Here is a 220,423-nt window from a genome sequence, read left to right as displayed (position 1 = left end):
CACCGGTCCGGCATTGGCGTCATCGAGCCGCACGGCTACCCTTGCAGCCGACGTCAGCGTCTCCGGCAGGTCGCCAGGCTCGATCACGCCGTTTTGGCAAAGTGCTGCCGCAACGGCGATCACATTGTCGAGCTCGCGGATATTGCCCGGCCAGCCATGGGCGCGCAACGCGAGGAGTGCGGCCGGCGAAATCGCGAGCCCCTCGCCATCCGGCCGGTGGCGGGCAACGACGCTATCAAGCAGCCAGTCGAAGTCGCGGCGCTCGCGCAGTGGCGGAATGGACAGCGTCGCGGCGTTCAGGCGGTAGTAGAGATCCTCGCGGAAGCGCCCTTCCCGCACCAGCGAGCTGAGGTCGCGGTGCGAGGCCGAAATGACCCTCAGGTTCACCGGCTTCGGCCGCGAAGCGCCCACTGGCAGCACTTCCCGTTCGGCCAGCACCCGCAGGAAGCGGCTTTGCAGGGCCAGTGGCATGTCGCCGATCTCGTCGAGGAATAATGTGCCGCCATCGGCCTCCTCGATCAGACCCTTGCGCCCCTTTGCGGAGGCCCCGGTGAAAGCGCCTGGCAGATGGCCGAACAACTCGCTTTCGATCAGCTGCTCCGGAATGGCGGCGCAATTGATGGCGACGAATTTGCCCTTGGTGGTCGCGCCGTCATGGATCGCCTTGGCGAGATACTCCTTGCCGGTGCCGGTTTCACCCTGGAGCAGGATCGGCAGCGGCTTGCCGGCGAGCTTCGCCGCCTTGGCCTGGAGCGTCGCCATCTGCGGATCGCCGCCGCTCAGGCCGCGCAGCGAAACAGGGATCTGTTCGCGCGCCAGCACCGGCGCCTGCACCTTGTGGTGCGGCTCGATGGCATGGGCGAACAGCGCGTTGCCGTCGCGGGCAAAGACCAGGCGGTCCTGGGTCGGCCGCCGCCGGGTGAGATCCGGCAGATCATCGATCTCCATGTCGAAGAAGCGCGCGATCGGCTGGCCGATCAGCCCGTCCGGCTGGCGCCAGTCGAGCCCGACCGAACGCGCCAGTATCTTGGCACCGCCATGGGTCATGCCGATGATGCGCCCGGCGCCATCGATGGAAATCGCAGCCTCCGGATCGACGTCGAGAAACTCCGGCGAGCGGGCAAAGCGCAGCACCCATTCGTCCCGGGTCTGGGCCATCAGATTGGCCAGCTCGATCCGTCGCACCGTGGCCGCGACGAGATGCAAAGCGAGATTTTGGCTGGTCTTGCGGATCGGCGAGCTCAGCAGCGAGATGTCGAGCACGGCGGCAAGATCGCCGCGGATGTCGTAGACCGGAGCTGCGGTACAGGACAGCGGCGTATGCGTGTTGTCGAAATGGTCGGTCTGGTGGATGGTCAGGGCCTCTCCCGCCTCCAGACAGGCGCCGACGGCACAGGTTCCGGCACGCGCCTCCGACCATTCCGAACCGAGATACAGGCCGGCCTTGCGCAGATTGTTGCCGAACAGCGGGTCACCAAGAAACTCGACCGTCACACCTTTGCGATCGGACAGCAGCAGAACGTAGTTCTGGCCCACCACCTGCCGGAACAGGTTTTCGAGACCCGAGCGGGCGATGGCGATAAGCTCTTCGGACTGCTGGCGATGCTCGCGCAGTTCCCCATCGGGCAGGATATAGGCTTCACACGCCTGGGTCGGGTCGAGACGATGTTGCTCGATGCAGCGCAGCCAGGACTTGACCACCTGCTCGTCACGCCCGGTCGAAGCACCGAGGCTGACGCTTTCGATCTCGCGAATATGGTCGGAATGCGAAAACATCGGCAATGCGGCACGCCTCCCAACGCACCGCCCTCCCATTTCCTCCTGATGCCACATGACTGCATGGCATGTGGGTAATGTAAAGGACGCAACCGATGCAGCAGGCTGCACACACCTCCAGCCCCGTCAGACAGAAGCTCCGAACTGTGCCCAGAGCAACATCGTCCCCGCCCCGCCGACGAGCACGCCGACCGTGGGAAAGCGCGGCATCCAGAGCAGCAGTGCTGCCGAGGCCGCGGCTATCCCGGCTGCAAGCAGACCGCCACCGGCGAGCTGGAAAATGGAAATGACACCTGCAATGACCAGCCCCACGCCGACGGGGGCAAGGCCTTCGCGCATCGCCTTGTGCCACCGCTTTGTCTTGTGGGCATTGGACACCTTGATGACGCCGTAGCAGAGCAGCGACGACGGCAGGAACAGGGCCATGGTCGCGGCCAACGCGCCCCACCAGCCGGCGACCTTCCAGCCGATAAGGGTGGCGAGCATCGTTCCCGGACCGGGCGCGGCGCGCGAGATGGCGAACAGGTCGATGAACTCGCGGCTGGTGATCCAGCTGTGCACCGCGACGGATTCGTGCTGGATACCAGCGATGATCGCCGAGCCGCCGCCGATCGACAGCAGCGAAAACGGCACGAACACCGCAATCAGGGTGACAAGGTCGTCATCGCGCATTGGTCAGCTCCGGCGCCAGGCAAGGGCAACGCTGATTGGTGCTGCCACGACCACCACCGGGATCAGCGGCAGCTTCAGCAAGCCGACGGCGGTTGCCACGACAGCAATGACGGCGAGCCCCGGCGGGAACTTCATCGTCCGCTGTACGCCCTTGAAGCAGATCACCAGCAACAGCCCCAGCGCGGCATAGGCCACGCCGTTCGAGGCAGCCTCCAGCATGGAGACATCAGGCAGCGCGTCGAACACGGCGCTCAGCGCGATCACGGCGAAGAACGGGCCGACGAGGAAGCCGAGCACACAGGCGACGCTGCCGGCCAGGCCGCGCAACTCGTCGCCCATGCAGATGACCAGGTTGACGACATTGGCGCCGGGCAGCATCTGCGAGATCGCCAGCGAACTGGCGAAATCCTCGTCGCTGATCCAGCCATTGCGCAAGACGAACTCCTGGTAGAGCCAGCCTGACAATCCGCCACCGAAGCTCAACAGTCCGATCTTCAGACAGGTCAGGAACAGCGCGCCCAGGTCAGGCGCGGGCTTGGCCGAAAGCAAAGCCGGCGTCTGTTTTGCGGGACCCGGAACCGACGTCATCTCAGGCCGCCAGTGCGCCTGGGTGTACTTCGCTCGCCGCCAGCAGCCGCCTGGTGTAATCGTGCTGCGGGTCGCCATAGACCTGCTCGGTAGGTCCCTGCTCGACGATCTTGCCCTGGTACATAACGATGACCGACGTGGCGAAGTCGCGAACCAGCGCCAGATCGTGGGCGATGAAGATGTAGGACAGCCCCATGTCGCGCCGCAGCTCCTTGAGCAGGTCGATGATCTGCGCCTGGATGGAGACATCCAGTGCCGACACCGCCTCGTCGCAGACGATCAGCTCGGGTTGCAGCGCCAACGAACGGGCGATGGCGATGCGCTGCCGCTGCCCACCGGAGAACTGGTGCGGGTAGCGCTCGGCATGTTCCGGCAGCAGGCCGACCTTCTGCAAAAGCTCGGCGACACGTTGCCCCCATTGCTGCTTCGGCAGCACGCCCGAATGGATTGCCCACGGCTCCGAAACGATCTGCTGGACCGTCATGCGCGGATTGAGCGAGGCGGTAGGATCCTGGAACACGAACTGCATGCGCCGCCTGACCTTGAAGGTCTCGGCGGCCGACAGCCTGAGCAGGTCCTTGCCGTCGAAATCGATCGATCCCGCCGTAGGTGTGTCGAGCCCGAGCAGCATGCGCGCCAGCGTTGACTTGCCTGAGCCGGATTCGCCGACGATGCCGAGCGTTTCGCCCCGCGAGAGCTTGAAGCTGGCGTCGTCGACAGCACGCACCTGCGGTTGCGGCGCGCTTGAGAACAGCTTGGGCCGGCCGAAATAGACCTTGGAGACGTTGCGAACCTCGAGCAGGGGCGTCGGCCCGGCCTCGGCAGCCTTGTTGACGCTGAAGCCGTGGCGGCCCGGCACCGCATCGAGCAGGCGCTGGGTATAGGGGTGGCTCGGTTGCGACAGCACCTTCGCCACCTCGCCGGCCTCGACGATGCGCCCGGCCTGCATCACCACCACCTTGTCCGCCACCTTCTCGACCACGCCGAGATCGTGGGTGATGATGACCATGCCCATGCCGCTCTCTCGCTGCAGCTCCTTCATCAGGTCGAGCACCTGCGCCTGCACCGTGACGTCGAGCGCGCTGGTCGGCTCGTCGGCGATGAGCAGGTCGGGCTGCAGTGCGATCGCCGAGGCGATCATGATGCGCTGGCGCTGGCCGCCGGAAAACTGGTGCGGATAGTCCAGCGCACGACGCTCGGGATCTGATATGCCGACGCGTCCAAGCAGGTCGGTGGCGCGCCGGCGCGCCACTTCGCTGTCGATGCCATGGACAAGCATCGTCTCGGCGATCTGCCAGCCAACCGGATAGACCGGATTGAGGGCCGCAAGCGGGTCCTGGAAGATCATCGAAATGTTCTTGCCGTTGACCAGCCGGCGTTCCTCCGCGGTCGCCTTGAGCAAGTCGCGTCCGCGAAACAGGATCTGCCCGGACGAGATCACCGCCGGCGGCGTGTCGACCAGGTTCATCACCGCAGACGCACTGACGCTCTTTCCCGAACCGCTCTCGCCGAGGATAGCCAGCGTCTCGCCCTGGCCGACCGACCAGCTGACGTCGCTTACGGCATGGACGACACCTTTGCGCGTCGGGAACTGGATGCTGAGGTTCTTGACCTGCAGAAGGCTGGGTTCTGACATTGTCATTCCGCCGAGGTTTGCAGGCGCCAGCGCTCGACAGGATCTGTCGCGACGCGGAGCCAGTTCGAAAACAGGTTGAGCGACATGGTGACGAGCATGATCGCAAGGCCCGGCCAGAACGCCACCCACCAGGCCGAGCCGATGTAGTTGCGACCGTCGGACACCATCAGGCCCCAGGTGATCTCAGGCGGCTGGATGCCGATGCCGAGGAAGCTCAGGCCGGATTCGACGAGCATGACGAAAGCCATTTCCAGCGCCGCGAGGTTGATCACCGTCGGCATCACCATCGGCGCAACGTGCCGAAAGAGGATGCGAGGGGTCGAGGCCCCCATAGCCCGGGCCGACGTGACGAACAGCCGTTCCTTCAGCTCCAGCACTTCGGCGCGAACCGTGCGCAGGAAGATCGGCACGCGCGAAATGGCGAGCACCAGGATGACATTGGCGACACCCGGCTCGAACACGAACAGCACGATGACAGCCAGCAGCAGCGACGGGAAGCTCATGATGGCATCGGCCAGGCGCAGCAGGATCGCGCTGATGGCGCCACCCTTGAAGCCGGCGACGAGGCCGAGCGCGCCGCCGATGACCAGCGAGGTCAGCACCGCCGTCCCGGCGATCAGCATGGTGTTCTGGCTCGCGACGATGATGCGGGCAAGGACGGAGCGCCCGAGCGCGTCGGCGCCGAGGATGTAGAGCCAAGGCCGATCGAGCGAGAACGGTGCAGCGTTGCGCTGCATCAGGTTCATGGCACGTGCCTGGTCGGCGAGCAGCGTCGGGCCGAGCACGACGCAGACCATGACGACGACGAGGAACGCGGCGGAGACCAGCGCCACCTTGTCGCGCGCCAGGCTCGACGCGATGTCGCGGAATGCCGACGGCGCTGCCTGTGCGGGCCTGGCCATCTCAGCTGTGCCGGATGCGTGGATCGACGAGCGCATAGGTGATGTCCACAACGATGTTGATGATGAAGACGGCAAGTGCCGTGACGAGCACTGCGGCCTGGATGACGGCGAAGTCGCGCAACAGCACGGAATCGATCATCAGCTTGCCGATGCCGGGAAACCCGAACACGGTTTCGACGATGACCGCACCATTGACGATGCCGGCGGCCTGGTCGCTGGCGACCGTGATGACAGGCAGCAGCGCGTTGCGCAGCGCATGGACAAAGACGATGGCCCTGGCGCGCACGCCTTTTGCCCGCGCCGTCTTGACGTAGGCGGAGGACAGCGCGGTGATCATCGACGAGCGCACCACCTGCACCAGCACGCCAGTCGGCCTGAGGCACAGCACGGCGATCGGCAGGACCCAGTGCCAGGGCGTGCCGGTTCCTGAAGTCGGCAGCACGCGCAGCCAGACGGCAAACACGATCACGCCGACGATCGCCACCCAGAAGTTCGGGGTGCTGGCGCCGATCAGCGAGATCAGGCTGGCGATGCGGTCGAACAGCCCGCCCGGACGAAAGGCGGCGAGCGAGCCGGTGACGATGGCAACAACAATGACGATCGGCATAGTGATCGCCGCCAGCATCAGCGTGGTCGGGAAGGCCTGCAGCACGACCTCGACGGCCGGTTTCGAATACTGGATCGACTCGCCGAGATCGAACTGCAGCAGGCCGCCCAGGAAACGGAAGAACTGGACGTAGACCGGGTCGTCGAAACCGAAGCGCTGGTTGAACTGGTCGCGCATCTCCTCGGTAGCGTCGAGCGGCAAATAGAGGTCGGCGGGCGAACCCGTCAGCCTGGCCAGGAAGAAGACGAGGACGATCAGCAGCGCCAGCGAGAGCAGGCTTTGCAGCGACCTCTTGTAGATGAAATTGCCCATTCTCCGCCTCCTCCGCCGGACATGGTTGGCACGGAAGGGTGGCGCCGGCGAGCGGCCGGCGCCGTTCCGGTGTTACGAAGGCTGCTTCACCACCAGCTTGGCCAGCTGCAGCTCGACAGCATTGGCAATGGTGGGCGTGAAGTCGAGGCGCTTGCCCACCCGCATGTAGTTGACCATGTGGAACAGCGGCGCGTCAGCGACCAGATCCTCGTAGATGTAGCGGAAGGTCTCCTGGTAGAGCTTGGCGCGCTCCTCGCCCGACGCCATGCCGGCGTCAGTGATCAGCTTGTCCACCTTGGCGTCGTGGATTTCGCTCTGGCGGCCGTCGCTGTGATACTTGAAGAACGCCGTGAACTGGGCGTCGCCGCTGTTGTTGTCATGCATGGTCAGCAGCGCGTTGGCTTGGCGACCGGCGGCGAACGGCTTGTTGGCCGCCTCCAGCCACTGCGTCATTTCGAGATTGTCGAGCTTGATCTTGAAGCCGACGGCTCGGAGCATCTCGGCAGCCGCCTCGACGAACTCGTTGGAGTTGGCGAACATGCCGGGGCGGCCGATCATGCGGATCTCGGTGTCGACTGGAATGCCAGCCGCCTTGGCTTCGGCGAGCAGCGCCTTGGCCTGTTCCGGATCGTAGGGCCACGGCACCAGCTTGGAATTGTGGCCGAGCACACTCGGACCAACCTGCTGCGTGGCAAGTTCGGCCTTGTCGCTGATGATGCTGCCGAGGAACGCCTTGCGGTCGATCGCCAGGTTGAACGCCTTGCGGACGCGGACGTCATTCAACGGGGCAATGTCGGCGGAGAGCCGGAACATCGCGCTGTCGGAGTTCGGGTAGACCTTGTCCGTCTCCGGGTTGGTCGCATCCTGCGGTGCGATCGAGAAGGCGAGGTCTGCTTCGCCTGTTTCCACCATCGCGGCTGCGACCGAGGACTCGCTGCGCCAAACATAGGTGGCGTCGACAATCTTCGGCTTCTCGCCCCAATAACCGTCGAAACGCTTGATCTTGACGTTTTCGCCCTGCGTCCAGCTGACGAAGTCATAGGGGCCGGTGCCGATCGGCTCGGCCGTGTATTCGCCCTTCGGCGTCTTGGTGGACGCGATCGCCAGCTGCGCCAGCAGTGTCGGCAGGATCGGCATCGGCGTCTTCGTCGTGAACTCGACGGTGTTCTCGTCGATCGCCTTGGCGGTGATGTCGACGCCGCCGAAATATTTGGTGCGGGTGATGCAGGTCAGCTTGGGATCGAGCGTGCGCTCGAGCGAGTAGACCACCGACGCCGCATCGAACGGCGTGCCGTCATGGAACTGCACACCCTTGCGCAGGTTGAAGCGCCAGGTCGTCGGCGAGGTCTGCTCCCAGCTTTCGGCAAGGCGCGGAATTGTCGTCTGTTTGGCGTAGTCGAGCTCGACCAGCGTCTCGACGACGTTCTGCTTGATGATGCGGCCGATGACCGAGCGCGGCGTCTCGCAGGGGTCGAGCCGGTCCGGTCCGCCCGGCAGTACGATGGTCACGGCATCGCCCGACTGGGCCATCGCAGCGAGCGGCGACAAGAACAGGGCCGTCGACAGGCCGAGCAGGGATTTCCTGAATGCGTTCATTTCAAACTCCTCCCGAGTTCTAGTTGATTTTGTGAAGTCCGTCGCTGCTAGACAGCGCGCAGGCGCGTTCCCGACCTGAAGCCCTCCAGCTTCAGCCGTTCCTTGTCCTCCTGGGCACGGATGCCGGGCAGGATCTCGGCCGCCACCTTGGGCGACAGGGCTACGACGCCGTCCTCGTCGCCGACGATCAGGTCGCCCGGGTGAACGACGAGGCCGCCGATGGCGACATCGACGTTGATGGCGCCGGGACCGTTCTTGTAGGGGCCACGGTGGGTGACGCCGCGGGCGTAGCAGGGCAGCTTGCCGGCTCGAATGGCTGCTACGTCGCGGATCGCGCCGTCGATGACGAAGCCGGCGACGCCGAGGGTTTCGGCATGGGCCAGGATGATCTCGCCGATCAGCGCCTGGCTGGTGTCGCCACCACCGTCGACGACGATGACGTCGCCGGGACGCGCAATGCGCAATGCCGCATGGATGGCGAGGTTGTCGCCGCGACGCGTCCGCACCGTCAGCGCCGTTCCGACGAGCTGGCCACCGGAATGATAGGGCGCGAGGCCCACGGCGCCCGGCAGGCGGTCGAGATTGTCGCTGATGATCGAAGTCGCGACATTGGCGTACTGCTTCACAAGCTCGTCCGCGACAGGCGTCGCGGACGGCAGTTCGGTAACGGTCATTGAACTTCCTCCCTTGGCGACCGCCGCTGAGCGGCCTCCGGTCTCGACAAGGGATAGGAGTGACATTGCCTGAAGAAAAGCGATATTAATGCATCAGAAGCGATCGCTATTCTTCATATCAGGACAGATTCATGTTCACGATCAAACAGATGGAAGCGCTCTACTGGGTCGCCACATTAGGCAGTTTTGAATCGGCAGCCGACTATCTGAACATGGCGCAGTCGACGATCTCGAAGCGCATCGGCGAACTCGAGGCAAAATTCTCGATGCCGCTGTTCCACCGCACGGGGCGGAAACCGGTACCGACGACCAAGGGCGAGGAGATCCGCGCCATCGCCGAGCAGATGCTGCGGCTGAACGACCGGCTCAACTCGCTGGCCAAGAAATCGACGGTGCCGACATTCCGCTTCCGGCTCGGCGTCACCGACCTCGTCGCGCTGTCCTGGCTGCCCGAACTGCTGTCCCAGATCCTCGACCGTTATCCGATGATCACGCTCGAACCAGAGATCGACCTCACCGCGTCGCTCCTCGAACGCCTTGTCGACCGTCGCCTCGACTTCGTCATCTGCCCGCGCGTCATCCAGGAGCCGCAATTCGTCAGCACGCCGCTCGGTGCCATCGAGCTTGTCTGGATGTGCAGCCCGAAGCTGTTGGGCGGCAAGGAAAACGCAACGCTGAACGACCTCACCAAACACCCGCTGCTGATCCAGACGACCGGCTCGATCCTCAGGCCGATCCTGCACAGCGTCATCGACAACCCCAATTTGCCGTTCAAGCGGACAATTTCCTGCAACAACATGGTGGCGCTCGCCCATCTCGCCGCCCATGGCATGGGCGTTACCATCCTGCCGCACGCCTTCTTCCGCAACATGGTCGCCGACGGCCGCCTGTGCGTCGTGCGCACCGAGATGGAGCTGCCCAACCTCGAATACTTCGCCACTTTCAGGAACGACTACCACGTCCAATTCTCGGAAGAGGTCGCGGCGCTCAGCGCCGAAATCTGCGACTTCAGGCTGCAGTAGGCGCATGCAAATCGCTGCCAGTCGACCACGATCCGCCCTTGCCGCCAGCCGACCGATCTGCGATCCCGGTTCTAGGCATGGAACTGAACCCGACCGGAGTTGGCATTGCGCAGTGTGGGCTTGATCGTTTCGGCAATCGTCCTCGTCGTCGCCATCGCGCTCACCACCGCCTGGGCGGCGATGGCGCTTTGGTATCGGCTGCCTGTGCCTGAGATCTCCAGGGGACTGGCCGCCGGCCTGTTTGCCCTGCTCGGCATTGCCGCTGCCATCGCACTGTTCACCCCATGGCGCCTGCATGCGCTGGCGCTGTTCGTCTTAGGCTTCGCCGCGGTGCTCATCTGGTGGAACACCATCGTTCCGTCCAACCACGCCGAATTCGCGCCCGATGTGTCCCGCCAGGTCACCGGCGTGCGCGACGGCGACATGCTGACGCTGACCGATGTCCGTGACTTCGACTGGCGCAGCAATACCGACTTCACCGAGCGCTGGACGACGCGCAGCTATGACCTGAGCAAGCTCAAAACGCTCGACCTGTTCATGTCCTACTGGGCAGGGCCCGAAATGGCCCATGTCATCATGAGTTTCGGTTTCGAAGGCGGCGACCAGCTCGCCTGGTCGGTCGAGGTGCGCCGGCAGAACGGCGGCCAGTTCTCGCCGATCGCCGACCTGTTCAAGGCCAACCCGCTGGTCATCGTCGCCGCCGACGAGCGCGACGTCGTCGGCGTCCGCTCCAATGTCCGCGGCGAGGACGTCCAGCTCTACCGTCTCAACGTCTCGCCGACGGCCGCCCGGGCGCTGCTGCTCGGCTATGTCGCCGATGCCAACGCACTGGCCGCGACGCCGCGCTTCTACAATTCGATCACCACCAACTGCACCACCGTCATCTTCAAGATGATGCGCGCCGTCGGTGACGTCAGCCCGTTCGACTGGCGCCTGATCGTCAATGGCTACCTGCCCGAATATGCCTATGACCGCGGCGCGCTCGACACCCGCCTGTCAGTGCAGGAGCTGCGCAGCCGCGCCCACATCGCCCAGCGCGCGCTGGCGGTCGGGCTGGGCGCCGACTTCTCGCGGCTGATCCGCGAGGGCGTGCCGCAGCCGCTTCCAGCGCGATAAGCCTAGACGTTGGAAAATCATACGGACCCAGAAAACTCCGACCTTGCGCGTCGTGTTCTGCTGCCGCGCATCGGCGGCTAAAGGCCGAGCTGCCGACGGACCTCGACCAGCTTCGCAAGGCTGGCGCGCCGTCTGGTTCGGCAAGGCGCGGGACGAGGCGGCCGAACACACGGTCGTCGACACGGCGGCCGCCGCATTGCTGGCCCTGGAGCCGAAGAAGACCTTAGCCGAGGCGCGGGGCGAAGCCGCCGAGCTTTGGCGCCGGCGGCTTTCGAGCTGACGAAAAACTGAGAGCTAGCTAGACCCTGGCTTCGGCGAACGTCACCAGGCGGCGGCGATCCTCGCACCACAGCGCGAGATTGACGCAGCTAACACTCTTCCAGAAGGTCAGCTTGACCGTCTGGCTGGCATCGCGAAGCTCGGCATTGCTGTCGAAGCAGGCCTGCAGGCGGTAGAACGGCACGCGGCTGCACAGATGGTGGATGTGGTGCAGGCCGATCGAGCCGGTGATCCATTGGGCCACAGCGGGCAAGGCATACCACGAGCTGCCGCCAAACGCCGCGACATGCAGGTCCCAGGCGTCGCCCGCATCCCAGCGCGTCTCTTCGAACTGATGCTGGACATAGAACAGCCAGCCGCCGGCCCAGGCACCCATCACGACGACGGGCAGCACGGCCAGCATCACTGCCCAGCCGGCCAGGAGCACGAGCCCGCCATAAACCAGCACCAGCGCCACGTTGAGGCCGCCGGCGCTGCGCCATGCCTCGACGCGCGGAATGGCGTCGTTGTAGGGCAGCCGGTGCATGATCAGGAAATAGATCGGCACGCCGATGACGATCAGGATGATCGGGTTGCGGTAGATCCGGTACATCAGCCGCTGGCTGGTGGTCATCGCCTCATATTCGGCAACCGTGCGCGTATCGATGTCGCCGATGCCGCGCTTGTCGAGATTGCCCGAACCGCCATGATGCACGGCGTGCGCCTTCTGCCACAGCGTGTAGGGCGTAAAGGTGAAGACGCTCAGCGCCCGGCCGATCGTCTTGTTCGCCATGCGCGAGCTGGTGAACGAGCCATGGCCGCAATCGTGCTGGATGGCAAACAGCCGCACCAGGAACGAGGCGCAGACCGGCGCGAGCACAACCATCGCCAGCCAACGCCAGCCGCCGAGCACCGGTCCGGCATAGGCTGCGAGCCAGACAAGTACCGCTCCCATCACCAGGAAAGGGATCAGCGTCACCGCCAGTTCGAACGCCGCGCGGCGGTCGTCCGGGTCGCGAAAGCGATTGCAATGTGATGCAAGCCGGCGAACGAGCGCCTTTTCGGCCGCATGATCTGCACTCTGGGCAGACCCTTTGGGCAGGCCGTCCGCCTTGGACGACATCAATTTCGTCATTTAGTCCCCGAAATCTCGCTGCCAACTCGGTCAAGCGCGCCATTTGTCCATAAAGCGCGGCACGCGCCGTGGCTAGTGGTACCACCGTGGCATATTAGCTGTATTCAGCGTCTATGCACCGCTGCACGCAAATCATGGCGTTTTCCTGTTGAGTGCGCAGGCCATTACGTCTTAGTTCGTGATTGCAGGTCAGGGCAGACAATCAGCCGCAGGGGAACTCCAATCCATGGCTTCACTGGAAATTTCCGCCGGCTCGGCCAAATGGACCACGCTTCCAAGCCATCGCCTGTGGCTCTTGCAGCAGGCCGACGCGCTGTTCTCCTTCTTCGAGCGCCAGAGCCTCAATCCGCTCGGCGGCTTCCATGACCTTGACGATCTTGGCCAGCCGCTCGCGCCGGGGGCCGTGCCGGGCCGCTTCGCCGGCCGCCAGATCCACGTCACCACGCGCATGGTGCATTGTTTCTCGATCGCCCACCTGATGGGCCACCCTGGTGCCGACGTGCTCGTCGACCATGGCATGGATTTCCTCTGGAACGGCCATCGCGACACAGCCAATGGCGGCTATTTTTGGGGCGTTGGTTATGACGGCACGACCAACGACACCAAGCAGGCCTATGGCCATGCTTTCGTGCTGCTCGCCGCCTCCAGCGCCAAGGTCGCCGGCCACCCTGACGCCGACCGGCTGCTGACCGACATCTCGACCATCCTGTCCGAAAAGTTCTGGGAAGAGGCGCATGGCGCGGTCGCGGAAGAGTTCACCCGTGACTGGCAACCGCTCGACAGCTATCGCGGCCAGAACTCCAACATGCACCTGACCGAGGCGCTGATGGCCGCCTTCGAGGCGACTGGCGACAGCACCTATCTCAGCATGGCTGAGCGCATCGCCGACCTGATCATACGCCGCCATTCGGCCGCCGCCGGCTGGCGACTGCCCGAGCATTTCACCGCAGAATGGAAGCTCGACCGCGACTACTCCGGCGACCCGATGTTCCGCCCCTATGGCACCACACCTGGCCATTCGCTCGAATGGGCGCGGCTCCTGCTGCAGCTTTGGGAACTCGGCGGCCGCAAGCACGCCTGGCTGCCGGACGCGGCCAGGAACCTGTTCGGCCAGGCGACGGCGGACGGCTGGGATACCGCCAAGGGCGGCTTCTACTACACGCTCGAATGGGACGGTTCGGCCCGCATCAAGGACCGCTACTGGTGGCCGTGTTGCGAGGCGATCGGTGCCGCTTCCGTACTCAACGCCATCGGCGGCGACGATGCCTACGAGGCCTGGTATCGCCGTATCTGGAGCTTCTGCGCCACCCGCTTCATCGACCGCACCAATGGCGGCTGGCACGCCCAGCTCGACGACGACCTCAAGCCCAATGCCGGCCCGTTCTACGGCAAGCCCGACATCTACCATGCGCTCCAGGCTTGCCTGATCCCGCTGTTGCCGACCTCGGGCAGCATCACCCGCGGCTTGCTGCAGACCGGCATCCGCCTCTAGCGGGACGCGCCCGGTGGCTGGTCGGCCCAGTATGCCGCCACCTGGTTGCCGAAGATCGCGCGCTGCATCGAACCGGCCAGCGTCGCAGCATAAGGCGTGGCGATATGGTGGCGATCGCGGAACGTCAGCTTGCCGCCGATCATCGCCGGGCACGTCGTGTCGTTGCAAAACAGCTCGGTGAGGTCGACATATCTGACGCCATCGAGGCCGGCGCTCGCTGCCTGCTCAGTATTCGCCACCCGCTCGTCGATGGCCTCCTGTCGCGGCGTGTCGCAGACCGTGCTGCTCCGGCCCAGCCAGAGCGAGCGCGCCACGCAGCGGTCGAGATATGACTTGTGAACGGGAACATCCCGGAGCAGGACGACGTCGGCGCCGGTCTTGCGAAGGGCGGCAAGCGATGCCCTCAGGCCGTCGGCCCACACGTCGCGGCTGACCAGATGCTCCAGCTCGCCATTGACGTCGTTTTCGACATAGCTGTACGAAAACTGCGAAACGATCACGGCATCGGGCTTGAGGCTCGCGATCTCCTTCATCGCCGTCTGCCGCCACGCATCGCATTCGGAATAGGACCGCATCAGTCGCACGTTCCACGTCGGCACCGCCGCCACCGAGCAGGACGATTTCAGATAGGTCACCAGCCGCCAGTTGTTAGTCTCGGCGATCTTTGCCAGCGGCGTCGACCAATGATCGGCATGTGAATCGCCGAACAGCACGATCGTCTTCATCGGCTGCGACGCACCTAGGCTGCAGCTGCGCGGCGTGGTCTGCTCGAGGCTGGCAACGCAAGCGCTGTCGACCTGCCGCGCCGATGACGATCGCGCGGCGCTTTCCGCGATAAGCTTCTGGTCCGGGTCGACGCTGCGCGCAGCGATCTGCGCAGCGCCATAGGACAAGGTCACGCCCAGCGATGTAAGCAGTGCCGCAAGCCCCAGCGAGCGCAGCGAACCGGCTGAAAGCCAGCCATTCAGCCGCACCGGATTCTCGACGAACCGGTAACTGAGAAAGGACAGCCCGATCGTCGCCGCCAAGCAAGCGAGCCTGCCGCCAAGCGTCAGGTCGGGCCACAGGATCGTCGCGTAGACGATGACGGGCCAGTGCCAGAGATACAGCGAATAGGATAGCTTGCCGGTCCACTGGAACGGCGGCAGCGACAGCAGGCTGGCCGGCCCGACGGCACTCGGACGGGCGCCCGACAGCAACAGCATCGCCGTTCCTGCGACCGGCAGCAACGCGATGAAGCCGGGGAAAGGATCAGTCTCCGACACGCTGAGATAGGCGACGGCGATCAACGCGATACCGGCCCAACCCATGACAGGCGAGAATCGAAAACCCGATGCCCAGCGCTCGGCCACAACAAGCGAGACGAGGCCGCCGACGGCGAACTCCCAGGCCCGCAGCGGCGAGAAATAGAACGCCCAGGGCTGCGATATCGAGGTCATCCAGGCGCTGGCTGTGAAGGACACAACAGCCACCACGCCGAGGATGAGAGCGATGCCCCTCGCCCCCGGCCGGAACCACGCGACCAACAGCAGGAACGCCGGCCAAAGCAGGTAGAACTGCTCCTCGACCGAGAGCGACCAGAAATGCAGGAACGGGTTGCTGGCCGTGTCGGCGGCGAAATAGTCGAACGACCAGCGCAGCAGCCAGAGATTGATGACGTAGCTTGAGGCGAACAGCGCGCCCTTGGCGTACAGCTGCTGCTCGGATGGCGCCAGGATGAAGTAGCCGGCGGCAAGCGTGGTGGCGATCACCAGAAGCGATGCCGGCAGCAGCCGCCGGGCGCGGCGCCCATAGAAGCGCCACAGGTCGACGGTCCCGCTACGGCCGATCTCCTGCATCAGATGCCGGGTGATCAGATAACCCGAGATGACGAAGAAGATGTCGACGCCGATGAAACCGCCCGGCAGGTCCGACATGCCAAAGTGAAACGCGATCACGCCGCCAACGGCAATGGCGCGCAGGCCCTCGATATCAGGGCGAAATGCGGTAACAGGTGCCGTCATGTCTGTGCTGCGATGCAGGTGCTGGACATGCCGGCAGGTTGGGGGAGGCGCCCCAGCAGGGCAACTCAAACTATGTTGCAACGCAACATGAAAGCCGCCTCTCCGGACGCCTCGCCCGGGCAGAACCGGCGCATTTCCGCGCCCTCGGCCTTCGATTTCGGCATCAACGGAACTCATTCCGGCATTGGTCGTTAATGCCCGACGGAACCAGGGCGGCCATATGACGAATCGCGAGACTTTGCTCGGCGGGCTGCCGGCGGCGGTCTATACGACCGATGCCAACGGCCGGATCACCTACTTCAATGAAGCAGCCGCAGCACTCTGGGGTCACCGTCCCGAAATCGGCAAGGATGAATGGTGCGGGTCCTGGCGGCTCAGGACTGCCGAGGGCGAGCCGCTTGCCCATGGCGATTGCCCGATGGCCCTGGCGCTCAGGGAAGGCCGGGCAATCCGCAATGCCGAGGCCATCGCCGAGCGGCCGGATGGCACGCTGGTGCCGTTCCTCGCCTTTCCCGCGCCGATGCGCGACGAAACCGGCACGATCACCGGCGCCATCAACCTTCTGGTCGACATCTCGGTTCAGAAGCAGGCCGAAATCCAGACCCAGCGCCTCGCATCGATCGTCGAATCCTCCGACGACGCCATCGTCAGCAAGGATCTGTGCGGCGTCATCCAGAGCTGGAACGCGGGCGCCACCCGGCTGTTCGGCTATGATGCCGACGAAGCAATCGGCAAGCATGTCCGCATGCTGATTCCCGACGACAGGCAGGACGAGGAGGACCTGATCCTCGGAAAGGTGCGCAGCGGCCAGCGCGTCGACCACTTCGACACGTTGAGGAGACGCAAGGACGGCAGCTTCGTCGCCATCTCGCTCACCGTGTCACCGGTGCTCAACAGCGCTGGCAAGGTCATCGGCGCCTCGAAGATTGCCCGCGACATCACCGAGCGCAAGGAAAGCGAGAGCCGCATCCGCATGCTGATGCGCGAGGTCAACCATCGGGTGAAGAACCAGTTCGCCGTCATCCTGTCGATGATCCGCGAGACCGGCAAGCACGCGACGACGATCGCGGAATTCGACACCCAGATCCGCAACCGCATCATGGCCCTGTCGCAATCCCAGGACCTGCTTGTCGACGGCGACTGGCGCGGCGCCAATCTCGCCGATCTCGTCAGCAACCAGATCCGACCGTTCGCTGCCGAGCGGCGCGTCCGGATTTCGGGCGTGCCGGTCATGCTGTCGACGATGGCGGTCCAGAACTTAGGCATGGCCTTCCATGAGCTGGCCACCAATTCGGCCAAGCACGGCGCCTTGTCGTCCGACCAGGGGACCGTAGACATCGGCTGGACCGCCTCTGATCGCTTTCGCTTGACCTGGAAGGAAACCAACGGACCAACTGTCGGAAAAGCCTCGCGAAAGGGCTTCGGCCGGATCGTCCTCGAGCGTGTCGCACCCCTGGCCCTGAACGGCGTCGGCCACCTCAGTTTCCAGCCGGACGGCGTCACCTGGACGCTCGATGCACCGCTCGACCTGGTCCGCACGCCTGCATCCTAGGAATACCTCCCACCGAATCCCATTCATCACCGGCAGCGTTCAGGAAACGGAAACGCCCGCCGCGCATTGTATGGCTCAGGCACTGATGTGCCCGGCGTCGGGACGCCACCCGACATCTCTTGGCGAGGCGACAGGCTGGTCCGTTTTCTGAATTTCCGTTCGCAAAGACAGTCACCGGGGCGCGGACGCATCGAGATCGACCTGTCCGACACGATCGTCTATGCCATTGGCGACGTCCATGGCTGCTATCGTGAGTTGCGCGCGCTTGAGGACAAGGTCATCGCCGACGCAGCCACCCTGCCCGGCCGCAAGCTGATCGTCATGCTCGGCGACTACATCGACCGCGGCCCGGATTCGGCGCGTGTCATCGATCACCTCATCGCTCCGCCCCCCAACGGCTTCGAACGTATCTGCCTGACAGGCAACCACGAAGCCCAGACGCTCGACTATCTCGACGGCCGGCTGTCGCTGGAACGCTGGCTGTCCACCGGCGCCCGCAGCACCTTGTTCTCATACGGCCTCGACGCCGAGCATCTCGGCGAACTCTATGGCAGCGGCGGCAAGCTCGACGACCACATCCGCGCCACCATCCCGCACGAGCACATCGCCTTTATGCGCGGCCTGCCGATCATGGCCTATTCCGAGCGCTTCGTCTTCGTCCACGCCGGTCTCCGCCCGGGCGTGCCCTTGCTCGAACAGGAAGACGACGACCTGCTCTACATCAGGGAGGAGTTCTTCGAGGCGTCGCGCCGGCTCGATCGCTGGGTCGTGCATGGCCACACGCCGGTCGACCATCCACGCATCGACGGCCGCCGGCTGGACATCGACACCGGCGCCTTCACGACCGGCCGGCTGACGGCGGTGCGCATATCAGGCAAGGGCGGCCGGCTGCTCTTCTCCTGAAACCTCAGCTCGCGACCTTGGCCTTGGCTTTGGTTTCGCCCTTGTCGAGGTAGTAGCTGGAATAGCGCTCCAGGAACTGCTCGGAGCCACCATATGCGCCGTAGCGCGGCAGCTTCTTGAGATCGACCTTGTTGAGCACCAGGCCAAGCACCTTGCTGGCGATCTGCGGCTCGGCGGCGAGCCCGGATCGGACCAGCGGCCGCGGCGTGGCGCCCCATTCCGCCACCAGCACGAAACCGTCGGCCAGCGGCGCGAAGGCCTTGGCATCGACGACCGGGCCGAGCGGCGGCAGGTCGACGATGATGTAGTCGAACGTCGCCTTGGCATCGTCGATGAAGCGCCGCATGCCCGCCGACGACAGCAGTTCGCTGGTATGCGAGAAACGGCCGCGCACCACCGCCGGCACGATCGCCATCTTGCTCTGGCGGTCGACCTTCACCACCGACTGCCAGCCCAGGTCGTTGACCACGGCTTCGACCAGCCCCTGCTCGGCATCGATGCCGAGGCTGCGGCTGAGACCCGGATTACGCAAGTCGGCGTCGATCAAAAGCGTCTTTGCGCCATTGCTGGCGATCAGTCCGGCCAGATTGGCGGCGACCGTCGACTTACCCTCGCCCGGCAGCATCGAGATGACACCGATCACCTTGCTGCCGATGTCCTGCAGCACGACGTCGCCGGCGATCTTGGTGCTGCGCAGCGTTTCCGCGAACATCGACGCCGGCGAATCGACGGCGATACGCATCCTGGCCCGGCGTTTCACAAGCTCCGCCGCGCGCGACGGAGGCGGCGTGCCCATGTTGCCGGTCTTCGCTGGGTCCTTCCTATCTTCGTTCGAGGTGATCAGTGGCAAATAGCCGAGGAACTTGACGCCCAGCCTTTCGCGCACGTCCTCGGCGGTGCGGAAGAAGCGCTCGTTGAATTCGTTGAGTGCGCCGAAGGCAGCACCCAGGACGACGCCAAGCACCAACGCCAACCCGAACACCATCGAGGTGCGCGGGCTCGACGGGCCGCGTGGCATCGTCGCTTCTGAAATCACCCTGACCTTGGCGATGGGGAAGGAGCGCTGCTGCGACGCCTCCTCGTAGCGCGACAGGAAGGTCTGGTAGAGCGTACTCAGTGCGGTTGCCTGCTGCTGCAGCTCGCGCAGCCGCACCTGCGCCTGATTGGCGCTGGAGTTCTGTCCGGTCGCCTCGGACACGCTGTTGCGCAGCGCAGTCTCGCGCGACTGCGCCACTTCGAATTCGTTGCGATAGGTCTCTGAAAGCTGGCTCAGCTCGCGGAAAATCTGATTGGCGAGGTCGGTCTGTTCCTTGCGCAGCGCAACCGCCTGCGGGTGGTTGGGGCCGAAGCCGGCCGAAATCTCCTGCTCGCGCTTCGATACGCTCGCATAGCGCTTCTTGAGCTCCGAGATCAGCGGGTTGCCCGCCTCCGCCGCCGACAGGGTCGAGTTGCCGACGGCCGCTTCCGGCCCGCTCTCGACGATGGTGCGGTATTGCTCGTAGCGCGCCCGTGCCTTGGCCGTGTCGGCCTGTGCCAGGATCAGCTGGGCGTTAAGATCGGAAAGCTGCTGCTCGGCGATGGTTTCGCCGCGTGCCGCCGCCAGGCCATTCTCGGCGCGGAATTTCTCCACCTCGAGCGCTGCCTTCTGCGAACTCGTGCGCAGTTCCTCCAGCCGGCCCTGCAGCCAGACGGCGGCCTTTTCGGTGGCGTCGAAGCTGGCGTCGAGCTGGTCGGCAACGAAGGCTTCGGCATAGGCCCTGGTGATCGCTGTCGCCAGCTGCGGATCGTGCGAACGGTAGGCCATGGAGATGACATAGCTGCGGCCCGAGCGCTCGGCCTCGATGTTGGCTTGCAGCATCGCCACCGCCTGCTCCTTGCGCGTCGCATCGGCAATCGCCTTGCGTTGCGCCTCGGTGAGCGCAGCGCGGCCAGCGACGTCTGGGGCAGAGCGGAAGACCTGCAGGAAGCCGCGGGCATAGCCGACAAGCGTCGACAGCAGCGATTGCGGCGGCCGCATGAAATTCGGGTTCTGGTCGAGCTTCTGCTTCTCCACCACCACGGCGGCAAGCCGCGCCGACTTGATGATCTCGATCTGGGACAGGATCGCCGCGTCGGTCTGCATGTTGACCGGCGTCGCCGAAACCTCGTCGACCATCTTGTTCATGCCCTCGTCGATCAGCACGCGGGTCGATGCGGTGAATGTCGGCGGCGTTGTCTGCAGATAGACGAGCCCGAGCAGCAGGCCGATGACGGCGCCGACACCGACAACTTTGGCCTGGCGCTTGGCCATCGCCAGCAGGCGTTCGAGATCGATGAAATCGCTCCCCTCGCGCGCGTCCCCGCGAGACGCGGGAAGGCGGTTGCTGAAGGGAAAGCTGGCGTAGTTCATCTGCGTTCCAGTTCTTGCCTGAACAGCGGCTGCTGCTCGCTGGGTTCTGGGCGAAGCCGACTTCAGCTACGCAATTTGCCGTGCCCGACCGGCACGGCTTTTGTCGAACAACGTCGGGGCGGCCATTTCAGCCACCTCGACGGACAGGTCGTATCAGGCAGCGACGACATGATCCTGCTCGGCGACCATCTCGCGGATGGCATCGAGCACGGAGTCGCGGATGTCGGCCCGCTTCAGCGCGAAAGCGACGTTGGCCTGGATGAAACCTTCCTTGGAGCCACAGTCGAACATCCGGCCGTTGAACGGCCGGGCGAAGAAGGCCTGGCTCGCGGCAAGACGCACCATGGCATCTGTCAGCTGGATCTCGCCGCCGGCACCTCGCTTCTGCGTGCCCAAAAGGTTGAAGATCTCCGGCTGCAGGATGTAGCGGCCGTTGATGTAGAAATTCGACGGTGCACTGGTCGGCGCCGGCTTTTCGACCATCGCAGTCACCTCGAAGCCCGAACCGACATCGGGGCCCTTGCCGACGATGCCATACTTGTTGGTCTCACTCGGATCGCACTGCTCGACGGCGATGACGTTGCCCCCAGTTTCAGCATGCAGGTCCATTATCTCGGCCAGGCAGCCGCGCTTGCCGAACGACACCATGTCGGGCAGCAACAGCGCGAACGGCTCGTCGCCGATGATGTCGCGGGCGCACCAGACGGCGTGCCCGAGGCCATGCGGCGCCTGCTGGCGGGTGAAGCTGGTGGCGCCGGGAATTGGCAGAAGGCTCTCCAGCGACCTGATCTGCTCGACCTTGCCAGCCTGCTCGAGCGTGCCGACAAGTTCGGGATGAAGGTCGAAATAGTCCTCGATGACCGCCTTGTTGCGGCCGGTGACGAAGACGATGTGCTCGATGCCGGCCTCCAGCGCCTCGTCGACGGCATACTGCACCACCGGTCTGTCGACCACGGGCAGCATTTCCTTGGGCATGGACTTGGTCGCGGGAAGGAACCGCGTGCCGAGACCCGCCACCGGGATCACCGCTTTCCTGACTTTCTTCATCGTGCCAATCCTCTCTCTCATGTAACTCTCCTCGTCTTGTCCTTGGCCGCTCCGGGCACTCGCATCATGTGCCGGACCGGTATGCGAACTGCCGTGCGAACCGGCGCAGCCGGACCTCTATCGGCATCCGCAAATGTCGAACCGCCGCCGGGTCCCCCAGGGCGGTCCGCACCGCCTTGAGCGGCGACCGCTGCTTGATGTGCGTAACCAGTGACAGGAATGAGGCAGCCTGGGAGAGGCTGCGGGCGCGTCGCGTGAACGCTTTTTTCGCCTCGCCTTCGAGCCTGTTGGTTGCCTCGAAGGTGGCATCGGCCCGCTGCATCGCTTCGACGTGATGAAGCTCCAAAACCCTTGAAATGGAGCCGTTTCGGACGTGATAGGCATAGCCTACGGTAGGTTCGACGGCGCAGCCGCCGCCTCGCGCAAGCGCGCTGGCGAGCAGGATATAGTCCTCGCCGATGCGCAAATCCTCGTCGTAACGGAGCTCATTTGCCTCGAGATATTCACGCAAGAATATCGGCTTCATGTAACCAAAATTGAACGTCGTCTCGAAGACGACATTGCCGCCGATGAAGTCCGCCAGCGTCAGATTGCCAAGTTTTTCGAGATAGATTTCAGCAAACATGACTTCCTGCGGCCTGCCGTCCTCGTGAACAACCACGATGTTGTCGACGGCCATTGCGGCGGAGCCGGCTTCGGCCCTGCCGATCATTGCCGCGAGCCGCCCCGGCAATACGGCATCGTCCGAATCGAGCACGGCGACCCAGCGCCCCTGCGCCGCGTCGAGGCCGGCGTTTCGTGCCCCGCCTGGCCCCCGATTTGTCTCCAGCGCCACCACCCGCACGCGCGGATCTGAATAGGACCGCGCAACATCGAGCGTCGCGTCGGACGAGCAGTCGTCGACGACGATCACCTCGACGGTGACACCTTCCTGCGCCAGGGCGCTGTCGATGGCGCGGCCGAGCATTGGCTCGGCATTGTAAGCGGCGATGACGAAGCTGACGTCAGGCTGCATCCTGGCCTCCCTCGTTGCCGTAGAGGCGCAGTTCGCGTGCCCCGGCCAGTCCGCTCAGCACACCCAGATGCATCACGCCACGCAAAAGGCTGCGGTTGCGCCTGACCGGCTGCAGTGCGCTCAGCCCCGCCGCGGCAAAGCAATAGCCGGCCTTGGCCGAGGCCCGGACCAATTCACCGAGGCGGCCAACGCCGCCCCGCTTGGCGCCGAGCAGGCGGCCATGCGTCTGCCCGACACGGAAGCGCCTTTTCGTCATCCAGCCAAACGAGGCGCGCGACACCGGAACCGGTTCCTCCACCCAAGCTTCGGGCGCATAGCTTATGCGGCCGCCGGCGCCGAACACCTGGTCGAAGAACTCGGTGTCCTCGCCGCCCGATTGGCCGCGCTCCAAGCTGAAGCGGCGGCCGGAGATGCTGGGCGAACCTGTCCTAAGCAAGGCATTGCAGGTGTAGCCGGTACGGATCTCGCCCTGCACGAACACCGGATAGGTCGAGTGGAAGTCGCCGAGCTGCATCCAGCCCGGCGCCCCTGCCCCGTATCGCGCCTTGACCGGCCCGAGCACCACGTCGGCGCCGGTCGCCTGGGCGGTCTCGACGAGCCGCTTCAGCCACGCCCCCGTTGCCTTCTCGTCGTCGTCGATGAAGGCGACGAAATCGGCCGAGCTGGCATCGAGGCAAGCATTGCGGGCGAGCGAGATATTGCGCGCCGGGCAATGGACATAGCGAACGGGCAGCGAAAGCTCTTTCGCTAGAGCGGAGACCAGCTTCTCTGCGCTGGGCACCTCGTCATTGTCGGCGACGACGATGCCAATACGGTATCCCTCGGGCAGATCCATTGCCGCAAGCGAGCGCAGCGTGTCGGCCAGTTCGCGCCGCCTGAAGGTGCAGACGCAGATGTCGATGCTTGGCATTCCGGTCATGCGGCGCGCCCTTTCGCCGGCATGCCGAGAAGCTGGAGCCAGAAGCCGAGCGACCAGGCGAAATGCATCACCATCGCCGACACCCCGGCAAGCGCCAGCCCCGGCTTGCCGGCCCGCACTGCAAGGGCCGCGCCATAGCCAAGGCAGATCGCCGCCCAGGCGAGGAAGGGCACGGCAAAGATCCAGTGGACGACGGCAAGGCTTGCGAGGAGCGCCGTCGGCGCCACCATCAGCGGCACCATCTGCCGGATTTTGGGGATGACGCGGTGCTTCAGCACATTCCGCGCCCGCCCCCTGCCATAGCCGAGATACTGGCGGAACAGGCCGCCAAGCGAAGCACGCGGAAAATAGGTCATGCGGGTCCGCCCGCTCATCCAGATCCGGTAGCCGGCCTCGCGCAAACGATGGTCGAGCTCGGCGTCCTCATTGTGGCTGAAGCTCTCGTCATAACCGCCAATATCGCGGAAGGCGGCGATGCGCATCAGCGCGTGATGGCCGTGGTCGACCCATTCGCCCGTCGAACCATGTCGGTGCTTCGACCCACCTGTGCCCAGTTTCGAATTCTGCGCCGCTGCCGCCGCTTTCTGGATGGTACCGCTGCCTTCGGTCAGCATCGACACGACGATGGAATCGGCCCCTGTCTCCAGCGCTTCCTCGAGCAGCCGGTCGCAATAGTCGTCGGGATAACCGCCATGGGCATCAATGCGGAACAGGTAGTCGACGCCATCACCGAAGCGTTCGACCGCGAGATTCACCGCCGCGCTCTGGATGCGCGCCGGATTGTCGATCAACACGACATGGTCGTCTTCGGCGGCGATGGCGGCAACGGTATCTCGCGTTGCATCCCGGCTGCCGCCGTCGGCAACGATGATCCTGGCGCCAAGCCGCCGGGCAGCCGGGCGCAGCTGGGCCAGAAGGCCGCCAATATGGCGCTCCTCGTTCAGGCACGGAATGACGATGATGGCGGAGGACGTTTCGGTCATGCGTCTGCTTGTGTTGATTGCGTTGAAGGTCAGGCGGCGATGGCGCCGAGGCTTGCGCCGTCTTGGGCGGCGACCCGTTCGAGCTTCGACACCAGCGCCCGGCAATCTGCCAGGTCGCAAATCCAGGTTCCCGGGTCGCGGGCAAGCACCGCGCCGCGCAAGACGGCGTAGCGTTCGCTCGTCATGCCCGAGAGCGCTTCCACCAGGGCCTCGGCCGACGGCTCGGGCAGCACCAACCCGATATCGAGGCGTTCGAGGAAGCGCGCCGTCTCGGTGCCGGCCATGGCGATCGGCACCGTTCCGAACCGGCAGCCTTCATAGAGCCGGTTGGGCAACAGCCATGTCGAGTTCTGGCCTTCCTCGAAGAAGTCGATCGCCCAGGCAAAGTGTGCCTGCGCATAGATGTCGGCCATGTCCTCAGGGTTTCTGTAGGCACCCTTAAACGCCAAATGGGGCTCGGATTCGACGAAACCGTGGAAATCCGCAAACTCCGAAAGTGCCGGCCGTCCACGCAACACGACCTCGAACCGCCCCTCCATCTTGCGGGTGAAATCGGCCAGCAGTTCGAGCGACTTGCGGCAGCGCAACGCCCCGAACCAGCCGATCTTCCAAGGTTCGCCTGCTTGCGCCGGCAACGGCAGCGCATCGGTGCGCGGCTCCAGCTCCAGCAGCTTGTTCTCAACCAGCTCGATGGGGGCGTCGATCTGGCCGAACCGTTCGAAATAGTGCCTGACGAAGGCCGGCGAGCTGGTCAGCAGCAGGCTGACATTGCGCCCGAACAGCCGCTCGGCGCCGCGCAGGCCCTTGCCCAGAATATCCTCGCGCAGCACCAGCCGGTGGATGTCGAGGCACTCATAGACGATTGGCGTCGACGCACCGAAGGCCGAGCGGGCACGTTGCGCCAGTGCCAGCATTTCGAGATTGCGGGCAACGATCACATCGGGCGCAGCCACTGATTTCAGCGATGCACCAATACTCGTCGCCGCCATCGCCACTGCACCCAGACGCTGCGCAAAGCGCCCGTCGCGGGTGTGGCCCAGGTCGATCGGCATCACGCCCTCGACGTCTTCGAGTTCTTGCGTCCGGCGGAAACCAGCGAGCGTAACGCGCGCGCCACCGGCCTTGAGCATGATGATCCGTCGACGAACTGCCGGGTCGGAAACATCATGCACCAGGTACAGAACATGCAGCATGAATTCACGCTCGCAGTTTGGCCCACCGACGACGAAGCTAGTGCACCTATTGCTGCGCCGCAACAATTATTGACTGGTCACACCTCAATTATTGTTGCGCCGCAAAATGGCCCGGTTAGCCTGTACTTATCTTTCCGACGCGACCAATCCGAGGAGGCTAGCGCCCATGAAGACTGTCATCGTCGAAAACACCGTGTGCCTGAACACCGGCGATGCGGCGATCCTGCTGGCCATCCGGCGCATCTTGAAGTCGGCCTATCCGGGCGAGTTGCGCTTCCAGGTCTTCGACAGCCAGCCCGAGGTCGCGTCGCGGCTTTATCCCAAGCAAGCCTATCCCGACATCGAGATTCGCAAGCTGCTGGCCGAATCGATCTTCAAATACCCCTATGACGACAACCGCCTGAAGAACCTGGCCAAGCCGATCTACAACCGCCTCGCCCTGAGTGCGTTGCGCCACTACGGCAAGAGCCGGGCGCTGGACGAGACGATGTTCGGCGCCGAGGACCGCCGCAGCCTCGACATGTACCGGCAGGCCGATCTCGTCGTCACGACAGGCGGCACCTATCTGGTCGAAAACTACAATCTCGAACGTCGTCTCAACCAGTTCCGCATCGACACCGTCTTCGGCAAGGATCCCGTTTTCTTCACACAGTCGCTGGGCCCGTTCGACAAGGACTACAACCGCCGCGAACTGAAACCGGTCTTCGACCGCAGCCCGTTGATCCTGTTGCGCGACAAACGCTCGCGCGGCCATCTCGACGGGCTCGTCGACAACCCTGGCAAGTGCCATGTCGTCGCCGATTCGGTGTTTGCGCTCGCCGATGTCGAGCGCATCGAAACGCTGCTCTCGGCCAGCACTTCACCACCGCCGACCGGCCGCGTCGGCATTTCGGTGCGCCACTGGAACTACGTCAATGACGGCGCCGACGGCATGCGCCGCTACATTGCCTCGATCCGCGACATCACCACCGCCCTAGTGCGCGACCACGGCAAACGAGTGACCTTCGTCTCGACCTGCCAGGGCGTGCCGGAATACGCACATGACGATTCGAAAACCGCGCGGGCGATCATCGCCGAGCTCGATGCCGATGTCGCTGCTCATGTCGACGTCGACGCCGGCTTCCACACGCCCGAGCAGCTGATGGAGCTGGTCAAGGGCTTCGACTTCGTCGTCGCCACCCGCATGCACATGATGATCATGTCGCTCTGTGTCGGCGTGCCGGTGCTGCCCATTGCCTACGAGTTCAAGACCCGCGAGCTTGCCAAGCGCGTCGGCCTCGCCGACCTGCTGCTCGACATAGACACGGTGACATCAGACGAAGCCGGCCGGAAACTCGCGGCCTTCACGAGCGATCTTGACCAACTCCGGGCAACGACGCTTGCCGCGGTTCTGGAGGAACACGCCTCCGCCATGTCGGCCGCCGATCTGGTCAGGCCGCTTCTGGCGGACGCTTCAGCGGATGTTGCGGGCGATGGTCTTCCACGCCTCGACAAGCGCACGGCGTGACTGCGGCACGGCGACCATGAAGACGAGCGCCACCGCGTAGCTGAGAGCTGCCGCCGTGATCGCTGCCACGATGTTGGACTGCGCGATGAGCGCAGCCGGCAGGTAGCCATAGCCGAGCCAGGTCACGGCGGCTGCAACGATTAGCAGCCCCTGCACCATCAGGAAGTCAAGCGCCGAGACCGGGCCGGTACGCCCGATCATCACCGCCAGCACCGGCAGCCTGAGCGCGTAGCCTGAGATGGCATAGGCGGCGGCGACGCCGACCGCCCCCCATTTCAACCCGACGGCAAATGACAGCACCGTCGTCAGGGCGGAATAGACGCCCCAGCGGAACATCGTGCTCGTCTTGCCCTGACAGATGAAGATCCAGCCCGTCGTGCTCGACACAGGCTGCATCAGGCCGGCAATACCGAGCCAGGCGAAGATCGGCGCCACGCCGAGCCAGCGTTCGCCAAACAGGATGGAAACGACCGGCTCGGCGGCAATCGTCAGGGCCGCGATGCCCGGCACCGTGATGAAGGCAAGCAGCCAGTTGGTGCGAAGATAGAGCTCGCGAAAGCGCTGTTTGTCGTCCTGGATACGGCTGAGCAGCGGCACCATCAGCCGCGACAGCGGCTGGTTGATGTTTTGCAGCGGAAACAAGAGCAGCTTGTAGGCGCGGTCGTAATAGCCGAGCTCGACCGGACCGGAAAACTTGCCGATCAGGATGTTGTCGAGATTGCGCGAGAAGAAGTTCACGAGGTTGAAGCCGGTGAGATTGGCGCCGAAGGACAGGATCTCGCGTTCGACCTTGATGCTCGGCCTGCCCGGTTTCCAGCGTGTCGCCAGCCATGCGCAGAGCAGCGTCACCACGGCACCCGCGGCAGGTCCGATCACCAGCGACCAGTAGCCAAGCCCGGCATAGGCTGCGGCAATCGCCGCCCCCAGCCCGGCTAGGGCGGTCGCGACGTCGTTGATCGCCAGCTGGCCAAACTGCAGGTTGCGGTTCATCAGGGCCAGCGGCAGAGCAGCGAGGCTGCCGAGCAAAAGCGGCATGGCGGCGGCCAGCGTGATGCCGGTCATCCTGCCGTCGCCATAAAATGCCGACACCGCCGGCGACAGCGCGGCGATCACAATGGTGCAGATCAGGCCGGCCAGCGCGCTGATCCAGAACACCTGGTTGAGCTGCTGCTGGCTGATCTCCGGGCGCTGGATGACCGCCTGCTGCAGGCCGAGATTCTGGAACAGCCCGACAAAGGCGATGATCGGCCCGACCGAGGCGACGAGGCCGAAATCCTCCGGCGCCAGCATCCTGGCCAGGATCACCACCGAGACGAACTGGATGCCGATCTTGATCGCCTGCGCCGCTGCCGTCAGCGCCCCGCCACGCAGCGCGATGCGACCGAGCTGCTGCGCCTCCGCCGTCATGCGGCAACCCTGGTGGCGGCGAGACGGAACAGCGTGTCGGCAAAGGCATCGTTGAGCCGACCGGAATCGAAATCCTCCTCGACCTTGCGCCGCGCCGCGCGTGCCAGCTGCTCGCAGGAGCCGGGATTGTCGGCGATCCAGATCAGCTTCTGCGCCAGCGCACCAACGTCCCGTTCGGGCGCCAGAAGGCCGGTCCTGCCGTCCTGGATCAATTCAGGTATGCCGGAATGGTAGGTACTGACCACCGTCAGCCCCGCAGCCATCGCTTCCATAAGCGCAACGGGAATACCTTCGAGGTCGCCATCGCCTGCCCTGACGCTCGGCAGCACAAAGACATGCGCCTCTCCCAGCCGCTGCTTGACCTCGCTGTGTGGGCGCGGCCCGAGGAAGGCAACGCGCTCGGCAATGCCGAGCTTCTGCGCAAGCTGCTTCATGGGTTCGAGCAGATCACCGCCGCCGATGACCGCATAGGACCAGTCGATGTCGGGCCTGATGGCCTGCACCTCGCCAAGCGCGCGAAGCGCGAACTCGATGCCCTTCTTCTCGGTCAGCCGGCAGACAGAGATCAGCTCCAGTCTGCCGCCTCGGCGTTCGCCTGCGTGAAAACCGATCGCCTCTGTGTCGACGCCCATGTGGTGCACGGCAACGCTGTCGGAGCGCGCGCCGGCCTCGATCAGCGCGTCGCGGAAGAAACCGTTGACCGGCAACTGCAACGCGCCCTGGCGAAACACGACCTCGTAGCGCGACAGCGAGCCGTCATGCATCGGCGCGCCGACATCATGGCCATGGAAGATCGTCACCAGTGGAGCCGCGATCCGTCGCTGCTTCATTGCCCGCGCGACCCGCAAGCCGTTGTTGCCGAAATGCGCGACGATGACGTCGTATTTCTCGAGTTTGCCGGCGAAGGCGATGTCGAGCGCCGTCGACACCTTGTCCCAGAGCTTGCCCGACCAGCGGCGCAGCGAAGGGCGCAGCGGCCCGAGCGCACCCCACCATTGCGCAACGCCGCCGGGCAGGTTGCGCCAGCGCGGGTCGTCGATATTGCGCTCCTTGCCGAAAGTCGTCTCGTTGCAGACGACGCCGACCTCTATCCCGCGCGCAAGGCATCCCTCGATCTGGTCGAGCACGAAGGTCTCGGACAGCGAAGGAAACTTGTCGACGACGAAACAGACCCTCATCGAACGGCTCTCCAGAACCCGGATGGCACCAACTCAAGCAGCCTTGTTCAGGCCCTGCGCCACTGCTCGATCGAGCACCCCCATGAAGGTGGCGAATTGCGCGTCGGGGTCGAGTTGCGCACGCCCGGCAAAGGCACGTGCGGCGGCCGACAGCCGGTCATATTCGGCCCTGTCCTGCCACAGCCGGCGCACGGTTTCGACCCAGTCGTCGAGCGGCGCATCGTAGTCGAGCACCACGCCGCCCTCACCGACCGCCTCGGGCAGGCCGCCACGACGCGAACCTATGACGGGAATGCCGCTGCAATGCGCCTCCGAGGCGACACGCCCCCAAGCCTCCTCCCACTTGCTCGGTGCAAGCAGGATTTTGGTCCGGCCATAGACAGTCTTCATGTTGCTGGTGCGGCTTTCGAGCCGGACATTGCCGAGCGGCGCGATGATCTCTTCGATGCGCGCCCGATGATCGTCGGCCAGCTTCCAGCTTTCGACGAACAGGAACGGAATATCTGGGCAACGCCCAGCGATGCGCACCGCAAGCTCGAAGCCCTTTTCCTCGTAAGGATTGATCAGCGTGACGAAATCGCCTGACGTTTCAGTGGCGTAGTGCGCGGGGTTGATCGTCGGCGGAATGACCGCCGATTCGATGCCGAAGCGCTGGCCATAGGTGCGTGCCGTAAACTCCGAATTGGCGATGTAGCGTGCCTGCCGCAACTCGCTGAGATCACCGCCAAGCTCGTGGAACTCGACATTCCTGAGATAGACGACCAGCGGTATACCCTGGGCTTCCAGCGCCTTTCCGATCGGCACCGACTTGTGGCACTGGACCACGGCAACGTCGGGCTTCAGCTTCTGCACGGCAAAACCGACGGCTTCCCATGGAAACCAGGCCCGCACCACGGGATATCCGGGAAAACTGTCGATGACGGCGCGTTGCCCGGTCAGCTTCATCTTGGCTCTCGCCTTGAACCCGAACATGCCGTCGCCGAACAGCGCGGCCAGCACCGAGGCCTCGTGCCCATGCGCACGCAGCTGCTCGACAAGATGATGCGTCGACGACTGAACCCCGCCGCTGAATTCGGGCGTGTAGCCGTTGCCGCCGGCAAACAGAACCTTCATGTCCGTGCTCCCATGTTTCAGCTCATTGTCGATTGACGTTCGCTCATCCGGCCTTTCGGCCGATTGAGACGTATTGGATGCCGTGGCGGGCGACGACCGCCGGGTCGTAGAGATTGCGGCCGTCGAAGATGACGGGGGTCTTGAGCTGGTCCCGTATGAGCTCAAAGGACGGCGCCCGGAAGTTCTTCCATTCGGTGGCGATCAGCAGTGCATCGGCGCCGCGCAGCGCCGCCTCCTTGGTGCCGCACAGTGTGAGGTCGTCGCGCTGGCCATAGATCTGCTGCGCCTCGTTCATCGCCTCGGGATCATAGGCCTGCACCTTAGCGCCGGCTTGCCACAGCGCCTCCATCAGCACCCGGCTTGGCGCCTCGCGCATGTCGTCGGTGTTGGGCTTGAAGGCTAGCCCCCACAACGCAAAGGTTTTGCCGGCGAGGTCGCCGTTGAAATGTGCCTTCAGCTTGTCGAACAGCACAGCCTTCTGGGCGTTGTTTCGCGCCTCGACCGAATGCAGCAGCACCGGCTCGAAGCCGACATCGCCGGCGGTGCGGATCAAAGCGCGCACATCCTTGGGAAAACACGAGCCGCCATAACCAAGGCCGGGATAGATGAAGTGGTAGCCGATGCGCGGGTCCGAGCCGATGCCCTTGCGCACCTCCTCGATGTCGGCGCCGAGCAGCTCGGCTAGGTTCGCCATCTCGTTCATGAAGCTGATCTTGGTCGCCAGCATGCAGTTGGCGGCGTATTTGGTGAACTCGGCCGAGCGCACGTCCATCACGATCATCTTCTCGTGGTTGCGGTTGAACGGTGCGTAGAGCTCGCGCATCACCTCCTCGGCAGCCTCGCTGTCGGTGCCGACGATGATGCGATCGGGCTTCATGCAGTCGGCGACCGCGGAGCCCTCCTTGAGGAACTCCGGATTGGAGACGACGTCGAATGAAAGCTCCTCGCGGCCCCTGGTCTTCAGGGCAGCCGCGATCGCCTCGCGCACCTTGTCGGCGGTACCCACAGGCACCGTCGACTTGGTCACCACGATCTTCGGCCCAGCCATCTCGCGGCCGATGGCATCGGCCACCGACAGCACGTATTTGAGGTCGGCCGAGCCGTCCTCGCCCTGCGGTGTGCCGACGGCGATCATCTGGATCTCGCCATGGCGCACGGCGAGCGCTGCATCCGTCGTGAACACGATACGCCCGGCGGCATGGTTCTCACGCACCAGGGCCTCCAGACCCGGCTCGAAGATCGGGATGAAGCCCTGGTTCAGCCGCTCGACCTTGGCTGCATCGACATCAACGCAGACGACGTCATGCCCGACCTCGGCCAACACAGCCGCCTGAACAAGACCGACATAGCCAATCCCAAATACTGTGAGGTTCATCCAGTCCGTTCCTGTCTGTTGTTGATGTCGAAGCGCGGGCTTTTGCCCGTCATTTCAATGTGCACGCGACCGAGCCTTCGAACTGGCACGGCTCGCCCGGGGCGGTGAAGGCGACGCGGTCGACGGCCATGCTCACCGGCTTGCCGGGATCGGTAAACCGCCCCATCCATTCGCTGAGCGTGCCGGTGCCCCACAGGCTGAAGAAGATCTTCTGCGGGTGGCTCGGCAGTTGCGAAGGCTCGGTCACCTCATGCACCAGCTGGCCGTTGACGAACCAGCGCAGCCGCTCCTTCTCCCAGACGAAGGCATAGTCGTTGAAACCCTGGTCGGCGCCGCCGGGCACATCGACGAGCTTCTCGTCATTGGACTTGCCGCCGACATAGGCGTTGACCTGCACCTTCGAGGGATCCTTGGTCAGGACCTCGAAATCGATCTCGTCATGCGGCTTTTTGTGCACCGGCCCGATATAGGTGAAGAAGGCGGCGTTCAGGCCCGAGCCGGTGCCGGTCTTCATGCGCGCCTCGTAGGTGCCGTAGCCGAAGCGTTCCTTGGTCTGCACCTCGCCGCAGGAATAGTCGCGGTTCTTCAACGGCTTCTTCTCGAAGCTCAGAACCAGGTTGCCGTCGGCAACCTTGACCTGCTCCTTCGACCAGGTGCAGTTCTGGTGCTTGCCATTGTCCCATCCGTCCGAGATGAACCAGCGCGAGGCGCTGAGCGTGTCGAAGGTCTCGATGAAGGACTTGCCCGTGGCGGCCTCCTGCGCCACGGCACCACCCGAAGCGCCGAGCAGGCCGGCGAGAACGACCGACACCCCCAACGCAGTGGCACGGCCGAGAGATTGGCTCGGGCTGTAATCCTTGACGTTCGCGTTCATAGGTCATCCTTGTGTCTTCGCGCCTCCCGCCCGGAAACCGCATTGCCACACCGGCCGGAGATGCCCCCAGCCGGACGAAAAATCCTCCCATCCTCCCGAAAGTCAGGCCCCGTCGCGTCGGGCCTAGAACTGGCGCTGGGCCTCCCCCTGCGCCAATCGTGCCGATGATTCCTCATCGGTCTCGCGACCTTCATCGGCAAAAATGTCCAGCGAATGACGAAGGCCGGAGACAAAGTCCTTTTGCCGTCCCAGCACCTCGATCCGGCGTAGACAGGCCTTCAGCGATTCCGTCAGCTGGTCCATCTCACGTACTCGCAGCACGGAAACCGCGGAATTGTCCATGGCTTCGACAAGGAAGGCGGCATTGGCGGAGACCGCCTCGTAGCGGTTCCGGATGCCGGTTCGTTCCGCCTCGATACCGGCGGCGAGCTCGTCGAGCGCACGCGACAGCTGCCCGAAGCGGGCCTCGTCGGTCTGCCGGTCGCGGTCGGGGCTGCGGGTTCGGAAAGCAAAGATCGATGCCATGCGCCCTACCCCGCCTTCGCGGCCGAACCGGCCATCAGGTAGCGTGGACGTGCAGCGCCGCTCTCAGTCGCCGACGGATTGCCACGCCGTAGCGGCTCGAGCTTGTCGAACGCCACGCCTTTTGCCACGGCCGCCAAATTCGCCGCCGAGCCGAAGGCAAAACCCATCGCGCTGGGAAGTCCGTTGGCGGCCTTGAGATCGAGGAAATGCCGCAGCCGATACTTGTCGCGCACATGCCGCTCATGGCGGCGCAGGACACGTCGCTGTCCGGCTGTCAGTCCGGCAAGCGCCAAAAGGTCGAGGTCGGCATCGGCCAGCCGCTTCAAATCCTCGGTGCGATGCTGGCCGCTCAGCGAATTGGGCCGCACCACGGCGCAGTAGCCACAGGAACGGATCAGCTTGAAGCGCGCGCCCGAAGCCAGTGCCCGCGCATAGAGCGCATAGTCCTCGCCGAGGCGCAGCTGCTCGTCATAATGCAGGCCGTGCTCGGCGAGCATGGCGCGCCGCATCACCGGCTTGAGGAAACCCAGTTCGCCGCGCCTTGCGCCACGCTGGGAAATGTTGCCGGCGACGAAGCCGGCAAGGTCGAGCTCGGTCGGATCGGCGTTGAATTGCTCGATGCTGCCCGACAGCACGTCGCGCACCGACGCGTGTTCGACAAACACGATGTTGTCAGCGACGAGATCCCAGTCATCGCCGCCCACTAGCTTCGAAAACCGTCCCGGCAGGAAGAAATCGTCAGCATCGAGGATGCTGATCAGCGGTGCTTTGGAATGCCGTATCGCCATGTTGCGGGCGAAGGACGGGCCGCGATTGACGTCCAGCCGCAGCACCAGAAGCCTGCCGCTGCCATCGTCGGCGGCACGCGCCACGGCCTCGGTCGCATCGGTCGAAGCGTCGTCTACGACAACCACCTCGGCCACCTCGGGCTCCAGCAATGCGGAGGCGATGGCCGTTGTGATCGTTTCGGCTGCGTTGCGCGCAGCAATGATGACACAGACGTCGGATCCGCTCACGTCGGTTGCCTTTCGTCATAGCCCGCCGACGCCAGAGCTATATTGCACCTGCTAACAAGGGAACCCCAACTTTTGTTACGGCAATTCACGCTCGGGGTCTGAATGTTTTGCCGTCGACTGTGCCGGTACCTAGCTTTCCAAGGTGTACAGGCGCGTCACATCGATCACGCGGAGCGCTCCGACAAACGGCAACACCGGCGTCGCGAAATCACACGAGAAGATATCCCTAGGAGATTTTGACAGTCAGGAAGACGGCAGCGATTCTGCCCGGACATGCGGTCCGTGGCCATGGTTTCCAGGCCTAGTGCGCGCTGCCTTTGGGCGTCATGTCGTCAGCTGGAACGGTTGCGGCACCTTCAGTCGCGGTCTTCGGCTTCGCGGCTTCAGCCGGTTTCGGCCCGGCCCGCAGCACCATTGCCAGCACGACGAGAAAGTATCCGACCTGAAGAACAACCGCGCATATCACCGCGCGCAGCAAGATCGTGCCCCAGCCGGCAGCATCCATGTAGGACCACAGCGCCACGACAGCGATGACCATCGCCATGCCGAACACGAATTTGGGTAAAGTCATGTCAGCTGATCGTCAGGCCAGAGGCATCGGCACTGATTTCGTCGCCATGTTGCTTGCAACTCCCCTTGCCCTGAAAGCTTCCGCCCATGTCCGTTCCTTCGTTTTGTTTTGATGCCGGCGCGGCCCCAGCCGCTCGACCCGAAGAACGTCATTCCACTATATTGGCCCGCCCAACTGTCAGCAAGCGGAGCCTCTTGGAGGGTGAGTCTAGATGGCAAAGATGAATGCTGCATTGCACCGTCCGACGATGCCGCAAGTCGAAACCATTTTTAGTTTCGATGGCGTTATTTCAGAATTTTTGGCAACACCAGGCGGTTCAAGAAATATGTTCGTACCTTGCGACGCACATTGCGTGGCCAAACGACAGCACGCCGCAGATGTAATTCAAGCCATTTCCACTTCAACAGTGTTTCCGATTCTGCATAGCCATTAATCTTGTGGACACAAAACTGTCGCATTGAACTCTTTTTGTGCACGCCATGCACGGTTCTTGGACATCTACTGGCCCAAATATTTCACGCGTCAAAAAAACGTGTGTTGCGGCGCAGCATACCGACCATATCCTGACACGGGGCGATTCTGGGGCGATTTATCGACCAATTGGAGTTGCAGCATGAGGGATCTAGCCAAGTCGACAAGCTTGGAGCTTCCACATATGGCCGCCGACCTTCCTCCGCTCGGTGGCGTGGCCAAGCGCGGATTCGACATCGTCGGTGCCGGTCTCGGGATCGTCGCGCTGAGCCCGTTGTTCCTGCTCATCGCGCTTCTGGTGAAAGTCTCGGACGGCGGCTCGGTCTTCTACGGCCATCGCCGCATCGGCCGCGGCGGCCGTATCTTCCAGTGCCTCAAGTTCCGCACCATGGTTCCCGACGGCGATGCGGTTCTGGCCGCCCATTTCCGTGACGACCCGGAAGCCCGGGCCGAGTGGGAGGCAACACGCAAGCTCAAGGACGACCCGCGCGTGACCCGTGTCGGCACCGTGCTGCGCAAGCTCAGCCTCGACGAGCTGCCGCAGATCATCAACATCCTGCTCGGCGACATGAGCATCGTCGGCCCGCGCCCGGTGGTCCGCGACGAGCTTGAATATTACGGCAAGGCGGTCGTCTTCTACCTAAAGTCTCGGCCGGGTCTCACCGGGCTGTGGCAGGTCAGCGGCCGCAACGACGTCTCCTATGACAGCCGCGTGGCGTTCGATCGCCACTATGTCGAGAACTGGTCGCTCGTCGAAGACATCCGCATCATCCTGAAGACGGTTCCGGCCGTCTGCATGTCGCGCGGCAGCTACTGATCCTGCCGCAATCGGGCCGCGCCCTTGCCGGGGCGCGTGGCCATCCGCCACGGCGTGTCAGCCGTAGCACAGGAACGGACAAAACCCTTGAACCATAACGGCTTTCATCCGCGCACGCGGCGCCTGTTCAGCCTCGGCTGCGCGCTCTGCCTCACCCTGGCCTTTTCGGCAGCAACTGCCTCCGCCGAGGACTACAAGCTCGGCACCCAGGACAAGCTGACCATCCGCGTCGTCGAATGGCAGACCGTCGAAGGCGCCTTCCGCGACTGGTCCTCGGTCAGCGGCGACTACACCGTCGGCCCCTCCGGCAAGCTGTCGCTGCCGTTCGTCGGCGAGACCGAGGCCGCAGGCAAGACGACCGCCGAGATCGCCGAGACGATCGGCAAGACGCTGCAGGACAAGTTCGGCCTGTCCGACCGCCCGGAAGCTTCGGTCGAGGTCGCGCAGTTCCGCCCGTTCTACATCTCCGGCGACATCCAGAGCCCGGGCCAGTACGCCTACGCGCCCGACCTCACCGTGCTCAAGGCGATCAGCATTGCCGGCGGCATGCGTCGCGGCACCGATGGCGCCGGCACCGAACGCAACCTGATCACCGCTGAAGGCAGCCACGCCGTGCTGTCCGACGAGCAGCTCCGCCTGATGGTGACGCAGGCGCGCATCGATGCCGAGCTCGCCGGCAAGACCGAATTCGCCGCCCCCAAGGACATCGCCTCCTTGCCGGCGGTCGACGGCATGGTCGCCAACGAGACCGCCATCATGGCCTCGCGCCAGAAAAAGCTCACGCTCAGGCTGCAGGCGCTCGACAACCTCAAGGGCCTGCTCGAGCGCGAGATCGTGTCGCTCGGCCAGAAGTCGGAGACGCAGAACCGCCAGGTCGAGCTCGCCAAAAAGGAGCTCAGCGGCATCGACACGCTGGCCCAGAAGGGCCTGGTCGTGAACACGCGCGTGCTGTCGACCGAGCGCTCCATCGCCGAGATGGAAGGCAAGATCCTCGACCTTGAAACCGCCATACTGCGGGCCAAGCAGGACATCAGCAAGGCCGAGCAGGAGGCGATCGACCTCAAGAACGACGCCGAATCCGAACTGGCGGTCGAACGCCAGAAGACCGTCGGCGAACTCAATGCGGTGACGCTCAAGCTCGGCATGCAAAAGGGCCTGATCGCCGAAGCCGGCGGCACGGCGCCCGCCGCGGCCGGCGCCGAACAGCCGACGTCCTTTGTCCTCGTCCGCAAGGGCAGCGATGGCAAGAGCAAGGAAGTCACCGCGGCCGAAGACACCCCTATCCTGCCCGGCGACGTGATCAAGGTCGTGCGGTCCGGCATCCCGCTCGTCCGGTAGGCCGGCAGGTCAGGCGCGATGCGGATCAGGAAGTCGTCGCTGGTCGAACCCGGCCGCAACACGCTGTATGGCGCGTTTGCGGTCGCCGTTTCGTTCTTCGTCTTCGCCTATTCCTTCCGCATCGGCCAGGCCTCGATCCTGATGTATTACGCGGTCTGGCTGCCGCTGATGCTGGTCGACTACCGCTTCACGCTCCTCCGCCTCGCGCAGTCACCGCAGCTGCTGGCCTTCGCGCTGCTGGCCTGCCTGTCCTATTTCTGGTCCGACGCGCCTGACGTCACCGCGCGCGCGGCCCTCCAGTACCTCACGCATGTCGTCTGCGCCGTCATTGCCGCCCGCGTGATCGATGCGCGCACACTGTGCATCGGTGCCATATCAGGCATCGCCGTCATCCTCGGCTACTCGATGCTGCAGGGCGGCTACGTTTACGACGCGCTCGACGGCACCTACAGTTTCGTCGGCGCCTTCGGCTCCAAGAACCAGCTCGGTTTCTACGCCTCGCTCGGCGTGCTGTTCGGCTGCTACTTCGCGCTGTTTTTGACCCGCGGCCGCATCGCTCGCCTCCTTTCCCTCGGCGTCGTCGCTCTTTCGGCCGCATCGCTGGTGCTGTCGCAATCGGCGACCTCGATGCTCGCCACGCCCGCGGCCATCGCCATGGTCGTCGCCATCGCCGGGCTGGAAGCGTTCTCGCCAAGCAACCGCAGGATCTTCTTCGCCGCCGGTCTCGCGCTTGCCGGCGCAGCCGTGCTGGCCGCCCTCAATGTCGGCGCGGTCGACATGGTGCTCGGCGCCTTCGGCAAGGATTCGACGCTGACCGGCCGCACCTATCTCTGGCAGCAGGGTATTGATGCTGCGGCCAACACACCGCTGCTCGGCGTCGGTTACGCCGCCTACTGGGTGCAGGGCTTTTCCGAGGCCGAACGGCTGTGGAGCGAATTCTACATCCCCGCCCGCACCGGCTTTCATTTCCACAACACCTACATCGAAGCGCTGGTGGAAACAGGCTATGTCGGCGCCATCATGATCGTGCTGCCGCTGCTCGCCATCCTCAGGCTCTGCATCACGCGCCTGCTCTCCGACGGCGACTGGACCGAAGCCTTGCTGCAGACAGGCCTGCTCGCGCTCCTGGTCATCCGCTCGTTCTTCGAGGTCGACATCCTCCAGCCCTACGTCATCGGCTCGTTCCTGCTCTATTACTGCTGGGCCCGCGCCAAGGAACCGGCGGCACTGCGAAGCTCTGCTTCGGCATCGGACTGGCGCCCGCACAGCCCTTCCATGTCATCGAACAACGTCGTTCAAGGCATTCAGAGGTAGCGCAGCCTGCCAGCACCGCGCGGCCCTCGAACCAGAGTACCAGCCGTCTGCCAATTCCTCAGCGACGTCATGGAACTGTCGGTCGTTTCGGGAATTGATTCATCTGATATTGCTGGAGCCGACACCATGCCGACGCCACTCCAACCGCAACGCCCCGAAAAGGGTGAGCAGCGCACAGAGTTGTATTTCGTCGCGGCCACGATGCTGGCGATGGCAACAACGATGCTCCACACCAATGCGACGGCCTTCATCCTGGTAATGCATCTCCTGCAGTGACCGGCGTCGCCAGTTGACAGGCGTCCAGGCACAGAATCGGACTGTTGCCGCGCAACTGCCGCCGAGCGGCAACACGCGGGATGCACCGCTGGCAGGGCGGTTGCGGGTCATGCCTTGATCACGGGAGTCATCGATGGATTGGACAGACTGGTTCTATCTCGCGGTGGTGTTCGGGGCGTCGAGTGCGGTGCTGTGGATGATGGGCGCATGATTGGCCGCGTCTGGCCTCGGCTTGCAGATGTCGTCGCGCCACCGCGCAATGTCCGGCTCAACTCTCTGCACGCGCTGTAACAGGACTTTTTCTCGCAGCGCCATTTCGGCGGAACCGAAGCCGGCCCGGTCGGTTAGTCACCTGGGCGGGCGGCCAAAAATTCGAGAGGAAAGAGATGAAACATGCACGCGCAATCGCGATCGTGATCGCGTCAGCGACGCTGGCGGTGCCCGCCGCAGCCGAGGACGCCGCCAAGCCGGCTGCGCAGGTGGATAGCTCCATCACAGCCAGCACCGGCGCAAAGGCCGATCTCGGCACCGTCATGTCGGCCATCGAGGCCAGCCGGAGCACCGCAACGGCGATCCAGGCGATGACGACAGTCGGCAGCGTCCATGTCGTCAAGGTGTCCGATATCGTCAATGGCGGCGACAAGCAGGCGCTGGACAAGGCGGTCAGCGACAATGAGGCCGACATCACCGGCGTGCAGGCCGCGATCATGGCCAACAGCGCGCTGAAGAAGCAGATCGACGCCCAGACTGTCGGCATCTCGGCCATCGTTGCTGCCAGCATCGCTGCCGATGGCGCGGTTACGGTCTTCGTCAGGTAGCAACCTCGCCAGGACCGCGCGGCGTTGGCCCGGTGACATGAGTGCCGGGCCAACGTTGGCCAAATCCGAAAAGTCTTGATCCAGCCGATTTTGTCCGCCCGCCCGGCAACAAACTGCGCTATGCAGCGCGTGTCAGCTGGCGCGATCCGGGCCGGCGCCGCAACAGGTGCTTTCGCCCACCCCGATGACATCCCAGACCGCTACGGCACCCGAACAGCGCTTCGCCGCCTTCCGCCACGGCGCGTTCTCGCGCTACTGGGTGGCGCGCTTCCTCGGCACCTTCTCGACCCAGATCATCTCGGTCGGCGTCGGCTGGCAGGTCTATGACCTGACCCGCGATCCGTTCGACCTCGGCCTTGTCGGCGTCATCCAGTTTGCCCCCGCGCTGCTTCTCGTTCTGGTCACCGGCGTCGTGGCCGACCGTTTCGGCCGCAGGCTGATCATGGGCCTGTCCGCCCTTGTCGAGGCCGCCTGTGCCGCAGCACTGCTGGCGCTGACCTTCCACGGTCTGGCAACCCCCTTGCCGATCTTCGCCGTGCTCGCCGTCTTCGGCATCGCGCGCGCCTTCTTCGGCCCGGCATCGGCGTCGCTGGTCGCCAACCTCGTGCCGTCGGAAGATTTCGCCAATGCGGTCGCCTGGAATTCGTCGGCCTGGCAGACGGCGACGATCGTCGGCCCGGTCGCCGGCGGCCTGCTCTACGGCCTGTCGCCCGAGGTTGCCTATGGGGCTGCCGCAGCCCTGATGCTGGCGTCGACGGCGCTGATCTTCTCCATCCCCCGGCCGGTCCAGCGCAGCGAGACCGACAAGCCGTCCGTCGAGACGCTGTTCGCCGGTTTCCGCTACATCTGGGGCGAAAAGGTCGTGCTCGGCGCCATCTCGCTCGACCTCTTCGCCGTGCTGCTGTCAGGGGCAGTGGCATTGCTGCCGGTCTATGCGCGCGACATCCTCGACCTCGGACCGTGGGGCCTCGGCCTGCTCCGCGCCGCGCCCGGCGTCGGCGCCATCATCGTCGCCGTATGGCTCGCCGGCCACCCGATCCGCGACCATGCCGGCAAGGTCATGTTCGTCTTCGTGGCACTGTTCGGCGTCGCCACCGCGGTCTTCGGCATATCTACGATCCCGTGGCTGTCGATTGCAGCGCTGGCACTGCTCGGCGCCACCGACATGGTCAGCGTCTACATCAGGGAAACACTGATCCAGCTGTGGACGCCCGACCATGTCCGTGGCCGCGTCAACGCGGTCAACGGCGTCTTTGTCGGCGCTTCCAACGAGCTCGGCGAGTTCCGCGCCGGCACCATGGCCGCGCTCATCGGCACAGCACCCGCCGTCGTCTTCGGTGGCATCGGCGCCATCGCCGTCGCAGGCATCTGGGCCTGGACATTCCCTGCCCTGCGCAAGGTCAGGCACCTCGACCGGCACGTCTGAACGTTCCGATCCGGGCTGCTTTGCCGGCGTTGCAAATATCGCAACGTATTCATACATTCCTCTACATCGATTAGGCGATTGCGATGCTTGCCCCGCCAGATCGCGGCAATGAAGAACACTGTGCGAGCATCGGGATAGTGTGGAATGACCATGGCCAATGTGGATGACAACGACCTCGCCTTGATCAACAAGCTGATCTCGGAAGTCGAGCGATCGCAGAACGAGCGCTCCGCCGACGATTTCCTCGCATTGTTTCGCCCCGACGCCGTCTGGGTCACCGCTTTCGGCCGGCGCTTCACCAGCAAGGCCGAGATCGCCGACTTCACCCGAAAGGTGCTGACGCCTGACCTGGGCGACCAGTATGCGCGCTATGACGTTGCCCATGTCACCATGCTGAGCCCTGAGGTCGCGGCGGTGAATGTCCGCCAGCGCCCGGTCCACAAGGATGGCACGCCGATCGCAGGCGAACTGGAAGGTTCGCCGCTTTACATGCTGGTGAAGGAGGGTGGCCGCTGGATGATCGGCGCCGGCCAGAATACCAAGGTACAGACAGCAGCGATCGACACGCAGCAGGGCGAGATCGACGCCCGCGACGGCAAGAAATAGACCTCAGTCCTTTGCCGGCTCGCCGAAGATCCTGGCCAGGAATTCGTCGAGCCAGCGCTTGAGATGCATGTCCCAGATCAGCCGGCCGCCGAGATGGTCGCGGCCGGGCTGGGCGCCCGGCAAAACGAAGCGCTCGGCCCCGCGCACCACCCAGCGCTGCATCATCACGCGTGTCAGTTCGGCGTGGAACTGGATGCCCCAGGCGTTGTCGCTATAACGGAAGGCCTGGTTGGGATAGCTGTCCGACGATGCCAGCAGCACTGCATCCCTGGGCAGCGAAAAGCCCTCACGGTGGAACTGGTAGACCATCTCAGGCCAGTGCATCAGCTTGCGGCCTTCCTCGGTCGCCTTGATCGGATACCAGCCAATCTCGACAAGCCCCTCGCCATGGCCTTCGACCTTGCCGCCGAGATGGTTGACCAGCATCTGCGCTCCGAGGCAGATGCCGAGAAAAGGCCGATTTTCCCTGAGCGGTACCGCCAGCCAGTCGGTCTCGCGGCGCACGAACTCGTCGTGGTCGTTGGCACTCATCGGGCCGCCGAAGACCACCGCACCGGCATGTCCGTCGAGTGTGTCGGGCAGCTGGTCGCCCAGCGGCGGCCGGCGGATGTCGAGGTCGAAGCCATTCTCGATCAGCACATGGCCGACGCGGCCGGCACTCGAATGCTCCTGATGCAGCACCACCAGGACCTTGGGTCGCGCCTTGCCCGGCATTGGCTGCTACTCGTCCGCTTCAGGTCCGATCGAGCGCTGCGCCTTCTCAGCCGCCTTACGCTTGGCTTCAACGCGGTCGCGGCTTTCCACGCCGATCAGCTCGGCGATGCGCCAGATGGTGTTGTCCTCCATCTCGTGCAGCTCGCCGTCGGCATAGACGATCTCCCACATCATGCCGATGAAGTCCTTGCGCGCCTGGTCGTCGAGGCTGCGCTTGAGCACGCTGGTGAAGGCGTAGAGATCGATCGCCTCGTTGTCGGCCTGCTCGCCGGCCTTGACCAGCCGGTCGAGCTCGCTGCCCGAAATTCCGTAGCTCTGGCTCAGCAACTGCTTGACCCGCTCCCACTCGACGTCCTGCCGGTCGCCGTCGGCGTCCATGACATGATACATCAGCGCCGCCGCGGCAACGCGCGGATCGTCCTCGCGGTTCGCCTTTGACCCCGCAGCCGGCAGGTCCTTCAGAAACGAAATCATGCGTTCGAACATCACCAAATCCTGTTTGGGCCAAACCTAGATCTAGGGTCGAGCTGTAATCAAAACAAACGGAACCGCTTCTGGGCGTTTTCCCGCTCCACCTCGGGGTCGACGCCGGGGTCGTCGGGCAAGCGGATCGGTTCGGCCTTGTCGTCGTCGGTTAGCGTCGCGCCATCGGTCGCCGGCGGCACCGCGCGCGCAGGCACCGGCTGCGCTGCCACAGTCTCCGGCACCACCTCATCCTCGACGATCACATCAACGATGTCGTCGCCGGCCGGCTGAGCTGCCGGAATGCTCGGGATCGACACCCGCTCGGCCGGCTCGTCGTCCTGTTCGATCAGATGGCCGAGCCGCTCTTCCGGCGCCTTCCATTCGAAGGCGTCGAGCCTGCCGGTCACCGGCGAGAACGGCGCCCAGCGCTCCGATACCACGCCATCCGCCACCCAGGCCGGGTCGCGCGGCGCGCGCACGGCGCGCGACAGCCATTGCCGCACCTTGCCCTGGTCGCCGCTCTGCGCTTCCTCGATGTCAGCCAGCAAAAGATAGGCGCCTTCGCGCGGCTGCATCCGCGCCGCGGCCTCTGCCTCGGAGCGTGCCAGCTTGTAGTCCTGTGCTTCCAGTGCCGCCCGCGCCACGGCGAGCGAGGATTCCGGGTGGTTCTGCTTCAGCGATTGCAGCTTCTTCGCCCGCGCCAGCCGGTCGAGCACGGCATCGCCAGGGCGGCCATGGACGTAGAGCTCGGCGATGTCGGGCAGCGGCTCCGTCTTCCAGGCGGTTTCCAGCACCTTCGAGCCCTTGCGCACGTCGTTCTGGCGAAACAGCGCCCTGGCGGCAATCGCCGCCGCCGGGCCGAAACCGGGCCGCAGCCTGTTGGCTTCAAGCGCTGCGGTCCGCGCGGCATTGAAATCGCCTTCGAACAGCGACATCGCCTTGGCGGTCAACAGCACCGCACGTTTGTTGTTGGCCACGTCGCGCTCGATCTGGCGCGTCGACTTCTGCGCATCGATGAGCGCCAGCGCGCCATCCCAGTCGCCGCGCTCGCACTTTTCCTCGAGGGTCGAATCGGCGGCCCAGCCAAGCTGCGGCGCAAGGCCGGCGGCACGGCCGGCATAGTGGCGCGCCGCGGCACGATCGCCCAGCCGTTCGGCTTCGAGATAGAGCCCGCGCAGGCCGAGCAGCCGCATCTCGGGATCGTCGAGCATCGCCTCGAACTTCTGCCGCGCGGTGTCGTGGTCGCCTTCCAGCAGCGACGCCTGGGCATCGAGCAGCAGGATCAGCGGCTCCTGGTCGGAGTTGATCAGCTTGGCGGCTTCCTTGTTCTTCTTGCGCGCAAGGGCCGCGTCGCCCGCTCCGGCAGCGATCATGCCGGTCGACAGCGCCTGATAGCCGCGGTCACGCCGGCGGGCGCGAAAATGCCGGGCGATGGTGAAAGGGCTATTCCAAACCGCTTTGGTGAGCCACCAGCTCAGCATCACTGCTGCAACGATGGCGGTAATCGCCACCGCCGCCACCATCAGGCTGACCTTGTACTGATAGCCGCTGAAGGTCACGACCATGTCGCCGGGACGGTCCGCCAGCCAGGCAAAGCCCAGCCCGAGCGCAAAGACGATGGCCAGATAAAACAGGATACGGATCATCTGGCGTCCCTCATGCCTTCATCGCGCCGGCGACAAGCTTGTCGACAAGCGTTTCGACGTCGAGCCGCGCCTTGAGCTTGGATACGAAGTCGGTACCCGCAGCCTTCGCCGTCTTGGGCAGCGTGTCGTATTCGGCCAGCGCCTTGGCGAAATCGCCCTGGTTGACCGCCACCTCCATGCGCGCCACCGTCTCTGGCACGCCGTTGCCCTCGACCGCCCCGATCGGCCGCACCTGAACCAGCTGCTCGGCGCTCGACACCAGCCGTTCGAGGATGCCGGCATCCTCGTTGACCGGCTTGGCCGCCGCGATCATCGCGTTCGCGGCCGCATCGGTTTCGGCCACTATGTCAGCGCGCGTCGGCACGCCTTTTTCGGCATGCGCCCTGAGTGCCGCCAGTTCCGGCGCCTCGGGGGAAATCGCCGCGAAGGTTTCGAGCTCGGCGCCGAAACCCGCCCCCCGGTCGACCGCAGCCTTCAGCGCCGAGGCCGCGATCGCCAGCGCGATCTTGGGCTGCGATGCCTGCGCATCGACCTTCGAGGTGAGCGCGGAGATGGACTGCTCCAGCGTCGCGATCTTGCCGTCGTCAGCAGTCGCCGCCTCGCCAGCCGACTTCACTGCCGCGTCCAGCCCGGTGACACGCTCGGTGAGTGCTGCGATCTCGCTCGACGCGCCGTTGTTCTGGCTGAGCGAGGTCACTGCCGTTTCGACCTGCTTGATACGGCCGTCGAGCGCGGCAAGCGCCTCATTCGATCCGGCCTGGCCGGCCGTGGCTTTCAGCGCCTCGATATCCGACTTCACCTGCTGCACCGCTGTAGCCAGGCCGTCGACGTCGCCCTTCAGCGAGGCCCCGCCATTGGCCGCTGCACCGAGGTCGGCCAGTTGAGACTTCAGCGAGGCAATTTCAGTCTGCATCTGTTCGTTGTCGCCAGTTCCGGCGCCGGGCGCGCCAAGCACGCCGGCATATTGCAGCCCACCGGCCACCAGCAGCGCAATCACACCGCCCGCCAGGCCCGGCAGCAGCCCGGAGGCAGACTGACGCCCAGATGAGGCCGCAACCGAAGGCGCCGCACTTGTCGCGCGCGACCCAGCCGAGCTCGACGAAGATGCACTCGACGATGCCTCAGCCTTGGCCGTTTCGGCCGGCTTACCGTTGTCGAAGCTGTAGTCGTAGGAGGCATAGCCGCTGTCGCCCTTCGCCGCAGTCTCCGCCGACAGTGTCTCTGCCGAAGCCGTGGCCTCGTCGCCGACCGTCGCCGCGACCGCTTCGGCCGCTGCTTCAGGCTTGGCAGCCGCTTCGACGCGCGACACGGCGCCGGGCTCCAGCTCGATCGTCACCGGATCGCGATGCGTCTTCGAATGGCGCGTCTTCGGCGTCTTGACCATGCTGGGGGCTCCGCGATTTAGTTGGCATAAATCCCGCAGCAGATGCGGGTTCGAAGATCAAAAACCAGTAACATCCACCGTCCCGCGAAAAAAGGCCGGTTGATGGCAAGTAGCCTTCCCGTCAGTCCGGATCGCCAAGAAGCGCCAGCAGCGCGTCCTCGTTCGGATCGCGCGCGACCTCGACCCTGAGCCCGCCGACCAGCGCCGAAGCGATGCGGCCGGACAGGCAAAGGCAACGCGCGTTGCGCATCAGGAAATCCGCCTCGGCCTGCATTTCCATCAGCGACCCGAAGGCGGCGGCCGCGCGCGCCGAGTAAACGAGCACGGCGTCGATTGGTTGCCCGCCAAGCTGCTGGCGCACGAAGGACGGCGCCGGATTGAGCGCGACAGTGTCATAGGTTTCGATCGGCACCACCCGCACGCCGTTGACGCCAAGGCGACGTTCGAATTCCGGCATCCGCACCCGGCCGCACAGATAGGCAACCGTCGCCTTGCCGAGTTCGATGGAGATCATGTCGGCAAGCGCAACCGCGTCGCCAGGACCTTCGTTGACCGAGTAGAAGCCGGCCTTGCGCGCGCTTTCCGCCGTCTTTGCGCCCACGGCGTGACAGGGCAGGCCTCGCAGACGCTCGACCAGCCCGCTCGGGGCATGTCGCAATGCGTTGGCGCTTGTCACGGCGATCGCCGTCGCGCCGGACGGAACGCTTTCGCGCGCCACCGGCAGCGGCCGCGTTTCGGAAAGTGGCAAAAGCACCGGTTCGAAGCCGAGCGCTTCAAGGCGCCGCGCGGTGCGGGTGGCGCCGGGTTCCGGCCTCGTCACCAGCACCCGCTGTGCCATCTAGCTCCATCCCTCGAAGAATGTCGTGCCGGCTCGTGCCCGCACCTCGTCGCCGGCATTGCGGCCGATCTCGGCGGCATCCGCCACCCTGCCCTCGGCCTTGGCCTCGTGCCACAGCGTACCATCCGGCGTCAGGATAAGCCCAGAGAAAGAAAGCCTGTCGCCGTCAATCTCGGCGTAACCGGCGATCGGTGTCCGGCATGAGCCGTCGAGGGCCGCCAGAAACGCCCGCTCGCAGGCCAGTGCCTGGCCTGTGGGCTTGTGGTCGATCGCCTGGAGCATGTTGGTGACATCGGTGTCGCCGATCCGGCTTTCGATACAGATGGCACCTTGCCCGGGGGCCGGCGGAAAGACGTCGAGCGCCATCAGGTCGGTAATGACCTCTTCGAGCCCGAGGCGCCGCAGGCCGGCATTGGCAAGGATCGTACCCTGGGCCACGCCCTCGTCGAGCTTCCGCAACCGGGTCTGCACGTTGCCGCGGAACATCACCACGTCGAGATCGGGCCGCATGCGCCGGATCAGCGCCTGGCGCCTCAGCGACGACGAACCGACGACAGCACCTTGCGGCAGCTCCATGATGCTGGGCGCCGCGCGGCCGATGAACGCATCCCTTGGGTCCTCGCGCGGCAGGAACGCCGACAGTTCGAGTCCGTCGGGCAGCTGCGTTGGCATGTCCTTGGACGAATGCACGGCGATATCGATCTCGCCGGCATACATCGCCTCTTCCAGTTCCTTGGTGAACAGCCCCTTGCCGCCGGCCATCGACAGCGGGCGGTCCTGGATACGGTCGCCGCTGGTCGAAATCGTCACGATCTCGAACGCCTCTTCCGGCAGGCCATGTGCCGCCATCAGCCGCGCACGCGTCTCATGCGCCTGGGCGAGCGCCAGCAGGCTGCCGCGGGTTCCGATTCTCAAGGCTCTAGTTTGCATAGCGCTTGGTCCGTGATAACCCCGCGCTGGCGGGGCGGTCCCGTACCTCCTATCTAGGAAATTACCACCGGGCAATCATGCAGGGTAGCGACCAATTGATCCGTGTTCTTGGCATCGAGACGAGCTGCGACGAAACCGCGGCCAGCGTCGTTGCGCTCGAATCCGGGCAGCCACCCCGCATTCTGTCGAGCACCGTGTTCAGCCAGATCGAGGAGCATGCTGCCTTTGGCGGCGTCGTGCCGGAGATCGCCGCGCGCGCGCATGTCGAGGCGCTCGACGGCATCGTCGAGGCGGCACTCGAGGATTCTGGCGTTGCCCTTGAAGACATCGACGCCATCGCCGCCACCGCCGGTCCCGGCCTCGTCGGCGGGCTGATCGTCGGGCTGATGACAGCCAAGGCGATCGCCGCTTCAGTGGGCAAACCGCTGATCGCCATCAACCACCTCGAGGGCCACGCGCTGACCGCGCGGCTCACCGACGGCCTCGAATTTCCTTACCTCTTGCTGCTTGTTTCAGGCGGCCACACCCAGATCGTCCTGGTCCAGGGCGTCGGCGACTACCAGCGCTGGGCCACCACCATCGACGACGCGCTCGGCGAGGCCTTCGACAAGACCGCCAAGATGCTGGCTTTGCCTTATCCCGGCGGCCCCAATGTCGAAAAGGCGGCGCAGTCGGGCGACGCCACCCGCTTCGTCTTCCCGCGTCCAATGAAGGGCTCGGCCCAGCCCGATTTTTCCTTCTCCGGCCTCAAGACCTCGGTGCGCCAGGCAGCGACCTCGGTGGCGCCGCTCAGCGACCAGGATGTCGCCGACATCTGCGCCTCTTTCCAGGCCGCCGTCACCGACACGCTCAACGACCGAGTCAAGCGCGCGCTGGCCCGCTTCCGCGCCGAGTTCCCTGATACCGCAGCCCCCGCACTTGTCGTCGCTGGCGGCGTCGCCGCCAACAAGCAGATCCGCGCCATGCTGGAAAAGCTCTGCGCCAAGACCGGCTTTGCCTTCATCGCTCCGCCGATGGCGCTGTGCACCGACAATGCGGCGATGATCGCCTGGGCCGGCATCGAGCGCCTGCGCGCCGATCTCGTCGAGCCGGACGCATTCGATTTTGTGCCGCGCTCGCGCTGGCCGCTGGACAGCGTGTCGGCACCTGTGGTCGGTTCCGGCAGGCGGGGAGCCAAGGCATGAGCGCATACAAGGTCACGGTTCTCGGCGGCGGCGCCTGGGGCACGGCACTTGCGCTGGCCATGCTGCGCGCCGGCCATGCCGTCACGCTCTGGGCCCGCGACACAGACAGCGTCGCGGCGATCGCCAAGGGCACCAACCCGCGCTATCTCCCCGGCATCACCTTCGAAACCGGCATCGCCGCCACCACTGACCTTGCCCAGGCGCTTGCCGGCACCGATTGCGTGCTGGTCGTCACCCCTGCACAAGCCCTGCGCAGCGTGCTGACCGAGATCAAGCCGCATATAGCGGACGACGTTCCGCTTGTGCTCTGCGCCAAGGGCATCGAGCGCGACACCGGCAGGCTGCTGTCCGACATCTCCAGCGCGATCCTGCCCGACAATCCCGTGGCGGCGCTGTCCGGCCCAAGCTTCGCCACCGATGTCTCGCGCGGCCTGCCCACCGCCGTCGTCGTCGCCGCCGAGGACGAGGCGCTCGCCTCGGCGCTCGCGGTCCGCTTCTCCGCCGCCAACCTGCGCTGCTATTCCAGCGACGACCTGATCGGCGTCGAAATCGGCGGCTCACTGAAGAACGTCTTCGCCATCGCCGCCGGTGCGGTAACAGGTGCCGGCCTCGGCGCCTCGGCACAGGCAGCGCTCGTCACCCGTGGCTTCGTCGAACTGCGCCGCATCGGAGCTGCCTTCGGCGCCCGCCCCGAAACGCTGATGGGCCTGTCCGGCCTCGGCGACCTGATGCTCACCTGCTCGTCGGTGCAGTCGCGCAACTTCGCCTATGGCGTGGCGCTCGGCAAAGGCGAAGAACTCGCAGGCCGTCCGCTCGCCGAAGGCGTCGCCACCGCCCACATCGCCGCCCGCATCGCCCGCGAGCGTGGCCTCGACGCGCCGATCATCGAAGCGGTCGCCGCCCTGCTCGACAATGCCATCACCATCAACGAGGCCGTCGCCGGGCTGATGACCCGCCCGCTGCGCGCCGAAGCCGACTGAACACGGAGGACACGACACCGATGCTTTTCGCACTGATCTGCAAGGACAAGCCGAACCATCTCCAGGTCCGCCTCGACGCGCGGCCCGACCATGTCGCCTTCCTCAACGACCTCAATGCCAAGGGCGCGCTGAAATTCGCCGGCCCCTTCCTCGACGCCGACGGCAAGCCGGATGGATCGCTCGTCGTCATCGAAGCCACTGATCAGGCCGCTGCCCAGGCAATCGCCGGCACTGACCCCTACGCCAAGGCCGGCCTGTTCGAGAGCGTCCAGATCCGGCCGTGGAATTGGGTCTTCAACAATCCGGCCAGCGCCTGACCGCCAGCCAAGAGGGGACGACATGAGCGAGAAGAAATACTGGCTGTTCAAATCCGAGCCGTTCAAATTCTCCTTCGAGATGCTGAAGGCCAAGGGCAAGGACGGCACGCAGTGGGACGGCGTGCGCAACTACCTCGCCCGCAACAACATGCGCGCCATGCAGATCGGCGATCTCGGCTTTTTCTACCACTCCAATGAAGGGCTCGAAGTCGTCGGCATCGCCGAGGTCTGCGCGCTCGCCCACCATGACACCACGACCGAAGACCCGCGCTGGGAATGCGTCGACATCCGTTACCACAGCCCGGTTCCCAAGCCCGTCACCCTTGCCAACGTCAAGGCCAATCCGAAGCTCGAAAAGATGGCGCTGGTCACCTCGATGCGCCTGTCGGTCCAGCCGGTGACCCCTGACGAATGGCAGGAAGTCTGCCGCATGGCCGGGCTCGACAAGGCGCCGTGACCACGGCTTCCTCGACACGCCTGACGCCAGAGGGTGCGGCAAGCTTCATCCGCGCCAACACGGCGCTGATGCGGCCACCGCATGTGCCCGAGGTCGCACTCCATCTCGCTGACGAAGCGCATGACCTCTGGCACCGCACCGAGGAAGAGCTGTCCGAAATCGGCCTGCCACCGCCCTTCTGGGCTTTCGCCTGGGCCGGCGGCCAGGGTCTGGCGCGTTATGTTCTCGATCATCCCGAGACCGTTTCCGGCAAGCGCGTGCTCGACTTCGCCTCCGGCTCCGGTCTCGTGGCCATCGCTGCGATGAAGGCAGGGGCTGCACGCCTCACCGGCGCCGACATCGACCCGTTCTGCGAAACGGCAATCCGGCTCAATGCCGAGGCCAATGCGGTCGAGGTCGGCTTCATTGGCGCCGACCAGGTCGGGCGCGACGACGGCTGGGATGTCGTGCTCGCCGGCGACGTCTTCTACGAAAAGCCCTTCGCCGACCGGCTCGTGCCGTGGTTCGAAGCGCTTCGGGCCCGCGGCGCCGACGTGCTCGTCGGCGATCCCGGCCGCTCCTATTTGCCCAAGGACCGGCTCGAAAAGCTTGCCACCTACGAGGTGCCGGTCACCCGCGCGCTTGAGGACGCCGAGGTCAAGCGCACCACCGTCTGGCGCTTCGCCTGATCAGGTCTGCGTCTTCTCGGCTTCGTCGAGGATCCACGCCCTGAACGCCACGATGCGTGGGTCGTCGGCAGCGTTCTTGGGATAGACCAGGAAATAGGCGAACTCGCGTGACACCCGGATGCCGAGGTCGAATGGCCGGACCAGCCGCCCTTCCGACAGGTCGTTCGCCACCATGGCGAAATCGGCCAGCGCCACCGCGCTGCCGTCGATCGCGGCCTGCACCGCATCTGACGAGGTCGTGAACACCACCGAGCGGCTGTCGTCGAAGTCGTCGACCCCGGCGGCCGCCATCCACATGCGCCAGTTCGGCCAGGTCACGCCCTGCTGCGACCACTCGATATGCACCAGCGTATGGTGAAACAGGTCGCGCGGCACCCTGAGCGGCGGACCCGACGCCAGCAGCGCCGGGCTGCACACCGGGATGATCATGTTGTCGAACAGCCTGTCGGCGACCAGCCCGGGATACTTGCCCATGCCGAAGCGGATGGCGACATCGACGTCGTCGAGGTCGAAATCGCGCACCTCGTAGCTGATATCGAAGCGCAGCTCGATATCAGGATGCAGCTTGCGGAAGCTGTCGATGCGCCGCATCAGCCATTTCGAAGCGAACTGCGCGTCGAGCGTCACCTTCAGCAAGGCCGTACCGCGCGTCATCTTGCGGGCCCGCGACACCGCGCGGTTGAGCAGGTCGAGCGCGTCGACCGAGGCATCCACCAGCGCCGATCCCGCCTCGGTCAACCGGATGGTGCGGCTGGTGCGGGTGAACAGCACGACGCCGAGCTGGTCCTCGATTTCCTTGATCTGGTGGCTCACCGCGGCCGGCGTCAGGCCGAGCTCGTCGGCCGCCCGGGTGAAATTCAGATGCTTGCCGGCAGCCGCCAGCGTTCGCAAAGCACGTGTCCCAGGTACGAAGCGCATCGCCGGATCTTCAAATTTGGTTTGATGGTCGAGAAAGAACTACTCGTTTCTCTTTTGCCTTTCAGCACTGCATCATGAGCCCAGTTCAACCAATGTCAAACCGGATTTGATGTCCGGACGAAACGGAAATGACCATGTCTACCGATGTCCTGAAAGCCACTTTTGTTCAGCCGGCCAGGCTGCAGCCGGTTTTCGACTGGTTTCGCCAGATGAGCGCAGCGCTCAAGCTGCCGGCCGAGGATTTCGGCTGCCTGACCGAGCATTATCGCCGCGACACCGGCATCGCCAGCAAGGATATCGCCAAGGCCGTCGACGCCGAACTCGGCCGTCTCGGCCTGCTCGACATCGGCTGGCAGCAGCCTCGCCGCCAGAATCGCCGCTGATTCCCATCTCCCAAACTCACTCTGGGAGCACGCTCGGCCCGAGGATCATGTCTCCCGATCTTCGGGCCGCTTTCTTTCCAGCCCCTAGCGCACCACCTTCAGCACCGTACGTCGTGACAGCTGCGGCAGAAGCCGCGCCATCACCTGCGCCGTGACCGCGACGCAGCCTTGCGTCGGCGTGAAACCCGGCCGCGCCAGATGGAAGAAGATCGCGCTGCCGCGCCCGCGCCGCCTCGGCCTGATGTTCCAGTCGAGCACCAGGCAGGCGTCGTAGAGACTGTCGTCGCGCTTCATCCGCTCGTGGCTCGCGCCGTAAGGTATCTTCACCGGCCTGTTGTAGTTGCGGTCGTCGGGCACCTCGCACCAGCCGAGATCGGCCCCGATCGGGCTCATCGGCAGGCGGCTTTGCCCCGCCACGAACTGGTCGCGGCGAAAATAGCCCGACAACAGCCGCATCGAAGCCAGCGGGGTACCGCCGTCGCCCTCGCGCTTGTTTGCGGTGATGCCGCCGCGCCCCAGCGCGCAGGGAAACACCAGCCCGCCGACCTGCATCAGCCCCTTGGTCGGGTCGCCGGGCTTGGCCCGCACGACGATTGTCGAAATGCCATTGCGCAAAAATGCACCCGCCCCAATTACGCCTTTGATTTTTCTTGTATGATCGCCTTGCGGAACAAATCACTACCGCTGAAAGTTGTGGCGATCAGCTTCCGCATTCGATTGCCGCGGTCAACTGAATACTGATTTTGAAACAACGGATTGATCCATGACCTCACGCACCATCCTCATCGTCGACGATGACGACGATCTGCGCAGCACGCTGGTCGAACAGCTGGCGCTCTACGAGGAGTTCGAAGTCCTTGAGGAAGCGACGGCCGCCAAGGGCGTCAACGCGGCGCGTGCCGGCCTCATCGACCTGCTGATCATGGATGTCGGCCTGCCCGACATGGATGGGCGCGAGGCGGTCAAGATCCTGCGCAAGGGCGGCTACAAGGCGCCGATCATCATGCTGACCGGCCACGACACCGATTCCGACACCATCCTCGGCCTCGAAGCCGGCGCCAACGACTATGTCACCAAGCCGTTCCGCTTCGCCGTCCTGCTCGCCCGCATCCGCGCCCAGCTGCGCCAGCACGAGCAGAGCGAGGACGCCACCTTCTCGGTCGGGCCCTATACTTTCAAGCCGAGCCAGAAGCTTCTCATCGATGCCCGTGGCGGCAAGGTCAGGCTGACCGAAAAGGAAGCCTCAATCATCAAATATCTCTACCGCGCCGACCAGAAGGTGGTCACCCGCGACGTCCTTCTCGAGGAAGTCTGGGGTTACAATTCAGGCGTTACGACCCACACACTGGAAACCCATGTCTACCGGCTGCGCCAGAAGATCGAGCGCGATCCTTCCAATGCTGAAATTCTTGTGACAGAAAGCGGCGGATACAAGCTGGTCCCCTGACTGGTTTGCTGAATCGGCCCGAAAATCGGCTTTGGTTTTCGGGGGGATAAGCAGAATATGTTGTTAGTTTGGAACGGGGAACCGGGCTAACAACAGGGAAGGGAGCCAGTCTGAGAAGTCGGGGACATAATGGCGCTGGATGACGACATCCGCATCCTGTCCGGCGTGAGGCTGTTTGAGGGCTTCACACAAGAACAGCTGCGTTTGCTGGCTTTCGGTGCGGAGAATGTGAACCTCCCTGCCGATCGCAAGCTCTACCGCGAGGATGACGAGGCCGATTCGGCCTATGTCGTGATATCGGGACGTATAGCGCTTTACCGCGAGGTTGACGGCGTGCGCGCCGAAGTCGGCACCGCCGGCCCCGGCTCGATGCTGGGCGAACTCGCCCTCATCGCCGACACCCGGCGCCTCACCAGCGCCGCCGCCGCCATTGATTCGGAAATTATCCGGCTCAACCGCAAAATGTTCCACCGCATCCTCGAGGAATACCCTGAGGCCGCGGAGCGGCTGCACCAGCACATCCTCGAAGACCTCCAGGACATGCTCGCCCGCATCGAAAGCATGGCGCCGAGATTCGGGAAGTAGCGAGCCGGCCGTCGATTCAAATCAGCCAGCCTAGCGCGACCGGATTCAGGTCAGGCCGAGCCGAAAATGACGGATTTCGAGAACCGGAGCGGAGCGGACTTTCAGGTCCGTGAGCACCGGAAGCGCAGAAAGCCGCCATTTGCAGGCCGGCCTCACCTGAATCCTTAATCCAGGTCGAAACGCGCAATGACCGGCACATGATCCGACGGCCGCTCCCAGCCGCGCGCGGCACTCAGGATCTCGATGCCGGTGAGAACAGGCGCGAGGTTGGCCGAGGACCAGACATGGTCGAGCCGGCGGCCGCGGTTGGAGGTTTCCCAGTCCTTCGCCCGGTAGCTCCACCAAGTGTAGATCTTCTGGTCGTCGGGCACGTTGAGCCGCATCAGGTCGACCCACTCGCCGGCCTTGCGCATCGCCTCGAAGTTCTCGGTCTCGATTGGCGTGTGGCTGACGACGTTGAGCAATTGCTTGTGCGACCATACGTCGTGCTCCAATGGCGCGATGTTGAGGTCGCCGACAAGCACCGAGGCCGAACCCTCGTCATGGTCGGCGCGGATCGCGTTCATTTCCGAAACGAACCCGAGCTTGTGGCGGAACTTCGGGTTGATCTCGACATCCGGTTCGTCGCCGCCGGCAGGGACATAGAAATTATGGAGTGTCACCTTCTTGCCGCCGGCATCGAAACGAACCGACAGGTGCCGGCTGTCGTCGATCTCGCAGAAGCGGCGCTTCTCCACGATCTCCAGCGGACGCCGCGCCACGGTGGCAACGCCGTGGTAGCCCTTCTGGCCATAGAAGGCGATGTGCTCGTAGCCGGCCTTGCGGAACGCCGCCGACGGAAACTGGTCGTCGGGACACTTGGTCTCCTGCAGGCACAGCACGTCGGGCGCGTACTCGTTCAGCAATCGCTCGACCAGCGGCATGCGCAGGCGCACGGAGTTGATGTTCCAGGTGGCGATGGAAAAGGGCATGGCAGGTTCCGGCAACAGGTTGCGGCGGAACCTGACAGCCCCGACCTGCGATGACAAGGCACGATGCCCGAAGCGGCGCTCGTGTCGCCGATGTCCACAACTAAGCCGGGCAATTCAGCAAATGAGGCCGCGCACATACCCCTGCCGCGTCAGACGACCGGCAGGGTAGAGTTGGCGGGCAGCCTCTTAGTCGCTCTTCTTCTGGGCGTTGAGCTCGCGGTTGAGCTTGTAGTCGATCTTGAACGTATCGCCCGGGAAGGAGCCGCCCTGCTTGACGTTGAACACCATCACGGTGGTGTCCTTGCCCTGGGCGTCGGTGATGGTCCACTGGCGCAGTTCATAGGTCTTGGGGTCGAACATCATGGTGATGGTCGAGTTGCCGAAGACCTGCTTGTCCGACAGCTTGATGGTGGTCAGGTCGTCCTCTTCGGTGACGCTCTTGACCTTGTTGCCGCTGAGGTCGATGCGCTCGTCGAGCAACAGCTTCAGCGGCGTCTTCGACAGCGGATAGAGGTCGGAAGTGCGCATCTTCGAGTTCAGGATGACCACCGACTGACCGTCGGAAATGACCTTGAAGTTCGATGGCGCCTCGTAGTTGAAGCGGATCTTGCCCGGGCGCTGCAGGAAGAATTTGCCGCCGGTCTGCTCGCCGCGCGGACCAAACTGCACGAACTCGCCCGACATCGAGCGCACGCTCGAGAAATGATCGGCGATGCGCTGGGCGGCATCGGAGCCTTGCGCCTGGGCCGGGCCGTTGAAGGCGACCAGCGGCGTCGCGGTCAGCGCGATCGCGGCCGCGAAGCCGAGCAGGCGTCGGCGGGTCGGGGTGCGGATTTCGTTCATGCCGGTTACTCTCTCATTCAAGTTCGACGGTTGTATCGGCACTTAGTAGGGCTGAAGTTTGACATGGTTCACGCCCTCGCGCACTGAACGCGAAAACGTGATCGCCAGTTCCCAGATCCTACATCTTGTCGTCTTCCGTCGGCACCAGAATCTCGCGCTTGCCGGCATGATTTGCCGGACCGACGATACCCTCCTGCTCCATCCGCTCGATGATCGAGGCGGCACGGTTGTAGCCGATGCCGAGGCGGCGCTGGATGTAGCTGGTCGAGGCCTTGCCGTCGCGCAGCACCACCGACACAGCCTGGTCGTAGGGGTCGTCCGAATCCTCGAAGTTACCGCCGCCGCCATTGCCGCCACCCTTGCCCGATGGCTCGTCCTCGTCCTCGCCATCGTCCTCGGTGATGGCGTCGAGATATTCCGGCACACCCTGCAGCTTGAGATGCGCGACCACCTTCTCGACCTCGTCGTCGGCGACGAACGGGCCGTGGACACGCTGGATGCGGCCGCCGCCGGCCATGTAGAGCATGTCACCCATGCCAAGCAGTTGCTCGGCGCCCTGCTCGCCCAGAATGGTGCGGCTGTCGATCTTCGACGTCACCTGGAACGAGATACGGGTCGGGAAATTGGCCTTGATGGTGCCGGTGATGACGTCGACCGACGGACGCTGGGTCGCCATGATGACGTGGATACCAGCGGCACGCGCCATCTGCGCCAGGCGCTGGACCGCGCCTTCGATGTCCTTGCCGGCGACCATCATCAGGTCGGCCATTTCGTCGATGATGACAACGATGTAGGGCAGCGGCGCCAGATCGAGGTTCTCGGTCTCATAGATCGCCTCGCCTGTCTGGCGGTCGAAGCCGGTCTGCACCGTGCGCGAGATCTGCTCGCCCTTCTTCTCCGCCTGGCTGACGCGCGCATTGAAGCCGTCGATGTTGCGCACCCCGACCTTGGACATCTTGCGGTAGCGGTCTTCCATCTCCCGCACCGTCCATTTCAGCGCCACCACGGCCTTCTTCGGATCGGTGACGACAGGCGTCAGCAGGTGCGGGATGCCGTCATAGACCGACAGTTCCAGCATCTTCGGATCGATCATGATCAGGCGGCATTCCTGCGGCGTCATGCGGTAGAGCAGCGACAGGATCATGGTGTTGATCGCCACCGACTTGCCCGAGCCGGTGGTACCGGCGACCAGCACGTGCGGCATCTTGGCGATGTCGACGATGACCGCCTCGCCATTGATGGTCTTGCCGAGCGCCAGCGCCAGCTTCGACTTGGTCGTCTCGAAGTCGCGGCTGGCCAGGATCTCGCGGAGATAGACGGTCTCGCGCTTGGCGTTCGGCAGCTCGATGCCGATCGCGTTGCGTCCCGGAACGACGGCGACACGAGCGGCGATCGCGCTCATCGAGCGGGCGATGTCGTCGGCGAGGCCGATGACGCGGCTCGACTTGATGCCGGGTGCCGGCTCGAGCTCATACAGCGTGACGACAGGGCCCGGACGGACATGGATGATCTCGCCCTTGACGCCGAAGTCCTCGAGCACGCCTTCAAGCAGGCGCGCATTCTGCTCCAGCGCATCCTTGGACAGCGACGCGTCGCGCACGACGTTCTTGGGCTCGGCCAGGAAATGCAGCGCCGGCATCTCGAAGGTCTCGGTGCCGATCAGCGTGGTCTGTGCCTCGCGCTGGACGCGGGCTCCGGGTGCCGGCCGGGGTGCTGGTGCGGCGACACGCGCAGCGGGCGATCCGGCTTCCGGCGAGCGGAAATTCTGCACCTGGGCATTGCCGCCGCGGCGCGGCTCCGCCGGCATGTCCATGTCGTCGTCGCCGAAGACATCCTGGTCGTCAGGGTCGATCGAAACGGCGCGCTCAGACACCATCTGGGCAAAGAATTCGGGTTCGACGCGGGCGCGGCCGCCTGTCGTGACGCGCTGTTCGGCGCGCTCGGCCGATTCGACGCGCTCGGCCGCCTGCCGCCAGGCGCTCTCGCGCTTGACCGGCGGCATGTCGTAGCCTTCCAGCTCGCGGCGCTTGGCGGCGCGGCGGCGCATATAAGCCTTGGCCGACAGCCACCAATGGGTGATGGCGCCAAGCGCCAGCACGCCCTCGTTTTCGTCCTCGTCCTCGTCGTCGAAGCTGGCGAAGTCCTGCTCGCGCATGTCGGGCTTGGGTTTGGGATTGACCACCGCAAAGCCGTTCTCGCGGTTGAGCAGGCCGGCACCGAAGGCAAACAGCCAGATCGCCGGCGCAATCAGCAGCACCCCGATGACGGTGGCGATCAGCCCGGTCGGATAACCGCCGATGAACAACCCCGGCACCTTGAGCACCATGTCGCCGAACACACCGCCGAGGCCGGTCGGCAGCGGCCAGGTCGGCGGCGCGCCGACGCAGCCTGCAATCGCCGCGCCAAGAAGCGCCGATCCAAACCAGACGAGACCGCGCTTGGGCATGCGGTCGACGCCGCGCGCGGTGACGAACAGCACGCCCCAGATCACTGCCGGCATCAGGGCAGCGACCGAGGCAAGGCCGAAGAACTGCATCGCGAGATCGGCGAACACAGCACCCGGATAGCCCATGGCGTTGGTCACGGGATTGTCGGTGGCATGGCTGAAGCTCGGATCGGCAACGTTCCACGTGCCGAGCGCCGCGAGTCCGAAGGCAACGAAGGCAAACAGGCCCAGACCCGCCGCACGGCCTGCCTGCCGTCGCGCGAATGCCTGAATGCCGTGCCCCGTCTCGGTCAGCGCGAGCGGTGAGGAAACCCCAGAACGCATGCCTCGTCCCCGTCCATTGATGCCGTGGCCCGCATGCGGACGCATGGCGGGCAGATTCGTTTGTCAGACTATCGGGGCGAAGGTTAAGGCGGCATTAAGGTTAAGCCATTGTTCATGCGACGGCCTCTCACACGTTCTCGCGAGCGCCAGAAAGCACTGCGTTCGCTCCTCCTCTACCGGCATTCTTGATGCAACCATCCCGCCGCCGTGGCGTTGGTGCCAGAAGGGACCAGAAACGAGGAGAAAAAAATGAGAAAGCTCATTTTGGCCTTGGGTGCCGCAGCCCTGATGGCCGGCGCAGCCTGGGCAGCTTCGGCCGACGGCGTGGTCAAGGAGTTCAACAAGGACACCCGCGTGATCACGCTCGAGGACGGCAAGACCTACACCGTCCCGGCTGACGTGGCACTTCCCGCCGATCTGGCGGCAGGCATGAAGGTGTCGATCACCGTGGCCGATGACGACGCCACCAAGGTCACCGCCGTCATGACATCGGCGATGTAACGCCGCCTAGCTTGGCTAGCAGAAACCCCGCCCCGACAGGGCGGGGTTTTTGCATGTCCGGGGCCAAAACAGGCTTGCCGCCGGGGCTGCAGCGCCATAGTTTTCCATATTAGGAAAATCTAATGGAGGCAGCGATGAAGCACCATAGCATCGAGCAACTGCAGGCCTTCGCAGACATCCAGCCGCTCAGCCCCTATTTGCCGATGACGCGCACCGAGCGTCTCGAGCGCTGGGCGCAACTGCTTGAGGATCAGCCGGAACGGCGCCTCGGCACGCTTTCAGGCACCGAATACGCCCCGCGCGCCGAACGGCTCGCCATGCGCGTACCCGGCTCGCCCATAACAGTGGCATTCGAGGACCCCGCCTTCCGGGCAGCCGGCCTCGAAGACGACAGCTACGGCGCGGCCAAGCGCTTCTTCGACCTGTCCGATCGGCAGCTGCACAACATCGTCTGCTACTGCCATTTCGGCGATGCGGTCAGGGGCGCAAGTGCCGCCCGCCGTGTCCGCGCGGCGATCAGCATGTGGACGCGCATCCGGGCATTCTTCGCCTGAAGGCGCGTGAAGGTCGGCCAGCATCCAGGCAAGGGCCCGGCAGACCGGGCCTGGGTGAACGTTGCGGCTGTTGCCACCGGGTAGACACATTAGGATGCACACATATAGTCGACTGACTGGGCAACGACCCGGATCGCGCGGCGCACTTCCGTCGCTTTGCCCCCTCGGAATCAAGCCAGGAGCCAGATGCCGACAGGATTGAGATTCTTCGACGCCACCTACTATCCCGTACCCAAGAGCGGCAGCAGCAGCGTCAAGTACCTGCTGATGCAGGTCGCCGGCGCTGATCAGGCACTCGACAATCCCGACGACGACGTCCACCACCACCTCGGCACCCACCTGGTCGATCCCTTTCGCCCGATGCACAATGCCGACGCCAGGCCCTTCACCATCGTCAGGGATCCGGTCGAGCGGTTGTTGTCAGCCTATTTCGACCGCGTGGTCAAAGCCCGGCAACTGGTTGGCGAAGAGGCCGACGGCGAACTGGCCCGCGAGCTCGGCCTGTCGCTCGAACCGGATCTCGAGACCTTTATCCTCAAGGTCGAGGACTATTGCCGCATCTGCGCCGACATCCGCTTCCACGTCGCCTCGCCGCGCTACTTCCTCGGCAGCAACCTTTTCCTGTTCGACCGGGTGTTCAAGCTGGAGAAGATCGACCAGGTCGCCGCCTACATCAGCGAGATCGTCGGCCAGGACGTATCGATGCCGCACATCCACGTCTCCAGCGGACAGGCCAGCCCATCCGACCTGTCACCGGCGGCGCTCGCCAAGGCGCTGCGCTTCTGCCGCTACGACTATGCCTTCCTCGTCGATCTTTACGATGCCGGCCGCTGGGGCGTCATCCCGCGCGGCACGCGGCGCGATCCATCGACGCTGAGCGTCTACCGCGACCCGGCGAAGTACGAAGACACCAGCTATCCCCGCACGCCGCGCAATCTGCGCAACTTCCTGAGCAAGCGCCCGCTCGATCCGGCATTGCCCAAGGCCGACTAGCCCCAACTCCAGACAAAAAGGAGGCCCGGATTGCTCCGGGCCTCAAAGCGCAGCTGCCTTGCGGGCGGCCACGACGGGATTTGGGAGGATGTTGCGCGGCCAGGGCATCGGCCACGCGGCGTGGGAGCGCGATCCCTAGGGGGAAGACCGCGCCCCAACAGGCATCAGGAGTGGTAGGCCACTTCGCCGTGCGAGGTCAGGTCGAGGCCCTGGCGTTCGGCTTCGACGGTCGGGCGCAGGCCAACGAGCAGGTCGACCAGCTTGTAGAGCACCAGCGAGCCGACCCCGCACCAGATGACCGTCACCGAGACGGCGAGGAACTGCGTCCACACCTGGGCGCCGACCGACATGTCGCCGTAGCCGATCCCACCGAGGCTCTCGGCATTGAAGATGCCGGTGCCGAGCGCGCCGACGATGCCGCCGACACCATGGATGCCGAAGACGTCGAGCGAGTCGTCGTAGCCGAGCTTGATCTTCACCACCGCCACGAAGAAGTAGCAGATCACCGAGGCGATCGCGCCGAGCGCGATGGCGCCGACGGGACCGACGAAGCCGGCTGCCGGGGTCACAGCGACGAGACCGGCGACCATGCCGGAGGCGGCACCCAGCATCGACGCCTTGCCGCGGGCAACGACTTCGATGATCACCCAGGCGAGGATCGCACCGGCGGTCGCGGTGAAGGTGTTGATCATGGCGAGAGCAGCACCACCATTCGCTTCAAGGTTGGAACCGGCGTTGAAGCCGAACCAGCCAACCCATAGGATCGAGGCGCCGACCATTGTCAGCGTCATCGAGTGCGGAGCCATGTTATCCTTGCCGTAGCCGGTGCGCTTGCCGATCACCAGGGCGCCGACCAGGGCTGCGATGCCCGCGTTGATGTGCACGACGGTACCGCCGGCGAAATCAAGCGCGCCCCAGCCATAGATCAGGCCGTCCGAATCCCAGACCATGTGAGCGATCGGGAAGTAGACGACCGTCACCCACAGCGCCACGAACAGCAGCACCGCCGAGAACTTGATGCGTTCGGCGAAGGCGCCGACGATCAGCGCCGGCGTGATGCAGGCAAAGGTCATCTGGAAGACGATGAAGACGTATTCGGGGATGACGACACCCTTGGTGAAGGTCGCCGCCATGCTCTCGGGCGTCACGCCGGCAAGGAATGCCTTGCCGAGGCCGCCCCAATACGGGCTGGGCGCGTCGCCAAAGGCCATCGAGTAGCCCCAGAACGTCCAGATCACGATCACCAGCGCCACGATCATCGTGCACTGCATCAGCACTGACAGCATGTTCTTGGCGCGCACCAGGCCGCCATAAAACAGCGCCAGGCCAGGCAGCGCCATGAACAGAACCAGCAGCGACGAGGTCAGCATCCAGGCGACGTCGCCCTTTTCCATGACGTCGGCGGGTGCCGGCGCCGCTGCAGCCGCGGCGTCAGCGGCCGCAGGTGCAGCTTCCTGGGCGAAGGCCATGACCGTTCCCAGGGCGGTCAGTGCGAGCGTGCCGACAAGGGCCGTCCGCGCCGCCGTCTTCAATGAGGTTGGAATTTGCATTGAGGTCTCCATGAGAATTGGTTGGCCTGCTCAGAGCGCGTCGGTGTCGGTTTCGCCGGTACGGATGCGCACGGCCTGGTCGATGCCGAAGACGAAGATCTTGCCGTCGCCGATCTGGCCGGTCTTGGCGGCCCCGGTGATCGCTTCCACGGCCTTGTCGACGAGGTCAGTCGAAACGGCGACTTCGATCTTGATCTTGGGCAGGAAGCTCACCGCATATTCGGCGCCGCGGTAAATCTCGGTATGTCCCTTTTGCCGTCCGTAGCCTTTGACTTCGGTGACGGTCAGGCCCTGGATGCCGACATTGGTGAGCGCTTCGCGTACCTCGTCGAGCTTGAACGGCTTGATGATAGCCATCACGATTTTCATCAGGTTTCACCCCTTGCTGATGCGGGTCCCCCCGCGTTGCAGACGTCGCCAGCGGACCCGAAGACCACCGGTGAGTGAGCAATGCTATTCAAGCTCCGTGCCAGTTTGCCCCGGCACAAGCCAACCATCTGAAATGTAAGGAAAATGCGCTGAGCGCAGGCAACATCCTTCGCAGGTGCAGCAAAGCACCTGCTCACAGAATGTGCAAAATATCTAAAATGCCTATTTGGTAGGCTTCGTCCGAAGGCGGATCAGCCCTTCCTGTGCCACCGAAGCGATCAGCGTGCCGTCCTGGGCATAGAGCGCGCCGCGGGTGAAGCCACGCGAACCCGAGGTCGACGGGCTGTCCTGGGTGTAGAGCAGCCAGCCGTCGAGCGAATGCTCGCGATGGAACCACATCGCGTGGTCGATGCTCGCCGCCTGGATGTCGGGATCGAAGATGCCGCGGCCATGGGCAAAGGTTGCCGTATCGAGCAGCGTCATGTCGGAAAGATAGGCAAGCACCGCACAGCGCAGTGCCCGGTCGTTCGGCACCGGGCCGGTCAGGCGGATCCACACCTTTTGCAGCGGCGGCAGCTTGTCCCGGCTCGAATAGTGCTCGGCATAGACGGGCCTCAATTCAAGCGGTCGCTCCTTGGCCCAGAACAGCCTGATCTGCTCGGGCACATGCGTTGCTTCCTGCAGGAGCTCGCGCTGCGACTTCAGCTCCTCCGGCGGCGGCACGTCGAGCGGCATCGGCATCTGGTACTCCAGGCCCTGCTCCTCGACCTGGAACGACGCTTCGAGCGAAAAGATCGCATGGCCGTGCTGGATCGCCACCACGCGCCGCGTGGTGAAGCTGCCGCCATCGCGGATGCGGTCGACCTCGTAGATGATCGGCACGGTGATGTCGCCGGGGCGCATGAAGTAGCCGTGCAGCGAATGCACGTGCCGGTCCGGGCCGACGGTGCCCTGTGCCGCCACCAGCGCCTGCGCGATGGTCTGGCCGCCAAACACGCGCTGCCACTGAACCTGCGGGCTGCGACCACGGAACAGGTTGTGTTCCAGCTTCTCGAGATTGAGAATGCTGAGAAGCTCTTGTATTCCGGCCGGCATGCTTTCCCCTTTTCGGGACGAAGTATACCCGGTTTCCAGCAGGAAGCCCCCGTCGAGTCAAGGCGGGAAGCCTAGCCGTAAAGGACGCCGCCATGGTCACGCGCGAATCTGACGACAAGAAATCGACGCAGCTCGACGTGCTGGTCGCCGGCGCCGGCTATGTCGGCCTCGCCACCGCCGTCTCGATCAAGCAGGCACGGCCCAATCTGCACATTGCCATCGTCGACGCGGCACCCGCCGAGGTCTGGCGCAAGGACGGGCGCGCCTCGGCGATTGCCGCCGCTGCCTGCCGGATGCTCGACCAGCTTGGCTGCTGGGAAGAGATCGCGCCCGAGGCGCAGGCGATCACCGACATGATCATCACCGATTCGAAGAGCGCCGACCCGGTCCGCCCGGTGTTCCTCACCTTCGACGGCGAGATTGGCGCCGGCGAACCCTTCGCCCACATGATCGAAAACCGGCTGCTCAACGGCGCCTTGCGCCGCCGCGCCGCCGAGCTTGGCATCGACATTATCGAGGGCGTCGCGGTCCAGGCCTTCGAGGCCGGCATCGCGGGTGCCAAGGTCCACCTTGCCGACGGCATCAGCATCGACACGCGCCTTCTCATCGCCGCCGACGGCGTCAATTCCAAGCTGCGCGACATGGCCGGCATCAAGACGGTGCGCTGGGAATACGGCCAGTCCGGTATCGTCTGCACCGTGGTGCACGAGCGCCCGCATGGCGGCCGCGCCGAAGAGCATTTCCTGCCGGCCGGGCCCTTCGCCACCTTGCCGCTCAAGCCGACGAAGGACGGCACCAACCGCTCCTCCATCGTCTGGACCGAGCGCACCGAGGATGCCGACAAGCTCGTTGCGGGCGACCCGTTCGTCTTCGAGATCGAGCTGGAACAGCGCTTCGGCCTCAAGCTCGGCGAGATCCGCGTCGAGGGCAAGCCTCGCGCCTGGCCGCTCGGCCTGACGCTGGCCCGCGCCTTCGTCGCCCCGCGCTTCGCCCTTGCCGGCGATGCCGCCCACGGCATCCACCCGATCGCCGGCCAGGGCCTCAATCTCGGCTTCAAGGATGCGGCAGCGCTCGCCGAAACCATCGTCGAGGCTGACCGCCTGGGACAAGACATCGGCGCGCTCGACGTGCTCGAACGCTACGAGCAGTGGCGCCGTTTCGACACCGTGCGCATGGGCATCACCACCGACGTGCTCAACCGGCTGTTCTCCAACGACATCGCCCCCGTCCGCGCCATCCGCGACATCGGCCTCGGCCTCGTCGACCGCGTCCCCCGGCTCAAGGACTACTTCATCCGCCAGGCCTCGGGCCTGACAGGCGAAACCCCGCGCCTGCTCAAGGGCGAGGCGATCTGATCGCTACAGTTCGTCATCACAGCATCACGCCCCCGGGATGTCGTAGATCGGCCTGACCTCGACCTTGCCCATCGCCGCCAGCGGAATGTTCGAGGCGATCTCCAGCGCCTCTTCCTCGCCCTCCGCATCGATCATCACGAAGCCGATCAGCTGTTCCTTGGTCTCGGCAAACGGCCCGTCGGTCACCAGCCGCTTGCCGGCGCGCCGCATGACCGTTCTTGCCGCCGTCACCGACTGCAGCGCCTCGGCCGCAATCAGCTTGCCCTTGGCTTCCAGCTGCCTGTCATAGGCCAGCGAGTCGGTGTCGAGCTTCTGTTTCTGTTCAGGCGCCAGCGTGCCGAACAGACCCTCTTCGAGATAGACCAGGCAGACATATTTCACGGATGATCTCCTTGGGTTGACCGTACGCACAAGGACGCTGCTGGCCGCGACAAGCAGACATTTTGGCGTAAGACTTTTTTCGCACGGCATGGCTTTCCTGACGACGGGACGCTGGCAGGCGCGCAAGGCGGCGCTATAGTCTCACCCGGTTGCCGCACCTGGCCCCGTCAGAAATCATGGAGAACATCATGAACCACAGCGCCAACGCCGTCTGGAAAGGCAATCTGAAGGAAGGCTCGGGAACGCTCGACACCCAGAGCGGTGCGATCAAGGGCCAGCCCTATTCGTTCAAGGCCCGCTTCGAGGACGAAACCGGCAAGTCCGGCACCAACCCGGAAGAGTTGATCGCCGCCGCCCACGCCGGCTGCTTCGCCATGCAGCTGTCGCACTTCCTTGCCGAAAACGGCACCCCCGCCGACAAGCTCGACGCCAAGGCGGTGGTGACGCTGATCCCCGGCACCGGCATTACCGAGAGCGCGCTGACCCTCGTTGGCACCGTACCCGGCATCGACGACGCCAAGTTCCAGGAACTTGCCACCAAGGCCAAGGAAAACTGCCCCGTCTCCAAGGCGCTCGGCGCGATCAAGGTCTCGCTGACCGCCAGCCTCGCCTGAACGGCTTTTCGGGCGCCGGTCTGGCATCGGCGCCCTCGCCGCCTCAGGCGGCCAGCCCCTCCGCCCGCACCTCCGACGGCGTCGCGTCGAAGCGGCGGCGGAATACCCGGTTGAAATAGGACAGGTCGTTGAAACCTGCCTCATAGGCGATGTCGGTGATGCTGCGTTGCGCCCATAGTGGATCAGCCAGCATGCGGTGCGCCCGCTTCAGCTTCTGGCCGAGCGCGAACTCGGTGAATGACAGCCCCTCGCTCTCGAACAGCTTTCGGACATAGCGCGGCGACAATTTGTGTTCGGCGGCGATCGCTTCGGCCGACAGCCCACGCAGGTCGCCGCGCGCCGAAATGTCGGCCTTGATCGCCGCAAGCCTTGCGGCGCGCAGGCCGCGCCCCAGCGCCACCTGCTCGGCGTCGCGCGCCGCCCCCAGCGTCAGCGCGGTCAGGTCGAGCAGATGACTTGCCACCATGCGCGCCATGTTGCCCGGCAGCGGCTCGTCCAGTTTCTGCAGCGCCGTGGCATAGGTGATCAACAGCTGCATCGGGCCGTGGCTGATCGGGATCGGCCGCATCATCATCCTGGAGACGTCGCCGAGCAGCGGCTGCAGCGCCTTCCTGTCGAAGCGCAGGTTCACGTAGGTGAAGCCCGGTCGCGTGACGTTGGCGCCGACCCGCCCGCCGGGCACGAACATCGCGCAGCCCGGGCGGATGCTCTCGTCCTGACCGCCGACCTGCATGTGGCTGCCGCCTGACAACGCAGCCAGCAGGATCACGTCGTCATTGTCGATCATCTCCTTGCCGATGCCGACCTTGATCGGCGAGGCCGAGCCTGTGGCGATGCCCACGCCGGGCAGCAGCCGCACCCGCATGTCCATGTGGACGGGCGTGCCGTCGACCGGCTCGAGGTCGGCATTGAGGATGGTGCGGCCATAGACCTCGCGCAGCACGGCAAGCCGCTCCTGCGCCGGGAGGTCGTCTGTCAGCACGCGAAAGGAGGCATTCTGCCCGTCAGGATTCGTCATTGGTCTACTCAACGATACACAACCAAGGCGGGCAGGCGCTCTTTCTATTTCGCGCGGATGAATAGGTCAAGCCCGTACCGCCGAAACCCTGCGAATGGGCCGCGCAGTCCAAGAACGGCAATGCCCGCCCGTCTAGTTTGCGCTCGCGAATCGAAGTGGTCAGTCCAGCAAACGAGGTAACGGACATGTACCGCCTGCAATTCTGGAAGACGCTCGCAGCACTTGCCGCGGCCGGCTTCAACCCGCGCGCTTTCCTCGCCCCCATGGCGCTCGGCGGCAAGCTCCCCGAACCGGCTGAGACGCGGCAGCCGAAGGAGAACAAGGAACCGGAGGCCTGATCCGCAAGGACAGGCTCTGAAGCGCCGGCGTTCGACGCCGGCGGCTGACGGAGTCTGGCTGCAAGGAATGCCAGGGCAGTGGCATTCCGACCAGCCGGCAGGCCGGGCGCGTGGGGGGCAGACCCGCGTCCGGCCACCCCTGGCTCGCCCCCACGTTTTGCGTTTGTTGCGCGCCAAAGCGGCAGCGCGCAATGCGCGGTCGCGCCACGCCTCGTCTTCGAAACCAAAAATCGCCGGAAATGTTTAGCTTTCGAGGGGACCAGCGCACCCGGGAGGAACCCTCATGCTGAACGTCCTTGAACCGCGTCATCCGCAGCCATCGGTCGCGACCACGCTCGAAATCACCGACATCACTGCAGACGTCCGCCATCTCGACGGTTTCGACCATCACGAGCAGGTATGGCTCGGCCGCGACACGGCGCGCGGGCTGCTTGCCATCGTCTCGGTCCACACAACCGTTCTCGGGCCTGCCCTCGGCGGCACGCGCATCTGGCCGCACAAGAGCTTCGAAGCCGGCGTCATCGACGCGCTGCGGCTATCGCGCGGCATGACCTTCAAGTCGGCCATCGCCGGCCTGCCGCTCGGCGGCGGCAAGGCGGTCATCATCGCCGACGCCAAGACCGAAAAGACGCCCGCCATGCTCGAGGCCTATGCCGAGATGCTCAACACGCTCGAGGGCCAGTACATCACCGCCGAGGACGTCGGCATGACGCTGGCCGACGCCGACTTCCTCGCCGAGCGCGCGCCCAATGTCAGCGGCACCACCAAGGGCGGCAGCGGCAACCCCTCGCCCTTCACCGCCGAAGGCACCTTCGTCGGCCTCAAGGCAGCCCTTCGCCACCGCACCGGCAGCGACGACCTCGCCGGCGTCCGCGTGGCTGTCCAGGGCCTCGGCTCGGTCGGCTGGTCGCTGTGCCAGAAGCTCCACGCTGAAGGTGCCGTCCTGACCGTCTGCGATCTCGATGCTGTCAGAACCGCCCGTGCCGCCGAGACCTTTGGCGCGACCGTTGTGTCAGGCGATGCGATCATCGCAGCCGACGTCGACATCTTCGCCCCTTGCGCGCTGGGCGGCATGCTCTCCGCTGACACCATTCCGCTGCTCAAGGCCAAGATCGTCGCCGGTGCCGCCAACAACCAACTGGCCACGGCCGAGGACGGGCAGCGCCTCGTCGAACGCGGCATCCTCTACGCCCCCGACTACGTCATCAATGCCGGCGGCGTCATCAACGTCGCCGCCGAAATGGCCGACGGCGGCTACGACGTCGCAACCGTCACCCCGCGCGTCGCCCGCATCGCCGATACCCTCACCGCGATCTTCCAGCGCGCCGACCGCGAAGGCCGCACCACCGACGCCGTCGCCGAGGCGATGGCGCGCGAGATCGTCGAAGCGGCGAGGAAGTAAGCAACCAGCTCCCTTCTCCCGCCCGCGGAGAGGTGAGATGCGGTCCGCGCAGCGGACGAAAAGCCAACTGCTTGGCTTTTCGAGCATCGAACGCCGGCAGGCGGATGGGGGCAGCGCAGCCTCACCGACACCACCCAAATGCAAAACGGCCCGGCTGCTTTCGCAACCGGGCCGTCTTTCATTCCAACGACGACCAAGGCACGCGCTCTTCAGGAAGCCTCTAACGGCAGCGCCGCTGACAACCGCGCCGTCCCTCCCGCTTCTCCTCGCTCCAGCCGGCCACCCACAGCATCGCTCACCCGAACCCCGTGGAAGCGCGTTTATTCCCTCCATAGCCATATATCTTGATTATAAAGATATTAGATGATAGAGACAATTTCTTACTTCCCTTCACAGAGGTTCAGCCATGCTTTCATTTCCGCTCATATCCACCGGCCTTGCCGCAGCACTCGCTTTGATGTCCATCGGCGGCGGTCTTTATGAATTCTCGGTCGTCGATCAGGTCTGGCCCGAACGTCGCGACCTGATCCAGCCGGAGCTCGGCGGCCTGTCGCGCCGCCGCTTCTGGATCCCGGCGCATACCGCCTTCGAGATCGCCCTGATCGTCACGCTGGTTCCCGCCTGGTCGATCCCCGACGCCCGCTTCTGGCTGCTCATCGCACTCGCCGCGCACCTTGTGATGCGTGTCTGGTCGGCCTTCGACTTCATTCCCAAGGCGCTGGCCTTCGAAAGACTAACGTCGACAGCAATGGATCAGCACGCCGCACGGCGCTGGGCACAACGCAGCAGGCTGCGCCTGCCGCTCGATCTGGCGGTTGGCTTGTCGATGCTGTTGGCTTTCGCCGCCGTCATCCGCTCGCTATGAGTAGCTGATGCAAAACGACGCGTCCTCCCATCACGAACTCATCGCCGCACTCGACCGCGAGGTGCGGCGCATGGGGGCGCAGAACATCGTCACCAGCCAGACCGTGGCCGAGCGTTTCGGCTTGCACACCACCGATCTCGAATGCCTCGACCTGTTGTTCATGCGCAAGGCTGCGACACCGGGCGAGCTCGCCGCCGCCACCGGGCTGAGCTCGGGCGCCATGACCGCCCTGCTCGACCGGCTCGAACGCGCCGGTTATGTCGAACGCCAGGCCGATCCGGGCGACCGCCGCCGCGTGCTGCTACGCATCAAGACAGAAGCGATCAAGCCGATCGAGGCGGTCTATGGGCCGATGCAGGCTCGCATGCAGGAGCTGTGGTCGGGCTACAGCGCCGCCGAGCTTGCCACCATCGTCGATTTCCTCAAGCGCAGCACCGACCTCGCAGTCAGCTGCGTTGCAGACATGCAGCGGGATACGACGCCAGCGCCACCCAAGCGCGGCCGTTCCAAAGGCTAGGGCCTAGACGATACGAAAAATGCCGGGCTTGCACCCGGCATGCAGCGCAAGGGATGGCCCCACTCGCGCATCGACAAGTCGTTCTCCGCCCGGCCTATCCGCCGACAGCGTCGAGCCGCGCCTTCAGCGCTGCCACTTCCTCTTCCAGCAGGCGGACACGCTCTTCAAGCTCCGACATGGCGGGTGAGGCGGCGCTCGGTGCCCGGCTCGCGACAGTGGCGATAGCGGCGGCATCGACATCACCGGCCAAAAGATGCGCGAAGCGATCCTCGCGCTGGCCGGGGGCGCGGCCGATCTCCTTGACCAGCGCAGGCCTGCGGCCGATCAGCATGTCGAGTTCGCTGCGTACGGCGTCGGCATCGGCGAAGTTCGCCATGCGCTCGGCGCGGGCCTGCAATTCGTAGACCGTCTGCGGTCCACGCAGCAGAAGCAGGCCGATCAGCGTGCTCTGGTTGCGCGTCAGCGAGAATTTCTGCGCCATCTGGTGTTCGTAGCGCTCGACGCGCGAGGCAAATTGCTGCTTCGCCAGCCCCTTTGCCTGCAACGTGCCGAGCGCCCGGCTGATGTCGACGACCTCAAGCGCCATGACCGGCTCGCGCGACGTCTTCTGATTCGCGGCGGCAACCAGCGCATTCGACGTCATCGGATAGACGTCGGGCGTCAGTTCCTTCTTCTCGATCAGGCAGCCGAGCACACGTGCTTCGACCGGTGTGAGATGAGGAAGGTCCGTGTCCGTCATATCAGCTGTTACCTCAGACCCGCCGTTCAACCATCATCTTCTTGATCTCTGCGATCGCCTTGGCCGGGTTCAGGCCCTTCGGGCAGGTCTGGGCGCAGTTCATGATCGTGTGGCAGCGATAGAGCCGGAACGGATCCTCGAGATTGTCGAGGCGCTCGCCCTTGGCTTCATCGCGGCTGTCGATCAGCCAGCGGTAAGCCTGCAGCAGCGTTGCCGGTCCGAGATAGCGGTCGCCGTTCCACCAGTAGCTCGGGCACGAGGTCGAGCAGCAGGCGCACAGGATGCACTCGTAGAGCCCGTCGAGCTTCTGGCGGTCCTCATGGCTCTGCAGCCATTCCTTCGCTGGCTCCGGCGACACCGTCTTCAGCCACGGTTCGATCGAGCGGTGCTGGGCGTAGAAATTGGTGAGGTCGGGCACCAGGTCCTTGACGACAGGCATGTGCGGCAGCGGGTAGATCTTCACCGCGCCCGAAATGTCGTCGCAGCCCTTGGTGCAAGCCAGCGTGTTCGAGCCGTCGATGTTCATCGCGCAGGAACCGCAGATGCCTTCGCGGCAAGAGCGGCGCAGCGTCAGCGTCGGGTCGATCTTGTTCTTGATGTAGAGCAGCGCGTCCAGCACCATCGGGCCGCAATCGTCGACGTCGACGAAATAGGTGTCGATGCTCGGGTTTTCGCCGTCATCAGGCGACCAGCGGTAGATTCGGTACTCGCGCAGATTGGTAGCACCCTCCGGCTTCGGCCAGGTCTTGCCCGGCTTCACCTGCGAGTTCTTGGGGAGTGTCAGTTCGACCACGATCGGTTCCTCACAGCTTGGCGCGCAGTTCCTTGCGGATGACGAGCTTGAGCCCGCTCCACACGGCGTCCACGGCACAGACCTTTACGTCCACCAGCCCATTAGGCAGCACGACGTCGCGAATGACATCCTCGGTGATGTCGGTGGCGATCTTCGCTGCTTTCTTGGGCCAGGAGATCCAGACAGCGCCATCGGGCGCGATCATCTTCTTGAATGTCTCGACATTGCCCTCGAGATCGGCGCGCTTGCCGGTGAAGGCATGGACGATGTCATGCCGCTCGCCCGCATCACCAAGTGCTGCCCAGTCGAACTGCGCCACAGCCGAAAAGTCGCGCGCCGTAGCCAATCCCTGGAGATCATCCGGCAAGTTCACGAACACCACGCTCTGGCCGTCCTTAAGGCCGAGCTTGGCCGCAAGCGGCGTGGCGGAATATCCGGCATCTGGTAGCGTTGCGGCCATCATGCTGCCGCCCCCGCTGCCAGCCGGCGCATCTGCTGGCCGACGTCAACAGGCGACCATGGCGCCGTGTAAAGCTTGAGCAACGACAGCGGCGAACCATGCATGGCGTTGAGCCAGAGCTGGACCCTGAGGCTACCCCGCACAAAGCCCTGCTGCAGGAAATGGAACGGGTCGCGCCGCTTGACGTGGCGATGCGGCGTCCTGAGGTCGCCCATCGTCGTGTCGGCACCCGCCTGTGCGATCAGCCAGGGCGACGTGTGCATCACGTCGCAGCCATGCAGGCCGGCATTGGAAATGAAATCGTCGACCGGCACGGCCAGCTTGCCAGCCCTGGCGAGCAGCTGTTCGGCTGCCTTGCGCGTCACCAGATAACCGGCACCGCCGGAAGAAGGACGCATAGAGCGCACGAGCTTCGCAGCGCCCAGATCGGCGACCGGCACGGACAGCCTGCCGCCACCGCGCACGATGCCTTCCATCTTGATGATGTCGAAGGCAACGCCGCTGGCAAGAAGCCGGCGCATCGTCTCGGCAAAACCGTCGAGCGGCACCGCGTCGTCTTCCAGGATCACCGCATGGTCGTGGCCGGATGCCAGGAACGCCTTCAGAGCCAGCATATGGCTGGCAAAACATGCTTCCTCGACCAGTGCGAACATGCGGTTGCGCAGCGGGTTCCAGCCAATACCGTTGGGCGGCATATCAAGCTTCTGGCCGCGCACCGCAAGGACCTCGTCCGGCTTGCGCACATCGACCGCGGCGACGCGTTCAAGCGGCCATGGCATCGCGCCGAACAGCCGCTTGATTTCCACCCAGCGATGCGGCGAGCGATCGAGATTGATGGCGAAGAAAGCGAGTTCGCTCATCGCCGGCACTCCCGGCGCCAATTCTCCAAGCGCTTGTTGGCGCGCGCGCAAGCGAGGACGGCCGTTTCAGGCCCTCCAGCTTGCCTAACGCTGCGCCGCGTCTCGACCATGGCTCAGTACACCCGTGCCTTGGGTGCGATCTTGGCCAGGCTGATGCCGCCGTCTTCTTCCTTGAGCAGCGGCTCGGTGTGCACCGGCCGATAGGTCAGCGTCACCTTGCCGTCCTCGGCGACGTGGGCCAGCGTGTGCTGGCGCCAGTTCTCGTCGTCGCGGGCCGAGAAGTCCTCGCGGGCATGCGCGCCACGGCTTTCCTTGCGCGCTTCTGCGCCATAGACGGTGGCGATGGCGTTCGACATCAGGTTCTCGAGTTCCAGCGTCTCCACCAGGTCCGAGTTCCAGATCATCGAGCGGTCGAAGACCTTGATGTCCTTCATCTCGCCCCAGATCTCGGAGATGCGCTTGCAGCCCTGCTCGAGCGAATCCTGGGTGCGGAACACGGCAGCGTCTTCCTGCATCGCCTTCTGCATCTTCTCGCGCAGCACCGCCGTCGGCGTACCGCCATTGGCGTGACGCAAGCGGTCGAAGCGATCCATGATCCTTTCGACCGACGCCGCGTTCGGCGAGGGGATCGGCGCGTTGCGGTCGACGACCTGACCGGCGCGGATGGCGGCGGCGCGGCCGAACACCACGAGGTCGATCAGCGAGTTGGAGCCGAGACGGTTGGCGCCGTGCACCGAGGCGCAGCCGGCCTCGCCGACAGCCATCAAGCCGGGCGACACACGGTCCGGGTTTGCCTTGGTCGGGTTCAGCACCTCACCCCAGTAGTTGGTCGGGATGCCGCCCATGTTGTAGTGCACCGTCGGCAGCACCGGGATCGGTTCGCGGGTCACGTCGACGCCGGCGAAGATTTTTGCCGACTCGGAGATGCCAGGGAGCCTTTCGTGCAAGACCGCCGGATCGAGATGATCGAGGTGCAGGAAGATGTGGTCCTTGTTCTTGCCGACGCCGCGGCCGTCGCGGATTTCCAGCGTCATGCAGCGCGAAACCACGTCGCGCGACGCCAAGTCCTTGGCAGACGGTGCGTAGCGCTCCATGAAGCGCTCGCCTTCGGAATTGACGAGATAGCCGCCTTCGCCGCGTGCGCCTTCGGTGATCAGGCAGCCCGAGCCGTAGATGCCGGTCGGGTGGAACTGGACGAACTCCATGTCCTGCAGGGGCAGGCCGGCACGCGAGGCCATGCCGCCGCCGTCGCCGGTGCAGGTGTGGGCCGAGGTCGCCGAGAAGTAGGCGCGGCCATAGCCGCCGGTCGCCAGCACCACCATCTTCGCCGAGAAGCGGTGGATGGTGCCGTCGTCGAGGTTCCAGGCAACGACACCCGTGCAGGTGCCGTCCGGCTCCATGATCAGGTCAAGCGCGAAATACTCGATGAAGAACTGTGCGTTGTTCTTCAGCGACTGGCCGTAGAGCGTGTGCAGGATGGCATGGCCGGTACGGTCAGCGGCAGCACAGGTGCGCTGCACGGGCGGGCCGTCGCCATAGTTCATCATGTGGCCGCCGAACGGCCGCTGGTAGATCTTGCCCTCTTCGGTGCGCGAGAACGGCACACCGTAGTGCTCGAGCTCGTAGACCGCAGCCGGTGCTTCGCGCACCAGATATTCCATCGCGTCAACGTCGCCGAGCCAGTCGGAGCCCTTGACGGTGTCGTACATGTGCCACTGCCAGGAGTCAGGCCCCATGTTCTGCAGCGAGGCAGCGATGCCGCCCTGTGCTGCGACAGTGTGCGAGCGGGTCGGGAACACCTTGGTGATGCACGCCGTCTTCAGCCCCTGCTCGGCCATGCCGAGTGTGGCGCGCAGGCCGGCACCGCCGGCACCGACAACGACGACGTCGAACTTGTGATCGACATAGGTATAGGCGGAAGCTCCGCTGGTCTTGCCGTCCTTGGCCACCGTTTCAGCCTCCAAATGCAAGTTTGAGCAGGGCGAAGAGCGAAGCGACGCCGACTGCTACGGTAAAGAAAGTGTTGAGCATGATGAGCGTCACCTTGAGCAACTCGCCATGCACGTAGTCCTCGATCACCACCTGCATGCCGAGGCGCATGTGGTAGAGGCCCGAGACCAGCACCAGCGCCAGCACAAGCGACACCAGCGGATTGGCGAGCGAGGCGCGGACGGTTGCGAAATCGGCGCCGTTGAGCGCGATCAGCAGTCCAACGAAGAACAGCATCAGCGGAATGTTGGCGACCGCCGTCAGGCGCTGGCGCCAGAAATGCTCGGTGCCCTCGCGGGCCGAGCCGAGGCCGCGCACCTTGCCGAGCGCCGTACGCATGTCGTTGTTCGAGCCGCTCATCTTACGCTCCCCGCGCCATGTAGCCGACGACCCAGATCAGCGCCGTCAGCACGACCGAAGCGACGAGCGTCGCCCAGGCGAATTTCGAGGCGGTCTGCTTTTCAAGCGCAACGCCGGTGTCCCAGACCAGGTGGCGGATGCCGCCCAGCATGTGCAGCATCAAGGCCCAGGTGTAGCCGAGTAGCACCAGCTGGCCGATCCAGCTGCCGAACACCCAGCTGACGAATTCGAAATAGTGCTCGGAGGTCGCCGCCGCGATCAGCCACCAGGCGACCAGCAGCGTGCCGAAATACAGCGCGCAGCCGGTGATGCGGTGCAGGATCGAGGTCGTCATCGTCACCGGCGGACGATAGATGGTCAGGTGCGGCGACAGGGGCCGCGCACGCGAGGTGGCTTGGGTTGCTTGTGATTTGCTCATGGCTCCCCCGGTCTGCATCCGAGCGTGGCTATGTTTGAATACGGCGCCGTCGCACCGTTTTGCGACGTCGGACTGCGCGCTTTCTAAAGCTCTTTTTGCACCGCGTCAAAGTCAGAAAACCGTTCTGGCGCACCTATTTAGTCGCATCACGGCTTCAATCGATTGAACAAATGCCGCTGCTACCCGCATGGGTGAGTCGTCGCCAAACATGCCTGCGAAACAGGCAATGACGGCATCCCCCATCGGGACGATGCCCCGCTACCCGATCGTTGGCGCCGACTGGCGGCAGGCATGCCAAGGCAACGAAATATTAACCATGTTTGTTAAACTTTTCCGCCCAAACAGGCGCCAAGCCTTAACAAAGATTAAGAAACGGTTAATCTCCCGTTCGATCGAACAGGGAGATTTGCCCGATGCGCTTCATACTGGCTTTGACCGCAGCCGCGGCCCTGATGCTTGCCACAGCCATGGCGCTGACCTCTCCCGCAGCTGCTGGCGGTAGCCATGACCGCGTCTATGCCGATTCTTTCGGCAACCTGATCGTCGAAAGCACCACCGGCTACAAGCGCATCATCGTCGGCGAAGGCGCCTCCGCCCGCAAGCTCGCCGCCTACACCGGCTCGACCGGCCCGAAGGTCATCTATCTCGACGAACCGCGCGCGCAGCGCCACTGCTACCGCCCGCCCATGCTGCTCAAGGGCCGCAGCTACATGTATGGCTTCTCCGAAGGCGAAATTCCTCAGCCAGGCCTGGTTTGCCGCTGAACTGCCGCGTCGTCGCGGCTACCTGCCTGGCGGCTTGAGGCCGAACGGAACCACAGTTGATTCCGCATACACGGCGACCGCGCCCCAGACCCGGACGCAGTCGCGTCCGTCCTTTTTGGCTTCGTAGAGTGCAGAGTCGGCCCGCACCATCAGCTGGTCGATGCTTTCGCCTGCAACCAATTCGGCAACGCCAAAGCTTGCGGTAAAGCGGCAATCGGCCGGCAGGCCGTCGATCGGCATTCCGGAGAACGCCGAGCGCGCGCCTTCGGCAAACAGCCGCGCCGACGCGAGATGCGCGCCCGGCAGGATGATCGCGAATTCCTCGCCGCCGATTCGGCCGGCAACGTGATGCCCGGCCATCGATTCGCGGATGAACTGCGCAAACGCCTCGATGACACGGTCGCCCGAGGCATGGCCGTAGCTGTCGTTGATCGACTTGAAATGATCGAGGTCGGAGATGACGAGCGTGATCGGCAGGCCCTGGCGCGTGGCATCACGCATCGCACTGGCCGCTCGGCGCTGGAAGCCGCCGCGGTTGAGCAGGCCCGACAGCGCATCGGTTTCCGACTTCTGCGTCGCGTCGAGCAGGATATCTCGCACCAGGATCACCAGCAGCATCAGTGCGATCGACAGCGCGAACACCGTCCCCAGCGCCTGCGAGATCATCGCATAGGTGCTCTGCAGATAATGATGCGGGTCGGCACCCGGCCCGCCGACGGCGAGCGCCAGATAGGGCTTGGAGAAGAATTGCAGCGCGCTGGCAAAGAGCACGCCCGCCAAAACGTAGTCGAACTGGCTGAGCTGCCGGCGCGAACGCAGGATGGTCGCCGCTCCCACCGCCTGCGCGATCGCATAAGGCGTCTGGTAGGTCATCATGCGCAGCAGCGAATCGCGGGCAAAGCCCTGTGTGGCAAAGACGGCGACTGTCGTCATGACGAGGAACGCCGCCATTAGCCGCCATGCCGGCTGCGCCTCGTAGCGGCTGGCCAGCCCGACGTTCATCAACATCAGTGTGGCCAGGAAGGCGACGAAATTGGCGGTGACGATGAACCGCGTGTCCTCGAACATCGGAATCGCGAACTCGGTCCCGATGTAGACGATGCCGGTGAGATAGCAGAGCGCAAACCAGCGCGCCGAGTTGCGCCGCCCGTCATAGATGGCGATCGACATGAAAGCGCCGGCCAGGAGGCCGGCAACAAACACATTGATCGCAAGAATGAACTCGGCCCCGGTCATCGTCGACTGCAGTCTCCTTCGCGCGGATGAGACCACAGCCCGGCGAAAAAGACGTTAACGCAAGGGACGAAATGCCGGTCGTCCCCAATGGGCTGATACGAAAAAGGCGGCGGAGCATGTGCTCCGTCGCCTTGTCGATTTCTACTGCGGCCGGCTGGCCGCCGTCGTCAGTGCCAGTCGCGGATGTCGACGAAGTGGCCGGCGATCGCCGCCGCTGCCGCCATGGCCGGCGACACCAGATGGGTGCGGCCCTTGAAGCCCTGGCGTCCTTCGAAGTTGCGGTTCGAGGTCGAGGCGCAGCGCTCATGCGGCTTGAGACGGTCGTCGTTCATGGCGAGGCACATCGAGCAGCCCGGCTCGCGCCAGTCGAAGCCGGCGGCAACGAAGATCTTGTCGAGACCTTCGGCTTCCGCCTGTTCCTTGACCAAGCCCGAGCCCGGCACGATCATCGCGCTGACGGTCGAAGCGACCTTGCGGCCCTCGACGACCTTGGCGACGGCGCGCAAATCCTCGATGCGGCCGTTGGTGCACGAGCCGATGAAGACGCGATCGACCGAGATGTCGGTGATCTTGGTGCCGGCGGTCAGGCCCATATAGTCGAGCGCGCGCTTCTTGGAGTTGCGCTTGTTCTCGTCCTCGATCACTTCCGCATCCGGCACAACGCCGGTCACGGCAACGACATCCTCGGGCGACGAGCCCCAGGTGACGATAGGCGGCAGCTTGGCGGCGTCGAGCACGATGACCTTGTCGAAATGCGCGCCCTCGTCCGAATGCAGCGTCTTCCAGTATTCGAGCGCCATGTCGAAGGCCTTGCCCTTCGGTGCGCGCGGCTTGTCCTGGACGTAGGCGTAGGTCTTTTCGTCGGGCGCAATCAGGCCGGCGCGGGCGCCGCCCTCGATCGACATGTTGCAGATCGTCATGCGGCCTTCCATCGACAGCGCGCGGATCGCCTCGCCGGCATATTCGATGACGTAGCCGGTGCCGCCGGCAGTGCCGATCTCGCCAATGATGGCGAGCACGATGTCCTTGGCGGTCACGCCTTCCGGCAGTTGGCCGTCGACACGCACCAGCATGTTCTTGGCCTTCTTCTGGATCAGCGTCTGGGTCGCCAGGACGTGTTCCACTTCAGAGGTACCGATGCCGTGCGCCAGTGCGCCAAAAGCGCCGTGCGTCGAAGTGTGGCTGTCGCCGCAGACAATCGTCATGCCCGGCAGGGTGAAGCCCTGCTCGGGGCCGACGATGTGGACGATGCCCTGGCGCTTGTCGTTCTCGGAGTAGTACTCGACGCCGAAATCGGCCGAGTTCTTGGCCAGCGCCTCGACCTGGATACGGCTTTCCTCATTCTTGATGCCGTTCTTGCGGTCCGGCGAGGTCGGCACGTTGTGGTCGACGACGGCAAGCGTCTTCTCGGGATGACGCACGGTGCGGCCGGTCATGCGCAGGCCTTCGAAGGCCTGCGGGCTCGTCACTTCGTGCACAAGATGACGGTCGATATAGAGCAGGCAGGTGCCGTCGTCCTGGCGGTCGACGATATGGTCGTCAAAGATCTTGTCGTAGAGGGTACGCGGTGCGCTCATGGCTTTGGATCCGTCGATATGAAACTTGGGAAGGCGAAAGGGCGCGCCAAAGGCCCGTCGGCTCAGCGCAAGCGACTAGATAAGTCGGCTGGTCAACGCGCCTGAAATCCGGGCAAAGAATCGCGACGGCAGGCGCTTGTGGTCCTGCAGCACGAAACCCTTGTAGGCCGGATCTCCAAAGAGTGCTTCCATAAGCGGCTCAATACCAATCTTTTGACGTTCCGGCAATCGCAAGCTCCGCCTGGCCCAAGCGGCATGATGGCGAGCATCCAGCGGACCCGGCTGCTGGACGCCGCACAGGCACTAGGCGACGCGTCCCAGCGCAGTTTCACCCCCGCGCAGACCATGCCGGTCGGCCCAGGCTGAAATCGCGGCAGCGATCGCCTCCGGCTGGTCCTCGGGCGCTGCGTGGCGGGCTGGACCGCAGTTCTCGATCTCGAGGCTGGCGATGTTATCCGCGCACCACCGGGTCATCTCCTTCCCGATCATCAGCGTCTCCACCGAACCCTCGAAGGTCAAAAGCAGCTTGGGCACGCCGCCGCTCTTGGCCAGCCAGCGGTCATAGGCTTCGATGCGGGCAATCACCTCGGCCGGCTCGCCTTCGATCGGCATGGCACGCGGCCAGGCAAGCAACGGCCGCCGGCTTTCGCGCGTCGGATAGGGCTTGCGGTAGACATCGAGGTCTTCGTCGCTCAGGCCGTTGAGCACGGTGGCGCGCAAGGCGAACTCGATGAAGAAGTTCTCGTCCAGAACCTTGGTCTCGCCGGTGCCCGCACCGCGCAGCGCCTCATAGCGCGGCCTGGCGCTTTCAGGGAAATCGGCCCATGTCATCGGCCGCACGATCGTCTCCATGACAGCCAGCCCGCGCACCCGCCCGGGATGGCACGCCGCCCAGTCGAAGGCCAGCGCCCCGCCCCAATCGTGGCCAACCAGCACCACCTCCTCCAAGCCCATCGCCTCGAACCAGGCGTCGAGATAGCGGGCGTGGTCGTCGAAGCTGTAGGCGATATCGGGCTTGCCCGAACCGCCCATGCCGATCAGGTCCGGCGCCAGGCAGCGCACGCCGTCGCCGATGCCGGGCAGCACGTTGCGCCACAGATAAGACGAGGTCGGGTTGCCGTGCAGGAACACGAACGGCACGCCCTGGCCCACGTCGACATAGGAGATTGTCGAGTCGAGTACGCTGATTTCAGGCATCTGGCTTTCCTTTCCGTCGCTCAAGTAGTAAGGTACCTGTCTAATATCAATTAGTCAGGTACCTGTCTATCTTGAAAGAGACGATTCCGGAAAATCCGCCGCTCGGCCTGTTGCTGCGCCTCGTCCACCAGCATTGGACCCAGGCTGTCGACACCGCCCTCGACGCCGCCGGCTTCGGCGACATCCGCCCGCCGCATGCCAACGTCTTCACCTTCACCCCATCGGAAGGCATCCAGGTCAGCGAACTGACCAAGCTCGCCCATGTCCGCAAGCAGACGATGACTCAGGCCGTCGAGGAGCTGGAGAAGCTTGGTTATGTCGAGCGCCGGCCCGATCCCAACGACCGCCGCGGCCGCCTCGTCTTCCTCACCGAACGCGGCAAGGCGGTGCGCCCCATCGCATCCGCCACCGGGCGCAAGGTCGACGAACGCTGGGCCGAACTCACCAGCCCGCAAGAGATGGAGGCGCTGCGCCAGTCGCTCCGCCAGCTGTTCGAAAAGGTGCGCGACGATGTGCCAGCCCGGCCGGGCGCCGATTCCGAAGGCTGATTAGCCGGCCTTGCCCTTGACCGGCTTGCGCGCCCCGGGCCTCTCGTCACGCTTGTCCTCGCTGAGATCGAACTTGACCTCGAACCTGTGCAGCAGACCGAGCACGCAAAGCGCAAGCAAGGTGACGAACGCCGCGATCTGCCAGAGCCCGAGCCCGGCGGCGAGGCCGATGGCGCCCGCCAGCCACATGCCGGCGCCCGTCGTCAGCCCCTGCACCTCGCCCCTGCTGAAAAACACCACGCCGGCGGCAAGGAAGGCGACACCTGCCGTGACGGCCTCGACCACGCGGATCGGGTCGACCTTGGCGCCGTCCTTGAGAACATCGGGTCCAAACATCGGCGCATGCACGATCTCGATGGTCAGCAGCGCGAAGGTCGCCGCTGCCACGCAAATGAGGATATGTGTCCTCAGGCCTGCCGGCCGGTTGCGCCATTCGCGTTCGAAACCGATGGCCGCGCCGAAGGCGGCTGCCAGCAACATGCGCGCGACGATGACGGGAAACGAGGTGTAGGTCGGATGGCCGAATTCCTCGACGAGTTGTTCCATGGGGCCCTCATGATGGTTCGGCCCCCAACGCGCCATGGCAAGGCTGGTTCCGCCGCGCCAGCCTGAATGAGCCCCTAAACGGGGCCATCTTGCTCAGAACGGCTTGACGATCACGAGCCCGACAATGCCGAGCAACAGCAGACCGACCAGCCAATGCAGCTTCAGAACGATGGCAGCCGGCTTCGCCAGCCTGGCGCCGGCGAGTTGGCGTAACTGTCCCGACAGCACGCCATGCAGGCCCGACATCGCCACGACGAGCGTGAGCTTGGCATGCAGCCAGGCGTCGCCGAAAGAACCGAGGTCATAAGCGAGATAGAGCCCCAGAGCCCAGACGAGCATCATCGCCGGCGTCGACAGCATCGAGAAACCGGCGCGCAATTGTGCCGCCTGCCGCGAATCGACGCCACCGGCCGCCGCCATGCGCGACAGGGTCAGCGGCACGAAGATCATGCCCGACATCCAGACCACCATCGCCACGACATGCAGCGACTTGATGACGAGATAGCTCATAGGCCTGCCGTCTGGTTGGCCGCCCTGGCGGCGAGGTAGCGGTCATTGATGAAGGTGCCGAACGGCACGAGGCAGGCCAGGCCGGTGCGCAGCATCCCCCTGGGCGACCAGCCGCCGCCGGAAAAATTGTCGACCAGGCAAACGACGTAGAACACGAAGGCGAGGCCATGGACCGGCCCGGCCGCGCTGGCGATTGCGGGATAGCCGGCCAGATGTTTCATCGGCACGGCGATCAGCACCAGGAAAAGCAGGGTGCTGCCTTCGAACAGGCCTGCGAGGCGCAGGCGCGAGAGTGGATTGGCGAGGGTCTTGCGAATGGTTTCCATGCCGCGAGATTTGTTCGCGGCAGCGCTGCGGGCAATCGTCCATCCGGTCGCAGAGGCCGAATGACGCGCGACATATCAGACAACCCTGAATATATACGCCTTGACCAGCACATCCGGCTCGGCCACCGCAAAGGCCCGGAAAGCAGGGCTTTCCTCGACCGCACGCCATCTTCCCTTCGCTTCCAGCTCGGCGAACTTCGCGCGGAAACCGCCTGCCTCCAGCACCACGTCGCGCACGGTGAAGATGACGAAACCATCAGACCGCGTGATCCGGACCAGTTCGTCCAGGCTGGATGCTGGCGCGTGGCCTGCCGTGAATACCCCCGTCGAGAAGACGGCGGCGAAATGCCCATCGGCCCATGGCAGCGACCCGCCCAGTGCCGCCCTTGTCAGCGCCCTGTAGCCGCCACGCGCCCGCGCCAGGCCGAGCATTTCGTCGGAAAGGTCGAGCCCCTCGAGGTCGTCATAGCCGAGCGCCTGCAGATACGGCCCCGACAGCCCGGTGCCACAGCCGGCGTCGAGCAACGGTCCTTCGCCCTTGGGCACGTGCCGCGCCACCCATGCCGAGATCACGAAGGGCAGGCAGTAGCCGAGTGCTGCCGTCTCGGTGTCGTAGCCATTCGCCCAAGCCGCATAGGCCGTGGCCAGTTCCGTCTCCGTCTGTGCCGCATAGACCATGTCGAGCGCGGTCTTGTCGGCATCTCCGGTCATGGCGTGACGTCCCTCCGCATCCGCCGCTCCAGCGCCCTCAGGCTGAGCGACAGCCCGACGGTCAGAAGCAGGTAGACATAGGCTACGATGGAATAGGTCTCGAAGAAACGGAACGAGCCTGAGGCATAGACCTTGGCCATCTGGGTTATGTCGGCGACGCCGAGCACCGAGACCAACGAAGAGTCCTTCACCATGGCGATGAAGTCGTTGCCATAGGGCGGCAGGATGGTCCTGAAGGCCTGAGGCCAGACGATCAGCCGGAAGCGCTGGTAGCGCGACAGCCCCAGCGCCTTCGCCGCCTCGATCTGGCCGATGTCGACGGCCTGGATGCCGGCGCGGAAAATCTCGGCGATGAAGGACGAGTAGGCGACCGTCAGCGCGATGATCGCCCGCCACAGCAGCGAGAAGTCGCGCACCTGCATCGGCTCGACCAGCCCAGCCGACTGCAGCGGAATGGTCACCCAGTTCCATGCCGCCACGAATGCCGGCGCGCCGACGAAGGCGATCCAGAACAGCAGCACAAGGATCGGCAGCCCGCGGATGATCTCGACATAGAAGCGCGAGACCTGGCGCAGCACCTTGGAGTTCGACAACCCGAGCAAGGCGATGAACAGGCCCAATGCCGAGGCCATGGCGAAAGCGACGATGGTGACGAAAAGCGTCACCCAAAGCCCTTTGACCAGCGTCGACAGGATCTGGCCGTAGACGTCGCTGGCCGCGATCGTGACTGCGGAAACAACACCGATCGCCACAGCGGCCACCAGCCACCACGGGAAATCGTCCTTCTTGACCCGGTACTGGCTCATGCCGCGTCCTGCCGTGGCCCGGCAAAGGAATGCGGCAGCGTCTCGAACTGGTCGAGCAGGGCAACCACCCTACGGCCGCCCGCCGTCAGCGCATAGACCACGCCGCGCGGAAAGGCGGCGGTCTCGTCGCGCTCGATAAGCCCGCGCCGCAACAAACCGTCCAGCCGCTCCGACAGCACCTTGGCGGTGATGCCGGGCAGTCGCGCCACAAGCTCGCCATGCCGCTTCTGCCCCACCGACAACTGCCACAACACCAGCGCGTTCCAGCGGTGACCGAGAAAGGAAAGCCAGTCCTCTACCGGGCACACCTCCGGCCGCCGTGGCACCGGCACCTCGCGCTCGCTGGTCGCGGTCATCTCTGCACTCATTCGGGGTACCCGTTTGGATAGTTCTGAAACGGCATGTTCTGGTCGCCGAAACAGGAGAAAGCCAATGTCATTGAAAGTCTACCGGCCAGCCGACATGAACGAAACCTTTGCCGCCATCCGCAACAGCGGCGATGTCGGGGCTCTGCTGGCGCTCTACGAGGAAGATGCCCGCCTGCTGGTTGATACCAACGGTTCCGGCTTTGCCGGCAAGGCGGCGATTGCCGGGGAGCTTGAAAGGCTGGTGCGCATTCCGGGCACGATGACGTCGCACAACACCTTCTGCGTCGAGCATGGCGACCTGGCGCTGCTGCGCGCCGATTTCGCAATCATCAATGAGGAAGGCTTTACCCTCTACTCCGGCTTCACCGCCGAGATCGTGCGCAGGCAGGCCGACGGCACGTGGCTCTATGTCATCGATCACGCCGGCGCCAGCCGCTACGGAGCCTAGGCCCGACGCTGCAGCGTGCCGTCTCCGCCAGGAAGCGGAGACGGCAGCGCAATCACTGGCCCATCTTGTAGTCGAGGAACCACTTCTTGTTCAGCTTGTCGAAGGTGCCGTCCGCCTTCAGCGCCGCGATCGCCTGGTTGATCGGCGCGACAAGGTCAGAGCCCTTCTTGAAGATGAAGCCGAAATCCTCGCTGCCCAGCGGCTCGCCCACCACCTTGAGCTTGCCTTCCGAGGCGTCGACATACCCTTGCGCAGCGACGCTGTCGGTCAGCACCAGGTCGACGTCGCCGGCCTTGAGTGCCTGCACCGTGGCGCCGAAGGTCTCGAACAGCTTGATACGCGGGTTCTGCTCGTTGCCGTCGAGGATCTCGTAGACGGCGGTGTAGAAAGGCGAGGTGCCCGGCTGCGCCGCGATCAGGCCGTCCTTGAGCGCGCCGAAGCTCTTGGCGTCGGTGAAGCGGCTCTCGTCGGCACGCACCAGCATGAACTGCTGCGAACGCATGTAAGGATCGGAGAAATCGACCTTCTCCTTGCGCTCGTCCTTGATGGTGATGCCGGTCATGCCGACCTGGTACTGGCCGTCCGACACTGCCTGGATCATCGCGTCCCAGCTGGTGTTCTGGTACTCGATCTTGAAGTTCAGCCGCTTGGCGATCTCGTCCATGGCGTCATATTCCCAGCCGATCTGCTTGCCGGTCTTGGGATCGATGAACTGCAGCGGCGGATAGGCGTTCTCGGTCACCACCACGACCGACTTGCCGCCGAGATCAGGCAGGCTCTGGGCCATGGCAGCCAATGGCAGAAGCACGACAGCCAGCGCGCCGGCCAGCGACAGTTTGAAATGAGACATGATGCGTTCCCCGAAAACACAAGACCGGCGGCGCCGGTCGATTTGCGCCAGACTTTAGCCGTCCCAAGCGTGCTTGCAAGCATGGACGATGCGCTGGCACAGCCGAATACACTGTATCTGTTTCGCTTTTGGCGTGTTTGCGAAACAAATCCTGGCCTCAGCCGCCCGGCTGATAGATCAGCAAATGCTCATCATGGAACACCCCGTCGACCAGCAGCGCCCGCGGCTCGACGCCGTAGCTGACGAATCCAAGGCCGAGATAGAGCCGGAGCGCCGGCACATTGTCGGCGATGACATGGGCATGCAGCGCCAGACCGCGTTCGGTCGCATGATCGATGACCTGCTGCACCAGCGCCCGGGCGGCACCGGTGCCGCGCCAGGCTGGATCGACATAGACCCCAAACATCGCGCCCTTGTGCCGTGTCTTCCGCCGCTTTTCGCCGATGAAGGTCGCAACGCCGACGAACTCGCTGTCGCCAAACACGCCATAGACGGCATCGGGTTCGGCAAGGCCTATGCGCGCCTCGAAATCGGCGTCAGTCAGATGCGCCTCGTCCTCCGGGCTCGAACTGAAGGCGAGCGGCGCTTTTTCGAGCGCCGCCATGCGCAGGCGCCTCAGCGCCGCACCTTCGCCCGGCACCAGCCTGCGGACGACGAAGTCTTTTCCGATCACCATCCATCCCCCCCAAAAACGAAAAAGGGCGGCACAAGGCCGCCCTTTCGAAATCCGGTAGCGCCGGCGATTACTCGGCGGCGGCTTCAGCTGCCTTGGCGGCCTCGGCTGCTGCCTTCTTCTCGGCGGCTTCCTGAGCGGCCTTCTCGGCGGCCAGCGCCTGGGCTGCGGCAATCTTTTCGGCTTCGATACGGGCCTTCTCGGCGACCAGAGCAGCGCGCTCGGCATCGTTCAGCTTGCGGGCGCGGACGCCGGTGTTCTCGACGATACGAGCCGACTTACCGCGACGATCGCGCAGGTAGTACAGCTTGGCGCGACGCACCTTGCCGCGACGGACGATCTCGACGCCCTCGATCATCGGCGAGTAGACCGGGAACACGCGTTCCACGCCTTCGCCGTAGGAGATCTTGCGGACGGTGAAGTTTTCCTGGAAGCCCGAGCCGGCGCGGGCGATGACGACGCCTTCATAGGCCTGGACGCGGGTACGCGTGCCTTCGGTGACGCGCACCTGGACGCGGACGGTATCGCCCGGCTGGAATTCAGGCAGGGTGCGCTTGGCTTCGATCTTGGCGGCCTGTTCGGCCTCGAGCTGGCGGATGATATCCATCTCAAAAATCCACTTCTTGTTCTTCCGACAGCCAGAGCGCCCAACGCTCGCCTTGCAGTTCCAAATGACCGCTTGGGTATGCCTTCTTCCCTCGCGGGCCTTCTGGCAGGGGCGACTACACCGTCACTGTTGACGGGTCCGGTCGATTATTCGTCCGGTTCGGGCGGGCACATAGCGCTATTTCGGCCATTTGTCACGCCTTTGCCGCTTCTTTTTTGCAGCCAAGGCGTGCGGCCCGAGCATTGTGACCGCTTCAGCGACATTGGACCATGCCGCCGCCATCGGCAAGCCATGGCTTGCATCGTTCGTCCGCGCTTCCTACAGACCGGACTAACATAGCAGCAAGGCAGCCGGTCCGTGTCCCTGATCACAATAGGCATCCTCTTTCTCGCCGGCTTCCTGTCGGGCGTCGTCAACGCCATCGCCGGCGGTGGCACCTTCCTCACCTTCGGCGCCATGACCATGCTCGGCGTACCGCCGATTTCGGCCAACGCCACCTCGTCGATCGCCCAGTTCCCCGGCTACATCACCTCGACCTGGGCCTACATCGCCGACATCCGCCTGATGTGGCGCGGCGCCATCGCCTTCGCCGTCATCTCGGCCATTGGCGCGCTGGCCGGCGCGCTGATCCTGCTCTCCCTCGACAATGTCGCCTTCGGCGCCCTCGTCCCCTGGCTGCTTCTTGCCGCCACCGCGCTGTTCGCCGCCGGCCCCTGGCTGCGCCCGAAAAAGCTCGCCGAGCGCGCCCCTGATGCGCCGGCCTCGCTCGCCGGCCGCATCGTCCAGTTCTTCACCTCGATCTATGGCGGTTTCTTCGGCGCGGGCATGGGCGTGATGATGCTCGCCACCCTCGGCCTCACCGAAGGCGGCGACTACCACCGCCTCAACGCGCTGAAGAACATGCTCTCCATCGTCATCGCAGCGGTTGCCATCATCATCTTCGCCTCGGGCGGCGTCGTCGCCTGGACCCATGCCGCGATCATGGTGCCCGGCGTCGCGCTTGGCGGCTACGCCGGCGTCTGGACCGCCCGCCGTGTGCCGCAAAGCGTTGTCCGCGCCTTCGTCGTCGCGGTCGGGCTGTTCCTGGCGGGTTACTACTTCACGAAGGGGTAGACCGCGACCTCGTAGGATTGGGTTCCTCGTCCCTCTGGGGAGAGGTGCCGAGCATAGCAAGGCGGAGAGGGGGAACCGCCCCCACCTGCGCGGCAGCCGAAATCCGCCCTACTTCTTCTCCACCCGCCCGGCCCAAAGATCCGGCCGCCGCTCCTTGGTCAGCTTTTCCGCTTCCGCCCGCCGCCATTTGGCGATCTTGCCATGGTTGCCCGAGGTCAGCACCTCGGGGATGGCGCGGCCCTCGAACTCCTGCGGCCGCGTATAGTGCGGGTGCTCGAGCAGCCCGCCCTCAAAACTCTCTTCGTCGCCCGACACGTCGTTGCCCATCACGCCGGGCAGCAGCCGCACAACCGCATCGAGCAGCACCAGTGCTGCCGGCTCGCCGCCCGAGAGGATGAAGTCGCCGACGGAAATCTCTTCCAACTCGCGCGCATCGATCACGCGCTGGTCGACGCCCTCGAAGCGGCCGCACAGGATCACAGCACCAGGCCCGGCGGCCAGTTCGCGCACGCGCTCCTGCGTCAAAGGCCTGCCGCGCGGGCTCATCAGGATGCGCGGACGTTCGTCCCCCTCGGACGAAGCACTGTCGATCGCCTTGGCTATGATGTCGGCCCGCAGCACCATGCCGGCGCCGCCGCCGGCCGGAGAATCGTCCACGGTCCGGTGCCTGTCGGTGGCGAAGTCGCGGATCTGCACCGCTTCCAGTGCCCAGTCGCCGCGCTCCATCGCCCGCCCGGCCAGGGACACCCCCAGCGCGCCCGGAAACATCTCCGGGTAAAGCGTGAGCACGGTTGCTCGGAACATCAGCGATTGCCCCCGGCATCCTTCGGGCCGCGCGGGCGCTTGTCGAACTCGCCATCGGAGGGCGCGTTTTCGTCGTCCTCGTCATCAACCAGCCCGGCCGCCACCGTGTCGATGGTTACGAAGCCGCCGGCAACGTCGACAACAGGCACCGCGGCCTGGGTGAACGGGATCAGCACGCCCTTGCGGCCCTGATACTGAATCTCAAGGATGTCGCCGCCGCCATAATTCTGCACGGCAAACACCTTGCCCACCGGCGCGCCGGTTTCGTCGCGCACCTGAAGCCCGACGAGGTCGGCGTGATAAAACTCGCCCTCATCGCCATCGTCGGGCAGCGCCGAACGGTCGACGAACAGCTCCGTGCCGGTCAGCGCCTCGGCGGCGTTGCGGTCGGCCACGCCCTTGAAGCGCACGACCACCACTTCGTTGGCCGGCCGGATCGTGGCGATCTCGAAGGCGCGGCCGTCCTTGGCATAGAGCGGCCCGTAATCGGCCAAAGCCAGCGGGTCGCCGGTAAAGGTTTTGACGCGCAATTCGCCCTTGATGCCGTGGGCGGCGCCGATCACGGCCATCTGGATAGGATTTTGGGGTTTGGCCATCGCCTGCTTCACTGCTTGTCAACTTCACGCGTTCAACACTGCCATATTCCAATCGGACGCCCGCTGCCAATGCAGGAATTCCTCATCGCCGCAAAACCCGACCTGCAATCGGCCCGCGAGGGCTGGCTGAAGGCGCTTGCCGGCGAGCGCCGCCTCTCTGCCGCGACCGTCGATGCCTATGAGCGCGACACGCGCCAGTTCCTGCAATTCCTCACAGGCCACAATGGCGGCCCGCCCGGCATCTCCAACATCAAGGACCTGCGCCCGGCCGATCTGCGCGGCTTCCTCGCCTCTCGCCGTGCCGACGGCGCCGGTGCCCGCACGCTCGGGCGCGGCCTTGCCGGCGTGCGCTCACTGCTGCGCTTTCTCGAACGCCAGGGCCTGGTCAATGCCGCTGGCTCAGCCGCACTGCGGGCGCCAAAGCAGCCGAAATCGCTGCCCAAGCCACTGACGGCGATCGATGCCAAGCGTGTTGTTTCGGCGGGCGAACAGCTCGCAGAAGAACCATGGATCGCCGCCCGGAACGCCGCCGTGCTGACGTTGCTCTATGGCTCCGGCCTGCGCATTTCCGAAGCGCTCAACCTGTCCGGCGCGGAACTGGCTTCGCCAGCCGACACCGTGCTGCGCGTGGCGGGCAAGGGCGGCAAGACCCGTCTCGTGCCGGTGCTGCCGGTTGCGCTCCAGGCGGTCGCCGAATACCGCAAGCTCTGCCCCTACCATCTCGGGCCCGACGGCGCGCTGTTCCGCGGCGCGCGCGGCGGCCAGCTCGATCCGGCAATCATCCAGCGCGAGATGCGCAAGATGCGCTCGGCGCTCAACCTGCCCGACACGGCGACGCCCCATGCGCTGCGCCATTCCTTCGCCACCCACCTGCTCGGCCGTGGCGGCGACCTCAGAACTATCCAGGAGCTGCTCGGCCACGCCAGCCTGTCGACGACCCAGATCTACACCGGTGTCGACACCGCGCGTCTGCTCGAGATCTACGAGGCGGCTCACCCGCGCGCCTGACGCTTGGCCTCGAAATCGAACCCGATTTCCGAGGAGGCGCTTCACCAGGATCAGCTCCTGCAGCCCGACAATTGTCACCACGGCATTAACCGTTTTGCCGCTTTTGGCCGCTACACAAATGCCATGACACGTCTCGCTGCCATTGCCGATCGCGCCTCTTTGTTGTCGCTGAAGCTGCTTGCAGCGCTCAACGTGCTGTTTTTCATCCTGTTCTTTGCCATCGCCTTCCTGCTCGCCGGCAAGGCCCATGCTGCAGCACCTGTTTGCACCGGCTCGGACATGCTGGCCGAACTGCAGAAGAACGACCCGGCACTGCTCGCCAAGATCGAGGCCGAGGCCAAGAAAACGTTCAACGGCGAGGGCCTGCTGTGGAAGCTGGAAAAGCCAGGCCAGAAGCCGTCCTGGCTCTACGGCACAATGCATGTCACCGATCCGCGCGTCACAGTGCTTGAGCCGGCGGCGCAAAAGGCCTTCGACGGTTCGCACACACTGGTCATCGAAACCACCGATGTGCTCGACCAGCAGGCAATGGTCGCCGGCCTGATGAGGCAGCCTGAACTGATGATGTTCACCGATGCGACGACGCTGCCATCGCTGCTGTCGCCGGAGGACGCCAAGATCGTCAACGCGGCGCTCGAAGCGCGCGGCATACCGCCGGCAAGCGTCACCAAGATGAAGCCGTGGATGCTGTCGGCGATGGTCGCATTGCCGGCCTGCGAGCTGGCCCGCAAGTCGGGCGGCGCGCCGATACTCGACATCCTGCTCGCCCAGCAGGCCAAGGCGGCCGGCAAGGAGGTCAAGGGCCTCGAAAGTGCTGCCGACCAGCTCTCGGCGATGGCTTCGCTGCCGCTCGAATTCCACATCAAGGGTCTCGTCGAGACCCTCAAGCTCGGCGACCGCATGGACGACGTCATTGAAACGATGGTCGTGCTCTACCAGCGCGGCGACACCGGCATGTTCTGGCCGCTGTTCCGCAACGCGCTGCCAAGTGCTGCCGGCGACGAAACCAGCTACGCCGCCTTTGAGGAAGCGATGGTGACGACGCGCAACAAGACCATGGTCGAGCGCGCCGAGCCGCTCGTCGGCCCGGGCGACGCCTTCATGGCCGTCGGCGCGCTGCACCTGCCCGGCCCCGACGGGCTTGTCGAGCTGTTCCGCAAGGCCGGCTACACTGTGACGGTGGCCGACCGCTGACATCTGCCTCTACGGCTTGGCGACCCGTGCCAGCATGGCCGGAACGATGATCTTGTGGAACGGCAGGACAATGGCGAGATAGGTCCGGCCGAGCCAGTTGTGCGGCTTGACCAGCGTCGTGGCGCTCACCTCCTGCCGGCCCCCGCCTAGCTCCTTCAGCTCGACAAGCAGGCGGAAATCGAGATGAAGGTCGTCCAGCCCAAGCACCATCTGGGATTGCGACTGGCTGAGCACCGGGAACATCCCCTTACGCTCAAGCTCCGGGGCAAGGTCCTCGTCGCGCGTCTTCAGCCCAAACGGTCTGACCAGCAGGTTGCGCAGCGCCATCAGCGCACCGATCCAGCTCGGCCGATGGCGGAACACCCGCTCGGCCGCAGCCCCGACATCGAGGCGCTGGCCATGCACCACCACGGCAAATCTGTCAGTGAAACTCGCGCCGGGCAGAATTTGCTTGGCATTGGGCAGGACAGGCAACACGGGCATGACAGACCTCGGCTTGCTGCAACTTAACCGAGCCTACCCCTCTTTCATCGCCTTTGAAGCGTGGCGAAACGCCGCCTCTGGAACGTTCGTTTCGAAAATTTCACGCCAAAGTGAAACCGAAATGCCTTTCGCGCGTTGATTGCTATGTTCACGCAACGATTGCGGAGCGCAGCTGAGGGAGATCTCAATGGTGAACAATCCAGATCCAGGACGCCCATCCGGCCAGTCGAGCATGGGCAGCACGTGGCTGATAGCCATCATCGTCGTGCTGCTCGCAGCGGTGGCCTATTACATTTTCGGTCCCAAGACCGCCGAAGCCCCCGCACCAGCCGAACCGCCGGCAGCCACGGCCCCGGCGCCTGCTCCGGCCGAACCTGCTGCCCCGGCACCGTCGGGTACGATGGCGCCTGCGCCTGCTGAACCGGCTCCCGCGCCGGCACCTGCCGAGCCTGCGCCCGCACCGGCCGCTCCGGCTCCGGCCGAACCCGCGCCTTCGGGCGGCGGCACCACGGCTCCGGCACCGGCACCTTCCGGTGGCTAAAGGCACCAGCTGAAATGCAAACGGCCCGCTCATCAAGCGGGCCGTTTCACTTTTGATCGAAACGAACTCAGGACCGAGCCGGTCCCGCCTGATTACATGTGGATCGGCTTGAAGAAGGTGGCGAGTGCCGCCTCCTTCACCGCTTCCGACATCGTCGGATGCGCATGGCAGGTGCGGCCGAGGTCTTCCGACGAGCCGCCGAACTCCATCAGCACCGCCGCCTCGTGGATCATCTCGCCGGCGCCGAAGCCGACGATGTGCACGCCCAGCACCTTGTCCGTATCCTTGTCGGCCAGCACCTTGACGAAGCCGTCGGTGTGCAGCATGGCGCGGGCACGGCCGTTGGCCGTGAACGGGAACTTGCCGGCCTTGTAGGCGATGCCCGCCTTCTTCAGCTCTTCCTCGGTCTTGCCGACCGAAGCGACCTCGGGGCTGGTGTAGACCACGCCCGGGATGACGTCATAGTTCACGTGGCCGGCCTGGCCGGCGATGATCTCGGCGACCGCAACACCTTCGTCCTCGGCCTTGTGCGCCAGCATCGGGCCGACGACCACGTCGCCGATGGCATAGATGCCGGCGACGTTGGTGCGCAGGTGGCCGTCGGTCTTGACCCGGCCGCGCTCGTCCATCTCGACGCCGGCCTCCTTGAGGCCGAGGCCGTCGGTGTAGGGCCGGCGGCCGGTCGCAACCAGCACGACATCGGCCTCGATCGTTTCCGCAGCTCCACCCTTGACCGGCTCGAAGGTCACAGTCGCACCCTTCTTGGCCTTGGCGACGCCCGTCACCTTGGAGCCGAGCTTGAACTCGAAGCCCTGCTTGGCCAGCATGCGCTGGAACTGCTTGGCAACATCGCCGTCCATGCCGCCCAAGATGGTGTCGAGATACTCGACGACGGTCACCTTGGCGCCGAGACGCGCCCACACCGAGCCGAGCTCGAGGCCGATGACGCCGCCGCCGACAACCACCAGATGACCCGGCACCTTCTCCAACAGCAGGCCGCCGGTCGAGGAGATGATCACCTTCTCGTCGAACTCGACATTGACGCCCGGAATGCCGGCGACGTCGGAGCCGGTGGCAATGACGATGTTCTTGGTCTCGAGTTCCTGGGTCTTGCCGTCGGCGCCCACGACGCCGACCTTGCCGGCGCCCAGCACCTTGCCGGTGCCCTGGAAGCTTTCGATCTTGTTCTTCTTGAACAGGAACGACACGCCGTTGACGTTGGCGGCGACGGTCGCGTCCTTGTGCGCCATCATCTTCTTCAGGTTCATCTTCGGCGTGCCGACCTCGACGCCGAGTGCGTCGAAGGAATGCTGTGCCTCGGCCAGCATTTCCGACGCATGCAGCAGCGCCTTGGAGGGGATGCAGCCTATGTTCAGGCAGGTGCCGCCGAAGGTCGCGTTCTTCTCGACCACGGCGACCTTCAATCCGAGCTGTGCTGCCTTGATGGCGCACACATAGCCGCCTGGGCCCGAGCCGATTACGACGACGTCATATGCCATTGTTCTTTCCTTCTTGCCTGGGGCGGTCAGCGACCGCCGCTCACGTTCAAAATCGAGCCCGTCGTATATGATGCCTCATCCGACAAAAGCCAGATGACGGCACGGGCAACTTCTTCCGCCTTGCCTTCGCGTTTCATCGGCACGAGCCCGCGAATGGCGGCGATCCGATCGGGCTGACCGCCCGACGCGTGGATTTCCGTGTCGATGATGCCGGGCCGCACCGCATTGACGCGCACGCCCTCGGTCGCGACTTCCTTGGCAAGCCCGATGGTCAATGTGTCGATCGCGCCCTTGGAGGCGGCATAGTCGACATATTCTCCGGGCGAACCGATCGAAGCCGCCGCCGAGGAGATGTTGACGATCGCGCCGCCCTTCCCGCCATGCAGGCTCGACATGCGCTTCACCGCCTCGCGGGCGCACAGGATCGAGCCGACAACGTTGATGCGCATCATGCGCTCGAGCCGGGCGACGCTCATCTCGTCGACGCGCGCCTTCATGTCGACAATGCCGGCATTGTTGACGAAGGCATCGAGCCGGCCATAGGTCTGGTCGACCTGGGCGAACATGGCCAGCACATCGGCCTCGCTACCGACATCGCCTTTGATGGCGATTGCCTCGCCACCAGCGGCCTTCAGTTCCGCCACCAGCGTATTGGCCGCGGCATCGTTGGACACGTAGCTGAACGCCACGCGGTAGCCGGCCGCTACCGCCAGCCGGCAGATTGCGGCACCTATGCCGCGGCTGCCTCCGGTCACCAAGAGTACTTTTCCTTGAGCGCTCATTCCTGGCACCCCTTCAGCTCGAACACGTCCCACGGCACTTTGGAAAAGCCGTCAGGACCATAGGCTGCGGACGACCTCAGCCCATGGCCGAGATCGGAGAAGATAAGCTTCTTGGGCGCCGCCGCAGCGATGCGCTCGCGCGGCAAAAGCCCGACATTGCCCTGCTCGTCGACGCTGTAGATCACGCCCTGCCACACCGTGCAGGCCTCGATCTCCTCGCCGGTCACGTCGCCCTCGGGGCACTGGTGCATCAGCATGCCGTTCGGCCGCGCCACGTCCTGCGACCACATCACCACGCCATCGAGCACGATGGAATTGTCCATCACCATCTTGAAGCTGTTGGTCACGGTTGCCGATTCCAGCGTCGGCCGGAAATCGATCTCGGCGGCGCCGTCGCGATCGCCATAGACGGCGAGCTCGATCGGGCACGCGGCATGGGCCGTCGTCGCCGACAGCATCGCCAAAGCCGTGACCAGCGCAGCTATCCGCATCAGCCGGCCTGCACCGTCGCGAGCTTGATGCCAAGCCCGATGAAGATCATGCCGGTCACCTTGTTGAACCAGCGGCCCCAGGCGACAAAGCGCTCGCGCACCGAGGCCATGGTGAAGAACATCGACACGCCGACGAACCAGGTAATCAGGACCACCGCCATCAAAAGCCCGTAGACACCCTTCACCGCGGCCGGCGTCTCGTGGCTGACCATCGCCGTGAACAGCGGCAGGAAGAACAGCACCGCCTTGGGGTTGAGCGCGTTGGTGACGAAGCCTGTCAGGAAGCAGCGCACGGCCGAGACTTCCTTGGCCTCGCCGACACCCGGCTGCGCCTCGACCGGTGCCATGTCCATCGGCCCGGCACGCAGCGCCATGATGCCGAGATAGAGCAGATAGACGGCACCCGCCCATTTGATCAGCGAAAACAGCAGCAGCGACTTCGACACGATCAGCCCGATGCCGAGGATGGTGTAGCTGACATGGAACAGCAACGACACGCCGATGCCGAAGCTGGTGATGATGGCAGCGCGGCGGCCATGGACGATGCTCTGCCGCACCACCATGACGAAATCGGCGCCCGGCACCACCATCAGCACCGAGAACACGGCCAGCAGGCCGGCAAATTCGAACGCGTATTGCGTCATGGCTTGTCACTCCCAGCCAGCGATGCATTGCCCAAGGGCGCATTGAACGCCCAGACATGGCCGAACGGGTCCTGGATCTTGGCGTAGCGAGCGCCCCAGAACATGTCGTCGGGCTCCATCACAGCCTTCGCGCCGGCCGCCACCGCGCGCTCGACCGCCTGGTCGACCTGGCCGGGCAGCTTCAGATTGATGTTGACGGTCATGCTGGCGCCGCCACGGCTCAAAGGCGACAGCACGTCGCCGCCAAATTCGGGAAACTCGTCATGCAGCATCACCTCGCTGCCGAACATGGCGAGGTTGGCATGCAGCACGCGCACCCCGTCATCAGCCATCTGCTCGAAGGTCTCAACGGCGTCGAACGCCTTTTCGTAGAAGGCGATCGCCTCCTTGCCCTGCTTGACGCAGAGATGGACCTGGATCGGGGGAATGTCGGGTTCGAAAGCCATGCGACCGTCTCGTTTCGGTTTCTTCAGGCAGCGATGTTACGTCATCAGGCGCACGACCATCAGGACCAGCCCGGCGATGGAAACGAACCAGACGAGTGTACGCAACACCGGAACCCCGGCGACGTACAGGAAGGCATAGACAACGCGCGCGAGTATCCACATCACGGCGCCGGTGGCACCCAGTTCGCCCGTCTTGCCTGTCACCGCCAGCGCCAGCGCAAGCGCGACGAAGGCGGGATAGGTCTCCAGCATGTTGTTGAGCGACCGAAGCAGCCGCCCCGCAACGATGTTTTTTGGCGCGCGGCCGTCGTCGCGCGAACTGAGCAGGTACTTGATGCTGAAATCGCCCGACAAGTCGAGCGAAAGCGCCTGCACCAGTATGTGCGCGATCAGCAGCACGACGCTCCAGCCCAGAACCCAGATTTCCGTCGATGCTGCTGCCGTTTCGAACGCCATCGTTGTCAGTCCGCCTCATGATCAACGAGGCTGTTGTCGACTATCCAGACGGCTGCCAGGAAATAGTCTATCTCAAAGACCACATTCGTATCTCCGCTGACAGGAACCGTCTGGAGTTCGTATCTCAGTTCGAGCTCACGGCTTCCGTTCGACAACGTAATCGACACATCCCGTTCTTCGCCACCACCGATAGGGCCCGTCAGGCCCGCTTTGTGGAAAAATCTCAGTGCTCTCGGGAGGGAATGGACCTCGATCGGCTGGCTTCCGGCAAGCGTCGCCGGATGCCGACCGAGGTTCAGCGATAGCCCTCCAAGCCAGGTCATCATCAATCCTCCAAACCCGCCCATATTCATGCGCGGAATGAGTTTGATGTGCCTGAGCCGAAAGTCCGGGCTGAAAAAGAACTCGCAATTGTCACCGCAGATGCACCACGGTGAGCTGATGTCATTATGCGCAAAGTGGTTGTCGGCGCGCAAATCATCAGCGTCGATCAAATCACGAATGACCTGACGATCGTTTTTGCCGAACTCAACAGGACCGGATCGTCCGGTCCTCAGGAGTTCGACAAGATCGATCGGATCGACGTGCGCGCCCACTCCGCCTTCCTAGAGGTCCAGAACCAGGCGCTCCGGATCTTCCAGGCTGTCCTTGACGCGGACCAGGAAGGTCACGGCTTCCTTGCCGTCGACGATGCGGTGATCGTAGGACAGCGCGAGATACATCATCGGACGGATGACGATCTGGCCGCCGACAACGACCGGGCGGTCCTGGATCTTGTGCATGCCGAGGATGCCCGACTGCGGTGCGTTCAGGATCGGCGTCGACATCAGCGAGCCGTAGACGCCGCCGTTGGAGATGGTGAAGGTGCCGCCCTGCATGTCGGCGACCGACAGCTTGCCATCGCGCGCGGCGAGGCCGAGGCGGCCGATTTCCTTCTCGATCTCGGCGATCGACATCTGGTCGGCATCGCGCACGACCGGAACCACCAGGCCCTTTTCGGTGCCGACGGCAACGCCGACATGGGCGAAGTTCTTGTAGATGATGTCGGTGCCGTCGATCTCGGCGTTAACGGCCGGGATTTCCTTCAGCGCATGCGTCACTGCCTTGGTGAAGAAGCCCATGAAGCCGAGCTTCACGCCATGCTTCTTCTCGAAGATGTCCTTGTACTTGGTGCGCAGCGCCATGACGGCGCTCATGTCGACCTCGTTGAAGGTGGTCAGCATGGCAGCCGTCGACTGCGCTTCCTTGAGGCGGCGCGCGATCGTCTGGCGCAGCTTGGTCATGCGCACGCGCTCTTCACGCGGGGCGTCTTCGGTCGACGAGGGAACGCGTGCCACCACCGGTGCAGCGGCCGGAGCAGCCGCAGGCGCCGAAACGCCCTTGGCGATGGCTTCAAGCACGTCGCCCTTCAGCACCTGGCCACGCTTGCCCGAACCGGCGACCTGGTCGACCGACAGGTTGGTCTCGGCCAGAAGCTTGGCGGCAGCCGGTGCCGGCGGCATCTTGCGCTCTTCGATGGGCGGCGAGCCGGCAACCGATGCGGTCTGCGCGACAGCTTCCTTGACGGTCGATGCCGCGCTCGGCGCGGACGCCTGGGCAACGGCAGCTGGCTTGGCCGCGGCCACGGCGCCATCGCCGGCACCAATGGTGCCGAGCAGCGCGCCAACGCCGACAGTCTCGCCTTCCTTGACGGTCAGCTCGACCAGCACGCCGGCGGCAGGTGCTGGCACTTCGATGGTGACCTTGTCGGTTTCGAGCTCGACCAAGGGCTCGTCAACGGCGATCACGTCGCCGGCCTTCTTGAACCACTTGCCGATGGTTGCCTCGGAAACGGATTCGCCGAGGGTAGGGACACGGATTTCGGTAGCCATTTTTTGCCTGTCCGTTCTTTGTTTATTCGCCGAGGGCGTCGTCGAGGAATGCCTGGAGCTGCGCCAGGTGCTTGGACATCAGGCCCGTCGCCGGAGAGGCGGCGGCCGGACGGCCGGTGTAGCGCACGCGCTGGTGCTTGGCGTCGATATGGGCGAGCACCCATTCCAGATACGGGTCGATGAACGACCACGCGCCCATGTTCTTGGGCTCTTCCTGGCACCACACCATTTCCGCGTTGCGGAAGCGGCTGAGCTCGGTGATCAGCGCCTTGGCCGGGAACGGATAGAGCTGCTCGACGCGCAACAGGTAGATGTCGTCGATGCCGCGCTTCTCGCGCTCCTCGTACAGGTCGTAATAGACCTTGCCGGTGCACAGCACGACGCGGCGGATCTTCGAGTCCTTGACCAGCTTGATCGGCTCGTTGCCGAGATACTGGGCGTCGTCCCACAGCAGGCGGTGGAACGAGCTCTCGCCCGAGATCTCCGACAGCGAAGACACGGCGCGCTTGTGGCGCAGCAGCGACTTCGGCGTCATCAGGATCAGCGGCTTGCGGAAGTCACGCTTCAGCTGCCGGCGCAGGATGTGGAAGTAGTTGGCCGGCGTCGTGACGTTGGCCACCTGCATGTTGTCTTCGGCGCAGAGCTGCAGGAAGCGTTCGAGGCGAGCCGACGAATGCTCCGGACCCTGGCCCTCATAGCCATGCGGCAGAAGGCAGACGAGGCCCGACATGCGCAGCCACTTGCGTTCGCCCGACGAGATGAACTGGTCGAACACCACCTGCGCGCCGTTGGCGAAATCGCCGAACTGCGCTTCCCAGAGCGTCAGCGCCTTGGGCTCGGCGAGCGAGTAGCCATATTCGAAGCCAAGCACGGCCTCTTCCGAGAGCATCGAGTTGATGACCTCGTAACCGGCCTGTGCCGCCGACAGGTTGTTGAGTGGGATATAGCGGTTTTCATCGCGCTGATCGTAGAGCACGGTGTGGCGCTGCGAGAACGTGCCGCGCTCGGAATCCTGACCCGACAGGCGGATCGGATTGCCGTCGAGCAGGATCGAGCCGAACGCCAGCGATTCTGCCGTTGCCCAGTCGATGCCTTCGCCCGATTCGATCGCCTGGCGGCGGTTTTCGAGGAAGCGGCCAATGGTGCGGTGGACTTCGAAGTCCTTCGGCACTTCGGTCAGCTTCTTGCCGATTTCCTTCAACGTCTTGACCGGCACTGCGGTCTTGCCGCGGCGCTGTTCGTCCTGGTTGTCGGCCGTGCGCATGCCCGACCACGCGCCATCAAGCCAGTCGGCCTTGTTTGGCTTGTAGGCTTGGCCCGCCTCGAACTCGGCTTCGAGGAAGCCGCGCCAGTCGGCACGCATCTTGTCGACCTCGGCCTGGTTCATCAGGCCTTCGGCCATCAGCTTGTCGGCATAGGTCTGCACCGTGGTCTTATGGGTGCGGATGTTGCGGTACATGATCGGCTGCGTGAACGCAGGCTCGTCGCCTTCGTTGTGGCCGAAGCGGCGGTAGCAGAACATGTCCACGACGACAGGCTTGTGGAACTTCATGCGGAACTCGGTCGCGACCTTCGCCGCGAACACGACAGCTTCCGGATCGTCGCCGTTCACATGGAAGATCGGCGCCTCGATCATCTTGGCAACGTCGGACGGATAGGGCGACGAGCGCGAGAAGCGCGGGTTCGTCGTGAAGCCGATCTGGTTGTTGATGATGAAGTGCAGCGTGCCGGCAACGCGATGGCCGCGCAGGCCCGACAGGCCGAGGATTTCGGCGATCACGCCCTGGCCGGCGAATGCGGCATCACCGTGCAGCAGCAGCGGCATCACCTTGGCGCGCTCTTCCTGCGGCACGATCTCGCCGCGGGCGCGGCCGAACAGCTGGTCCTGCTTGGCGCGTGCCTTGCCCATCACGACCGGATCGACGATCTCGAGATGCGAGGGGTTGGCGGTCAAGGACAGGTGGACCTTGTTGCCGTCGAACTCGCGGTCCGACGAGGCACCGAGGTGGTACTTCACGTCGCCCGAACCCTCGACGTCGTCAGGCGCGTAGGAGCCGCCCTTGAACTCGTGGAACACCGCGCGATGCGGCTTGGCCATGACGTTGGTCAAGACGTTGAGGCGGCCGCGGTGGGCCATGCCGAGCACGACTTCCTTGAGGCCGAGCGAGCCGCCGCGCTTGACGATCTGCTCGAGTGCGGGGATCAGCGACTCGCCGCCGTCGAGGCCGAAGCGCTTGGTGCCCTTGTACTTGACGTCGATGAACTGCTCGAAGCCCTCGGCCTCGATCAGCTTCGACAGGATCGCCTTCTTGCCCTCGGGCGTGAATTCGATCGCCTTGTCCGGGCCCTCGATGCGGGCCTGGATCCAGGCCTTTTCCTCGGGGTCGGAGATGTGCATGAACTCGACGCCGAGCGTCGAGCAATAGGTGCGCTTGAGGATCTCGAGCATCTCGCGGATGGTCGCGTATTCGAGGCCCAGCACATGGTCGATGAAGATCGGCCGGTCGTAGTCGGCGGCGGTGAAGCCATAAGCTTCCGGCGACAGCTCGTTATAGTCCTCGAGCGGCTTGGCGATGCCGAGTGGGTCGAGATTGGCATGCAGGTGGCCGCGCATGCGGTAGGCGCGGATCATCATGATGGCGCGCACCGAGTCGCGCGTCGCCTGCAGCACGTCGGCCTTGGACGGCTCGGTGCCGGTCACGGCGACAGCCTTGTCCTTGACCTTCTTCTCGATCAGCTTCTCGACCATGCCCCAGTTGCCGTCGAGCGCGGAAACCAGTTCGCCATTGGCCTGCAGCGGCCAGCTCGGCGTCGACCACGAAGCGCCCTTGGCGTTCTTGCGGATGTCGCCGGCGTCGTCCTTCAACGCGCCGAAGAAGTCGCGCCATTCCTGGTCGACCGCTTCAGGGTCGTCGAGATAGGCGGCGTGCAGCGCCTCGATATAGTCAGCATTGCCGCCATAGAGGAACGAGGTGAGGGAAAATTGGTCGTTGGCCTGATCGGATCGTGCCATCTTTGTCCTGCGGAGCCTCTGGCTCCTCTCCTGTTTTGAAGGGAGTAGGGCAGTAAGGCAGTAGGGCAATGATCTGGAATTCCCTACTGCCTTACTGCCCTACTCCCCTATTCACTTGGCCTTAGCCCTTGATCGCCTCGACCAGCGTGGTGCCGAGACGTGCCGGCGACGGCGACACGCGGATGCCCGCTGCCTCCATTGCCGCGATCTTGTCTTCCGCGCCGCCCTTGCCGCCGGAGATCACAGCACCCGCATGGCCCATGGTACGGCCTTCCGGTGCGGTGCGTCCGGCGATGAAGCCGGCCATCGGCTTCTTGCGGCCGCGCTTGGCTTCGTCGATGAGGAACTGCGCTGCGTCCTCTTCGGCCGAGCCGCCGATTTCGCCGATCATGATGATCGACTTGGTCTCGTCGTCGGCCAGGAACATCTCAAGCATGTCGATGAATTCCGTGCCCTTGACCGGGTCGCCGCCGATGCCGACTGCCGTCGACTGGCCGAGACCGGCATTGGTGGTCTGGAACACCGCCTCATAGGTAAGCGTTCCCGAGCGCGAAACAACGCCGACCGAACCCTTGCGGAAGATGTTGCCCGGCATGATGCCGATCTTGCATTCGTCCGGCGTCACGATGCCAGGGCAGTTCGGGCCGATCAGGCGCGACTTGGAGCGGTCGAGGCGTGCCTTGACCTTGATCATGTCGGTGACCGGGATGCCCTCGGTGATGCAGACGATCAGCGGGATCTCGGCGTCGATCGCCTCGATGATCGCAGCAGCAGCACCTGCCGGCGGCACATAGACCACGGACGCATTGGCGCCGGTCTTTTCCTTGCCTTCGGCAACCGTCGAGAAGATCGGCAGCGGCACGGAGCCGTCCCACTTCTCGCCGCCCTTCTTGGGGTGGATGCCGCCGACCATCTTGGTGCCGTGGTAGGCCAGCGCCTGCTCGGTGTGGAACGAACCGGTGTTGCCGGTCAGGCCCTGCACCAGGATCTTGGTGTTCTTGTCGATGAGAATGGACATTGGCTCAGTTTCCCTTCACCGCAGCGACGATCTTCTTCGCCGCGTCGTCGAGATCGTCGGCCGAGATGACGTTCAGCCCGCTCTCGTTGATGATCTTCTTGCCCAGCTCGACATTGGTGCCTTCGAGACGCACCACCAGCGGAACCTTGAGGCCAACTTCCTTGACCGCGGCGATGACGCCCTCGGCGATGACGTCGCACTTCATGATGCCGCCGAAGATGTTGACCAGGATGCCTTCGACAGCCGGGTCGGCGGTGATGATCTTGAACGCCGCCGTCACCTTCTCCTTGGAAGCGCCGCCACCGACGTCGAGGAAGTTGGCGGGCTCGGCACCGTAGAGCTTGATGATGTCCATCGTGGCCATCGCCAGGCCAGCACCATTGACCATGCAGCCGATGTTGCCGTCGAGCGCGACATAAGCGAGGTCGTATTTCGACGCTTCGATCTCCTTGGCGTCTTCCTCGGTGGTGTCGCGCAGCTCCAGTACGTCGGCGTGGCGGAACAGCGCGTTGTTGTCGAACGACACCTTGGCGTCGAGCACGCGCAGGCGGCCGTTCTTCATGACGATCAGCGGGTTGACCTCGAGCAGGCTCATGTCCTTCTCGACAAACGCCTTGTAGAGGATCGGGAACAGGCTCTCGCCGTCCTTTGCTGCCTCGCCCGAAAGCTTCAGCGCCGAGTTCAGCGCCTTGAGGTCGTCAGCGGTGACGCCCTTTTCCGGGTCGATGGCAACGGTGATGATCTTCTCCGGCGTGTCGTGGGCGACAGCCTCGATGTCCATGCCGCCTTCGGTCGAAACGACGAAGGCGATGCGGCCGACCGAACGGTCGACCAGGATCGAGAGATACAGCTCGCGATCGATGTCGGCGCCGTCCTCGATGTAGAGGCGGTTGACCTGCTTGCCGGCCGGGCCGGTCTGCTTGGTCACCAGCGTGTTGCCGAGCATTTCCTTGGCAAACGCAACGACCTCGTCGACCGACTTGGCGAGGCGCACGCCGCCCTTGGCGTCGGCGGGCAGTTCCTTGAACTTGCCCTTGCCGCGGCCGCCGGCGTGGATCTGGCTCTTCACGACGTAGAGCGGGCCCGGCAGCGCCTTGGCGGCTGCTTCCGCTTCCTCGATCTTGAACACCGGCACGCCGTCAGCGACGGGAGCACCGAAACCCTTGAGCAATTGCTTGCCCTGATATTCGTGGATGTTCATGCCCGTTGTCCCTTACTTCTTGGCGAGGTTCGGCGCGATCGCGACGCAGGCCTCACACAGGCCCTTCACCGCTTCGACCGACTTCTCGAACATCTTCTGCTCGGCCTTGTTGAAGTCGAGCTCGATGATGCGCTCGACGCCACCGGCGCCGATCACCACCGGCACGCCGACATACATGTCCTTGACACCATACTGGCCCGACAGGTGCGTGGCGCAGGGCAGCACGCGCTTCTTGTCCTTGAGATAGGCCTCGGCCATCTGGATCGCCGACGAGGCCGGCGCGTAATAGGCCGAGCCGGTCTTGAGCAGGCCGACGATCTCGCCGCCGCCCTTGCGGGTGCGCTCGACGATGGCGTCGAGCTTGTCCTGGCTGGTCCAGCCCATCTTGACCAGGTCGGGCAGCGGAATGCCGGCAACGGTCGAATAGCGCACCATCGGCACCATGTCGTCGCCGTGGCCGCCCAGCGTCATCGCCGAGACGTCCTCGACCGAAACCTTGAACTCTTCCGACAGGAAGTAGCGGAAGCGCGCCGAGTCGAGCACGCCAGCCATGCCGACGACGTGGCTCTTGGGCAGGCCCGAGAACTTCTGCAGCGCCCACACCATGGCGTCGAGCGGGTTGGTGATGCAGATGACGAAGGCCTTCGGGGCATACTTCTTGATGCCGGCGCCGACCTGTTCCATGACCTTCAGGTTGATGCCGAGCAGGTCGTCGCGGCTCATGCCGGGCTTGCGCGGCACGCCAGCGGTGACGATGCAGACGTCGGCACCTTCGATGCCGGCATAGTCGTTGACGCCCGTGTAGCGCGAGTCGAAGCCGTCGACGGTCGAGGACTGCGCGATATCGAGGCCTTTACCCTGCGGGATGCCTTCGGCAATATCGAACATGACCACGTCGCCGAGGTCCTTGAGGCCAACCATATGGGCGAGCGTGCCGCCAATCATGCCGGAGCCGATGAGGGCTATCTTGTTGCGTGCCATGAAGGAATTTCCCTTTGCCTGTAACGACGCCGTGGCGGCGGGGTGGAGTAGGTTTGGGCCAGAGAGGCCGCGGAAATGCAGCCAGAAATAGCGGCTCGCAATAGCTCCGTGGCCAAAAAAATTCAACCGATTATTTTGACCTCAACTTTTTCAATCGGTTAGAAACAACGGGATTTACGTAAACGTCAAAGTTTTGTGACGACTTTACGAAGAAATGGTGAAGAGAACGATGCCTCCCATCGAGATCCGCAGACTCGGTCCCGGCGACGAACGCCTGCTCGACACCGTCGCCCCCGAGGTCTTCGACGAAGCCGTAGACCCCGCCCGCCTGAAGGCCTGCCTCGGCTCCCCTGGCCACCTGCTCTTCGTCGCCCTCGATGATGGCCAGGTTGTGGCGCAAGCGGCCGGCATGATCCACCGCCACGTCGACAAGCCGTCGGAGCTCTATGTCGACGAGGTCGGCGTCTCGCCCGCCTGGCAACGCCGCGGCATCGCCAACCTGCTGATGGACGCCGTCTTCGCCGCCGGCCGCGAAGCAGGCTGCGAAGAAGCATGGCTCGGCACCGAGCCCGACAACCTCCCCGCCCGCGCGCTTTATGACAGGCGCAAGGAGCCGGCAGGTCCGGCGGAGACGTTTGTCATGTATCTCTATGAACTCGGCGAGGGTGGTTCCACCTAAGCCGGGCGGCCGCTCGTTAGCGCTTTCCCCCAGCGTCTCATTCCCTCCCACCCCCTTCTGCCCTGCCGGGCATCTCCCCCACAGGGGGGGGATCAGGCCGTCATCGCCGCAGCGCCAATTGCCAATGTCGCAAGCATGATCCTTACGACATCGCAGGATGAAGGCCGCCGGCGGAGCGACTAATCTCCCTCCTTGTGGGGGGTGAGAAGCGGTCCGCGCAGCGGACGAAAAGCCAATTGCTTGGCTTTTCGAGCATCGAACGCCAAGCAGGCCAGAGGGGGGTGCGAAGGATCGCGAGGCTCAAAAGTGGCAAATACAACCGCTCAACGCGCGGGACGCCTACTCACTGCGTGAACAATTTCTCCACGCCCCGGCATTTTCTTTCGCGACACCTGCCAGGCACTCGGCACCCCCGATCAAGCAAAAACCCCGGCACGAAGCCGGGGTTTGATCAGGCAATCCGAAAAGCTCAGAACTTGTAGGCGACGCCAAACCGAACGTCGTGCGTCTTGAGCTCCGCCGTCGCGATCGGCGTCAAATCGAAATCGCCGAAATCCGTATAGCGGTACTCGACGCGGCCGATCAGATTGTCGGTGAAGGCGTATTCGATACCCGCGCCGAGCGTCCATCCGACCATCGTGTCGCTCATGATCGGGCTGATCGGAAGACCATCGTCGATTGCATGGACGTTGACATCGGCGAAGGCGATGCCGCCGGCGACGTAAGGCAACAGCCGGTCCATCGCATAACCGGCCTTCACGCGCGCCGCACCGGACCAGTTGAGCTCATACACGTCGCCGATCACGGGTGGCGGAAGCGGGACGCCCCAAGGGTCATACGCCTGGCCGAAACCCTCGGCATTGCTGACCGTGAGGTCGGCTTCGACACCGATCACGACCTGGTTCGCCAGCTGATGGTTGTAGCCGACATAAACGCCGCCAAGCCAACCATCGACATCCGGCTCGGAATTCCAGCCGGTTTCAGCCGTCGTCCGCCCGGTGCCCCAGAGATGACCGGCCTGCACGCCAACATAACCGCCCGTCCAGTTGAAGCCGCCAGCCGGCTGGACCGACGTCGCATCCGCAGCCAACGCCGCACCGCCTGATATGGCAAGCAGCCACGCTGCCCCAAGGGTCATCAACCTCATCAAACCTGCTCCTTCTGCAAATCGCGGACCCCGGCAAGGGCGATCCTTCAAGGCCAAGCAGGTGCCTCGCATCAGCAGTCCGGGCAATACGGCAGATGGCGTATTTCGTCGGGGGTCGAGGCAGTTAACGTCAGGATTGAGCGCGTCGATCTCGCGTCACGGTGGCCGCTTGTTAGCGCTGTCCCCCAGCGTCTCATTCCCCCCTCTGCCCTGCCAGGCATCTCCCCCACAAAGGGGAGATCAGTCTCGTGTCGCTCGCCCGGGATGACGCGCGCGTACCTGTCCTCTCACACGAGGGGAGAAGGCAGGTCGCCGCCCAAAACAAAACCGCCGGAGCTTGCACCCCGGCGGTTTGTTTCACGTGAGTCCGGTGAACTGCTTACGCAGCCAGATCGCGCAGGACGTACTGCAGGATGCCGCCGTTCTTGTAGTAGTCGAGCTCATCAAGCGTATCGATGCGGCAGAGGATCGGAACATCCTTGGTCGAACCGTCGGCGAAGGTGATCAAGGCGACCATCTTCTGGCGCGGCTTGATCGTCTCGAGGCCGTCGATCGTCACCTGCTCGTCACCCTTGAGGCCGAGCGTCTTCCACGACGTGCCCTCTTCGAAGGTGAAGGGGATCACGCCCATGCCGACCAGGTTCGAGCGGTGGATGCGCTCGAAGGACTGGGCGATGACGGCGCGCACGCCGAGCAGGTTCGTGCCCTTGGCAGCCCAGTCGCGCGACGAGCCGTTGCCGTATTCGACGCCGGCGAAAATCACCAGCGGCGTGCCTTCGCTGCGATACTGCATGGCGGCATCGTAGATCGGCAGCTCTTCCTTGGACGGATAGTGGAAGGTGTAGCCACCTTCGCGACCGTTTTCGCCCAGCATGTGGTTGCGGATGCGGATGTTGGCAAACGTGCCGCGCATCATCACCTCGTGGTTGCCACGACGCGTACCGTATTGGTTGAAATCGGCAACGCCGACGCCATTGTCGGTCAGGTACTTGCCGGCAGGCGAAGCCGCCTTGATCGAACCGGCCGGGGAGATGTGGTCGGTGGTGATCTTGTCGCCGAACAGGCCGAGCACGCGTGCACCCTCGATCTTGCCGATCTGGCCCGGCTTGGAGCCCATGCCGACGAAGTAGGGCGGGTTCTGCACATAGGTCGAGTTGTCGTCCCAGGTGTAGGTCTGGCCCTCAGGCGCCTGCACGTTCTGCCAGTTCTCGTCGCCCTTGAACACGTCGGCATATTTGCGGGCAAACAGCTCGCGGGTGACGTTTTCGGCGATGAACTGGTCGATCTCGACGTTTGTCGGCCAGATGTCCTTGAGGAACACCGGGTTGCCGTCGCGGTCTTCACCCAGCGGCTCGGTGGTCAGGTCCTTGGTGACCGAGCCGGCGAGCGCATAGGCAACCACCAGCGGCGGCGAAGCCAGGTAGTTGGCCTGCACGTCGGGCGACACGCGGCCTTCGAAGTTGCGGTTGCCCGAAAGCACGGCCGCACCGATCAGGCCCTTGTCGTTGATGGTCTTGGAGATCGGCGCCGGCAGCGGGCCAGAGTTGCCGATGCAGGTCGTGCAGCCGAAGCCGACGAGGTTGAAGCCGATCTGGTCGAGCTCCTTCTGCAGGCCCGACTTCTCGAGATACTCGGCAACCACCTGCGAACCGGGCGCCAGCGAGGTCTTGACCCACGGCTTCTGCTTGAGGCCGATGCGGTTGGCGTTGCGGGCCAGAAGGCCGGCGCCGATCAGCACGCTCGGGTTCGAGGTGTTGGTGCACGACGTGATCGCGGCGATCACGACGTCGCCATGGCCGAGGTCGAAGGTCTCGCCTTCGACGGCATAGCGCTTCGACTGGTCGACGGTCTTCTTGTACTCGGCTTCGAGAGCGGTCGCGAAGCCCGAGGCGATGCCTTCGAGCGGGATGCGGCCTTCCGGACGCTTCGGGCCGGCCATCGAGGGAACGACGGTTGCCATGTCGAGCTCGAGCAGGTCGGTGAAGACAGGATCGGCCGACGAGGCGTCGCGCCACATGCCCTGTGCCTTGGAGAACTCCTCGACGAGCGCGATGCGGTTTTCGGCGCGGCCCGACATGTTAAGGTAGCGGATCGTCTCGGAATCGACCGGGAAGAAGCCGCAGGTCGCGCCATATTCCGGCGCCATGTTGCCGATGGTGGCGCGGTCGGCCAGCGTCATGTTGGACAGGCCGGGGCCGAAGAACTCGACGAACTTGCCGACGACGCCCTTCTTGCGCAGCATCTGGGTGACGGTCAGCACCAGGTCGGTTGCGGTAACGCCTTCCCTAAGCTTGCCAGTCAGGCGGAAGCCGATGACCTCGGGCAGAAGCATCGAGACCGGCTGGCCGAGCATCGCAGCTTCAGCCTCGATGCCGCCGACGCCCCAGCCCAGCACGCCCAGGCCGTTGACCATGGTGGTGTGCGAGTCGGTGCCGACGCAGGTGTCGGGATAGGCGGTCGTCACGCCGTCCTCGGTGTTCGTCCAGACGGTCTGGGCCAGGTATTCGAGGTTGACCTGGTGGCAGATGCCGGTGCCGGGCGGCACGACGCGGAAGTTGCGGAACGCCTGCTGGCCCCACTTCAGGAACTTGTAGCGCTCTTCGTTGCGCTCATATTCGAGCTCGACGTTGCGGGCGAAGGCCAGCGGGGTGCCGAATTCGTCGACGATGACCGAGTGGTCGATGACCAGGTCGACGGGAACCAGCGGGTTGATCTTCTCGGGGTCGCCGCCGAGGGTCTTGATGCCGTCACGCATGGCGGCGAGGTCGACGACGGCGGGAACGCCGGTGAAGTCCTGCATCAGCACACGGGCCGGGCGATAGGCGATCTCGACGCCCGCGGTGCCCTTGTCGGTCAGCCAGCCGGCAACAGCCTGGATGGCATCCTTGGTGACGGTGCGGCCGTCTTCATTGCGCAGCAGGTTTTCCAGCAGCACCTTCATCGAATAGGGCAGCTGCGAGATGCCGGTCAGGCCGTTCTTCTCGGCCTCGATGAGGCTGTAATAGACATAGTCCGTGCCAGCAGCGGTGAGCGTGCGGCGGCAATTGAAACTGTCGAGTGATTTGGACACGTGCGATCCATCCTTGTCTGTTCAGCCTGAAAGGGAACGGACTCCGATGGGCATGCAATCACGCGCAAAGGTGCGGGTACGGCCATTTCCGCTGTCCGGTCCCAAGCAACCCGAGCCGTTCAAGGCGGCGCGTGCGCTGGTTCGGCGCAAATTCTGTTTCCATGCCGACCGCTGGCATGGTCGAGTGGCATATAGAGAATTTATTGGAATAGTTCTAGACGGAGATTCGCCTATTTTGCTGCGACGCAAAGCGACAGCGAAATGGACTCGGCGACGGGGGAAGAATGCGGCTTATTGCCGAAAATCTCAGCGGTGAACGCGGCGGCGAGACGGTTTTCGACGGCGTCGACTTCGCGCTGGCGGACGGCCAGGCGCTCGTCGTCACCGGCCCCAACGGCTCGGGCAAGTCGACCCTGCTGCGCGTCATCGCCGGCCTCCTGCCGCACCTGCACGGCCGAATCGCTTTCGAGGGCGGCGGCGAAGAGTTTCCCACGGTTGCCGCGGCCTGCCATTATCTCGGCCACCAGAACGCGATGAAGGCGGCACTGACCGTGCAGGAGAACCTGGAGTTCTGGCGTGCCTTTTGCGGCGGCGGAAAGCTGGGCATCGCCGACGCCCTTGATGACGTCGGTCTCGGCGGCCTCGGCCACCTGCCCTTCGGCTATCTCTCCACCGGCCAGAAACGCCGCGCCGCAATCGCCAAGCTGTTCATCAGCCACCGCCCGGTCTGGTTGCTCGACGAGCCGACAGCGGGCCTCGACAAGGCGTCGGACGAGCGCTTTGCCGGGTTGATGCAGGACCATTGTGCGGCCGGTGGGATCGTCGTCGCCGCGACGCACCTACCGCTCGGACTTGAGGGAGTGAAGACGCTGGAGATGGGGCGGGTGCATGTCTGAGAGCACAGCGCTTCCTCACACCCCCCTCTGTCCTGCCGGACATCTCCCCCGCAAGGAGGGAGATTGGCAGCTCCAGCCTCATCGTCACTTCTGCGACGTTGGCAATTGGCGAAAGTCGACGCGAAGGCTGATCTCCCCCCTTGCGGGGGAGATGTCCGGCAGGACAGAGGGGGGTGCGCAGAGGCGCCAACTTCTAAGTCCTTGCACGCGAACGAGAAGGCGGCACCCATGCTAGCCCTCTATCTCCGCGACCTGCGCATGGGCGTCCGCGCCGGCGGCGGGGCGTTGACGGGCGTGCTGTTCTTCCTCGCCGTCATCGTCACCATTCCCTTCGGCGTTGGACCAGACCTCAACCTGCTCGCCCGCATCGGTCCGGCGATTCTCTGGATCGGCGCTCTGCTCGCAAGCCTGCTCGGCCTCGACCGGCTGTTCCAGGCCGACCGCGAGGATGGCTCGCTCGATCTTCTTGTGCTCAACGCCGACCGCCACATGCTGGCGCTTACGGTGCTGGTCAAATGCCTGGCGCACTGGACGGCAAGCGTATTGCCGCTGGTCATTGCTGCCCCACTGCTCGGCTTGTTCATGAACATGGATCCCGTCGGCATCGCCGCAGCAGCACTCACCTTGCTCGTCGGCACCCCGGCCATCGTCTTCATCGGGGCAACCGGCGCTGCCGTCACCGTCGCCCTGCCGCGTGGCGGGCTGTTGATCTCGGTGCTGGTGCTGCCGCTGGTCATCCCGGTGCTGATCTTCGGCGTCACAGCAAGCTATGGCGCGGTCAACGATCCCGACCCGTTCACCCCGCCGTTCCTGATTCTGTGCGCGCTGACCATGTTCCTGGCCGTGATCGGCCCGCTGGCGGCGGCGGTTGCCTTGCGCTCGGGCACCGACTGATCACGTTTCCTTCAACCGCAGCGGTGCGGCGCGGCGTCCGATTGCGCAGCGGCACCCTCGCCGCTAAGTGAATGACATGCTCGGAAACAGCGACATGACCACGTCTTGCCAGGGTGCCAAATGAGCGCACACGCCCTCTACGTCACTACGGCTTACGCCGTCTCGGCGATCGCCATTGCCGGGCTGGTGCTGTGGATCCTCGCCGACCAGCGCGCCCGCAAGCGCGAGATGGCCGAGCTCGAGGCCGCCGGCCACCGCCGCCGTTCAGACAAGGCCAAGGCATGAGCATCGAAAGCCAGAAGCCGGCGCGGCCGCGCAAGATCTTCGTCCTGCTGCCGCTGCTGATTTTCATGGCGCTCGCCGGCCTATTCCTGGCGCAGCTGCTGTCCGGCCGCGACCTCACCGCAGTGCCCTCGGCGCTGATCGGCCAGACCGCGCCGAAGACCGAGCTTCCGCCACTTGAAGGCATGCAGGTTCCCGGCCTGAACTCGGCCGACTTCGCTGGCAAGGTAACGCTGGTCAATGTCTGGGCGTCTTGGTGCGCGCCCTGCCGCGAGGAACACCCGGTGCTGCTCGAATTGTCGAAGGACCAGCGCTTTTCGATCGCCGGTCTGAACTACAAGGACAAGCCTGAGAATGCCCGCCGTTTCCTCGGTGATCTCGGCAGCCCCTACAAGGCGATCGGCGTCGACCAGAACGGCCGCACGGCAATCGACTGGGGTGTCTATGGCGTGCCCGAGACCTTCCTCGTCGGCAAGGACGGCAAGGTCGCCTTCAAGCATGTCGGCCCGCTGTCGCCGGAGGCGGTGACCACGACGCTGATGCCCGAGATCGAGAAGGCTCTCGCGGCTCAATAGCCCCTGACAGGGCCGCTTCGCGCACAGCGTGCGAATCATCGGAATTTGCACTACGTTTTCATACAACCGCTAGGGAGAGACGCGCCGTGACGGCGTGGCAAGCGGCTGTTTGGGGGAGGCGTAGATGCAAAACAGTTCCGCGCTCATCATTTTTCTGCCGCTGGCGCTCGGCGTCATCATGCTCGGTCTCGGCCTGTCGCTGACGGTTGAGGATTTTCGAAACGTTCTGCAGAAGCCCAAGGCAGTGCTTGTCGCGCTGATCTGCCAGACCGTCATCCTGCCGCTGGCGTGTCTCGGGCTGATCTATGTCTTCGGCCTCGAGCCGGCGCTGGCGGTCGGCATGATGTTGCTTGCGGCAAGCCCTGGCGGCACATCGGCCAATCTCTACAGCCACCTGGCCGACGGCGACGTGGCGCTCAACATCACGCTGACGGCGATCAATTCGGCGCTGTCGATCCTGACGCTGCCATTGATCGTCAACTGGTCACTGGCGCATTTCATGTCTGGAGACCAGGCCATCCCGCTGCAATTCGCCAAGGTGATGCAGGTGTTCGTCATCGTGCTCGGACCAGTGCTGATCGGCATGTGGCTGCGCAGCCGCTTCCCGGCCTTCGCCGAACGCATGGCGCGGCCGGTGAAGATCTTCTCGATGCTGTTCCTGTTTGCGGTGGTTGCCGTCGCACTTGTCCAGGAGTGGGAAACGCTCAAGGCCTGGGGACCGATCGTCGGCCTCGCCGCCCTTGCCTTCAACCTTGTCAGCCTCGGCGTCGGTTATTTCGTGCCGCGTGCCGCCGGCGTTGAAAAGCGCCAGGCGACCGCGATCGGCATGGAGATCGGCATCCACAATGGCACGCTGGCAATCGCCATCGCGCTCAGCCCGCTGCTGCTGAACAACGCGACTATGGCGGTTCCGGCGGCGATATACGGGCTGATCGCCTTCATCACGGCGGCGATCTTCGGCTACTGGCTGAAGCGGTCGCATGGGCGCGTGACGGCGGCAAACACGGCGCATTAAGCCGACTGACGATGCAGGCGCCGGTAACAGAAAAGGCGCATGCGGCATCCCCATGGGGTGCCCTTCGCGCCTTGTCGCAACGGCCGGTCAGAAACCGGCCGGACATCATGTTGGTTAGGTCTTAGCCGTAGACGTGCTTGTAGGCCTGATACAGCATCTCGCTGCGGTCGGCGCGCATGTCGGCCAGGTCACGGCCGGAGAAGCCGTCGATCTCGGCGACGAGGCGCTTGTACTGCTTGCGCTTGGAAGCGCTTTCGCGGGCACGGCTCAGAAGGTTGTCGAAAAACATGGCAGGTTCCTTTCATCACACCGCAAGATGCGGCGAAAACTGACCTCCCTGATCAATCTGATGATGACATAGGAACCGCTGCGTCGCAAAATAAGATGCTGCAATGCAGCATTGCACGCGACGCATGGCGGGTTAACGAGGCTTAACGCCTTCGCATGAGATGCTCGACCGAGCCCTACCACATGCTCTTGCGATAGGATTCGTCCAGCGAGCGGTCGAGCGTTTCGGCATTGTCGGCAAGCGCCAGCTGGTCGCGCAGGATCTGGCCGAGCGTCGGCAGGCTGGTGCGGTCGGGCCACGTGCCGGGCGCCCAAAGCTCGGAGCGCATGAACGCCTTGGCGCAATGCATGTAGACCGCCTTGATGGCGACGACCATGACGGTGACCGGCGGCTTGCCCTCGGCGGCGAGCCGCTCGCGCAGGACCGGGTCAGCGGTCAGGCGCGCATCGCCATTGATGCGCAACGTCTCGTTCATGCCCGGGATCAGGAACAGCAGGCCGACAGCCGGGTTGACGAGAACGTTTTCCAGCGTGTCGAGCCGGTTATTGCCCGGCCGGTCGGGAATGGCGATGGTGGCGTCGTCGAGGATGGCGACGAAGCCCGGCTTGTCGCCCTTGGGGGTGACGTCGGCGTTGCCCTTGTCGTCGGACGAGCCGATCAGCACGAACGGGCTGCGCGCCAGGAAGCCCTTGGCGTGATGGTCGAGGTGGCGGAGTTCCTTGCGCACCGCGCCGTCGCCGGGCGCGCGGTAATGTTGGCGCAGCGCCTCGCGGTCGGTGATGAACTCCATGATCCCCTCTTATTTATGTTCTTCCAGTGAATGGCGCATGATGAGCGGCATTTGGCTGAAAGTGAAGAGCAAGGTTATCGGCATGATGCCCCAGACCTTGAAAGCCACCCAGGTGTCGGTCGAAAAAGACCGCCAAACAACCTCGTTGACCACGGCAAGAAACAGGAAGAACAGGCCCCAGCGAAAAGTCAGCTTGCGCCAGCCTTCGGCGTCGAGGCGGAAGGCCGATGCAAAGACGTAGCCGAGCAACGACTTGCCGAAGTAGAGGCCGCCCAAAAGGATCGCGCCGAACAACGTGTTGACGATTGTCGGCTTCATCTTGATGAAGACGTCGTCCTGCAGATAGAGCGTCAGCGCGCCGAAGACGAAGACGACGATGCCGGAGATCATCGGCATGATCGGCAGCGACCGGGTCAGCAGCCACGAGGCCGCCAGCGCAATCGCCGTTGCCGCCATGAACAGGCCGGTGGCGATGAAGATCGGCCCGCCGAGCTCGGCCAGCGTCGGAAAGTGCGACGCAAGCCACTCGCCGCGCGCATTGGCAAAGAAGAACACCACCAGCGGCCCGAGTTCCAGCACCAGCTTGAGCAGCGGGCTGACCTCTTCCTTCTTGGTCTTCGGGTCCGAAGGGTCGCGTTCGAGGATTGGTGCATTCATGGATCAGGCGACTCCTGCGATCGCCTTGGCGAAATCGCTTGCCGAAAAGGGTTCGAGATCGTCGACCTGTTCGCCGACGCCGATGAAATAGACCGGCAGCTTATGTTTGGCGGCGATTGCGACCAAAATACCGCCGCGCGCCGTGCCGTCGAGTTTGGTCATGACCAGGCCGTTCACACCTGCGACATTGCGGAAGATTTCGACCTGGTTGAGCGCGTTCTGGCCGGTGGTGGCGTCGACGGTCTGCAGCACCGTGTGCGGCGCCTCGGGATCGAGCTTGCCAAGCACCCGCACGATTTTTTCGAGCTCGGCCATCAGCTCGGTCTTGTTCTGCAGGCGCCCGGCAGTGTCGATGATCAAAACGTCGGAACCCGCAGCCTTGGCCTGTTCGAAGGCATCATAGGCAAGGCCGGCGGCATCCGCGCCGAGCTTGGTGGCGATGACGGGCGACTTCGTCCGCTCGCCCCAGATCTTCAGCTGCTCGATGGCGGCGGCACGGAAAGTGTCGCCAGCGGCGAGCATCACCGACAGGCCGCCTTCAGTGAGCTTGGCGGCGAGCTTGCCGATGGTTGTGGTCTTGCCGGTGCCGTTGACGCCAACGACCAGGATGACATGCGGCTTGTGCGACAGGTCGAGCTCCAGCGGCAGCGCCACCGGCTTGAGCACCTTCTCGACCTCGACCGCCATAATCGAGCGGACCTCGTGGTCCGACACATCCTTGCCGTAGCGGCTCGACGCCAGCGCATCGGTGACGCGAAGGGCCGTCTCGACGCCGAGATCGGCGCGGATCAGCACGTCTTCGAGGTCCTGCAGCGTGTCTTCGTCGAGCTTGCGCTTGGTGAAGATGCCGGCAATGTTGCCCGACAGCTCCTTCGACGAGCGCGACAGCCCCTGGCGCAGGCGCTGGAACCAGCTCTGGCGCGGCGCCGGCGCCGCTACTTCGACGATTTCGGCCTTTTGCTCGACCTTCTTCTGGACGGTGACCTTGCCGGCGGAGGGTTTTGGCTCGGACGCAGCGGTTGGCTGTACCGGCTCCACAGGAGCAGGCACGACAGGTGCAGGCTCGACAGGCTCAAGCACGGAAACGGTCTCACGCAGCGCCGCAACAGGCCGCTCGTCCTCGACTGGGGCCAGGACAGGCTGCGACTCTTCGACTGCGACCGGAGCCGGTGCCTCGACGACTGGCTCAACGGGACGCTCCTCGACCACAGGCTCAACCGCAGGCGCAGGTGCTTCGACGACAGATCCCTCGACAGCCGGCTCCGGCTCGGGAACCCGCATCGTCGGCTCGGGTGCAGAGGGCACCGGCTGAGCGGGAATTTCCTCGGGCAATTCTGGTGCCGACGGTTCGGCTGGCGGCACTGGAATTTCGGCAGGTGCGGGCTCCGGCTCGACCGGGCTCGGTGCTGGCGCAGGCTGTTCGACCGGCTTCTCGGGTTCGGTCGCGGGAATTTTCGGCTCTGGAGCTGGCTTGGGCTCTTCCTGCGGGGCAGGCTGCGGCGCGGGCTCGACCGGCGCCGGCTGCTCGGCCGGCTTGGGCTCGGGAACAACAGGCGGTGCCGGTGGCGATTCGGGAGCCGGTTCCGGCTTCGGTTCCTCGGCCGGGACGGCCGGCGTCTCCGCAACGACAAGCGCTTCCAGGGCGGCTGGCGCCTCTTCTGTCGGCTTCAACGCTTCCAGAGCGTCGAAATTCAGCGGTGGCAGAACCTCGTTCTCGGCCGGCTGCTCGACGGTCTCCTTCTTGCCGAAGGAGAAAACTTTCTTGATGAACCCGAATGCCATGCGGTCGCTTTCGTCAGGCCGCGCGCGCGGCGGCCGGTGCCGCTACAAGCCGCTCGCCGTCATGTCCGGAGATGTCGACTTCTATGATTTCGCCCGGTGCACCCCGGTCGAGCGCAACGAGCGTAAAGCATTCCGTGCGGCCAAGTCCCTCGCGCTCGACAAGCACCTGCTGGCACGAGCCCTTGAGGCTTTCGAGGTGGCGCGCATAAGTAACGTCGCCGGCGGCGCGCAGGCGCGCAGCGCGCTGCTTGACGATCTCGCGCCTGACCTGCGGCATGCGCGCGGCGGGCGTGCCTTCGCGCGGGCTGAACGGGAAAACGTGGAGATGAGTCAGCCCGCACTCCTCGACGATCCTGATCGAATTCTCGAACATTTCGTCGGTCTCGGTCGGGAAGCCGGCGATGATGTCGGCGCCGAAGACGATGTCGGGACGCAGCTTGCGCACATCGGCGCAGAACTGGATCGACTGGTCGCGCAGATGGCGACGCTTCATTCGCTTCAGGATCATGTCATCGCCCGACTGCAGCGACAGATGCAGATGCGGCATCAGCCGCGTCTCGGTGGCGACGGCTTCGAGCAGGTCTTCGTCGGCCTCGATCGAATCGATGGAGGACAGGCGCAGCCGCCTGATATCGGGCACCTGGCGCAGGATCGTCTTGATCAGCTTGCCCAGACGCGGCGCGCCCGGCAGGTCGGCGCCGTAGCTGGTCATGTCGACGCCCGACAGCACCACCTCGGCATAGCCGTTGCCGGCAAGCCGCTTTATCTGCTCAACGACGGCGCCCATCGGCACCGAACGCGAATTGCCGCGGCCATAGGGAATGATGCAGAAGGTGCAGCGGTGGTCGCAGCCGTTCTGCACCTGCACGAAGGCACGCGCCCGGCCTTCGATGGCATCGACCAGATGGCCTGCCGTTTCGCGCACGGAAAAGATGTCGTTGACGCGGGCCTTCTCGAAATCGTTGACGCCGAAATCGGGCAGCGCCCGGTAATTGTGCGCCTTGAGCTTTTCCTCGTTGCCGAGCACGAGGTCGACTTCGGCCATATCAGTGAAGGCAGCCGGATCGGTCTGGGCTGCACAGCCAGTGACGATAATGCGCGCATCCGGGTTTTCGCGCCGCGCCTTGCGGATCGACTGCTTGGCCTGGCGCACGGCTTCGCTGGTCACCGCGCAGGTGTTGAAGATGACCGCGCCACCCTTGAGCTCTTCCAGCCCCGCAGCCTTGGCCTCGCGCTTCATCACCTCTGACTCATAGGTGTTGAGGCGGCAGCCGAAGGTAACGACGTCGACCGCCATCAGGCGACATCCTGCTGGTCGCGGCGCCAGGCGCCGGTGGCCGGATTGAAGCTGCCGGAGAATTCCCACTCGGCCGGGCCGGTCATGACAACGTGGTCGTCGGCGCGCCAGTCGATCTGAAGCGTCCCGCCGCTCGGCACTGTAACCGTCACGCTACGGCCGGTACGGCCGGTGCGCGCAGCGGAGACAGCGGCCGCACAGGTTGCCGAACCACAGGCCAGCGTCAGGCCGGCGCCGCGCTCCCAGGTGCGCAGGTTGAGCGTCTCGTTTGAGGTCACCTGGGCGATCGAGATGTTGGCGCGCTCGGGGAAGATCGGATGGTTTTCGAGCAGCGGCCCGAAACGGTCGAGGTCGTAGGACCAGACGTCGTCGTCGACCCAGAAGATGGCGTGCGGATTGCCCATCGAGGCGACCGAAGGCGAGTGCAGCACTGGCGCGTCGATCGGCCCGATCTGCAGCTCGATGGCGCGCGTGTCGCGGAATTCTTCGGCCAGCGGGATGTCCTGCCAGCCGAAGCGCGGGATACCCATGTCGACCGAAATCGAGCCGTCCTCGTGCTCCTCGGCATTGAGGATGCCGGCAACCGTCTCGAAGGTGAACACCTTCTGCCCGGTCTCGGCGGCCAGCGCCTGCACGACGCAGCGCGTACCGTTGCCGCAGGCCTGGGCATGGGTGCCGTCGGAATTGATAATCTCGATGTAGTTGATCGTGCCTGGCGTGCGCGGGTCGTGAATCGCCATGATCTGGTCGAACTTGGTCGCCGGATCGGCCGCCAGCGCAATCGCCGCGGCAGGCACAACACGGTCCGCGCGACCGCGCATGTCGGCAACGATGATGTCGTTGCCGAGCCCGTTCATCTTGGCGAAAGGGGCCTCAATGGCCATGGTCGGTAAGTCTCGCGGCTGTTTGGGGCCTATATGGCGGAAACATCGCCGAATTACCAGTCTCGCGGCACGCTGGCCTATTGAGACAATTTTGCAACAATTTCATATGCAAACCCTATTTTAACCATATCAGGTTGAAATTCTGCCAACTTCGCCGCTTTAGAGGCGAACTGTCGATCGCGCGGGGGCGCCCCCAGAACTGCCCCACGGAGGGAATGCAATGGCTTTTTCGAAAACCGGCCTGCTGGCCGCATCGCTGGTGGCGCTTCTGGCGGCTGCCGGTTGTAACAGCACGCGCCTTTCCTCGATGGACACCCAGCCGGCCCCGCTGCCCGCAGCACCCGCCGGCACTGTGACCAGCGGCCAGCTGCCGCCGCCCTCGGCACCGGGTGCCGCCGCAGGCGCCTCGCAGTTCCCGGCCGCACCGGCACAGACCCAGGTCGCCGCGCTGCCTGCCGACGGCGGTGCTGCCGCCGCCAACGCACCCGACATCACCGCAACCAGCGTGGCTGGCGTGTGGAGCGCTTCGGTTTCCGGCCAGAGCTGCAAGGTGGCGACGCCGCAGACCAAGTTCGGCCAGGGCTTCCGTGCCGGCCCGCTGCGCTGCCCGGCACCGATCGACGGCGTCAAGTCGTGGAACGTCGCCGGCAAGCAGCTGACCCTGTTCGATGAAGCCGGCTCGCCGCTGGCCAGGCTCTATCAGTCGGGCGAAGGCCGCTTCGACGGCCAGACCTCCAACGGCCTGCCGATCTCGCTCAACCGCTAAAGCATGACGCCGAAGATCGGATTCGATTTTCGGGACCGGATCATGCATAGGTTTTTGCGCGTCCGTTCGGACGCGCGGCAACGCACATCAGACGTTCGTATTCGTGCCAGAGTGAGCCATGCATCTGCGTGACGGCCTACAGACCCATGTGACCGTCAGGCAGCGCTACGACCATCTGGTCGAGTTGGGCAACATCCGCCACGACCCGGCGCAGCTCAAGATCGTGGCCGCGCTCGACAGGCTGATCGACGAGATTTCCGACAAGAGGCTGGCGCGCAAGTCGAGCGCGCTTGGCTGGCTGTTTGCCAGGCGCAAGCCGCAGCACGAGCACGTCAAGGGTCTCTACGTCCATGGCGGCGTCGGCCGCGGCAAGACCATGCTGATGGACTTCTTCTTCGAGTTGGTGCCGGTCAAGCACAAGCGCCGCGTCCATTTCAACGACTTCATGGCCGATGTGCACGACCGCATCCAGAAGCAGCGCGCCGCACGCAAGAACGGCACCTCGCGCGACGACGATCCGATCCCGCCTGTGGCGGCCGCACTGGCCGAAGAGGCGTGGGTGCTGTGCTTCGACGAGTTCTCGGTCACCGACATCGCCGATGCGATGATCCTGTCCAGGCTGTTTTCAGCACTGTTTACGCATGGCGTGGTGCTCGTCGCCACCTCCAACGTCGCGCCGCGTGATCTCTATCGCGACGGCCTCAACCGGCAGCTGTTCCTGCCCTTCATCGGCATGCTCGAGCAGAACACCGCGGTGCTCAATCTCGACGCCGACACCGACTACCGGCTGGAAAAGCTCGACCGCGTGCCGGTCTATATCAGCCCACTCGGCGAGGCTGCCGACAAGGCGATGGACAAGGCCTGGGCAAAGGTGACCCATGGTGCCGCGGCCGAACCGGCCACAGTCGCGGTCAAGGGCCGCAAGGTCGCCGTTCCTGCCGCCGTCGCCGGTTGCGCGCGCTTCGGCTTCGCCGATCTGTGCGAAAAGCCACTCGCGGCGCGCGACTATCTCGCGATCACCGCGCACTATAAGACCATCTTCGTCGACCATGTGCCCGTCCTGGCGGAAGCCAACCGCAACGAGGCCAAGCGTTTCATCCTTTTGGTCGACACGCTCTACGACCAGCACATCAGGCTGGTGATCAGTGCCGCTGCCACGCCCGACAAGCTTTATGTCGGCAAGCGCGGCCATGAAGCCTTCGAGTTCGACCGCACGTCGTCGCGACTTATCGAGATGCAGGGCGCGGAATGGCTCGACGGCTGGGCCGAAAGGCACCCCGAACCGGCGGCTTCACTGGCCGGGTAAGGCACTATCCGCCATTCTGCGTGCAGGATGGCCCGCCTGCTCCGTGCGCGGCTTGCCATAGCGCGTCGTCGCGGCAAGCAGCACGCCGAGCATCAACCCGTCGAGCACATGCCACATGAAATGTGTGCCGATCGGCAACGCATCACACACCAGCGGGTCCATGACCCTAAAGGTGACGGCGCCCAGGAATATCGTCGCGGCCGCAATGTTGTACCAGCCAGCGCGGCTGCCACTGGCGATGACCACGCAGCCGAAGAAGATCAGTGCCAAAAACGGCGGCAGGTAGCCGGTAGTGCCGTTGGAGGCGACGCGCAGCCAGTCGGGCACCATGTAGGTGACGAAACCGACCGCGATGTAGAAGCCGAAGAAGATCACCAGCGCCCTGGGCCAGGCCATGCCGGCGAAGCGACGCAGGTTGAACAGCGAGTAGACCAGGGTGAAGCTGGCGATCGGAACGATGTCGCCCCATTTGGTCGCCTCGGTGGCAAAGGTGTGGAACAGCGTCGAGCCGATGCCGATCGCCACCACCCACCAGCCCAGAACCTCGGCGAACGTACCGGCATTGCGCCGCCGCGCCTCGTAGACACCCCACAGGCCGGCGGCGAAAAAGGCGAGGTTGCTTACCGCATTGAAGGGTTCGGCCCACAGACCGACGCCAGTGCGCTCGCAATAGAGATCGAGATGTTGGCTGAACTGTTCCAGCATCACCTTGCCTCGCCAGAGCCCAATTCTACCGCCACGAGCCAATTTTCATAACAGTAATTTGTCCCGGCAGCCTGACGTAGCGGAAACTCCACTTGTTGAAAATTTCACCGCAACGTGACTTCCCGTTGAATGACGCTTCTGCCACATATTTCAGCAACTACAAAAAGGCTGGTTTCGCCGGCTCAGGAACTGGATCGGTCATGGAGTTTCGCAGATATTTTCGGCTGGCAGCCGTGGCGCTGGCCTTTGCCGGGTTTACCGGCGCAACGCATGCCGACTCGACAGCCAAGGCCCCCGCGCGCCCGCTCGGCGTCATAGAACTCTTCACCAGCCAGGGCTGCAATTCCTGCCCGCCGGCGGATGAGCTGTTTGCCAAGTTCGCCGCGCAGGACGACATGGTCGCGCTCGCCTATCACGTCACCTACTGGGATTACCTCGGCTGGCAAGATGTACTCGGCAGCAAGGACAACACCGACCGGCAATATGCCTATATGCGTGCCTTCGGTGCGCGCTCGGTCTACACGCCGCAGGCGGTCATCAATGGTCGCACCCACGTCAATGGCGCCAAGAGCGAGGATGTGAACGGCGCGCTCGCCAACCTCGCCGAGACCGGCCAGGGCATGAATGTCGACCTCAAGGTGACCGACAATGGCGACACCTTCACCATCGAGGTCGGCGCCGCCAAGGGCCCGGCCAGCCCGGCCCATGTGGTGATCGTGCATTATCAGCCGCCCCAGGTCGTCGATCTGCAGAAGGGCGAAAACAAGGGCCGCAGCGTCACCTACTGGAATGCCGTGACCGACCTGCACACCGCCGGCATGTGGCACGGCCAGACGCAGCGGTTCGAACTGCCCAAGAGCGAAGTGGAAAAGAAGGGCGGCTGCGCCGTGCTGTTGCAGGCTGTCGGCAAGGACGGCGTGCCCGGGCCTATTCTCGGCGCGGCTGTCGTGCGCAGGCCATCCAAGACGGCGCTGTAGAAGCAAAAAAGCCGACGCAGGCTTTTGGCCAGACGTCGGCTTCAGATTTTGGGATCGTCGCACCTCGTCCTGAAAAGGAACCGAGGTTGGTTCGATCCGACTCTAGCCCGTGGGCGGGGGGCTTGGGGTTTACGAGCCGGTGCCGGACCGAACCGTCTCAGGCAACACGGGTAAATTCGTCGGACAATGGGGCGTCAGCGCGGATAAAAAACGGCAGGAATGTGGCGAGTCATCACCAATTCCGACAGTCTGTCTCGCAAACGTTACCGCTACGGCAAGCTACCTTACACTCTTCATACAGCTGTTGCTTCGCCGTTCCGGGTTGCAATTCGGGTGCGAATGCGCGATTCTTTAGCCGAGGTCATGTTCTGCAAGGGAACGATTGATGACTGATCGCGGTGCTGGGGCGGAGGATGGCGAGACATCCGCAGTTTTGATCCCGCTCCATGAGGCCCGTAGGGAGCGCCAAGACCTCCCTGTGGCATTCGAGAGACGGGAACTCGACCAGATTCTCAGGCTCTACGGACGCATGGTTGCCGCCAATGAGTGGCGCGACTACGCCATCGACCATCTCAGCGACCGGGCCGTCTTTTCGGTCTTTCGCCGCACCAGCGAAACCCCCCTGTTCCAGATCGTCAAGGATCCGAAGCTCGCCCGCAAGCAGGGCGCATTCTCGGTCATTGCCGCCGGCGGCCTGATCCTCAAGCGCGGCCACGAGCTGGCACGCGTGCTCGGCGTCTTCGACAAGCGCCTGAAGGTGGTGGAAGCCTAACCACAGCTACCGCAACGTTGGACATTGCGCCGGATGTCGATCCAACATCGGACCATGATACCACGATGCTTGCGCCAGAGGCTGAATCCTCCTCCCCAGCTCCTGCCCTGATGCTATCAATTCCGCGACTGAATGCGGAATGCACAGATGGACACCACAAGGCCCGAGCCAGCAGGCATCACCATCCGGCCGGCCACTGCAGACGATTCGCCGTTGCTGATGAGGGCGATCATCGGGCTTGCCGACCATGTCGGCGAGGCTGACGGCGTCGCCTGCACTGAAGACGACATCAGGCGCTTCGGGTTTGGCGAAAACCCGGCCTTCGAGGCGGTCATCGCCGAGATGGACGAGGCTTTCGCCGGCATGTGCCTGTTCTTTCCCATCTTCTCGACCTGGTATGGCCGGCCTGGCCTCTTCGTGCAGGATCTGTTCGTCGACGGGCAGTTCCGCAGCCTCGGCATCGGCGAACGGCTGTTGCGCCATGTCGCCAGGCTTTGCCAGGACAGAGGCGGCGTCTACATGCGGCTAGCGGTCGACGACGACAATGCGCGGGCGCATCCCTTCTACACCAGGCTCGGCTTTGCCGCGACGAACGACCAGAGATCCTACATTGCCAGCGGACCGACATTCCAGGCGCTGAGCGAAACGACGGGGAAGCCCAAATGAAGACCTTCTATGCCGAGGAGCAGAAGCGCCACGATCCCAAGTCGTTCCTGTCGATGGGAATGCAAAAGCCCAATCCCGAACAGCCCGAACGCGTCGAGCGCCTGCTGGCGGGAGCCCGGGCGGCCGGCTCGACGATCCACCGCCCGGCCAACTACGGCCTCGGCCCGATCGCGGCCGTCCACACGCCCGAATACATCGAGTTCCTGACCCACATCTTCGAGCGCTGGCAGCGCATGGAAGGCGCCTCAGCCGAGGTCATTCCCAACATCCATCCGTTTGCCCGCAACGGCAGCTACCCGGCGGGTGCCGCTGGACAGGCCGGCTACCACATGGCCGACACCGCCTGCCCGATCTCGGCAGAAACCTTCGACAGCGCCTGCTGGAGCGCATGGAGTGCTGTGGCCGCAACCGAGGCGGTGCTGTCGGGCGAGCCGGCAGCCTATGCGCTATGTCGCCCGCCCGGCCATCACGCTTTTGCCGACGTTGCCGGCGGCTTCTGCTTCTTCAACAATTCGGCCATCGCCGCGCAGCGGCTGCGGGCGACGGCGGCACGCGTGGCCATCCTCGATGTCGACCTGCACCACGGCAACGGCACGCAAGGCATCTTCTACCCAAGGTCCGATGTGTTGACCGTGTCACTGCATGCCGACCCGAGCCGCTTCTACCCGTTCTTCTGGGGCCATGCCGACGAGCGCGGCGAAGCCGCCGGTCTCGGCTACAATCTCAACCTGCCCTTGCCGCGCAAGTCGGGCGATGTCGAGTTCCTGGAGGCACTCGACCACGCTAACAGCCGCATCAAGGCCTTTGCGCCCGAAGCGCTGGTTGTCGCGCTCGGGCTCGATGCCTTCGAGGGCGATCCGTTCGGCGGCCTGTCGGTGACGACGCCGGGTTTTGCGCGCATCGCCGAAGCGATAGCCCGGCTCGGCCTGCCGACTGTCATCGTCCAGGAAGGCGGCTATCTCTGCGACGCGCTTGGTGACAATCTGACGGCATTCCTCGCCGGCTTTGCTGGCGCGCGCTGATCAGCGCGCCGCACGAATGCTCCAGGCGCGGTAGAACAGCACCAGCGCATAGGCGAGCATCAGGATCATCGCGATGCGCAGCAGCGTTTCCGCACTCGACAGCGGCACGAACATCAATGCCAGGCCGAAGGCGGCATAGACCGCGCCGCCGACCAGCGTCGGCCACAGCCGTGTCTGCCGCTCGCTGTCGAGGAAGCTCGACGCCATCTCGATCAGGCCGACGAGCAGGGCCAAAAGGCCGACGATCCATGTCAGCGCCGACAAGGTGAAGATGCTGGTCAGCAGGCCGCTGGCGATGACGATGGCGCCCGCCGCGATCGACAGCAGGTTGCGGACCAGCCCGAGCGTCTGGCCGTTCGTGCGTGGCGGCGTGCGGTCGAGCGTGACCAGGCCCAAGATGCCGTCGACTAGCAGCAACCCGCCGCCGACCAGCACTAGCAACTGCACCGCCTGGGACGGATAAAAGAAGGCGACCAATGCCGTCGCCGCAATCAGAACCCCCCGCAACGCGGTCAGCGTCGCGTCGAACCGCTTGGTCTTGCCCTCGGCCATGCCCCTGCTCCTTAAACTGAGACAACCATTTGTCGAAGAAATGCGTGCGGTGCGCAACCACGTTGCAGTGAGCAACCTTCCCACGACGGACAGCTCGCGGCCAGCGCGCACTCGGCGACCAAATGCGCGCGCTGCGTGAACAAAAGCCTGCTTACATTAGGAATTTCTTTCATCTTTCGGGAGGAAACTTGCCCAGGGCCCGACCAGGCAGTCTTGGCGGGTATGGGGGCGTGGCAATGTTCAAGGTCATTTCCTGTCTTGCTTACGAGCATGACTATTCGTTCGTCGTGGTCGCCGCGATCGTCTGTATTGCCGGTGCGGCCATGACCATTCGGCTGTTCGAGCGCGCCTCTCGTCTCTCAGCCAGCGCCCGCTCCTCTTGGATCATGCTTTCCGGCATCGCATGCGGCGCCGCGATCTGGACAACTCACTTCGTTGCGATGCTTGGCTTCCAGCTGCCATTCGAGGCTGCCTTCGATCCGCTGTTGACCATCGCCTCGCTGCTCATCGCCATCGCCTTCACTGCTGCCGGGCTGCATCTTTCGGCGAGCCCGCCCAATGGTCTGCCGGTCGAAACCGGCGGCGCGGTGATCGGCCTCGGCGTCGTTGCCATGCATTTCACCGGTATGCGCGGTTTCGAGATTGCCGGCCGCATCGAGTGGGACGCCAATCTCGTCGAAGCCTCGATCTTGTTTGCCGTGGCATTCGGTACGCTCGCCATGCATCTGGCGGCACGGCAGCGCATCCGCTGCGCCAGGCCGCTGTCCGTCGTTGCCCTGGTGCTCGCCATCTGCGCCATGCACTTCACCGCCATGGGTGCCGCCACCATCGTGCCCGATCCCTCGGTTCCGGTGCCAACGAAAGTGCTCTCGAGCGAATTGCTGGCGGTGCTGGTGCTCGCCACCATGGCGATCATCGCCGGGCTGACGCTTTATGTGATGGACGCCAAATCGCAGCGCGAGCTCGTCGACAGCTTCCGCCATGCCGCGCAGCACGATCCACTGACCGGCCTGCCCAACCGCGCCTTCCTGTCCGACAACCTGCCCGACATGCTCAAGCGCAGTGCTGCCGCCGGCAAGGAAGCCGCTGTCATCGTCGTTGATCTCGACCGCTTCAAGGAGATCAACGACGTCCACGGCCACAACGCCGGCGACATGCTGCTGCAGACGGTGGCCAACCGGCTGAAGATCCTGACAGGCCCCGGCGAACTGGTGGCACGCGTTGGCGGCGACGAGTTCATTGCGGTCAAGCAGGACATATCGAGCAAGGAAGAGGTCGACCGTTTCGTCATCAGGCTGATTTCAGGCGTACTCGACCCGGTGCAGAACAAATCCAAGACGCTGTCGGTCGGCGCCAGCATCGGCATCAGCCTGTTTCCACATCATGCAAGCGATGCCGACGAACTGATCGGCGCGGCCGACCTTGCCATGTACCGCGCCAAGCGCGCCGTGACCGACAAGGTCTGCTACTACGACCGCTCGATGGACGAAGGTCGGCGCGAACGCAGCGCACTGGCTATGGAATTGCGGCATGCGCTGGAGCGCGACGAATTCGAGCTCTACTACCAGCCGCAACTCGACATGCAGACCGGCGAGGTCACCGCCTATGAGGCGCTGCTGCGCTGGCACCATCGCGAACGTGGCCTCGTGGCGCCGGAAGAATTCATCCCGATCGCCGAGGAGAACGGGCTGATCATCCCGATCGGGGAATGGGTGCTGAAGACCGCCTGCGCCGAGGTTGCCGGCTGGCGCAAGCCATACAAGATCGCCGTCAACATCGCCGCCGCACAGCTGGTTCAGTCCGACCTGGTCAAGGTCGTGCACGAGACGCTGCTTTCGACAGGCCTCGCCGCCTCGCGGCTGGAGCTCGAGATCACCGAAGCCAGCATCATCGAGGACCGCGACCGCGCTCTGCACGTGGTGCGCCAGCTCAAGGCGCTCGGCGTCACCATTGCCATGGACGACTACGGCATCGGCTACTCCTCGCTGTCGACGCTGCAGATCTTCCCCTTCGACAGGGTCAAGATCGACCGCTCCTTCGTCGAGGACGTCAGCAATGACAGCGCGGCAGCGGCGATCGTCAGGGCAACGATCCTGCTCGCCAACGACCTGCGCATCCCGGTGCTGGCCGAAGGCGTGGAGAAGCGGGAGAGCTTCGAGTTCCTGCGTGCCGAAGGCTGCACCGAGATGCAGGGCTTCCTGTTTGGTCGCCCGCTGCCACTGTCGGAGATCGCAAGCCTCGTCGGCCGCAACGAAGCGCCCGGCAACATGCGCTCGGAGCTCCAGCGGTCGAGCGCGGCCTGAGTTCCAGAGGTCTCAGCGCGCTTCCGGCCGGGGCGTGTAGCCATCGGACTGGATGACCGGCAGGTGCGTCCAGGCGTCGTTGGTCATGCGCATCCAGGCACCGGCTGCGAGCGCGCCGCCATCGACAAGGATCGTCGAGCCCGAAACCCAGCCTGACAGGGTGTCCGACGCAAGGAACAGCGCCGCACCCGCCGAATCTGAACCCTCGCCGAAGCGGCCGATCGGAAACCAGCGCTTGAGGTGTTCGAGGTTCTCCTTCGGCACGCGCGGCGTTGCCACGATCTGCGCCGAATTGGTGGTCTCCGGCGCAATGGCGTTGACCCGGATGCCGTGCTGGCCGAGCTCGACGGCAAGGCTCTGGGTAAAGCCGGTGACCGCCGCCTTGAACGCCGAATAGACAACAGTCATCGGGATGCCGCGGAAGGCCTCGATGGTCGAGACGTTGATGATGCTGCCGCCCTGCCCGCTTGCCCGCATCAGCGGGATCGCCGCCTTGCTGACATGGAACATGTGCAGCAGGTTGACGTGGTAGAGCGCGTTCCACTCGTCCTCGGTCGATTGCTCGAAAGGCGTCTTGAAGCCGAGATAGTCGCCGACATTGTTGACCACCACGTCGAGCCGGCCGAAGCGGCCGCGCACCGCCTCGATCAGGCGTGCGACGTCACCCGCCTTGCGCACGTCGGCCTCGACGACGAGGTGGTCGGCCCCCAACGCCTCGCGCACCGAAGCCGCCCGAACCGGGTCGATCTCGGCGACCGCGACCTTCATGCCGGCCCGCGCGTAGAGTTCAGCCGTGGCGCGACCGATACCGGCGCCGCCGCCTGTCACCAGCGCCACTTTTCCGGCAAGGCCAAGGATGGAGATTTCGTCGGGCATGTTGTCCTCCGCAGTCTGAGTCTATGCTTGGCTCGATCCGGATTCAGGTCAGGCCGAGCCGAAAATGGTGGGCTTCGAGAACCGGAGCGGAGCGGACATTCAGTCCGTGACCACCGGAAGCGCAGAAGGCCGCCATTTGCAGGTCGGCCTCACCTGAATCAACGCTAGCTCGCCGCGTCCTGCGCTTCGTATGTGTGAGTGCCGACGACCACCAGCTCGCGGCGCGAAAGGCGCCAGCCGTCAGGGGTGCGAACAAAGCGGTCCTGGTAGCGGATGGTCATCTCGTAGCAGAGGTAGCGGCCGGCCGGATCGCGGAAATAGTGGCGCGCGATGCAGTAGGTCTCGCCTACGGCGCCGCCCTCGACCGGCCTGACCGCCTGGTTGAGAACAGCATGGAAGGTCTTGAGATAGCGGCTGGCGACCATGTCAGGAATGCCGCGCAGCTGGACGAGACCTTCAAAAGTCCCACGCGGCGCGATGACGACACCGTCAGCCGTGAACTGCGCCGCGAGCAGGTCGCCATCGCCGGTGTCGACGGCATAGGCGTAGCGCTCCGACACCCGCCGCAGCGCCACTTCCATCAGCAGATCCGCCTGATTGTCCGCCATGACTTCTTCCCAGGGCAAAGCGTTGTGCTACTTGCCAGAAACCTGCGCGAAGACCTCGCGAAGCGCCCGCTGCACGTCGTTGCGGCGGTAGCCGAGCAGCTTGGTCTCCTCAGCATCGGGCTCATAGGCAAGAATATTGCCACGGCCGGGCACGATGAACATGTCAGGCAACAGCGGATGCTCCTCGTTGCGTTCCTCGACCCGGTGCGGGTTGCTGACGGCGTCGAACAGCGACTGGAAATACTGCCGGAAGGTCAGGTTCTCGTCGCCCACCAGATAGGCCTTGCCACTCTCGGCGCGCTGGAACGCGCCCCAGATGGCCTCCGCCAGCGACTGCACCGACATGTAGTTGGTGCCGCCGGGCGGCGCGAAGATGGGCATCGCAGTCTCGCCGCGCGCATAGGCCATCAGCGTCTCGTAACGCTTGGTCGGCAGGCCCTGGACATAACCGACGATCGACGGCGGGTTGAGCGTCGAGATGTTGAAGTCGTCGGTCGCGAGCGACCGCACGCCTTCGTCGGCCAGGCTGCGGCCACGCACATAGGCGTTGGTCGCGACGAGATCGGGCATGACCTGGTGATAGTAGCTGCCGATATGGACGACGCGGCGCACGCCGGCCTTGCGCGCCAGTTCGACGAAGGTCGGAACGCCCTCGATCTGCATCTTGGTCCAGAACTCGTTCTCGTCGACGCCCTTGGGCAGGTGGCGGATGTCGTTGCCGGCGGCAAACAGGATGCCGTCGAAGGGCGCGAGGTCGGCGGCCGAGAAATCGCCCTTGGTGTAGTCGCCATAGATGGTCGGATAGCCGGCCATCGGCGTCGTTTCGGGCGCCGGTTTGCGTGCCGCGAGCACCACCTCGTTGCCTTGGGCCTTGAGGTAGGCGGCGGTGTGGCCGCCGATCATGCCCGTTCCGCCAATGATGAGGATTTTCATGCGCGCACTCCCGGGCATCTGCAAAAGATGCGCGGACGATAGGCGGCGTTACAGGGGCGGCATCGTCCGTATCGACTACCAGCCCATGGCCGGACGAATGGCGACCTCGCCGTTCAGGGTCACGGCCTGCCCCTCCAAGATGTCGACATCGATGGCGACGGTCCACGTGCCTGAAGCCGGCAGGTCGAGGCTGTCGATGCGCCAGGTGCCGTCGCCGGGCTTGTAGGCCTTCGCCTCGATTTCAGCGGATCCGGGCTGGCTTAGTCTTAGCGTCACGCCGCGCGCATCGAGCGGGCCGAAATCACCGGTCATGATCATGATCGAAGCGCGGACATTGCCAGCATGGCCGGGGGTTATCGCGAAGTCGGCCATGGCCTCAGCCGTGTGGATATGGATCGCGGCAGGCTCGGCCACCTCGATAGCCACCACGCGCGGCGGCGGTGTGAAGCGGAAGCCGGCGACGAGGCCCAGGATCGCCACCATCAGCAGTGTTTCCACCACGATGTTGCGCACCAGCCAGCGCTGCGCGCCGGCCTGCTCGGCAAGAACAGGCTTCGTCAGCCGCCAGCGGTTGACGCTGGCGAGCCCAAACAGAAGCGCCGCCAGCACGAGCTTTGCCGACAGGAGCAAGCCATAGCTGGTGTGCCAGAGCGCAGGCAACGCTTCGACCTGAACGACCGTCAGCACGAGGCCGGCAGCAACCAGCGCCGCGACGACATACGGAATGACGGCAGAAAACCGCTGCAGCGCAAGCTCGGCACTCTCGCCACCCTCGCGCCAGGCAAAGGCCAGCGGCAGCAACGCACCGGCCCAGAAGGTAATGGCAGTGCCATGGACAAACACCATCGGCCGGGTCAGCCATTGCGGCGCAGCCGCACTGGCATGGCCGCTGGCGGCCAAAGCAATACCGACGCCGACAAGACCGGCGAGCGACAGCCAACGGGCCAAGCTGGCATCGCTGGCGAATGCCAGCAGCGCCAGCGACAAAGCGATGAATGCGATCGCCGCCGTGAAGGCATAGCTGGTCGCGGCCGCGGCCTGCCAGGCCATCCCCTGGCCGAACAAAGCGAGCGGCGCGCCGAGCGCGTCGAGGCCTTGCAGACCGAATGAGACAGGTGCTGCGACGAGACCCGCAGCAAGCAGCGCACCGATGGCACCGACGCCGAAATGCTTGCCCGGCATAAGCCAGGCGAGCGCCAAAGCGCCGCCGACACCAAGGAACAGGCCGAGATAGAGCACCAGCTTGACGCCCCAGATGGCGAGGCGCAGCGCCTTGTCGTTCAACTCGGGCGTAGCGGGAGGGGTGGCGCTAGGACTGCCGAGGGAAAATGTCAGTACGCCGGCAACGGGGTGGCCGTCGGCAGAGACGACGCGCCAGGAAAGCAGGTAGGTGCCGACGGTCTCGTTACGCGGCCAGGCGATCGTCAGATCGGCGCCGACAGCCTTGGCGGCCAGGCGCGACGATGTGCCGTCAGGAGCCCGAAGATCGAGAACGAGCGACGTCACCGTCTCGCTGAAGCCGAGCACGATCTCTTCAGGTGCTGCCTGCACGACCGCATCCTCGACCGGTGTCGAACGCAGCAGCGAGGCATGGGCGCTCGCAGCAGACGTCCCACCCAGAAAGGTGCCGACAGCAAGGACGAAGCCGCACAGAAAAACGAGCAGGCGCGCGCCATCGCCGGCCATGCGGCTCCCGATCAGGGCCCCGGTCAGGGAAAGAAAGCGCGCGCCCATGGTGTCAGTGACCCGAATGATCCTGGCTCTGGCCGCCCATCTTGTCGGCCTGGAACTCGACAGTGACGGGGCCTGCCTTTTCGAAGGTCAGCGTGCCCGAGAACTTGTCGCCTTCCTTGACCGGCGCCTTCAGGCCGATGAACATGATGTGGTAGGCGCCCGGCTTGAGCGCGACCTCGCCGCCGGCCGGGATTTCGACGCCGCCGGTGACCTGGCGCATGGTCATGACGCCCTTGGCGTCGACGGCCATTTCATGGATCTCGGCCTTTTCGGAAACGTCAGACTGGATCGAGACCAGGCGATCGGCCTGGCTGCCATTGTTCTTCAAGGTCAGGTAGCCGGCAGCGACTTTGGCGCCGGCCGGCGTCGCGCGCGACCAGGGATGGCCGATCTCGATATCGCCGGCCTTGAAGCCGTGGGCGAGCAGCTGGTGGGTCGAGGCGAACAGCAGCAGCAACGCGAAGACGGCGATGCCGATGCGTTCCTCAAAGCTGCGGAAAAGCGGACGCGAAAAGGCGCGAACGGAACGGGTCATGGAAAACTCCAGGAGTAGCGGGCGCCAGCACATGCGGCGCAGGGTCTGTTGAAACGGGCAATTTCGTCCAGCCGCCGCGATGCGGCGGGCCGTGTCAGACCAGTGGCGGCGCGCGCGGATTTCCGGGGTCGTGCTCCGGCGCGATCGACGCGTCGGGCCTGAGCGCCATGAAGACGATGCTGGTCTCGAACTGGCGTCCGAGCAGCAGGCCCGTGCCATCGGGCGGCGTCACTACAACCACCGAGACCATGTTGCAGCCAAGCGTGCAGCACTCGGTCAAGGCAGGATGTTCGCTCTTGGCAGGTGCCGTGTGGCCGCTTGCCGAGGTGATGCAGAGCGGATTGCCGAAGATGTCGAGCGGCGGCGTGCCCTGGCCCAGCGCCACGGCACCGGCCACCGTCTGCAGGACAAGCATCAGCGCCGCGACAAGCGCGACCCCGAACCCAAATCCTTTGCGGCGAAATCCGACCAAATGTTGCGACCTTTTCTTCTGGTGGCCACTGATAGCATCGATGGCCCGAAAGCGAAAATAGACCACGCTGCGACAAATTCTTTGATCCGGCGCCCGTCTCGCCTGCCCGCCATCGTCGCATCGGACGATGGCTCTCGTCGCCATCGCCGCTACGACTTGACGTCGAGCATGGGGGAGGAAGCGCATGACGGCTGGCATTTCGGGTCTGCGCGACGTCTGGCGCGGCGGCGTCGCCACCTGGGAATGCGACGAGATGGGCCACATGAACACGCGCTTCTATGTGGCGCGCTGCATGGAGGCCATCGCCATGCTGTTCGGCCAGGCCGGCCTGCCCCGCCTGTTCGCGCCCACATCCGCAACGACGCTGGCCATCAGGACGATGCACATCCGCTTCCTGCGCGAGGCGCGCGCCGGGACATCGATGCACATCTCGGCCGGCTTCAGCGCCATCGGCGACGGCACGGCCGAGATCGTCGCCATGATGTTCGACAGCGCTTCGAACGACTGCGCCGCGACCTTTCGCCTAGGGCTCGGCCATGTCGCCACGGCGGATGGCGGCAAGCGGCCATGGCCTGAGGCATTCGCTCACCGTGTCGCTACGGAACTCGTGGATACGCCGAGATTGGCGCTGCCGCGCGGCGTCGGCGATCTTCCCGCGACAACGTCCGCGTCAGGCGCGCGGGCTGAACAGCTTGGGCTGCATCTGCTCGGCCAGGGCGCGGTACCGCACCAGGCCTGCGATCCCTGGGGCAAGTTTCTGCCGCATGCCTTTGTCGGTGCCATGGCCGACAGCGTCCGCAACATCATCACGCCGCTGCGCGAGCTTTGCGCCAGTCACAGCGACCGGGCCGGACCACATTTCGGCGCCGCCGCACTCGAATTCCTGATCAGGCTCGATGACCTGCCCGGAAGCGGCGACTGCTGGGAAGTGCGCTCCGGCCTCGCTTGCGGCGACGGCCGCACCATGAACATCGTCAACTGGATGCTCGACCCGTTCTCTGGAAAACCCGTCGGCTCCATGGAGGTGGTCGCCATCTGCTTCGACCTGGAGACGCGCAAGCTGATCCCGATCGCGCCCGCGGCGCAGGCGGAGTTAGCTGCCTGGATCGTTCCCAATCTCGCACTCTGAGCCCCCAAACGAAAACGCCGCCCGCTTGTGCGGACGGCGCTTGAAGTCACGTGGTGGCTGCGGCGTGGCTGATGCCGTCGCCGCAGCCGATGTAGTGCTGCTCAGTCGATGTCGAAGCTGACGCCCTGGGCGAGGGGCAGCGCCTTGGAGTAGTTCACCGTGTTGGTGGCGCGGCGCATGTAGGCGCGCCAGGCGTCGGAGCCACTTTCGCGGCCGCCGCCGGTCTCCTTCTCGCCGCCGAACGCGCCGCCGATCTCGGCGCCCGAGGTGCCGATGTTGACATTGGCGATGCCGCAGTCCGAGCCCTCGACCGACAAGAAGCGCTCGGCCTCCTGCAGGTCAAGCGTGAAGATCGACGACGACAGGCCGGCACCAACCGCATTGTGCAGCTCGAGCACCTGGTCGAAGTCGGAATACTTCATGACATAGAGGATCGGCGCGAAGGTCTCTTCCAGCACCGGGCCGACCTGGCCCGGCATCTCGACAAGTGCTGGCTTGACGTAATAAGCGCCATCAAAACCCTGGTCGACGCGGGCGCCGCCGGTGATTTCGCCGCCGCTTTCGGCCGCGTGCTTGAGTGCCTTCTGCATGCCGTCGAAGGCGGCCTTGTCGATCAGCGGACCGACAAGTGCTGCGCTCTCCAAGGGGCTGCCGACCGAGACGCTCTGATAGGCCTTCTTCAGCCGCGGCACGAGCTGGTCATAGACGCTGTCATGGACGAACAGGCGGCGCATGGTGGTGCAGCGCTGGCCGGCGGTGCCCATGGCGCCGAAGGCGATGGCGCGCAGCGCCATGTCGAGATTGGCTGACGGGCAAACGATGCCGGCATTGTTGCCGCCGAGCTCGAGGATGGCGCGGGCGAAGCGTTTGGCTAGGCGCGGACCGACATCACGGCCCATGCGGGTCGAGCCGGTGGCCGAGACCAGCGGCACCTTGGGGTGATCGACAAGCACTTCGCCGATGGCGCGGTCGCCGATCAAAAGCTGCGACAGGTTTTCGGGCGCATCCGCACCGAAGCGCTTGGCGGCACGCTCGAAGATCGCCTGGCAGGCGAGTGCCGTCAGCGGCGTCTTCTCCGACGGCTTCCAGACCACCGAGTTGCCGCAGACAAAGGCGAGTGCCGCATTCCACGACCACACCGCGACGGGGAAGTTGAAGGCCGAGATGACGCCGACGACGCCAAGCGGGTGCCAGGTTTCCATCATGCGATGGCCGGGGCGTTCGGTGGCAATCGTCAGGCCATAGAGCTGGCGCGACAGGCCGACGGCGAAGTCGCAGATGTCGATCATTTCCTGGACTTCACCGAGGCCCTCAGACGGGATCTTGCCGACCTCGATCGACACCAGACGGCCGAGGTCGGCCTTGGCGGCACGCAGCTCCTCGCCGAGCAGGCGGACAAGCTCACCGCGCTTCGGCGCCGGCACGTTGCGCCAGGCCTTGAAGGCCGCATCGGCGCGCGCGATGACGGCACCGGCTTCGTCAGTCGAGATCGACTTCAGCGCGCCGATTTGGTCACCCGTCACCGGGCTGCGCACGATCAGGTCGCCGCCGCTGAAGGCAGCCGTCGCTACGCCGAGCCGTTCCAGAAGAGCGGCGGTTTCGCTGGTCACATTCATGTTGAATTCCTTTCCTCGTTCCTCACCCGCTCCAGGCTTTTTTGCGCGCGTGTTCGCATCGCTGGCCGGGGGCGCATTGTTTCGTTTCTCCACGGTCTTGGCCGCGAGACGCTTGGCAATGGCTATAGCCTGATCGGCCACCTCAACGCCACATCGCTGATCGCGGCGGACGTGCTGTCCGGCGATTTGGCCCTGCGTGGTCCATCGGCACGCACGGCGCGCGGCGAAGCAGACATCGATGTGGGGGGAGCTGAAAAAACAACACCCGCCGGGGGAGGAGGTCCGGCGGGTGTCGTATTTGTGGCCAGCGTCTGGGAGGAGGTAGGCGCTGACCTATTCGTCGGAAACCTGGGAGGAGGTAGGCCCGACAAATTCGATGACCCATATCTAGCTCCGGTGCGTATCGATTTAAAGTGTTGATATTGCATAGGAGCTTTGCGTTTTGTGCAATGCAACAAGAAGCAACGCGCTGCAGCATCAGGCGGACGCTGCGTAAGCTGCCCTGACAAGGGAACCTTGCGCAACCGCGCCGGTTAAAGGGCGACGGCAGGAAGGCCATGACCGACTATCGGGCAGCGCGCCTCAGGATGGTGGACTACCAGATCGCCCGGCGCGGATTGACCGAGCTGGCGGTGCTGGAAGCCATGCAAGCTGTGCCGCGCGAGAAATTCGTGCCCGCTGCCCTCCGCGACCGTGCCTATGACGATACTGCCCTGCCCATCGCCCACGACCAGACGATCTCCCAGCCCTACATCGTGGCACTGATGGCCTGGGCGGCGGAACTCGAGCGTGGCCACAAGGTGCTGGAGATCGGCACGGGCTCGGGCTATGCGGCTGCCGTCATGGCCAGACTTGCCGGTCGCGTCATCACCATCGAGCGCATCGCCTCGCTGGCCGACAGCGCCAGGGCGCGGCTGAACAAGCTCGGCCATGCGAATGTCCAAATCATCTCAGGCGACGGCTCGGCAGGCTACGAGGCCGAGGCGCCATTCGACGCGATCCTGTCAGCGGCGGGGTCGCGAACCGTGCCGCCGGCCTGGAGGGAACAGCTGGCGATCGGCGGCAGGCTGATCATGCCGCTCGGCCCATTTGGCGACCAGCAGCTGGTCAAGATCGTGCGAACAGGCAAGGCCGACTACGCGCAGAAGACACTGGTGGCCGTGCGCTTCGTGCCGCTTCTTGGCGGGACGGGCTGACGGCTCAGCCCTTGCCGCCCCTGGCCACGAAACGCCGCTCGGGCATCGAGCCCGGATCCGGCGGCAGCGTCGCCCCACCGTTCAGCGCCAGCTGCATGAACACGGTGTCGAGCCAGCGGCCATGCTTGTAGCCCGAGCCCTCCATGCGGCCGGTGTGGTGGAAGCCGAGCTTTTCATGCAGCTTTACCGAGGCACTGTCGGCATGGCCGTCACCGATGACGGCGATGATCTGGCGGAAGCCGAGCACCGTCGATTCGTCGATCAGCGCCTGCATCAGCGCCTTGCCGATGCCCGACCCCTTGGCCTCGGGCGCGACATAGATCGAATCCTCGACGATGAAACGATAGGCCGGCCGCGCCCGGAACGGACCGGCATAGGCGTAACCGAGGATGACGCCGTCGCGCTCGGCGACGAGATAGGGATAGCCCGCATCCGTCAGGCTGTCGTAGCGCTGGCCCATCTCGGCACGCGACGGCGGCTCAAGCTCGTAACTCGCGGTGCCGTTGAGCACCGCGTCGGCATAGATCCCGGTGATCCGGTCGAGGTCGTCAGGCAGCGCGTGCCGTATCGTCATGCTCATTTTTTAGGCAGTCCATTTTTCTGCCTCCATTAGAGCAAAGCCCGGCACAAATGAAAAGGGCGGCCATTGGCCGCCCTTCGAAAGTCTGATGGTCCAGCCGATTATTCGCGGTTGCCGAGGAACGACAGCAGGAACGAGAACAGGTTGATGAAGTCGAGATAGAGCGTGAGCGCGCCCATGATCGCCTTGCGGCCGGAAACGAGCACGTCGTCACCGTCGAAATACATCTCCTTGATCTTCTGCGTGTCGTAGGCGGTCAGGCCAGCGAACACCAGCACGCCGATCGCCGAGATGGCGAACTGCAGGGCCGGCGACTGCAGGAAGATATTGACCACCATCGCGATCAGCAGGCCGATCACGCCCATGGTCAGGAAGGTGCCCATGGCGGTCAGGTCACGCTTGGTCGTGTAACCAACCAGCGACAGCGCGCCAAAGGCGGTCGCCGTGATGAAGAAGGTCTGGACGATGCTCGCGCTGGTGTAGACCAGGAAGATCGACGACAGCGACAGGCCCATCAGGCCGGCGAAGACCCAGAACGCGGTCTGCGCGCCGGAGACGCTCATCGACTGGATGCGGGCGCTCAGGAAAAACACCATGCCGAGCGGCGCCAGCATGACGACCCACTTCAGCGGCGAACCATAGAGCGCGACGCCGAGGCTGGTGAGCATCTTGCCGTTGCCCATCGTGGCGACGGCGGTGGCCGGATCGTTGGTGGTCGCCAGCATCATGGTGCCCAGCGCTGCAAGACCGGTGATGACCAGGCCGAGCGCCATAAGGTTGTAAACCTTGAGCATGTAGGCGCGCAGGCCTTCGTCGATCGACGCGTCGGTACGGCTGCCTGCCGTCGCCATGCGCGTCTGGTAATTTCTAAAGTCGGACATGGTTTCCTCTGTTGCTTCTGCCCCGTCGGGTGTCAGGCCGAGACCCAGGCGCCGCTGGCGGGACTCCAGCATGCCTCCGCCGAAATATGATGTTTCTTTCAGGCCTAAACAAGGCCTGTAACGCCTTGAAACCGGCTGTGAGCGCACAATCTCATACAAATGTCGTTGAAGTCCAGCCCACGCAACGGCATTTCGTCATTCGCTTCGCAGCACTGGCGCCGCCTTGTGGCCAAGCACCCGCCAGGTGCCGATGAGGCCGAAGCCGACAGTCAGCACCAGGGCGAAGACGATCGTCGCCACCGCCACCTCGGGCAGGAAGGACGACGGCAGCGTCATGATTCGTGCAACGACGAACCAGGCCGCGACCCCGCCGGCGGCGAGCGCGAAGACGGCGGTGGCGAGGCCGATCAGCATGTATTCGAGCGAAAACGCCGATATCAGCGTTCGCCGCGTCGCGCCCAGCGTCTTCAGGATGACCGCATCGTGGACCCGGGCGCGGTTGCCGGCGGCAAGCGCACCGGCCAGCACCAGCACCGAAGCGATCAGTGCCACGCCGGCAGCAGCCCGGATCGCGGTGCCGAGCTGGGCAACGAGCCGGTTGACGACGTCGAGCGCGTCCTTGACCCGCACGGTGGTAATCGCCGGATAGCTGCGCGTCACCGCGTTCAGGATCTTGGCCTCGTCGGCGGGTACTGCCTTGTCTTCGGTCAAAGTCGCCAGCCAGCTGTGCGGCGCGCCAGCGAAGGTGTTGGGCGAGAACACCATGACAAAGTTGATGCCCATCGATTCCCACTGCACTTCGCGGAAATTGGAGATTTTGGCCGTCACGTTGCGGCCCAACACGTTGACCGTCACCATGTCGCCGAGCTTGAGGCCAAGCTCGCCCGCTTCCTGCGCCGAGAACGACACCAGCGGCTCGCCCGCATAGTCGGCCGGCCACCAGGTGCCTTGCGACAGCGTCGAATTCTCCGGCAGGTTCTTGGCATAGGTCAGGCCGCGGTCGCCGCGCAGCACCCACGCACCTTCCGGCGGCACGTTGAGCTTCTGCACGTCGGTGCCGTTGAGCGCCATGACGCGGCCGCGCAGCATCGGCACCCGCACCAGCTTGCCACCAGGTGCCTCGGCCTCGACCAGCTTGGCAAAGCTGTCGACCTGGTCAGGTTGGATGTCGACGAAGAAGAAGTTCGGCGCCCGCTCCGGCAGGCTGCCGGCGATCTGGCGGCGCAAATTGCCGTCGATCAGCGCAAGCGTCACCAGAAGTGTCAGCCCGAGACCAAGCGACAGCACGACCGACGGCGTCAGGGCGCCGGGGCGGTGGATGTTGCCGACAGCGAGCCTGAGCGCCGTCGAGCGCACGCGCGGGCTCCTGCGCGCCAGCCACTGCACGGCGACGGCCACGGCGCGCAGCACCAGGAACGAAAAGATGGTCGCGCCGACGAAGATGGTGGCAATGCGGCGGTCGCCGGCAAACCAGATGGCCAGTGCCGCGAGTATGGCGGCGATACCCAATGCAGTTGCGATGTAGACCAACCGCGGCAGGCCCCGGCCCTCGAAGCCCATTTCGCGGAACAGGGCGGTGGCCGGCACGTCACGGGCGCGGCCGAGCGGCAGGATGGCGAAGGCGAGCGTCACCAGCACGCCGAACAATGCTGCCATGGCAAGAGCTGCCGGGTAGACGCCGGCTTCGGCCGGCACCGGGATGACCGACTGCAGTGCGGCACTCGCGGCAAACGGCATCAGCGCGCCAAGCACCAGGCCGATGGCGATGCCGAGCCCCGCGATGAGCAGGATCTGGATGAGATAGACCGTCAGCACGAATCCACCCGAGGCGCCCAGGCTCTTGAAGGTGGCAATCACGCCACGCTTGCCGTCGAGATAGGCGCGGACGGCATTTGCCACGCCAACGCCGCCGACCACCAGCGAGGTCAGGCCGACCAGCGTCAGGAATTGTGTGAAGCGCTCGATGTTGGCCGACAGCGCAGGCGCAGCATTGGACCTTGTCCGCACGCTCCAGCCGGCCTCGGGGAACTCGGCACTCGCGCGCTCGCGCACGGCCGCCACCTCGGCTTCGCTGGCGCCGACCGGCATGCGCACCTTGTAGGCATGCTCGACAAGGCTGCCGGGCTGGATCAGCCCGGAGGCGCTTAACCCCTCCATCGACACCAGCAGACGCGGCGCAAAACCGAAACCGTCGGAGACCGCGTCGGGTTCGGTGACGAGCTTTGCCCGGAGTTCGAAGGTCGTGCTGCCGAGCTTGATGCGGTCGCCCAGCTTGAGATTGAGGCGTTCGAACAACAGGTCCGGTGCGGCAGCGCCAAAAACACCCGAACGCTCGGCGAAGAGTTCGGCGCGCGGCAGCGCCGGCTCCGTCACCAGCTGGCCATAGAGCGGATAGGCGTCGTCGACCGCCTTGGCCTCGACCAGCGACTGGTCGGAGCCGTCCTCCAGCCGCGCCATCGAGCGCATGCCGGCATTATGCGAGACGGTGCCCACACTTTCGAGGAAGGTCTTTTCCTTGTCAGTTGCCTCACGCTGGATCAGCTGGAAGCGGATGTCGCCACCGAGCAGCGCCTGGCCTTCGCTGGCAACGCCGGCGGTAATCGCCCGTGCCACCGAATTCACGCCGCCGATTGCGGCAACGCCAAGCGCGATGCAGGTCAGGAAGATCAGGAAGCCGCGCAGGCCGCCGCGCATTTCGCGCGAGGCAAAGCGGAAGGCGAGAGGCAGGTCCTTCAGCATCTGTGCTTATGCCCTGACCTTTTCGGCAAGCGGCGCGACGGCAGCAGTCTCGATCCGCCCCGAACGCATCGCCACCTGCCGGTCGCAGCGCGCGGCGAGTGCTGGATCGTGCGTTACCAGCACCAGCGTCATGGCCCGTTCGGCCGCCTTGGCAAACAGGAGGTCGGCGATCTGCCGGCCCGTAGCCTGATCGAGATTGCCGGTCGGCTCGTCGGCGATGAGGATGCGCGGCTCCGGCGCCAGGGCGCGGGCGATCGCCACGCGCTGCTGTTCGCCGCCCGAAAGCTCGCCCGGGTAATGCGTTACACGATCGGCAAGGCCGACGGCCGCCAGCTCGCGCTCGGCGATGGCGAAGGCGTCGCGCTTGCCGGCCAGTTCGAGCGGAACGGCGACGTTTTCCAGCGCCGTCATGTTGGGGATCAGGTGGAATGACTGGAAGACGATGCCGATGTTGCGGCCGCGAAACGCCGCGATCTGGTCCTCGCTGCGGCCGTTGAGCAGTTCGCCGGCGATCTTGACCGTGCCGCCATCGACACGCTCCAGCCCGGCCAGAACCATCAGCAGCGTCGACTTGCCCGAACCCGAGGGGCCGACGATGCCGGTCGCCTCGCCGGCGGCGACATCGAGGCTCACGCCCTTCAGCACATGCACTGATGAAGCCCCCGTCCCAAGCGTCAGCGACACGTCTCTCAGTTCGATGACTGCTTCTGTCACGGCAAATCTGTCCTATATGAAAATGTAAGAGGCACGAATTTTTCCGTCATATGGGTTTTGAGACATGGCATTGAAACATCTGACGTTCGCATTCCTTGCCGCTTCTCTTGCCTTTTTCACGACCACTGCCCCGGTTTGGGCCGAACCACTCAAGATCGTCGGCTTCGGCGACAGCCTGATGGCCGGATATGGCCTCAATCCCGGCGAAAGCTTTCCCGAAAAGCTTGAAAAGGCGCTACGCAACAATGGTCACGATGTCGTGATTACCAACGCCGGCGTCTCCGGCGACACGTCAAGCGGCGGCCTTTCCCGGCTCGACTGGTCCGTGCCAGACGGAACGCAGCTGGTCATACTCGAACTCGGCGCCAACGACATGCTGCGCGGCATCGACCCAGCACTCGTCGAGCAGAACCTCGACAAGATGCTTGCCCGGCTCAAGGAGCGCAAAATTCCAGTGCTGCTGGCCGGCATGGTCGCCGCACCAAATCTCGGTCACGCCTATGGCGAACAGTTCGGCACGATCTATCCGAAGCTGGCCGAAAAATACGGTGTGACGCTCTACCCCTTCTTCCTCGACGGCGTCGCCGGCGATCCGAAGCTGCTTCTGGAGGACGGCATGCACCCAACAGCAGAGGGTATAGACCGCATGGTCGCAAAGGCACTGCCGACAGTCGAAAAGGCCATCGCCGGCAAATGAACGACGTCATGCATCGTTGCAACACATCCGATTTCGTTGCGTTGTCGAAACGGCAGGGGCTGAACAAAGCCCTTGCCCGACGCTGCGATCGATGATTCGCTGAGCCTTACGAACTGCGATTCGAGGAAGGGAGCCTGGCCATGCCGCGACTTTTCACCGCCCTCGAAATTCCGCGTGATGCCGCCTTATCCCTGTCGCTGCTCAGGGGCGGTCTGTCAGGCGCCCGCTGGATCGACGTCGAAAACTATCACCTCACCTTGCGCTTCTTCGGCGACATCGAAGGCCACGTTGCCGACGAGATCGTCGAAGCGCTCGACCGTGTCGACCGCCCGAGCTTCCAGCTAACGCTTTCGGGTGTAGGCGCCTTCGGGCAGAAGAAGCCGCATGCGGTCTGGGCCGGCGTTACGCCCTCGCCCGAGATGAATGCGCTGCAGGCCGAGATCGAGCGCATCAGCAAGCGCCTCGGTTTGCCGTCGGATCCGCGCAAGTTCACGCCGCATGTCACGCTGGCGCGGCTCAGGAACACCAGCCCGCTCGATGTCGCGCACTATCTGTCGGCGCGCGGCAACTTCGCCACCGTGCCCTTCCGCGTCGGCCGCTTTGTCCTGATGTCGTCGCGCGACTCGGTCGGCGGCGGACCCTACATCGTCGAGGAAGCCTGGCCGCTGAACGGTGCGGATGCCCGCGCCGCCAGCCGGTCGGCAAGCGCCTCGGAAGCATCGCGGATCATGCGGTAGACCGCAGCGAACCCGTCTTCACCGCCATAATAGGGATCGGGCACGTCGCGCGGCCCGCCGACGGCTTGGCCGATGAACAGCTCGACGCGCTCGGCCGAGCCCGTCGGCGCAAGCGCCCTGAGATCGTCGACATTGGAGCGGTCCATGCCGAGGATCAGGTCGAAGCGCTCGAAATCGCGCGCCACCACCTTGCGCGCCTGCTGGGCGGTGATGTCGATGCCATGCTCGGCCGCAACCGCGATCGAACGCGGATCCGGCGCCGAGCCGGCATGCCAGCCACCGGTGCCTGCCGAGTCGATGGTGTATTCGCCATCCAGCCCGCGCTCGGCGAGCACGGCCCGAAACACGCCCTCGGCGAGTGGCGAACGGCAAATGTTGCCGAGGCAAACGAAGAGAATTGATTTTACCGGCTTCTCGCTCATCGATCCCGCGCTATGCTGGTGAACACTTCGCATATCACGGGAGCATGAAATGGCCAGAGAGAAACTTGGACAACAGGAGCTGAAGGCAGCGCTCGACGCGCTCGGCGGCTGGACACTTGCCGCCGATGGGCTGTCGATGCAGCGCAGCTTCGTGTTCAAGAACTTCAGCGAGGCCTTCGCCTTCATGACCCGCGTCGCCATGGCGGCGGAACAGCTCGACCACCACCCCGACTGGTCGAACGTCTACAAGACCGTCGACGTCACGCTCAACACCCACGATGCTGGCGGGCTGACCGAGCTGGATCTCAAGCTCGCCAAGCGGATGAACAGCTATTTCGGTTCCTGAACCCAGTATCTTGCAGTGGAGGCCGAACCTTCCCACATTTCTGATCGCGCATTGTCACGAAGACCGAGCCCGGTTTCCGGCAAGCGTGAGAAGATAGAGTTCGGGCAAAGGAGATTGTCTGGATGGTGAAGTTCCCCGGCTTTGACAGCTTTCGCGGCGGCACCAACGATGCACCGGCAAGCGAAGCCGAGGTGCGCGAGAAGTTCTGGCGCACCGCCAAGCGCGCCGCCCGCCAAGTGCCCTTCATGGAAGAGGTGGTGGCGGCCTATTATTGCGCGCTGGACAAGGACACGCCGCTGCGGGCCAAGGGCATCCTCTTGGCGGCGCTCGGCTACTTCATCCTGCCAGTCGACACCATCCCCGACGTCATTCTGGGCCTCGGCTTCACCGACGACATCGCCGTGCTGACCGCGGCGATCGCGGCTGTCAGGACGCACATGACCCCGGCCCACCGGCTTGCCGCGAGGGAAGCGCTGTCGCAGGATCAGTGACGGCGCTGCCCCGCTTGTTTCATCCTGAAACGAAAAGTCAAACTCTTGCCGTTTTCGTGGTTTTCAACCACGTCCAGGGACAAAGCGCCTGTCCACGGCAGGCAGTTTGGCGGGGTTCCATGCGGTGAAAGTCCTTTCTGAAAAGCATTCACCCTTTGGTAACCCAGATTAAATCAAAATGAAGCGAATGGGCGGGCGCGCAGTCGGCCTGCCACGCTCCATTTGAACTACAGGAAAAACGATGCGCGGTTTGATAGCTACAATTTCGGGTCTGGTGCTTGCAGTGTCGGCAATGCCGGCGCTCGCCCAGTCGGCGACCAAGATCGGCCAGCACAACGCCTGGGGCACCTACAGCTACCAGGCGCAGAACGGCAAGGTCTGCTACGTGCTGACGGTGCCGACCGACAAGCAGCCGCCGACCCTCGACCATGGCGACATGTTCTTCTTCGTCAGCCAGCGCCCCGGCCAGAAGGTTTCCTTCGAACCGCAGTTCATTGCCGGCTACAATTTCCAGGAAAACTCCAAGGTCTCCGTCACCATCGGCGACAAGTCGTTCTCGATGTTCACCAAGGGCAAGTCGGCCTGGGTCGAGAATGCCGCTGAAGAGCCGGCGCTGATCGCCGCCATGAAGGGTGGCACCGACATGAAGGTCTCGGCCAAGTCCGGCCGCGGCAACCCAACCAACTACGTCTTCTCGCTCAAGGGCATTTCGGCAGCACTGACGTCGATCACCACCTGCAAGTAAGCGCGGGCGCAACACAGGTTTCGAAAAGCCGGGCGGTCTTGATCGCCCGGCTTTTTTGTGGCGGGAGCCAGGGTCAAAAGATGCACAGGATCATCGACGGCACCAAAACCCATGTCGACCGTGCTGCGATCATCTGGACGCGGGCGACTGCGGCGCGCGACAACGATCCCGATGTGGCGACGCTTGACGAGGCCCGACCGGTGATCTCGAGGGTGCTCGACAGCTCCGAACAGGCTCTGCTCGCCATCGCCGAAACCGCTGATGGGACCGCCGTCGCTTTTGGTGCCATCGCGCCGATGCCGGGCGAGGACAGTGTGGCAGAACTCCACTATCTCGGCGTCGACCCGGACCATTGGGGCAAAGGCGCGGCCGCCGAATTGTTGGCCGGCATCGCGGCACTGCTGCGCGAGCGCGGTTTCGATGCAGCCGAGCTCGCCGTCTATTCGGACAATGATCGCGCCGTCCAGCTTTACGAGCGCTTGGGCTGGCGTCGCCTCGGCGAACCGGTGCCGCACGAACGCAGCGGCCGGCCGGAACAGCGCTACCGGCTGGCGCTCCGTCCAACGGCCTGAAGCCCTGCCCGCTAGGATATGGCCGGGCGGCTCAGCGCATCAAAAAGCCCCGAAGCCCATTGCGGCGCGATCAGCCAGATCGCCAGCACGGCGATGGCAACCGCATGCAGGACGACGATTGCGTAGAGCCTGGAGCGGAACGGCTCCTTGCGGGTCTTGTGCCGGAACAGGTGCTGGGCCGACAAGGCGCCCAGGCTGCCGCCGGCAAAAGCCAGCCAGAGCAGGGTTTTCTCCGGGATGCGTCGGGCGCCGGCACGGGCGAGGTACTTGTCGCGCCAGAAGGCAGCGAACGCCGCAAGATTGACGGCGAGCACCACCAGGACGACGTTGAGGATGTTGCTCATCGGAGCAGCATCCCAGCCATTGCCTAACAGAACACAAAGCCACGGCACAAATGCATGGCCGCCAAAACGTGACGCAGCGCCAGACCTGTGATATGTCGCCCCAAAATCCTACATTTGCCGATATCTACAGCTAGCTGAGCCCGAATGACCCTTTCGCTCGACCTTACCACCGATGCTACCCGTGACGCGTTGCGCGCCCGCGCCGCTGCGCCCGTCAAGGGCGAGCTGATCGGCCTGACCCGCGAGGAGCTTGCCGAAGCGCTTGTCAGCTCCGGCGTCGTCCCCGAACGCCAGGCCAAGATGCGCGTCCAGCAGCTCTGGCACTGGCTCTATGTCCGCGGCGTCTCCGACTTCGCCGACATGTTCAACATCTCCAAGGACCTGCGCGCCGAACTGGCGAAGCACTTCACCATTGCGCGGCCCGAGATCGTCGAGGAACAGATTTCCTCCGACGGCACGCGCAAGTGGCTGTTCCGCTTTCCGCCGCGCGGCGCCGGTCGCCCGGTCGAGATCGAAACCGTCTATATTCCCGAGGAAGGCCGCGGCACGCTGTGCATCTCGTCCCAGGTCGGCTGCACGCTGACCTGCTCGTTCTGCCACACCGGCACGCAGAAGCTGGTGCGCAACTTGACGGCGGAAGAAATCCTGACGCAGCTGATGACGGCCCGCGACCGGCTCGGCGATTTCCCCGACCGCAACACGCCCGCCGGCGCCATCGTGCCGGCCGAGGGGCGGAAAATCTCCAACATCGTCATGATGGGCATGGGCGAGCCGCTCTACAATTTCGAGGCGGTGAAGAAGGCGCTGCTGATCGCCTCCGACGGCGACGGCCTGGCGCTGTCCAAGCGCCGCATCACGCTGTCGACCTCGGGTGTCGTGCCGGAAATCTTCCGTACCGGCGAGGAAATCGGCGTCATGCTGGCGATTTCTCTGCACGCCACCAACGACGATCTGCGCGACCTGCTCGTGCCGATCAACAAAAAGTACCCGCTCAAGGACCTGATCGAGGCCTGCCGCAATTATCCTGGCCTGTCGAATGCCCGCCGCATCACCTTCGAATATGTGATGCTGAAGGACGTCAACGACAGCCTCGAGGACGCCAAGGCACTGGTGAAGCTGCTCAAGGGCGTGCCGGCCAAGATCAACCTGATCCCGTTCAACCCCTGGCCCGGCACCAATTACCAGTGCTCGGACTGGGAGACGATCGAGAAGTTCGCCGACTACATCAACAATGCCGGCTACGCCTCGCCGATCCGCACCCCGCGCGGCCGCGATATCCTCGCCGCCTGCGGCCAGCTCAAGTCGGAGTCGGAGCGCATGAAGAAAACGGAGCGCCTGGCGCTCGAGGCGATGATGATTGCGGGACACGGCGAGGCGTGAGCCGCGTCCTGATCTATCTCGGCAAGTTCGCCCACATGGTGCTGGGCTATGCGGCGGCATCCCTTGCCGCCAGCGCCTTCCTCAATGTGGTCTTCCTCGGTGTCGCCGGCCTCATTTCCGCCGACATACCGCCCGAGGTGGCGAGCGGCTCGATGGTCTTCACGATCCCCTTCATCGCGCTTTTCGTCGCCTATTTCGGCTTCGTGCCGGCAATCGTCGTGATGTTGCTCGCCGAATTGCTCGGCAAGCGCGACTGGCTGTTCTACGCGCTTGCAGGCGGCTTCGTGGCGCTGGTCTTCATCGGCTTCGCCTACCAGAGCGGCGAAGGCGGTTTTGCCTATCGTGATCCGCTGTGGCCCGTGTCGATCATCGGCAGCGGCCTGATCGGCGGTATCGCCTACTGGTTTGTCACCGGCCGCTTCGCCGGTGCGCTCAGGGACAATTCTACTTCGCCTGCGCCGTAAGGATCTTCAGCGCGAAGGCCGAGAACACACCCGCAAACAGATAGTCGACGATGCGCGTCACGCGCGGGCTCTTCTTCAGGAGACCGGCGAACTTGTCGGCAGCGATCACCATCGGTGCCGTCACCGGCAGCGACAGGATGATGAACATCGCCCCCAGGAAGAACAGCTTGCCCGGCGCGTTGGTGTCGTGGGCCGAGACGAACTGCGGCAGGAAGGTCATGAAGAACAAAATGATCTTCGGGTTGAGCAGGTTGATGCCGAGCCCAGTCGCCCAGTTCTGGAACACTGAGCGCGGCGCGCGCTTGGTGGTGTCAGGCGAAAACGCCGAGCCCTTGGTGATGGCCTGGAAGGCGAGCCAGACGAGGTAGCCGGCACCGACGACCTTGAGCGCCATGAAGGCTTGCGGCGAAGCGACGATCAGCGCCGACAACCCCAGCGCCACCAGCGTCGTGTGAATCACGATGCCGGTCATGGCGCCCGCCATGCAGGCAAAGCCCGCCTTGCGACCTTCCGACAGCGCACGGCCGACGAACAGGGTCATGTCGGGTCCGGGCGTGATTGCAATGATGAAGGTTGCGATCGCGAACTGGATGATGGTCGACCAATCGGGAATGAAGGACATAATCGGGCCGCCGGATCTGCCTGGAAGGCAAGGGTTGTGGGGGATTTCAGGCAAAAGCCCTAGCGGCACCCGATCGGCGCTTCAACCGGAAAATAGCAGGCCAGCGCATCACGCGTGCCGATGGATGCACGGAGAACGCACCGAAGCATGAGCCGCGCCGCCGGACCGAAACGATCCGGCGACGTGTCCAGCTTAGGTCAGCTCGCGAAGTAGTTCTGTGTGCCGTGAGCTTCGATCGCCTCGCCAAGACGCGCGAGCGCATGAACATAAGCCGCGGTCCGGACCGAGACATCCTTGGCCTTGGCGACGTCCCAGATCGCACGGCCCTCGCGTTCCATGATGGTGCGCAGCCGGTCGTGGATCTCCTCGACCGGCCAGTAATAACCCTGCCGGTTCTGCACCCATTCGAAATAGGAGACAGTGACGCCGCCGGCATTGGCCAAAATGTCAGGCAGGACGACGATGCCATTCTTTTCCAGGACAGCGTCGGCTTCTGAGGTGACCGGGCCGTTGGCGAGTTCGAGCACGATCCGCGCCTTGACGTTGTCGGCATTGTCGATGCGGATCATGTTTTCCAGAGCCGACGGCACCAGGATGTCGCATTCAACGCCGACGAGCGCGCTGCCGTCGAGCAGCTGATGGCCAGCGTGACCGGCGGTGGTGACGACCGAGCGGCCGCTCTCCTTGGCAACGAACAGACGGTCGAGGTCGAGCCCGTCAGCGGCCTGCACTGCACCTTCCGAGTCGGACACGGCAACGATCTTGTGACCGTCCGAGGCAAGCAGGCGGGCGATATGCTGTCCGGCATTGCCGAAACCTTGCACGGCGATGCGCAGGCTACCCTTGAGCCCGAGCTCGTCGGCGAGATGGCGCACGAGATAAAAGCCGCCACGCGCGGTGGCGTCGCCGCGACCGAGCGAACCGCCCAGCGCCAGCGGCTTGCCGGTGATGACGGCCGGCGAGGCCTGCCCGACGATCTGGGCATACTCGTCAGCCATCCAGCCCATGATCATCGAATTGGTGTAGACGTCGGGTGCCGGGATATCGCGGTCAGGTCCGATGATGCGGGCGAACGCCTGCATGTAGGCGCGCGACAGGCGCTCCAACTCGGCCTTGGACAGCTTGCGCGGATCGACCTGCACGGCACCCTTGCCACCGCCATAGGGCAGGTTCATCACCGCGCATTTGAAAGTCATCCAGAAGGCCAGCATCTCGACCTCGTCGGCAGTCGATTCCGGATGGAAGCGAATGCCGCCCTTGGTCGGCCCGCGCGTGTCGTCGTAGCGGCAGCGCCAGGCGATGAAGGATTTGCGCGAGCCATCGTCCATGCGGATCATCAGGCGGGCCTTGGTGGTCTCACGGGCGAATTTCAGTTTCTCGATCACATCGGCATCGACGTTCAGATGTTTCGCCGCCTCGTCGAGGCGCACGAGTGCATGATCAAGAAGACTGACTTCCGACATAAGTAATTTCCTGTGCAGTTTCACTTGGTACCAAGCCTACGGCGGCGCCGGAGGCATTCACCCGCCTGCATAAATCTTCACCACAGTTCAATGCCAAAGAAAGTCGCAGCTCTTCCCCAAGGTCAGCTTGTGCCGCACCACTTGGCTGACATCATCAGCGATTGCGCATGTTTATGCCGTCAAATGCTGCCCTCGAAGCTGAATGGTCCAGGCCAAGATTCCTTTTGGTCCTGCCTGGCCTCGCAAAGCGGATTTGCGGCATCGGCGCAAAACGCGCCCCTGCGGACAGGTTGACTTGCCCTGTTGCGCGTCATCCAACTGCCGCCGCAGACAGGAGTAGGTGATGCAGGCAGTTTTCGACGGCCACAACGACGTTCTTTACCGGTTGTGGAACAACGCCGCCAAGGGCGCAGACCCGGTTGCGGAGTTCATCGAAGGCACCAAGCAAGGCCACATCGACATGGCGCGCGCCAAGAAGGGTGGCCTCGTCGGCGGCCTTTGCGCCATCTACATCACCTCGGCCAACATGCCCGACGAGCAGCGCGACGAGAACGGCCACTACGCCATTCCGCTGTGCAAGCCGCTCGAACGCGCCCCGTCCCTCGACATCGCCCTCGACATGGCCTCGATCGCCTTCCGGATCGAGCGTGCCGGCGGCTGGAAGATCTGCCGTACCGGCGCCGACATCGACGCCGCGCGCGTTGAAGGCAAGTTCGCTGCTGTGCTGCACATGGAAGGTTGCGAGGCGATCGACGCCGATCTCGCCGCGCTCGACGTGTTTTATGCCGCCGGCCTGCGTTCGCTCGGCCCCGTCTGGAGCCGCAACACCGTCTTTGGCCATGGCGTGCCGTTCGCCTTCCCGTCGAGCCCCGACACTGGCCCCGGCTTGACCGAAGCCGGCAAGAGGCTTGTCAAGGAATGCAATCGCATCGGCATCGCCATCGACCTCGCTCACATCACCGAACAGGGCTTCTGGGACGTGGCCAAGCTCAGCGACCAGCCGCTGATCGTCAGCCACTCCAACGTCCACGCGATCACGCCCATCAGCCGCAACCTGACCGACAAGCAGCTTGCCGCGGTGCGCGAGAGCAACGGCCTTGTCGGTCTCAACTTCGCCGTCACCATGCTGCGCGAGGACGGCGCCAAGAACACCGACACACCGCTCTCCGGCATGGTTCGCCACATCGATTATCTCGTCGAGCATGTCGGCATCGACGGCGTGGCGCTGGGTTCGGACTTCGACGGCGCCACTATGCCGGCCGAGATCGGCGACGCGACGGGGCTGCAGAACCTCGTTGCCGCCCTTGGGAATGCTGGATACGGTGACGCCGATCTGGCGAAAATCTGCCGTGACAACTGGCTGAGGGTGTTGCGCTCGGCCTGGCACGAAGCGGCGGCCTAACAACAAATAATCGTCAACTTGGGGAACTGAAAAATGATGCTTGGTAAAATGAACGGACATTTCCGTCTGATGCTTGCCGGCGCCGCCTTGTCGGCAATGGTTTTCGCGGCCCCCGCCCTTGCGGCGACGCCGGCCGACACGCTGGTCCAGGCCTGGGCCATCGACGACACAATCACGCTTGACCCGGCCGAGTCCTTCGAGCTCAGCCCGGCCGAATTCCTCGGCAACGCCTATGACATGCTGGTGCGCCTCGACATCAACGACACCACCAAGGTGCGTCCCGGCGTCGCCGAAAGCTGGACGGTCTCCGACGATGGCCTGACCTACACCTTCAAGCTCAAGTCGGGCCTGAAGTTCGCATCGGGCAACCCGATCACCGCCAAGGACGTCGCCTGGTCGTTCGAGCGCGTCGTCAAGCTCGACAAGAGCCCGGCCTTCATCCTCACCCAGTTCGGCCTGACCAAGGACAATGTCACCGAGAAGGCCAAGGCGACCGACGACAGCACCTTCGTCTTCACCGTCGACAAGTCCTATGCGCCGTCCTTCGTGCTGAACTGCCTGACCGCCACCGTCGGCGCCGTGATGGACAGCAAACTGGTGCTCGAGCATGTCGCTCCGGTCACACCGACCGACGAGTACAAGTTCGACAACGACTTCGGCAATGGCTGGCTCAAGACCGGTTACGCCGGCTCGGGTCCGTTCAAGATCCGCGACTGGCGCGCCAACGAGATCCTCGTGCTGGAGCGCAACGACAACTATTATGGCGACAAGCCGGCACTTGCCCGCGTCATCTATCGCCACGTCAAGGAAAGCGCGACCCAGCGCCTGATGCTCGAAGCCGGCGACATCGACGTTGCCCGCAACCTCGAACCGGGTGACCTCGAAGCCATTTCGAAGAATGCCGAGCTGACCACGACCAGCGCGCCGAAGGGCACCGTCTACTACATCAGCCTCAACCAGAAGAACCCCAACCTGGCCAAGCCTGAAGTTCGCCAGGCGCTCAAGTATCTGGTCGACTACGACGCTATCGGCTCGACGCTGATCAAGGGCATCGGCGAAATCCGCCAGACCTACCAGGCCAAGGGCGTGCTTGGCGCACTCGATTCCAACCCGTTCACCTTCGACGTCGCCAAGGCCAAGGAACTGCTGGAAAAGGCAGGCCTCAAGGACGGCTTCTCGGTGACCATGGACGTGCGCAACACCCAGCCGGTGACGGGCATTGCCGAAGCCTTCCAGCAGACCGTCGGCCAGGCCGGCGTGAAGGTCGAGATCATCCCCGGCGACGGCAAGCAGACCCTGACAAAGTACCGTGCCCGCAACCACGACATGTATATCGGCCAGTGGGGCATGGACTACTGGGATCCGAACTCTAACGCCGAGACCTTCACCTCCAACCCGAACAATGCCGACGACGGCACGGTGAAGACGCTGGCCTGGCGCAATGCCTGGGACGTGCCGGAGCTGACCGAAAAGACCAAGGCTGCCCTGCTGGAGCGTGACAACGACAAGCGCGCGACGATGTACAAGGAACTGCAGCAGGCCGCCCTCGACACAAGCCCGTTCGTGCTGATCTTCCAGCAGACCGAAGTCGCCGGCCTGCGCGGCAACGTCAAGAACTACAAGCTCGGGCCGAACTTCGACTCGAACTTCGTCGCCCCCGTGACCAAGGAATGATCCTCTACGGCGCCGCGCGTTCTCAGGAACGCGCAATGCGACGCTGTAGCCATACGAGTCTGCGCATGACCTCCGCCAGGGGTCGTGCGCAAAAGGATCGGACCATTGAGCACTGCTGAAACACAAACGCCCGCGAGGCGCGCCTCCGCCATTCTCAAGGCGGTCGCCAGTTTCGTGGTGATCGTGGGCACGACCTATCTCGGCCTTCTGGCCGTCACCTTCTTCATCGGCCGCGTCGTGCCGATCGACCCCGTACTCGCCATCGTCGGCGACCGGGCGCCGGCCCATGTTGTCGAGCGGACGCGCGAGCAGATGGGCTTCAACCTGCCCTACTACCAGCAGTTCTATCTCTATGTGAAAGGCGTGCTGTCGGGCGACTTCGGCACCTCGGTGCTGACCACCAACCCCGTCATGGCCGACATCCGCCGCGTCTTCCCGGCGACCATGGAACTGGCCACAGTCGGCACCATCATCGGTGCAGCGCTCGGCATCCCGCTCGGCGTGCTCGCCGCCGTCAAGCGCGGCAGCCTCGCCGACCAGATCGTCCGCATCATCGGCCTGATCGGCTATTCGGTACCGATCTTCTGGCTCGGCCTGCTGGCGCTTCTGGTGTTCTACGCCCGCCTGGGCTGGACCGCCGGCCCCGGCCGCATCGACGTGGTGTTCGAATACACCTTCACGCCGATCACCGGGTTCTACCTGCTCGACGCGGTGCTCAACCGCGACTGGGCCGCCTTCAAGGACATCTTCGCCCACATCATCCTGCCGGCCTCGCTGCTCGGCTATTTCTCGCTCGCCTACATCAGCCGCATGACGCGCTCCTTCATGCTGAACGAGCTGAGCCAGGAATACATCGTCGCTGCCCGCGCCAAGGGCCTGTCGGAAACCCGCATCATCTGGGGCCACGCGCTGCGCAACGCCGCCGTGCCGCTGGTCACCGTGATTGCCCTGTCCTACGCCGGCCTGCTCGAAGGCTCGGTGCTGACCGAAACCGTCTTCGCCTGGCCGGGGCTCGGCCTCTACATCACCAACTCGCTGCAGAACGCCGACATGAACGCGGTGCTGGGCGGCACGATCGTCATCGGTTCGGTGTTCATCGCGCTCAACCTGCTCTCGGACCTGCTCTATCGCCTGCTCGACCCAAGGACGCGCATCCGATGAGCGAGACCACGATGACCCGCCGCGAATGGCTCCTCACCGACCGGCCACAATCGCGCCTGCAGGCCCGGCTCGGCCGCGCCTATGTGACCTGGCGCCGCTTCACCGCCAACCGGCTTGCCGCAATCGGCCTCGGCATCATTCTTCTGCTGCTGTTCGTCGCGGCGTTCGCGCCGCTGCTGGCGCCGCATTCGCCCTATATCGGCGACTTGAAGAACGCCCGCCTTCTGCCGCCGAGCTCGACCTATTGGCTCGGCACCGACGACCAGGGCCGCGATATCCTCTCGCGCCTCATCTACGGTTCGCGGCTTACCTTGCAGGTCATCGTGCTGGTGGCGATCATCGCCGCCCCCATCGGCCTTCTGGTCGGCACCGCCGCAGGTTATGCCGGCGGATGGGTCGATGCCGTGCTGATGCGCATCACCGACATCTTCCTCGCCTTCCCCAAGCTGGTTCTGGCGCTGGCCTTCGTCGCAGCGCTGGGACCCGGCATCGAAAACGCCATCATCGCCATCGCGCTGACCTCGTGGCCGCCCTATGCCCGCATCGCCCGCGCCGAAACGCTGACCGTGCGCAACTCTGACTACATCGCGGCGGTGAAGCTGATGGGCGCCTCGCCGATGCGCATCGTGCTGCGCCACATCATGCCGCTGTGCATCTCCTCGCTGATCGTCCGCGTCACGCTCGACATGGCCGGCATCATCCTGACAGCCGCCGGCCTCGGCTTCCTCGGCCTCGGCGCGCAGCCGCCGCTGCCCGAATGGGGCGCGATGATCGCCTCGGGCCGACGCTTCATCCTCGACCAGTGGTGGGTGGCGGCAGCACCGGGTGCGGCGATTCTCATCGTCAGCCTCGGCTTCAACCTGCTCGGCGACGGCCTGCGCGACGCACTCGACACACGCAGCGGTGGCCAATGAACACGTTGCTGCATGTCGAAGACCTGCGCGTCTCCTTCCCCACACGCACCGGCGTGGTCGAAGCGGTGCGCGGCGTATCCTTCGCACTCGGCCAGGAACGGCTCGGCATCGTCGGTGAGTCCGGCTCCGGCAAGTCGCAGACCGGCCGTGCCATCATGGGGCTGACGCCGCAGCAGGCCGAGATCAGGGCCAGGCGACTCGAATTCAGCGGCATCGATCTGCTCAAGGCCTCCGTCCCTGAGCGTCGGGCGCTGCGCGGCAACCGCATCGCCATGATCCTGCAGGATCCGAAATATTCGCTCGATCCGGTGATGACCATCGGCCGCCAGATCGTGGAAACGCTGCGCACGCATGAGAGCGGCAAGTCGGCAGCCCGCGAGCGCGCGCTCGACATGCTCGCCGCCGTGCAGATTCGCGACCCCAAGCGCGTCTACGACCTCTACCCGCACGAGGTCTCAGGCGGCATGGGCCAGCGCGCCATGATCGCCATGATGCTGATCGCCGGCCCCGAACTTCTGATCGCCGACGAGCCGACCTCGGCGCTCGACGTCACCGTCCAGCTCGACATCTTGCGCATCCTCGATCGTCTCGTCATCGATCGCGGCATGGGGTTGATCTTCATTTCGCACGATCTGCGGCTGGTCTCGACTTTCTGCGACCGGGTGATCGTCATGTATGCCGGCAAGATCGTCGAGGAGCTCAAGGCCTCCGAGTTGTCGCAGGCGAAGCACCCCTACACGCAAGGCCTGCTCAACTGCATGCCCAAGATCGGCTCCGACCGGCACCCGCTGCCCGTGCTCGACCGCCAGCCGGAGTGGCTGCTGTGACCCCTGCTCTCTCGATCGACAAACTGCGCGTCGTCTATGACGACTTCATCGCGCTGAAGGACGTCAGCCTGACCGTGGCGCAAGGCGAATCCTTCGGCCTCGTCGGCGAATCCGGCTCGGGAAAATCGACGCTGCTGCGCGCCGTCGCCGGCCTGGCGCCCGTAACTTCCGGCGCCATCGACGTTGGCGGCAAGCGCCTGGGAAAGAGCCGTGACAAGGAATTCTACCGCCAGGTGCAGATGGTATTCCAGGACCCCTACGGTTCGCTGCACCCGCGCCAGACCGTCGACCGGCTGCTGCTCGAACCGCTCGACATTCACGGTTTCGGCGACACCGAAAAACGCATCCAGCGCGCGCTCGACGAGGTCGGTCTCGGTTCCGGCTTCCGCTTCCGCTACTCGCATCAGCTCTCGGGTGGCCAGCGTCAGCGCGTGGCGATCGCCCGCGCATTGATCCTCGAACCGTCGGTGCTCCTGCTCGACGAGCCAACCTCGGCGCTCGACGCCTCGGTGCAGGCCGAAGTGCTCAACCTGCTCGAACAGGTGCGCCGCGACCGCAAGCTGACCTTCGTCATGGTCAGCCACGACCTCGGCGTCATCACCCATATGTGCGAGCGGCTAATGGTGATGCAAAGCGGCGAGGAGGTCGAGCGGCTGAAAGCCGGAGATCTCGCAACCCGCAATGTCGCCAAGGACTATACGCGCAATCTGCTTGTCGCGAGCGAAGGCTTCGTCCGCGACGCATAGAGCAGTTTCGGGAGTACGGGAGCCGTTTTCCGCGCTTCAACGAAACGCGAAAATGCCCTGATGGGCGGCTTGCGCGCGGAAGCACTTGCCTGCAATTCTCAACTAGAAATTCTAGGCAGGGGGCGGCCGCCCCTCATCCGCAACCCGCATCTCAGGTGACAAATATGCTCCTTGGTATCGACCCGCTGCTCGGCCCTGACGTGCTCTACGTGCTCCGCGCCATGGGCCATGGCGACGACCTGATCATCGCCGACGCCAATTTTCCGGCCGATGCGATGGCGAGGCAGACCGTCTTCGGCCGGCCGCTACGTATCGACGGCGACATCGTCAGCGTCATGGAGGCGGTGCTGTCGGTGATGCCGGTCGACACCTTCGTCGACGACGCTTTCGGCCGCATGGAAGTGGTCGGCAAGCCGGACGAGATCCCCGAGGTGCAGCGTGAGGTCGGCAAGCTGATCGAGGGCACGGCCACCAGGATGGTCGGCATCGAGCGCTTCGCCTTCTATGAGCGCGCCAAGAAAGCCTATGCCGTCATCCAGACCCAGGAACGCCGCTTCTACGCCGACTTCGCCGTGCGCAAGGGCGTAGTCCCACCGGGAGCGTGAGGCTCGCCTTCATCGGCACAGGTTTCTGAGAGCCCGCAATTCCCTTGAAAGGGCGCAGCCGCCCCTCATCCGCCTGCCGGCACCTTCTCCCCGTAATGACGGGGAGAAGGGACAAGCGGATACGCCGACGCCCCCTCTCCCCGTCCTTACGGGGAGAGGGTAAGGGTGAGGGGCAGCGCCAAGCTCTCCGATACGCAGGAGCTAAAGCAAAGCCCGCCTACGACAGCGACAGCTTCGCAGCCACGTCCTTGAGCAACACCAGCGTCTGGTCGATATCGGCCTGCCTGTCGTCGATCCGCAGGATATAGGGGCAGGTCAGCACGGCGATGGCATATCCGTCGGGTGAGAGGATCGGCACAGAGATGTCGTCGATGGCGCGCATCTGCTGGCTCGGGCCGACGCGGTGGCCGGCCTCGCGATAGCCGGTCAGGACCGGCTCCAGCTTTTCACGCGCATTTGCCTGCTTGGTGCCTTCCCAGCGCGCGGCGGCTTCGGATTGCGAATGCGGGTCCTGGAAGGCGAGCAGGATGTGGCCGGAGCTGGTGGTCAGCAGATCGATGTGAGCGCCGATGCGGATGCCGAATTCCCAGTTGCCGGGCGGGCTGGCGTGCGCCACCACGATCGACGCATCGCGGTCGGGCGCCACCAGATGACATGACTGGCCGGCGGCCACCGAGAATGCATCCATCAAAGGCTGTGCTCGCGCCACCAGCCGCCTTATCGGCGGATGCCGGTGGGCGAGGATGAACAGTTTCATTGTCAGCGCGTAGCGGTCGCCCTCGGGTGAGCGGCTGACGAAGTCGCGCGCCACAAGGCGTTCGAGCATGCGGTAGACCTCGCTCGGTCCACGCCCCATCGCCTCGCCGATCTCGGCCCGGGTCAGGCCACCCGGCTGCTCCGAAAGCAGCTCGAGAATGTCCAGCCCCTTGTCTAGCGCCGGTGCGCGGTAGCGCTCGTCCTTGTCGACGCTGTTGGCGGTCTTTGCCGGCCCTTTTGGCATGACGCGAAATCCTCCCTCGACCGGCCTCACGATTCCCCGCTCACAATTCCCCATTGCAAGGTCGGTTCATTTATGAATAGTATGTTCGTATATAGACAGAAGCGCAAGCAGTTTGCTGGGAGGAGCGACGGTTATGCGACTAAGCGGGAAACGCATTTTCATTTCCGCCGCCGCCCAGGGCATCGGCCGCGCAAGCGCGCTGGCCTGCGCCAATGAGGGCGCCCATATCATCGCCACCGACATCAATGACGATGCGCTGAAAGCTCTCGCGGCCGAGCACAACAACATCGAGGCCCATCGCCTCGACGTGCGCGACGCCAGGGCGGTCGCTGGCTTCGCTGCGAGCCAGGCGCCACTCGACGGGCTCTTCAACTGCGCTGGCTTCGTGCACAACGGCACGATCATGGACTGCAGCGACGAAGACTGGGATTTCAGCTTCGACCTCAACGTCAAGAGCATGTACCACACGACCAAGGCGTTCCTGCCCGGCATGCTCGAACGCGCCGAAAAGACCGGCGCCGTGTCGATCCTCAACATGGCCTCGATGGCCTCGTCGATCAAAGGCTTCCCAAACCGGCTGCTCTACGGCGCCACCAAGGCCGCCGTCATCGGCTTCACCAAGGGCATGGCCTCCGACTACGTGCGCCGCGGCGTGCGCTGCAACGCGCTCTGCCCGGGCACCGTCGACACACCGTCGCTGCGCGGCCGCATTGCGGCTGCCGCCGACCCTGTGCAGGCGGAAAAGGACTTCATCGCCCGCCAGCCCATCGGCCGGCTCGCCACCGTCGACGACATCGCGCCGCTGGTGGTCTACCTGTTGTCCGACGAGTCGCGCTTCGTCACCGGCCAGGCAGTCCTGGTCGACGGCGGCGTCACCATCTAGGCGGAGCGGCGGCCATGATCGAAAGGATCGACGGCCACTGCCACTACTGGGCGCTCCAGCGCGGCGACTATGGTTGGCTGACGCCTGACGCCGCCCATCTCGCGCCAATCTATCGCGACTTCGGCGCAGCCGAGATGCGCCCGCTAGCGGAAGCCGCCGGCATCGCCAGGCGCATTCTCGTCCAGGCAGCGCCGACGGAGGCCGAGACGCGGTACCTGCTCGACCAGGGACGCGACGACGAGGCCGTTGCCGGCGTCGTCGGCTGGGCCGACCTGTCCTCCGCCGACAGCATCACCACGCTCGAACGTTTCGCTGCCGATCCGTTGTTCAAGGGCGTGCGGCCGATGCTGCAGGACTTGGAAGACGTCGACTGGATCGCCACCCGCCCGCATCCGGAAGCTATCGCGGCGCTCAAGCGTCTCAGCCTGCGTTTCGACGCGCTCGTCTTGCCGCAGCATCTGCAGGCGCTCAGGCGTTTCGTGGAGACGCACCCCGACCTGCCCGTCGTCATCGACCACGCCGCCAAACCCGCTTTCGCAGCCCCTGCCGACGATCCGCGCCATGGCTTATGGCGGTTCGGCATGGCCGAGCTGTCGGGGCACACGCAGGTCCATTGCAAGGTCTCGGGCCTGCTCACCGAACTGCCCGAGGAGCACCGCACGACGACCAAGGCCGCGGCTGAAGCGCTGCGTCCTACAATCTGCAGCCTGCTCGACTGGTTCGGCCCGGACCGCCTGATCTGGGGCTCGGACTGGCCGGTGCTGACGCTGGCCAGCCCCTTCGCTTTCTGGGACGAAGTCACGGCCCGCCTGCTCGACGGCCTTGGCCATCGCGAACGCGCGGCCATCCTCGCCGGCACCGCGGCCCGCTTCTACGGCATCGGGGGAGGCCGCGCATGAGCGCCCTCGTCGTCATGAAGGACATCGGCAAGTCGTTTCCGGGCGTGCGCGCCCTGCACAATGCCCAACTCGAGCTGCTGTCGGGCGAAGTGCATGCCCTGATGGGTGAAAACGGCGCCGGCAAGTCGACACTGATGAAGATCCTCGCCGGCATCTACCGTCGCGACGCGGGCGAAATCCTGCTCGACGGCAAGCCGGTCGAGATCAACTCACCGCGCCAGGCCCAGGATCTCGGCATTGGCATCATCCATCAGGAACTCAACCTGATGCCGCATCTGACGGCGGCACAGAACATCTTCATCGGCCGCGAGCCGCGCAAGGCCGGCGGCCTGCTGCTTGACGAGGCGAAGCTCAACGCCGACGCCGCCGAGATTTTTGCTTCGATGCATCTGAAGCTCGACCCGCGCACACCGGTTGGCGGGCTGACGATCGCCCGCCAGCAGATGGTCGAGATCGCCAAGGCGTTGTCCTACCGCTCGCGCGTGCTGATCATGGACGAGCCGACGGCAGCGCTCAACGACGCCGAGATCGCGGAACTTTTCGCCATCATCGCCAGGCTGAAGGCCGAAGGTGTCGGCATCGTCTACATCTCGCACAAGATGGACGAACTGAAGCGCATCGCCGACCGCGTCACGGTCATGCGCGACAGTGAATACATCGGTACCGTGCCAGCCGCCGAAACGCCCGTCGACAGGATCATCTCGATGATGGTCGGCCGCGCGCTGAGCGACGAGCGGCCGGACATTCCCGACCACAGCAAGTCCGAGATCGTGCTGGAGGTCAAAAACCTCAATCGCGGCGCGGTCATCCGCGACGTCAGCCTGTCCGTCCGCAAGGGTGAAATCCTCGGCTTCGCCGGCCTCATGGGCGCCGGCCGCACCGAGGTGGCCCGGGCCATCTTCGGCGCCGACCGCCTCGACAGCGGCGACATCTTCATGCATGGCAAGAAGGTCGACATCCGCATCCCAAGGGACGCCGTACGTGCCGGCATTGGCTACCTCTCCGAGGACCGTAAGCATTTCGGCCTCGCCACCGGCATGGACGTTCGTAACAACGTTGTCTTGGCGAGCCTTGCCCGCTTCACCGGTCCTGGCGGGCTGCTGAAAGAGGGCGCCATGCACGATGTCGCCGCCCGCTACATCGACCAGCTCGCGATCAAGACCCCGTCGGACCGGCAGGAAGTGCGCCTGCTCTCGGGCGGCAACCAGCAGAAGATCGTCATCGCCAAATGGCTGCTGCGCGACTGCGAGGTGCTGATCTTCGACGAGCCGACGCGCGGCATCGACGTTGGCGCCAAGAATGAGATCTACAAGCTCTTGAACGCGCTGGCCCAGCAGGGCCGCGCCATCATCGTCATATCCTCCGAGTTGCCGGAGGTACTCCGGCTCAGCCATCGCATCGCGGTGATGTGCGAAGGGCGACTGACCGGCATCCTGCCCGGCGGCGCCAGCCAGGAAGAGATCATGCATCTGGCGACGCTTCGTGGCGATGCCGCCAACCAGAACAAACAAAAGACGGCAAAGGGAGAGGCCAAATGAGTGCAGCAGCATCCACGGCGAGCGCCTCGGCCGTTTCGCGATTTTCAGGCGCGCAACACCGGCTGCTCGCCTTCGCCAGCCTGATCATCCTGGTCGCGGTGTTCAGCTTCGCCTCGCCCAATTTCATGCAGACGTCCAACATCATCGCCATCCTGCAGGCGACGTCGGTCAACGGCGTGCTGGCGATTGCCGCGACCTTGGTCATCATAACCGGCGGCATCGACCTGTCGGTCGGCACGCTGATGACCTTCTGCGCTGTCATCGCAGGCGTAGTGCTGACTTTCTGGGGCATGCCGCTCGGCCTCGGCGTGCTTGCAGCCATCCTCGCCGGTGCCGCCAGCGGCACGCTGTCGGGCACCTTCGTCGCCAAACTCAAGATCCCGCCCTTCATCGCCACGCTCGGCATGATGCTGATCCTCAAGGGCCTGTCGCTGGTGATCTCGGGCACCCGCCCGATCTATTTCAACGGCACACCCGGCTTCACCCAGATCTCGCAAGGGTCGCTGATCGGCTCGGTCATTCCTGGCTTGCCCATTCCCAACGGCGTGCTGATCCTGTTCTTGGTGGCAATCGCGACGAGCTTCATCCTCGAGCGCACCATCCTTGGCCGCTTCACCTTCGCGCTCGGCTCCAACGAGGAAGCGGTCAGGCTGTCGGGCGTCAACACCGACCGCTGGAAGATTGCGGTCTACGCACTCGCCGGCTCGATCTGCGGCATCGCCGGGCTGCTGATCGCCTCGCGGCTGAACTCGGCCCAGCCGGCGCTCGGCCAGGGTTACGAGCTCGACGCGATTGCAGCCGTGGTCATCGGCGGCACCTCGCTGTCGGGCGGCCGCGGCACAATCATCGGCACGCTCATCGGCGCACTCATCATTTCCGTGCTCGCCAACGGCCTGCGCATCCTTTCGGTCGCCCAGGAATGGCAGACCGTGGTCACCGGCTCGATCATCATTCTCGCCGTCTACACCGACATTCTGCGGCGCCGCAGGCTTTGAGGAAGCTTGCTTCGCGCAGCGCCGGGGCGCTGCGCCAACATCAAGAAGAGAGCGAAAACGCTCCACCAGCAGAGATCAACAACCAAGGTTCAATCGGAGGAAACATGTTCACCAGACGCACTGTGCTTGGCGCCCTCAGCGCCATGACGATCCTCGGCTACGGCTCGACCATGGCAATGGCCCAGGACAAGATGTACATCCCGCTGATCTCCAAGGGCTTCCAGCACCAGTTCTGGCAGGCCGTGAAGGCCGGCGCCGACAAGGCAGCTGCCGATCTCGGTGTCGAAGTCACCTTCGAAGGCCCTGACTCGGAGACCCAGGTCGACCGCCAGATCGACATGCTGGCCGCAGCGCTTGCCAAGAAGCCGGCGGCGATCGGCTTCGCCGCCCTCGACAGCCAGGCGGCGATCCCGCTGCTGCAGCAGGCCAAGGACGCCAAGATCCCGGTCGTCGCCTTCGACTCGGGCGTCGACAGCGACATCCCGGTGGCCACCGCCTCGACCAACAACATCGCGGCCGCAGCCCTCGCCGCCGACAAGATGGCCGAACTGATCGGTGGCGAAGGCAAGGTCGCGCTGGTCGTCCACGACCAGACCAGCCGCACCGGCGTCGACCGCCGCGACGGCTTCGTCAACCGCATGAAGGAAGCCCATCCGAAGGTCGAGATCGTCGCCATCGAATATGGCGAGGGCGATCATCTCAAGTCGACGGAAATCACCAAGGCGATCCTGCAGGCCAACCCCGACCTCAAGGGCATGTTCGGCGCCAATGAAGGCTCGGCCATCGGCGTCGTCAACGGCGCCAAGGAGCTCGGCCGCAAGCTGGTGATCATCGGCTACGACTCCGGCGCCCAACAGAAGGCGGCGATCCGCGACGGCCAGATGGCCGGCGCCATCACCCAGAACCCGGTCGGCATCGGCTACAAGACCGTCGAGGCCGCGGTGAAGGCGGCCAAGGGCGAAGCCGTCGAGAAGAACATCGACACCGGCTTCTACTACTACGACAAGTCGAACATCGATCAGCCCGAAATCGCAGCGGTGCTGTACGACTGATCCTGTGCAACTCTCCCCGGGGGCGGTCCGCCGCCTCCGGCTCTTTTCCAATCAAGGTGACACCAGATGAAACTGCTCCGCTACGGCCCCAAGGGCAACGAGAAGCCCGGCATCCTCGACACATCAGGCCGCGTCCGCGATCTCTCCGGCATCGTCGACGACATCGCCGGCGACGTGCTGACGCCCGAGGGTCTTGCCCGCCTGCGCGCCGTCGACATCGAGACACTGCCGCTGGTCTCCGGCACGCCGCAGCAGGACCTGCGCCTCGGCGCCTGCGTCGGTCGCATCGGCAAGTTCATCTGCATCGGCCTCAACTATGCCGACCATGCCGCCGAAACTGGGGCTGCCATCCCGGCCGAACCCATCGTCTTCAACAAGTGGACCTCGGCCATCGTCGGTCCCGACGACGACGTCGAAATCCCCCGCAATTCGGTTAAGACCGACTGGGAAGTTGAGCTTGGCGTGGTCATCGGCAAGCCCGGCCGCTACATCGACGAGGCCGACGCCATGAGCCACGTCGCCGGCTACTGCGTCATCAACGACGTCTCCGAACGCGAATTCCAGACCGAGCGCGGCGGCACCTGGGACAAGGGCAAGGGCTGCGACACCTTCGGCCCGACCGGTCCCTGGATGGTGACGGCAGACGAGATCGCCGACCCGCAGAACCTCAAGATGTGGCTCGACGTCGACGACAAGCGCTTCCAGAACGGCTCGACCAAAACCATGATCTTCTCGGTGCAGCAGGTCGTCTCCTACCTCAGCCGCTTCATGAGCCTGCAGTCCGGCGACGTCATCTCCACCGGCACGCCGCCCGGCGTCGGCCTCGGTCAGAAGCCTCCCATCTATCTCAAAGCAGGCCAGACGATGACCCTTGGCATCGAAGGCCTCGGCACCCAGAGGCAGCGCGTCGTCGCCGCCTGACCATTCGGGTGGGACGGCATCTTCCCGGGCGCCATCCCGCTCTCGTTTCAGCCGCATGATCCGCCCCTGAAAGGTCCCCCAGCCTTTCGGGATCATGCCCAGAGGACCCACGACCATGACCAGAATCATCGATATGCGGGTGCTCGACCTGCGTTTCCCGACGTCGCAGCATCTCGACGGTTCCGACGCGATGAACCCGGATCCCGACTACTCGGCGGCCTATGTCATCTTGAAAACCGACGCGCCTAGCATCGAAGGTCACGGCCTGACCTTCACCATCGGCCGCGGCAACGAGATCTGCTGCGCGGCGATCGAGGCGATGCGCCATCTGGTCGTCGGCCTGGAGATGGACAAGGTCACGGCGGACATGGGCGCCTTCTGGCGCCATGTCACCTCCGACAGCCAGCTGCGCTGGATCGGGCCCGACAAGGGCGCGATCCACCTAGCCACCGGCGCTGTGGTCAACGCCGTCTGGGACATCTGGGCCAAGATGGTGGGCAAGCCGGTGTGGAGGCTGGTCGCCGACATGTCGCCGGAGGAACTCGTGCGCTGCATCGACTTCCGCTACATCACCGACTGCATTGCCCCAGAAGAAGCACTCGCCATGCTGCGCGAAAAAGCGCCCGGCAAGGCCGAGCGTATGGAAACCCTCGAGCGCGAAGGCTACCCCTGCTACACCACTTCGGCCGGCTGGCTCGGTTATGGCGACGAGAAGCTGCGCCGGCTCTGCCAGGAAGCGGTCGACGCCGGCTTCAACCACGTCAAACTCAAGGTCGGCCGCGACAAGGCCGACGACATCAGGCGCCTCCGCATCGCCCGCGAAGTGCTCGGCCCCGACCGCCAGCTGATGATCGACGCCAACCAGGTCTGGGAAGTCGGCCAGGCCATCGACTGGGTGCGCGACCTCGCCTTCGCCAAGCCGTGGTTCATCGAGGAACCGACAAATCCCGACGACGTCGAGGGTCACCGCAAGATCCGCGAAGGCGTCGCCCCGGTTCAGGTCGCCACCGGCGAGATGTGCCAGAACCGCATCATGTTCAAGCAGTTCATCATGCGCGGCGCCATCGACGTCGTTCAGATCGACTCATGCCGCCTCGGCGGCGTCAATGAGATTCTCGCCGTGCTGCTGATGGCGGCGAAGTACAATCTTCTGGTCTGCCCGCACGCCGGCGGTGTCGGCCTGTGCGAATATGTCCAACACCTGTCCATGATCGACTATGTCTGCATCGCCGGAACTCGCGAGGGCCGCGTTGTCGAATACGTCGACCACCTGCACGAGCACTTCAAGGAACCCTGCGTGGTGCGCAACGCAGCCTACATGCCGCCGACCGCGCCCGGCTTCTCGATCGAGATGAAGCCGGCGACGCTCGAAGACTTCCAGTTCCGCGGCTGAGGGAAACGACAATGGACCTCGGTCTGAAGGACAAGGTTGTCATCGTCACCGGCGGCGGTGCGGGTATCGGCGGTGCGGTCACGCTTGGCCTTGCCGCGGAAGGCGCCGTCCCTGTCGTCTTCGGCCGCAGTCCGTTGGCGGAGGATTTCGCCGCGAAACTCAAGGCCGCCTCACCTCGCTCGCTGTTCGTCCAGGTCGAGCTGATGCACGACCCCGAGATCGCGGCTGCCATCGAGCAGGTGGCCAAAACCTTTGGCCGCATCGACGGACTGGTCAACAATGCCGGCATCAATGACGGCATTGGCCTCGAAGCCGGTCCGGATGCCTTCCGCGAGTCGCTGGAACGCAACCTGATCCACTATTACACGGCAGCCCATCACTGCCTGCCGTGGCTGAGGAAATCGCGCGGCGCGATCGTCAATGTCTCGTCCAAGACGGCACTCACCGGCCAGGGTAGCACCAGCGGCTACACCGCCGCCAAGGGCGCGCAGCTGTCGCTGACCCGCGAATGGGCCGCCGCCCTGCGTGGTGACGGCATCCGCGTCAACGCGGTGATCCCGGCCGAGGTGATGACGCCGCTCTACGAGAAGTGGTTGAAGACCTTCGACGATCCCGAGGCCCGGCTCGAAGAAATCACGCGCCGCATCCCGCTCGGCCAGCGCATGACGACGTCGGAAGAGATCGCTGACACGATCATCTTCCTGCTCTCCGACAAGGCGAGCCACACAACCGGCCAATGGCTGTTCGTCGACGGCGGTTACACCCACCTCGACCGCGCGCTGGATTGAAGGGCTGCCGGGCGCCTAAAGCACCGGCCCGAGCATGGCGATGGCGTTGTTCCAGATCTGGCGCGGCCTGCTCCATTTGGCGACCATGCGGTCGCTGATGGGGACCGACAACTCGATGTAGCTCTGCTGCCGTGCCCGCACCCCGCCGGTCACCTCGGCGTCGTGCAGCAGGATGTTGTTCTCGAAATTCAGCTCGAAGCTGCGGCGGTCGAGATTGGCCGAGCCGATCAGCGTCACCTCGCCATCGACCGTCAGTGTCTTGGCGTGCAGCAGGCCACCTTCATATTCGTGGATCCTGACGCCGGCATCGAGCAACTCGCGATAGTAGCTGCGGCTTGCCGCCGCGACGATCCAGGAATCGTTGCGCCGGGGAAGGACGATGGTCGTTGCGACGCCGCGATGGCCGCAGGCGCAAAGTGCTGCCTGCAGCGGCTCGTCCGGCACGTAATAGGGTGTCGAAATGACGAGCTCGCGCCGTGCGGCGTTCATCAGGGCGATGAACATTTCGGGCATCGCCGAATAGCGCACGGCAGCACCCGTACCGATGACTTGCGCCGTAAAGCCGTGCTTCGCCGGAGGCAGTGGCTGGCGCATCAGTGGGCTCAAATCCTCCTTGACCTGCGCCATCCAGTCGCTGGCAAACAGATGCTGGTTCTGAAGCACGACCGGCCCTTCGAAACGCATCATCACGTCGACCCAGGGCGCGTACCTTGCCTTGATGGCAAAGGCAGGATCGGCGCAGTTCTGGCTGCCGCAATAGGTGATATTGTTGTCGACGACGACGATCTTGCGATGGTTGCGCATGTCGACCCGCCCCTTGAGCGGTCGCAGCAAGGCGATCCCCACAGGCAGGGCGCGCGCCAGCCTGACCTTGACTGAGGCCATGTCGCGCCAGTGCGGCGAACGGATCAGCCGGCGCGAGCCGATATCATCGACCATCACCCGACAGGTCACGCCGCGCATGGCCGCACGCTTGACCGCCTCGACCATCTTCACGCCGTTAGTGTCAGGCAACCAGATGTAGAACAACAGGTGCACGTGATCGATGGCGGCATCGATGTCGGCAATGATGGCATTTATCGCCGCGTCTGAATCAGGCATGAGCTGAGCCCGGTTGGCGCCGACCGGAGCATAGTTGCTGATCGATTCGCCGACGCGAAACAGCGGCGCGTAGGGCTCGGGGACACTTGGCTGCTCCCGTCCGTCGAGATCGGTCGTGTTGATCGTGGCCAGCGAGGGCAAGCGCTGGAGCGCGTCGCGCAGCCGGGCGATGCGGCGGCTGCCGACATTGGTATCGCCGAACAGGATGTAGGCGACGACGCCGACCACCGGTGCAACGACGATCACCACGATCCAGGCCAGCCGCGAGGCCGGCTCGCGATGTGGACGCAGCAGCGCGCGCACGAGATAGACGATCTGCAGGCAGATGGTCAGGTTAACCAGGGCCCAACCGAAATAGGCGGACGCGCTCATGCTTGGAATGCCCCTCCAGACAGTAGCTTCAACCGATACCAGATAATTCGATGCAGGAGCCACCACCCCCGCCTCCCAGCGAGACGTGCGGAGACCGGACACCCCGGCGGGCAATTGGTTGCCAAGACACGCATGCCGTGCAATGTGCAATTCCAAGAGCGCCTGCCCCGCTCTTTCTGTGCTGGGGAGTCGCGAATGCACGAGAAGCTGGGCAAGCTGTCGATCGAAACGTCGGCATCGCATTTGATACTTGGTGGGGTATCGCTCAATGAGCTAGCGCCCGAGCCGGTGTCCTACCCGCTCGTCTCCTTCATGATCCGCAACTGGAACTACCGTCGCTTCGTCGCGTCGGCGATCCGCTCGGTTCGCAACCAGACCTATCCCAATTTCGAGGCCATCGTCGTCGACAATGGCTCGACCGACGGCAGTCGCGCTGAAATCGAGGCAGCGATCGGCGACGACCCGCGGTTTCGTACGATCTGGCTCGACGAGAACCTCGGTCCGCTCGGCGGAGCTTTGAAGGGCCTCGATGTCGCGCGCGGCGATTTCGTCACCTTCGTCGATTCCGACGACTATTTGCTCGCCGATTTTGCCGCCATGCATGTCCAGACGCACTTGGCGCTGCCGCAGGGCGTCGCCTTCACATCGAGCGCGGTGATCGAGATCGATGCCACCGGCGCGGCATTGGGGACCGGTCTCAGGGGATCGCAACCCGGTACGTACCACGGCAGCCTGCAAAGCCCATTCCAGGTGCTCAGATTGTCGGAAGTTTCAAGCGTACAGTTCAACCAGCTCGACCGCAGCATCGTCGTACATCCGCCCACCAAGAATGGCTGGCTCTGGTCGCCGGGCACATCGAATATGTTCCGTCGTTTCCTGCTCGAAACCATCCGGCCACGCGCCAAGTCAGACGTCATGTTCGGGCTTTCGGTCGACGGCCATTTCTGCCGGCTGGCTCATGTGTTCGCCGGATCGGCCACGATCGCCCTGCCGCTATCAGCCTATCGGCTGCATGGCGACAACTTCTTTGCCGGCAACCCGACCCTGGATGGTGTGGTCGATGTCCCCGGTCCCGCCAGGAGATTTTTCCCCGCACGACGGCGCGAGGCGATGCGTGTTCTCGTCGAAGAGGCGGCAACGCTTTCGGCAAGCATGGGGGCCTGGCGCTTCTGGTCCGCAATCGCCCAGGTTCTCGACAGCGACGGCGTCACTTCGGTGCAGGTCTTCGAGGCGCCCGAGGCTCAGGCCATCATCGTTGAGAACCTGCATGTGCTCTTCGCGACGTTCGGCAAATGGAGCACCTTGCGCAAGCTGCGGGAGCTGATGTCGCGAAGCGCGTTGCAGGCTATTCTCGGCGCCGCCGGCCAAGGCCCTGCCGCTTATGCGCCGCGCATGATCGGCATCGAGATTTCGATGCTCGAAGCCAGGCTAAGGCGCAAGCGTCGCGCCAAAGCTGCAAGGCGGAAATCAAAACCGTAAAGACGCCGTCCCGCAAATACGGGCCGGCTTGATCTCAAGCCGGCACCGGGGAAAGCGTCCCGGCACCCGTCGGCAACAGCCCAAGCACGCGCTCCATGGCGCAGGGGATCGGTGCGATGATCGGCGTGTCGAACATCGGCTGCAGCTGTTCGGCCGCCTGTCCGAGCGGCCCGCCGCCAATGATGACGGCCTCCGCTCCATCCAGTTCGATGCATGCGCGCACCGCCTCGGCCAGGGATTGCCCGAGAAGCTTCTCGTCGCCGGCAAGCGCGATGGGATCGCCCGACGTGCAGCGGATGCCCGCATAGAGATGGTCGAGGCCGAGGTCGCGGGCACGACCGGCAATCGCCTCGACGAGATCCGGCGTCGTCGTCGCGACGCCGAACCGCCGTCCGTCGCGCGAAGCCTCGATCATCGAGGCCTCGCAAATGCCGACGACCGGTACGTCGACCCGTTCCCTGAGCGCTGCCAGGCCAGGATCGCCGAAGGCGCTGACGATGATGCCCTGGCAGTCCTGGTCGTGGCCGGATCCGATCTCGATGACCTGATCGGCCGCGGCTTCGAGCTGCGGGCCGTTGACGATCATCGGCGGGTTCCGGGTGGCCGTGGCAATCGCCACGGCCGTCCGTCCTGCTGCAGTCTTGCGCGCGATGGCATGCATCATGTCGCTGGTTGCCTGCGAGCTGTTGGGATTGATCAACAGGATATGTGAAGTCATGCTCATCGTTACGCTCTTGCTTGTGCCTGCCGGGTCGACACTTCGGGTGTCTCGACTTCGGCCGGCTGGGTCAGGTCTTCCATCGACATGCCATAGGTCTCGGGGCCCATCTGGATGCAGAAGGCGAAAACCGCGTACATCGCCGCCGCCAGGCTGAACACGCCGACCATGCCGTAGTTGTCGAACAATGCGCCGGCAACGGTGGGGATGAAGGAGCCGGCTGCCGAGCCCGTAGCCAGGATGAAGGCCACGCCAAAGGCGCGGATCCGGGTCGGGAACAGCTCGGGCGCATAGATCCAGATCGAGGTGTTGAGCAGCAGCACGAAGAACTGGAAGATCGCGCCGAACAGCAGCACCAGATAGATGTTGGTGCCGAGATAGACGATCGACACGGCGGCGAGGCAGGCGAACACGGCACCGACAGTCAGCACCTTCTTGCGCGGGAAGTAGTAGCCGAACATCGAGGCCGCGATGGCGCCGAGCACGCTGCCGCTCTGGATGATCATCGAGTAGAGCAGGCTGCCCTGCAGCGTGTAGCCCATCGACACGAAGATGATCGGCATCAGCGTCAGCACCGAAAGTTGGGCGCCGTAGCTCATCAGGATGGCGATGGCGACGGGAATGGTCCGGCCGATGAAGGGGGCACGGAACAGTTCCTTCCAGCTGCTCTTATTCGGAGCTTCGTCTTGTGCCGGGTCGTGGGTCAGATGCTCGCGCACCACCAGGTTACGCGGCCTGAGCGTTCCCGATTCAAGGATCGACAGCACTTTGTTGGCCTCGGCGATCCGGTTCTGCGACGCCAGGAAGCGCGGCGTCTCGGGCACGTAGCGGCGGTAGAACACCACCAGCAGGGCCGGCAAGGCCAGCGAGGCGAACAGCCAGCGCCAGGCGTTGTCGCCGGGGAACAGGGTGAAGATCATCAGGCCGAAAGCGGGGGCCAGGAAGTTGCCGAAGCCGCCGGCGCCGACATTGACGAGCCCGGCAGCCGTGCCGCGGAACTTTGGCGAGCAGAACTCCGACAGCATGGTCACAGCGGTCGAAATCTCGCCACCGACGCCGAAGCCGACGATGGCGCGGGCAAAGCACAAGGTGGCGAAGTTCGGTGCCAGTGCGCAAGCCGCCGAGCCGATGGTGAAGAGCAGAAGATTGAAGGTCAGCATCACGCGGCGGCCGTAGCGGTCGCCGAGGATGCCCGACAGCAGGCGGCCGATGGCGGCGCTGCCGAAGGTGATGGTGTTGAGGAAGCCGATGTCGGCGCCGGTCAGGCCCCAGGTCGCCTTCAGCATCGGACCGGCAACGCCGATCGTATTTTGCTCGAAGCTGTCGAACAGACAGCCTATCAGGACCAGCGCGATGATCTGTTTATGGGCGCCTGTCACGCCTATCCGGCTCAACGCCGATTCGAGTTGTCGAATGACCGGCGATGACTTGCCGGATTGCACCATACTTTCCGCTGCCATGGTTTCTCCTCCCTTGGCTGAACCAGATGAAAACTGATTTTCACCAATCTAACATATGAAATCGTGTTTTTATAGTCCAAACTTACGTCGAGGCAGACGGACGGCTTGCGCTGGCCAACCAAGAGCTTATGTCTTTGTGATTCCTCGTGATTGCGGCAGCCACGGCGAGGCTTCAAAGGCTTCCACCCTTGCGGTGGCGACCGAACGGCGCAAATGTGCGCGACCAGAATTCAGCGGCAGGCGGCATGACAAACCCCAAGGATCGGCCATTTCTTTTCCGCGTGCGCGAGGCGCTCGACACGCTGCATCCGGCCGAACGGCGGCTCGGCGACTTCGTCTGCGACTTCCCCGGCGAGTTGGCCAGCTATTCCGCATCCGAGCTCGCCACCCTGGCCAACGTCTCCAACGCCACGGTATCGCGCTTCGTCAAACGACTGGGCTATGAGAACTACGAGGAAGCCCGGCGGCATGCGCGCGAGGAAAAGCAGACCGGCTCGCGCCTGTTCCTGACGACCTCGACCGACACTGCGGGGGTCCAGTCGCTTGGCGCCCATGTCGCCCAGGGCATCGCCAACATCGAAGGCACCTTCGCCACCATCACCGACAGCCAGATCGACGCCGCCGTCGAGGCAATGCTGGCCAGCCGCAAGATCTGGGTGCTCGGCTTCCGCAGCAGCCACCCATTCGCCGACTACTTCCAGTGGCAGATGACCCAGGTGGTGGAAAACATCGTCGCCATTCCGGGCGGCGGCCAGACGCTGGGCGAGCACCTCGTCAGCGTCGGCGAGGACGACGTGGCTGTGGTGTTCGGGCTGCGTCGCCGCATCGCGCGCATGGAGATGGTGCTGTCGGCTATCGAGAAAAGTGGGGCGAAGCTGCTTTACATCACCGACGAGGGCGTGCCCCACCGCCAGAGTGCGGCCTGGCATTTCCGTTGCCAGACGCTCGCCCCTGGCCCTCTGTTCAACCACGTCTCGGCGATGGCGATTTGCCACCTGCTCGCCACCCGCGCCATCGAGCGATCGGGTGCCGCAGGCCGGACCCGCCTCAGGGGCATCGAAACCATCGGCGACGCACTCGAGGAACTGTAGCCTTCAACCTGCCGGCATGCGTTCGCGCACATGCTGCAGAAACAGCGACAAAAGCTCGGCCTGGGTCGAGATAGCAAGCCTCTCATAAGCGTGCTTGCGGTGGGTCTTGACCGTGGCGCGCGAGATATCGAGGTGGGCTGCGATCGAGTCCGACGAATGCCCGCGCAACACCAGCACCACGACCTCGCGCTCGCGGTTGGTCAACAGATCGGCGCCGAAGCTCTCATAGGCGGCTTCCGCCCAACCGACATCTGCCTGATGCCGCTCGGCCGCATGGCGCGCCTTGATGCGCTGCCAGTGCTGGCGAAAGCTCGCCTCGATCAATGGCAACATGCCGGCGAGCCTCTCGATCGCCACATCATCGAAGCTGCGGGGCTCGGCACAGTAGATGCCGATCTCCGTCGTCTCGCCCGCGTCGAGGGTCACTGCGATATCGATCTCCTCGAGCCCGCGCGGCCAGTCCCGGGTGACGTAGCCGATCTCCTCCGTCTCCGAGATGATGATCTCGTAGGAGCGGTAGACCTCGCTCTGCAGATAGTGATCGGGCGCCAGATCGCGGACGCGGTAGACGCCCGATGCGATGCCCTTGAGGTGGCTCTGGTAGAAGGGATTGAGCAGGTAGGTCTGCGCCAGATATTGCCTCAGCCCGTTGCGCGCCTGCTCGCCCTTGAAGTCGTCATGGATGTGCAGCGGCGGATGGCTGCCGCGATAGACGACGATGGCGATCATGTCGAAGGCGACGTGGCTGCGCATCCAGCCGGCCAGGACCGACGGAAGCGCCGGCGTGCCGATGGCACCGACCAGCACCGCCACATCGCGATAATCGTCCTGTGGCATGCCCTTGCTGCGCCCCCCTGTACTGAAACCTCCTCCCCTGGGAGGATGGCTTGTCGTGCCAATCCTGACTAACGCTGTTCGCCGACACTATGGCATGCCGTGGCACGGGAGAGCGCGAAGGTGAACTACGCCAGGATGGTAATCGAAAAGGAAGCGCCGGAGGAATATGGCTACGACCGTATTCGCTACAATCTCTCGGAAAGCTCGATTGCCGACCAGAAGCTGTCCGAGATCGGTCTGTCCTTGCCCGACCTGACGCTGTTCTACGGCGAACATCGCGGCGACAAAGCCCTGCGTGACCTGATTGCCGGCCAGGATGCCGGACTTTCCCCCGACCATGTGCTGGTCACCGCAGGTGCCGCCGGTGCGCTGTTCATCATCGCTACCAGTCTGTTGTCCGATAAGGACCACCTCGTGGTGGTGCGGCCCAACTACGCCACTAACATCGAGACACCGCGTGCCATCGGCTGCGCCATCAGCTACATCGACCTCGATTTCGACAAAGGCTTCGCCGTCGATCTCGCCGAGGTTGCTGCCGCCCTGCGTCCCAACACGCGCTACATCAGCGTCACCTGCCCGCATAACCCGACCGGCACCATCATGAGCCGCGCCGACCTCGACGGGCTGATCGCCCTTGCCGAGCGCCACGGCTGTTACCTGCTCGTCGACGAGACCTATCGCGACCTGAGCTATGGCCAGCAACTGCCCACCGCCGCATCGCTCAGTGCGCGCGCCATCAGCGTCTCGTCGCTGTCCAAAGCCTTCGGCATTCCAGGCATCCGCATCGGCTGGCTGGTCACCCAGGACGCCGAACTCTACGAACGGTTTCTCGCCGCCAAAGAGCAGATCGGCATTTGCGGCAGCGTCATCGACGAGGCCATCGCACGCGCCATGCTCGAGCGCCGCGACGATTTCCTGGGCGCGCTGATGCCCGAGATGAAAGCACGGCGCGACATCGTCCAGCAATGGATCGACCGCGAGCCGCTTGTCGATTGGGTCCGGCCGGAAGGCGGCGTCGTCGGTTTCCCCCGGATCAATGTCGGCCCCGATTTCGATCTCGACCGCTTCTACAACGGCCTGCTCGAAAAGCACGGCGCCTATGTCGGCCCCGGCCACTGGTTCGAAATGCCGAGAACCTATTTCCGTGTCGGTTTCGGCTGGCCGACCGAAGCGCAACTGCGGGGCGGGCTCGAAGCCATCTCCGCCGCCCTGCGCGAGCAGAACTGAGCGATTTCTCGGCTCCTGAAAGGGGAAGCGACGGCCATGGTCGCGCCGTCGCGCTTGCATTTCGACGGCGCCGCGGCAAAGACGTCGGCACTGGCTTCGGACTTCAACCAAACCGGCTCCAGCGTGCTAATCTCGGCAACAACCTCCGAACCAAGCCGCCCAACCTGGCGCTTGATGGTGTTTCCGGAGGCGAAGCAAACAAGCATGCAAGGCGCGCCGCGAGCTGGAACCGGCAAGGCGAGCCCCAACTGGTAAGGCGGGAATGCACAACGGACGCATGGAAACTGCCCGGCTGCCCTGGCTAAACACACTGGTCGCGTTCGAAGCGGCTGCGCGCCTCGGCAGCCTGACGCTTGCCGCAGCGGAGTTGAACCTGACGCCGGGCGCCGTCAGCCGCCAGGTCAAGCAGCTCGAACAGGCGCTCGACGCAGTGTTGTTTGTGCGCAGCCACAACGCCATCGAGCTCACCGCTGCCGGACGCATCTTCCTGACCCATGCAAATGCGGCACTGGCGCAGGTCCGGTCGGGCATGCGCGCGGTCTCGGGCCAGGCCGCCAAGCTCAGCATTCGCGCGCCGCTGACCCTGACGCAGCGCTGGCTGATCCCCAGGATCGATCATTTCCGCCGCGGCCACCCCGGGGTCGACCTGCGGTTCCAGACAATCAGCGCAGCCGCCGGCGACCGCACCGACGTCGAGATCAAATACATTAGAGGCGCGCCGCAAAAGGACGACGGCAACCGCGAGGTGTTCCTCGTCGATCGCACCGCACCCGTATGCCGTCCCGAACTGCTCGTGAACGGTGCGAGCGCGATCACGCCGCAAGGCGTTCTTTCCCTGCCCGTGCTTCAGGACACCGCCGACGGCTGGTCGTGGCGGCAATGGTGCAAGGCGGCGGGCATTGCCTTCGAGCCCCATGGCGACAGTTTGGTCTTCGACACCGACGAAGCCTCGATCGACGCCTGCCTCAGCGGCCTTGGCGTCGCCCAGGCCAACACCGCCTTTGTGACGTCGGCACTCGCGGCCGGCACCATCAGGCGTCTGTGCCCGTCAGTGGACGCCACGCTCGGGGCATATTATGCCGTGGTGCATGCGCGCTCGAACGTCGCCGATGCCTTCGTTGCCTGGCTCAAGAGCGAGGGCGAAGGTGCAGAGGCTGGACACATCAGCGAGCGCGAGAACTGAAAACAGCACCGGGCCAAGGCCCGGCGAGGAGATATTGAGATGCATTGCCGGATTATTGGCGCACCCATTCAGGAAGGCACCGACCGCAGGGGCTGCGACATGGGACCAAGCTCGCTCAGGACCGCGGGCCTTGTCGAAGCACTTGTCGAACTCGGCCATTCCGTCGCCGACATGGGACAGGTGGTGCCGACACCGGGACCGGTACCGGCGCACCCGAACAAGGCGCTGAAAGCCCTGCCCACGATCGCTGCCTGGACCGCCGCCCTAGCCGAGGCGGCTTATCAGATAAGCGCCGACGCCATGCCGATCTTCCTCGGCGGCGACCACAGCATGTCGGCGGGCACGGTCAGTGGCATTGCAAGGCGCGCCGACGAACTCGGCAAGCCGCTGTTCGTGCTCTGGCTCGATGCCCATCCGGATTTCCACACGCTCGACACCACCACCAGCGGCAACCTGCATGGCGTACCGCTTGCCTATGCCAGCGGCCTGTCCGGCTTCCAGGGCTATTTCCCGAAGCTCCAGGCCAATGTCAGCCCCGAGCGCATCTGCGCGCTTGGCATCCGCAGCGTCGATCCGGCCGAGCGTGTTGCGCTCGCCGAGGCCGGCGTCACCGTCCACGACATGCGCGCCATCGACGAGCATGGTATCGCGCCGCTGCTGCGCGCCTTCCTGGAGCGGGTCGCGGCAGCAGGTGGCATGCTGCATGTCAGCTTTGACGTCGACTTCCTCGATCCCGCGATCGCCCCGGCCGTCGGCACCACCGTGCCCGGCGGCGCGACCTTCCGCGAGGCGCATCTGGTGATGGAAATGCTGCATGACAGCGGCCTCGTCACCAGCCTCGACCTCGTCGAGCTGAACCCCTTCCTCGACGAACGCGGCCGCACCGCAACGCTGATGGTAGACCTGACGGCAAGCCTGATGGGCCGCCGCATCATGGACCGTCCGACCCGGAGTTACTGACCATGACCGAAAAACTGAACGTCGTTCCGTTCGTCAGCGTCGACCACATGATGAAGCTGGTGCTGGCTGTCGGCGTCGAGCGCTTCCTGACCGAGCTGTCGGCCTATGTCGAAGAGGATTTCCTGCGCTGGGAGCAGTTCGACAAGACCCCGCGCATCGCCTCGCACAGCCATGACGGCGTCATCGAACTGATGCCGACCAGCGACGGCCATCTCTACGGCTTCAAATACGTCAACGGCCATCCCAAGAACACCCGCGACGGCCGCCAGACCGTGACCGCCTTCGGCGTGCTCGCCGATGTCGGCAACGGCTATCCAATGCTTTTGACCGAAATGACCATCCTGACGGCGCTGCGCACCGCGGCCACCTCGGCGGTGGCGGCCAAGTATCTCGCGCCCAAGGGCGCCGACACCATGGCCATCATCGGCAATGGCGCCCAGTCGGAATTCCAGGCCTTGGCGTTCAAGGCCCTGCTTGGCGTGAACAAGCTCAGGCTCTACGACATCGACGCCTCGGCCTCGCAGAAATGCAAGGCGAACCTTGCCGGCATGGGCTTCGACATCGTCATTGCAGACAATGCGCAGGAGGCGGTGGAAGGTGCGCAGATCATCACCACCGTCACCGCCGACAAGCAACTCGCGACGATCCTGACCGACAACATGGTCGGCACCGGCGTGCACATCAATGCCGTCGGCGGCGACTGCCCCGGCAAGACCGAGCTGCACAAGGACATCCTGCTGCGTTCCGACATCTTCGTCGAGTTCCCGCCGCAGACCCGCATCGAAGGCGAGATCCAGCAATTGGCGGCCGATCACCCCGTCATCGAGCTTTGGCAGGTCATGGCCGGCAAGGCCCAGGGCCGCAACTCGAGCGCGCAGGTCACGCTGTTCGACAGCGTCGGCTTTGCCATCGAGGACTTTTCCGCGCTGCGCTACGTCAGGGACAAGCTGATCGACACCGGCCTGTTCGAGGAGCTCGACCTGCTGGCCGATCCCGACGAGCCGCGCGACCTGTTCGGCATGCTGCTGCGCGCCGCCAAGGCCTCTGCCATCTAGCTGGCAGGCGTCACCTGTCAGGCAGGCAGCCGGGGCGTCCGGCTGCCACCATATTATCTTGGTCTCCATCAAAGGCTGACGCCGCGCGTCAGCGCTTCTCACGCCTGCATGACGAATTTGCATGCAGGCGTGAGAAGTTTTCGATTGCGCCGCAGGCTGCGGTGAGCGATTGGCGAGAAAACTTGATTGGTTTTCTCATCAATTGGCGCAGCCGGCACGACGAACGATGGTCCTTCACCGCAACTTCAGCGCCGTGCGATGACATCGCTCCCGAGCGCCGCCTCAGCCAGCCGCACCGACGCGAGACGCTGCACGAGCAGCCTCCGCGTCACCGGTCTGGTCGTAGCGGGGCTTGTCGTGCTCGGTACCCTGGCCATCGGCGGGCTGTTCGTCGGCGGCGTGGCGACGCCCGTGCCTGTCGTCATCGATGCGCTCCTGAGCCGAAGCGCTGGCCCGGAAGCGGCGATCTTGTGGAAGCTTCGCATCCCACGCGAGCTGCTGGCGATGCTGGCGGGTGCTGCCCTCGCCTGTTCCGGCGTCGTCATGCAGGGCGTGGCGCGCAACCCGCTGGCCTCGCCCGACCTCACCGGTGTCTTGACCGGCGCCAGCTTTGCCATCGTCGTCTTCTACGTCTTCGTGCCCTCGGTGCCGGCCATCGCGCACCCCTTCATCGGCCTCGCCGGCGGGTTGCTTGCCGGCGGCACCAGTCTGCTGATCGCCTCCGCCGGTGGCCTGTCGCCGGTCCGGCTGGCGCTGGCAGGCTCCGCCGTTGCCTTCTTCTGCGCCGCGGGCATCACCACGGCTCTCGTCCATGCCGGACCGACAGTTGCCTCGATGTTCTTCTGGCTCACCGGCGGGCTTGCCGGCCGAGGCTGGCACCATCTCACCATCCTGCTGCCCTGGGCGGTGACTGGCCTGTCCGCCTGCGCCGTGCTGGCAAGGCCGCTCGATCTGCTGGCACTCGGCGACGAAGCCGCCGAAACGCTGGGCCTCAACGTCCGCTTCTGGCGCCTAGCCGGCGCTTTGACGGCAATCGTCCTGTCGGTTGGCGTCGTCGCCGTCGCCGGCCCCATAGGTTTCCTCGGCCTGTGCATCCCCCACATCGCCCGCAGCGTCGTCGGCGTCCGCCATCAGGTCCTCTTGCCGGTAGCTGGCCTGCTTGGCGCAATCGCCCTGCTCGCCGCCGACACGCTGGCCCGCACCACGGCCGCGCCGCGCGAACTGCCGATCGGCGTTCTCACCGCAATCGTCGGCGGCCCTATCCTGATCCACATGGTCTGGAGGAGGACGGCATGACCCGGCTTCCATTCTGGCCCACCGCTGCCGCCACCTCTTGCGCGCTCGTCGCCTTCGCCGTTCTTGCCACGCTCAATGGCGCCGCCGATCTCGGGCTGCGGCAGGGGCTCGATGCCCTGTTCCTCGGCACCGGCGACAACGCCGGCATCCTTTGGGACATCCGGCTGCCGCGCGTTGCCATCGGCATCCTCGTCGGCATCCACCTCGCCATTTCAGGGCATCTGCTGCAGGCGGCAACCCGTAATCCGCTGACCGACCCCAACGTGCTCGGCATAGCCGGCGGCGCCATGCTTGCGGTGATGATCTTCCTGCTCATCACCGTCTACTGGGGCCAGACCGATGGCAGCAAGCTGACCTCCTATCCACTCGCGCCCTTGCCCTTCGTCGCGCTTTTCGGCGGGCTGGTCGCCGCGAGCCTGACCTACCTAATCGCTTGGCGCGCCGGCGTGACACCGCTCCGGCTGGTGTTGGCCGGCATCGCCATCGGCATCACTTTCCAGGCACTCGGCCTCGGCATCTTCGCCGCCTGGGGTTCAACCCGGATGGAGACGGTGCTTTTGTGGCTGTCGGGCAGCCTCTATGCCCGCGGCTGGGAGCACGCACTGCACCTGCTACCATGGACGATCGCCGGATTGCTCGCACTGCCGATCATGGTCGCCAAGCTCGACCTGCTGTCGATCGGCGACGATGCCGCCGCAACCCTCGGCGTCAATGTCGGCGCCATCCGGTTTTCGGCCATCGCGCTCGCCACTGTGCTGGCCTCGAGTGCGGTGGCGATCGTCGGACCGCTGGGTTTTGTCGGCCTCATCACCCCGCATGCCGCGCGCCGGCTTGTCGGCTCGTCGCTGGCCAAATCATTGCCGATCTCGGCCCTTCTCGGCGCCCTCTTGGTGACGCTTGGCGATCTCATAGGCCGCATCGCCATGCCGCCGGCCGAAATCCCCGTCGGTGCCGTCACCGCACTCGTCGGCGTGCCTGTTTTTCTGATGCTCTTGGGACGACGCACATGACCGGCCTGACCTGCCAGGACATTTCTCTCGGTTATGGCACGCATCAGGTGCTGCGCGACGTCAGCCTGTCGGTCCCACCGGGCAGGATCACCGCGCTGATCGGCGCCAATGGCTGCGGCAAGAGCACCTTGCTGCGCGCCATGGCCGGCCTTCTGCACCCGATGTCGGGCGAGGTCGCGCTCGACGGGCGAAAGCTCTCGGCTTGGCCGCGCAAGCAGCTGGCACGGCGGCTTTCCTTCCTGCCGCAGGAGATGGTCGATCCACCGGAGATCACTGTCGCCGAGCTCATCGCCTATGGCAGGCATCCGCATCACGGACTGCTCGGGCGGGCCTGCCCTGGCGACGCCGAAGCCATTGCGCGGGCAATTGCCGCCACCGACATGGCCAGCCTTGCCGACCGCATGGTCGCCACGCTCTCGGGCGGCGAACGCCGCCGCGCGTGGATCGCCATGGCGCTTGCCGTCAAAGCCGAAATCCTCTTGCTCGACGAACCCACCACCTTCCTCGACATCGGCCACCAGTTCGAGGTGCTCGAACTCTTGCAACACATCAACCGCAGCCACGGCATCACAGTGGTGCTGTCATTGCACGATCTCAACCAGGCCGTCCGCTTCGCCGACCATCTCGTCGCCGTCGACCGCGGCACCATCATCGACCAGGGCGCACCGGCCGATGTCCTGACCGAGCGCCTGTTGACCGACACCTTCCGTGTCAGCGCCTCGATCACCCGCGCCACCGACAGCCCACCCGTCTTCATTGCCACCGGGTCGATCAAGGACCCTTCCCGCCACGCCTCCGTCTGAAAGGAACCACCTGATGAACCGCAGAGATTTCCTGATCCGCTCCACCGCCGTCGGCATGGTGGCGATGTTCGCCACCGCGGCCAGGGCCGCCCCGCACACGATCACCGACGACCGCGGCGTCGAAATCAAGCTTGCCGACGATGCCAAGAGGGTGGCTGCGATTTCCTATTTTGGTGCCGATGTCGCCCTGGCGCTCGGCGTCACCCCTGTAGCCACCACCTATATGGTCGAGGGCCGCAACCCCGACCATCTGCTCGACAAGCTCATCGACGTGGCCAAGATCGGCCAGCGTGCCAGCCCTAACCTCGAGCTCCTGGCCCAAGCCAAGCCCGACCTGATCGTCGCCATCAAGCGCTACACGGAGGCCAATGCCGCCAAGCTCGAGGAGATCGCGCCCTATCTGGCGGTTCGCCTCGAAACCTCGGAGGATTCCGAACGCGACCTTTTGCTGGTTGCCGAAGCGCTGGGCAAGAAGGTCGAGGGCGAAAAGCTCATCGCCGATTTCCATGCCGAGTTCGGCGCGCTGAAGGCCAAGGCGCCTAGGGATCGCGGCGTGAAGTACCTCTATTTCTACGGTTCGGGCGAAGCGCCCTGGACCTTCTACGAAGACGACGTCACCGCCTCGATCCTGACCGCGCTCGGCGGGGTCAACGTCGCCGGCAAGAACCCGACACCGGAGGTTCCCGACAACACCGCCTTCGAGATGAACCTCGAAGCCATGCTGGTTGCCGATCCCGACGTCATCATCGTCTACGACTACGGTCCGGACCGCCCGTTCGAGACCAACCCGATCTGGTCGTCGCTGCGCGCGGTCCAGCAAGGCAAGGTCCATTTCGTCGGCGATCACTGGATCGAATCGCACGGCCCCATCGCCCGCCGCGTCGTCATCAACGAGGCTGCGGCGATCCTCTATCCCGACACCTTCAAGGCCGAGACTCCGCGCGCCATTTCCGGCCGCATCCTCGCCTGAGCAATGAACTTGACGCGCGACATGGCGAAATCCTCCCCCCTGGCGCGCGTCATCACTGATGCGCGCCACATACTGGAGCTGGCGGTGCCCTTGGCGCTGACCCAGCTTGCCCAGGTGGCGATCTCGACCACCTCGATCATCGTGCTCGGCCTGCTCGGTTCGGCCGAGCTCGCCGCCGGCGGACTGGCCATCGGCCTGTTCAACCTGCTGCGCACGATGGGTGTCGGCCTTGCCGTCGGCACCGCCAACCTCGTCGCCGAGGAGTCCCGAAGCACTGGCGACGCAGACAAGATCGCCCGCTACGCCGCAACGAGCCTGCAGATCTCGACGCTCGCCGGCCTTGTCGCCATGGCGATCATGACCCAGGCCGAGCCGCTGCTTCTGCAGTTTGGGCAGGACGCCGATGTTGCGCGCCGCGCCGGCATCTACCTGCTGGCAACGTGCTGGGGCATTCTGCCCTGCCTGTGGTTCAACGCGTTGCGCAGCTACACCGTTGGCCTGCGCAAGCCGGGACCGGTGCTGGCAATCACCATCGCTTCCATTGCCTTCAACGCAATCCTCGCCTACGGCCTCGCCACCGGTCGCTTCGGCTTGCCGCAACTCGGCGCGCCAGGCGTGGCGTTCACGGCCGCTCTGGTTCACCTGGCAAGCTTCGCAGCGCTTTCGATGCATATGCTGCGTGCGCCTGCCTATGGAACCTCACGCCTCCTACCCGCCCTGCTGCGAATCGACCCTCAAGCCTGGAAACGCACCCTGGCTCTCGGCCTGCCGACATCGGCAGCCTATGGCTCCGAGGCCGCCTTCACCGTCGCCATCGCACTTCTGATGGGCACCTTCGGCCAGGCTGCCCTTGCCGCCCACAACATCGTCAACCAGATTATCTACATCGCCTTCATGCTGGCGGTCGGCCTGTCGCACGGGACATCTGTCGCCATCAGCGAGGCGCAAGGGCTCGGCCAAAACCAGCTGAAGCGCCGCTATGGCGCGACCGGCGTCGCCATCGGCCTCGCCCTGATGACCATCATCGGCGCCACCTACGTCCTGGCCCCACAGCTGGTGTTGTCCATCTTCGCCGTTGGCGCAGGGCCGGGCACGGCAGAGACAATGCGAATCGCTGCACAACTGCTAGCCATCGCCGCTCCCCTGCAGCTCTTCGACTGCGCGCAGAACATCGGCGTCGGCCTGATGCGCGGCCTTGGCCGCGCCAGGCTGACGCTCGGCCTGACCCTGATCGGTTACTGGCTGGTGGGTTTTCCGGTGGCCGTGGCGCTGTCCTACCCGTTCGGCCCGGTGGGCGTGTGGTGGGGTCTCTGCGCCGGCCTCGCCACAACCGCACTATTGATTCTGTCGAGCTTCGAGCACCTGACCCGCGTCTAGCGTTTCTGGCGACGACTCCGAAATTTGCTTGAGATCAGGCCTTTCGGCCATGCTTTGGGGACAAGCCCGCACTGACGCCTAGCAGGTTCACCACCCGCCAGAAACGACGAAGGCCGCGGTAAACCGCGGCCTTTTTCGTGGGATATTTGGACCGGGTGAAGCGATTCGAACGCTCGACCCCAACCTTGGCAAACAACAAATTACGCCGGCAAGGTATTCGATCAGAATATCGCAAACTTCAATCCACTGCCCTAGAGAACGGGTCCTCCCGGCATTCGTTGGATTGGTCAACCGTGAACGGGACGGCACTCTAATGAACCAACGCGAACCTCAACGAAACAGCGAAACGGTGACCGCGCGGTGACCGCACAACTTTTTCACAGCGCAGCCTTCACCAAATTCATCTGCGCACGATAGGTCAATTCCAGTCGCACCATGGCATTGACCATCGCCTCGATCATTGTAGGCCAGCGCGCCTTATCGAAAATGTCCCCAGGCATCTCAGCCTTGATTCTGCAGGCACGACGGTTATCAAGCCGCTCCCAACCCAATTTCGAGCCGAAGTCAGCTTCGAACTGCTCCTTCTTCTCAAACAAGAGGTCGAACACTCTTTTGTTGTCCGTCTTGTTGCCACGATCCAAGTAAAGTTCGGCGCGGCATGCGTCTCCAGTTACCACGAAATTCAACCCTATGCCGCGAATGCCCGTCCCTGCGGAGATCCAATTGGTTTGGGACGTAGTGATATTCCTGAAGAGTTCGGTTTTCTGATTGATCTGCGGGAGCAGTTGGGCCCAAAACTCCCGCCGCAACGTGTGCCTTGCATTTTGAGCTTCAGCCCCGACCACCTCGTCCTGCGCTTTAGCAGCAAGCCCAACCATAAACTCTTCAGCATCTCGCGTTGGGATGATCTGCTCGACAGCAAGGAAGAGCTGATCGTTTAGAGTGTAGGGCGTTGTCTTGAAGCACTGCAGCCGGACGTTGAAGTTCATCAGCCACAAGACAGTTGAAGTGACCTCTTTCCTGAAACGCGCCGCGACCAATATGATCCGCTGCGTAACGCCTTTGTTGAGGCTGAGCTCCTGAAACTCACCGACATCGAAAAACTCGCAAAGCTTGTCTTCCGCGGATTCGACGCCTGAACTTCGTGACAAGTATTCCTGGTAGATGCTTCGAATGTTCTCGCGCGACAGACTTGCGCAGTAAGAGGCATATTTGAGCGCCTGCCAGGTTACGTCGCGCCCCGCATCGTCCAGCTTGTTCTCAATGATGACTAACGAGCCTTGCTTGTCGAGCGCAAGGAGATCGAGTCTTTCATTGGTATCCGAAAAGCCTGCAAATTCCTTCTGGATAATTAGCAGTTCCTCGCCAAGCGCCTCGGGGTACTTTGCGATCCATTCTTGCAAATTCGCGCGTTCCTTGAAACCGAGTTCGGAAAACGTGCGCACATCCAATGGGACAATCTCATTCCTGGCTCTGTCAATTTGAAACATTGTTCAATCCTCCCCTTACCCAAGCCTATGCCAGAAAATGTAAGATTGGGTATCAAACACGCCGCGTATGCCATGAATAAGATGAGGCAAAGAATGTCGGCGAGCTACCGGGTTTGATCAGCGAAATGCAGATGCAAGTCCCAAGGTTTCTCGATAAATCAACCGAGCGCCGAGGGAGGAGATGAAGTTCAAAACGGTCTGGCGGTCGTTCGCCAGGCAGTGTTCGCCATTCTACATGATCTGACAATACCCAGAAGCATGGACGAGCAACAACCTTATTAGCAGCAGGCATATGCCTTGCGTGGGTGCAGCTCTAGGTTTGAGCGCACAGAACAAATTTACGGCATTTTCCACGACGCAGCGCCGGCCCCAAGTGCCTCCATGCCGCCAAAACGATGGCATTCTACATCAAGTTCGTCTGCTAGTGGCGAAGGAAGTCTGTTGTACTGGATATACCCCGACCCGCATGCCGCCTAGATACTTAGGGCTTATTCTCTTTGACTTGAACCATCTCGCAACTGATCGTTTTTGAACCGTAGCCCGAATCTTCCACCTTATATTGGCTCTGCCCGCAGTCTTCATACCCACCCAATGACATTCTTACCTGGTGAATATCTGAACCGTTGATGATCAGCCCAGCTACTGTGTTCGCATAGAGCGTGGGCCCTATCCAAATCGAAGCTCCAGTTGGATTAGACACAAAAGTCACACCATAGATGTCTGACGGTTTCAGGCCTAGACCGCTGTTGGCAAAGGCAACCGCAACATAATCAGAAAGCTGGGCTTGCAGACGACCATTATCAGGACCAACAAGGAAAAATCCTGTACTTGGCGGAGACTTTGGATTGTATTTTGCGATCACAGGGTTTTTTGAGGCCAAAGCAATGCCAACCCATTCGAAATCTTTGAACTCCACACTAACCGAATCTGACCCGATGGCAATTTTGCCACCGCCGTCCTTATCCTCGACAATCCAAAATTGCTTCGATTGAAGATCACTTCCTGTCAACGGCTTTTCAGCGTCGTAAAATCCTACAATTTGACCAATAAGTGAACCATCAGCGGCATAGGCAGGACGCGCGTCTGAAATCGTTATTCTACAGTTGAAAAACTTAGAAAGCGCATTAACGGCAGAACCGGGTTCGAAGGGAATGGGTTCTTTCAAAACTGCATTATCAATGTGCTTGTCAGTACAGGGCTGCTCTTGCGATGCCGCCGGCATCGCCCAGATCAAACACAACAGGTAAATACAGACCTTGACCGTGGTCATTTTTGCTGTCCTTCAATTTGGGCCGTTGCCGAGAGATTTGCGGGTTCTTCAGGGGGAGTGTCAGGTGCAGCCAAGGGAGCTTGTTGCTCCGGCGGAACGGTGGCCGCCTGCGTCGGCGTGGGCGTGCGAAGGACGATAGCTCGCACAACGATAAAGAAAGCGAAGACAGCGCTTAATGCCACCCATAATGCGTGGTTTCCGAACACCTCCCGATGCCACAGGATCGTGCTTCTAAGTGCTTGCTTATCTTTGAACTCGAACGCAGCATAAGAAAATGAACTTGCCCGCGTACCAAACGCGAAGAAAAACGAGACAAATGACGAAGCGATGAACGCAATGGCGCTAACGATGTCAATCATACGATGCAAATGGCTTTGAGTCATTGATAATGACACCCCGATCAATACAAACAACCCGATACTTATTGTTGTAAGCATCGATGTAATTTGGTCGATCATTGCCAGAATGTCTGAAATATCGACGGAACTTCCTGCGGAATTTAGTTCTGCCATGATTGGTGAGGGCGGCTGCCCAATGATGCCCGACCCCCAAAACATAACGACAACCAAAAGGAGCGCGAGAACAAAGGCAAACGCACCTGGAATTATGATCTCACGGCTCATCTCAAGACCTTTGTCTAATAGCTTGCGCTCATAGCTACCAGTACCAGATGTTAGGCAATCGAAATGTGCTTTATGAGAATTTGCTGCCGCGTCACCTAGCACTCAAATTAGCGCCGGCTAAGCGGATTTCCAATACGTGGGGCCGCTACGCTGCGCAAATACGTCGCCTTTCCGCAGCGGCGTAACCACACGGGCGCGGACCAACAGGACGCCGCAAATGCATAGTTTAACCGAGAACGCGTCGAATTGGCCGGGCGTTCCAATTGAGGCTGAAGTTGGGTTGCGGCCTCAGGACCGATTTCGGAACCCAAAAGGCTACCTGCTGGCACCCGATCTGGACACGTTTTACTGCAGTTTTCGTGTTTTGGCTCCAGCCGGCCCTGGCGTCTATTGCTGGCTCGTCGACGATGAGATCGTTTACGTCGGAAGAGCAAAGAGCCTCTACCATCGGTTAACGTTACAGTATGGGCGTGTTTCGCCGCGACATCCCTACAGCGGCGGCCAACTTCAGAAATGCCGTATCAACGCGCAAATTTGCGCCGCTGTTAGGGAAGGCAGAATAGTTACCGTGCAGTGGGAGGAGACCACGGATTACATCAGACGTGAACTTGAGCTGCTGTCTGAAGTTCGTCCTATTTGGAACCGACGTCTTTAAGAATGCCACCACCGCCATTCCATGTGTACGCAGTACGCTCTTTTCGCGCCTGCACACCATGCGCCACGCTGCGCATATACGTCGCTTTTCCGCAGCGGTGCAGCCACGCGGGCGCGCGACCCCTCCCCCATGCTAGCCGGAGACAAGGCCACGAGGTAACGTCACCACCGACACAGCGCCACAGTAGCTGATAAACCGTGGCGGCGGTGACGCGTGTGACGTCGGGCAGGCTGCTGGTGCCAGACCGTAGCGATATCTGTCGGCTTCGATGGGGTGCGCGTCCTTGCACCGTCAGACCTGGATGATGATCGCGTCCTTGGCATCGTTCGCAAGAAAGGTGCTTGGCTGCTTCGCAAGCAGGCGGCGTACCGCGAGCTTGGGGGACAGCCGGTTTCAAAGGAATTTGTGAGTGGCGAGACCTTTCACTATCTCGGCCGCCAGTATCGCTTGAAGCTCATCCCCGACGAAACCGCCATTGTGACCCGGATTGCCGCGAGAGGTTCAACGCTTGTTGCGCCGGTTCTGCCAAATGGACACGCATCCGTTCAGCGCGCTGCTGTCCGCAGCGGTCTTAGGCACTGGTATCGAGCCCATGCGATCCAGCATTTTCCTGCCCGCGCACGAATGATCGCAGAGACGCTTGGCATTCCGACACCGACCGTCAACGTAGTTGACCAGTCCAAGCGCTGGGGAAGTTGCGATGCGCGGGGACGCATCCGCCTGAACTGGCGCTTGGTCATGGCCCCGATGCCATTGGTCGACTACGTTATTGCTCATGAAGCTTGCCACGTTCTTGAGCACAATCATTCTCGGCAATTTTGGCGCTCGTTGGAAACGATCATGCCGGACTACACTGAGCGTTTGCGAAGATTGAACCGGCTTGGGCACCAATTTGTGTGGTGAATCTGCCAAGGTTCAAGGCTGCTGTTACGCCCGTAACCAGCTGGTAACCCTGATCTCGGTGGTGCTCTCCCCCACCATGCTTTCCGTCCCCCAGAAACGACGAAGGCCGCGGTGAAACCGCGGCCTTTTTCGTGGAGTAATTGGAGCGGGTGAAGCGATTCGAACGCTCGACCCCAACCTTGGCAAGGTTATAGACAGACTGCTCTACGGTATCCGACGATGTCCAGAAGCTCGGTAAGATATTGATCTACATTGACACTATCTTCAATCATTCGCTAGGGTACGCAAATATTCTCCCTCCCAGTGTTGACCAGGTGTTGACCAATCGGGAGCAAACTTAGGGGAAACAGGCCGGTGGCAAAACGTGTTGGCGTGGCTCTAACCAAGCGCATGGTGGACGCCGCTGAAAAAAGGGATAAGCGCTACTTTGTGTGGGACAGCGAGTTGGCCGGCTTTGGTCTGCGCGTTGAGGCCAGCGGCGCAAAAACTTTCATCGTCCGCTATCGCGCGGACGGCGGTGGCAGATCAGCCGCGCAGCGATTCGTGACCATCGGCCGATACGGCCCACTCACTCCAGAGCAGGCCCGGAAACAAGCGAGAGTTATCCTTGGAGGCGTCGCGACAGGCGAAGATCCCGCGGACGAACGCCGTGCTAAGCGCCGTGAAATGAAAATCAGTGACCTAGTCGATCGCTATGAGGGAGAGGGTTGCGTGATCCAACGCGGGAAGCGTCAAGGCCAATCCATGAAGCCTCTGACCAAGCAACTCACACTTGCCCGACTTCGCAATCACGTCGTCTCCCTGCTCGGGCACAGACGCGTCAGCGAATTGAATGCTGGCGACATCGAACGTTTCGTTCGTGATGTGACCGCAGGTAAAACGAGCCGGGACGAGAAGGTAGCTCCGCGCAAGCGCATCATTGTCCGTGGTGGTGAGGGCGCTGCTCGGAAAGTGGTCCGAGATCTATCGGCAGTCTTCAGCTTTGCTATCCGCAGCGAAATCGTCCAAAAGAACCCCTGTGAGACGGCCGCGGTGCGCAAGACCGACAATCAAAGAGTGCGCTTTCTCACGCTGGAGGAGGTTGCGCGGCTAGGTTCGGCGTTGGATCACCTTGAGGCCGACGGCGTGAACCCGAAGGCGGTCAACATAGCTCGCCTTTGGGCACTGACGGGCTGCCGACGCGAAGAAATCGCCGCCCTCAAATGGAGCGAGGTGAATTTGGTGGAAGGCCTCCTACAGCTCGATGACACCAAGACCGGCAAGTCCGTGCGGCCGCTTGGCGCCGCCGCAGTCGCGTTACTCGAAAGCCTCCCTGGAGAGGCGGACAACGATTTCGTGTTCCCTGCCGAGCGAGGCGACAGCTATTTTCAGGGCACCAAGCGCATATGGGCCAAGGCTATTAAGAAAGCCGATCTCCCCGGCGTAACCCCACATACGCTGAGGCATACGATTGGGTCCACAGCGATCTCAACCGGTGAAGCGTTGGCGCTGACGGGCGCAATTCTGGGTCACTCCAATCCGCGCTCGACGGCAATCTACGCTCATGTGCAGAACGATCCGTCCCGCCGAGCAGCCAATCGCGTCACGAAGAAGATCGCTGCTGCGCTCACAGGCAAGCAGTCTTCAATCGGCCAACGGACTCCCAAGTCGAAGACACAGCCAACCGACTTGCACAGGCTGGTTGCCAAGATCATTGATCGTTTAACGGCTGAGGGCATCGACGAGGCGCGGGTGCAGTCGATCATCGCAGACGCGATGGCGACTAGAGCGAAAGCGTGAGGCACTTTGCTGGCCAAGCCCTTGCAAATCTCGTCGACCTTCGCCAGTCAAATTCAGAACGGTCACCGTCTCGGGCTACACTTATGTTCTGTGGAGTCCTCTTGTTCTGTGGAGTTCTCTTGATGTTCAGCGATACGGCCCCGTTGACCTCCTAGCTGAGGCCGAACCTTCACATCTATACCTCTACCGCCAAAAAACCGGTCTAGGCCTTGGCGCCAACCCGCCTTGACCTTGACCGGCTCCGCCGTAAACCCACATGCAATGAAGCCACCCGGCGAATTGTCCGGGAGGCAGGGGGAGAGGGGAGCCTTACCGTCTAAGCCAGAAGAGCGGCCTCGTCCGGCAGTGGGCGCGCCGCGGTACGCGGCCGATCCAGCCGCCGACCAGCGCTACGAGAGCGCCTACCTGTTCGGCGCCATCTGCCCCGCGCGCGGAACAGCGGCCGCACCGGCGTTGCCCTTCGCCGACACCGACGCCATGCAGCGTCACGTCGACGAGATCGCCTTGAACGTCGCCAGGGGCGCCCACGCGGTGCGGCTTCTGGACCGCGCCAGATGGCACGCATCGCGAAAGCTCATCGCAAAGCCAACGACGATCAGGTCAATCGGAATGCGCACCTGTGCGCATGAGGATCACTCGTGAGGGCCGTTGGTATTATGGAGCCGAAGGTCGCTATCCTTAAGGGCGGCTATGGCAGGCGTGACCCGCTGCGTAGAAGCGCAGATTTAGGTATGCAGTGCCTTCGGCCTAATCCCAGCTGCTGCGGCCCAGGCTCAACCACATTGCCATCCAAATTCCGGCCGTTCCGTGTTAATGACCATGGAATGGGTGCACCGGGTTTTCGCGTATTTGCTGGTAGTGGGATCAGAACTTCGGCAGTGCCGCCGCCTTTGAAACAACCTCAGATGCAAACCGCTCGAAAAACTCACCGGCAAGCTTTTTAGATGTGGAATCAATTAGCCTTGATCCCAATTGCGCTAATTTGCCGCCAATGTCGGCCTTCGCCGTATAAATTAACATAGTGCCGCCTTCGGTATCCTTGAGATAAACATCAGCGCCGCCCTTTGCAAATCCTGCAACGCCGCCTTGACCTTCCCCCACTATACAATAACCCTCCATCGGAACGATATTGCTAAACGTAACCTTGCCCGAAAACGTTGCCTTGATTGGTCCAATTTTAAGTACAGATTTCGCTAACAAGGAGTAGTCTTCCTGCTTTTCAAGAAAAGTGCAGCCTGGTATGCAATCTTTCAAAATAACAATATCGTTCAAAGCATTCCAGACAACCTCTCGGGGAGCTGGGATAAGTTGTTCTCCGGTCATTTCCATTTCATTTACCTCAAATCATATTTAAATAGTTATTTATCGCGTTTCGTTTTCCGTAGACTGAGCTATCAATTGCCAAATTGCACAGGGGGTCAGTGGTAGGCGGGTTGGTTGAATGCCAAAAGACGACAACGCGTCCGCTACGGCATTTCCGATTACGGCTGCAACCGGCGCGATTGCATCTTCACCGACGCCCTTCACGCCCATGGGATTGCGTTCGGTACGGGTCAGATCAAGAGAAACAGCTCGTATGTTCGGATAGTCTGTCGAAGTTGGCAGCAGGTAGTCTGCCAGGGATCCAGTGAGGAACTGTGCATTTTCGTCGTAAGATAATTGTTCCAGAAAGACCCCTCCGAGACCTTGCACAATGGCTCCAATTTTCTGGCCATGGACAAGAAGTGGATTGATCATCTTTCCAACATCCTCAACGGCGACGTATTCGACGACCTCGACGTGTCCCGTTCGCGCATCTACTGCCACATGTGCTGCATGTGTGCCGTACCCATATGGCTTTTGCTTTGTGCCGAAAGTACCCTCGGCCTCTGCAATCTTCGGGAGCAGCCTGGCCAAATCTATTAGGGAAATCGGATCCTTGGCTGGGGCCGTAAAAATCTCATTTCGGTATTGAACGCTGTCAGCAGGGCACCCAAAGAACGCTGCAGCTTCAGCCTTCAACAATGATTTGAGCCTTGTCGCTGCATCCGTAAGTGCATTTCCACCCATGATTATCGAGCGCGAATGGAATGATCCAAACCCTTCATCCAGTAAGGTTGTGGACCCGTGATGTATACTCACACTCTCGATTGGCACTTCCATTGCATCGGCGCAGATCTGCGAGAAACCGGTTTCTATTCCTTGGCCAAGGGCAGACGAACCTATGAAAACAGATATGCGGCCACTTGTTTCGAGTCGAATTCGACAGTTTTCCTTTGGCCCCGCGCCGCTGCTGTCGATGAAACTGCCGAACCCTATCCCGTGATATCGTCCATCGACCTGTCTGCCCCGTAAGGCCTTCTTATCTTCCCATCCTATCTCTGACACGCATCGCCGAAGTACGGCGAGATGGTCGCCATGGTCGTACGAAGCATCCTGCTCGTAGGGGACCAGCTTTCCCGTCGAGTATGGCAGTTGATTCGGTCGCAACAAATTCCGAAGCCGGAAAGAGATTGGATCGATTCCCAAATCTCGTGCTGCGATATCAAACAGCCGTTCTCGCGCGAAACAGGACTCGAAACGGCCGGGACCTCGGTAGCTACCCGACGGTGTCTTGTTGGTCACTACCGAAAGAACATCAATGCTCAACGCGGGAATGTCATAGGGGCCAGGCATAAACTGGGCAGCTCGAGATGCGAGGATCCCGCCGGTTGTCCCTACATAGGCCCCTAGATCAGCAACGACTTGCCCTCGGAGACCGAGCACCTTGCCTTGTGCGTTACAGGCGACTTCGAGCTCACATTCAAGCTCACGTGAATGGTTCGTCGCCATCAAATGTTCGCGCCTATCCTCGGACCATTTTATGGGCCTTTGTAGGTGACGTGCCGTGAAGGGTATCAAAAAGTCTTCTGGGTAGAATTCGCCGCGAACGCCGAAACCACCACCGACGTCTAGCTCGATCAGATCCACGCTCTTTTCGGGAAGTCCCAGCATTCCGGCGAGAACATGACGATTGAAGAACGGCACCTTTGCCGCGCCCCAAACCGACATGTGTCCGTTACTTTCATCCCATTCCGCGACAAGGCCGCGCATCTCCATGGGAACTGCAGTATGTCGTTGTACGTAGAACGTTTCCTTTCGTTTGTAGGCTGCATCGGCAAAAATGTCGGCGGCGTCGCCGCGGCTAATATTGTATTGGAATGTGACGTTTGTGCCCAATTCATCGTGCATCAACGCCTGGGCACGAAGACTGTCTTGTGACGATGCAATCGGCGACAACTCGTCAATCTCGATCTGGATCAGTTCTGCCGCGTCTTCAGCGACAGCCTGGCTCTCGGCAACGACCACCGCAATTGGTTCGCCCACATACCGAACTCTATCTTTGGCGATAACCGGTTGTTTAAAGGGGGTCGCCTCTTCAAACGCAGCGATGCGGAAAGGAATGCGAGGAATTTCGGATCCGATGTCCTTGGCGCTCAAGACTGCATGCACGCCATCAAGTTCTAGGGCAGCGGAGGCATCTACAGACAACAGCCGTCCGTGCGCAATATGGCTGCGTATGATCACGGCAAAGGCCATGTTCGGCCTGTGAAAATCATCGACAAAGGTGCCGTTCCCTGTCAGCAGGCGGAAGTCTTCGACACGTGGCAGCGGCTGGCCGACATACCGGCTATTCTTCAATTGCATAGCGATCTCGGCTGGCTGCAGACAAGCGGTCTCGTGCATTTGCGATGGCCGTCACGATTGGAATGTACCCGGTACAACGACAAATATGTCCAGAGAGGACCTCACGAATCCGATCGTTGCTGGCCTCGGGCTCAGTATTCAAGAGCGCCTGCGCACTCATGAGGATGCCTGGAGTGCAAAATCCGCATTGTAGGGCGTGATTGGTCCGGAATTCTTCCTGGACAACCGAAAGGCAGTTGTCCTCTGCCAAGCTCTCGACGGTTTCGACATGCCGATTTTCAGCTTGCACTGCGAGTATCAGACACGACCGAACGGCTTCGCCATCCATCATCACGGTGCATGCTCCGCAGACGCCGTGTTCGCAACCGATATGGGTGCCGGTAAACGAAAGATCATGGCGGAGGCAGTCAGCGAGACTCCTACGCGGTTCGACGGACACGCAAACGTCTCTTCCGTTGACGTTCAGGGTGACGTCAATTGACTGCGTCAACGGACTTCTCCTCGCTTGCAAAAGGCATCGTTAAGAGCACGTTCAACAAGGACTCCCAAAAGTGCGCGTCGATAATCCGATGAGGCCTGGAGGTCCGACGGGGGATCGATCGTGTCTAATTTGGAAGCCGCATCGCCAACCGCTGCAAACGTGGTGGGATCCGGCAACGCCCCATCCAACATCGTTTGCACAGGCGCGAGAGTGACCGGACGATCATCTATCCCAAATGCCACAACTCGTGGCGCGTCGATTCGGCCATCCTTGAGCTCAAAATGCAGCGCAACACCGGAAATCGCAAAATCTCCGCTGCGTCGAGCAAACTCCTTGAAGGACCAGCACCTGTTTTTGGGCCAACTCGGAAGATGGACAGCGGTAATCATCTCGTCTTCCATCAGGTCGGTCGTCAGCATTCCGTGAAAAAAATCGTCGGCAGGGATTAGTCTTGACCCTTTGATTCCTTGGACTTGGATCTGGCCCTCGTGAATGAGGATGAGGGCGGGGAATTCGGCCGCAGGATCCGCGTGTGCCAAGCTGCCCCCAATCGTTCCGCGGTTACGAATTTGATAATGGGCAATGTGCTCCACGCCGGCGACCAACAAAGGGTAGCTACGACGAAGTTTGAGATCCCTCTCGATGTCGACCCAGCGTAATCTGCTCCCCATGGTAAGGCCGCGCTCGCTGAATTTTGCGGCGGTCAAATCTGGTATGTCACAAATATCGATCAATGCAGCCGGAGCCAGAAGGCGAAAGGCCAGCATCGGCAAAAGGCTTTGCCCACCGGCGATGATCTTGGCTTCACCGCGGTAAGCCTCAAGCAGCTTTACAGCAGATTGTATCGTATCGGGCCGGTGATACTGAAACGGGGCAGGCTTCACTCTTTTGACCTTTCGAAGGTCGCGTCCGGTTAACGCCCGCGCTTACGTCGCTAAGCATCAACTTAACACGAAAGCGGTCAGCTCAGGAGCCTTTGCCAAGACCTTGGCATTGGGCCTCCTGAGCCCAGCGACGCTTCGCTACTTTTGCAGCAGTGCGTTGGTATAGAATGCGGAAAGAGGTTTCTGTGCAGCCGGGCTTCCCTCATCAAGGAGCTTCAGGGCGTCGACAATCGACTTCTCGTCGACCCAGCCGACTGGGTTTTCGCCGGAGGCGGGAATGGAAGCAGACGTTTCATCAATCTGCTTGAGAACAACCTCGTCAGCAGGACCATTCGGCCAAACCGCCTTCAACGCAGCCACGGCGGCGTGGGGATCGGTTCGCGTGTCTTTGATTGCGGTTGCGGTCGACGAAAGGAATTTCTTGAGAAGATCCGATTTCTTGGAGATCCCGTCGTCGCTTGCCACTACCGCCATGCCCGGAACTATCAGGCCATACTTAACCTGGTCCAGGACCGAGTATGACGTGCCAGTTTTTGCTTCCAGGATGGGGAGATCGTTGGTCTTATATGCTGCAATAACGTCGATCTGGTTGCTCAGGAACTGAGAGACACGCGCCTGGACGTCGATCTGCACCTTCTTGATTTTGCTACAATCAACGTTGTTAATTTCGCAAAAAACCCCGAGGTAGGTCGTTCCCGTTTCACCCACGGGGGCGGCAATTGTCTTGCCCTCAAGGTCCTTGGGGGAATTGAGCGGACGATCTGGGTGCGATACTAAAACAGTTGGAGCGGCAGGCTGGTAAAGGGCTACGATCTTGATCGGCATGCCCTTCTGAATCGCGGAAATTGCAAATATGCCCGGAAGGACAGCTAGGTCGTCCTGGCCTTGAAGAAGCGATCCGAGTGCTGCCTGGGAGCTCGCACCTTCGCCAAAGCTGGTCGAAAGACCGGCTTGAGAATATACGCCTTTTTCCTGGCCCAGATAGAAGAAGCCGTATTCGCCCTTCAGTTTGTAGCTGAAGCGGATGTTCACCTCGTCGGCCGCGAAAGATTGGCCTGAACTGAACATGGCATTGAGCCCAATGATTCCGACCGCAATGCGATTGATTAGTCGAGTGCCTTTCGACATGTCACCTACTCCCCTTTGATATTCCCAACCGTGAATTGTCTGTTGCAGTTCCTAGAACAGGGTTGCCGTTATGATTTTGATCCCTATTCTTGATCTCAGTATGTGATCACACTTTGGGCATGTCAAGAGAGAATGCTTCCCCATGGTCAGCATCACATGCCCCGCTCTATCGGGAAGCGCATCAACAACAAGATTGGGACATCCGTGGAGTGAACCCTCGGCCTGGACCACGGGGACACGGAAGAACTGATACGCTCTGTGGGCCTCAATCGGTGAAGGCTCATGAAGTCTCGAGGACCATATCGACGGCACTCAACGCCGTTCAAGCTGCAGCTTTGCCACGACATCCGAAACGGCGTCACCGGGCGACGTGATGCGCAACGCACGTACGGCGTCTCGGCGAACCTCATCCAGTTGTGGCTGACACGTAGCTGGCCGGCCTTGCGTTCCAGTGCCGCAATCTGCGCCTCGTACTCAGCGATGACGCTTGCCTCGGCCTCTTCCTCATCAAGCTCGCCGCGATCGAACTGATGGAGCTGGACCTGGTGGAGCGCACCCCGTTTTGACCGGACATTCGGCATAGCCGATAAGGCATAGGCATACGCCTATGAGTACGACTATGTCCAAAGCCTCTGATACCCCGTTCAGCCAGGTCGAAGTCATCACCTCAGTGGAGCGCCGCCGCCGCTGGTCGGTGGCCGAGAAGGTCAGGCTGGTTGAAGAAGCCATGCAGCCTGGCATGAGCGTTTCCTATGTTGCCCGGCGTGCGGGCATTTCTCCCTCCCAGCTCTTTGCCTGGAAGCGCCCATGCTCGAAGGCGGTCATGCCGCTGTGGAAGCTGATGAAGATGTGGTGGCTGCCTCCAGGGTTCGCGAATTGGAGAAGCGCGTCCGCGATCTCGAGCGGATGCTCGGCCGCAAAACCATGGAGAACGAAATCCTCAAGGAAGCCATCGAGGTCGCTCGCCCAAAAAAACACACCTTGCCCTTGGTGTCCTGGAACGATCCCGAGGACGGTTCCCGATGAGCGCCGTTGCCAGAACCTGGGCATCGCCCGTTCCAACCTGATCGAGCGCGCGGCTTCGCCCGTTGTCCCGCGTGGTCCCTATCGCAAGCCTGGGGATGCCGAGCTTCTGTCCGAGATCAGACCGATCATCGACAAGCGCCCAACCTATGGCTATCGCCGCGTCACCGCACTGATCAACCGGCAACGTCGGCTCAATAGCAAGCCGAAGGTCAACGCCAAGCGGGTGTTGCGGGTCATGCGCCAACATCACCTGACGCTGCAACGCTATACGGCCCAACGTCCGGGCCGGACCCATGACGGCGTCGTCGTGGCCTTGCGTTCCAACGTACGCTGGTACTCGGATCATCTGGAAATCCGCGCTCGCAATGGCCAGGTGGTCAGGGTGCTCTTTGTCATCGATGCCTGCGACCGTGAAATCATTGGCTGGTCGGCGGTGGCCAATGCCGGGATCTCCGCCGAAATGGTGTGCGATTTGATGATTACATCGGTCGAGCGTCGCTTCGGCAGCACCAGAACTGCGCATCGAGTGGAATGGCTTTCCGATAATGGCAGTGCCTATATCGCGCGTCAGACGGCTCAAACAGCTGCTGCCCTCGGGCTGACCCTGCTCTTTACCCCAGTCCGCAGTCCACAGAGCAACGGCATGTCCGAGGCCTTCGTCAAAACCCTCAAACGCGATTATGCATCGACCCACATTCTACCCGACACGGACACCATCCTGGCCTTGCTGCCAGATTGGTTCGAAGACTACTGTGAAGCCCACCCGCACTCAGGACTGAACTTCAAATCACCGCGCGAGTTCATCCGCCTCAGTGCTTAAACCCAACCGCCGACTGTCCGGCGAAACGGGGTCCACTCCACCTGGTTAAAAAAACACCGCGCCAGCCGATCGCCGGCGGCAACGAGTAATCCTCCATCGTCACCGGCCCGCGGCCTGCTCCGTCAGACGGGGGTGCAAAGTGATCGACCTCCCGAGGAGCACGTTCTACTACCAATCCAAGGCACCGACTTTAAAGCTCGACGACGCCGAGTTCGCTGCTCTTATCGAGGACATCCAGGAGGAGTTGCCCTGTTATGGATATCGCCGTGTAACGCATGAGCTTCACCGACGGGTCGGCGAATGCTCCAGCGACAGCCACCAAGCTCCAGTTGTTGGTGTGGAAGGTGGATAGCAGTGGCTAAGTGGAACAGCTCCTGCCAAGCAGAACACGGCCTGAGACTTGCCCGCTTTCGGTTGTACTGATTTAGGTTTTCCCTACTGGCTGCGGAACTTCGTCCAGCAATCTCCTCGACCACTCAAACCTCGTCCATTCCCATTCTTCACGCGGCTCGATTGCAACCAGGGTTTCGGGTTCGCAAACGGGGGCACAAGGCCAACCTGGGAGCGCTGCCAACCATCTGTCGTCATAGACCGTGTTGGCATGACGATGTCCTTCGTCGGGCATGATGACCGCGACGACTGAATCCGGATTGGTTCGGCCGATCCATTCGCCGACGAGAGCCGCAGCTCCGCTCGTCGGCCCCATGAAAATCCCTTGGTTGCGAAAGAGCGAATGGGCGGAATGATAGGCGGCAAAGGCACCAACCCAGTGGACTTCGTCGACCAGATGATGCCGGACATTTGCCGGAAGGACGCTATTGCCTAGCCCGCGCAGCATTCGCTTGCCCAAGGGCTGCCCGAAAAGCACGCTACGATGGGTGTCGACAGCGGCAATCTTCAGATGCGGATAAACCTGGCGCAGGAAAGTGCCGGTCCCGCACAGCGAGCCGCCGGTGCCAATGCAACCGACAAGCCAATCAACCTGGCCCATCGAACGAACGAACAGTTCGGCGAGGCGGGCATAGGATTGCCAGTTACCCGGACTGTCGTACTGGCGTGTCCAGAAAGTGTGCGGCTCATTCTCCATAACCGCCCTGAGATGCGCCAATCTTCCAGTCTGGTTCCCGTCGCCCCGCTCGTCCGCAAGTGCGACGACCTTTGCACCCAATCGTTCCAGCCTTTCCTGATAAGCTTGGTCGATCAAGGTGGCCGCGGTCACCAAAGTGAGATGGAATCCACGCGCTGCAGCTAGGAGGGCTACGGCCATACCGAACGTGCCCGAGGTTGTCTCGACAATGTGGGCGCCGGCCTTCAGCTCTCCCGACTTCTCGGCCTGATCGAGGATGAAGCGAGCTGGCATCAGCTTCATCAAGGGGAACGCCGCCGCAACGACGTTTGGGCCGAGCCGAGCAAGACGCGGTGTTTCCAGCGCCCTGAAATAGTCCACGTCAAAGGACATGAGTGCCCTCCTCCACGTTGATTGGGAAGATGCCGATGTCCTGGAATCCGCGGTTCTCCAATGCTGAGATGATCGTATGAATACTCTCGCGACTGGCTGATTGGGCATCGAGCATAAGCCCGAAAAGGGATCCGCTATGCGCCACCTGGATCCCGCAAGCATGATGGTGAGCTGCGATATCGACGACGACGTCGAAATATGGCTTGGGGAGGTGTCGCTGGCTGATACGAGCACTCATTGTCGCCGCCTGGCCAAGCAGGTGCGCATTCTGATAGCGGACGGAGCGTGCAACCATTCCTCGAAGAACGCGGAAGAGCTGGATTTCCTCGGGACTGTACCGTGCCGGAACCAGTTCGAGCGTATCGACCCCAGCAGTAGCGTCTCCCTTGAAACCCACGAGGACAAATGGCGGCAACGAACCGCCGAAGTGCTCCAGGACAACTCCTTCCCGTTGCGCGAAGAGAAGGGCTTCAGTTTCAAACGCGATTGCATCCGACGCGGTTTCGGCAGCGACCGCCAAGCGGCTACTGACGCCAGGCACCAGTCTCGTACCCACGGCCGCCGCTACCGCGCGGATGGACGCAATCACATCGGCGGTGGACGAGCCGTAGCCATGCCCCATCGGGATATCGCTTTGAATAGTGAGGCGGCCACCCAGTTCTGGATACCCCAGGTGCTCCGCCGCCAATTTCGCTGCGCGTAACGCCTTGACTCGGCCTCGTGGCTCGACGCTGAGATGCCCACCCTCCTCAAGCACAAGATTTGCCGTGGATCGGAGTCTGTCCAAAGGAAGTGTTACCAGACCACGGTGGAGGCAACCTCGATCATCCTCGAACACCCCTTGAAGAAGCTCGCCGTGATGCGCGATCGCATGCCCATCGGCCAGCGTTCCCAGCCCCAATCGGCGATCGACGGCGGCGTCTGCCATAGCCCTGTCTCCGAACAACCACACTCTGTTCGAATGATGGGACTGCTGCTCCGGTACGTCACTTCCAGGATACTGGTATTGACTTTGAAAACTGCGGCCTTACGCCGGGACTCTCAGTTGGCCTTGCTGATGCCAGGCTGACCATTCGTCGGAGGCGATCAGTCCCGGTTCCTCCTACGTGGCGCTATGCTGAACCTCCTTAGGTCGCCTTGCTAACCGATCGAAGTGGCCGCGAATTTGCTCCGACATCATCCCGGCATTGTTGTCCTATCAGACGTGCCAATGTCTTCGCTTTATGCGCTGCTTCCTTTTGCGCCGGCACTGTACAGCCGTACCGGCCGTTGGTCCTCCAATCCGCGACGCTTCGCGGACTGGGATGTCCGTCCGTTTAGGGCCTGAAGCGGTCCGTCCGCTTTCGGGAAAGAACGGCGACAAGCGGCCGATCCGTCGACGAAGGTGTACGAGCTCACCCAACAATTCACGGCCAAAAGGAAAGGCTGAGTAGTCTTGCTCCTCCGTTCCAAGATGCAGGTGTCATGCCTGAGTTCTACGCGTCGATTTTCCCGCACCCGTTCCCGAGCGGTTTGGCGATCCTGTGTCGGATGAAGGAGAGCCGCGACAGCAAGTCCCTAGTGCCCGCCGGCCTTGCTAATGGGCAAATGGTGGAGGGGCTAGCGGTCAGTCTGCAAAGCTCAACCCTAGCTGTAAACAAACGCACGCTCCATTCATCGGCTTAACTGCCTGAGTGGGTCTTCGCGGCGATTCGGCCCTAAGCATATGTTTTAGCGCAAAAAATTCGTACGCGATTGCGCGCCCAAGCGCGGTTGTACCCGCAATTCACAGTCTGGCTAACATATTGATATATATGAATAAACTGGCATATTTGGACCGAAACCAGAACAAAGCGCCTGTGAACACGCGGTATGTGTCCTTGACCACACCGACCACTGCAATGAAACTTCTGATTGATAGGTGATTTGAAAGAAGCCGCCGCGGTTTCGCCTCCAGCGACGGCCTCTCAAAATCACATCCTGCAGATCGGTTTCCAAGGTGCAGGACGAGGCTCTTGTCAAGCTCGGACAGAGTGTCCGGTGCGGCGCCGTCGGTCAAGCCTTGGGGTAGCTTTGTCTTCGAAAGGAAGACCCCAAATGACCAAAATGCAACACCCCAGCAGGTCACTCACCTTCGATGACGCCGTCGAAATCTGGCGGCTTCATATAAACGGTTGGTTTCAGCATCGAATCGCCGCCAAGTTCGACGTGAACCCTGGTCGTGTCAACGAAGTGCTGAAGCAACGAATGCATAAAGGCAGTTGCGAGCTAGCCAAGAATGGAGGGGCCCTTTGATGGCGTCCAGGACGTTCCCTTCATTCTGGATGTACAAGGATGTGAAAGGTGAGTGGCGGTGGACATACCACGCGGTAAACGGCGAAGCGATCGCTGTCTCAAGCGAGTCCTATGTCCGGCGCGCCGATTGCAGACGAGGCATTGATCTGGTCAGCTCTTCGGCTGGCCATACGGTCTGGTTCCCCAAGCATCTTATGAACGCTACCTGAGGTAAATCTCCACGCGCCAGCCTGCTAGGCTGACTAATGGACCTTGCAGCATCGCTATATCACCGGCGGCTAGATTTAGTCGCCGGTGATGTCTGACGGAGTTCCCCGAATGGAAATCGATAAGATCGACAAGGACGAGTTGGAACCGGACGGCAAGAAGAAGGCCGCCCGTGCTGCAATAAACGCGATAGCGGGAGCCATTCCTTTCGTCGGAGGGCTGATACAAGCGGGCGCTGGATACTGGTCTGAGCAGGAGCAAGAAAATGTAACAAATATTCTCAGGCAATGGATTCAGATGCTTGAGGATGAATTGAGAGAGAAAGGTAAGACGATCGCCGAGATCGTTGCGCGATTGGACATGCATGACGGAGAAGTCAAGCAGCGCATAGAATCGCCAGAATACCAATCATTGCTGAAAAAGGCGTTCCGAAACTGGTCTTCGATCGATACCGAATATAAGCGTCAAAGAATCCGAAATATTCTGGCAAATGCAGCAGCCGCGAAAACAACGTCAGATGACGTTGTCCGTCTGTTTATCGATTGGATCAACCTCTATTCGGATTTCCATTTTGAAGTGATCGGTGAGATTTATCGCAACCCAGGAGTAACCCGCGGGGAAATGTGGGACAATCTGGGTAGGCCCCAGGTGCGTGAAGACTCGGCCGAAGCGGATCTGTTCAAAATGCTGATCCGCGACCTCAGCACCGGCGGAGTCATCAGGCAACACAAAGAGACTGATGGCAGGGGCAATTTCCTACTGAAGAGGCCAGCACGTCGTGCACCTCAGGGGCAGGTGCAACGCACGGCGAAGTCTGCCTTCGACGAGGTTGAGCCATACGAACTCACAGATCTAGGACAGCAGTTCGTACATTACGCGATGAACGAGATAACGGCAAAGATAGAATTTCAAGAGTTCAGCTAACTCAATAAGCCATCACCCGACTGGAGGCGTCGGAACGCAGGTCTTATTCCAATGATCATGTAACCTCGGCGCGGTCAGCGAGCGGCTGCGCAGCATTTTGACCTCGTCGTCGATGATTGGGAATTCCTTGAGCTTGCCGCCCGGCTGCGCGGCGAGCAACTGCGCGTATCCCGACAGATCGCCGATATGCTCGTCGGTCGAGACGCCGGGCGCCTCGAACTTCAAGATGTCGCGGAGCACTCCTTGCTGATTATGGCGATGTCGAGGCCGGAAGCCGACCGTCCGCCGGCAAGGCAACTGGCGCGAAAGGCGGACATCGAGACGTTGCGAGCGGCCCCAAACATTACCTTGCCTTCAGCATCGCATCCGAGGCACGAAACCACGACACATAGCCGCTCAATCGGCTTTCAAACGGACCCTGTCTGCGTTCCACTCATCGAGCAATCTGCCTGAATTCTCATGCGGACAATAGCGAAGCAGCATTCACTCAGGCAGTACCGGCGACGGCGTTCTCGCCTAAGACCGATCTTTAATGACGACCAGTGACCCTATCGGCCCGACCTCGGATCGCACCCGTTCGATAACCCGCTGGCGACCATCGATGGGAGCCGAGATCAGCTCACTGACGTAGCTCGGAGGTTCTGACCGCAGCGCCGGAAAATCGACATGGACCCGCTCGACGCCGCCGCGGTCTGCCAAATACCGGACAACGCCCTGCGCCCGACTCGGAAGCGATGGATTTCCCGATTGCCCGCTGAGGCCTCTGCAGCACACCAAGCATCGAAGTGGGACGCACGCTGGGCCAAGCGTCGAAATTCCAACGCCACCTTGTTTGATGAGCGGCTTCACCGCCGCGGCATACGCTACCGTGCAGCCCAACTGCTCGAGCTGAGGGACGGTTGACAAGCAATTCCACGTCAGCTTTGGAAAAGTCAGCAGCGTATGATTGTAGAAGAAATACAGGGCGGGAATGCCCTTGAGATCGGCTTGATCAAGCAAGATATCGATCTGCGGTCGGCCTCGAACCTTGTGCTTGATTGATGAGTAGAGGTTGGCTTTCAGCTTGAGGATTTTCGCCTGAATGAGCAATCCAGTCCATTGCCGACCATCCGTGAGCCACCATTCCCAATCCGCGCCGGTGATAGATTCCTCGGGCTTCGTGAACTGAAACGTCGCCACCTCTGCAGGGTGAGCTGCTTGTATGTCCAGCAGGAAATTGTCCGTAACAGTCTCTTCTCCACGCTTGATTCCAAGTGAGCGCGCTGATCCAAGCTCGGTCCATATTTTCTGCGCCATCGTGACGAACGTGTTGCAGAGCGGGTCCGAGTGAAAAAGTCCATTTGCGGTTATCGTGGCTGTGCTTGTCATAGCTTGCTGAATTCCCCCCGGTCACGCTCGACCTCGGGCGTAGAGACAATGTTTGGCTAAACTACCCGCGTTTCGCGAAGGCCAAAACCCGACCGCTGAAATGGAGTTGTTCGCGGCGTGATCCGATCGCCGATGGCGATGCAATACTTGTGCGACATAGTTCCCTCTTCTGAAATGCTGATTGCCGAAGATGTGGATTGCCTTATCAAGGTACAAATGGCCGGACCACCGGTGTCCAAGCATACGCAGCCGGAACCAAGCAGCAATGCAGGCCTGATATACTGCGCAGGATTTTCTGCATGGGCGACAGAGGGAAGACTTAAGGCGCATGACCCTGATCCGTGTTCTGGAAATCGAGAACTTCCGCGCGATCAAGAAGCTCCGGTGGCTGCCGGGAGCAGGAATGAATTGCCTGATTGGACCGGGCGACAGCGGCAAGTCCACGATCCTAGACGCCATCGATCTATGCCTTGGCGCGCGGCGATCGTTGTCCTTCACGGATGCCGACTTCCATGCAATCGATTTCTATCAGCCGATCCGCATTGCTATTACACTTGGTGCCCTCGATGATCCGCTCAAAAACATCGACGCCTATGGCGACTTCCTAGTCGGATTCGACGCCGGCACCGGTCTTGTCGAGCCCGAGCCGGGAACGGGGATCGAAACGGCGCTGACACTACAACTCACCGTACGGAGCGATCTCGAGCCGGAATGGACGCTTGTATCGCCCCGTGCCCAGGCAGCGGGACGCACCCGCAATCTCGCCTGGGCCGACCGCACGCGAATTTCGCCCGCCCGTCTAGGCGTAACCAGCGGCAGCCACCTGACGTGGCGCCGTGGCTCCGTGTTGAGCAAGCTCACCGAGGGCAAGGCGGATACGTCGGGCGAGTTGACGCGACTAGCCCGCGAGATTCGGGACGCGTTCGACCAGAAAGAACTCAAGGAACTTGATGGCTCGTTGATGCTCGTCACGGCCGCCGCCACTGAGATGGGTGTTCCAGTCGGCGCGGCCGTACAGGCTCTCATCGACGCCGGCTCGGTCAGCTTCACAGGGGGCACTATCTCGCTTCACGACGAGGACGGCATACCATTGAGGTCACTCGGCCTGGGCTCGTCGCGTTTGCTGATCGCGGCCTTGCAGCGGAAAGCTGCGGACAAGGCGACGACCTTTCTGATCGACGAACTCGAATACGGCCTGGAGCCGCACCGCATCATCCGCTTGCTCGGAGCGCTCGGAGCCAAAGAGGACGTGCCGCCGTTGCAGGTCTTTGCGACGAGCCACTCTCCGACGACCGTCACAGAACTGGGCGCTCATCAACTGCAGATCGTTCGAAACAAGGGCGGAGAGCACATTGTCACGCGTGCCAGCGACGCGGGCGACGTGCAGGGTACGATCCGGGCGCACGCCCATGCCCTGCTCGCCACCTCGATCGTCGTGTGTGAAGGCGGCAGTGAGATCGGCCTTATGCGCGGCCTTGACCAGCACTTTACGAGTGGGGGCGCAAGGTCGCTGGCGGCCTGCGGAGCCACTCTCGTCAATGGCAATGGCGATGAAACCTTCAGCCGCTCCAATGCGCTGCAGGCTCTCGGCTATCGGGTGGCCATTCTGCGGGACAGCGACAAGCCCGCGCCGCCGGCTGCGGAAGCGACGTTCCTGGCGGGCGGCGGCCAGGTCTTTGCGTGGGGTGGCGGACGGGCGCTGGAGCAGGAACTCTTTGCCGCACTCCCGGACGGACCGGCAGGCAAGCTCTTGGAGCTTGCCATCGAGGTGAAGGACCGCGCGCTAGTGGAGGCGCATGTCAGGACCATCTCGAACGGAACGACGTCGCTGAACGATCTTGAGATGGAAGTGCTGCTTGACGGCCTCAACCTCGACAGCCGCACGGTTCTCGGCGACGCGGCCGCACGCTTTGGCTGGCTTAAAACCATCACGACCATGGAAACAGCGGGGCGGACCATTGTCGGGCCGGCCTACGACGACACCGATGACAGCCTGACCGGGGTCATGGACGGCGTCTTGGATTGGGTTGCAGATGGCGCCCGCTGAAATCGATCTCCGAGGGATATACCGTGGACTGGTGATCGCACCGGCCGGCTGCGGCAAGACGCAGCTTATTGTCGATGCTTTGGCGCGGCATGACGCGGCAAAGCCAGTGCTGGTACTGACCCATACCAATGCGGGCGTAGCCGCGCTGCGCGGCCGCCTGGAAAAGATGGGGGTGGGGCCGGCTGCATATCGAGCTGCGACGCTGGACGGCTTTGCAATCCGGCTCATCTCGACATTTCCGCAGCGCGCGGGACACGATCCCAGGATCGTCAGTGGCGCCCGCCCGAACTACGACGCCATCCGAAATGCCGCTGCCCGCTTGGTAGCGGCGGGGCATTTACACGACGTGTTAGCCGCGAGTTACGAACGGGTGTTCGTGGACGAGTATCAGGATTGTTCGATCCGCCAGCACGCCTTCGTGACCTGGCTCGCTCAAGCCCTGCCGACGGCTGTCGTCGGTGACCCGTTTCAATCCATATTCGGATTCGGCGGGGACCCGTTGGCGGACTGGCAGACGGCAGTTGTCGCGTTCTTCCCTGTGGTCGGGGAACTCAAGACCCCGTGGAGATGGATCAACGCCGGGGCACCCGACCTGGGGAATTGGTTGCTGTCGATACGAACCCAGCTCGCAAAAGGTGTGCCGATCGATCTGCGCGAAGCGCCTCCCGGCATCGAGTGGATTCACCTCGACGGCCGCCGAGATAACGCGCTTCGTCTGGCTGCCGCCGCAGTGGACGCTCCTGGCGATACGAAGGTCCTGATTATTGGCGACAGCACCGACCCACGCGGACAGCGCCGATTTGCGCGTCAAGTCGATGGCGCCGTGACGATCGAGGCGGTGGACCTGCGCGACGTCACCGATTTCGGGGCCGCGCTCGACCTCGGCGACCCGAACGCATTGTCCGTGGTGGCCAGTTTTGCCGAGAACCTCATGAGTAATTTTTCCGCTGACGACCTCCTTCGTTCGATCGCTTCAGCGCGCGCCGGCACACTCGGGCGCGCGCTGTCGGGTATCGAGCATGCGGCCATTGGCCTTGAGGAGAAGAAGTCGTTTCGTGCCGTGGTCGACCTGCTCGTCGCCATCAACCAGGCGGGTGGGGTGAGATGCTATCGACCTGCGGTCCTTGCAGCGGCACAGCGAGCCTTGCAGCTTGCGGGTTCGATCGGTGGACCATCCTTCCGCGACGCGACTGTCGCCATCCGCGAACAGGCGCGGCTCGTAGGTCGGCCGCTTGCCCCACGCTCGGTAGGCAGCACTCTGCTCCTCAAGGGGCTCGAAGCCGACGTCTCCGTTGTTCTCAATGCCGGCGTTCTCAACGCCCGAAATCTCTATGTCGCAATGACACGAGGTTCGCGGCGCGTGCTGGTCTGCTCGGACTCGCCGATCCTCAATCCAGCTTGGTGATCAGGCCGGTCGGGGGGGAGAACTGCCCAGTCGTCATGTAGACGATCGCGGCTATGTCCGCTTCTGAGCAGCGGCCGTTGCGACTCTAATTACCGAAATGGGGCGCATTACTGAGTGACCGCTTTGAGCACACTGGTGGCCCGAGAGTGCAGACTATCCGCCGACTCTTCCAGCCCGAAGCGGGGTTAAGGGGTCATCGCTTCAGCGCTAAGTTCTAAAACGAACACCCACGCCGCCGCCGTTTTTAGAAACGAACTCAACGCCGGCAGCTTCCAATGCCTGTCGAATGGCCCTTACGTTCGCCGCAGTGAGGGATGTCGTGCCATCTGCAACTTCCGCTCGACTCACAGTTGCAACGCCAATACCAGCAGTCTTCGCAAGCTCTTTTGCGCTCCAATGCACCAGCGCCCGGGCAGCACGGATTTGGGCTCCGGTGATTTCATTGGCATCATCTGATTTCGAATTGATCAATCTAAACTCGTGTGCTACCTAGCTGTTACTTGAGACTGCAGTTCACTCTCGCGGTATCAAAGGAACTGCGGCTGTATCCGGTGCAGGAACACCGAATACAGCCTGACCAAACCTAAGCTGGTTGGAGCTCGGATCATGGCTGATTCCGACAATACCACAGCATTGCCTTTCGTCACCCAAGGGGGACGAAGGAAGAGCTGTGCTGTGGATGACGATGGGGCAGTTAGCGATATTGTACATCCCGCGCATTTGCGAGCGCCCATCGACCCGTGTGTTGTCCTATTGCAGGAATGGGAACAAGCACACCACATGGCCGTGGTCTTGTGCCGGCTGCAGCAGCGTCTTGAGATAAGGATTAGAAACGCCCTGGCGACTTCCGAACCCGGTGGTGGACCCGAAAAGGACCAGCAGACTACGCCGCAGGCATCGGTGTTGACGGATCGACAGAAACGTTGGGACGAACTCGACCAGGAGGTCGGATACTCAAGAGCCCGTGCCGCCGAGGCGCAAGCTGTTGAGGCTGAAGAAGAGATCCTCGACGCTGTTGCCGCCACTCCCGCCCAGTCATTTGCCGGGGTGATCGCCAAATTGACGATCATCGTCGGCGGTGGCGAGCACATGGGCGACACATCGGCATTTCCCTGGCCGCAAATTCAGTCGATCCTGGCGGATCTCAAGGCGTTGAGCGACCGCAGCGCCGAATTGCCGCCGCGACGTGCGGATGAACGGCACCACGCCGGCAGTGAACGCGGCCTGGACGGGGAGGCCAATCGTCTTCCCCCCTCCATGTCAGACGGCAACACAGTCGGCGAAAGCCTTCCACGGCAAAGCTGAACGCACTGCAGGATCGCGGGAGCGAGAGCTGCGATGCCACGCGGCCTTACGTCCCTGCATCGGCGCGGTCGACGCAACCTTCTACAAAACAATGGGAGAGAGAGAATGACGTTTACATTCCCTGTATGCCTGCGGCGCGCCTTCATGTGGTGCGTTTTGCTCGCGCTGATCGTGGCCTTGCCAGGTGGTCCGGCCTTTGCTGAGACGACGAAGGAGCGCATCCTGCGCGAAGGCAAGATCGTCATCGGCATCCACAACCGGACGCCATGGGGTTTTCGCGATGAAGCCACTGGCGAGGCAAAAGGATGGCATCCCGACCTGTTGAGGGCTGCGTTCTCTGAACTTGGCGTCAAGGAGCTCGACATCAGGGTCACCGAGTTCGGCGCCCTGATCCCAGGCCTGCTCGCAGGCCGCTTCGATGCGGTGGCCTCCGGTCTGTCCATCACGCCGGAGCGCTGCCGGCAGGTCGCCTTCGGGGCACCTGATCTGAAGGTGCGTGACGCAGCCATCGTGCTCGCTGGCAATCCAAAACAGATCCACGGTTTCGAGGACATCGTCAGCCAAAAGATCATCATGGGTGCCGGCCGCGGCAGTGTGTCGGTCAGGAATGCGACTGCAGCCGGCGTGCCGGAAAGCAACATGCTGCTGTTCCCCGACATCGAAGCGAACATCTCGGCCCTGCGCTCCGGCCGCATCGATGTGACGGTGCTGTCGTCTCCTACCGCAATCGGGCTGTTTTCGAGCGGGAAGCTCAAGGGCCTGGAAAGTGCCACACCCTTCGTGACAACAGATGAACAGGCAACTTATGCCGCTGTCGCCTTCCGCAGCGAGGACCAGGATCTGCGTGCGTTGTGGGATGAACGGCTTGTTGCCCTGACGAAGGACGGGACGGTCACCAAGGTCATGGCCAGATATGGCTTTGGTGAGACCGAGATCGTGCCCGATACCGTCACCGTCCAGAAGCTCTGTGGCATGGCTGGTGCTAGCAAATGAGCATCCTCGAGATCTGGCTCGGTATCCTTCAGGGGTTTCGCGTCACCGCTCTGGTGACGCTCTACGGCCTTGTCTTTGCCATTCCCTTTGGCCTCGTCTTTGGCGTTGCCCAATACCTGACCACCGGCCCGGCACGGTTCGTGGTGACCTCGATCATCGAGTTCTGGCGCAGCTCCGCCGTCATCATCCTGCTCTTCGTGTTCTACTACGCCTTGCCCATCGCCGGACTGGCGCTGTCGGCGATGACCGTCAGTGCCATGGTGCTCGGGCTCAACATTGGCGGTTATGCCAGCCAGGCCGTCAGAGCCGGCCTGCAGGCGCTGGACCGTGGCCAGAAGGAAGCTGGCCACGCATTGGGACTGTCGCGTGCCACCATCCTGTTGCGCATCGAACTGCCGCAGGCGCTGGTGGCGATGAGCCCGACCTTCATCAACCAGCTCATCCAGCTGGTGAAGGCGACATCGCTTGTCTCGCTGGTCACGCTCACAGACATGACCTTCCGCGCCAAGGAGATCTCGCAGATCGAGTACGACCCGGTACCGATCTACAGCTCGCTGCTGCTTGCCTACTTCATCGTCTGCTATCCGGTCGCCCTGTTCGGGCGCTGGGTGGAACGACGTATCAATCCGTCAAGGGAGACGCGTCGTGCAGTTTGATTTAGCCTTTGCGCTTTCGACCCTGCCAACCATTCTTGGTGCCATCGGCATGACGTTGCTGGTTGCAGCCGTCAGCTGCGTTGGAGCCTCGGCAATCGGCTTCGGCTTTGAGCTCGTCCGCCGCTCTGGCGGTTTGGGCGGCCTGTTCGTCAGCTTCGTGATCGACTTCATCCGGGCGACGCCGGTACTGGTCTGGCTCTACTGCCTGTATTTCATCTTGCCCTTCTACGGCATTCGCCTTGGAGCGCTTGCCACAGGCATGATCGGGCTCAGCCTCTATTACAGCGGCTATCTCGCGGAGGTGTTCAAGGCAGGCATCGATGCCATCCCCAATGGTCAGGCGGAGGCCGCAAGGGCACTGGGTCTCGGCAGGATGGATATGACCATCTTTGTCATCGCCCCGCAGATGCTGCGCAACATCGCAGCACCCATGGGCAACTACTTCGTCTCGATCCTGAAGGCGACGCCTTACCTCGCCGTGCTTGCGGTGCCGGAGATGCTGGGCCGTGCCTTCGACATCGCATCCGACACCTACCGTTACGCCGAGCCGCTGACGGTTGCCGGCCTGATCTTCCTCGGCCTTGCACTCCTCATCTCGCAAGCCATCAAACGGCTCGAGATCCGGCTGCTTGGGCCGACAGCCAGGTAGCCGAGCGACGGGCAGCCTGACGGCCGATGACGTCCTCACAAAACCAGACACTGAGATCGCTGCTTTCAAGCGAACTGTAGAGAGACCCCATGACCCATTCAGACGACAAACCTGCCGTCCAGATCTCCTCGCTCAACAAGTGGTATGGCTCCTTCCATGTGTTGAAGGAGGTCAACCTCACCATCCCAAGCGGATCCCGCTTTGTGATCTGTGGACCGTCCGGCTCAGGCAAATCCACTCTGATCCGCTGCCTGAACGGGCTTGAAGCCTACCAGCAGGGAACAGTGACGCTTGAAACAACCCGGCTGGGCGATAATGCCAGGGAGACAACACTCGCCCGCCGGCAGACCGGAATGGTGTTCCAGAGCTTCAACCTGTTTCCGCATCTGACTGTTTTGTCGAACTGCACGCTGGCCCTGCGCCGTGTCCTTCGCATGCCACGCAACGAAGCCGAGAGCCTGGCGCGCCATTTCCTGGAAAAGGTCCGCATTCCCGAACAGGCCAACAAATACCCTGCGCAGCTCTCAGGCGGACAGCAGCAGCGGGTGGCGATTGCGCGCGCGCTCTGCATGAACCCGCGCCTGATGCTGTTCGACGAGCCAACCTCGGCACTTGACCCGGAAATGGTCAAGGAGGTGCTCGACGTCATGACCGGACTGGCCCACGAAGGCATGACGATGATCTGCGTCACCCATGAGATGGGCTTTGCGCGCGAGGTTGCCGACCAGGTCGTGTTCATGGATCAGGGCAGCATTGTCGAACAGGCCTCGCCCGGGGCGTTCTTTTCGACACCCAATCATCCCCGCGCCCGGTCCTTCCTCAACACGCTGTTGCATTGACATGAAGATGTCGCCGGCGGGCGAGACGCGCATCTGGACAACTCTTGACTTCGACCGGGACGGCAAGCAGCACGATTGGCTGCGACTGCCGTTCTCGACCGACCAGTCCGCCTACGGCGTCATTCCGATCCCGATCACCTGCATCAGGAACGGTGTCGGGCCGACCGCCCTTTTAATTGCCGGCAATCATGGTGATGAGTATGAGGGCCAGGTGGCTCTGGGCAAGTTGGCTCGTCGGCTCGAACCCCTCGACATGCGCGGCCGTATTCTCATTCTGCCTGCGCTTAATTATCCCGCCGTCGTTGCGGGGACGCCTCTCCCCCGTCGACGAAGGCAATCTCAATCGCCTGTTCCCGGGCGAGGCGAATGGCACTCCAACCCAGATGATCGCCCACTATGTCACCTCGGTTCTGCTTTCGATGGCTGACATCGTCATTGACCTGCATTCAGGCGGCAGATCCCTGTCATATCTTCCCTGCTGCCTGATACGCGTTGGCAAAACCGGAGCCGAAACCACAAGGCTCATGGAACTCTTGCAGGTCTTCGGCGCTCCCATCGGATCCATCAGCGACGGCAGCGGTGGCGGAGGGGCAACCACTCTTTCTGCAGTTACCCAGGCTCTTGGCGTTCCAACGCTCACAACCGAGTTGGGAGGAGGCGGCACCTTCTCAACCACCGGCGAGGCCATCGCCAGCCAGGGGATCTACCGCGTCCTGAAGCACATCGGCGTCTTGCCCAATGCCGAAACCATACCGGCGCCACCTGTCCGGCTCATGCAGGTCGCCGGGAGGGGCGCGTTCACCTATGCCCCCATTCATGGCATCTTCGAACCTGCTGTCGAACTCGGCGACACTGTCGACACCGGTCAGACCGCAGGCTTCATATTTCCTGTCGATGGCTCCCAAAAGCCGGCCGAAGAAGTCTGCTTTTCTCAGCCAGGCCTCGTGGCCTGCCGCCGCGCGCCAGCCCTTGCCGCCCCCGGAGACTGCCTGTTCAAGCTCGTGACCGATGTCGGGGCGATGCGAGTGGCCAGCACATGACAAAGCCTCAAGAGAAAACAGGGTCGTCGGGCGGCGACTTCATTCCACGGCCTGAGTAAGCGCGCAGCCCATCAACCACTTCCGGTCAATCCCGGTTTTTTGGGATTCTCTCTGCTTTTCCACTGCTTTACGCGGATGGTCCGCAAATCGCAGGAGGATGCATGAAGCCGGATTCGTCTGAGTGGCGTAGCTCGCAGGCCTACGATTTCATAAGCAACGTGCCTCCAGATGCCCTCGCCTGGGAATTCCTCCGCCGCAATCCAGCCTATCAGCGCGAATTCGCAGACATGCAGCAAATCAACCCCACGCCGAATTCCCTCTCCCCGAACGAACTGCGGTCGCAGTGGGGGCTTCGATTTTCCAGCAAATCCTGATCGCCCGGCAACCAAGCAGCCGGTTTACTGGACACCCGAGGTCGATCCGGGTGTTATCCTGCTCATCAACACGCCGCCGCTGCTGGCAGACGACGCGGACGTAGTCGCCGCTTTGCCGCCGGCGGTTTCAATGCGTGACGAGCTCGGCGAGCACCTGCGTCCCCTCTCAACAGCAAATAGCTGCCAGATCACGCTGCTTTACGGCACCGACTGCGCGCACCCCCTGGCTGCGATAGTACCCCTCGACGCCAAGGCCTCCGAACGGCTGTCATCCCTGGATAGATTTATCAGATCGTCCATGGGAAGCAGCGTGCCCGATAAACGCCTGACATCTTCGCAACGCACGCGTCTCGGCCATATGCTTCGCGCTCTCGACGGCCGAATCGAAGGGGCTTCCCATTTCGAGATAGCCCACGCCCTGTTCGGTCCCCGCTTCATCGTCGCTGAAGAATGGCAGGATTCGCCATTTCGTTACACAACGCTGCGCCTCATACGCGATGGCTACAGAATGATTGAAGGCGGCTACCGCAAGCTACTGCGGTTCCGGCGACGCGACGCCTGAATGCCGGTGCCAGGTCCGGCAGCCGTGTACCTGTAGTGCGAAATAGGCTCCATCCATTTCGCACCTGAACAACGCCGGAGCCCTTCTCCATCATAGCCCACGTCCGCCGCTCGATCTCAGCGGCTTTCACAAAAATGATGGAGATGCCCCGATGAACGGTCGAAACGCCGACTTGCCACCGCGCTTTCTGCGCACCAAGGAAGCGGCAACGTTCCTAAGCCTGTCGGCAAGGACGCTCGAAAAGCACCGCACCTACGGGACAGGCCCCGACTATCGCAAGCTCGGCGGCCGGGTCGTCTATGCCATTGACGATCTCCAGGCCTGGGCCAATCGCGGAGCCATGACCTCAACGTCCGACCCACGGGGCACCGTGCTTCCGGCCAAACGCCATTCCCTTATGGCTGCAGCACATGCCGACCGCTTGGCCCGCTGATCGCTCGGCTGTTCCCCTTGTCGGCGCGGAATTGCCTACCTTCGGAGCGCGGACAGCTTGATCTGTTCCATGCGCTCCCTGGCGACTTCGCTCCTCGCGATGCACAGGACCTCATGGCCTATCCATTCTTTTCCCTCGCAAAGTCCAGACGCACGGCACCCATCGATTTCAAGGCCGGAGGCGTAACCATCCGGGTCGAAGCCGTGCCGGATCATGGCATGGCAACGATCTGGGACGCAGACATCCTGATCTGGGCCGCCAGCCAGATCGTCAACGCCCGCGACGCCGGGCTGCGAACATCAAGGCTGATGGCTGCGACGCCCCACGAGATCCTGACCTTTACCGGGCGCGGCGTCAGCTCACGCGACTATCAGCGCCTAAAATCCGCGCTCGATCGTCTCCAGTCGACCACGGTCGCGACCTCCCTCCGTCAGCCGGCCGAGGGCCGGCGCCATCGCTTCTCCTGGCTGAACGAATGGGTAGAGCGGACCGACCGGGACGGACGGCCAGTCGGCGTCGAACTGATCCTGCCGGATTGGTTCTATCGCGCGGTCCTCGATGACGCGCTCGTGCTCACCATCGACCGGGCTTATTTCGATCTGACCGGGGGCCTTGAGCGTTGGCTTTACCGCATCGTGCGCAAGCATGGCGGACACCAGCAATTCGGCTGGAGGTTCGACTTCATCCATCTGCACCACAAGTCCGGCAGCCTCTCGCCGCTCAAGCACTTTGCATACGACCTGCGCGACATCGCCCGACGACAACCCCTGCCTGGCTACCGCCTCGGCATCGAACATCAGGTCGACGGTCCTGATGTCCTCACCTTCGTCACCACCAATCCGGCTGCTTTCACTTCGCCACGCCTGGAGCGGAAACCATCCACGCGATTCGGGGATAAGCTGTGAACACGCTCGTGCTATCGGGGACCACCCCAGTCGTGCCATCGGGGACCCGACCTTCGTGCTATCGGGGACCGGAATTGACGATTCCTCGTCGGATTCCAGTGCCTTGCGGCCACCGTAACGTCTCTAACCCAGATTCTTTCAGAATCTTTCTAACGCACCCCTGCCTTCGCCGGCATGAGGATGACTGCCCCATAATTGCGGAGAGCTCGTCATGAACGCAGCACTCCTCACCCATGTCGAACTGACCTTTGTCGAAAAGAGGATCGAGCACTGGATCCGCTTCGGTCGGGCAGCGCACGAACAACGTATCGATCGCCGCCGTCGCATCCTCTCCTTCCAGCCCGGCACGATCTTCGCCTTTGTCCGCTGGGCCTCCAATGACTTCGGCACAGTGATCTCACGGATCGACATTGTGCGTGCGGTCGCCCGCGGCGAAGCCTATCAGACGCTGCCATTCGTGCGTCCGGGCGGCGACATCCTGCTCAAGATCGATAGCTGGCCCAAAGTCGAGCGCGTGCTCCAGGTGATCGATGCAATCGAACATCTCGGCATCGATCCCCAAACCGTTTCGCCCGATCACTGGCGACACGTTCACAACCGAATGACCGCCGGCCACGAGCCAAGGGCATACACGCTCGACCAGCATCGTGCCTTCCTTCTGCGCCAGAGGGCGAAGTCATGAGCCGCCTCTCCATCGTGCTTATGACTGCATTTGCTGTAACTGGCGTCGGCTATCCGGGGCTCACGCCGATGCCGATCAGGCTGATGTGGAACGCTTCGGCCAGCGCGCCGATCGGCCTTTACTGGATTAACTTGGACAGTCCTTTCGAAGTCACTGATCTTGTCGCCGTCGACGCGCCGGAGCCGCTCGCGATCTTCTTCGCCGCGCGCAACTATCTGCCGAAAGGCGTTCCGCTCCTGAAGCGCGTTCGCGCAGTCTCCGGGCAAACCGTCTGCCGTTCAAACGTTCTCATCACAGTCGACGGCATCGAGGCTGGCACAGCACTTGAACACGATCGCGCAGGCCGTCCACTGCCGGCCTGGAGTGGATGCCTGCGCATCCCCGCCGGCGAAATCTTCCTCATGAACTGGGAAGTCCGCGACAGCCTCGACGGTCGCTACTTCGGCCCCATTTCCCTCGACCGCATCATTGGCCGCGCCATCCCTCTTTGGACCGACGAGGAGGGTGACGGCCGCTTCGAATGGCGCGCGTCAACGCGGTGAGCGCGCCAGCGGCAGCGTAGGTCTCGCCGCCGCCCCATCACCGCCGAACCAGAAAAGGACTCAGCCATGCCACAGATCGGACTGTTCACGCGCGAAGGAGACAGCTTCTCGGGCCGCATCCACACATTCACGCTCGACCTCGAACTCACCATCGTACCGGTCGAACCGGGCGACGGTGACAACACACCCGACTATCGCGTGCTGCGCGGCATCGGTGACGGACAGGAGGTCGGAGCAGGCTGGACACGCACCAGCGAGAAAGCCGGGGAGCATGTTTCGTTGCAGCTCGACGACCCGACCTTCCACGAACCGATCCGCGCACGCCTGTTCCGGAAGGGTGACGACGCGACCTCATGGTCGTTGCATTGGAGCCGTCCACGCGACCGCAGCGAGACGGCTTGAGTCATGCCCTGCCGCGACGTCGCTTCTCGGCTGCGCCCAACGCGCAGCCGATCGGTCGCCCGACAGCCACAGCCGGTTCGCCGGTTCGCGCTTCGTCTTCTTTCCGGCCTGCTTTTGACGGCCTGCTCGGTCGGCCCGTCCATTGCGCAAGCCAATGCGGTACATCAATCGGTGCCCAGTGATAATTATGCCGCCCACATCGCCGAAGCTTCTCGACGCTTCGCAATTCCGGCTGCCTGGATACGCGCCGTCATACGCAAGGAAAGTGCAGGCGACGCGCGCGCCGTGTCCAGCGACGGCGCGCTTGGCCTGATGCAGATCATGCCTGGTACCTGGGAGGAGCTCCGCAGTCGATGGCCGCTCGGACAGGACCCGTTCGATCCGCGCGACAACATCCTGGCGGGCACCGCCTATCTGCGTGAGATGCACGATCGCTTCGGATCGCCGGGTTTCCTCGCGGCGTATCATGCGGGCCCGGCACGCTACGAAGACTATCTCGCCGGTCACCCTTTGCCGGCCGAAACGCTTGCCTATGTCGCAACACTTTCCACGCTGATCGACGGCGGTTCACTCACGGAGCGGGCGTCGACGCCGGTGGCACCTGGTGGCCCGGAAGCGCTGCCATGGCGCCACTCGCCGCTTTTCGTTCGAGCCCCCGTGGGCACTGAGCCGACGGCGTCCGAGCGCGAGAATAGTGCTGTCGCGGAGCGCTTCGTCGTGGGCGATGCTTTTGCGATCACGCCGCACTCGAATGGCCTCTTCACCGCGCGCGCCGGTATGGGAGACCCGCAATGAGGGTTGTCGCAGGAAGCCGTTGTATTGCGAGCAATCGGCAGCGATGGGCAAGGTCCGGCGTTAGTGCTGGAAAAACG

228 protein-coding genes and 2 pseudogenes (1 of these 230 cut by a window edge) are annotated in these 220,423 nt (G+C 63.5%); 113 read left to right on the top strand and 117 right to left on the bottom strand.

Annotated features, from left to right (window positions below; all coding sequences use genetic code 11):
- The 8 genes from ACSQ3E_RS18415 to ACSQ3E_RS18380 all read right to left on the bottom strand — a co-directional run.
- A protein-coding gene (locus ACSQ3E_RS18415) for a sigma-54-dependent Fis family transcriptional regulator (RefSeq protein WP_436123810.1) crosses the window boundary here: on the bottom strand, positions 1-1,776 show its 5' portion. It extends 123 nt beyond the left edge of the window; only the first 1,776 of its 1,899 coding nucleotides appear in the window; its start codon is at positions 1,774-1,776; its stop codon lies beyond the left edge, outside the window.
- A gap of 126 nt (positions 1,777-1,902) precedes the next feature.
- Complete coding sequence (locus tag ACSQ3E_RS18410; protein ID WP_310326156.1) at positions 1,903-2,448, bottom strand: chromate transporter; 546 nt, start codon at positions 2,446-2,448, stop codon at positions 1,903-1,905.
- Positions 2,449-2,451: 3 nt separating this feature from the next.
- Entirely contained in the window at positions 2,452-3,036 is a 585-nt protein-coding gene (locus tag ACSQ3E_RS18405; RefSeq protein ID WP_310326159.1) for a chromate transporter, read from the bottom strand.
- A gap of 1 nt (position 3,037) precedes the next feature.
- Positions 3,038-4,672, bottom strand: a complete 1,635-nt coding sequence (locus tag ACSQ3E_RS18400; protein ID WP_310326161.1) for an ABC transporter ATP-binding protein — start codon at positions 4,670-4,672, stop codon at positions 3,038-3,040.
- 2 nt (positions 4,673-4,674) lie between these two features.
- Complete coding sequence (locus tag ACSQ3E_RS18395) at positions 4,675-5,574, bottom strand: ABC transporter permease (protein ID WP_436123809.1); 900 nt, start codon at positions 5,572-5,574, stop codon at positions 4,675-4,677.
- 1 nt (position 5,575) lies between these two features.
- Positions 5,576-6,493 carry an ABC transporter permease gene (locus ACSQ3E_RS18390; protein ID WP_310326164.1) on the bottom strand — a complete coding sequence of 306 codons (918 nt, stop codon included), beginning with the start codon at positions 6,491-6,493 and terminating at the stop codon, positions 5,576-5,578.
- A gap of 72 nt (positions 6,494-6,565) precedes the next feature.
- Positions 6,566-8,089 carry an ABC transporter substrate-binding protein gene (locus ACSQ3E_RS18385; protein WP_436123808.1) on the bottom strand — a complete coding sequence of 508 codons (1,524 nt, stop codon included), beginning with the start codon at positions 8,087-8,089 and terminating at the stop codon, positions 6,566-6,568.
- Between the two features lie 47 nt (positions 8,090-8,136).
- Positions 8,137-8,763 (bottom strand): RraA family protein, encoded by a 627-nt coding sequence (locus tag ACSQ3E_RS18380; RefSeq protein ID WP_310326169.1) that lies wholly within the window; start codon positions 8,761-8,763, stop codon positions 8,137-8,139.
- 131 nt (positions 8,764-8,894) lie between these two features.
- Between ACSQ3E_RS18380 and ACSQ3E_RS18375 the strand changes: the two genes are divergently transcribed.
- From ACSQ3E_RS18375 to ACSQ3E_RS18365, 3 genes are all read left to right on the top strand, one after another.
- Positions 8,895-9,785 carry a LysR family transcriptional regulator gene (locus ACSQ3E_RS18375; RefSeq protein ID WP_310326171.1) on the top strand — a complete coding sequence of 297 codons (891 nt, stop codon included), beginning with the start codon at positions 8,895-8,897 and terminating at the stop codon, positions 9,783-9,785.
- A 180-nt stretch (positions 9,786-9,965) separates the two neighbouring features.
- Positions 9,966-10,901 carry an Lnb N-terminal periplasmic domain-containing protein gene (locus ACSQ3E_RS18370; protein ID WP_436123893.1) on the top strand — a complete coding sequence of 312 codons (936 nt, stop codon included), beginning with the start codon at positions 9,966-9,968 and terminating at the stop codon, positions 10,899-10,901.
- 43 nt (positions 10,902-10,944) lie between these two features.
- Complete coding sequence (locus ACSQ3E_RS18365; protein ID WP_436123807.1) at positions 10,945-11,181, top strand: hypothetical protein; 237 nt, start codon at positions 10,945-10,947, stop codon at positions 11,179-11,181.
- Positions 11,182-11,199: 18 nt separating this feature from the next.
- On the opposite strand, the gene ACSQ3E_RS18360 is transcribed toward ACSQ3E_RS18365, so the two are convergent.
- Entirely contained in the window at positions 11,200-12,294 is a 1,095-nt protein-coding gene (locus tag ACSQ3E_RS18360) for a fatty acid desaturase (RefSeq protein ID WP_436123806.1), read from the bottom strand.
- Between the two features lie 226 nt (positions 12,295-12,520).
- Between ACSQ3E_RS18360 and ACSQ3E_RS18355 the strand changes: the two genes are divergently transcribed.
- Positions 12,521-13,786: an AGE family epimerase/isomerase gene (locus tag ACSQ3E_RS18355; protein WP_436123805.1), complete on the top strand. Its 1,266-nt coding sequence runs from the start codon at positions 12,521-12,523 to the stop codon at positions 13,784-13,786.
- Here ACSQ3E_RS18355 and ACSQ3E_RS18350 read toward each other — a convergent pair.
- A complete protein-coding gene (locus tag ACSQ3E_RS18350; RefSeq protein WP_436123804.1) occupies positions 13,783-15,789 on the bottom strand; it encodes an acyltransferase family protein in 2,007 nt (668 codons plus the stop codon). The genes ACSQ3E_RS18355 and ACSQ3E_RS18350 overlap by 4 nt on opposite strands.
- A 220-nt stretch (positions 15,790-16,009) precedes the next feature.
- On the opposite strand from ACSQ3E_RS18350, the gene ACSQ3E_RS18345 reads away from it, so the two are divergent.
- Positions 16,010-17,341, top strand: a complete 1,332-nt coding sequence (locus ACSQ3E_RS18345; RefSeq protein WP_436123803.1) for a sensor histidine kinase — start codon at positions 16,010-16,012, stop codon at positions 17,339-17,341.
- A gap of 87 nt (positions 17,342-17,428) precedes the next feature.
- Positions 17,429-18,244 (top strand): metallophosphoesterase family protein, encoded by an 816-nt coding sequence (locus tag ACSQ3E_RS18340; protein ID WP_436123802.1) that lies wholly within the window; start codon positions 17,429-17,431, stop codon positions 18,242-18,244.
- A 4-nt stretch (positions 18,245-18,248) separates the two neighbouring features.
- On the opposite strand, the gene ACSQ3E_RS18335 is transcribed toward ACSQ3E_RS18340, so the two are convergent.
- The 6 genes from ACSQ3E_RS18335 to ACSQ3E_RS18310 all read right to left on the bottom strand — a co-directional run bounded on the left by ACSQ3E_RS18335 (position 18,249) and on the right by ACSQ3E_RS18310 (position 25,790).
- Positions 18,249-20,633: a polysaccharide biosynthesis tyrosine autokinase gene (locus tag ACSQ3E_RS18335; protein WP_436123801.1), complete on the bottom strand. Its 2,385-nt coding sequence runs from the start codon at positions 20,631-20,633 to the stop codon at positions 18,249-18,251.
- A gap of 153 nt (positions 20,634-20,786) precedes the next feature.
- Positions 20,787-21,680 carry a UTP--glucose-1-phosphate uridylyltransferase gene (locus ACSQ3E_RS18330; protein WP_436123892.1) on the bottom strand — a complete coding sequence of 298 codons (894 nt, stop codon included), beginning with the start codon at positions 21,678-21,680 and terminating at the stop codon, positions 20,787-20,789.
- A gap of 64 nt (positions 21,681-21,744) precedes the next feature.
- Positions 21,745-22,695, bottom strand: a complete 951-nt coding sequence (locus tag ACSQ3E_RS18325; RefSeq protein WP_436123800.1) for a glycosyltransferase family 2 protein — start codon at positions 22,693-22,695, stop codon at positions 21,745-21,747.
- The gene (locus ACSQ3E_RS18320; protein WP_436123799.1) at positions 22,685-23,614 is read right to left on the bottom strand and encodes a glycosyltransferase; all 930 of its coding nucleotides are present in this window, start codon (positions 23,612-23,614) and stop codon (positions 22,685-22,687) included. Before ACSQ3E_RS18320 ends, ACSQ3E_RS18325 begins: the two co-directional genes overlap by 11 nt.
- Positions 23,611-24,597 (bottom strand): glycosyltransferase family 2 protein, encoded by a 987-nt coding sequence (locus ACSQ3E_RS18315; protein WP_436123798.1) that lies wholly within the window; start codon positions 24,595-24,597, stop codon positions 23,611-23,613. Before ACSQ3E_RS18315 ends, ACSQ3E_RS18320 begins: the two co-directional genes overlap by 4 nt.
- Positions 24,598-24,626: 29 nt before the next feature.
- Positions 24,627-25,790, bottom strand: coding sequence for a glycosyl transferase family 1 (locus ACSQ3E_RS18310; protein ID WP_436123797.1), 1,164 nt, complete (start codon positions 25,788-25,790; stop codon positions 24,627-24,629).
- A gap of 166 nt (positions 25,791-25,956) precedes the next feature.
- On the opposite strand from ACSQ3E_RS18310, the gene ACSQ3E_RS18305 reads away from it, so the two are divergent.
- Positions 25,957-27,297: a polysaccharide pyruvyl transferase family protein gene (locus tag ACSQ3E_RS18305; protein WP_436123796.1), complete on the top strand. Its 1,341-nt coding sequence runs from the start codon at positions 25,957-25,959 to the stop codon at positions 27,295-27,297.
- On the opposite strand, the gene ACSQ3E_RS18300 is transcribed toward ACSQ3E_RS18305, so the two are convergent.
- From ACSQ3E_RS18300 to ACSQ3E_RS18265, 8 genes are all read right to left on the bottom strand, one after another.
- Positions 27,244-28,704 carry a lipopolysaccharide biosynthesis protein gene (locus tag ACSQ3E_RS18300; protein WP_436123795.1) on the bottom strand — a complete coding sequence of 487 codons (1,461 nt, stop codon included), beginning with the start codon at positions 28,702-28,704 and terminating at the stop codon, positions 27,244-27,246. The two genes, ACSQ3E_RS18305 and ACSQ3E_RS18300, sit on opposite strands and share 54 nt — an antisense overlap.
- Positions 28,701-29,882, bottom strand: a complete 1,182-nt coding sequence (locus tag ACSQ3E_RS18295; RefSeq protein ID WP_436123794.1) for a glycosyltransferase — start codon at positions 29,880-29,882, stop codon at positions 28,701-28,703. The genes ACSQ3E_RS18300 and ACSQ3E_RS18295 overlap by 4 nt, the downstream gene beginning before the upstream one ends.
- Before the next feature lie 33 nt (positions 29,883-29,915).
- Positions 29,916-30,995, bottom strand: a complete 1,080-nt coding sequence (locus ACSQ3E_RS18290; protein ID WP_436123793.1) for a glycosyltransferase — start codon at positions 30,993-30,995, stop codon at positions 29,916-29,918.
- 43 nt (positions 30,996-31,038) lie between these two features.
- Entirely contained in the window at positions 31,039-32,370 is a 1,332-nt protein-coding gene (locus ACSQ3E_RS18285) for a UDP-glucose dehydrogenase family protein (protein ID WP_436123792.1), read from the bottom strand.
- A gap of 49 nt (positions 32,371-32,419) precedes the next feature.
- The gene (locus tag ACSQ3E_RS18280) at positions 32,420-33,244 is read right to left on the bottom strand and encodes a glycoside hydrolase family 16 protein (RefSeq protein ID WP_436123791.1); all 825 of its coding nucleotides are present in this window, start codon (positions 33,242-33,244) and stop codon (positions 32,420-32,422) included.
- A gap of 123 nt (positions 33,245-33,367) precedes the next feature.
- Positions 33,368-33,769, bottom strand: a complete 402-nt coding sequence (locus ACSQ3E_RS18275) for a hypothetical protein (RefSeq protein WP_310326212.1) — start codon at positions 33,767-33,769, stop codon at positions 33,368-33,370.
- A 5-nt stretch (positions 33,770-33,774) separates the two neighbouring features.
- Positions 33,775-34,785, bottom strand: a complete 1,011-nt coding sequence (locus tag ACSQ3E_RS18270) for a glycosyltransferase family 2 protein (protein WP_436123790.1) — start codon at positions 34,783-34,785, stop codon at positions 33,775-33,777.
- Positions 34,786-35,086: 301 nt separating this feature from the next.
- Complete coding sequence (locus ACSQ3E_RS18265; protein WP_436123789.1) at positions 35,087-35,329, bottom strand: exopolysaccharide production repressor exox; 243 nt, start codon at positions 35,327-35,329, stop codon at positions 35,087-35,089.
- On the opposite strand from ACSQ3E_RS18265, the gene ACSQ3E_RS18260 reads away from it, so the two are divergent.
- From ACSQ3E_RS18260 to ACSQ3E_RS18220, 9 genes are all read left to right on the top strand, one after another.
- Positions 35,316-35,468, top strand: coding sequence for a hypothetical protein (locus ACSQ3E_RS18260; protein WP_436123788.1), 153 nt, complete (start codon positions 35,316-35,318; stop codon positions 35,466-35,468). The two genes, ACSQ3E_RS18265 and ACSQ3E_RS18260, sit on opposite strands and share 14 nt — an antisense overlap.
- 99 nt (positions 35,469-35,567) lie before the next feature.
- On the top strand, positions 35,568-35,789 hold the full coding sequence (locus ACSQ3E_RS18255) for a hypothetical protein (protein WP_436123787.1): 222 nt from the start codon (positions 35,568-35,570) through the stop codon (positions 35,787-35,789).
- Positions 35,790-35,969: 180 nt separating this feature from the next.
- On the top strand, positions 35,970-36,644 hold the full coding sequence (locus tag ACSQ3E_RS18250) for a sugar transferase (protein WP_310326223.1): 675 nt from the start codon (positions 35,970-35,972) through the stop codon (positions 36,642-36,644).
- A gap of 87 nt (positions 36,645-36,731) precedes the next feature.
- A complete protein-coding gene (locus ACSQ3E_RS18245; protein WP_436123786.1) occupies positions 36,732-37,982 on the top strand; it encodes a polysaccharide biosynthesis/export family protein in 1,251 nt (416 codons plus the stop codon).
- Positions 37,983-38,000: 18 nt separating this feature from the next.
- Entirely contained in the window at positions 38,001-39,296 is a 1,296-nt protein-coding gene (locus ACSQ3E_RS18240) for an O-antigen ligase family protein (RefSeq protein WP_436123785.1), read from the top strand.
- 69 nt (positions 39,297-39,365) lie between these two features.
- Positions 39,366-39,572: a hypothetical protein gene (locus ACSQ3E_RS18235; RefSeq protein WP_436123784.1), complete on the top strand. Its 207-nt coding sequence runs from the start codon at positions 39,366-39,368 to the stop codon at positions 39,570-39,572.
- A 386-nt stretch (positions 39,573-39,958) separates the two neighbouring features.
- Positions 39,959-40,390 carry a hypothetical protein gene (locus ACSQ3E_RS18230; protein WP_436123783.1) on the top strand — a complete coding sequence of 144 codons (432 nt, stop codon included), beginning with the start codon at positions 39,959-39,961 and terminating at the stop codon, positions 40,388-40,390.
- Positions 40,391-40,574: 184 nt separating this feature from the next.
- Positions 40,575-41,816, top strand: a complete 1,242-nt coding sequence (locus ACSQ3E_RS18225) for an MFS transporter (protein WP_436123782.1) — start codon at positions 40,575-40,577, stop codon at positions 41,814-41,816.
- A 144-nt stretch (positions 41,817-41,960) separates the two neighbouring features.
- Positions 41,961-42,422: an SgcJ/EcaC family oxidoreductase gene (locus tag ACSQ3E_RS18220; protein ID WP_436123781.1), complete on the top strand. Its 462-nt coding sequence runs from the start codon at positions 41,961-41,963 to the stop codon at positions 42,420-42,422.
- Positions 42,423-42,425: 3 nt separating this feature from the next.
- On the opposite strand, the gene ACSQ3E_RS18215 is transcribed toward ACSQ3E_RS18220, so the two are convergent.
- The 6 genes from ACSQ3E_RS18215 to hemC all read right to left on the bottom strand — a co-directional run bounded on the left by ACSQ3E_RS18215 (position 42,426) and on the right by hemC (position 48,399).
- Positions 42,426-43,136 carry a glutamine amidotransferase gene (locus ACSQ3E_RS18215; RefSeq protein WP_436123780.1) on the bottom strand — a complete coding sequence of 237 codons (711 nt, stop codon included), beginning with the start codon at positions 43,134-43,136 and terminating at the stop codon, positions 42,426-42,428.
- Between the two features lie 6 nt (positions 43,137-43,142).
- Entirely contained in the window at positions 43,143-43,622 is a 480-nt protein-coding gene (locus ACSQ3E_RS18210; RefSeq protein ID WP_436123779.1) for a TerB family tellurite resistance protein, read from the bottom strand.
- 47 nt (positions 43,623-43,669) lie between these two features.
- Positions 43,670-45,247 carry a heme biosynthesis protein HemY gene (locus ACSQ3E_RS18205; RefSeq protein ID WP_436123778.1) on the bottom strand — a complete coding sequence of 526 codons (1,578 nt, stop codon included), beginning with the start codon at positions 45,245-45,247 and terminating at the stop codon, positions 43,670-43,672.
- Positions 45,248-45,257: 10 nt separating this feature from the next.
- On the bottom strand, positions 45,258-46,631 hold the full coding sequence (locus tag ACSQ3E_RS18200; RefSeq protein ID WP_436123777.1) for a COG4223 family protein: 1,374 nt from the start codon (positions 46,629-46,631) through the stop codon (positions 45,258-45,260).
- Positions 46,632-46,752: 121 nt separating this feature from the next.
- Positions 46,753-47,469 (bottom strand): uroporphyrinogen-III synthase, encoded by a 717-nt coding sequence (locus ACSQ3E_RS18195; RefSeq protein WP_436123776.1) that lies wholly within the window; start codon positions 47,467-47,469, stop codon positions 46,753-46,755.
- A complete protein-coding gene (gene hemC / locus ACSQ3E_RS18190; RefSeq protein WP_436123775.1) occupies positions 47,470-48,399 on the bottom strand; it encodes a hydroxymethylbilane synthase in 930 nt (309 codons plus the stop codon).
- A gap of 98 nt (positions 48,400-48,497) precedes the next feature.
- On the opposite strand from hemC, the gene tsaD reads away from it, so the two are divergent.
- The 5 genes from tsaD to ACSQ3E_RS18165 are packed head-to-tail and all read left to right on the top strand — an operon-like array spanning position 48,498 to position 52,005.
- Complete coding sequence (tsaD, locus tag ACSQ3E_RS18185; protein WP_436123891.1) at positions 48,498-49,583, top strand: tRNA (adenosine(37)-N6)-threonylcarbamoyltransferase complex transferase subunit TsaD; 1,086 nt, start codon at positions 48,498-48,500, stop codon at positions 49,581-49,583.
- On the top strand, positions 49,580-50,563 hold the full coding sequence (locus ACSQ3E_RS18180; protein ID WP_436123774.1) for an NAD(P)H-dependent glycerol-3-phosphate dehydrogenase: 984 nt from the start codon (positions 49,580-49,582) through the stop codon (positions 50,561-50,563). Before tsaD ends, ACSQ3E_RS18180 begins: the two co-directional genes overlap by 4 nt.
- 20 nt (positions 50,564-50,583) lie before the next feature.
- Positions 50,584-50,880 carry a YciI-like protein gene (locus ACSQ3E_RS18175; protein ID WP_310326255.1) on the top strand — a complete coding sequence of 99 codons (297 nt, stop codon included), beginning with the start codon at positions 50,584-50,586 and terminating at the stop codon, positions 50,878-50,880.
- Between the two features lie 22 nt (positions 50,881-50,902).
- On the top strand, positions 50,903-51,337 hold the full coding sequence (locus ACSQ3E_RS18170; protein ID WP_436123773.1) for an EVE domain-containing protein: 435 nt from the start codon (positions 50,903-50,905) through the stop codon (positions 51,335-51,337).
- A complete protein-coding gene (locus ACSQ3E_RS18165; protein WP_436123772.1) occupies positions 51,292-52,005 on the top strand; it encodes a class I SAM-dependent methyltransferase in 714 nt (237 codons plus the stop codon). The genes ACSQ3E_RS18170 and ACSQ3E_RS18165 overlap by 46 nt, the downstream gene beginning before the upstream one ends.
- Here ACSQ3E_RS18165 and gcvA read toward each other — a convergent pair whose 3' ends face one another.
- Positions 52,006-52,923: a transcriptional regulator GcvA gene (gene gcvA / locus ACSQ3E_RS18160; protein WP_436123771.1), complete on the bottom strand. Its 918-nt coding sequence runs from the start codon at positions 52,921-52,923 to the stop codon at positions 52,006-52,008.
- Positions 52,924-53,057: 134 nt separating this feature from the next.
- Between gcvA and ACSQ3E_RS18155 the strand changes: the two genes are divergently transcribed.
- The gene (locus tag ACSQ3E_RS18155) at positions 53,058-53,306 is read left to right on the top strand and encodes a hypothetical protein (RefSeq protein ID WP_436123770.1); all 249 of its coding nucleotides are present in this window, start codon (positions 53,058-53,060) and stop codon (positions 53,304-53,306) included.
- Between the two features lie 84 nt (positions 53,307-53,390).
- On the opposite strand, the gene ACSQ3E_RS18150 is transcribed toward ACSQ3E_RS18155, so the two are convergent.
- On the bottom strand, positions 53,391-53,858 hold the full coding sequence (locus ACSQ3E_RS18150; protein ID WP_436123890.1) for a L,D-transpeptidase family protein: 468 nt from the start codon (positions 53,856-53,858) through the stop codon (positions 53,391-53,393).
- Between the two features lie 211 nt (positions 53,859-54,069).
- Here ACSQ3E_RS18150 and ACSQ3E_RS18145 point away from each other — a divergent pair, with 211 nt between their 5' ends.
- A complete protein-coding gene (locus tag ACSQ3E_RS18145) occupies positions 54,070-54,753 on the top strand; it encodes a response regulator transcription factor (protein WP_067956144.1) in 684 nt (227 codons plus the stop codon).
- Positions 54,754-54,882: 129 nt separating this feature from the next.
- Positions 54,883-55,338: a cyclic nucleotide-binding domain-containing protein gene (locus ACSQ3E_RS18140; RefSeq protein WP_310326270.1), complete on the top strand. Its 456-nt coding sequence runs from the start codon at positions 54,883-54,885 to the stop codon at positions 55,336-55,338.
- 164 nt (positions 55,339-55,502) lie between these two features.
- Here the strand turns inward: ACSQ3E_RS18140 and ACSQ3E_RS18135 are convergent, their stop codons facing one another.
- The 3 genes from ACSQ3E_RS18135 to ACSQ3E_RS18125 all read right to left on the bottom strand — a co-directional run bounded on the left by ACSQ3E_RS18135 (position 55,503) and on the right by ACSQ3E_RS18125 (position 59,922).
- Entirely contained in the window at positions 55,503-56,309 is an 807-nt protein-coding gene (locus tag ACSQ3E_RS18135; RefSeq protein WP_436123769.1) for an exodeoxyribonuclease III, read from the bottom strand.
- A gap of 186 nt (positions 56,310-56,495) precedes the next feature.
- On the bottom strand, positions 56,496-57,152 hold the full coding sequence (locus ACSQ3E_RS18130) for an outer membrane lipoprotein carrier protein LolA (protein ID WP_436123768.1): 657 nt from the start codon (positions 57,150-57,152) through the stop codon (positions 56,496-56,498).
- A gap of 118 nt (positions 57,153-57,270) precedes the next feature.
- On the bottom strand, positions 57,271-59,922 hold the full coding sequence (locus tag ACSQ3E_RS18125) for a DNA translocase FtsK (RefSeq protein WP_436123767.1): 2,652 nt from the start codon (positions 59,920-59,922) through the stop codon (positions 57,271-57,273).
- A gap of 249 nt (positions 59,923-60,171) precedes the next feature.
- On the opposite strand from ACSQ3E_RS18125, the gene ACSQ3E_RS18120 reads away from it, so the two are divergent.
- From ACSQ3E_RS18120 to ACSQ3E_RS18110, 3 genes are all read left to right on the top strand, one after another.
- Positions 60,172-60,423 carry a DUF1344 domain-containing protein gene (locus tag ACSQ3E_RS18120; protein WP_083948380.1) on the top strand — a complete coding sequence of 84 codons (252 nt, stop codon included), beginning with the start codon at positions 60,172-60,174 and terminating at the stop codon, positions 60,421-60,423.
- Positions 60,424-60,557: 134 nt separating this feature from the next.
- Complete coding sequence (locus ACSQ3E_RS18115) at positions 60,558-60,977, top strand: hypothetical protein (RefSeq protein ID WP_310326279.1); 420 nt, start codon at positions 60,558-60,560, stop codon at positions 60,975-60,977.
- A 198-nt stretch (positions 60,978-61,175) separates the two neighbouring features.
- On the top strand, positions 61,176-61,970 hold the full coding sequence (locus ACSQ3E_RS18110) for a sulfotransferase family 2 domain-containing protein (RefSeq protein ID WP_436123766.1): 795 nt from the start codon (positions 61,176-61,178) through the stop codon (positions 61,968-61,970).
- 164 nt (positions 61,971-62,134) lie between these two features.
- Here the strand turns inward: ACSQ3E_RS18110 and ACSQ3E_RS18105 are convergent, their stop codons facing one another.
- The 3 genes from ACSQ3E_RS18105 to ACSQ3E_RS18095 all read right to left on the bottom strand — a co-directional run bounded on the left by ACSQ3E_RS18105 (position 62,135) and on the right by ACSQ3E_RS18095 (position 64,984).
- The gene (locus tag ACSQ3E_RS18105; RefSeq protein ID WP_436123765.1) at positions 62,135-63,520 is read right to left on the bottom strand and encodes an ammonium transporter; all 1,386 of its coding nucleotides are present in this window, start codon (positions 63,518-63,520) and stop codon (positions 62,135-62,137) included.
- A gap of 30 nt (positions 63,521-63,550) precedes the next feature.
- Entirely contained in the window at positions 63,551-63,889 is a 339-nt protein-coding gene (locus ACSQ3E_RS18100; RefSeq protein ID WP_055975214.1) for a P-II family nitrogen regulator, read from the bottom strand.
- A gap of 222 nt (positions 63,890-64,111) precedes the next feature.
- Entirely contained in the window at positions 64,112-64,984 is an 873-nt protein-coding gene (locus ACSQ3E_RS18095) for an acyl-CoA thioesterase (protein WP_310326286.1), read from the bottom strand.
- A gap of 92 nt (positions 64,985-65,076) precedes the next feature.
- On the opposite strand from ACSQ3E_RS18095, the gene ACSQ3E_RS18090 reads away from it, so the two are divergent.
- Positions 65,077-66,339 (top strand): ubiquinone biosynthesis hydroxylase, encoded by a 1,263-nt coding sequence (locus ACSQ3E_RS18090; RefSeq protein ID WP_436123764.1) that lies wholly within the window; start codon positions 65,077-65,079, stop codon positions 66,337-66,339.
- Positions 66,340-66,363: 24 nt separating this feature from the next.
- Here the strand turns inward: ACSQ3E_RS18090 and ACSQ3E_RS18085 are convergent, their stop codons facing one another.
- Positions 66,364-66,720: a YciI family protein gene (locus ACSQ3E_RS18085; protein ID WP_436123763.1), complete on the bottom strand. Its 357-nt coding sequence runs from the start codon at positions 66,718-66,720 to the stop codon at positions 66,364-66,366.
- Between the two features lie 188 nt (positions 66,721-66,908).
- Here ACSQ3E_RS18085 and ACSQ3E_RS18080 point away from each other — a divergent pair, with 188 nt between their 5' ends.
- Positions 66,909-67,334 (top strand): OsmC family protein, encoded by a 426-nt coding sequence (locus ACSQ3E_RS18080; RefSeq protein WP_310326294.1) that lies wholly within the window; start codon positions 66,909-66,911, stop codon positions 67,332-67,334.
- Between the two features lie 43 nt (positions 67,335-67,377).
- Here the strand turns inward: ACSQ3E_RS18080 and ACSQ3E_RS18075 are convergent, their stop codons facing one another.
- Positions 67,378-68,352, bottom strand: a complete 975-nt coding sequence (locus ACSQ3E_RS18075; RefSeq protein WP_436123762.1) for an AraC family transcriptional regulator — start codon at positions 68,350-68,352, stop codon at positions 67,378-67,380.
- Positions 68,353-68,537: 185 nt separating this feature from the next.
- Here ACSQ3E_RS18075 and ACSQ3E_RS18070 point away from each other — a divergent pair, with 185 nt between their 5' ends.
- The 4 genes from ACSQ3E_RS18070 (at position 68,538) to ACSQ3E_RS18055 (ending at position 71,474) form a co-directional block, all read left to right on the top strand.
- Positions 68,538-68,690, top strand: a complete 153-nt coding sequence (locus ACSQ3E_RS18070; RefSeq protein WP_310326300.1) for a hypothetical protein — start codon at positions 68,538-68,540, stop codon at positions 68,688-68,690.
- Positions 68,691-68,973: 283 nt separating this feature from the next.
- Complete coding sequence (locus tag ACSQ3E_RS18065; protein WP_436123761.1) at positions 68,974-70,092, top strand: Glu/Leu/Phe/Val family dehydrogenase; 1,119 nt, start codon at positions 68,974-68,976, stop codon at positions 70,090-70,092.
- Positions 70,093-70,498: 406 nt separating this feature from the next.
- Positions 70,499-70,957: a hypothetical protein gene (locus ACSQ3E_RS18060; RefSeq protein ID WP_436123760.1), complete on the top strand. Its 459-nt coding sequence runs from the start codon at positions 70,499-70,501 to the stop codon at positions 70,955-70,957.
- Positions 70,958-70,964: 7 nt separating this feature from the next.
- Positions 70,965-71,474, top strand: coding sequence for a MarR family winged helix-turn-helix transcriptional regulator (locus tag ACSQ3E_RS18055; protein ID WP_310326307.1), 510 nt, complete (start codon positions 70,965-70,967; stop codon positions 71,472-71,474).
- A 94-nt stretch (positions 71,475-71,568) separates the two neighbouring features.
- On the opposite strand, the gene ACSQ3E_RS18050 is transcribed toward ACSQ3E_RS18055, so the two are convergent.
- From ACSQ3E_RS18050 to sdhC, 7 genes are all read right to left on the bottom strand, one after another.
- Positions 71,569-72,213, bottom strand: coding sequence for a YceH family protein (locus tag ACSQ3E_RS18050; RefSeq protein WP_436123759.1), 645 nt, complete (start codon positions 72,211-72,213; stop codon positions 71,569-71,571).
- A gap of 13 nt (positions 72,214-72,226) precedes the next feature.
- The gene (locus tag ACSQ3E_RS18045; protein WP_310326313.1) at positions 72,227-73,006 is read right to left on the bottom strand and encodes a succinate dehydrogenase iron-sulfur subunit; all 780 of its coding nucleotides are present in this window, start codon (positions 73,004-73,006) and stop codon (positions 72,227-72,229) included.
- A gap of 10 nt (positions 73,007-73,016) precedes the next feature.
- On the bottom strand, positions 73,017-73,466 hold the full coding sequence (locus tag ACSQ3E_RS18040) for a DUF3052 domain-containing protein (RefSeq protein ID WP_436123889.1): 450 nt from the start codon (positions 73,464-73,466) through the stop codon (positions 73,017-73,019).
- Complete coding sequence (locus ACSQ3E_RS18035) at positions 73,466-74,326, bottom strand: glycosyltransferase family 25 protein (protein ID WP_436123758.1); 861 nt, start codon at positions 74,324-74,326, stop codon at positions 73,466-73,468. The genes ACSQ3E_RS18040 and ACSQ3E_RS18035 overlap by 1 nt, the downstream gene beginning before the upstream one ends.
- 113 nt (positions 74,327-74,439) lie before the next feature.
- Positions 74,440-76,275: a succinate dehydrogenase flavoprotein subunit gene (gene sdhA, locus ACSQ3E_RS18030; protein WP_436123757.1), complete on the bottom strand. Its 1,836-nt coding sequence runs from the start codon at positions 76,273-76,275 to the stop codon at positions 74,440-74,442.
- Between the two features lie 4 nt (positions 76,276-76,279).
- A complete protein-coding gene (gene sdhD / locus ACSQ3E_RS18025) occupies positions 76,280-76,675 on the bottom strand; it encodes a succinate dehydrogenase, hydrophobic membrane anchor protein (protein WP_214392765.1) in 396 nt (131 codons plus the stop codon).
- 1 nt (position 76,676) lies between these two features.
- Entirely contained in the window at positions 76,677-77,093 is a 417-nt protein-coding gene (gene sdhC, locus ACSQ3E_RS18020) for a succinate dehydrogenase, cytochrome b556 subunit (RefSeq protein ID WP_436123756.1), read from the bottom strand.
- Between the two features lie 413 nt (positions 77,094-77,506).
- On the opposite strand from sdhC, the gene ACSQ3E_RS18015 reads away from it, so the two are divergent.
- On the top strand, positions 77,507-77,857 hold the full coding sequence (locus ACSQ3E_RS18015) for a hypothetical protein (protein ID WP_436123755.1): 351 nt from the start codon (positions 77,507-77,509) through the stop codon (positions 77,855-77,857).
- 18 nt (positions 77,858-77,875) lie between these two features.
- Here ACSQ3E_RS18015 and ACSQ3E_RS18010 read toward each other — a convergent pair whose 3' ends face one another.
- The 3 genes from ACSQ3E_RS18010 to ACSQ3E_RS18000 all read right to left on the bottom strand — a co-directional run bounded on the left by ACSQ3E_RS18010 (position 77,876) and on the right by ACSQ3E_RS18000 (position 81,867).
- Positions 77,876-79,093 (bottom strand): GGDEF domain-containing protein, encoded by a 1,218-nt coding sequence (locus tag ACSQ3E_RS18010; RefSeq protein WP_310326326.1) that lies wholly within the window; start codon positions 79,091-79,093, stop codon positions 77,876-77,878.
- A gap of 167 nt (positions 79,094-79,260) precedes the next feature.
- Positions 79,261-80,670, bottom strand: coding sequence for a 3-isopropylmalate dehydratase large subunit (leuC, locus tag ACSQ3E_RS18005; protein WP_310326328.1), 1,410 nt, complete (start codon positions 80,668-80,670; stop codon positions 79,261-79,263).
- Between the two features lie 303 nt (positions 80,671-80,973).
- Positions 80,974-81,867 carry a haloalkane dehalogenase gene (locus tag ACSQ3E_RS18000; protein WP_436123754.1) on the bottom strand — a complete coding sequence of 298 codons (894 nt, stop codon included), beginning with the start codon at positions 81,865-81,867 and terminating at the stop codon, positions 80,974-80,976.
- A 71-nt stretch (positions 81,868-81,938) separates the two neighbouring features.
- Here ACSQ3E_RS18000 and ACSQ3E_RS17995 point away from each other — a divergent pair, with 71 nt between their 5' ends.
- Positions 81,939-82,415: a MarR family winged helix-turn-helix transcriptional regulator gene (locus ACSQ3E_RS17995; protein WP_436123753.1), complete on the top strand. Its 477-nt coding sequence runs from the start codon at positions 81,939-81,941 to the stop codon at positions 82,413-82,415.
- Here the strand turns inward: ACSQ3E_RS17995 and ACSQ3E_RS17990 are convergent, their stop codons facing one another.
- The 6 genes from ACSQ3E_RS17990 to ACSQ3E_RS17965 form a co-directional block, all read right to left on the bottom strand.
- Positions 82,416-82,961 (bottom strand): MgtC/SapB family protein, encoded by a 546-nt coding sequence (locus tag ACSQ3E_RS17990; protein ID WP_436123752.1) that lies wholly within the window; start codon positions 82,959-82,961, stop codon positions 82,416-82,418.
- A 93-nt stretch (positions 82,962-83,054) separates the two neighbouring features.
- On the bottom strand, positions 83,055-83,471 hold the full coding sequence (locus ACSQ3E_RS17985; protein WP_436123751.1) for a CopD family protein: 417 nt from the start codon (positions 83,469-83,471) through the stop codon (positions 83,055-83,057).
- On the bottom strand, positions 83,468-83,797 hold the full coding sequence (locus ACSQ3E_RS17980; protein WP_436123750.1) for a DUF3817 domain-containing protein: 330 nt from the start codon (positions 83,795-83,797) through the stop codon (positions 83,468-83,470). The genes ACSQ3E_RS17985 and ACSQ3E_RS17980 overlap by 4 nt, the downstream gene beginning before the upstream one ends.
- 75 nt (positions 83,798-83,872) lie before the next feature.
- Positions 83,873-84,508: a class I SAM-dependent DNA methyltransferase gene (locus tag ACSQ3E_RS17975; protein ID WP_436123749.1), complete on the bottom strand. Its 636-nt coding sequence runs from the start codon at positions 84,506-84,508 to the stop codon at positions 83,873-83,875.
- Positions 84,505-85,314, bottom strand: coding sequence for an amino acid ABC transporter permease (locus ACSQ3E_RS17970; protein ID WP_310326343.1), 810 nt, complete (start codon positions 85,312-85,314; stop codon positions 84,505-84,507). The genes ACSQ3E_RS17975 and ACSQ3E_RS17970 overlap by 4 nt, the downstream gene beginning before the upstream one ends.
- Complete coding sequence (locus ACSQ3E_RS17965) at positions 85,311-85,670, bottom strand: winged helix-turn-helix transcriptional regulator (RefSeq protein ID WP_436123748.1); 360 nt, start codon at positions 85,668-85,670, stop codon at positions 85,311-85,313. Before ACSQ3E_RS17965 ends, ACSQ3E_RS17970 begins: the two co-directional genes overlap by 4 nt.
- A gap of 76 nt (positions 85,671-85,746) precedes the next feature.
- Here ACSQ3E_RS17965 and ACSQ3E_RS17960 point away from each other — a divergent pair, with 76 nt between their 5' ends.
- Positions 85,747-86,130, top strand: coding sequence for a YybH family protein (locus ACSQ3E_RS17960; RefSeq protein WP_436123747.1), 384 nt, complete (start codon positions 85,747-85,749; stop codon positions 86,128-86,130).
- Between the two features lie 52 nt (positions 86,131-86,182).
- Here ACSQ3E_RS17960 and ACSQ3E_RS17955 read toward each other — a convergent pair whose 3' ends face one another.
- From ACSQ3E_RS17955 to rplS, 3 genes are all read right to left on the bottom strand, one after another.
- The gene (locus tag ACSQ3E_RS17955) at positions 86,183-86,980 is read right to left on the bottom strand and encodes a basic amino acid ABC transporter substrate-binding protein (RefSeq protein ID WP_436123746.1); all 798 of its coding nucleotides are present in this window, start codon (positions 86,978-86,980) and stop codon (positions 86,183-86,185) included.
- Between the two features lie 157 nt (positions 86,981-87,137).
- Complete coding sequence (locus tag ACSQ3E_RS17950) at positions 87,138-87,656, bottom strand: N-acetyltransferase family protein (RefSeq protein WP_436123745.1); 519 nt, start codon at positions 87,654-87,656, stop codon at positions 87,138-87,140.
- 67 nt (positions 87,657-87,723) lie between these two features.
- On the bottom strand, positions 87,724-88,260 hold the full coding sequence (rplS, locus tag ACSQ3E_RS17945) for a 50S ribosomal protein L19 (protein ID WP_310326357.1): 537 nt from the start codon (positions 88,258-88,260) through the stop codon (positions 87,724-87,726).
- 357 nt (positions 88,261-88,617) lie between these two features.
- On the opposite strand from rplS, the gene ACSQ3E_RS17940 reads away from it, so the two are divergent.
- Positions 88,618-89,373 (top strand): sulfite exporter TauE/SafE family protein, encoded by a 756-nt coding sequence (locus tag ACSQ3E_RS17940; RefSeq protein ID WP_436123744.1) that lies wholly within the window; start codon positions 88,618-88,620, stop codon positions 89,371-89,373.
- A 108-nt stretch (positions 89,374-89,481) separates the two neighbouring features.
- Here the strand turns inward: ACSQ3E_RS17940 and trmD are convergent, their stop codons facing one another.
- Both trmD and rimM read right to left on the bottom strand, forming a co-directional pair.
- Complete coding sequence (trmD, locus tag ACSQ3E_RS17935) at positions 89,482-90,180, bottom strand: tRNA (guanosine(37)-N1)-methyltransferase TrmD (RefSeq protein WP_436123888.1); 699 nt, start codon at positions 90,178-90,180, stop codon at positions 89,482-89,484.
- Positions 90,177-90,773, bottom strand: coding sequence for a ribosome maturation factor RimM (gene rimM, locus ACSQ3E_RS17930; protein WP_436123743.1), 597 nt, complete (start codon positions 90,771-90,773; stop codon positions 90,177-90,179). The genes trmD and rimM overlap by 4 nt, the downstream gene beginning before the upstream one ends.
- 69 nt (positions 90,774-90,842) lie before the next feature.
- Here rimM and ACSQ3E_RS17925 point away from each other — a divergent pair, with 69 nt between their 5' ends.
- On the top strand, positions 90,843-91,781 hold the full coding sequence (locus ACSQ3E_RS17925) for a tyrosine recombinase XerC (RefSeq protein WP_436123742.1): 939 nt from the start codon (positions 90,843-90,845) through the stop codon (positions 91,779-91,781).
- A gap of 123 nt (positions 91,782-91,904) precedes the next feature.
- Entirely contained in the window at positions 91,905-92,975 is a 1,071-nt protein-coding gene (locus ACSQ3E_RS17920) for a TraB/GumN family protein (protein WP_436123741.1), read from the top strand.
- A 9-nt stretch (positions 92,976-92,984) separates the two neighbouring features.
- Here the strand turns inward: ACSQ3E_RS17920 and ACSQ3E_RS17915 are convergent, their stop codons facing one another.
- Positions 92,985-93,458 (bottom strand): DUF2867 domain-containing protein, encoded by a 474-nt coding sequence (locus ACSQ3E_RS17915; RefSeq protein WP_436123740.1) that lies wholly within the window; start codon positions 93,456-93,458, stop codon positions 92,985-92,987.
- A gap of 232 nt (positions 93,459-93,690) precedes the next feature.
- Here ACSQ3E_RS17915 and ACSQ3E_RS17910 point away from each other — a divergent pair, with 232 nt between their 5' ends.
- Positions 93,691-93,999: a hypothetical protein gene (locus tag ACSQ3E_RS17910; RefSeq protein WP_436123739.1), complete on the top strand. Its 309-nt coding sequence runs from the start codon at positions 93,691-93,693 to the stop codon at positions 93,997-93,999.
- A 92-nt stretch (positions 94,000-94,091) separates the two neighbouring features.
- On the opposite strand, the gene lpdA is transcribed toward ACSQ3E_RS17910, so the two are convergent.
- The 12 genes from lpdA to mdh all read right to left on the bottom strand — a co-directional run bounded on the left by lpdA (position 94,092) and on the right by mdh (position 106,401).
- Positions 94,092-95,498 carry a dihydrolipoyl dehydrogenase gene (gene lpdA / locus ACSQ3E_RS17905; RefSeq protein WP_436123738.1) on the bottom strand — a complete coding sequence of 469 codons (1,407 nt, stop codon included), beginning with the start codon at positions 95,496-95,498 and terminating at the stop codon, positions 94,092-94,094.
- A 26-nt stretch (positions 95,499-95,524) separates the two neighbouring features.
- Positions 95,525-96,280 carry an SDR family oxidoreductase gene (locus ACSQ3E_RS17900; RefSeq protein WP_436123737.1) on the bottom strand — a complete coding sequence of 252 codons (756 nt, stop codon included), beginning with the start codon at positions 96,278-96,280 and terminating at the stop codon, positions 95,525-95,527.
- Entirely contained in the window at positions 96,277-96,771 is a 495-nt protein-coding gene (locus ACSQ3E_RS17895) for a hypothetical protein (protein ID WP_436123736.1), read from the bottom strand. Before ACSQ3E_RS17895 ends, ACSQ3E_RS17900 begins: the two co-directional genes overlap by 4 nt.
- Positions 96,771-97,415 (bottom strand): LysE family transporter, encoded by a 645-nt coding sequence (locus ACSQ3E_RS17890; protein WP_436123735.1) that lies wholly within the window; start codon positions 97,413-97,415, stop codon positions 96,771-96,773. Before ACSQ3E_RS17890 ends, ACSQ3E_RS17895 begins: the two co-directional genes overlap by 1 nt.
- Positions 97,412-97,861 (bottom strand): VOC family protein, encoded by a 450-nt coding sequence (locus ACSQ3E_RS17885; protein ID WP_436123734.1) that lies wholly within the window; start codon positions 97,859-97,861, stop codon positions 97,412-97,414. Before ACSQ3E_RS17885 ends, ACSQ3E_RS17890 begins: the two co-directional genes overlap by 4 nt.
- 36 nt (positions 97,862-97,897) lie before the next feature.
- Positions 97,898-98,317 carry an MAPEG family protein gene (locus ACSQ3E_RS17880; protein ID WP_436123733.1) on the bottom strand — a complete coding sequence of 140 codons (420 nt, stop codon included), beginning with the start codon at positions 98,315-98,317 and terminating at the stop codon, positions 97,898-97,900.
- A 5-nt stretch (positions 98,318-98,322) separates the two neighbouring features.
- Positions 98,323-98,913, bottom strand: a complete 591-nt coding sequence (locus ACSQ3E_RS17875; protein ID WP_436123732.1) for a hypothetical protein — start codon at positions 98,911-98,913, stop codon at positions 98,323-98,325.
- A 9-nt stretch (positions 98,914-98,922) separates the two neighbouring features.
- A complete protein-coding gene (odhB, locus tag ACSQ3E_RS17870) occupies positions 98,923-100,188 on the bottom strand; it encodes a 2-oxoglutarate dehydrogenase complex dihydrolipoyllysine-residue succinyltransferase (RefSeq protein ID WP_436123731.1) in 1,266 nt (421 codons plus the stop codon).
- A 22-nt stretch (positions 100,189-100,210) separates the two neighbouring features.
- A complete protein-coding gene (locus tag ACSQ3E_RS17865) occupies positions 100,211-103,201 on the bottom strand; it encodes a 2-oxoglutarate dehydrogenase E1 component (RefSeq protein ID WP_115730176.1) in 2,991 nt (996 codons plus the stop codon).
- Positions 103,202-103,322: 121 nt separating this feature from the next.
- Positions 103,323-104,219: a succinate--CoA ligase subunit alpha gene (gene sucD, locus ACSQ3E_RS17860; RefSeq protein ID WP_115730175.1), complete on the bottom strand. Its 897-nt coding sequence runs from the start codon at positions 104,217-104,219 to the stop codon at positions 103,323-103,325.
- Positions 104,220-104,223: 4 nt separating this feature from the next.
- Positions 104,224-105,420: an ADP-forming succinate--CoA ligase subunit beta gene (gene sucC, locus ACSQ3E_RS17855; protein WP_182574008.1), complete on the bottom strand. Its 1,197-nt coding sequence runs from the start codon at positions 105,418-105,420 to the stop codon at positions 104,224-104,226.
- Positions 105,421-105,432: 12 nt separating this feature from the next.
- Positions 105,433-106,401 (bottom strand): malate dehydrogenase, encoded by a 969-nt coding sequence (gene mdh, locus ACSQ3E_RS17850; RefSeq protein ID WP_115730173.1) that lies wholly within the window; start codon positions 106,399-106,401, stop codon positions 105,433-105,435.
- Between the two features lie 214 nt (positions 106,402-106,615).
- On the opposite strand from mdh, the gene ACSQ3E_RS17845 reads away from it, so the two are divergent.
- Entirely contained in the window at positions 106,616-107,080 is a 465-nt protein-coding gene (locus ACSQ3E_RS17845; RefSeq protein WP_436123730.1) for an N-acetyltransferase family protein, read from the top strand.
- 469 nt (positions 107,081-107,549) lie between these two features.
- Here the strand turns inward: ACSQ3E_RS17845 and ACSQ3E_RS17840 are convergent, their stop codons facing one another.
- Complete coding sequence (locus ACSQ3E_RS17840; protein ID WP_436123729.1) at positions 107,550-108,227, bottom strand: outer membrane protein; 678 nt, start codon at positions 108,225-108,227, stop codon at positions 107,550-107,552.
- A gap of 379 nt (positions 108,228-108,606) precedes the next feature.
- The gene (gene acnA, locus ACSQ3E_RS17835) at positions 108,607-111,297 is read right to left on the bottom strand and encodes an aconitate hydratase AcnA (RefSeq protein WP_436123728.1); all 2,691 of its coding nucleotides are present in this window, start codon (positions 111,295-111,297) and stop codon (positions 108,607-108,609) included.
- Positions 111,298-111,581: 284 nt separating this feature from the next.
- On the opposite strand from acnA, the gene ccmA reads away from it, so the two are divergent.
- The 5 genes from ccmA to ACSQ3E_RS17810 all read left to right on the top strand — a co-directional run bounded on the left by ccmA (position 111,582) and on the right by ACSQ3E_RS17810 (position 114,959).
- Positions 111,582-112,193 carry a heme ABC exporter ATP-binding protein CcmA gene (gene ccmA, locus ACSQ3E_RS17830; protein ID WP_436123727.1) on the top strand — a complete coding sequence of 204 codons (612 nt, stop codon included), beginning with the start codon at positions 111,582-111,584 and terminating at the stop codon, positions 112,191-112,193.
- 228 nt (positions 112,194-112,421) lie between these two features.
- Positions 112,422-113,087, top strand: coding sequence for a heme exporter protein CcmB (ccmB, locus tag ACSQ3E_RS17825; protein WP_436123726.1), 666 nt, complete (start codon positions 112,422-112,424; stop codon positions 113,085-113,087).
- A 120-nt stretch (positions 113,088-113,207) separates the two neighbouring features.
- Complete coding sequence (gene ccmD, locus ACSQ3E_RS17820) at positions 113,208-113,372, top strand: heme exporter protein CcmD (RefSeq protein WP_436123725.1); 165 nt, start codon at positions 113,208-113,210, stop codon at positions 113,370-113,372.
- Positions 113,369-113,944 (top strand): DsbE family thiol:disulfide interchange protein, encoded by a 576-nt coding sequence (locus ACSQ3E_RS17815; protein WP_436123724.1) that lies wholly within the window; start codon positions 113,369-113,371, stop codon positions 113,942-113,944. Before ccmD ends, ACSQ3E_RS17815 begins: the two co-directional genes overlap by 4 nt.
- Before the next feature lie 124 nt (positions 113,945-114,068).
- Entirely contained in the window at positions 114,069-114,959 is an 891-nt protein-coding gene (locus ACSQ3E_RS17810; RefSeq protein ID WP_436123723.1) for a bile acid:sodium symporter family protein, read from the top strand.
- A 121-nt stretch (positions 114,960-115,080) separates the two neighbouring features.
- On the opposite strand, the gene ACSQ3E_RS17805 is transcribed toward ACSQ3E_RS17810, so the two are convergent.
- The 6 genes from ACSQ3E_RS17805 to dapF all read right to left on the bottom strand — a co-directional run bounded on the left by ACSQ3E_RS17805 (position 115,081) and on the right by dapF (position 120,658).
- A complete protein-coding gene (locus ACSQ3E_RS17805; RefSeq protein WP_395449287.1) occupies positions 115,081-115,248 on the bottom strand; it encodes a hypothetical protein in 168 nt (55 codons plus the stop codon).
- 175 nt (positions 115,249-115,423) lie between these two features.
- Positions 115,424-116,038 (bottom strand): pyridoxamine 5'-phosphate oxidase family protein, encoded by a 615-nt coding sequence (locus ACSQ3E_RS17800; protein WP_436123722.1) that lies wholly within the window; start codon positions 116,036-116,038, stop codon positions 115,424-115,426.
- A 9-nt stretch (positions 116,039-116,047) separates the two neighbouring features.
- A complete protein-coding gene (locus tag ACSQ3E_RS17795; RefSeq protein ID WP_310326418.1) occupies positions 116,048-116,695 on the bottom strand; it encodes a septation protein A in 648 nt (215 codons plus the stop codon).
- A 3-nt stretch (positions 116,696-116,698) separates the two neighbouring features.
- A complete protein-coding gene (gene ftsY, locus ACSQ3E_RS17790; RefSeq protein WP_436123721.1) occupies positions 116,699-118,477 on the bottom strand; it encodes a signal recognition particle-docking protein FtsY in 1,779 nt (592 codons plus the stop codon).
- Positions 118,478-118,490: 13 nt separating this feature from the next.
- Entirely contained in the window at positions 118,491-119,774 is a 1,284-nt protein-coding gene (mtaB, locus tag ACSQ3E_RS17785) for a tRNA (N(6)-L-threonylcarbamoyladenosine(37)-C(2))-methylthiotransferase MtaB (protein ID WP_436123720.1), read from the bottom strand.
- Positions 119,774-120,658 carry a diaminopimelate epimerase gene (gene dapF, locus ACSQ3E_RS17780; RefSeq protein WP_310326425.1) on the bottom strand — a complete coding sequence of 295 codons (885 nt, stop codon included), beginning with the start codon at positions 120,656-120,658 and terminating at the stop codon, positions 119,774-119,776. Before dapF ends, mtaB begins: the two co-directional genes overlap by 1 nt.
- A 220-nt stretch (positions 120,659-120,878) precedes the next feature.
- Between dapF and ACSQ3E_RS17775 the strand changes: the two genes are divergently transcribed.
- The gene (locus tag ACSQ3E_RS17775; protein WP_310326427.1) at positions 120,879-121,424 is read left to right on the top strand and encodes a protease inhibitor Inh/omp19 family protein; all 546 of its coding nucleotides are present in this window, start codon (positions 120,879-120,881) and stop codon (positions 121,422-121,424) included.
- 118 nt (positions 121,425-121,542) lie between these two features.
- Positions 121,543-122,730 carry a cell division protein ZapE gene (gene zapE, locus ACSQ3E_RS17770; protein ID WP_310326429.1) on the top strand — a complete coding sequence of 396 codons (1,188 nt, stop codon included), beginning with the start codon at positions 121,543-121,545 and terminating at the stop codon, positions 122,728-122,730.
- Here zapE and ACSQ3E_RS17765 read toward each other — a convergent pair.
- Positions 122,716-123,435 (bottom strand): ceramidase domain-containing protein, encoded by a 720-nt coding sequence (locus tag ACSQ3E_RS17765; RefSeq protein WP_436123719.1) that lies wholly within the window; start codon positions 123,433-123,435, stop codon positions 122,716-122,718. The two genes, zapE and ACSQ3E_RS17765, sit on opposite strands and share 15 nt — an antisense overlap.
- Before the next feature lie 200 nt (positions 123,436-123,635).
- On the opposite strand from ACSQ3E_RS17765, the gene ACSQ3E_RS17760 reads away from it, so the two are divergent.
- The 4 genes from ACSQ3E_RS17760 (at position 123,636) to ACSQ3E_RS17745 (ending at position 126,872) form a co-directional block, all read left to right on the top strand.
- Entirely contained in the window at positions 123,636-124,412 is a 777-nt protein-coding gene (locus ACSQ3E_RS17760; RefSeq protein ID WP_310326433.1) for a DUF1223 domain-containing protein, read from the top strand.
- A gap of 385 nt (positions 124,413-124,797) precedes the next feature.
- A complete protein-coding gene (locus ACSQ3E_RS17755; RefSeq protein ID WP_310326434.1) occupies positions 124,798-125,184 on the top strand; it encodes a DUF2794 domain-containing protein in 387 nt (128 codons plus the stop codon).
- 147 nt (positions 125,185-125,331) lie between these two features.
- On the top strand, positions 125,332-125,850 hold the full coding sequence (locus tag ACSQ3E_RS17750) for an N-acetyltransferase family protein (protein WP_436123718.1): 519 nt from the start codon (positions 125,332-125,334) through the stop codon (positions 125,848-125,850).
- Positions 125,847-126,872, top strand: coding sequence for a histone deacetylase family protein (locus ACSQ3E_RS17745; protein WP_436123717.1), 1,026 nt, complete (start codon positions 125,847-125,849; stop codon positions 126,870-126,872). The genes ACSQ3E_RS17750 and ACSQ3E_RS17745 overlap by 4 nt, the downstream gene beginning before the upstream one ends.
- Here the strand turns inward: ACSQ3E_RS17745 and ACSQ3E_RS17740 are convergent, their stop codons facing one another.
- Complete coding sequence (locus tag ACSQ3E_RS17740) at positions 126,873-127,424, bottom strand: DUF308 domain-containing protein (RefSeq protein WP_436123716.1); 552 nt, start codon at positions 127,422-127,424, stop codon at positions 126,873-126,875.
- Between the two features lie 236 nt (positions 127,425-127,660).
- On the opposite strand from ACSQ3E_RS17740, the gene ACSQ3E_RS17735 reads away from it, so the two are divergent.
- The gene (locus ACSQ3E_RS17735) at positions 127,661-129,727 is read left to right on the top strand and encodes a putative bifunctional diguanylate cyclase/phosphodiesterase (protein WP_436123715.1); all 2,067 of its coding nucleotides are present in this window, start codon (positions 127,661-127,663) and stop codon (positions 129,725-129,727) included.
- 12 nt (positions 129,728-129,739) lie between these two features.
- Here ACSQ3E_RS17735 and ACSQ3E_RS17730 read toward each other — a convergent pair whose 3' ends face one another.
- From ACSQ3E_RS17730 to ACSQ3E_RS17705, 6 genes are all read right to left on the bottom strand, one after another.
- Positions 129,740-130,603 carry an SDR family NAD(P)-dependent oxidoreductase gene (locus ACSQ3E_RS17730; RefSeq protein WP_436123714.1) on the bottom strand — a complete coding sequence of 288 codons (864 nt, stop codon included), beginning with the start codon at positions 130,601-130,603 and terminating at the stop codon, positions 129,740-129,742.
- Positions 130,604-130,767: 164 nt separating this feature from the next.
- Positions 130,768-131,211: a nuclear transport factor 2 family protein gene (locus ACSQ3E_RS17725; protein ID WP_436123713.1), complete on the bottom strand. Its 444-nt coding sequence runs from the start codon at positions 131,209-131,211 to the stop codon at positions 130,768-130,770.
- Positions 131,212-131,238: 27 nt separating this feature from the next.
- On the bottom strand, positions 131,239-132,144 hold the full coding sequence (locus ACSQ3E_RS17720) for an NAD-dependent epimerase/dehydratase family protein (protein WP_436123712.1): 906 nt from the start codon (positions 132,142-132,144) through the stop codon (positions 131,239-131,241).
- 75 nt (positions 132,145-132,219) lie between these two features.
- Positions 132,220-133,878 carry a copper resistance CopC/CopD family protein gene (locus ACSQ3E_RS17715; protein WP_436123711.1) on the bottom strand — a complete coding sequence of 553 codons (1,659 nt, stop codon included), beginning with the start codon at positions 133,876-133,878 and terminating at the stop codon, positions 132,220-132,222.
- Positions 133,879-133,882: 4 nt separating this feature from the next.
- Positions 133,883-134,413, bottom strand: coding sequence for a copper chaperone PCu(A)C (locus ACSQ3E_RS17710; protein ID WP_436123710.1), 531 nt, complete (start codon positions 134,411-134,413; stop codon positions 133,883-133,885).
- A 94-nt stretch (positions 134,414-134,507) separates the two neighbouring features.
- Positions 134,508-134,885: a hypothetical protein gene (locus tag ACSQ3E_RS17705; protein ID WP_436123709.1), complete on the bottom strand. Its 378-nt coding sequence runs from the start codon at positions 134,883-134,885 to the stop codon at positions 134,508-134,510.
- 184 nt (positions 134,886-135,069) lie between these two features.
- Here ACSQ3E_RS17705 and ACSQ3E_RS17700 point away from each other — a divergent pair, with 184 nt between their 5' ends.
- Positions 135,070-136,014, top strand: a complete 945-nt coding sequence (locus tag ACSQ3E_RS17700) for a thioesterase family protein (RefSeq protein ID WP_436123708.1) — start codon at positions 135,070-135,072, stop codon at positions 136,012-136,014.
- Positions 136,015-136,115: 101 nt separating this feature from the next.
- Here ACSQ3E_RS17700 and amaB read toward each other — a convergent pair whose 3' ends face one another.
- Positions 136,116-137,630 carry an L-piperidine-6-carboxylate dehydrogenase gene (amaB, locus tag ACSQ3E_RS17695; protein ID WP_436123707.1) on the bottom strand — a complete coding sequence of 505 codons (1,515 nt, stop codon included), beginning with the start codon at positions 137,628-137,630 and terminating at the stop codon, positions 136,116-136,118.
- Between the two features lie 557 nt (positions 137,631-138,187).
- On the opposite strand from amaB, the gene ACSQ3E_RS17690 reads away from it, so the two are divergent.
- Positions 138,188-138,826: a protein-L-isoaspartate(D-aspartate) O-methyltransferase gene (locus tag ACSQ3E_RS17690; protein ID WP_436123706.1), complete on the top strand. Its 639-nt coding sequence runs from the start codon at positions 138,188-138,190 to the stop codon at positions 138,824-138,826.
- Positions 138,827-138,830: 4 nt separating this feature from the next.
- Here the strand turns inward: ACSQ3E_RS17690 and ACSQ3E_RS17685 are convergent, their stop codons facing one another.
- The 4 genes from ACSQ3E_RS17685 to ACSQ3E_RS17670 form a co-directional block, all read right to left on the bottom strand.
- On the bottom strand, positions 138,831-139,406 hold the full coding sequence (locus ACSQ3E_RS17685; protein WP_436123705.1) for an N-acetyltransferase family protein: 576 nt from the start codon (positions 139,404-139,406) through the stop codon (positions 138,831-138,833).
- A 101-nt stretch (positions 139,407-139,507) separates the two neighbouring features.
- Positions 139,508-140,287, bottom strand: a complete 780-nt coding sequence (locus ACSQ3E_RS17680; RefSeq protein ID WP_067965922.1) for a Bax inhibitor-1/YccA family protein — start codon at positions 140,285-140,287, stop codon at positions 139,508-139,510.
- 195 nt (positions 140,288-140,482) lie between these two features.
- Entirely contained in the window at positions 140,483-143,026 is a 2,544-nt protein-coding gene (locus ACSQ3E_RS17675; protein ID WP_436123704.1) for an ABC transporter permease, read from the bottom strand.
- 6 nt (positions 143,027-143,032) lie between these two features.
- Positions 143,033-143,740, bottom strand: coding sequence for an ABC transporter ATP-binding protein (locus ACSQ3E_RS17670; RefSeq protein WP_436123703.1), 708 nt, complete (start codon positions 143,738-143,740; stop codon positions 143,033-143,035).
- A 64-nt stretch (positions 143,741-143,804) separates the two neighbouring features.
- On the opposite strand from ACSQ3E_RS17670, the gene ACSQ3E_RS17665 reads away from it, so the two are divergent.
- Together ACSQ3E_RS17665 and thpR are read left to right on the top strand one after the other, a co-directional pair.
- Entirely contained in the window at positions 143,805-144,437 is a 633-nt protein-coding gene (locus ACSQ3E_RS17665; protein ID WP_436123702.1) for an arylesterase, read from the top strand.
- A 140-nt stretch (positions 144,438-144,577) separates the two neighbouring features.
- The gene (gene thpR, locus ACSQ3E_RS17660) at positions 144,578-145,174 is read left to right on the top strand and encodes an RNA 2',3'-cyclic phosphodiesterase (protein ID WP_310326479.1); all 597 of its coding nucleotides are present in this window, start codon (positions 144,578-144,580) and stop codon (positions 145,172-145,174) included.
- Here thpR and ACSQ3E_RS17655 read toward each other — a convergent pair.
- Positions 145,078-145,596: a low molecular weight protein-tyrosine-phosphatase gene (locus ACSQ3E_RS17655; RefSeq protein WP_310326481.1), complete on the bottom strand. Its 519-nt coding sequence runs from the start codon at positions 145,594-145,596 to the stop codon at positions 145,078-145,080. The genes thpR and ACSQ3E_RS17655 overlap by 97 nt on opposite strands.
- 49 nt (positions 145,597-145,645) lie before the next feature.
- On the opposite strand from ACSQ3E_RS17655, the gene ACSQ3E_RS17650 reads away from it, so the two are divergent.
- The 4 genes from ACSQ3E_RS17650 to ACSQ3E_RS17635 all read left to right on the top strand — a co-directional run bounded on the left by ACSQ3E_RS17650 (position 145,646) and on the right by ACSQ3E_RS17635 (position 147,750).
- Entirely contained in the window at positions 145,646-145,942 is a 297-nt protein-coding gene (locus tag ACSQ3E_RS17650) for a 4a-hydroxytetrahydrobiopterin dehydratase (RefSeq protein ID WP_436123701.1), read from the top strand.
- Positions 145,943-146,064: 122 nt separating this feature from the next.
- Positions 146,065-146,433: a YkvA family protein gene (locus tag ACSQ3E_RS17645; RefSeq protein ID WP_436123700.1), complete on the top strand. Its 369-nt coding sequence runs from the start codon at positions 146,065-146,067 to the stop codon at positions 146,431-146,433.
- A gap of 241 nt (positions 146,434-146,674) precedes the next feature.
- On the top strand, positions 146,675-147,178 hold the full coding sequence (locus tag ACSQ3E_RS17640) for an invasion associated locus B family protein (protein WP_115730135.1): 504 nt from the start codon (positions 146,675-146,677) through the stop codon (positions 147,176-147,178).
- An 80-nt stretch (positions 147,179-147,258) separates the two neighbouring features.
- Positions 147,259-147,750, top strand: coding sequence for a GNAT family N-acetyltransferase (locus tag ACSQ3E_RS17635; RefSeq protein WP_436123699.1), 492 nt, complete (start codon positions 147,259-147,261; stop codon positions 147,748-147,750).
- Positions 147,751-147,761: 11 nt separating this feature from the next.
- Here ACSQ3E_RS17635 and ACSQ3E_RS17630 read toward each other — a convergent pair whose 3' ends face one another.
- Positions 147,762-148,094, bottom strand: a complete 333-nt coding sequence (locus ACSQ3E_RS17630; protein ID WP_310326493.1) for a DUF1294 domain-containing protein — start codon at positions 148,092-148,094, stop codon at positions 147,762-147,764.
- Between the two features lie 144 nt (positions 148,095-148,238).
- Between ACSQ3E_RS17630 and rlmN the strand changes: the two genes are divergently transcribed.
- Both rlmN and ACSQ3E_RS17620 read left to right on the top strand, forming a co-directional pair.
- Positions 148,239-149,474: a 23S rRNA (adenine(2503)-C(2))-methyltransferase RlmN gene (gene rlmN / locus ACSQ3E_RS17625; protein WP_310326496.1), complete on the top strand. Its 1,236-nt coding sequence runs from the start codon at positions 148,239-148,241 to the stop codon at positions 149,472-149,474.
- Complete coding sequence (locus ACSQ3E_RS17620; protein ID WP_436123698.1) at positions 149,471-149,938, top strand: hypothetical protein; 468 nt, start codon at positions 149,471-149,473, stop codon at positions 149,936-149,938. Before rlmN ends, ACSQ3E_RS17620 begins: the two co-directional genes overlap by 4 nt.
- Here the strand turns inward: ACSQ3E_RS17620 and ACSQ3E_RS17615 are convergent.
- Both ACSQ3E_RS17615 and ACSQ3E_RS17610 read right to left on the bottom strand, forming a co-directional pair.
- Positions 149,919-150,560, bottom strand: a complete 642-nt coding sequence (locus ACSQ3E_RS17615; RefSeq protein ID WP_310326500.1) for a LysE family translocator — start codon at positions 150,558-150,560, stop codon at positions 149,919-149,921. The two genes, ACSQ3E_RS17620 and ACSQ3E_RS17615, sit on opposite strands and share 20 nt — an antisense overlap.
- Before the next feature lie 197 nt (positions 150,561-150,757).
- Entirely contained in the window at positions 150,758-152,023 is a 1,266-nt protein-coding gene (locus tag ACSQ3E_RS17610; RefSeq protein WP_310326502.1) for a Glu/Leu/Phe/Val family dehydrogenase, read from the bottom strand.
- A gap of 343 nt (positions 152,024-152,366) precedes the next feature.
- Here ACSQ3E_RS17610 and ACSQ3E_RS17605 point away from each other — a divergent pair, with 343 nt between their 5' ends.
- The 7 genes from ACSQ3E_RS17605 (at position 152,367) to ACSQ3E_RS17575 (ending at position 159,352) form a co-directional block, all read left to right on the top strand.
- The gene (locus ACSQ3E_RS17605; protein ID WP_436123697.1) at positions 152,367-153,425 is read left to right on the top strand and encodes a dipeptidase; all 1,059 of its coding nucleotides are present in this window, start codon (positions 152,367-152,369) and stop codon (positions 153,423-153,425) included.
- A 36-nt stretch (positions 153,426-153,461) separates the two neighbouring features.
- The gene (locus ACSQ3E_RS17600) at positions 153,462-155,099 is read left to right on the top strand and encodes an ABC transporter substrate-binding protein (RefSeq protein ID WP_436123887.1); all 1,638 of its coding nucleotides are present in this window, start codon (positions 153,462-153,464) and stop codon (positions 155,097-155,099) included.
- Positions 155,100-155,204: 105 nt separating this feature from the next.
- Positions 155,205-156,260, top strand: a complete 1,056-nt coding sequence (locus ACSQ3E_RS17595; RefSeq protein ID WP_436123696.1) for an ABC transporter permease — start codon at positions 155,205-155,207, stop codon at positions 156,258-156,260.
- An 11-nt stretch (positions 156,261-156,271) separates the two neighbouring features.
- Complete coding sequence (gene nikC, locus ACSQ3E_RS17590) at positions 156,272-157,174, top strand: nickel transporter permease (protein WP_310326654.1); 903 nt, start codon at positions 156,272-156,274, stop codon at positions 157,172-157,174.
- On the top strand, positions 157,171-158,001 hold the full coding sequence (locus ACSQ3E_RS17585) for an ABC transporter ATP-binding protein (protein WP_436123695.1): 831 nt from the start codon (positions 157,171-157,173) through the stop codon (positions 157,999-158,001). The genes nikC and ACSQ3E_RS17585 overlap by 4 nt, the downstream gene beginning before the upstream one ends.
- Positions 157,998-158,747: an ABC transporter ATP-binding protein gene (locus ACSQ3E_RS17580; protein ID WP_436123694.1), complete on the top strand. Its 750-nt coding sequence runs from the start codon at positions 157,998-158,000 to the stop codon at positions 158,745-158,747. Before ACSQ3E_RS17585 ends, ACSQ3E_RS17580 begins: the two co-directional genes overlap by 4 nt.
- A gap of 164 nt (positions 158,748-158,911) precedes the next feature.
- The gene (locus ACSQ3E_RS17575) at positions 158,912-159,352 is read left to right on the top strand and encodes an RbsD/FucU family protein (protein ID WP_436123886.1); all 441 of its coding nucleotides are present in this window, start codon (positions 158,912-158,914) and stop codon (positions 159,350-159,352) included.
- A 217-nt stretch (positions 159,353-159,569) separates the two neighbouring features.
- On the opposite strand, the gene ACSQ3E_RS17570 is transcribed toward ACSQ3E_RS17575, so the two are convergent.
- Complete coding sequence (locus ACSQ3E_RS17570) at positions 159,570-160,352, bottom strand: IclR family transcriptional regulator (RefSeq protein WP_310326517.1); 783 nt, start codon at positions 160,350-160,352, stop codon at positions 159,570-159,572.
- Positions 160,353-160,485: 133 nt separating this feature from the next.
- Between ACSQ3E_RS17570 and ACSQ3E_RS17565 the strand changes: the two genes are divergently transcribed.
- The 8 genes from ACSQ3E_RS17565 (at position 160,486) to ACSQ3E_RS17530 (ending at position 168,821) form a co-directional block, all read left to right on the top strand.
- Entirely contained in the window at positions 160,486-161,235 is a 750-nt protein-coding gene (locus ACSQ3E_RS17565; RefSeq protein WP_436123693.1) for an SDR family oxidoreductase, read from the top strand.
- 14 nt (positions 161,236-161,249) lie between these two features.
- Positions 161,250-162,134, top strand: a complete 885-nt coding sequence (locus tag ACSQ3E_RS17560; protein WP_436123692.1) for an amidohydrolase family protein — start codon at positions 161,250-161,252, stop codon at positions 162,132-162,134.
- The gene (locus ACSQ3E_RS17555) at positions 162,131-163,672 is read left to right on the top strand and encodes a sugar ABC transporter ATP-binding protein (protein ID WP_436123691.1); all 1,542 of its coding nucleotides are present in this window, start codon (positions 162,131-162,133) and stop codon (positions 163,670-163,672) included. The genes ACSQ3E_RS17560 and ACSQ3E_RS17555 overlap by 4 nt, the downstream gene beginning before the upstream one ends.
- A complete protein-coding gene (locus ACSQ3E_RS17550) occupies positions 163,669-164,667 on the top strand; it encodes an ABC transporter permease (protein ID WP_310326527.1) in 999 nt (332 codons plus the stop codon). Before ACSQ3E_RS17555 ends, ACSQ3E_RS17550 begins: the two co-directional genes overlap by 4 nt.
- Positions 164,668-164,771: 104 nt before the next feature.
- Positions 164,772-165,719, top strand: a complete 948-nt coding sequence (locus tag ACSQ3E_RS17545) for an ABC transporter substrate-binding protein (protein ID WP_436123690.1) — start codon at positions 164,772-164,774, stop codon at positions 165,717-165,719.
- 66 nt (positions 165,720-165,785) lie between these two features.
- Positions 165,786-166,640: a fumarylacetoacetate hydrolase family protein gene (locus ACSQ3E_RS17540; protein ID WP_436123689.1), complete on the top strand. Its 855-nt coding sequence runs from the start codon at positions 165,786-165,788 to the stop codon at positions 166,638-166,640.
- Between the two features lie 115 nt (positions 166,641-166,755).
- A complete protein-coding gene (locus ACSQ3E_RS17535) occupies positions 166,756-168,033 on the top strand; it encodes an L-fuconate dehydratase (RefSeq protein ID WP_436123688.1) in 1,278 nt (425 codons plus the stop codon).
- 11 nt (positions 168,034-168,044) lie between these two features.
- Positions 168,045-168,821 (top strand): SDR family oxidoreductase, encoded by a 777-nt coding sequence (locus ACSQ3E_RS17530; RefSeq protein ID WP_436123687.1) that lies wholly within the window; start codon positions 168,045-168,047, stop codon positions 168,819-168,821.
- 15 nt (positions 168,822-168,836) lie between these two features.
- Here ACSQ3E_RS17530 and cls read toward each other — a convergent pair whose 3' ends face one another.
- Positions 168,837-170,294 (bottom strand): cardiolipin synthase, encoded by a 1,458-nt coding sequence (gene cls, locus ACSQ3E_RS17525; RefSeq protein WP_436123686.1) that lies wholly within the window; start codon positions 170,292-170,294, stop codon positions 168,837-168,839.
- Positions 170,295-170,489: 195 nt separating this feature from the next.
- Here cls and ACSQ3E_RS17520 point away from each other — a divergent pair, with 195 nt between their 5' ends.
- Positions 170,490-171,773: a glycosyltransferase family 2 protein gene (locus ACSQ3E_RS17520; RefSeq protein ID WP_436123685.1), complete on the top strand. Its 1,284-nt coding sequence runs from the start codon at positions 170,490-170,492 to the stop codon at positions 171,771-171,773.
- Between the two features lie 34 nt (positions 171,774-171,807).
- Here the strand turns inward: ACSQ3E_RS17520 and ACSQ3E_RS17515 are convergent, their stop codons facing one another.
- Both ACSQ3E_RS17515 and ACSQ3E_RS17510 read right to left on the bottom strand, forming a co-directional pair.
- The gene (locus ACSQ3E_RS17515; protein ID WP_310326655.1) at positions 171,808-172,491 is read right to left on the bottom strand and encodes an aspartate/glutamate racemase family protein; all 684 of its coding nucleotides are present in this window, start codon (positions 172,489-172,491) and stop codon (positions 171,808-171,810) included.
- Positions 172,492-172,499: 8 nt separating this feature from the next.
- A complete protein-coding gene (locus ACSQ3E_RS17510) occupies positions 172,500-173,951 on the bottom strand; it encodes an MFS transporter (protein ID WP_436123684.1) in 1,452 nt (483 codons plus the stop codon).
- 245 nt (positions 173,952-174,196) lie between these two features.
- Between ACSQ3E_RS17510 and ACSQ3E_RS17505 the strand changes: the two genes are divergently transcribed.
- Positions 174,197-175,042, top strand: coding sequence for a MurR/RpiR family transcriptional regulator (locus tag ACSQ3E_RS17505; protein ID WP_436123683.1), 846 nt, complete (start codon positions 174,197-174,199; stop codon positions 175,040-175,042).
- A 3-nt stretch (positions 175,043-175,045) separates the two neighbouring features.
- Here ACSQ3E_RS17505 and ACSQ3E_RS17500 read toward each other — a convergent pair whose 3' ends face one another.
- The gene (locus tag ACSQ3E_RS17500; protein WP_436123682.1) at positions 175,046-175,879 is read right to left on the bottom strand and encodes a response regulator transcription factor; all 834 of its coding nucleotides are present in this window, start codon (positions 175,877-175,879) and stop codon (positions 175,046-175,048) included.
- 120 nt (positions 175,880-175,999) lie between these two features.
- Here ACSQ3E_RS17500 and ACSQ3E_RS17495 point away from each other — a divergent pair, with 120 nt between their 5' ends.
- From ACSQ3E_RS17495 to ACSQ3E_RS17455, 9 genes are all read left to right on the top strand, one after another.
- Positions 176,000-177,106 (top strand): aminotransferase class I/II-fold pyridoxal phosphate-dependent enzyme, encoded by a 1,107-nt coding sequence (locus ACSQ3E_RS17495; RefSeq protein ID WP_436123681.1) that lies wholly within the window; start codon positions 176,000-176,002, stop codon positions 177,104-177,106.
- Between the two features lie 262 nt (positions 177,107-177,368).
- On the top strand, positions 177,369-178,289 hold the full coding sequence (locus ACSQ3E_RS17490) for a LysR substrate-binding domain-containing protein (RefSeq protein WP_436123680.1): 921 nt from the start codon (positions 177,369-177,371) through the stop codon (positions 178,287-178,289).
- A gap of 39 nt (positions 178,290-178,328) precedes the next feature.
- The gene (rocF, locus tag ACSQ3E_RS17485) at positions 178,329-179,249 is read left to right on the top strand and encodes an arginase (protein ID WP_436123679.1); all 921 of its coding nucleotides are present in this window, start codon (positions 178,329-178,331) and stop codon (positions 179,247-179,249) included.
- A 2-nt stretch (positions 179,250-179,251) separates the two neighbouring features.
- Entirely contained in the window at positions 179,252-180,304 is a 1,053-nt protein-coding gene (locus tag ACSQ3E_RS17480) for an ornithine cyclodeaminase (protein ID WP_436123678.1), read from the top strand.
- 258 nt (positions 180,305-180,562) lie between these two features.
- Entirely contained in the window at positions 180,563-181,600 is a 1,038-nt protein-coding gene (locus ACSQ3E_RS17475; RefSeq protein ID WP_436123677.1) for a FecCD family ABC transporter permease, read from the top strand.
- The gene (locus tag ACSQ3E_RS17470) at positions 181,597-182,610 is read left to right on the top strand and encodes a FecCD family ABC transporter permease (RefSeq protein ID WP_436123676.1); all 1,014 of its coding nucleotides are present in this window, start codon (positions 181,597-181,599) and stop codon (positions 182,608-182,610) included. Before ACSQ3E_RS17475 ends, ACSQ3E_RS17470 begins: the two co-directional genes overlap by 4 nt.
- Positions 182,607-183,413 carry an ABC transporter ATP-binding protein gene (locus ACSQ3E_RS17465; protein WP_436123675.1) on the top strand — a complete coding sequence of 269 codons (807 nt, stop codon included), beginning with the start codon at positions 182,607-182,609 and terminating at the stop codon, positions 183,411-183,413. Before ACSQ3E_RS17470 ends, ACSQ3E_RS17465 begins: the two co-directional genes overlap by 4 nt.
- A 13-nt stretch (positions 183,414-183,426) precedes the next feature.
- Complete coding sequence (locus tag ACSQ3E_RS17460) at positions 183,427-184,383, top strand: ABC transporter substrate-binding protein (RefSeq protein ID WP_436123674.1); 957 nt, start codon at positions 183,427-183,429, stop codon at positions 184,381-184,383.
- Between the two features lie 3 nt (positions 184,384-184,386).
- The gene (locus tag ACSQ3E_RS17455; RefSeq protein WP_436123673.1) at positions 184,387-185,760 is read left to right on the top strand and encodes an MATE family efflux transporter; all 1,374 of its coding nucleotides are present in this window, start codon (positions 184,387-184,389) and stop codon (positions 185,758-185,760) included.
- A 377-nt stretch (positions 185,761-186,137) separates the two neighbouring features.
- On the opposite strand, the gene ACSQ3E_RS17450 is transcribed toward ACSQ3E_RS17455, so the two are convergent.
- From ACSQ3E_RS17450 to ACSQ3E_RS17440, 3 genes are all read right to left on the bottom strand, one after another.
- Positions 186,138-187,250, bottom strand: a complete 1,113-nt coding sequence (locus ACSQ3E_RS17450) for a DUF4268 domain-containing protein (protein WP_436123672.1) — start codon at positions 187,248-187,250, stop codon at positions 186,138-186,140.
- Positions 187,251-187,731: 481 nt separating this feature from the next.
- On the bottom strand, positions 187,732-188,520 hold the full coding sequence (locus tag ACSQ3E_RS17445; RefSeq protein WP_436123671.1) for a hypothetical protein: 789 nt from the start codon (positions 188,518-188,520) through the stop codon (positions 187,732-187,734).
- Positions 188,517-189,143 (bottom strand): hypothetical protein, encoded by a 627-nt coding sequence (locus ACSQ3E_RS17440; RefSeq protein WP_436123670.1) that lies wholly within the window; start codon positions 189,141-189,143, stop codon positions 188,517-188,519. The genes ACSQ3E_RS17445 and ACSQ3E_RS17440 overlap by 4 nt, the downstream gene beginning before the upstream one ends.
- An 895-nt stretch (positions 189,144-190,038) precedes the next feature.
- Here ACSQ3E_RS17440 and ACSQ3E_RS17435 point away from each other — a divergent pair.
- From ACSQ3E_RS17435 to ACSQ3E_RS17425, 3 genes and pseudogenes are all read left to right on the top strand, one after another.
- A pseudogene (locus ACSQ3E_RS17435) lies at positions 190,039-190,701 on the top strand (YgjP family zinc-dependent metalloprotease); the annotation flags it as partial.
- 354 nt (positions 190,702-191,055) lie between these two features.
- Positions 191,056-192,480, top strand: a complete 1,425-nt coding sequence (locus ACSQ3E_RS17430) for a tyrosine-type recombinase/integrase (protein ID WP_310326567.1) — start codon at positions 191,056-191,058, stop codon at positions 192,478-192,480.
- 313 nt (positions 192,481-192,793) lie between these two features.
- Positions 192,794-193,056 (top strand): annotated as a pseudogene (locus tag ACSQ3E_RS17425) (IS630 family transposase); the annotation flags it as partial.
- A gap of 288 nt (positions 193,057-193,344) precedes the next feature.
- On the opposite strand, the gene ACSQ3E_RS17420 reads toward ACSQ3E_RS17425, so the two are convergent.
- The 5 genes from ACSQ3E_RS17420 to ACSQ3E_RS17400 all read right to left on the bottom strand — a co-directional run bounded on the left by ACSQ3E_RS17420 (position 193,345) and on the right by ACSQ3E_RS17400 (position 198,639).
- Positions 193,345-193,803 (bottom strand): SRPBCC family protein, encoded by a 459-nt coding sequence (locus ACSQ3E_RS17420; protein WP_436123669.1) that lies wholly within the window; start codon positions 193,801-193,803, stop codon positions 193,345-193,347.
- 39 nt (positions 193,804-193,842) lie between these two features.
- Complete coding sequence (locus ACSQ3E_RS17415; RefSeq protein WP_310326574.1) at positions 193,843-196,146, bottom strand: xanthine dehydrogenase family protein molybdopterin-binding subunit; 2,304 nt, start codon at positions 196,144-196,146, stop codon at positions 193,843-193,845.
- Positions 196,130-196,585: a (2Fe-2S)-binding protein gene (locus ACSQ3E_RS17410; protein ID WP_436123885.1), complete on the bottom strand. Its 456-nt coding sequence runs from the start codon at positions 196,583-196,585 to the stop codon at positions 196,130-196,132. The genes ACSQ3E_RS17415 and ACSQ3E_RS17410 overlap by 17 nt, the downstream gene beginning before the upstream one ends.
- Before the next feature lie 47 nt (positions 196,586-196,632).
- Complete coding sequence (locus ACSQ3E_RS17405; RefSeq protein ID WP_310326580.1) at positions 196,633-197,511, bottom strand: FAD binding domain-containing protein; 879 nt, start codon at positions 197,509-197,511, stop codon at positions 196,633-196,635.
- Between the two features lie 138 nt (positions 197,512-197,649).
- Entirely contained in the window at positions 197,650-198,639 is a 990-nt protein-coding gene (locus ACSQ3E_RS17400; protein ID WP_310326582.1) for an ABC transporter substrate-binding protein, read from the bottom strand.
- A gap of 619 nt (positions 198,640-199,258) precedes the next feature.
- Here ACSQ3E_RS17400 and ACSQ3E_RS17395 point away from each other — a divergent pair.
- Positions 199,259-200,485 (top strand): IS3 family transposase, encoded by a 1,227-nt coding sequence (locus tag ACSQ3E_RS17395; protein ID WP_310326585.1) that lies wholly within the window; start codon positions 199,259-199,261, stop codon positions 200,483-200,485.
- Between the two features lie 424 nt (positions 200,486-200,909).
- On the opposite strand, the gene ACSQ3E_RS17390 is transcribed toward ACSQ3E_RS17395, so the two are convergent.
- Positions 200,910-201,944 carry a PLP-dependent cysteine synthase family protein gene (locus ACSQ3E_RS17390; RefSeq protein ID WP_436123668.1) on the bottom strand — a complete coding sequence of 345 codons (1,035 nt, stop codon included), beginning with the start codon at positions 201,942-201,944 and terminating at the stop codon, positions 200,910-200,912.
- Positions 201,934-202,872, bottom strand: coding sequence for a GHMP family kinase ATP-binding protein (locus ACSQ3E_RS17385; protein WP_436123667.1), 939 nt, complete (start codon positions 202,870-202,872; stop codon positions 201,934-201,936). The genes ACSQ3E_RS17390 and ACSQ3E_RS17385 overlap by 11 nt, the downstream gene beginning before the upstream one ends.
- A 1,148-nt stretch (positions 202,873-204,020) precedes the next feature.
- Between ACSQ3E_RS17385 and ACSQ3E_RS17380 the strand changes: the two genes are divergently transcribed.
- The 3 genes from ACSQ3E_RS17380 to ACSQ3E_RS17370 all read left to right on the top strand — a co-directional run bounded on the left by ACSQ3E_RS17380 (position 204,021) and on the right by ACSQ3E_RS17370 (position 205,349).
- Positions 204,021-204,218, top strand: coding sequence for a hypothetical protein (locus ACSQ3E_RS17380; RefSeq protein WP_310326591.1), 198 nt, complete (start codon positions 204,021-204,023; stop codon positions 204,216-204,218).
- Positions 204,218-204,427 (top strand): YegP family protein, encoded by a 210-nt coding sequence (locus ACSQ3E_RS17375; protein WP_310326592.1) that lies wholly within the window; start codon positions 204,218-204,220, stop codon positions 204,425-204,427. Before ACSQ3E_RS17380 ends, ACSQ3E_RS17375 begins: the two co-directional genes overlap by 1 nt.
- A 109-nt stretch (positions 204,428-204,536) precedes the next feature.
- Positions 204,537-205,349 (top strand): hypothetical protein, encoded by an 813-nt coding sequence (locus ACSQ3E_RS17370; RefSeq protein ID WP_310326594.1) that lies wholly within the window; start codon positions 204,537-204,539, stop codon positions 205,347-205,349.
- A gap of 12 nt (positions 205,350-205,361) precedes the next feature.
- Here ACSQ3E_RS17370 and ACSQ3E_RS17365 read toward each other — a convergent pair whose 3' ends face one another.
- On the bottom strand, positions 205,362-205,574 hold the full coding sequence (locus tag ACSQ3E_RS17365) for a hypothetical protein (protein ID WP_310326597.1): 213 nt from the start codon (positions 205,572-205,574) through the stop codon (positions 205,362-205,364).
- Positions 205,575-205,865: 291 nt separating this feature from the next.
- Complete coding sequence (locus ACSQ3E_RS17360; RefSeq protein WP_310326600.1) at positions 205,866-206,717, bottom strand: DUF6615 family protein; 852 nt, start codon at positions 206,715-206,717, stop codon at positions 205,866-205,868.
- A gap of 328 nt (positions 206,718-207,045) precedes the next feature.
- On the opposite strand from ACSQ3E_RS17360, the gene ACSQ3E_RS17355 reads away from it, so the two are divergent.
- Together ACSQ3E_RS17355 and ACSQ3E_RS17350 are read left to right on the top strand one after the other, a co-directional pair.
- Entirely contained in the window at positions 207,046-208,764 is a 1,719-nt protein-coding gene (locus tag ACSQ3E_RS17355) for an ATP-dependent nuclease (protein ID WP_310326603.1), read from the top strand.
- A 31-nt stretch (positions 208,765-208,795) separates the two neighbouring features.
- A complete protein-coding gene (locus ACSQ3E_RS17350; protein WP_436123666.1) occupies positions 208,796-210,169 on the top strand; it encodes a UvrD-helicase domain-containing protein in 1,374 nt (457 codons plus the stop codon).
- Positions 210,170-210,376: 207 nt separating this feature from the next.
- Here ACSQ3E_RS17350 and ACSQ3E_RS17345 read toward each other — a convergent pair whose 3' ends face one another.
- Complete coding sequence (locus ACSQ3E_RS17345; RefSeq protein ID WP_310326608.1) at positions 210,377-210,640, bottom strand: helix-turn-helix domain-containing protein; 264 nt, start codon at positions 210,638-210,640, stop codon at positions 210,377-210,379.
- 135 nt (positions 210,641-210,775) lie between these two features.
- Between ACSQ3E_RS17345 and ACSQ3E_RS17340 the strand changes: the two genes are divergently transcribed.
- The 15 genes from ACSQ3E_RS17340 to ACSQ3E_RS17270 all read left to right on the top strand — a co-directional run bounded on the left by ACSQ3E_RS17340 (position 210,776) and on the right by ACSQ3E_RS17270 (position 220,346).
- Complete coding sequence (locus tag ACSQ3E_RS17340) at positions 210,776-211,474, top strand: hypothetical protein (protein ID WP_310326610.1); 699 nt, start codon at positions 210,776-210,778, stop codon at positions 211,472-211,474.
- Between the two features lie 105 nt (positions 211,475-211,579).
- Positions 211,580-212,467, top strand: a complete 888-nt coding sequence (gene ehuB, locus ACSQ3E_RS17335) for an ectoine/hydroxyectoine ABC transporter substrate-binding protein EhuB (protein ID WP_436123665.1) — start codon at positions 211,580-211,582, stop codon at positions 212,465-212,467.
- Positions 212,464-213,123 carry an amino acid ABC transporter permease gene (locus ACSQ3E_RS17330; protein ID WP_436123664.1) on the top strand — a complete coding sequence of 220 codons (660 nt, stop codon included), beginning with the start codon at positions 212,464-212,466 and terminating at the stop codon, positions 213,121-213,123. Before ehuB ends, ACSQ3E_RS17330 begins: the two co-directional genes overlap by 4 nt.
- Positions 213,113-213,772 (top strand): amino acid ABC transporter permease, encoded by a 660-nt coding sequence (locus tag ACSQ3E_RS17325; RefSeq protein ID WP_310329956.1) that lies wholly within the window; start codon positions 213,113-213,115, stop codon positions 213,770-213,772. Before ACSQ3E_RS17330 ends, ACSQ3E_RS17325 begins: the two co-directional genes overlap by 11 nt.
- Positions 213,773-213,861: 89 nt before the next feature.
- Complete coding sequence (locus tag ACSQ3E_RS17320; RefSeq protein ID WP_436123663.1) at positions 213,862-214,611, top strand: amino acid ABC transporter ATP-binding protein; 750 nt, start codon at positions 213,862-213,864, stop codon at positions 214,609-214,611.
- Position 214,612: 1 nt separating this feature from the next.
- Positions 214,613-215,038 (top strand): hypothetical protein, encoded by a 426-nt coding sequence (locus ACSQ3E_RS17315; protein ID WP_436123662.1) that lies wholly within the window; start codon positions 214,613-214,615, stop codon positions 215,036-215,038.
- Positions 214,959-215,651: a succinylglutamate desuccinylase/aspartoacylase family protein gene (locus tag ACSQ3E_RS17310; RefSeq protein WP_436123884.1), complete on the top strand. Its 693-nt coding sequence runs from the start codon at positions 214,959-214,961 to the stop codon at positions 215,649-215,651. Before ACSQ3E_RS17315 ends, ACSQ3E_RS17310 begins: the two co-directional genes overlap by 80 nt.
- A gap of 161 nt (positions 215,652-215,812) precedes the next feature.
- Positions 215,813-216,025: a transcriptional regulator domain-containing protein gene (locus ACSQ3E_RS17305; protein ID WP_182573891.1), complete on the top strand. Its 213-nt coding sequence runs from the start codon at positions 215,813-215,815 to the stop codon at positions 216,023-216,025.
- A gap of 130 nt (positions 216,026-216,155) precedes the next feature.
- Entirely contained in the window at positions 216,156-216,587 is a 432-nt protein-coding gene (locus ACSQ3E_RS17300; RefSeq protein WP_436123661.1) for a DUF2285 domain-containing protein, read from the top strand.
- A 151-nt stretch (positions 216,588-216,738) separates the two neighbouring features.
- On the top strand, positions 216,739-217,020 hold the full coding sequence (locus ACSQ3E_RS17295) for a helix-turn-helix transcriptional regulator (protein ID WP_280226847.1): 282 nt from the start codon (positions 216,739-216,741) through the stop codon (positions 217,018-217,020).
- A 113-nt stretch (positions 217,021-217,133) separates the two neighbouring features.
- Positions 217,134-217,925, top strand: a complete 792-nt coding sequence (locus tag ACSQ3E_RS17290) for a replication initiator protein A (RefSeq protein ID WP_436123660.1) — start codon at positions 217,134-217,136, stop codon at positions 217,923-217,925.
- Between the two features lie 211 nt (positions 217,926-218,136).
- Complete coding sequence (locus ACSQ3E_RS17285; RefSeq protein WP_436123659.1) at positions 218,137-218,607, top strand: DUF2840 domain-containing protein; 471 nt, start codon at positions 218,137-218,139, stop codon at positions 218,605-218,607.
- Positions 218,604-219,149, top strand: coding sequence for a S26 family signal peptidase (locus ACSQ3E_RS17280; RefSeq protein WP_436123658.1), 546 nt, complete (start codon positions 218,604-218,606; stop codon positions 219,147-219,149). Before ACSQ3E_RS17285 ends, ACSQ3E_RS17280 begins: the two co-directional genes overlap by 4 nt.
- A 66-nt stretch (positions 219,150-219,215) precedes the next feature.
- Entirely contained in the window at positions 219,216-219,551 is a 336-nt protein-coding gene (locus ACSQ3E_RS17275) for a DUF736 domain-containing protein (RefSeq protein ID WP_436123657.1), read from the top strand.
- A gap of 171 nt (positions 219,552-219,722) precedes the next feature.
- A complete protein-coding gene (locus ACSQ3E_RS17270; protein WP_436123656.1) occupies positions 219,723-220,346 on the top strand; it encodes a lytic transglycosylase domain-containing protein in 624 nt (207 codons plus the stop codon).
- The last annotated feature ends 77 nt before the right edge of the window (positions 220,347-220,423 follow it).

Origin of the sequence: Aminobacter sp. LjRoot7, from assembly GCF_964252895.1 — a bacterium.
GTDB lineage: Bacteria > Pseudomonadota > Alphaproteobacteria > Rhizobiales > Rhizobiaceae > Aminobacter > Aminobacter aminovorans_B.
Note: the sequence above shows the minus strand (reverse complement) of the source record. Positions and strands in the feature narration are given on the sequence as shown.

Excerpts from the sequence above, each read along its gene's own strand:
- ACSQ3E_RS17745 (WP_436123717.1), top strand. The coding sequence starts at position 125,847 with ATGAAGACCTTCTATGCCGAGGAGCAGAAGCGCCACGATCCCAAGTCG.
- ACSQ3E_RS18250 (WP_310326223.1), top strand. The coding sequence starts at position 35,970 with ATGAGGGATCTAGCCAAGTCGACAAGCTTGGAGCTTCCACATATGGCC.
- ACSQ3E_RS18200 (WP_436123777.1), bottom strand. The coding sequence starts at position 46,631 with ATGGTCAAGACGCCGAAGACGCGCCATTCGAAGACGCATCGCGATCCG.
- ACSQ3E_RS18145 (WP_067956144.1), top strand. The coding sequence starts at position 54,070 with ATGACCTCACGCACCATCCTCATCGTCGACGATGACGACGATCTGCGC.
- ACSQ3E_RS17640 (WP_115730135.1), top strand. The coding sequence starts at position 146,675 with ATGCGCGGTTTGATAGCTACAATTTCGGGTCTGGTGCTTGCAGTGTCG.
- ACSQ3E_RS18070 (WP_310326300.1), top strand. The coding sequence starts at position 68,538 with ATGTACCGCCTGCAATTCTGGAAGACGCTCGCAGCACTTGCCGCGGCC.
- sucD (WP_115730175.1), bottom strand. The coding sequence starts at position 104,219 with ATGTCCATTCTCATCGACAAGAACACCAAGATCCTGGTGCAGGGCCTG.
- ACSQ3E_RS17985 (WP_436123751.1), bottom strand. The coding sequence starts at position 83,471 with ATGAGCTATCTCGTCATCAAGTCGCTGCATGTCGTGGCGATGGTGGTC.
- sdhD (WP_214392765.1), bottom strand. The coding sequence starts at position 76,675 with ATGAGCGGCTCGAACAACGACATGCGTACGGCGCTCGGCAAGGTGCGC.
- ACSQ3E_RS17755 (WP_310326434.1), top strand. The coding sequence starts at position 124,798 with ATGACTGATCGCGGTGCTGGGGCGGAGGATGGCGAGACATCCGCAGTT.
- ACSQ3E_RS17730 (WP_436123714.1), bottom strand. The coding sequence starts at position 130,603 with ATGCCCGACGAAATCTCCATCCTTGGCCTTGCCGGAAAAGTGGCGCTG.
- rplS (WP_310326357.1), bottom strand. The coding sequence starts at position 88,260 with ATGGATATCATCCGCCAGCTCGAGGCCGAACAGGCCGCCAAGATCGAA.
- ACSQ3E_RS17320 (WP_436123663.1), top strand. The coding sequence starts at position 213,862 with ATGACCCATTCAGACGACAAACCTGCCGTCCAGATCTCCTCGCTCAAC.
- ACSQ3E_RS18180 (WP_436123774.1), top strand. The coding sequence starts at position 49,580 with ATGAGCGCATACAAGGTCACGGTTCTCGGCGGCGGCGCCTGGGGCACG.
- ACSQ3E_RS17655 (WP_310326481.1), bottom strand. The coding sequence starts at position 145,596 with ATGAGCGAGAAGCCGGTAAAATCAATTCTCTTCGTTTGCCTCGGCAAC.
- ACSQ3E_RS17915 (WP_436123740.1), bottom strand. The coding sequence starts at position 93,458 with ATGCCCGTGTTGCCTGTCCTGCCCAATGCCAAGCAAATTCTGCCCGGC.
- ACSQ3E_RS17390 (WP_436123668.1), bottom strand. The coding sequence starts at position 201,944 with ATGTCCTTTGACGTGGACTATTTCAGGGCGCTGGAAACACCGCGTCTT.
- ACSQ3E_RS18305 (WP_436123796.1), top strand. The coding sequence starts at position 25,957 with ATGAAGACTGTCATCGTCGAAAACACCGTGTGCCTGAACACCGGCGAT.
- ACSQ3E_RS17285 (WP_436123659.1), top strand. The coding sequence starts at position 218,137 with ATGAACGCAGCACTCCTCACCCATGTCGAACTGACCTTTGTCGAAAAG.
- rocF (WP_436123679.1), top strand. The coding sequence starts at position 178,329 with ATGCATTGCCGGATTATTGGCGCACCCATTCAGGAAGGCACCGACCGC.
- ACSQ3E_RS17300 (WP_436123661.1), top strand. The coding sequence starts at position 216,156 with ATGCGTGACGAGCTCGGCGAGCACCTGCGTCCCCTCTCAACAGCAAAT.
- ACSQ3E_RS17890 (WP_436123735.1), bottom strand. The coding sequence starts at position 97,415 with ATGACGCAATACGCGTTCGAATTTGCCGGCCTGCTGGCCGTGTTCTCG.
- thpR (WP_310326479.1), top strand. The coding sequence starts at position 144,578 with ATGCCGCGACTTTTCACCGCCCTCGAAATTCCGCGTGATGCCGCCTTA.
- ACSQ3E_RS18310 (WP_436123797.1), bottom strand. The coding sequence starts at position 25,790 with ATGCTGCATGTTCTGTACCTGGTGCATGATGTTTCCGACCCGGCAGTT.
- ACSQ3E_RS18055 (WP_310326307.1), top strand. The coding sequence starts at position 70,965 with ATGCAAAACGACGCGTCCTCCCATCACGAACTCATCGCCGCACTCGAC.
- hemC (WP_436123775.1), bottom strand. The coding sequence starts at position 48,399 with ATGCAAACTAGAGCCTTGAGAATCGGAACCCGCGGCAGCCTGCTGGCG.
- leuC (WP_310326328.1), bottom strand. The coding sequence starts at position 80,670 with ATGAGCGCACCGCGTACCCTCTACGACAAGATCTTTGACGACCATATC.
- ACSQ3E_RS18100 (WP_055975214.1), bottom strand. The coding sequence starts at position 63,889 with ATGAAAATCGTGATGGCTATCATCAAGCCGTTCAAGCTCGACGAGGTA.
- ACSQ3E_RS17740 (WP_436123716.1), bottom strand. The coding sequence starts at position 127,424 with ATGGCCGAGGGCAAGACCAAGCGGTTCGACGCGACGCTGACCGCGTTG.
- ACSQ3E_RS17645 (WP_436123700.1), top strand. The coding sequence starts at position 146,065 with ATGGTGAAGTTCCCCGGCTTTGACAGCTTTCGCGGCGGCACCAACGAT.
- ACSQ3E_RS17370 (WP_310326594.1), top strand. The coding sequence starts at position 204,537 with ATGGAAATCGATAAGATCGACAAGGACGAGTTGGAACCGGACGGCAAG.
- ACSQ3E_RS18115 (WP_310326279.1), top strand. The coding sequence starts at position 60,558 with ATGAAGCACCATAGCATCGAGCAACTGCAGGCCTTCGCAGACATCCAG.
- ccmA (WP_436123727.1), top strand. The coding sequence starts at position 111,582 with ATGCGGCTTATTGCCGAAAATCTCAGCGGTGAACGCGGCGGCGAGACG.
- ACSQ3E_RS18205 (WP_436123778.1), bottom strand. The coding sequence starts at position 45,247 with ATGATCCGTATCCTGTTTTATCTGGCCATCGTCTTTGCGCTCGGGCTG.
- ACSQ3E_RS18125 (WP_436123767.1), bottom strand. The coding sequence starts at position 59,922 with ATGCGTTCTGGGGTTTCCTCACCGCTCGCGCTGACCGAGACGGGGCAC.
- ACSQ3E_RS18050 (WP_436123759.1), bottom strand. The coding sequence starts at position 72,213 with ATGACGGACACGGACCTTCCTCATCTCACACCGGTCGAAGCACGTGTG.
- ACSQ3E_RS18320 (WP_436123799.1), bottom strand. The coding sequence starts at position 23,614 with ATGACCGGAATGCCAAGCATCGACATCTGCGTCTGCACCTTCAGGCGG.
- ACSQ3E_RS18355 (WP_436123805.1), top strand. The coding sequence starts at position 12,521 with ATGGCTTCACTGGAAATTTCCGCCGGCTCGGCCAAATGGACCACGCTT.
- ACSQ3E_RS18280 (WP_436123791.1), bottom strand. The coding sequence starts at position 33,244 with ATGAACGCGAACGTCAAGGATTACAGCCCGAGCCAATCTCTCGGCCGT.
- ACSQ3E_RS17305 (WP_182573891.1), top strand. The coding sequence starts at position 215,813 with ATGAAGCCGGATTCGTCTGAGTGGCGTAGCTCGCAGGCCTACGATTTC.
- ACSQ3E_RS17795 (WP_310326418.1), bottom strand. The coding sequence starts at position 116,695 with ATGAATGCACCAATCCTCGAACGCGACCCTTCGGACCCGAAGACCAAG.
- ACSQ3E_RS17840 (WP_436123729.1), bottom strand. The coding sequence starts at position 108,227 with ATGAGGTTGATGACCCTTGGGGCAGCGTGGCTGCTTGCCATATCAGGC.
- ACSQ3E_RS17675 (WP_436123704.1), bottom strand. The coding sequence starts at position 143,026 with ATGCTGAAGGACCTGCCTCTCGCCTTCCGCTTTGCCTCGCGCGAAATG.
- ACSQ3E_RS17360 (WP_310326600.1), bottom strand. The coding sequence starts at position 206,717 with ATGACAAGCACAGCCACGATAACCGCAAATGGACTTTTTCACTCGGAC.
- ACSQ3E_RS18040 (WP_436123889.1), bottom strand. The coding sequence starts at position 73,466 with ATGGCCGCAACGCTACCAGATGCCGGATATTCCGCCACGCCGCTTGCG.
- ACSQ3E_RS17420 (WP_436123669.1), bottom strand. The coding sequence starts at position 193,803 with ATGACCGGAGAACAACTTATCCCAGCTCCCCGAGAGGTTGTCTGGAAT.
- ACSQ3E_RS17650 (WP_436123701.1), top strand. The coding sequence starts at position 145,646 with ATGGCCAGAGAGAAACTTGGACAACAGGAGCTGAAGGCAGCGCTCGAC.
- ACSQ3E_RS18375 (WP_310326171.1), top strand. The coding sequence starts at position 8,895 with ATGTTCACGATCAAACAGATGGAAGCGCTCTACTGGGTCGCCACATTA.
- ACSQ3E_RS17615 (WP_310326500.1), bottom strand. The coding sequence starts at position 150,560 with ATGTCCTTCATTCCCGATTGGTCGACCATCATCCAGTTCGCGATCGCA.
- ACSQ3E_RS18015 (WP_436123755.1), top strand. The coding sequence starts at position 77,507 with ATGCGCTTCATACTGGCTTTGACCGCAGCCGCGGCCCTGATGCTTGCC.
- ACSQ3E_RS17920 (WP_436123741.1), top strand. The coding sequence starts at position 91,905 with ATGACACGTCTCGCTGCCATTGCCGATCGCGCCTCTTTGTTGTCGCTG.
- ACSQ3E_RS18195 (WP_436123776.1), bottom strand. The coding sequence starts at position 47,469 with ATGGCACAGCGGGTGCTGGTGACGAGGCCGGAACCCGGCGCCACCCGC.
- ACSQ3E_RS17880 (WP_436123733.1), bottom strand. The coding sequence starts at position 98,317 with ATGGCGTTCGAAACGGCAGCAGCATCGACGGAAATCTGGGTTCTGGGC.
- ACSQ3E_RS17950 (WP_436123745.1), bottom strand. The coding sequence starts at position 87,656 with ATGGTGATCGGAAAAGACTTCGTCGTCCGCAGGCTGGTGCCGGGCGAA.
- rimM (WP_436123743.1), bottom strand. The coding sequence starts at position 90,773 with ATGGCCAAACCCCAAAATCCTATCCAGATGGCCGTGATCGGCGCCGCC.
- ACSQ3E_RS17275 (WP_436123657.1), top strand. The coding sequence starts at position 219,216 with ATGCCACAGATCGGACTGTTCACGCGCGAAGGAGACAGCTTCTCGGGC.
- ACSQ3E_RS17980 (WP_436123750.1), bottom strand. The coding sequence starts at position 83,797 with ATGGAAACCATTCGCAAGACCCTCGCCAATCCACTCTCGCGCCTGCGC.
- ACSQ3E_RS17990 (WP_436123752.1), bottom strand. The coding sequence starts at position 82,961 with ATGGAACAACTCGTCGAGGAATTCGGCCATCCGACCTACACCTCGTTT.
- ACSQ3E_RS17380 (WP_310326591.1), top strand. The coding sequence starts at position 204,021 with ATGACCAAAATGCAACACCCCAGCAGGTCACTCACCTTCGATGACGCC.
- ACSQ3E_RS18300 (WP_436123795.1), bottom strand. The coding sequence starts at position 28,704 with ATGACGGCGGAGGCGCAGCAGCTCGGTCGCATCGCGCTGCGTGGCGGG.
- ACSQ3E_RS17550 (WP_310326527.1), top strand. The coding sequence starts at position 163,669 with ATGAGTGCAGCAGCATCCACGGCGAGCGCCTCGGCCGTTTCGCGATTT.
- zapE (WP_310326429.1), top strand. The coding sequence starts at position 121,543 with ATGCATCTGCGTGACGGCCTACAGACCCATGTGACCGTCAGGCAGCGC.
- ACSQ3E_RS18220 (WP_436123781.1), top strand. The coding sequence starts at position 41,961 with ATGACCATGGCCAATGTGGATGACAACGACCTCGCCTTGATCAACAAG.
- ACSQ3E_RS18235 (WP_436123784.1), top strand. The coding sequence starts at position 39,366 with ATGGAACTGTCGGTCGTTTCGGGAATTGATTCATCTGATATTGCTGGA.
- ACSQ3E_RS18225 (WP_436123782.1), top strand. The coding sequence starts at position 40,575 with ATGACATCCCAGACCGCTACGGCACCCGAACAGCGCTTCGCCGCCTTC.
- ACSQ3E_RS17555 (WP_436123691.1), top strand. The coding sequence starts at position 162,131 with ATGAGCGCCCTCGTCGTCATGAAGGACATCGGCAAGTCGTTTCCGGGC.
- ccmB (WP_436123726.1), top strand. The coding sequence starts at position 112,422 with ATGCTAGCCCTCTATCTCCGCGACCTGCGCATGGGCGTCCGCGCCGGC.
- ACSQ3E_RS17725 (WP_436123713.1), bottom strand. The coding sequence starts at position 131,211 with ATGGCGGACAATCAGGCGGATCTGCTGATGGAAGTGGCGCTGCGGCGG.
- ACSQ3E_RS17955 (WP_436123746.1), bottom strand. The coding sequence starts at position 86,980 with ATGTCTCATTTCAAACTGTCGCTGGCCGGCGCGCTGGCTGTCGTGCTT.
- dapF (WP_310326425.1), bottom strand. The coding sequence starts at position 120,658 with ATGGCCATTGAGGCCCCTTTCGCCAAGATGAACGGGCTCGGCAACGAC.
- ACSQ3E_RS18170 (WP_436123773.1), top strand. The coding sequence starts at position 50,903 with ATGAGCGAGAAGAAATACTGGCTGTTCAAATCCGAGCCGTTCAAATTC.
- ACSQ3E_RS18035 (WP_436123758.1), bottom strand. The coding sequence starts at position 74,326 with ATGAGCGAACTCGCTTTCTTCGCCATCAATCTCGATCGCTCGCCGCAT.
- ACSQ3E_RS18080 (WP_310326294.1), top strand. The coding sequence starts at position 66,909 with ATGAACCACAGCGCCAACGCCGTCTGGAAAGGCAATCTGAAGGAAGGC.
- ACSQ3E_RS18330 (WP_436123892.1), bottom strand. The coding sequence starts at position 21,680 with ATGAAGAAAGTCAGGAAAGCGGTGATCCCGGTGGCGGGTCTCGGCACG.
- ACSQ3E_RS17665 (WP_436123702.1), top strand. The coding sequence starts at position 143,805 with ATGGCATTGAAACATCTGACGTTCGCATTCCTTGCCGCTTCTCTTGCC.
- ACSQ3E_RS17975 (WP_436123749.1), bottom strand. The coding sequence starts at position 84,508 with ATGACCGGAGATGCCGACAAGACCGCGCTCGACATGGTCTATGCGGCA.
- ACSQ3E_RS18335 (WP_436123801.1), bottom strand. The coding sequence starts at position 20,633 with ATGAACTACGCCAGCTTTCCCTTCAGCAACCGCCTTCCCGCGTCTCGC.
- ACSQ3E_RS17910 (WP_436123739.1), top strand. The coding sequence starts at position 93,691 with ATGGGCAGCACGTGGCTGATAGCCATCATCGTCGTGCTGCTCGCAGCG.
- ACSQ3E_RS17750 (WP_436123718.1), top strand. The coding sequence starts at position 125,332 with ATGGACACCACAAGGCCCGAGCCAGCAGGCATCACCATCCGGCCGGCC.
- mtaB (WP_436123720.1), bottom strand. The coding sequence starts at position 119,774 with ATGGCGGTCGACGTCGTTACCTTCGGCTGCCGCCTCAACACCTATGAG.
- ACSQ3E_RS17465 (WP_436123675.1), top strand. The coding sequence starts at position 182,607 with ATGACCGGCCTGACCTGCCAGGACATTTCTCTCGGTTATGGCACGCAT.
- ACSQ3E_RS18060 (WP_436123760.1), top strand. The coding sequence starts at position 70,499 with ATGCTTTCATTTCCGCTCATATCCACCGGCCTTGCCGCAGCACTCGCT.
- ACSQ3E_RS18345 (WP_436123803.1), top strand. The coding sequence starts at position 16,010 with ATGACGAATCGCGAGACTTTGCTCGGCGGGCTGCCGGCGGCGGTCTAT.
- ACSQ3E_RS17965 (WP_436123748.1), bottom strand. The coding sequence starts at position 85,670 with ATGACCGCGACCAGCGAGCGCGAGGTGCCGGTGCCACGGCGGCCGGAG.
- ACSQ3E_RS17460 (WP_436123674.1), top strand. The coding sequence starts at position 183,427 with ATGAACCGCAGAGATTTCCTGATCCGCTCCACCGCCGTCGGCATGGTG.
- ACSQ3E_RS17585 (WP_436123695.1), top strand. The coding sequence starts at position 157,171 with ATGAACACGTTGCTGCATGTCGAAGACCTGCGCGTCTCCTTCCCCACA.
- ACSQ3E_RS17530 (WP_436123687.1), top strand. The coding sequence starts at position 168,045 with ATGGACCTCGGTCTGAAGGACAAGGTTGTCATCGTCACCGGCGGCGGT.
- ACSQ3E_RS17500 (WP_436123682.1), bottom strand. The coding sequence starts at position 175,879 with ATGCCACAGGACGATTATCGCGATGTGGCGGTGCTGGTCGGTGCCATC.
- ACSQ3E_RS17605 (WP_436123697.1), top strand. The coding sequence starts at position 152,367 with ATGCAGGCAGTTTTCGACGGCCACAACGACGTTCTTTACCGGTTGTGG.
- ACSQ3E_RS18400 (WP_310326161.1), bottom strand. The coding sequence starts at position 4,672 with ATGTCAGAACCCAGCCTTCTGCAGGTCAAGAACCTCAGCATCCAGTTC.
- ACSQ3E_RS18215 (WP_436123780.1), bottom strand. The coding sequence starts at position 43,136 with ATGCCGGGCAAGGCGCGACCCAAGGTCCTGGTGGTGCTGCATCAGGAG.
- ACSQ3E_RS18380 (WP_310326169.1), bottom strand. The coding sequence starts at position 8,763 with ATGACCGTTACCGAACTGCCGTCCGCGACGCCTGTCGCGGACGAGCTT.
- ACSQ3E_RS18155 (WP_436123770.1), top strand. The coding sequence starts at position 53,058 with ATGTCTACCGATGTCCTGAAAGCCACTTTTGTTCAGCCGGCCAGGCTG.
- ACSQ3E_RS18140 (WP_310326270.1), top strand. The coding sequence starts at position 54,883 with ATGGCGCTGGATGACGACATCCGCATCCTGTCCGGCGTGAGGCTGTTT.
- ACSQ3E_RS17290 (WP_436123660.1), top strand. The coding sequence starts at position 217,134 with ATGGCCTATCCATTCTTTTCCCTCGCAAAGTCCAGACGCACGGCACCC.
- ACSQ3E_RS18350 (WP_436123804.1), bottom strand. The coding sequence starts at position 15,789 with ATGACGGCACCTGTTACCGCATTTCGCCCTGATATCGAGGGCCTGCGC.
- ACSQ3E_RS18360 (WP_436123806.1), bottom strand. The coding sequence starts at position 12,294 with ATGACGAAATTGATGTCGTCCAAGGCGGACGGCCTGCCCAAAGGGTCT.
- ACSQ3E_RS17885 (WP_436123734.1), bottom strand. The coding sequence starts at position 97,861 with ATGGCTTTCGAACCCGACATTCCCCCGATCCAGGTCCATCTCTGCGTC.
- ACSQ3E_RS18210 (WP_436123779.1), bottom strand. The coding sequence starts at position 43,622 with ATGTTCGAACGCATGATTTCGTTTCTGAAGGACCTGCCGGCTGCGGGG.
- ACSQ3E_RS17475 (WP_436123677.1), top strand. The coding sequence starts at position 180,563 with ATGACATCGCTCCCGAGCGCCGCCTCAGCCAGCCGCACCGACGCGAGA.
- ACSQ3E_RS17450 (WP_436123672.1), bottom strand. The coding sequence starts at position 187,250 with ATGTTTCAAATTGACAGAGCCAGGAATGAGATTGTCCCATTGGATGTG.
- ACSQ3E_RS17600 (WP_436123887.1), top strand. The coding sequence starts at position 153,462 with ATGCTTGGTAAAATGAACGGACATTTCCGTCTGATGCTTGCCGGCGCC.
- nikC (WP_310326654.1), top strand. The coding sequence starts at position 156,272 with ATGACCCGCCGCGAATGGCTCCTCACCGACCGGCCACAATCGCGCCTG.
- ACSQ3E_RS18150 (WP_436123890.1), bottom strand. The coding sequence starts at position 53,858 with ATGCAGGTCGGCGGGCTGGTGTTTCCCTGCGCGCTGGGGCGCGGCGGC.
- ACSQ3E_RS17505 (WP_436123683.1), top strand. The coding sequence starts at position 174,197 with ATGACAAACCCCAAGGATCGGCCATTTCTTTTCCGCGTGCGCGAGGCG.
- ACSQ3E_RS18090 (WP_436123764.1), top strand. The coding sequence starts at position 65,077 with ATGGTCACGCGCGAATCTGACGACAAGAAATCGACGCAGCTCGACGTG.
- ACSQ3E_RS17810 (WP_436123723.1), top strand. The coding sequence starts at position 114,069 with ATGCAAAACAGTTCCGCGCTCATCATTTTTCTGCCGCTGGCGCTCGGC.
- ACSQ3E_RS17635 (WP_436123699.1), top strand. The coding sequence starts at position 147,259 with ATGCACAGGATCATCGACGGCACCAAAACCCATGTCGACCGTGCTGCG.
- ACSQ3E_RS17440 (WP_436123670.1), bottom strand. The coding sequence starts at position 189,143 with ATGAGCCGTGAGATCATAATTCCAGGTGCGTTTGCCTTTGTTCTCGCG.
- ACSQ3E_RS17775 (WP_310326427.1), top strand. The coding sequence starts at position 120,879 with ATGGCTTTTTCGAAAACCGGCCTGCTGGCCGCATCGCTGGTGGCGCTT.
- ACSQ3E_RS17610 (WP_310326502.1), bottom strand. The coding sequence starts at position 152,023 with ATGTCGGAAGTCAGTCTTCTTGATCATGCACTCGTGCGCCTCGACGAG.
- ACSQ3E_RS18390 (WP_310326164.1), bottom strand. The coding sequence starts at position 6,493 with ATGGGCAATTTCATCTACAAGAGGTCGCTGCAAAGCCTGCTCTCGCTG.
- ACSQ3E_RS17925 (WP_436123742.1), top strand. The coding sequence starts at position 90,843 with ATGCAGGAATTCCTCATCGCCGCAAAACCCGACCTGCAATCGGCCCGC.
- ACSQ3E_RS17715 (WP_436123711.1), bottom strand. The coding sequence starts at position 133,878 with ATGGGCGCGCGCTTTCTTTCCCTGACCGGGGCCCTGATCGGGAGCCGC.
- ACSQ3E_RS18255 (WP_436123787.1), top strand. The coding sequence starts at position 35,568 with ATGGCAAAGATGAATGCTGCATTGCACCGTCCGACGATGCCGCAAGTC.
- ACSQ3E_RS17570 (WP_310326517.1), bottom strand. The coding sequence starts at position 160,352 with ATGCCAAAAGGGCCGGCAAAGACCGCCAACAGCGTCGACAAGGACGAG.
- ACSQ3E_RS17510 (WP_436123684.1), bottom strand. The coding sequence starts at position 173,951 with ATGGCAGCGGAAAGTATGGTGCAATCCGGCAAGTCATCGCCGGTCATT.
- ACSQ3E_RS17400 (WP_310326582.1), bottom strand. The coding sequence starts at position 198,639 with ATGTCGAAAGGCACTCGACTAATCAATCGCATTGCGGTCGGAATCATT.
- odhB (WP_436123731.1), bottom strand. The coding sequence starts at position 100,188 with ATGGCTACCGAAATCCGTGTCCCTACCCTCGGCGAATCCGTTTCCGAG.
- ACSQ3E_RS17480 (WP_436123678.1), top strand. The coding sequence starts at position 179,252 with ATGACCGAAAAACTGAACGTCGTTCCGTTCGTCAGCGTCGACCACATG.
- ACSQ3E_RS17765 (WP_436123719.1), bottom strand. The coding sequence starts at position 123,435 with ATGCTGGAACAGTTCAGCCAACATCTCGATCTCTATTGCGAGCGCACT.
- ACSQ3E_RS17760 (WP_310326433.1), top strand. The coding sequence starts at position 123,636 with ATGGAGTTTCGCAGATATTTTCGGCTGGCAGCCGTGGCGCTGGCCTTT.
- ACSQ3E_RS18295 (WP_436123794.1), bottom strand. The coding sequence starts at position 29,882 with ATGAGGGTCTGTTTCGTCGTCGACAAGTTTCCTTCGCTGTCCGAGACC.
- ACSQ3E_RS17330 (WP_436123664.1), top strand. The coding sequence starts at position 212,464 with ATGAGCATCCTCGAGATCTGGCTCGGTATCCTTCAGGGGTTTCGCGTC.
- ACSQ3E_RS17845 (WP_436123730.1), top strand. The coding sequence starts at position 106,616 with ATGGTGAAGAGAACGATGCCTCCCATCGAGATCCGCAGACTCGGTCCC.
- ACSQ3E_RS18230 (WP_436123783.1), top strand. The coding sequence starts at position 39,959 with ATGAAACATGCACGCGCAATCGCGATCGTGATCGCGTCAGCGACGCTG.
- ACSQ3E_RS17315 (WP_436123662.1), top strand. The coding sequence starts at position 214,613 with ATGAAGATGTCGCCGGCGGGCGAGACGCGCATCTGGACAACTCTTGAC.
- ACSQ3E_RS18260 (WP_436123788.1), top strand. The coding sequence starts at position 35,316 with ATGACCATCGCCATGCCGAACACGAATTTGGGTAAAGTCATGTCAGCT.
- ACSQ3E_RS18395 (WP_436123809.1), bottom strand. The coding sequence starts at position 5,574 with ATGGCCAGGCCCGCACAGGCAGCGCCGTCGGCATTCCGCGACATCGCG.
- ACSQ3E_RS17900 (WP_436123737.1), bottom strand. The coding sequence starts at position 96,280 with ATGAGCGCTCAAGGAAAAGTACTCTTGGTGACCGGAGGCAGCCGCGGC.
- ACSQ3E_RS17575 (WP_436123886.1), top strand. The coding sequence starts at position 158,912 with ATGCTCCTTGGTATCGACCCGCTGCTCGGCCCTGACGTGCTCTACGTG.
- ACSQ3E_RS18095 (WP_310326286.1), bottom strand. The coding sequence starts at position 64,984 with ATGCCGGCCGGAATACAAGAGCTTCTCAGCATTCTCAATCTCGAGAAG.
- ACSQ3E_RS17800 (WP_436123722.1), bottom strand. The coding sequence starts at position 116,038 with ATGGAGTTCATCACCGACCGCGAGGCGCTGCGCCAACATTACCGCGCG.
- ACSQ3E_RS17630 (WP_310326493.1), bottom strand. The coding sequence starts at position 148,094 with ATGAGCAACATCCTCAACGTCGTCCTGGTGGTGCTCGCCGTCAATCTT.
- ACSQ3E_RS17710 (WP_436123710.1), bottom strand. The coding sequence starts at position 134,413 with ATGACCCGTTCCGTTCGCGCCTTTTCGCGTCCGCTTTTCCGCAGCTTT.
- ACSQ3E_RS18000 (WP_436123754.1), bottom strand. The coding sequence starts at position 81,867 with ATGCCTGAAATCAGCGTACTCGACTCGACAATCTCCTATGTCGACGTG.
- ftsY (WP_436123721.1), bottom strand. The coding sequence starts at position 118,477 with ATGGCATTCGGGTTCATCAAGAAAGTTTTCTCCTTCGGCAAGAAGGAG.
- ACSQ3E_RS17520 (WP_436123685.1), top strand. The coding sequence starts at position 170,490 with ATGCACGAGAAGCTGGGCAAGCTGTCGATCGAAACGTCGGCATCGCAT.
- ACSQ3E_RS17295 (WP_280226847.1), top strand. The coding sequence starts at position 216,739 with ATGAACGGTCGAAACGCCGACTTGCCACCGCGCTTTCTGCGCACCAAG.
- ACSQ3E_RS17735 (WP_436123715.1), top strand. The coding sequence starts at position 127,661 with ATGTTCAAGGTCATTTCCTGTCTTGCTTACGAGCATGACTATTCGTTC.
- sucC (WP_182574008.1), bottom strand. The coding sequence starts at position 105,420 with ATGAACATCCACGAATATCAGGGCAAGCAATTGCTCAAGGGTTTCGGT.
- ACSQ3E_RS18290 (WP_436123793.1), bottom strand. The coding sequence starts at position 30,995 with ATGAAGGTTCTGTTTGCCGGCGGCAACGGCTACACGCCCGAATTCAGC.
- ACSQ3E_RS17455 (WP_436123673.1), top strand. The coding sequence starts at position 184,387 with ATGAACTTGACGCGCGACATGGCGAAATCCTCCCCCCTGGCGCGCGTC.
- ACSQ3E_RS17385 (WP_436123667.1), bottom strand. The coding sequence starts at position 202,872 with ATGGCAGACGCCGCCGTCGATCGCCGATTGGGGCTGGGAACGCTGGCC.
- ACSQ3E_RS17700 (WP_436123708.1), top strand. The coding sequence starts at position 135,070 with ATGACGGCTGGCATTTCGGGTCTGCGCGACGTCTGGCGCGGCGGCGTC.
- ACSQ3E_RS17960 (WP_436123747.1), top strand. The coding sequence starts at position 85,747 with ATGTCATTGAAAGTCTACCGGCCAGCCGACATGAACGAAACCTTTGCC.
- ACSQ3E_RS18275 (WP_310326212.1), bottom strand. The coding sequence starts at position 33,769 with ATGGCATCGATCTTTGCTTTCCGAACCCGCAGCCCCGACCGCGACCGG.
- ACSQ3E_RS17895 (WP_436123736.1), bottom strand. The coding sequence starts at position 96,771 with ATGCGGATAGCTGCGCTGGTCACGGCTTTGGCGATGCTGTCGGCGACG.
- ACSQ3E_RS18370 (WP_436123893.1), top strand. The coding sequence starts at position 9,966 with ATGGCGCTTTGGTATCGGCTGCCTGTGCCTGAGATCTCCAGGGGACTG.
- ACSQ3E_RS17970 (WP_310326343.1), bottom strand. The coding sequence starts at position 85,314 with ATGAGCCAGTACCGGGTCAAGAAGGACGATTTCCCGTGGTGGCTGGTG.
- ACSQ3E_RS17415 (WP_310326574.1), bottom strand. The coding sequence starts at position 196,146 with ATGCAATTGAAGAATAGCCGGTATGTCGGCCAGCCGCTGCCACGTGTC.
- ACSQ3E_RS18265 (WP_436123789.1), bottom strand. The coding sequence starts at position 35,329 with ATGGCGATGGTCATCGCTGTCGTGGCGCTGTGGTCCTACATGGATGCT.
- ACSQ3E_RS17445 (WP_436123671.1), bottom strand. The coding sequence starts at position 188,520 with ATGACCACGGTCAAGGTCTGTATTTACCTGTTGTGTTTGATCTGGGCG.
- ACSQ3E_RS18010 (WP_310326326.1), bottom strand. The coding sequence starts at position 79,093 with ATGACCGGGGCCGAGTTCATTCTTGCGATCAATGTGTTTGTTGCCGGC.
- ACSQ3E_RS18130 (WP_436123768.1), bottom strand. The coding sequence starts at position 57,152 with ATGAACGAAATCCGCACCCCGACCCGCCGACGCCTGCTCGGCTTCGCG.
- ACSQ3E_RS18240 (WP_436123785.1), top strand. The coding sequence starts at position 38,001 with ATGCGGATCAGGAAGTCGTCGCTGGTCGAACCCGGCCGCAACACGCTG.
- mdh (WP_115730173.1), bottom strand. The coding sequence starts at position 106,401 with ATGGCACGCAACAAGATAGCCCTCATCGGCTCCGGCATGATTGGCGGC.
- ACSQ3E_RS17865 (WP_115730176.1), bottom strand. The coding sequence starts at position 103,201 with ATGGCACGATCCGATCAGGCCAACGACCAATTTTCCCTCACCTCGTTC.
- ACSQ3E_RS18325 (WP_436123800.1), bottom strand. The coding sequence starts at position 22,695 with ATGCAGCCTGACGTCAGCTTCGTCATCGCCGCTTACAATGCCGAGCCA.
- ACSQ3E_RS18075 (WP_436123762.1), bottom strand. The coding sequence starts at position 68,352 with ATGACGAATCCTGACGGGCAGAATGCCTCCTTTCGCGTGCTGACAGAC.
- ACSQ3E_RS18135 (WP_436123769.1), bottom strand. The coding sequence starts at position 56,309 with ATGCCCTTTTCCATCGCCACCTGGAACATCAACTCCGTGCGCCTGCGC.
- gcvA (WP_436123771.1), bottom strand. The coding sequence starts at position 52,923 with ATGCGCTTCGTACCTGGGACACGTGCTTTGCGAACGCTGGCGGCTGCC.
- ACSQ3E_RS17720 (WP_436123712.1), bottom strand. The coding sequence starts at position 132,144 with ATGAAAATCCTCATCATTGGCGGAACGGGCATGATCGGCGGCCACACC.
- amaB (WP_436123707.1), bottom strand. The coding sequence starts at position 137,630 with ATGAATGTGACCAGCGAAACCGCCGCTCTTCTGGAACGGCTCGGCGTA.
- ACSQ3E_RS18385 (WP_436123808.1), bottom strand. The coding sequence starts at position 8,089 with ATGAACGCATTCAGGAAATCCCTGCTCGGCCTGTCGACGGCCCTGTTC.
- ACSQ3E_RS18120 (WP_083948380.1), top strand. The coding sequence starts at position 60,172 with ATGAGAAAGCTCATTTTGGCCTTGGGTGCCGCAGCCCTGATGGCCGGC.
- ACSQ3E_RS17375 (WP_310326592.1), top strand. The coding sequence starts at position 204,218 with ATGGCGTCCAGGACGTTCCCTTCATTCTGGATGTACAAGGATGTGAAA.
- ACSQ3E_RS17805 (WP_395449287.1), bottom strand. The coding sequence starts at position 115,248 with ATGTTTTTCGACAACCTTCTGAGCCGTGCCCGCGAAAGCGCTTCCAAG.
- ACSQ3E_RS17540 (WP_436123689.1), top strand. The coding sequence starts at position 165,786 with ATGAAACTGCTCCGCTACGGCCCCAAGGGCAACGAGAAGCCCGGCATC.
- ACSQ3E_RS17690 (WP_436123706.1), top strand. The coding sequence starts at position 138,188 with ATGACCGACTATCGGGCAGCGCGCCTCAGGATGGTGGACTACCAGATC.
- ACSQ3E_RS17815 (WP_436123724.1), top strand. The coding sequence starts at position 113,369 with ATGAGCATCGAAAGCCAGAAGCCGGCGCGGCCGCGCAAGATCTTCGTC.
- ACSQ3E_RS17395 (WP_310326585.1), top strand. The coding sequence starts at position 199,259 with ATGTCCAAAGCCTCTGATACCCCGTTCAGCCAGGTCGAAGTCATCACC.
- ACSQ3E_RS17565 (WP_436123693.1), top strand. The coding sequence starts at position 160,486 with ATGCGACTAAGCGGGAAACGCATTTTCATTTCCGCCGCCGCCCAGGGC.
- ACSQ3E_RS17515 (WP_310326655.1), bottom strand. The coding sequence starts at position 172,491 with ATGACTTCACATATCCTGTTGATCAATCCCAACAGCTCGCAGGCAACC.
- ACSQ3E_RS17535 (WP_436123688.1), top strand. The coding sequence starts at position 166,756 with ATGACCAGAATCATCGATATGCGGGTGCTCGACCTGCGTTTCCCGACG.
- rlmN (WP_310326496.1), top strand. The coding sequence starts at position 148,239 with ATGACCCTTTCGCTCGACCTTACCACCGATGCTACCCGTGACGCGTTG.
- ACSQ3E_RS17560 (WP_436123692.1), top strand. The coding sequence starts at position 161,250 with ATGATCGAAAGGATCGACGGCCACTGCCACTACTGGGCGCTCCAGCGC.
- ACSQ3E_RS18165 (WP_436123772.1), top strand. The coding sequence starts at position 51,292 with ATGGCAGGAAGTCTGCCGCATGGCCGGGCTCGACAAGGCGCCGTGACC.
- ACSQ3E_RS17280 (WP_436123658.1), top strand. The coding sequence starts at position 218,604 with ATGAGCCGCCTCTCCATCGTGCTTATGACTGCATTTGCTGTAACTGGC.
- cls (WP_436123686.1), bottom strand. The coding sequence starts at position 170,294 with ATGAGCGCGTCCGCCTATTTCGGTTGGGCCCTGGTTAACCTGACCATC.
- sdhC (WP_436123756.1), bottom strand. The coding sequence starts at position 77,093 with ATGAGCAAATCACAAGCAACCCAAGCCACCTCGCGTGCGCGGCCCCTG.
- ACSQ3E_RS17340 (WP_310326610.1), top strand. The coding sequence starts at position 210,776 with ATGGCTGATTCCGACAATACCACAGCATTGCCTTTCGTCACCCAAGGG.
- lpdA (WP_436123738.1), bottom strand. The coding sequence starts at position 95,498 with ATGGCATATGACGTCGTCGTAATCGGCTCGGGCCCAGGCGGCTATGTG.
- ACSQ3E_RS17545 (WP_436123690.1), top strand. The coding sequence starts at position 164,772 with ATGTTCACCAGACGCACTGTGCTTGGCGCCCTCAGCGCCATGACGATC.
- ACSQ3E_RS18065 (WP_436123761.1), top strand. The coding sequence starts at position 68,974 with ATGCTGAACGTCCTTGAACCGCGTCATCCGCAGCCATCGGTCGCGACC.
- ACSQ3E_RS17355 (WP_310326603.1), top strand. The coding sequence starts at position 207,046 with ATGACCCTGATCCGTGTTCTGGAAATCGAGAACTTCCGCGCGATCAAG.
- ehuB (WP_436123665.1), top strand. The coding sequence starts at position 211,580 with ATGACGTTTACATTCCCTGTATGCCTGCGGCGCGCCTTCATGTGGTGC.
- ccmD (WP_436123725.1), top strand. The coding sequence starts at position 113,208 with ATGAGCGCACACGCCCTCTACGTCACTACGGCTTACGCCGTCTCGGCG.
- ACSQ3E_RS17490 (WP_436123680.1), top strand. The coding sequence starts at position 177,369 with ATGCACAACGGACGCATGGAAACTGCCCGGCTGCCCTGGCTAAACACA.
- ACSQ3E_RS18315 (WP_436123798.1), bottom strand. The coding sequence starts at position 24,597 with ATGACCGAAACGTCCTCCGCCATCATCGTCATTCCGTGCCTGAACGAG.
- ACSQ3E_RS18405 (WP_310326159.1), bottom strand. The coding sequence starts at position 3,036 with ATGACGTCGGTTCCGGGTCCCGCAAAACAGACGCCGGCTTTGCTTTCG.
- ACSQ3E_RS18285 (WP_436123792.1), bottom strand. The coding sequence starts at position 32,370 with ATGAACCTCACAGTATTTGGGATTGGCTATGTCGGTCTTGTTCAGGCG.
- ACSQ3E_RS17470 (WP_436123676.1), top strand. The coding sequence starts at position 181,597 with ATGACCCGGCTTCCATTCTGGCCCACCGCTGCCGCCACCTCTTGCGCG.
- ACSQ3E_RS18105 (WP_436123765.1), bottom strand. The coding sequence starts at position 63,520 with ATGCAAATTCCAACCTCATTGAAGACGGCGGCGCGGACGGCCCTTGTC.
- ACSQ3E_RS17680 (WP_067965922.1), bottom strand. The coding sequence starts at position 140,287 with ATGTCCGACTTTAGAAATTACCAGACGCGCATGGCGACGGCAGGCAGC.
- ACSQ3E_RS17685 (WP_436123705.1), bottom strand. The coding sequence starts at position 139,406 with ATGAGCATGACGATACGGCACGCGCTGCCTGACGACCTCGACCGGATC.
- ACSQ3E_RS18410 (WP_310326156.1), bottom strand. The coding sequence starts at position 2,448 with ATGCGCGATGACGACCTTGTCACCCTGATTGCGGTGTTCGTGCCGTTT.
- ACSQ3E_RS18175 (WP_310326255.1), top strand. The coding sequence starts at position 50,584 with ATGCTTTTCGCACTGATCTGCAAGGACAAGCCGAACCATCTCCAGGTC.